Consider the following 172,540-nt stretch of genomic DNA (forward strand, 5'->3'; position numbering starts at 1 on the left):
GACCACGAACAGCGCATTTTCTGATTGGCGCAGTTGGTCCTGGCTGACGCTGCCCAGCGGCTGCACGTTCACTGGCAAGCCCGCGGCCTGCAGTTGCCCGGCGGTCTGCCAGGCCAGTTGTTCGGCAAAACCGCTCTGGCTGGCGAAGCCGATCAGCCAGGCCGGCGCATGGCTGTGATTGGCGCTGAGGCGCTCGCGGGCATCGCGTACCTGGCGCTTTTTACGGCGACGGTCGAGGTACAGCAGCCAGCCGGTGATGAAGAACAACGGCATGCACAGCGCGCTGATGGTGAGGATGATCCGCCCCACCAGGCCGAAGTAACTGCCGGTGTGCAGCGCGTAGAGGCTGGTCAGCAATTGAGCCTTGAGGCTCTTGCTGGCGTAGCGCTCGTGGGATTTCACCGCGCCGGTGGCCGGGTCCAGGTTGATCTGGTTCAGCGCGCGGTCGTGGGGCGAGTTTTTCAGCAGGTAAAACACCGTGGCCGGCTGCCCGGCGACTGCCGGCATGCGGATGTTGTAGGCACTCAAGTCGGGGCCGGCGCTGCTGTAGATGCTGCTCCAGATCGCCGCGTAGTTGGCTTCCGGCGTCGGGCCCGAGGGCGGTGGGCCGCGTTTGCGCATCCGTTCGTTCTGCGGGGCGTCGGACAGCAGCTTGTTCAGGCCCTGGTTGTACCACTCGTAGGACCACGACAGGCCGGTCAGCGCCGCCAACAGATAGAACAACAGGCACCAGGTGCCGAACACCGAGTGCAAGTCCCAATTGAAGCTGCGACCTTTTTTGCGCCAGTCCAGGGTCAGCCACACGCGCCAGTTCGCCACCTGGCGCGGCCAGCGCAGGTACAGGCCGGACAGGCAGAAGAACAGCAGGATCAGCGTGCAGGCCCCGGTGATTTGCCGGCCGGTGTCGCCCATGGCCAGGAAACGGTGCAGTTGCAGGAGAAACCCGAACACGTCCTGGCCGACGGCGTCGCCCATGTAGTCGCCGGTGTAGGGGTCGAAGTAACGCATCTGGCCGCGCCGTTCACCCGGCGGCGGGGTGAAGAACACGCGTGCGGCGGTGCCGCTGTCGGTTTCCACCCACAGCATCGACACGCGCTTGCCTTCGCTGGCTTCGAGCTTGCGCACCAGTTCGGCGGGCGGCAGTACCCCGGCGTCGAGTTTTGCCACGCTCAGCACGCTGGGGTTGAGCGCGCGCAGTATTTCATCCTGGAACGACACCGCCGCCCCGGTGATCCCCATCAAGGCCAGCACCAGCCCGGCAGTGATGCCGAAGAACCAGTGCAACTGGAACAGGGTTTTCTTCAACACGTCGGACCGCCTCGCTCATCTGGATATCTGTAGCACGGCGCGCATTATGCCGTGGGTTGTCGAGAAACTTTGTTGTTTAACACGCAAAAGCCCCACGCATCGATGCGTGGGGCTGTTGGCTGCGGGTTGACCGTTTAGAAGTGGAAGCTGGTGGTCAACAGTGCGGTGCGCCCGGCCGCCTGGTTGGCGAAGTGGGTCGAGAAGGCCTTGTCGTAGTAGGTTTTGTCGGTCAGGTTCTGCACGTTCAGTTGCAGATCGACGTTCTTGGTCAGCTTGTAGCTGGCCATGGCGTCGTAGCGCGTGTAGGACGGTACATACACGGTGTTGCCGGCATCGCCGTAGACCTCGTCGACATAGAACGCACCGCCGCCGATGGTCAGCTTCGACGTGATGTCGTAGGTGGTCCACAGGCTGAAGGTGTTCTTCGGCGTATTGGGCATTTGGTTGCCCTCGCTGGAGCCGGCGCTGAGCACCCCGTTGCGCCCGTTGCGTCCGGATTTGACCAGCTCGCTGTCGAGGTAGCTGTAGCCGGCGAACACTTGCCATTGATCCGTGAGTTTGCCGCTGGCCGAGAGTTCGAGGCCATCGACGCGGGATTCACCGGCGTTCTCGTAGGTCAGGGCATCCACCAGAATGCGCGTGTTCTTCTTCTCGGTGCGGAACACGGCAGCCGTCAGCGAAAGGCGGTCGTGGAACAGATCCCACTTGGTGCCCAGCTCGTAGTTGACGGTTTCTTCCGGTTGCAGGTCGCTGGTGGCGGCGCCGGCGGACAGTGGGTTGCCGTCGGAGCCTTCACCGACCAGACCACCGGCCGGTGTGGCCGAGGTGGCGTAGGACGCATAGATGCTGGCGTTCTCCACCGGCTTCCAGACCAGGCCGGCCTGCCAGTTGAAGAACTGGCTGTCGTCTTTGATCTTGGTGCGCCCGGCGGTGGCGTTGGTGTTGGCCTCAGTGTCGAAGGTGTCGTAGCGCAGGCCGACGTTCAGCAGCCATTTCGGGTCCAGTTCGATGGTGTCGAACACGTAGGCGCCGCGGCTGGTGGCTTTGGTGTTGGTGCCGTTGTAGTTGCGCGCGATGCTGCCGGTCCAGGCGTCGTCCGGGTTCGGGTTGCTCAGCGAGGTGCATTGGCCGCCCAGGCTGCCTTTGGCCACGGTGCAGACCGGGTTGGCGTTGGGGCTGATGGTGTAGCTGCTGACACGGGTTTCTTCGCCGGTGAACTCGAGGCCGGTGGAGTAGGTGTGCTTGAAACCCAGCGCGTGGAAGTTGCCGAACAGATCGGTCTGGTTGGTGGTGGTCTCGGTGGTCGACACGCGGCTGTTGGCGCGGCGCCACACAGTACCGAACTTGTTGACGTTGAGTTTGCTGTCGTCCGGTTGCGTGAGGATATAGTCCTGGCCGGTGTTGCCATGGCGCAGGGTGTTTTTCAGCGTCATGTTGTCGTTCAGGTCGTGTTCGACGGAGACCGTGCTGATATCGGCGCGGGTCTTGCGGAAGTCGCGACTCTTCAGTCCGTAGAAGTTATTGCTGTCGCCGCCGTCGTTGGGTTTGTCGTGTACGTGGGCGGTGGCGGTCGCGGAGCCGTAACCGTAGGGGATCCCCGAATCCGGCAGGTCGTCGCTTTCCATGTGGTAGTAGCTGACGTTGACGCGGGTCGGCATGCCCAGGCCAAAGGTCAGCGACGGCGCCACGCCCCAACGGTCGTAATTCACCGCGTCGCGGCCGGCGACGTTTTGTTCGTGGCTCATCAGGTTCAGGCGGAACGCGGCGCTGTCGTCGAGGAATTGGCGGTTGACGTCGAGCACGTAGCGGCGGGTCTGGTCGGAGCCGTAGGTGAAGCCGCCGTTGGTGAAGTCGCGCGCCTGGGGTGTCTTGCTCACCAGGTTGAGGCTGCCGCCGGCCGAGCCACGCCCGCCGAACGAAGAGTTCGGGCCTTTGCTGACTTCGATCGATTCGATGTCGAAGATCTCACGGCTCTGGCCGCCGGTATCGCGCACGCCGTCCAGGTAGGTGTCGCCCTGGGCGTCAAAACCGCGGATGAACGGGCGGTCGCCCTGGGGGTTGCCGCCTTCACCGGCGCCGAAGGTAATGCCGGGCACGGTGCGCAAGGCATCCTGCAACGAGGTGGCGGCGGTGTCCTTGAGCACTTGCTGTGGCACCACGGTGACCGAGCGCGGCGTGTCCACCAGCGGCGCGGTGTACTTTTGCGAAGAGGCTTTTTCGACCTGATAGGAGGTGGCGTCCTGTGCTTCCCCGGTGATGCTGGTGGCGCCCAGGGAGATGCTGTTGCGCTGGCCTTTCTGTTCGGTGTCGTCGGCCGCTTGCGCCAGATGGGCGACAGAGCTGGCGCCGAGTGCAACGCCGATGGCCGAAGCCAGCAGGCGTGGTGAACTGGCAGGTGTTTTTATGCAAGTGCGCGACATGACGTGTCCTTTCCCCAAGGATGTGAGGCCGCGGAATATAGGCTGAATAAGACTTTGTATCAATTGCGACTTATTGCTATTCGTAGCTAATTTACATTCTTTACACTTTTTCCTTACGGTTTTTACGATCTCGTTCGTCTTCGGGTTTTACAGAGAGGATAAGAATCAATACCATTAACGTCTTTCCGCTCTCAGGTAGTGCTCATGTTGCTGCATATTCCCGGCCTGTTCTCTCGTGAGGAAGTGCAGCGCATTCGCCAAGCCCTGGAAACCGCCGACTGGGCCGACGGTAGAATCACCGCCGGGCACCAGTCCGCCAAGGCCAAGCACAACCTGCAATTGCCCGAAGGCCACCCGCTGGCCAAGGAAATCGGTACGGCGATGCTGGAGCGGTTGTGGCAAACCCCGTTGTTTATGTCGGCGGCGTTACCGCACAAAGTCTTCCCGCCGCTGCTCAACTGCTACACGGCCGGGGGCAGTTTCGACTTTCATATCGACAATGCCGTGCGCCAGCCCAAGGGCAGCCAGGAGCGGGTGCGTACCGATCTGTCGTCCACGCTGTTCTTCAGCGACCCGGAGGACTATGACGGCGGCGAACTGGAGATCCAGGACACCTTCGGCGTGCAACGGGTCAAGCTGCCCGCCGGCGATATGGTGCTGTACCCCGGCTCCAGCCTGCATAAAGTCAACGCCGTGACCCGTGGTGCGCGCTACGCCTCGTTTTTCTGGACCCAAAGCCTGGTGCGCGAAGACAGCCAGCGCACCCTGCTGTTCGAGATGGACGGTGCGATCCAGCAACTGACCGCGGCGGTCCCGGACCACCCGGCGTTGATCCAGCTCACCGGCACTTACCACAACCTGTTGCGTCGCTGGGTCGAGGTCTGAGCATGGGCTTTTTATTGCGCCGTGAAGAAGTGCTCAACGTCGAGCAGTTGCAGCGCATGCTCGACGACTCGCCAGTGCGCGCGGCCCAGGCGATCCTGATCGCGGCCAGGGAGGGCGTGGCGGATGCCCAGGCCTTGCTCGGGCAGATCCTGCTGGAAGGGCGCGGCATCGAGCGCGATGAAGCGCTGGCACTGCGCTGGTTCCAGATCGCGGCGCAGGGCGGGCACCTGATGGCGCGCAATATGCTGGGGCGTTGCCGCGAGCATGGCTGGGGCTGCGTCGCCGACGAAGCGGCGGCGGCGCGGGACTATCGGCTGGCGGCCGAAGCCGGGTTGGACTGGGGGCAATACAACTACGCCAACCTGCTGGCCACCGGTCGCGGTGTCGCCGAGGACCAGGCGCACGCGCTGAGGTGCTATCGCCAGGCGGCGGAGCAGGGCCACGCCAAGTCGATGAACCTGTTGGGGCGCTATCTGGAAGAGGGCCGGTTTTGCCCGAGGGATCCGGACGCTGCCGTGGCGTGGTATCGACGCTCAGCCGAAGCCGGGGATTTCCGTGGGCAGTTCAGTTACGCGGCGGTACTGGCCGACAGCGGCCAGATCGAGGCGGCGCTGGCATGGTTGCGCAAGGCCTTGGCCGGCGGCAATCAGAAGTTTTTGCGGGTGGCGCACAAGGCGCTGGCGCAGGCGAATGATCCGCGGATTCGGGCGATGGCCGATGCCTATGAGCAACATGCCATGACCTGTTTCTGAGCGATAAAAAACCCATGACAGGTCATGGGTTTTTTGTTCGTCGCCGTCTTACACGTAATACGACTTCAACGGCGGAAAGCCATTGAACTCAACCGCGCTGTAGCTGGTGGTGTACGCACCGGTCGACAACCAGTACAACCGATCACCGATCGCCAGGTTCAACGGCAGGCCGTACTTGTAGTTTTCGTACATGATGTCGGCGCTGTCGCAGGTAGGACCGGCGATCACCACTTCTTCCATCTCGCCTTTCTTCTCGGTCCAGATCGGGAACTTGATGGCTTCGTCCATGGTTTCGATCAGGCCGGAGAACTTGCCCACGTCCGTGTACACCCAGCGCTCGACGGCGGTGCGCGATTTACGTGCCACCAGCACCACTTCGCTGACCAGGATGCCGGCGTTGGCGATCAACGAACGGCCCGGTTCCAGGATGATTTCCGGCAGGTCGTCGCCGAAGTCTTCCTTGAGGAAACGGATGATTTCCTCGGCATAGGTTTCCAGGCTGTTGGTGCGGGTGATGTAGTTGGCCGGGAAGCCGCCGCCCATGTTGATCAGCTTGAGGTGGATGCCGTCTTCTTCCTTCAGGCGCTCGAAGATCACTTTGACCTTGGCGATCGCCGCGTCCCACACGCTGATGTCGCGCTGTTGCGAGCCGACGTGGAACGAGAGGCCATACGGCACCAGGCCCAGGTCGCGGGCGAGGATCAGCAGGTCCATGGCCATGTCGGTCTGGCAGCCGAATTTGCGCGACAGAGGCCAGTCAGCCGTGGTCGAGCCTTCGGTGAGGATACGCACATAGATTTTCGAGCCCGGCGCGGCCTTGGCGATGTTGCGCAGGTCGGCTTCGGAGTCGGTGGAGAACAGGCGCACGCCCTTCTCGTAGAAGTAGCGGATGTCCTTGGATTTCTTGATGGTGTTGCCGTAGCTGATACGGTCGGGGCTGACGCCGCGGGCCATGACCTTGTCCAGCTCGTAGATCGAGGCGATGTCGAAGCTCGACCCCTTGTCTTTCAGCAGGTCGATGATCTCGACGGCTGGGTTGGCCTTGACTGCGTAATAGATTTTGGCGAATTCGAAACCGGCGCGCAGGTCATCGTAGGCCTGGCTGATCATCGCGGTGTCGATCACCACGAACGGGGTTTCTTGCTTGTCGGCGAACGCCTTCATTTTGTCAAAAGTGGCGCGCGCGAAATAATCTTCGACGTTGATCGACATGCTGGGAACTCCTAAGGGCAAACTAAATTGATCAATGGGTGCAAATGAACGTCCTCCGTATCCCCACTTTGGTTCGCCTACTTCCCAAGGCATGTCGCCGAAAGCAAAAAGGCCATGGGATAAGCTTCCCTTGGCCTTGCTGTCTCGTCGTCAGTACTTGAGCCGGATGGATCGTTTCCAGCATGGACGTTCGGCGCGAACTTTAGGGCGTGAGGGGCTTGAGATCAACTAAAAATGTCGCGTTTTTGCACGCGTTCGTCGCGGGACCGGGTGCAGCTACTTATGTAACCGACCGGTGTGACGGATTGATGTTCCCCGCAGGCGGATAATCAGGGGGATTTCCCTGACACACCACGGACCAAATGTGGGAGGGGGCTTGCCCCCGATGGCAGTGTGTCAGTCATGAATATATTGACTGATACACCGCCGTCGGGGGCAAGCCCCCTCTCACAGTTTTAGGCGTGTTGTGTCAGATCAGGCCAGGGCGGTCTCGGCGGGCGAAACGATACTGGTCTTGCCCCCGCGCGACTTGCCGGAGCTCAGGTACTCGGCAATCGATTCCTGGGTCACTTCACCCAAAAACACCCGCTCGGCGTCCATCACCGGCAACCATGAACGGTTGAACTCGTACATGCGCGACAACAGGATGCGCAAGTGCTCGTCATACGCGGCCGTGGCGTTGAATTCGCGCAGGTATTGACCGCAAGTGCCGGTCTGACGGTGCAGGTCGCGACGGCGCACATAGCCCAGCGCTTTGTTGTCGGCGCAGGTGACCACCACATAGCGGCGGTCGAGTTCGTCCATCAGCTCCAGGGCATCGGCCACCGGGGTTTCCGGGCTGACCGACGGGGCGTTGTCTGCCGCGTCTTCGGCTTTTACCAGCAGCAGACGCTTGAGGGTGCTGTCCTGGCCGACGAAGTTGCTGACGAACTCATCCGCCGGGTGCGCCAGCAGGGTGTCCGGGTGGTCGATCTGCAGCAGTTTGCCGGCGCGGAAGATGGCGATCTTGTCGCCCAGCTTGATGGCTTCGTCGATGTCGTGGCTGACCATGATCACGGTCTTGTTCAGCGCGCGCTGCATTTCGAAGAACTCGTTCTGGATCATCTCGCGGTTGATCGGGTCGACCGCGCCGAACGGCTCATCCATCAGCAGTAACGGTGCATCCGCCGCCAGCGCCCGGATCACGCCGATGCGCTGTTGCTGGCCACCGGACAGCTCACGCGGGTAGCGGTGCAGGTACTGTTTGGGCTCGAGCTTGATCATGCTCATCAACTCGCGGGCGCGGTCGTGGCATTTCTGCTTGTCCCAGCCCAGCAACTTGGGCACGACCACGATGTTTTCCTCGATGGTCATGTTCGGGAACAGGCCGATCTGCTGGATCACGTAGCCGATGTTGCGACGCAGGGTCACTTCGTCGAGGTCGGTGGTGTCTTCGCCGTTGATCAGGATCTTGCCCGAGGTGGGCTTGATCAGGCGGTTGATCATTTTCAGCGTGGTGCTCTTGCCGCAGCCCGAGGGGCCGAGGAATACGCAAATCTCGCCTTCGTTGACGGTCAGGCTTACGTCGTTCACGGCGGAGACAGTCTTGCCGTTGCTTTGGAAAGTCTTGGTCAGGTGTTGAAGTTCGATCATTTGAGCAGTCCTTTTGGAGTCAGCGAGCGTTGCAGCCATTGCAGAAGCAGGTCGGCGAAGATGGCCAGGAGACTGACCAGCACGGCGCCGACGATCAGCATCGACATGTCGCTGCGGCTGATGGAAGCCAGAATAAGTACACCCAGGCCGCCGGCGCCGATGGTGGCGGCGATGGTCATCACGCCGATGTTCATCACCACGGCGGTGCGTACACCGGCGAGGATCACCGGTACGGCGATGGGCAGTTCGACCATGCGCAGGCGCTGGCCGAAGGTCATGCCGATGCCTTTGGCGGCTTCGCGGATGCCCGGTTCCACGCCGGTCAGGGCCAGGTAGGTGTTACGCATGATCGGCAGCAGGGAGTAGAGGAACACGGCGGTGATCGCCGGCATTGGCCCCAGGCCCTGGCCGAATTTGGAGTAGAACGGCAGCAGCAGGCCAAACAGGGCGATGGACGGCACGGTCAGCAGCACAGTGGCGCTGGCTTGCAGCGGGCCGGCCAGGCTCGGGAAGCGGGTCATCAGCACGCCGAGGGGTACGCCGACGACAATCGCGAGGATCACGGCAATGCCGACCAGGGTGATGTGCTGCCAGGTCAGGTGCAGGACTTGGGCCCAATCAAGATGGGAAAAGGCGTTTAAAAATTCCATGTCTTCTCCTCGTTAGTGGATGGGGTGTTGGCGCAGGAAATCGGCGGCAACAGCTGACGGGCTTTCATGGCCGACGTCGACCCGCGCGTTCAGCTGGCGCATGGTTGCGTCGTCGAACAGGGCAGCCAGCGGCTTCAGATCGGCGGCCAGTTCAGGATGGGCGTCGAGATAAACCTGACGCACCACCGGCGCGGCGGTGTAGTCCGGGAAGTAGTGCTTGTCGTCTTCGAGCAGCTTCAATTTGAAGGCATTCAGGCGCCCGTCAGTGGTGTACACCAAGCCGGCAAACACCTGGCCGTTACGCAACGCGGTGTAGACCAGGCCGGCGTCCATCTGCCGGGTGTTTTTGCGGGTCAGGTTCATGTCGTAGAGCTTGACCATGCCGCCCATGCCGTCGGAACGGTTGGCGAACTCGGTGTCCAGGGCCACCAGGCGCGTGGCCTTGGTTTTTTCCGCGAGGGCTTGGGTCAGATCGCTGATCGTGTTGATCTGCGGGAATTCCTGGGCCACGTTCTCAGGCAATGCCAGCGCGTAGGTGTTGCTGAATTTCGATGGCGAAAGCCAGACCAGGCCTTTTTTCGCGTCGAGTTCTTTTACCCGAGCGTAGGACTGTTCGCTGTCGAGCTTCTCGTCCACATGGTTGTAGGCCACCAGCGACACGCCGGTGTATTCCCAGATCAGGTCCAGTTGCCCGCTTTCCTGGGCACTGCGCGCCAGGTTGCTGCCCAGGCCGCCGGTCACGCGGGTGTCGTAACCCTTGGTGCGCAGGTACTGGGAAGTGATTTCGGCGAGCAGGGTCTGTTCAGTGAACACCCGTGCGCCGATGCGGATGACCGGTTTTTCAGCGGCTTGCGCAACCCCTGCAAACAGCAGGACGCAGCTCAATATCAATGTCAGTTTTTTCATGTGAATTCCTTTGCCGAGCCTTAAGACGCACGCACTCCGCGTTCCAGCCAGAGGCGGCTGCCCATGGTCACCAGACCGTCGAGCAGCAGGGCCAACAGCGCGGTACACGCGGCGCCGAGCAGCAATTGCGGCTGATTGTTCAGGGCGATGCCGGGGAAGATCAGGCTGCCCAGGCTGTTGGCGCCGATCAGGAATGCCAGCGGCGCGGTGCCGACGTTGATCGCCAGGGCCACGCGCACGCCGCCGATGATGATCGGCACGGCGTTCGGCAATTCGACGCGAAACAGCACCTGGCGCGGGGTCATGCCGATGCCGGTGGCGGCTTCTTTCAGCGAGCCCTGGACGTTTTTCAGGCCTTCGTAGGTGTTGCGCACGATGGGCAGCAATGAAGCGAGGAACAGCGCGAAGATCGCCGGGCCGCTGCCGATGCCGAGGACGCCGAGGGCGATGGCCAGTACGGCCAGGGGAGGGACGGTGTTGCCGATGTTGAAGATCTGCATGAAGCGTTCGGCGCGCCCGACCATGTTCGGGCGGCTGAGCAGGATACCGGCGGGGAGGCCCACAATCAGGGCGGCCAGCATGGAGACTAGGACGAGAATCAGGTGAGCTTGCAGGTAAAACAACAAATCGTCGCGGTACAGTTCGATGGTGTTGATGCCGATCCAGTGGATCAGCAGGGCCAGGAGAGCGACGACAACCGCTCCTCCTATCAGCCCTTTGCCATAGCGAATAGCCACAGGCGGACTCCTTTTTTCTTCTGTCGGCGAACACATTCCTGCGTGGCATGCCACTGCTGGCTGCCGTTGAATGTGGTCGCGAAAAGCAGCTCGCCCATGCCGGCAAAAGCGGCATGAGGTCAAGCCATGAGCGCAGCCTCGTCAGGCTAACTTGCTGATTTTTCAGCCCCTGTTTCGAGTGCGGTTGCAGGGGAGTGGACGTCTCTACCTTTTAAAAGGTTCCATACTTGGCAGTATTTAGCCACCCCCAACCGGGTGAACGGTGGTCCGGCACCCTGGGTTTGCGCTATACTCGCCGCCCTTTTTTGACTCACCTGCCAGGCGATTTCCCATGACCCACCAGGCCGCCGAAGTCGCGAAACGCCGCACTTTCGCCATTATTTCCCACCCCGATGCCGGTAAAACCACCATCACCGAGAAGCTCTTGCTGATGGGCAAGGCGATCGCAGTGGCCGGCACGGTGAAATCCCGCAAATCCGACCGCCATGCCACCTCCGACTGGATGGAAATGGAAAAACAACGGGGTATTTCCATTACCACGTCGGTCATGCAGTTCCCGTATCGCGATCACATGATCAACCTGCTCGACACCCCGGGCCACGAAGACTTCTCCGAAGACACCTACCGCACCCTGACCGCGGTGGACTCGGCCTTGATGGTCCTCGACGGCGGTAAGGGCGTCGAGCCGCGCACGATTGCGTTGATGGACGTCTGCCGCCTGCGCGACACGCCGATCGTCAGCTTTATCAACAAACTCGACCGCGACATCCGCGATCCGATCGAGCTGCTCGACGAAATCGAAGCGGTGCTGAAGATCAAGGCGGCGCCGATTACCTGGCCGATCGGTTGCTACCGCGACTTCAAGGGCGTGTACCACCTGGCCGACGACTACATCATTGTCTACACCGCCGGCCACGGTCACGAACGCACCGATGTGAAAATCATCGAGAAGCTCGACTCCGACGAAGCCCGCGCCCACTTGGGCGATGAGTACGACCGCTTCGTCGACCAGCTGGAACTGGTGCAGGGCGCCTGCCACGAGTTCAACCAGCAGGAATTCCTCGACGGCCAACTGACCCCGGTGTTCTTCGGTACCGCATTGGGCAACTTCGGTGTCGACCACGTGCTCGACGCCGTGGTTGACTGGGCCCCGCGCCCGCTGGCCCGGGTCGCCAACGAGCGCACCGTGGAGCCGGTGGAAGAGAAATTCTCGGGCTTCGTGTTCAAGATCCAGGCGAACATGGACCCCAAACACCGCGACCGTATCGCCTTTATGCGAATCTGCTCCGGCAGGTACGAAAAAGGCATGAAGATGCGCCACGTTCGCACCGGCAAGGACGTGCGAATCGGCGATGCCCTGACGTTCTTCTCCTCCGAGCGTGAACAGCTCGAAGAAGCCTACGCCGGCGACATCATCGGCTTGCACAACCACGGCACCATCCAGATCGGCGACACCTTCACCGAAGGCGAAACGCTGGGCTTCACCGGCATCCCGCACTTCGCCCCGGAACTGTTCCGCCGCGTGCGCCTGCGCGACCCGCTGAAATCCAAGCAACTGCGCCAAGGCTTGCAGCAACTGGCGGAAGAGGGCGCGACCCAGGTGTTCTTCCCCGAGCGCAGCAACGACATCATCCTCGGCGCCGTCGGTGTGCTGCAGTTCGATGTGGTCGCCAGTCGCTTGAAAGAGGAATACAAGGTCGAATGCTCCTACGAGCCGATCACCGTGTACTCCGCGCGCTGGATCGAGTGCAGCGATAAGAAGAAGTTGGAAGAGTTCTCCAACAAAGCCGTGGAAAACCTCGCGGTCGACGGCGGCGGTCACCTGACCTACCTGGCGCCGACCCGGGTCAACCTGGCGCTGATGGAAGAGCGTTGGCCGGATGTGAAATTCCGCGCTACTCGCGAGCACCATTAAGCTCTGAGCGGTGAACAAGAGGGCGAAGCTGTCATGGCTTCGCCCTTTTTCATGGGCGCTGCAAAACCAGAGGTGGGAGGGGCGGTGCTACGGTTCGACTTGCTCTCCCACATTTTTTGATCTCCACCCGATGTGGGGATTGGCGAGAACCCGGCATCGGGACTAGCTTCAACGCTGGCGGCGCTAAACAGCGGTCGTGCGGGATTCACCTACTGACTGGAGGGGATCAACCATGAGTATTGTTCAACGAGTCGTGCTGTTACTGAAGGTGCTGGTGCTGTTGTCATTGGGAATGTCGACGGCCTGGGCACATAACCCGGTGCAGAGCGGGGCGGCGGTGTCTGCTCTGCAGAGTGGGCAGGCCAAGGGCCTGCAACTGGCCAAGTCTGAAGCGGAGCCCGGCGATGAGGACCAGGGCGGCAGCAAGGGCGATGACGACTCCACCACCGACGAACCGGGCGATGACAACCCGGATGATGAAGGCGATAGCCAGACGTAGACCCTGCAAAAAGCCCCTCCCGCCAGGCTGATGCGCAACCTGACGGGAAGGGCTGTAGAACGCTGTGTCACCGCGCCCCCACAGGGGAGCGCTTGTGGAAAGCGCAGCCGGACGGCGGGTTCAGCGGGTTGGGCAGTTCGCCGACGATCTTGATCTTCGGCTTGTTCGGGTCCGGGTGGATGGTCGGTTCATCCGCCACCAGCACTTTCGGTTGTAGCATCAAGGCGCGGGCCTTTTTCCGTTACTCGTGGATGGGGGATAGTAATTTCTGTAAGTTTTTTCCAGAAAGAAGTCGGACCGTTCCTGATTTAAGACATCCCCACAATTGCTCGTACTAGCTCGTTAGCCTCCCCTGAAAAGCAACGGGTTATACCCATGCAGGCAGATTGGGGAGCAAGAAAAATGGATGGTTGGCATTACGTACCGTCATGGAAACAGATTGAAAACCACCTTCTTAGCCCCTTCCCCAGCCACCTACAAACTCAGCACTCTGCCCAAGCACCATTCTGCGGGAACTATGAGCAACACACGTTCAATCCACGGCTTATCCCGCAACGCCTCAAATTCGTTGACCGAGCGTTCTTTCTCGCCCGTACAAAGACAGTGCGGAACTTGCACGATCGCTTCGCCGATATCGATTTAAATGCCGTTATTGACGACCTGATCAGCACTGTGACCGATATGGCAATGATCCTGGTTGGCGCTGCATTAACCGGAGCGGCTATCGGCGGCGGGATTGGAGCACTGGGTTTTGGCGCAGGTGCGCTCCCTGGTGCGATAGTCGGGGCTAGCCTTGGCGCACAGGCGGGCACTTGGATACTGGCGATTCTTGGACTTCAATCCATCGCCGAGTTTTTTCTAGAGGGTCTGCCTACCATCATTGAGCAGTACTTGCGAGGCATCAAAATCGCTTGGGAAGGTTCTCGAGCGCCGGCAACTGGTGTGTTGGGAGGCATGGGGCCGGGGTGCGAATACGGCAGTGTGCATCATGCTTCTACAGAAATTGCCAGTGCCCACACCGCCGTCATTCTTTTGCTCTTGAGCGCGATTGTTGCCTATCTGACCCGAGGACGGGGCGAGGCCACACTACTCGCCAGCCAAATGAGCAATAGCCGTCGAGGAGGCCGATTAGCGCAATGGATGCTCAAGCATGAAGAACGATTGAAACAGCATCCAGACTTACAGCCGCGGGAGCCACGTAAGGGGGTATTGGGGACACCGGAGCAGTCGACGCCTTCTCGGCGCGCGAATACCGATCAGCCATCACCTAAACCCAAGGTCATGCCGCTCGTCAAAGTACCCTGCTTTAGCGCCGCCAATATGCCTTCTTCAAAGATTCCGGAGTTTGATCGGCAATTGGCAGGACAAGAAAAAGGGCTTAACAATCTGACGGTGGCGGAATATCTTAAACGCGGGAGGCGTTCAAAGATCGGCTTAGTGTACGTGATCCAAGAGTCGCCAAAGAGGCCCGTATAGACCTTCAAAATAATGTTCAAAGTCAACTATTCGAGAAATTTCGCTCGGAAGGTCTTTCACCCGCTAGCGCTATGTCAAAGGCATCAGAAGTGGCGAGCGAAAAAATGAAAAAATTAGCCGCTCTTCATAATCCGGATCTTTATTCAGGTGGCAAGGATGTTATTGGTGGGTTTGGCGATCGGCAAGTAAATTCAAGTATTGGTGCTCAATGGCGAAGTAGGGTTTATGAGTTGGATAAGGTTGCGGGTAGTATTGCTCAGATGGAGCAGGAGCGTACAAAAATCAATACCCAGTTGAAACGGTGTAAATAGGTGATTTTATGGACGAAGATTTCGATTTTTTTCTAAGTACTTTCGGTCCTGGTTTTGATCGAAGGTCCGTTTCCTCCTCGACCATCGAGCAGTATAGGGGGAAATTGCCTGACCAGCTATTAACCTATTGGGAAGTCTATGGGTGGTGTGGGTATGCAGGCGGTATTTTCTGGAGCGTAAATCCACAAGAGTATGAATCTATTGTCAGTGAATGGCTTAAAGGAACAAAGCTATGGGGCACCGATGTGTACCATGTCATTGCTCGAAGCGCTTTTGGCACTTTGTATTTGTGGGGGGAACAGTCAGGATACTCTCTAAAAATATCTTCGGTAGATGCTTATTACATTTGTCGAGAGTCAATGTTTACAGGCGATCAGCTTGACTTTGGGGTGCGGTGTTTTTTTAGTGGCTTGACGGTTAAAAGTAACGACTATGAGAATTTGTTTGCTGTCGCAAAAAATAAATTGGGCAGATTGCATGAAGGCGAAATGTACGGATTCACGCCCGCTCTTGCATTAGGCGGTCAACGTACACTTGCGGGGATAGAAAAAGTTGGCGCTGTTGAATATCTGACTTTTCTATCTCAGGTGTCTGAGTTAGAAGAACTGATAGCTCCCAACATATAGCTATGCCGTTTCAGATACATCCAGTGCACAGGATGTATCCTCAATTTCAGAAGTGGCACTTTTGGTCTCACAGGCAAAAAAAGCCCCTCCCGCCAGGCTGATGCGCAACCTGACGGGAAGGGCTGTAGAACGCGGTGTCACCGCGCCCCCCACAGGGGAGCGCGACGCTCGTTTCAGGCGACGAACTGCTCCGCATAGTGGCAAGCCACCTGGCGGTTATCCAACGCCCGCAACTGCGGCTCCTCGCTGCTGCACCGCGCCGTCGCATACGGGCAGCGCTTGTGGAAAGCGCAGCCGGACGGCGGGTTCAGCGGGTTGGGCAGCTCGCCGACGATTTTGATCTTCGGCTTGTTCGGGTCCGGGTGGATGGTCGGTGTGGCCGACAGCAGCGCCTGGGTGTACGGGTGCAGGGGGCGCGCGTAGATGTCGCCCTTGGGGCCGACTTCCACCGGGCGCCCGAGGTACATCACCATCACGTCGTCGGCGACGTGTTGCACCACCGCGAGGTTGTGGGAAATGAACACGTAGGCGGTGTTGAATTCCTGCTGCAGGTCCATGAACAGGTTGAGCACCTGGGCCTGGATCGACACGTCCAGTGCCGAGGTCGGCTCATCCGCCACCAGCACTTTGGGTTGCAGCATCATCGCCCGGGCCAGGGCGATCCGTTGGCGCTGGCCGCCGGAGAACATGTGCGGGTAGCGCTGATAGTGCTCAGGGCGCAGGCCCACCTGCTTCATCATCGCCTGGACCTTTTCGCGGCGTTCGGCGGCGGACAGGTGGGTGTTGATCAGCAGCGGTTCAGCCAGTTGGTCGCCGACTTTCTGCCGCGGGTTCAACGAGGCATACGGGCTTTGGAATACCATCTGCACGTCTTTGCGCAATTGCTTGCGCTGCGCCTTGTCGGCGCCAGCGACTTCCTGGCCGGCGATTTTCAACGAGCCCGACGACGGCTCTTCAATCAGCGTCAGCGCACGGGCCAGGGTGGATTTGCCGCAGCCCGACTCGCCCACCACGGCGAGGGTCTTGCCGGCTTCCAGTTCGAAGGACACGCCATTGAGGGCGCGCACGGTGGCGTGGCCCTTGAACAGGCCTCGGGACACTTCGTAGTGACGGGTCAGGTCGCGGGCGGTAAGAACGACGGCCATTACGCCACCTCCTGGTTCAAGGGGTAGAAGCAGCGCGCGAGGCTGTTCGATTTAGGGTCCAGGCCCGGGCGGGTCTGGCGGCAGCTGTCTTGCACGTAGGGGCAACGCGGCGACAGCAGGCAGCCTTGCGGGCGGTCATAACGGCCGGGCACGATGCCGGGCAGCGTGGCCAGGCGCGCGGCACCGAGGCTGTGTTCCGGAATCGCCTTGAGCAGTGCTTCGCTGTAAGGATGCGCCGGAATGTCGAACAGTTGCGGTACCTGGCCGACTTCCACGGCTTGGCCGGCATACATCACACACACGCGCTGGGCGGTTTCCGCGACGACCGCGAGGTCGTGGGTGATCAGCACCAGGCCCATGTTCTGCTCTTTCTGCAGGGCCAGCAGCAGGTCCATGATCTGGGCCTGGATGGTCACGTCCAAGGCGGTGGTCGGTTCGTCGGCGATCAGCAACTTCGGCTCGCCGGCAATCGCCATGGCGATGGCCACGCGTTGGCTCATACCGCCGGACAGTTGGTGCGGGTAGGCATCCATCCGGCTGGCGGCGCCGGGGATCTCGACTTTTTCCAGCAGTTCGATGGCACGCTTGCGCGCTTGCTTGCCGGACATCTTCAGGTGCAGGCGCAGCACTTCTTCGATCTGGAAACCCACGGTGTAGCTGGGGTTCAGCGCGGTCATCGGGTCCTGGAACACCATCGCCAGGTCTTTGCCGACGATCTGCCGACGCTGGCGGTTGCTCAGCTTGAGCATGTCCTTGCCGTCGAAGTTCAGGGCGTCGGCGGTGACGATGCCGGGGTGTTCGATCAGGCCCATCAGCGCCATCATGGTCACGGATTTACCCGAGCCCGACTCGCCCACGATCGCCAGGACTTCGCCTTTGTCGACGCAAATGTCGAGGCCATCGACCACCGGCACGGCGGTCTTGTCGCCGAAGCGCACGTTGAGATTCTTGATTTCTAACAGTGACATGGGAATCTCCTCAGGCGGCGTTCTTGAGTTTCGGGTCCAGCGCGTCGCGCAGGCCGTCGCCCATCAGGTTGATTGCCAGCACGCTGAGCAAAATGGTCAGACCCGGCAGGCTCACGACCCACCAGGCGCGTTCGATGTAGTCACGGGCCGAAGCCAGCATGGTGCCCCACTCCGGCGTTGGCGGTTGCACGCCCAGGCCGAGGAAGCCCAGCGCGGCGGCATCGAGGATCGCCGAAGAGAAACTCAAGGTCGCCTGCACGATCAGCGGCGCCATGCAGTTGGGCAGCACGGTGATGAACATCAGGCGCGGCAGGCCGGCACCGGCGAGGCGGGCGGCGGTCACGTAGTCGCGGTTGAGTTCGCCCATCACCGCGGCGCGGGTCAGACGCACGTAGGACGGCAGCGACACGATGGCGATGGCGATCACGGTGTTGATCAGGCCAGGGCCGAGGATCGCGACAATGGCGACGGCCAGCAGCAGCGATGGCAGGGCCAGCATGATGTCCATCAGGCGCATGATGGTCGGGCCGAGCAGGCGCGGGAAGAACCCGGCGAACAGCCCGAGCAGGATGCCCGGAATCAGCGACATCACCACCGACGACAAACCGATCAGCAGCGACAGGCGCGAGCCTTGGATCAAGCGCGAGAGCAAGTCACGGCCGAGTTCGTCGGTGCCGAGCAGGAACTGGATCTGCCCGCCTTCCAGCCACGACGGCGGGGTCAGCAGGAAGTCGCGATATTGTTCGCTGGGGTTATGCGGCGCCACCCACGGGGCGAACAGCGCGCAGAACACGATCAGCAACATGAACAGCAGGCCGGCAACCGCACCTTTGTTCTTGGAGAAGGCTTGCCAAAATTCTTTGTACGGCGACGGGTACAGCAGGCTCTGATCGACTGCTGACACTGGAGTAGGTGTGGTCATGGTCATGATCTCAGCGCTGGTGACGGATACGTGGGTTGACGAAGCCGTAGAGGATATCCACCACGAAATTCACCAGGATCACCAGGCAGGCGATCAGCAGGATGCCGTTTTGCACCACCGGGTAGTCCCGCGCGCCAATGGCTTCGATCAGCCATTTGCCGATGCCGGGCCACGAGAAGATGGTTTCGGTCAATACCGCACCGGCCAGCAGGGTGCCGACTTGCAGGCCGACCACGGTGAGCACCGGGATCAGCGCGTTCCGCAGGCCATGCACGAACACCACGCGCGCCGGCGACAGGCCTTTGGCCTTGGCGGTGCGGATGTAGTCTTCGCGCAACACTTCGAGCATCGACGAACGGGTCATCCGCGCAATCACCGCCAGCGGGATGGTGCCGAGCACGATGGCCGGCAGGATCAGGTGGTGCAGGGCGTCCCAGAACGCATCTGGCTCGTTGGCCAGCAGGGTGTCGATCAGCATGAAGCCGGTGCGCGGCTCGATGTCGTAGAGCAGGTCGATACGCCCGGAAACCGGGGTCCAGCCCAGGCTCACCGAGAAGAACATGATCAGGATCAGGCCCCACCAGAAGATCGGCATCGAATAGCCCGCGAGGGAGATGCCCATCACCCCATGGTCGAACAGCGATCCTCGCTTCAAGGCCGCGATCACCCCCGCCAACAGGCCCAGGATACCGGCGAACAACAGGGCGGCCATGGACAGCTCCAGGGTCGCCGGGAAGAGTGCGGTGAACTCGGTCCACACGCTGGTGCGCGTGCGCAGGGATTCGCCAAGGTCGCCTTGGGCCAGCTTGCCGATGTAGTCCAGGTACTGCGCATACAACGGCTTGTTAAGGCCAAGGCGTTCCATTGCCTGTGCGTGCATCTCGGGGTCGACCCGGCGTTCGCCCATCATGACTTCTACGGGGTCGCCTGGAATCATGCGGATCAACGCAAACGTCAGCAACGTGATGCCGAAGAAGGTGGGGATCAATAACCCCAATCGGCGGGCAATAAAACTAAACATCTTGTGGTGTACCTCAATCAGCCGGTTAGGCAGGTTCGACACCGTCAACGTCGACGGTGTCGAGCGTTCTTCTTATTTACTTCACCTGGGTGGTGGCGAAGTTATTGGTACCTAGAGGGCTTTGGGTAAAGCCCTCTACGTTTTTGCGCATAGCGGCGAACAGTTTCGGGTAAGCCATGGGAAGCCATGGTTGGTCCTTGTCGAAAATGTCCTGTGCTTGTTCATAGAGTGCAGCGCGCTGGGTGGGTTCAGCGATGGCTCGCGCCTTGTCGATCAGGTCCTGAAATTCCTTATTGCACCAACGGGCGTAGTTTTCGCCGTTCTTGGCCGCATCGCAACTCAGGTTGGGCGTGAGGAAATTATCCGGGTCGCCGTTATCACCTACCCAGCCTGCGGAAACCATGTCGTGCTCACCCGCTTTGGCGCGCTTTAGCATCTCGCCCCATTCCATGACCTTGATGTTGACCTTCAGGCCAACCTGGGCTAGATCCGCCTGCATACGCTGGGCGCCCATCATTGGGTTGGGGTTGGTCGGGCCGCCGTTGGCGCGAGTGAACAGGGTGAACTCGGTGCCTTCCGGCACGCCGGCTTCCTTGAGCAGGGCGCGAGCCTTGTCCAGGTCACGTGGCGGGTTTTTCAGCTTGTCGCTGAAGCCCAGCAGCGTTGGCGGATACGGGCCGGTGCCCACGACTGCGTTGCCTTCGCCAAACAGTGCTTTGGTATAGCCGGCCTTGTCGAACGCGATGTTGATCGCATGGCGCACCCGCGCGTCGCTCATGTATTTGTGGGTGGTGTTCAAGGCAGTGTAGCTGGTGGTCATGGCCGCCAGTCCATCGATCTTCAGGTTCGGGTCTTTCTTGATGCTCGGGATGTCGTCGGGCTTCGGATACAGCGCGATCTGGCATTCGTTGGCCTTGAGCTTCTGCAGGCGCACGTTGTTGTCGGTGGTGATCGCCAGGATCAGCGGGTCGGCCGGCGGCTTGCCGCGGAAGTAGTCCGGGTTGGCCTTGAAACGCACCTGGGCGTCCTTGGCGTAGCGGGTGAAGATGAACGGGCCGGTGCCGACCGGCTTGGCGTTGAGGTCATCGGTCTTGCCGGACTTGAGCAACTGGTCGGCGTATTCGGCCGAGTGGATCGACGAAAACGCCATGGCCAGGTCGGCCAGGAACGGTGCTTCCGGACGGGTCAGGGTGAAGACCACGGTGTGATCGTCGGTCTTCTCGACGCTCTTGAGCAGTTCCTTGAAGCCCATGCTTTCGAAGTACGGGTAGCCCACGTTGGACTTGGTGTGCCACGGGTGTTTCGGGTCCAGCTGGCGCTGGAAGCTCCAAAGCACATCGTCGGCGTTCAGGTTGCGCGTGGGTTTGAAATAGTCGGTGGTGTGGAACTTGATGTCGTCACGCAGGTGGAAGGTGTAGGTCAGGCCATCGGCGCTGATTTCCGGCAGGGCCTTGGCCAGCGCCGGGATCACTTCGGTGGTGCCGGGCTTGAAGTCCACCAGGCGGTTGAACAGGGTTTCGGCGGCGGCGTCGGCGGTGACGGCCGTGGTGTACAGGACCGGATCGAAACCTTCCGGGCTGGCTTCGGTGCAGACCACCAGCGGTTTGGCCGAAATGCCGACCGCCACGCTCAACAGCGCAGCGGCAATGGCAGCTTGTAACGGGAGCATGTTCATTCGGAGCCCTCTGCAATCGATGGGACCAGACGAGCATAGAGGGCGGGCTCGTCCTGAGCCCGCCGTCTACCTGGCGCTGATTAAAGGATGTTGAACGGGATGGTGGTGACCAAACGGAACTCTTTGATGCTGCCGTCGGACTGGAACTCACTGCCACGGTGCTCAACGTAGGTCGCACGAATGGCCGTGGCTTTGAGTGGGCCGCTCTGGATTGCGTAAGAGGCGCCTACACCGTATTCCTGGTGTTTTTCGCCGTCTTGGCTCTGGATGCCGTCATAGGCGAACTTGGCCCGACCACCGTTGCCGGTGTAGTGGGTGCCGTCGATGCCCCAGCCGCGCGCCGAGTAAGCGTTGAACTTCAGGCCTGGCACGCCGTATTCGGCCATGTTGATGGCGTAGGCGATCTGGAAGGACTTTTCGTTCGGGCCGTTGAAGTCCGAGGTCAGGGAGTTGGCCAGGTAGATGCCGTTGGTTTCGTGCAGGTAGTCGAAGTACTCGTTACCGTTCACTGCCTGGTACGCGAAGGTCAGACTGTGCGCCTGGTGGGTCAGGCCGAGCGACAGCGAGTAGGTGTCGTTGTCGATTTCGCCCATCAACTTTTTGCCTTCGTCGACGGTCTTGTAGTAGTTCAGGCCGGTGGTCAGGCCCAATACCGAGCTGTCGCCCAGTTCATGGGTCGCGCCGAAGTAGTACTGGTTCCAGAAGTCTTTGACGTTGGCGGCGAAGATGCTGGTTTTCAGGCTTTTCAGCGGCTGGTAGTTCAGGCCCAGGGTCGACACCTTGTCGGTTTCAGCGCCGTTGCCGTATTCACTGCGGAATTTCGACAGGCTCTGTTCGGTACGTGGCGAAACGCGGTCGAACACGCCGCCCTGGAACGACAGGTTGCTGAACTCTTCGCTGTTGAAACTCACCCCTTCGAAGCTCGAAGGCAGCGCACGGTTGCCGATGGTATCGACGATGCCGCTGCTGAAGTTCTGGCGACCGGCGGTCAGGGTGGTGTTGGAGACGCGGAACTGCACGTTGGCCAGGCCCAGTTTGCTCCACTGGTCGACTGCATCGCCGTTGGAGTCGGCCAGGGTACGGTTGGAGCCGCCCTTGATGTCACGCTTGCTGCGGTCCAGGACCAGTGCGTTGTAGACCGCCAATTCGGTCTTGACGCCCACGGTACCCTGGGTGAAACCCGAGCTGGCGTTGAGGATGGTGCCCTGTACCCAGTTGGTACGATTGCGGTCGGTGCGGGTTTCGCCGTGCTTCTTGTACTCGAAGGTGCCCCCACGGTACTTGCTTTCATGGGAGTACCAGTTACGCGTGGTGCCGCCCAGGCTGAAGTCCTCGATAAAACCCTTGGCTTCGCTTTGAGCGCTGGTGCCGGCCAGTGTGGTGGGAACGAAGTCCTGGCTCTGGGTTTCCGCGTAAGCGGTCGCCGTGATGCTGCTGATGGCCAGGGCCAGAAGCGCTTTGCTGCTCAGTTTCATGGGTGAAGCTCCTTTGGTTCTCTTTTTTTATGCCGGTCTTTTAGGCGAACCGGCTATTGGTGTGTAACTCGTTCAAGCATTTGCAAACGTTTGCTGTAGGAAATTTCCCAACAGAAGGCTGCAAGTTTGCCGGAGAGTGTTATCCACTCCCCGCAATCCGGTTATTTTCTTATGGGGTGATACTGACGCCCGAGAACACGTTGCGGCCGAAGGGGCTCACTTGGAAACCTTCGACTTTGGCGCTTAACGGCTGGTTGACCGTCGAGTGGGCGACGGGTGTGATCGGCACCTGCGCTTTGAGCAGTTGCTGTGCCTGTTTGTACAGAACAGTCCGTTGTTCGCGGTCGGTGACGACCTTGGCTTGCTTGATCAGCTTGTCGTATGCCGGGTCGCACCACATGGAGTAGTTGTTCCCGCCGATGGCGTCGCAGCTGTAGAGGGTGCCCAACCAGTTGTCCGGGTCGCCGTTGTCGCCGGTCCAGCCGATCAGGCTGATATCGTGCTCACCGTTCTTGGTGCGCTTGATGTACTCGCCCCACTCGTAGCTGACGATCTTGACCTTGAGGCCGATCTTGGCCCAGTCGTTCTGCAGCATCTCGGCCATCAGCTTGGCGTTGGGGTTGTACGGCCGTTGTACCGGCATCGCCCACAGGGTGATCTCGGTGCCTTCCTTCACGCCGGCGGCCTTGAGCAGTTCCTTGGCTTTTTCCGGGTTGTAGGCGGCGTCTTTGATGCTGTCGTCGTAAGACCACTGCGTCGGTGGCATGGCGTTGACCGCCAGTTGCCCCGCGCCCTGGTACACGGCGTTGAGGATGCTCTGCTTGTTCACCGCCATGTCCAGCGCCTGGCGCACTTCGAGCTGGTCGAACGGTTTGTGGCGCACGTTGTAGGCGATGTAGCCGAGGTTGAAACCTGGCTTGGTCAGCAGTTGCAGCTTGGGGTCGGCCTTGAGAGCGTCGACATCCGCCGGACGCGGATGCAGGGTGATCTGGCATTCGCCGGCCTTGAGCTTTTGCACGCGCACCGACGCGTCGGTGTTGATGGCGAAGATCAACTGGTCGAGCTTGACCCGGCTCGGGTCCCAGTACTGTTTGTTGCCGGCGTAACGGATCTGCGAGTCTTTCTGGTAGCGCTGGAAGACGAACGGGCCAGTGCCGATCGGCTTCTGGTTGATGTCGCTGGGCTTGCCCTGCTTGAGCAACTGCTCGGCGTATTCGGCCGACAGAATGGAGGCAAAGCTCATGGCGATATTTTGCACGAACGCCGCGTCGACCGTGTTCAGTGTCATCACCACGGTGTGCGGGTCGGTTTTCTCGACCTTGGCGATGTTCTTGTTCAGGCTCATCCCGTTGAAGTACGGAAACTCGGTGGGGTAGGCCTTGCGAAATGGATGGTCGGGGTCAAGCATGCGGTTGAAAGTGAACAACACGTCGTCGGCGTTGAAGTCCCGCGTGGGCTTGAACTCTTTATTGCTGTGGAATTTCACCCCTTCGCGCAGGTGGAAGGTGTAGGTCAGGCCATCTGGCGAAATATCCCACTTGGTTGCCAGCCCCGGTACGACGCTGGTCGCGCCCTTTTCAAACTCAACCAGGCGGTTGTACAGCGGCTCGGCCGCATCGTTGTCGGTGGCGGTGGTGTACTGCGCGGTGTCAAAGCCCGCCGGGCTGCCTTCAGAGCAAAACACCAGGCTCTTTTTTTCGGCGGCGTGGCCCATCGTGGCCACAGCCAGCAGGCTGGTGCCAAAAATTGCGGATAGAACGGTGGTATGGCGCATGACGATCCCGATCCTTGTTTGTAGTTGTCATCAGCGAGCAATCCCCCCGGCATACGGCCAGGGGGACATCACTGATTCCACGCACAGCAAGTGCCCATCAGATTGGAGCCTCTGCTGTCCTACGACGTTAGGGGTCGAGGACTTCGCAGTAAATGCGCAAAATCTGACTGACCTTGTAGGCAACGGAGCCGCGAATCGAAGTTCATTGCCGTAGGACGGCAGCGAGCGCGAATGTGGTCTGTTTCCTACTGGCCTGGCGGATGCAATAACGGCGACGTTATGAAACGTCGCCGCCATCGTTCCTTACTTGCCGCTCACGCTCACGCCGTAGAACGAGTTCAGGCCAAACGGGCTGATCTTGAAGTCCTGTACGGTGTTGCGCATGGGTTGATACACCGTCGAGTGCGCGATAGGTGTCATCGGGACTGCATCTTTGAGGATGTGTTGCGCCTGCTTATACAGCTCGGTGCGTTTGGCGACATCCGAGGTGGCCTTGGCTTCTTTCACGATGCCGTCGAATTTCTTGTCGCACCATTTGGAGAAGTTGTTACCGGACAGCGAGTCGCAGCCGAACAGCACGTTCAGCCAGTTGTCCGGGTCCCCATTGTCGCCGCTCCAGCCAATGATCATGGCCTGGTTCTCGCCGCCTTTGGAACGCTTGATGTACTCGCCCCATTCGTAGCTGACGATGTTGACCTTCAGGCCGATCTGTTTCCAGTCGTTCTGCAGCATCTCGGCCATCAGCTTGGCGTTCGGGTTGTACGGACGCTGGACCGGCATGGCCCACAGGGTGATCTCGGTGCCGTCCTTGATCCCGGCTTCCTTGAGCAGTTCCTTGGCTTTGGCCACGTCGTGCGGGGCATCTTTGATGGTGGTGTCGTAGGACCACTGGGTCGGCGGCATGGCGTTGACCGCCAATTGGCCCGCGCCCTGGTACACCGAGTCGATGATCTGCTGCTTGTTCACCGCCATGTCCAGCGCCTGGCGCACGCGCAGGTCGGACAGCGGGTTAGGCGCGGTCTGGCCCTTGAGCACCGGCATGACGTTGTAAGCGATGTAGCCCAGGTTGAAACCGGCCTGGTTCGGCAGTTTCAAGTCCTTGTCGTCGCCCAGTGCCTTGAGGTCGGCCGGACGGGGGAACAGGGTGATCTGGCATTCGTTTTTCTTGAGCTTCTGGATACGCACCGACGGGTCGGTGGTGATGGCGAAGATCAGGTTGTCGATCTTCACGTCTTCAGGTTTCCAGTAGTCCTTGTTGCCGGTGTAACGAATGTTCGAGTCTTTCTGGTAGCTCTTGAACACGAACGGGCCGGTGCCGACAGGTTTCTGGTTGATGTCCTGCGGCGTGCCGTTTTTCAGCAGTTGCGCGGCGTACTCGGCCGACTGGATCGACGCGAAGCTCATCGCCAGGTTCTGGATGAAGGCGGCGTCCACGGTGCCAAGGGTGAACTTGACGGTGTGGGCATCGACTTTCTCGATGTTCTTGATGTTGGTGTCCATCCCCATGTCCGTGAAGTACGGGAACTCGGTGGGGTAGGCCTTACGGAACGGATCGTCTTTGTTGATCATCCGGTTGAAGGTGAACAGTACGTCGTCGGCCGAGAACTCGCGAGTGGGCTTGAAGTACGGGGTGGTGTGGAACTTGACGCCTTCGCGCAGGTGGAAGGTGTACGTCAGGCCATCCGGGGACACGTCCCAGCTGGTGGCCAGGCCAGGAACGACGGCGGTGCCGCCACGTTCGAACTGGCTCAGACGGTTGAACATGGTTTCGGCCGAAGCATCGAAGTCTGTTCCGGTGGTGTACTGGCCTGGATCAAAACCGGCCGGGCTCCCTTCGGAGCAGAACACCAGGTTAGTCGCCGCTTGGGCGAAAGGCGCTGCGGCCATAAGGCCAGCGCTAACAAGTAACGGAATGACTGCGTGTTTAAGCATGTTGGCCTCATGATTTGTTGTCATTTTTGGTAGTGAGGGCGACCTCGTGAGTCGGCCTGCGGATACTTATGCAGGGGCCATACCCATTGCAAGATGCTGAACGGTTGCAAGGATGAAAGAGTGGTACGAACGTACAAGAATGTCGCAAATATGAAAGTTTCGACATAAATGCGTACATTTGGAGGGCTTTTTCGGTGCCGCATGAGCACCAAAAAGGCCCAATCGAGGCGTGTTATGCACTCGATTGGGGCGTTGCTGTTACTTATCGAGACTCACGCCGTAGAACGGCGTCAGGCCAAAGGGGCTGATTTTGAAGTCCCGCACTTCCTTGCGAAGCGGCTGGAAAACCGTCGAGTTCGCAATAGGCGTTATAGGTACTTGTTCTTTAAGGATTTTTTGTGCCTGCTGATACCACTTGATACGCTGCTCGCGGTCGCTGCTGACCTTGGCCTGTTGCACCAGCTTGTCGTAGGCCGGGTTACACCATTTGGCGTAGTTGCTGCCCTTCACCGCGGCACAGCTGTAGAGCACGCCGAGCCAGTTATCCGGGTCGCCGTTGTCGCCGGTCCAGCCGTAAATCATCGCATCGTGCTCGCCATTCTTGGCGCGCTTGATGTATTCGCCCCACTCATAGCTGACGATGTTGGCCTTGATGCCGATGTTGGCCCAATCCTGTTGGATCATTTGTGCCGACATTCGCGCATTCGGATTGGACGCGCGTTGTACGGTCATCGCCCACAAGTTGATGGTCGTACCGGGTGCAACCCCTGCTTCTTTTAGTAGCGCCCGCGCTTTGGCCGGGTCGAACGGGGCATCCTTGATCGTCGGGTCATAAGACCACTGCGCCGGAGGCAATGCGTTCTGCGCCAGTTGCCCGGCGCTCTGGTACACGGCCTTGATGATCGCCGGTTTATCGATGGCCATGTCCAGGGCCTGGCGCACCTTGAGTTGATCCAGCGGCGGATGCGTCACGTTGTAGGCCAGGAAACCCAGGTTGAACCCTGCTTGCTGCAACACGCGCAGGTTGGGGTCTTGTTTCATCACCTCGATGTCGGCAGGGCGCGGGTAACCGCTGACCTGGCATTCGCCGGCCTTGAGTTTCTGCAGGCGCGACGCGGCGTCCGGGGTGATCGCGAACACCAGGTTGTCGAGCTTCACATCCTCGGGTTTCCAATACTGTTTATTGGCGACGTAGCGAATCTGCGAGTCCTTTTGGTAACGCTTGAACACAAAAGGCCCGGTGCCCACCGGTTTTTGGTTGATGTCTGCGGCGTTGCCGGTCTTCAGCAGTTGCGCGGCGTACTCGGCCGATTGCACTGAGGCGAAACTCATTGCCAGGTTCTGTACGAACGAGGCATCGACGTTGTTCAGGCTGAAGCGCACGGTGTGCTCGTCCAGTTTGTCGACGCTTTTGATCGTGGTGTTCAAACCCATGTCGGTGAAATACGGCGACTCGGACGGGTAGGCCTTGCGAAACGGGCTGTCGGCATCCAGCAGGCGGTTGAAGGTGAACAACACGTCATCGGCGTTGAAGTCGCGGGTGGGCGTGAAGAAGTCGGTGGTGTGGAACTTGACGCCATCACGCAGGTGGAAGGTGTACGTCAGGCCGTCGTTGGAGACCTCCCAACGGGTCGCCAGGCCGGGTTCGACCTCGGTGCCGCCGCGCTTGAACTGGGTCAGGCGGTTGAACACGGTTTCGGCGGAGGCATCGAAATCGGTGCCGCTGGTGTACTGGCTGGGGTCGAAGCCGGCGGGGCTGGCTTCGGAGCAGTAGACCAGGGTGCTGGCCGCCTGGGCCATGGGCATAAAGGCCAGCAGGCCGGCAGCGAGGAGCAGCGGTTTGAAGATGGTTCTTTCCATGGAGACCCCTGAAGTGGCGGCGTATGGCTGCCCAAACGAAAACGGCGGTCCCCGAGGTTACCGCCGTTCAGGTTTATCAGGTAGGGGCTCACTTATATATGTGTTGGCGTCGACACTTCAATCAGGGTTGGCGCGGACGGGTCGATGGTGTAAGTGTCACCACTCAGTTCATTACTTTCACGTATCGTGAATGCCCGCGTGCTGGTGATATCCAAGTCTCGATTAGGTACTGTGCCGTCTTCGGTTCTGAGTTTAAGAACCCATTTGGTCGTGGCCTTGACAGTGTGCGTATTCAGTGAAGGATCATACTCTATGATGAAATGTTTTTGACCTGCCGAAACACCGTAGTTGTCTTTAAGTTGCGGTGGCATTAATTCCAGATAGGCTGGATGCGTGGCGCCTTGGTGAGCCACCTCTGAAATACGCGCTCTCAGATCAGCGTCGGGAATAGTCTCTTCAAGTACGGCCAGCCTGCTTTGTATGGTTTCATGTGCTTCGCCTCCCCTGAAATCAAGTTCGGTTCGCACGATATGACCATTCTCTCTTTTTATGATGGAGTAAATTTCTCGGTTCAAGTCAGGCGCAAAACTTTCGGAGTATCCAGTGTCAGGTTTGGCTCTCTCTCCTTCGGTGACGGCGAAATTACCGTCGTCGATTGTCCAGGAAACAGACAGTTTTCTTTTTATGTTTGAGCCTTCTTCGTACACGTCGTCGTAGAATCGGTAGTTTTTGCTTTCGTCCAGGTTCAAGTAGTCGTCAAACTTCTCGGCGCCGAGAATTTTCGAGCCCTTATCATCAACAAAGCGCTCTGAGAACTTGGGGGTGGATGTTGATTCGGTGCTGGGGGTTGGCGAAGGCGAGCGCTGCCATGGCCATTTCACTCCGCCATCGCCACTCGCGGACTTCCACTGCCCAGCACCTGCAGCATGGACCGTCAGCACGGGTTTGCGAGTGCCTGGGTTAATGACTTGAACATAATTGTCGCTGAGTTTGAAATCGCTTCTGATCTCATACACGTTGCTCGAACCTGTGCCGTCGGTATAGCGGATAAACCATTGATCCTCACCGCTGGTTTTATTCTTGACCTGATAAATACCTTTCGCATTGGGTTGGATATGTTCAATAAGTTGCTCACCGTTCGGCATTGCATGCTCGCTGATATTCTCCGATTCGCTGGGGCGCAACAAGTTGACCTCAGGCTCTAGAGTATGGGAACGCGGAACTTCAGCGTCATTGCTCGATACCTTGGGGGTTCGCACCAAATCAATGTCGTTCGAACGCTCGTTATATTCCCAGCTGTAGCGTTCAACGACCGGGGTCTTACCTAAACCAGACTCCAGCCCTATTGTCGCAAGTTCGTGTCCCAGTTGCAGAGTTGATATCACCGCTGCGGCAGTGCCGCCAACCCGATCATTGGCGGTCATGCCATAGATCGAGTCATGGGCGCCGAAAAAAATATTGCCTGCGTTGCCGACGACGGGGATATAACCGAAAGTATTACCCCAAAAGTCCTTCGCAGCCTTCCAGCTTTGTTGCGTGGAACCAAACACCTCAGTTTGGTCGGACCATACTGAATTGTTTGTGTTCACCTCTTGGTATTTACCTGCAAGACCCGAATCCAGATTGCCGTATTTCAACCGGTAATCGCCACCTCGCGATTCGGTATAGTTGAATGTCTCTGCCACTGGCACGGCTTTATCGGCGAATATACTGGAATACCCTGGGTAGGTTGCATGAGGGTCGACAATCAAATTGTTGAGTACGTCCCCCGCCTTGGGCCAATGTGCATCTGTGCCGCCTTGCCGGTCGCTGGCGTTGAAACTGCGCTGCACATTTTCCCGGTTGTCTTTTGCCCAGTTGGCAAAATCCGCATCGCCGTGTATTTCACGAACTGCGCCGTTCTTCAAATCAAGCATCAAACCCTTGTTGGGCCGATGCTCATAATTGCCGTCAAAAGGGGTATGAGGAATAAATGCATAGCCTGCCAGTGGATAGCCGTAGATGTTGGGAATAATGACTTGTGCATTATTTTCTAATGTACGCTTTACGGCCGCTTGGCTGGCAGGCGTGAGTTTTTCAAAACTGTCTTTATTATTCGCCAGGCTCTGCAAGGTGCCCCGTACAACATAGGCGTCTGCTTTCCCTGAACGTATCGCCAGTGCTCCCGACTCGTGGCTCATGGGCTTGGCTATTTCATGTGTCCAATGATTTTGAAGATTCTGCCCGTGCAATTCCAAGTCGGCGACCTTGCTGCGGTCTTGTGGCGCGATCTCCATGAACTGGAAGTTGAGCGGGCCTCCTCGCTGCACTTTGTCGTGCGCAAAAGCACCCGCCGCGATTTCCCATGCAAAGTAAGTGCGTTTTTCGGTGTCGGTCAGCACCTCGGGTTTTCCGACCCCTTTGTAGGAGGTGAACGTCACTGTGATTTTTTCATGCGGGTCGTACCCGGCCGCCATTAACCCTCCGCTAAAGTAACCAGCAGGTTCGAGGAACTGGCGAGTCTTCTGAAATTTGATGTTGCGTTCGCCTTCGTTACCACGTTCTATCGTATTTGTCTGCGTGACGACGCGCCCGGCATAGGCATCAATGCGCTGCGTGCGCTCCCGCTGCGTATAGCTCGCCGTTGGTGGAGAAGGGGAGACTGATCCAAAAATGACTTGCTTGGAAAAATCAAATTCGTTTTCAGGCGTAGGACCTTTAATCGGTGTGTCGCCCGCTGAAACGCCAAGCGTTCCCTGAGGCGTATTAGTTTGTGACGAAGTTGAGGTCTCAACTTCTCGTTTTTGACGATTATGTACAGGAGTAGGCGGGATAAACGGAGCGTTGGTAGTGACGGCAAGTGGCGGTAGGGATGACGGACACATATTTATTCTCGGCTGATTTTATTCATGAGTTTCATGAGGTTAATTATCTGGCGCGAAGCAATAGCATTCGATACGCGACACTGCTTTATGGCGCCTTTCAGTGGTTTGGTTTTTCTCTAAGTGCTGTTGAGTTACATGAGTGCTGTAGGGCGGCGGATGAAGCCTTTATAACTGGGTGGCGGCATGGCTACTAAAGGTTCCCATGCCTGCTTTATGCTCTGTGACGTAACGACAGTAGCTTTGTGGGGTGCCTACAACTTTAGAAAGAAGTCTTATGCCAAGATATGAGCGACCCACTTCTGATTCAAAATGTTTAGATGAGTTGAATGAAACTGCTCGCGAAAAAAAACGGCGCCAGCCTTGTCGGGCCGCGCCGTTTTTTGTTGATAAGACTTATTGCAAGACTTCGATGACCCCGTCGGCGCTCATGCTCACTTGACTGGTCCCCGCCTCAACTTCCGGCGTCGGCGCCGAATCCATCATGGCGGCTTTCATCATCATCCCGCCGCGTGCGTAAGGTTGTGGATAACCATTGGTGTTGAAGTTCAGGTTGACGATCTTATAACCCTTGCCGCCCAACGCATCGGTGGCCAGTTGGGCGCGAGCCTTGAATGCGCTGACCGCGTCCTTGAGCAGGGCGTCTTCGCTGGACCTGCGCGTGGTGTCAGCGATGGCGAATTCCATGTTTTGCATTTTCAGGGTGTTGAGCAACTCGCCGGTGAGCTTGGACAGCGCCGGGAAGTCTGCGCTCTCCAGGCGCAGTTCGGCGCGTTCGCGCCAGCCGGTGATCTTCTGGTTCTTATTGTCGTAGATCGGGTAGCTGTTGCGGCTGCCCTGACGCAGGGTCACGGCCTTGACTTCGCGGGCCTGGCCCAGGGCCTGGTTCATGGTGGTGGTGACGTCGGCGGCGAGCTTGGCGGGGTCGGCGTTCTGGGATTCGGTATAGAGCGTCACGATCATCTTGTCGCGGGCCACTTCCTGGCTGACTTCGGCGCGCAGGGCGATCTGGTTGTAATGCAACTCATCGGCGGCGACGGCCGGGAGGCTGGCCAGGGTGCTGGCGCTGAGGGTGAGAGCGGCTGCGTTGCGAATGAAACGGGACATGGAAGCTCCTTGGAATGTTCGTATCGGTATGACTGTAGACGGTGGTGCCGGGTTCTTCGGGTTTACACATTCACTACAAGTTGTCGCAGTGCCGACGAACGGTCATTCAGCGCGCCTGCGTCAAAGAGCCACACGCGCCGTGTCTGCCGGTCGGCTTCGTTTATACTCCTGCCGATCCGCCTGCAGCGCTCACCGGGAGAGCTCATGCTCGCCGCCGTAAAACTGACTTCCGCCACCCGCCAGAACCTCTGGCGCCTGACGTTCATTCGCACCTTGGTATTGGCCGCGCAGGCCGGTTCCGTCGGGCTTGCCTATTGGTTCGACCTGCTGCCGCTGCCGTGGCTGCAACTGAGCGTGACCCTGGGTTTTTCCACCGTGTTGTGTGCGTTTACCGCCATCCGGTTGCGTACCACCTGGCCGGTGACCGAGCTGGAATACGCCCTGCAGTTGGCCTGCGACCTGTTTATCCACAGTGTGTTGCTGTATTTCTCTGGTGGTTCCACCAATCCGTTCGTTTCGTATTACCTGGTGCCCTTGACCATAGCGGCCGTGACCTTGCCGTGGCGCTACTCGGTGATACTCTCCGGCATTGCCCTGACCCTGTACACCTTGCTGCTGGCGCAGTTCTACCCGTTGCAGACGTTCCCCATCGCCCGGGAAAACCTGCAGATCTACGGGATGTGGCTGAGCTTCGCGCTGTCCGCCGCAGTCATCACCTTTTTTGCTGCGCGCATGGCCGAAGAACTGCGCCGCCAGGAAGAATTGCGCGCCATCCGCCGCGAAGAAGGCCTGCGCGACCAGCAACTGCTGGCCGTCGCGACCCAGGCCGCCGGTGCGGCCCATGAGTTGGGCACGCCCCTGGCGACCATGAGCGTGCTGCTCAACGAAATGACCCAGGACCATCACGATCCGGCGCTGCAAGAAGACCTCGGCGTGCTGCGCGAACAGGTCAAGCAGTGCAAGCAAACCTTGCAGCAACTGGTGCGCGCCGCCGAAGCCAACCGCCGCCTGGCGGTGGAGATGCAGGACGTGACCCAGTGGCTCGACGAAGCCCTGAACCGCTGGCACCTGATGCGTCCCGAAGCCAGTTACCGTTTCCACCTGCTGGGGCAGGGCAGCGTGCCGCGCATGGCGCCGCCGCCGGACCTGACCCAGGCCCTGCTCAACCTGTTGAACAATGCCGCCGATGCCTGCCCCGAAGGCCTGGAAGTGCAGCTGGACTGGGACACGGAAAACCTCACCATCAGCATTCGTGACCACGGCGCGGGCGTGCCGCTGGCTATTGCCGAGCAGATCGGTAAACCTTTCTTTACCACCAAGGGCAAAGGCTTCGGCCTCGGCCTGTTTTTGAGCAAGGCCAGCGTGACCCGCGCGGGCGGCTCAGTGAAGCTCTATAGTCATGAGGAAGGCGGCACGCTCACCGAGCTGCGCCTGCCCCGTGTCGCACGAGGAGATATCGATGAGTGATGAGATCCAAGTCGAAGGCGAAGAACTGCCGCATCTGTTGCTGGTAGATGATGACGCTACCTTTACCCGCGTCATGGCGCGTGCCATGAGCCGTCGCGGTTTCCGCGTCAGCACCGCGGGCTCCGCGGAAGAGGGCCTGAGCATCGCCCAGGCCGACCTGCCGGACTACGCCGCGCTCGACCTGAAAATGGACGGCGACTCCGGCCTGGTGCTGCTGCCCAAGCTGCTCGAACTCGATCCGGAAATGCGCGTGGTGATCCTCACCGGTTATTCCAGCATTGCCACCGCTGTCGAAGCCATCAAGCGTGGCGCCTGCAACTACCTGTGCAAACCGGCGGACGCCGACGACGTGCTGGCCGCCTTGCTCTCCGAGCATGCCGACCTCGACACCCTGGTGCCGGAAAACCCGATGTCGGTGGACCGCCTGCAGTGGGAACACATCCAGCGCGTGCTGACCGAGCATGAAGGCAATATCTCGGCCACCGCCCGCGCGCTGGGCATGCACCGGCGTACCCTGCAACGCAAGCTGCAGAAGCGCCCGGTACGGCGCTGAACGCCGGCTGAACAATCTACTTCAGGCCGCACGGCGCCTTGAACCGATGCTCTATGATCGGTTCAAACGCCTGCCATCTATTTCCTACCGAGCCTGAACGATGAATCAGAACGCTGAGTACTCCGCGGTCAACGACGCGGTGCGTGGGCACTTTTTTCGCCGAACCTGGGCGATGATCACGCCCTATTGGCGCAGTGAAGAAAAGGGCAAGGCGTGGTTGCTGTTGTTGGCGGTGATTGGTTTGTCGCTGTTCAGCGTCGCGATCTCCGTGTGGATCAACCACTGGTACAAGGATTTCTACAACGCCCTGGAACATAAGGACACGGCGGCCTTCTGGCAACTGATCGGCTATTTCGGCGGCATCGCTGCGGTGGCCATCCTCGGTGCGGTTTATCGCTTGTACCTGACCCAGATGCTGACCATCCGTTGGCGGGCCTGGTTGACCGAAAAACACTTCGCACGCTGGCTCAGCGACAAAAACTACTACCAGTTGGAGCAGGGCGGTTATACCGATAACCCGGACCAGCGGATCTCCGAAGACCTCAATAACTTCACCTCCAGCAGCTTGAGCCTCGGCCTGGGCCTGCTGCGCAATGTGGTCAGCCTGGTGTCGTTTTCGATCATCCTGTGGGGTGTGTCGGGCAGCATCGAAGTGTTCGGTATCACCATTCCCGGCTACATGTTCTGGTGTGCATTGCTCTATGCCGCTGTGGGCAGTTGGCTGACGCACCTGATCGGGCGTCGCTTGATCGGGCTGAACAATCAACAACAACGCTTCGAGGCGGATTTGCGCTTCTCGATGGTCCGGGTCCGCGAGAATGCCGAGAGCATTGCCTTGTACAACGGCGAGCCCAACGAAAATCGCCGTTTGAGCCAACGCTTCGGCCGGGTCTGGCATAACTTCTGGGACATCATGAAAGTGTCCAAGCGCCTGACTTTCTTCACCGCCGGCTACAGCCAGATCGCAATCATCTTCCCGTTCATCGTCGCCGCGCCGCGCTACTTCACCGGCAAGATCGAGCTGGGCGAGCTGATGCAAATCAACTCGGCGTTCGGCAACGTCCAGGAGAACTTCAGCTGGTTTATCGGCGCGTACACGGAGCTGGCCAGTTGGCGCGCCACCAGTGATCGTCTGCTGAGTTTCCAGCAGGCCATGAGCGATAACGAGCAGCGCCCCGCGGCCATCGACGTGCGCCCGGAAGGCGAGCGCCTGGTGGTAGAGAAGCTCGGCATGGACCTGGCCGATGGCCGCCACTTGCTCGCCGGCGCCGACATGGTCGTCGAGCCGGGCCAGCGCCTGATGCTCAGCGGGCGTTCCGGCAGCGGTAAAAGTACGTTGCTGCGTGCCATGGGCCAGCTGTGGCCGGCGGGCCATGGCAGCATCCGCCTGCCGGCGGCGCGTTACCTGTTTCTGCCGCAGAAGCCGTATCTGCCGATCGGCACGTTGAAGGCCGCGCTGAGTTATCCACAGGACGACGGCGTGTACATGGACGAACGTTATGCACAGGTCCTGGAAACCTGCCGCTTGCCGCATCTGGTCGCGCGGCTGGACGAAGCCAACCACTGGCAGCGCATGCTCTCGCCCGGCGAGCAACAGCGCCTGGCCTTTGCCCGTGCGTTGTTGTTCGCACCGCAGTGGCTGTACATGGACGAAGCGACATCGGCCATGGATGAAGAGGATGAGGCGACGTTGTACCAGGCGTTGATCGATGAGCTGCCGGGGCTGAGCATCGTCAGCGTCGGCCATCGCAGCAGCCTCAAGCGCTTCCATGGGCGGCATGTGCGGATCGAAAGCGGCCACCTGCAAGAACAACCCGTGTCCTGAGGGCCGTACTCGGTCAGTGTGGGAGGGAGCTTGCTCCCGATAGCAGTGTGTCAGTCAGCCTATATATCAACTGATCCGCCGCTATCAGGAGCAAGCTCTCTCCCACAATGGCATCCCCGCTGGTCTGGAGATTGAGGCCCAACAAAAAGCCCGGCTGATCATCGATCAGCCGGGCTTTTTTACAGCGCCTGAAAAGACTTACTTCTTCAAGCCGTAATGCTCATCCAGCATGCCAGGGGCGTTCGGCGTTTTTGGCGCGTAGTCCCGTGGCGGCTCCTGGTTTTCCCGTGGCGGGGTCAGGCGTTCCCGTGGGGTTTGCGGTGCATCGGAATGCAGCGCGGCCAGCAGGCGCTGACGGGTGATGTCGTCGAGCGCCAGGCGGTTGGCGCCGTCGGCGAGGTGATCCTGTACTTCCTGGTAGCTCTGGGTGAGCTTCTTGACCAGGGTCGCGGTGCTGTTGAAGTGGGTAACAACCTCGTTCTGATAACTGTCAAAACGTTCCTGAATGTCATCCAACTGACGCTGCGTGCGGTTAGGCGCGGCATTCGGCAGCAAGCGAGCAACCAGGAATCCAATGGCGACACCGGCAACCAGGGCAAGAGTCGGCAACAACCAAACTAAGAGCGAGTGTTCCACGAGTCCTTCCTCTATAAACGGCTTTGCTTTACGTTAACGGCTCGGACCTGCGCTGTATACCGCGATTAAGCTCGCAATGATGCCATGCACAGACTTTTAGCTAGACGAGTCGACCCTTTGAGAGGTCACGGAGTTCATTCCTTGCTCATGCGTGAAACCCCTGTTTTGATCGATGGCCCGGTAGGCCAATTGGAAGCCCTGTACCTGGATCAGCCCGCGCCACGTGGCCTGGCGCTGATCTGCCACCCTAACCCGGTGCAGGGTGGGACCATGCTCAATAAAGTTGTTTCGACCCTGCAACGCACCGCCCGCGATGCCGGTTTGATCACCTTGCGATTCAATTACCGTGGCGTCGGTGCCAGCGCCGGCACCCATGACATGGCCAGCGGTGAAGTGGACGATGCCGAAGCGGCCGCCACCTGGTTGCGCAAGAAACACCCCGACCTGCCGATCACCTTGCTCGGTTTTTCGTTTGGTGGCTATGTCGCCGCCAGCCTCGGCGGTCGTCTGGAAGCCAAGGGCGAAAAGCTCGCGCACCTGTTCATGGTCGCCGCCGCGGTGATGCGCCTGGGCGATGCCGACCTGCTGCCGCAGAACTGCCCGCTGACCCTGATCCAGCCGGAAACCGACGAAGTGGTCGACCCGCAATGCGTCTACGACTGGTCCGCCGCCCTGAAACGCCCCCATGAGCTGCTGAAAGTGGCAGAATGCGGACACTTTTTTCATGGCAAGCTCACCGATCTCAAGGATCTGGTGCTGCCGCGCCTCTCGAATTGATAGCAGTCTGATAAGCGATTACCCATGACGACTCGTACCCGTATCCTCACCGGCATCACCACCACCGGCACGCCGCACCTGGGCAACTACGCCGGTGCGATCCGCCCGGCGATCCTTGCCAGTCAGGACGCCAATGCCGACTCCTTCTACTTCCTGGCCGACTACCACGCCCTGATCAAATGCGATGACCCGCAGCGCATCCAACGCTCGCGTATGGAAATCGCCGCGACCTGGCTGGCCGGTGGCCTGGATGTGAACCGGGTGACGTTCTATCGCCAGTCCGACATTCCCGAGATCCCCGAGCTGACCTGGCTGCTGACCTGCGTCGCCGCCAAGGGCCTGCTCAACCGCGCCCATGCCTACAAGGCGTCGGTGGACAAGAACGTGGAAAACGGCGAAGACCCGGATGCGGGCATCACCATGGGCCTGTACAGCTACCCGGTGCTGATGGCGGCGGACATTTTGATGTTCAACGCGCACAAGGTGCCGGTGGGCCGCGACCAGATCCAGCACGTGGAAATGGCCCGCGACATCGGTCAGCGCTTCAACCACCTGTTCGGCAACGGTAAAGAGTTCTTCACCCTGCCCGAGGCGGTGATCGAAGAAAGCGTCGCCACCTTGCCGGGCCTGGACGGTCGCAAGATGTCGAAGAGCTACGACAACACCATCCCGTTGTTCACCAGCGCCAAGGACATGAAAGACGCGATCTCGCGGATCGTCACCGACTCCCGCGCGCCCGGCGAAGCCAAGGACCCGGACAATTCGCACCTGTTCACCCTGTACCAGGCGTTTGCCAGCAAGGCCCAGGAACAGGAATTCCGCGCCGAGTTGCTGCAAGGCCTGGGCTGGGGCGAGGCGAAGAACCGTCTGTTCCAACTGCTGGACGGGCAACTGGGTGAAGCCCGTGAGCGTTACCACCAATTGATGTCGCGCCCGGCGGACATGGAAGATCTGCTGCTGATCGGCGCCCAAAAAGCCCGCGCCGTGGCCGCGCCGTTCCTCGCCGAGCTGCGTGAGGCCGTTGGCCTGCGTTCGTTCGTCAACCAGGCCGCGGCGCCGGTCAGCACCAAGAAAAAGGCCGCGAAAGCCGCGCGCTTCGTGAGTTTCCGCGAAGACGACGGCAGCTTCCGCTTCCGCCTGTTGGCGGCCGATGGCGAGCAACTGCTGCTGTCGCGCAACTTCGCCGACGGCAAGGCGGCTGGCGCCGTGACCAAGCAATTGCAAAGCGGCGCCGCGCTGGACGTGCGCCCTGAAGCCCTGAGCTTCAGCGTATGGCTGGACGACGCTGCGGTTGCCGACAGCGCGCCATTCGCCGACACCGCGTCGCGCGATGCCGCCATCGAAGCCCTGCGCGTCGCGCTGACCCCCCTCGAGGATTAACCCGACCAAGGGTTGATTGCCATTATCCAGGGCCGTCGTTACAGTGACGGCCCGTTTTTGTTGCCTTGCTAACGAAATTATGACGCCCCTAGAACGATATCAAGCTGATCTGAAACGCCCTGAATTCTTCCATGACGCGGCCCAGGAAACGGCGGTGCGTCATTTGCAGCGTCTGTACGAAGACCTGGTCGCGGCCTCGCAGAGTAAGCCAGGGATGCTCGGCAAGCTGTTTGGCAAGAAAGACCGCACGCCGGTCAAGGGCCTGTACTTCTGGGGCGGCGTGGGTCGCGGCAAGACCTACCTGGTGGACACGTTCTTCGAAGCGCTGCCGTTCAAGGAAAAGGTCCGCACGCACTTCCACCGCTTCATGAAGCGCGTCCATGAAGAGATGAAAACCCTGCCGGGCGAGAAAAACCCGTTGACCATCATCGCCAAGCGGTTCTCCGCAGAGGCGCGGGTGATCTGCTTCGATGAGTTCTTCGTCTCCGACATCACCGACGCCATGATCCTCGGCACCCTGATGGAAGAGCTGTTCAAGAACGGCGTGACCCTGGTCGCCACCTCGAACATCGTGCCCGATGGCCTGTACAAGGACGGCCTGCAACGCGCGCGCTTCCTGCCGGCCATTGCGCTGATCAAGCAGAACACCGAGATCGTCAACGTCGACAGCGGCGTCGATTACCGCCTGCGGCACCTGGAGCAAGCGGAGTTGTTCCACTTCCCGCTCAACGACGCGGCGCAAGATAGCCTGCGCAAAAGCTTCCGCGCCCTCACGCCGGAATGCACCCAGGCGGTGGAAAACGACAAGTTGATCATCGAAAACCGCCAAATCATCGCGCTGCGTACCTGCGATGACGTGGCCTGGTTCGACTTCCGCGAACTGTGCGACGGCCCGCGCAGCCAGAACGACTACATCGAACTGGGCAAGATCTTCCACGCCGTGATCCTCAGTGGCGTGGAGCAGATGAGCGTCAGCACCGACGACATCGCGCGCCGCTTTATCAACATGGTCGACGAGTTCTACGACCGCAACGTCAAGTTGATCATCTCGGCGGAAGTCGAGCTCAAGGACCTCTACACCGGCGGTCGCTTGAACTTCGAATTCCAGCGCACCCTGAGCCGCCTGCTGGAGATGCAATCCCACGAGTTCCTGTCGCGGGCGCACAAACCCTAAGCACGACGCAGTAAAAAGTGTGGGAGGGGGCTTGCCCCCGATAGCGGTGTATCAGTGCCAGATGTACTGACTGATACACCGCTATCGGGAGCAAGCTCCCTCCCACATTTTGTCTCTGTACAGCCCTGATTACGCGGCTTGCTGGAATTGCTGGCGGTACTGGTTCGGTGACAGTTCGGTGTGCTGCCTGAACAGCCGCGCAAAGAAACTCGCATCGTCGTAGCCCACCTCATAACTGATGGTCTTGATGCTCTTGCGGCTGCCCGAGAGCAGCCCTTTTGCCGTCTCGATGCGCAAGCGTTGCAGGTAATGCAGCGGCTTGTCGCCGGTGGCGGTCTGGAAGCGGCGCATGAAGTTGCGGATGCTCATGCCGTGCTCCCGGGCCACGTCCTCGAAGCGGAACTTGTCGGCGAAATGCTCTTCGAGCCAGTGCTGGATCTGCAGGATGATCACATCCTGGTGCAGCTTCTGCCCGCCGAAACCGATCCGTCCCGGCGAATAGTTGCGCTGCACTTCGTAAAGAATATCGCGGGCCACGGCCTGGGCGATGTTGGCGCCGCAGAAGCGTTCGATCAGATAGATGTAGAGGTCGCAGGCCGAGGTGGTGCCGCCGGCGCAGTACAGGTTGTCGGCGTCGGTCAGGTGCTTGTCCTGGTTGAGCTGGACCTTGGGGAAGCGCTCGCTGAAGGCAGTGAAGAAACGCCAGTAGGTGGTCGCCTCCTTGCCATCGAGCAGCCCGGCTTCGGCCAGCCAGAACACCCCGGTCGCTTCGCCGCAGAGCACCGCGCCGCGGGCGTGCTGTTCGCGCAGCCACGGCAGCACTTGCGGGTAGCGCGTACTCAGGGCATCGAAGTCATCCCAGAAGGCCGGCAGCACGATGATGTCGGCGTCTTCCAGGCCGCCGTCCACCGGCATGATCACATCACTGAAGCTGCGCACCGATTGCCCGTCGGGGCTGACCAGGCGCGTTTCGAACGCGGGAGTCAGGCCCAGGCCTTGTTGTTTGCCGTAACGCAGGCTGGCGAGGTGGAAGAAATCCTTGGCTTGCATGAGGGTGGAAGCGAACACCCGATCAATGGCCAAAATGCTGACGCGCCGCAAGGGCGTGGAGATTTGGTTAGACATAATTTCATTTATTCTTATAGGGGAAAGTGGTCACCAGACGGCTGGATCGTCTTATTTTTTGTCGCATGTGTCCAGTGTCCTGTGACGCCTTCGCGGCATAGGCTCTGTGGTTCGTCTTTGTCCGACAATCCACGCAGGTGACCTCATGATCCCCAGAACGTTGTTCAGCCCGGAACACGAACTCTTCCGCCAGAGCGTGCGTACCTTCCTTGAAAAAGACGCTGCGCCGTTCCATGCACAATGGGAGAAGCAGGGCTATATCGACCGTGCGCTGTGGAACAAGGCCGGCGAGGCGGGGATGTTGTGTTCCCATCTGCCGGAGGAGTACGGCGGCCTGGGCGCGGACTTTCTCTACAGCGCGGTGGTGATCGAAGAGATCAGCCGCCTGGGCCTGACCGGCATCGGTTTCTCCCTGCATTCGGACATTGTCGCGCCGTATATCCTGCATTACGGCAGTGAAGCGCTGAAGCACCAATACCTGCCCCAATTGATCTCCGGCGAGAAGGTCACGGCCATCGCCATGACCGAGCCGGGCGCCGGGTCCGACCTGCAAGGGGTCAAGACCACGGCGGTGCTGGACGGCGATGAGTATGTGATCAACGGCTCCAAGACCTTCATTACCAACGGCTTTCTCGCCGATCTGGTGATCGTGGTCGCCAAGACCGACCCCAAGGCCGGCGCCAAGGGCACCAGCCTGTTCCTGGTGGAGGCCGCTACGCCGGGCTTCGACAAGGGCAAGCGCCTGGAGAAGGTTGGCATGAAGGCTCAGGACACTTCGGAGCTGTTCTTCCAGGATGTCCGTGTGCCCAAGGAAAACCTGCTGGGCCAGGCGGGCATGGGTTTCGCCTACTTGATGCAGGAGCTGCCGCAGGAGCGCTTGACCGTGGCGATTGGCGCGCTGGCATCAGCCGAAGCGGCGCTGCAATGGACCCTCGACTACACCCGTGAGCGCAAGGCCTTCGGCAAGGCGATTGCCGACTTCCAGAACACCCGCTTCAAACTGGCGGAGATGGCCACCGAGATCCAGATCGGCCGCGTGTTCGTCGATAAATGCCTGGCGTTGCACCTGGAGGGCAAGCTCGACGTGCCCACCGCCGCCATGGCCAAGTACTGGGCCACGGACCTGCAATGCAAGGTGCTCGACGAGTGTGTGCAATTGCACGGCGGCTACGGCTTCATGTGGGAATACCCGATCGCCCGCGCCTGGGCGGATGCGCGGGTGCAGCGGATTTATGCGGGGACCAATGAGATCATGAAGGAGATTATCGCGCGGGCGCTTTGATTTCGATGGTGTGGCTGAGGGCCTCATCGGGGGCAAGCCCCCTCCCACGTTTTACTGGGTTCACACGGCTAAGTGTGGGAGGGGGCTTGCCCCCGATAGCGTTCTAGAGATCAATCAAGGTGCTGGATTAGGATGATCCTTCTGAATCGCCTCAATCCCCTCCAGCACCTCTTTCGACAGTTTCAGGTCAGCGCTGGCAAGGTTGCTGTCCAGTTGCTCCAGGCTCGTCGCACCAATGATATTGCTGGTCACGAACGGCTGCTGCGTGACGAACGCCAACGCCATCTGCGCTGGGTCCAGGCCGTGTTTGCGGGCCAGGGCCACATAACGGCTGCACGCTGCTTCCGACTGCGGGTTGAAATAGCGACTGAAGCGGCTGTATTCGGTCAGGCGGGCTTTTGCCGGGCGCGCACCGCCTTCGTATTTGCCGCTGAGCATGCCGAATGCCAGGGGCGAATAAGCCAGCAGACCGCACTGTTCGCGAATGGCGATTTCCGCCAGGCCCACTTCAAAGCTGCGGTTGAGCAGGTTGTAGGGGTTCTGGATCGACACCGCGCGGGTCCAGCCGCGGGCTTCGGCCAGGGCGAGGAACTTCATGGTGCCCCACGGCGTTTCGTTGGACAGACCGATGTGGCGGATCTTGCCGGCCTTCACCTGCGCGTCCAGCGCTTCGAGGGTTTCCTCCAGCGGCGTCAGGTCGTCTTCGTCCTTGTGCTTGTAGCCCAGCTGGCCGAAGAAGTTGGTGCTGCGCTCCGGCCAGTGCAACTGGTAGAGGTCGATCCAGTCGGTCTGCAGGCGCTTGAGGCTCGCATCCAGGGCTTCGACGATGTGCTGGCGGTTGTGGCGCAGGTGGCCGCCGCGGATATAGTCGATGGTGTTGCCGGGGCCGGCGATCTTGCTGGCGAGAATCCAGTCGGCGCGGTCGCCGCGGCTTTTGAAGTAATTCCCGATGTAGCGCTCGGTGGTGGCATAGGTGTCGGCCTTGGGTGGCACCGGGTACATTTCCGCCGTGTCGAGGAAGTTGATCCCCGCGGCCTTGGCCCGTTCGATCTGCGCGAAGGCCTCTGCCTCGCTGTTCTGCTCGCCCCAGGTCATGGTGCCCAAGGCTATCGCGCTTACGTGCAGATCGGTACGGCCCAGCTGTCGATAATCCATCGGGTGCTCCTTCGGGGAAAACAATCATAAAAGCAGGTTGAATTTTTTTTCGCAATCTGCATAATTGCCCACCTCTTTCTGCAGTGGAAGTGATGCGCCGCCTGCCGAAGAATCTTGCCGTTGAACGGACGCGCCGACCCGAGCCCCCGATAGCGTCTGTATCCGGCTGCCTTTGACTTGTCAAAGTACGCACTATTCAGTAAGATCCGCCGTCTAATTTACAGGGCGGCCCCTGAGGCTATTAAAGAATGACAACTTTTACTGCAAAACCGGAAACAGTTCAGCGCGACTGGTTTGTCGTCGACGCCGCTGGTCAGACTCTGGGTCGTCTGGCCACTGAAGTCGCCAGCCGTCTGCGTGGCAAGCACAAGCCTGAATACACCCCTCACGTTGACACCGGTGACTACATCGTGATCATCAACGCTGAGCAGGTACGTGTTACCGGCAACAAAGCGCAAGACAAAATGTACTACCGTCACTCCGGTTTCCCAGGCGGCATCAAGTCTTCCAATTTCGAAGGTCTGATCGCCAAGAAGCCTGAGGCCCCGATTGAAATCGCGGTTAAAGGCATGCTGCCGAAGGGCCCACTGGGTCGCGATATGTTTCGCAAGCTGAAAGTCTATGCGGGCGCTGCTCACCCTCATGCTGCTCAGCAGCCCCAAGAACTGAAGTTTTAACGGAATAGTTCATTATGTCGGCGACTCAAAATTACGGCACTGGCCGTCGCAAAACCGCAACCGCACGCGTTTTCCTGCGTCCGGGCACTGGTAACATCTCGATCAACAACCGCACTCTGGACAACTTCTTCGGCCGCGAAACTGCCCGCATGGTAGTTCGTCAGCCGCTGGAATTGACCGAGACTGTTGAAAAGTTCGACATCTACGTCACCGTTATCGGTGGCGGTGTAAGTGGTCAAGCTGGCGCAATCCGCCACGGTATCACTCGCGCTCTGATGCAGTACGACGAAACCCTGCGTGGCGCTCTGCGCAAAGCTGGCTTCGTGACTCGTGATGCTCGTGAAGTTGAACGTAAGAAAGTCGGTCTGCGTAAAGCGCGTAAGCGTCCGCAGTACTCGAAGCGTTAATTCGCTTTACGTTCCACAAAAACGCCCAGCCTCCTTACGGAGCTGGGCGTTTTTTATTGCCTGCTATTTATGCATAAATTTCGGCGTGACAACTTGCCACAGCCGTAGACCCCCTATACTACAAGGCTTGGAGCTGGAGCTCCGGGTAATTCCCTTGTCAGGGGTGGGGCTTTTCATTACCATTCGGCAAAATTTTTATAAGTTCAGATTTAATACTTAGTAGACGCCTGATTTAACAGGCCAAAAAGCTGATGGGAGAGGACTGAATGAGCAATGACGGCGTGAATGCAGGCCGGCGTCGCTTCTTGGTAGCAGCCACATCCGTGGTGGGTGCTGCAGGAGCGGTGGGGGCTGCGGTCCCGTTCGTGGGGTCATGGTTTCCCAGTGCCAAGGCGAAAGCCGCAGGTGCACCGGTGAAGGTGAATATCAGCAAGATCGAGCCAGGCCAGCAGATGATTGCTGAGTGGCGCGGTCAGCCGGTCTTCATTGTTCGTCGAACGGAGGAAATCCTGGGAAATCTGAAAAAGATCGAAGGCCAGTTGTCTGACCCCAAATCTGAGTTTTCCGACCAACCCGCCTACGCCAAAAACGAAGCACGTTCGATCAAGCCAGAGATTCTGCTGCTGGTCGGGCTGTGTACCCACCTGGGATGCTCACCTACTTTCCGCCCTGAAGTGGCGCCGGTCGACCTGGGCAAAGATTGGGTCGGCGGCTATTTCTGCCCCTGCCACGGTTCGCACTACGACCTGGCCGGACGCGTCTACAAGTCGCAACCTGCTCCACTGAACCTACCCGTGCCTCCGCATAACTACGAATCTAACGACATCATTGTCATTGGCCTCGACAAGGAGAACGCGTGATGAGTAAGTTCATGGATTGGGTGGATGCGCGCTTCCCCGCCACCAAAATGTGGGAAGACCATCTCAGCAAGTATTACGCGCCAAAAAACTTCAACTTCTTCTACTTCTTCGGCTCCCTGGCACTGCTGGTGCTGGTCAACCAGATCGTCACCGGCGTCTGGCTGACCATGAGCTACACCCCTTCGGCGGAGGAGGCATTCGCTTCCGTCGAATACATCATGCGTGACGTCGAGTACGGCTCGATCCTGCGCCTGTTGCACTCCACCGGCGCCTCGGCGTTCTTCATCGTGGTCTACCTGCATATGTTCCGTGGTTTGCTCTACGGTTCGTACCAGAAGCCTCGTGAGCTGGTGTGGGTGTTCGGCATGCTGATCTACCTGGCGCTGATGGCTGAAGCCTTCATGGGCTACCTGCTGCCGTGGGGCCAGATGTCGTACTGGGGCGCCCAGGTGATCATCTCGCTGTTCGGTGCGATCCCCGTGATCGGCAACGACCTGACGCAGTGGATCCGTGGTGACTACCTGATCTCGGGCATCACCCTGAACCGCTTCTTCGCCTTGCACGTAGTGGCCTTGCCGATCGTGATTCTCGGCCTGGTGGTGCTGCACATCCTGGCGCTGCACGAAGTGGGTTCCAACAACCCCGACGGTGTGGACATCAAGAAGCACAAGGACGAGAACGGCATCCCGCTGGATGGCATCCCGTTCCACCCGTACTACACCGTGAAAGACATTGTCGGTGTCGTCGTGTTCCTGTTCGTGTTCTGCTCGATCGTGTTCTTTTTCCCGGAGATGGGTGGTTATTTCCTGGAAAAACCTAACTTCGAACAGGCCAACGCCTTCAAGACACCTGTGCATATTGCCCCGGTCTGGTACTTCACGCCGTTCTACGCGATCTTGCGGGCGATCCCCGACAAGCTCATGGGCGTAATCGCCATGGGTGCGGCCATCGCGGTGCTGTTCGTGCTGCCTTGGCTCGACCGAAGCCCGGTCAAGTCCATGCGCTACAAGGGCTGGCTGAGCAAGATCTGGCTGTGGGTGTTCTGCATTGCGTTCGTGATCCTGGGTGTGCTGGGCGTCCTGGCGCCAACCCCTGAGCGCACGTTGCTGTCGCAGGTCTGCACCTTCCTGTACTTCGCCTACTTCATTCTGATGCCGTTCTATACCCGGCTAGAGAAGACCAAACCGGTTCCGGAAAGGGTGACTGGCTGATGAAAAAATTATTCGTTGCATTGATGCTTGCGGCGCTGCCGCTACTGTCCTTCGCTTCCGAGCAAGGCCCTGAGTTGGAAAAAGTCGCTATCGACGTGTCTGACAAAGCGGCCATGCAGGACGGCGCACGCACGTTCGCCAACTATTGCATGGGTTGCCACAGCGCCAAGTTCCAGCGTTACGAGCGTGTTGCCGATGACCTGGGCATCCCGCACGAGGTGATGCTCGACAAGCTGGTGTTCACCGGCGCCAAGATTGGCGACCACATGAATATCGGCATGCAGCCAGCGGACGCCAAGAACTGGTTCGGCGCTGCGCCGCCCGACCTGACTTTGGTGGCGCGGGTTCGCGGCACCGATTGGCTCTACGGCTACCTGAAATCCTTCTACGAAGACCCTGCGCGTCCATGGGGCGTGAACAACGTGGTGTTCCCGAACGTCGGTATGCCTAACGTTCTGGTCGGCCTGCAGGGTCGCCAAGTGATAGGATGCAAGCAGGTTCAGGTAGTCGAGGGCGGCAAGAAGCAATTTGACCCGTTGACCGGCACGCCGCTGACACATGAAGCGTGCGATCAACTGACCATCGTGCCCAAGTCCGGCGCGCTGAACGAAGAGCAGTTCGACGAGAAGGTCAAGAATCTCGTGACCTTCCTGGCCTACTCGGCCAACCCGGTCAAACTGCAGCACCAGCGCATTGGTACGTATGTCTTGCTGTACCTGGCTTTCTTCTTCGTATTCGCTTATCTGCTCAAGCGCGAATACTGGAAGGATGTGCATTGATCCAACCGTAAGCAATTGCTGTTAATCTTGCGCGCCCAGCGGCATCTCTAACCCGTAGCGACCTGGTCATCAGGTACTACTGAGATGCTCTCTGGGCGCGCTCGTTTTTGAGCTTTCGATAATTTCAACAAGCGAGGAGGACCGCCATGGGCGTGACCAATCGGTTGGCCTGTTACTCCGACCCCGCCGACCACTATTCCCACCGAGTACGCATCGTGCTCGCAGAGAAGGGTGTCAGCGCCGAGATCATCAGTGTGGAGGTGGGTCGTCACCCGCCGAAGCTGATCGAAGTGAACCCTTACGGCAGCTTGCCCACCCTGGTCGATCGTGACCTGGCGTTGTGGGAGTCAACCGTGGTGATGGAATATCTGGATGAGCGTTACCCGCATCCGCCTTTGCTGCCGGTGTACCCGGTGGCGCGTGCCAACAGCCGCCTGCTGATCCATCGGATTCAGCGCGACTGGTGCGGGCTGGTGGATTTGATTCTGGATTCGCGCAGCAAAGAGGCGGCCCGTGTCGTGGCGCGCAAGGAATTGCGCGAGAGCCTGACGGGCGTTTCGCCATTGTTCGCCGACAAGCCTTTTTTCCTCAGTGAGGAACAAAGCCTGGTGGATTGCTGCCTATTACCCATACTCTGGCGCTTGCCGATTATGGGCATTGAACTGCCGCGGCCGGCCAAGCCGCTGCTTGATTACATGGAGCGCCAGTTTGCGCGTGAGGCTTTCCAGGCGAGTCTGTCTGGTGTCGAACGCGATATGCGCTAAGGCTTAAGGAGCCGTTGATGAACTCCAGTCGACCCTACCTGGTTCGCGCGCTCTATGAGTGGATTGTGGACAACGATTGCACCCCGCACATGCTGGTCAATTCCGAGTTTCCTGCGGTTCAGGTTCCGCAGGGTTTTGCCAGCGACGGGCAGATTGTGCTGAACGTATCGCCCAGCGCAGTGCGCCACCTGCACATGGACAACGAGGCAGTCAGCTTCGAAGGGCGTTTCGGCGGTGTGCCGCATACGCTGTACGTGCCGATTGGCGCCATCCTCGGGATCTACGCCCGGGAAAATGGCCAAGGCATGGTGTTCGATCTGGAGTCGCCTTTCGAGGATGACGAAGCGATCGACGGGGAAGACGGCGATGATGTGCCGCCACCGGATACCGAGCCACCGCGTCCAAGCGGCCGGCCGAGTCTGAAAGTGGTGAAGTAAGCGGCTTTTGCCTTCGGGCGCGGCTGAAAAATGCCTCGGCGGTTGCCGGGGCATTTTTTTGCCTGGCCGTTGTAGATGAAAGTCATGCCTGGAACGGTGATCGTACAACCGCCATGGGCTATGATGCCTGTTCAGTTCACCAAGAAAGATGACCCAACATGGAAAACACCAACACCGCCCCTCGTCTTCCCCGCAAGCGCCGCAGCCTTGCCCAGGAATTGGTCACGGTGTTGTCCGAGCAGATCCGCGACGGCCAACTCAAGCGTGGCGACAAACTGCCTACCGAATCGGCGATCATGGACGCCCATGGCGTCAGCCGCACGGTGGTGCGTGAAGCCATCTCACGCTTGCAGGCGGCGGGGCAAGTGGAAACCCGCCACGGTATCGGCACCTTTGTCTTGGATACGCCAAGCCCCAGCGGTTTCCGCATTGACCCGGCCACCATCGTGACCCTGCGCGATGTGCTGGCGATCCTGGAGCTGCGTATCAGCCTGGAAGTGGAATCCGCGGGCCTGGCCGCGTTGCGCCGCAGCGACGAACAACTGGCCGGCATGCGTGCCGCCCTCGACGCCTTGAATGAAAGCGCCGCCCATGCTGGCGATGCGGTGGCGTCGGACTTCCAGTTCCACCTGCAGATTGCCCTGTCCACCGGCAACCGCTACTTCACCGACATCATGACGCACCTGGGCACCAGCATCATTCCGCGTACCCGCCTGAACTCGGCACGCCTGGCCCAGGATGACCAGCAGCACTACATGAAGCGCTTGAGCCGCGAGCACGAAGAAATCTACGAAGCGATCGCGCGCCAGGATTCGGATGCGGCGCGGGCGGCGATGCGCTTGCATTTGACCAACAGTCGCGAGCGGCTGCGCCATGCTCACGAAGAAGCAGAGGCGCAGCGGGGTTAAGGGTAGGTCACGACCTCAAGCGCCACATCAGTGATGGGCTCGTTAAGATCGAACGGGACGGTGAGGAATCGTTTAACTACCTCGTATTGGGTAGCGGCACCTTCAAATTCGAGAATGTCTCCTTTGTAAATCACGCCATCAAAGGTGATCTGCTGTTTTTTGCCGTCCGGCATATTGAGCTCGTATTTCATGGTCTTCACACGCCAGTGTTGGAGGGTGGAGTGTTGCTTTATCTGCATGCGCAAACGGCCGTGAATACCGGTCCAGATACGTCCCCGGGGCAGGTCTGGTGCCTGCGACGAGAGCGATGCGGTGCGGATAAGCGCTGTGTCACTGCGAGACCGTTATCATCAACGGATCAGAATAGAACCTTCCCGATTCGCTGTTTATCGCGTATCGCACCTGCACCGTTTGGTTGACGAATTTCTTCAAGTCATCGGCAGCGATATCGAGCTTGAGATTCGACTCCTTCACGTAATCTTCCTTGTTGGGGTCGTACTGTCCGGCGTTCTTTTCCTGCCCTTCGGCTTCCGGGGACTCGGGGTCCGGTCCTACGATGATAGATACCTGGGCGCTTGCGGAAACCTCATTGGGCTCGGGGATGGAAAACTCTATGCGTGCGCCGCTTGCCAGGCTCACTTGAGCCGGGCAAGAAGCGTCGCCGCCGACAAGGCTCGGGGCTTTAATGGCCATGATTGAGTGCTCCTTTGCACAGAAGCCAGAGAGCCTGGCTCCTATGCGGGGTTATCGCCCTCGTTGAAAATCGGCGTAACTGTTAGAAATCACAGTCACGACAAACGGTACGGCTCAAGCCGGCGTATTGGGTGTGTAGTCCTTCAGCAGCAAGTACGTACTCCACCCCCACCAATCAGCGGTCCAGTGTTTGTCGTTCAGGTCATTCACGTCCTTGCGTCGCAGCACCTTGTCGCCTTCCATCTTGAACAGCGGCGAAAAGTTATTCGCCGGGTTCTGTGCTGCATTCAGGTCCGGCACATACAGCGGCGCCTTGAAGGTGGCCGGGGAGGGCGCGACACCGCTGATAAACGCGTCGAAGACCTCATCGGCCGACGCCTGCACGGCGCGTTTGACCTGCGCCCGGTTGGCCGCGTCGCCGGCGTCGAAATAGCGTTTATCGCCGTAGGCATGCCATTCGTCACCGACTGCATTGCGCACCTTGAGCCCGAACTTGCTGTCTTCATCGTGCATGAAGCGACTGATCAGCGAGCCCAGCTCCCCAGGCGTCACCACGGCGGCCAGCTGTTTGCGCGGCACGCGCAGGTGGCCGGCGGAAAACAGATCGGTCAAGAAGTGATCGGCAAAACTGTTCATCGCATAGGCCAGCTCCAGCGCCTGGTCGGTGCCGCTTTGATGGGCGATGACGGCTTGTTGCAGCGCCGCCGTATGCCCGGCCAGGTAAGCCGACAACGCCCATTCGCCAAAGTGGTCGGCGTTGTCCGCCGCCAGCTTCAAGTAGCGGCCCAGGGGGAACAGTGCCGAGACCGCGCTGCCGCCGCCGGTGATGCGGTTCCACTCTTCAGACAACGTATCTCCGAGCAAGGCGTAGGCGTCGTGGGCGGATTTGCCGTCCTTGATCGCCTGGTTGACCGCGTTGATCTCCTTTTGCATCACCGCCAGGATCTTGTGTGCTTCCTCCCGTGACGCCGGCAGTCCTGCCAGTGAGTTGAATGCGGCGTTAAAGCGTTGCACGCGTTCGGCAGGCGAGGCGCCATCACTGATGGGTTGGCCCGGGATGCCATAAAAGTCACCGCCCAGGGCGATCACTTGCCCGTAAGTCAGCGCCAGGCCGTTGGGCAGGTGCAGCTCGACGAGTCGGGCGGCAATCGCCGGGGCGTCTTTGGCGAAGCGCAACAGTGTGTCGTCGCCGATGGCAGTGTGTTCACCGCCTTCGAAACGCAGGGAGGGTAGGTTTTTTGCGGGTGCTGCGGGTGCTGCGAGTTCAAGACCGGACATGTTAGCTCCTTGCTATGTCGTAGGAATCTTCCTTTATTACTGTATGTATATACAGCTATTCGAGCATAGAGGAAAAAACTCCTACGTCAATGCGCTCTCTCTCAACAGGCGGTTCGATGAATTGCAGTTGACGAAATATTTTATAGTTGTACGATGACGTATGACATAAGCAAAACCAACAACAACCTTTCGCCAGAAAGTCTTTGCCCAGGGTGTTCGAATAATGAATCCACAAGAACTGAAGTCCATCCTCTCCCACGGTCTGCTGTCTTTTCCCGTGACCGATTTCAACGCCCAGGGTGATTTTCACCAGGCCGGCTATATCAAACGTCTGGAGTGGCTGGCTCCCTACGGCGCCACTGCGCTGTTCGCCGCCGGCGGCACCGGTGAGTTTTTCTCCCTCGCGGCCAGCGAATATTCCCAGGTTGTGAAGACCGCGGTGGATACCTGCGCCACCAGCGTGCCGATCCTCGCCGGTGTCGGCGGTTCGACCCGCCAGGCCATCGAATACGCTCAGGAAGCCGAGCGTCTCGGTGCCAAAGGCTTGCTGCTGCTCCCGCACTATTTGACCGAAGCCAGCCAGGACGGGGTTGCCGCCCACGTGGAAGCGGTGTGCAAGTCGGTCAAGATCGGCGTGGTGGTTTACAACCGCAACGTCTGCCGCCTGACTGCGCCTTTGCTGGAGCGCCTGGCCGAACGTTGCCCGAACCTGATCGGCTACAAGGACGGCCTGGGTGACATTGAATTGATGGTGTCGATCCGCCGTCGTCTGGGCGACCGTTTCAGCTACCTGGGCGGCCTGCCGACTGCAGAGGTTTACGCCGCTGCCTACAAGGCCCTGGGCGTGCCGGTGTATTCCTCGGCGGTGTTCAACTTCATCCCGAAAACTGCGATGGATTTCTATCACGCCATCGCCCGCGACGATCACGCCACCGTCGGCAAGATCATCGATGACTTCTTCCTGCCGTACCTGGACATCCGTAACCGCAAGGCCGGCTACGCGGTGAGCATCGTCAAGGCGGGCGCCAAAATCGTTGGCTATGACGCCGGCCCGGTTCGCACGCCACTGACCGATCTGCTGCCGGAAGAATACGAAGCCCTGGCCGCGCTGATCGACAAGCAAGGCCCGCAATAACTTATCTATAAGGCCGCTGAGCAATCAGCGGCCTTTTGCGTCAGGAGAAGATTCGTGTCCCAAGCCAAACGTTTTGAAAACTACATCAACGGCCAATGGGTGGCTGGCGCTGATTATTGCGTCAACCTCAACCCGTCGGAGTTGTCCGATGTCATTGGCGAATATGCCAAGGCGGATGTCGCCCAGGTCAACGCTGCCATCGATGCCGCCCGCGCTGCGTTCCCGGCCTGGTCGACGTCCGGTATCCAGGCTCGCCACGACGCACTCGATAAAGTCGGCAGCGAAATCCTCGCCCGGCGCGAAGAACTCGGCACGCTGCTGGCCCGGGAAGAGGGCAAGACCCTGCCTGAAGCCATTGGCGAAGTGACTCGCGCCGGTAATATCTTCAAGTTCTTCGCCGGCGAGTGCCTGCGCCTGTCCGGCGACTACGTGCCGTCGGTGCGACCGGGCGTCAATGTCGAAGTCACCCGCGAAGCCCTCGGCGTGGTCGGCCTGATTACCCCGTGGAACTTCCCGATTGCCATCCCCGCGTGGAAAATCGCTCCGGCCCTGGCCTACGGCAACTGCGTGGTGATCAAGCCGGCGGAGCTGGTGCCGGGCTGTGCCTGGGCCCTGGCAGAAATCATCTCCCGCGCCGGTTTCCCCGCCGGTGTGTTCAACCTGGTGATGGGCAGCGGGCGGGTAGTGGGCGATGTGTTGGTCAACAGCCCGAAAGTCGACGGCATCAGCTTCACCGGTTCGGTCGGCGTCGGGCGTCAGATCGCGGTCAGTTGTGTCTCGCGCCAGGCCAAGGTGCAGTTGGAAATGGGCGGCAAGAACCCGCAGATCGTTCTCGATGACGCCGACCTCAAGCAAGCTGTCGAGCTGTCGGTACAGAGCGCGTTCTATTCCACCGGCCAGCGTTGCACCGCCTCCAGCCGCTTGATCGTCACCGCCGGTATTCACGATCAGTTCGTCGCGGCCATGGCCGAGCGCATGAAGTCGATCAAGGTCGGCCACGCGTTGAAAAGCGGCACCGACATTGGCCCGGTCGTCTCCCAGGCCCAGTTGGACCAGGACTTGAAATACATCGACATCGGCCAGAGCGAAGGTGCGCGGCTGGTGAGCGGTGGCGGCCTGGTGACCTGCGACACCGAAGGCTACTACCTGGCGCCGACGCTGTTCGCCGACAGCGAGGCGGCCATGCGGATCAGCCGCGAAGAGATCTTCGGCCCGGTGGCCAACGTGGTGCGCGTGGCGGACTACGAGGCGGCGCTGGCCATGGCCAACGACACCGAGTTCGGTTTGTCGGCGGGCATCGCCACCACCTCGCTGAAATACGCCAACCACTTCAAGCGCCACTCTCAGGCCGGAATGGTGATGGTCAACCTGCCGACTGCCGGCGTGGACTATCACGTTCCGTTCGGTGGGCGTAAAGGTTCATCCTACGGTTCGCGTGAGCAAGGTCGCTATGCGCAAGAGTTCTACACCGTGGTGAAAACCAGCTACATCGGTTCGTAACACTGTAGGAGCGAGCTTGCTCGCGAAAAATTTCAACGAATACGCAGGCATTCAGGGGGCACGCGGTGCCTTTGAGTTTTTCGCGAGCAAGCTCGCTCCTACAACGTTCCGTTCGGTGGGCGTAAAGGTTCATCCTACGGTTCGCGCGAGCAAGGTCGCTATGCGCAAGAGTTCTACACCGTGGTGAAAACCAGCTACATCGGTTCGTAACACTGTAGGAGCGAGCTTGCTCGCGAAAAATCTCAACGAATACGCAGGCATTCAGGGGGCACGCGGTGCCTTTGAGTTTTTCGCGAGCAAGCTCGCTCCTACAACGTTCCGTTCGGTGGTCGTAAAGGTTCATCCTACGGTTCGCGTGAGCAAGGTCGCTATGCGCAAGAGTTCTACACCGTGGTGAAAACCAGCTACATCGGTTCGTAACACTGTAGGAGCGAGCTTGCTCGCGAAAAAATTCAACGAATACGCAGGTATTCAGGGGGCATGCGGTGCCTTTGAGTTTTTCGCGAGCAAGCTCGCTCCTACAGGGGCAGCGTCCAGCAACACATAAATATCACCCGCAAAAAAAATAATTAGTGGGAGTACTTCTACATGCAAGCGACCAAACCGACCCATGTCCGCTATTTGATCCTGCTCATGCTGTTTCTGGTGACCACGATCAACTATGCCGACCGGGCCACCATCGCAATTGCGGGTTCCAGCCTGCAAAAAGACCTCGGCATCGACGCGGTCACCCTCGGTTACATCTTCTCTGCATTCGGTTGGGCCTACGTGGCCGGGCAAATCCCCGGCGGCTGGCTGCTCGATCGGTTCGGCTCGAAAAAAGTCTATGCCCTGAGCATCTTCACCTGGTCACTGTTCACCATATTGCAAGGCTATGTCGGTGAGTTCGGTGTCTCCACGGCAGTCGTGGCGCTGTTCATGCTGCGCTTTATGGTGGGCCTGGCCGAAGCGCCATCCTTCCCGGGTAACGCGCGCATCGTGGCCGCCTGGTTCCCCACCGCCGAACGCGGCACGGCCTCGGCGATCTTCAACTCGGCGCAGTACTTCGCCACGGTGCTGTTCGCGCCGCTGATGGGCTGGATCGTCTACAGCTTCGGCTGGCAGCACGTGTTTATCGTGATGGGCGTGATCGGCGTCCTGTTCTCGCTGGTCTGGCTGAAAGTTATCCACAGCCCGCGCCAGCATCCGCTGATCAACGAAGCCGAGTTCAATCACATCGCGGCCAACGGTGCGATGGTCGATATGGACCAGGACAAGGGTAAGAAAACCGACGGTCCGAAGTGGGATTACATCCGCCAGTTGCTGACCAACCGCATGATGCTCGGCGTGTACCTGGGCCAGTACTGCATCAACGGCATCACCTACTTCTTCCTGACCTGGTTCCCGGTGTACCTGGTGCAGGACCGCGGCATGACCATTCTCAAGGCCGGGTTCATTGCCTCATTGCCGGCGATCTGCGGGTTTATCGGCGGTGTGTTGGGCGGGGTGATCTCCGACTACCTGCTGCGCAAAGGCCATTCCCTGACCTTCGCCCGCAAGGCGCCGATCATTGGCGGCCTGCTGATCTCCAGCAGCATCGTGGCCTGCAACTACGTGGATATCGAGTGGATGGTGGTGGGTTTCATGGCCTTGGCCTTCTTCGGCAAAGGCGTTGGCGCACTGGGTTGGGCGGTGGTGTCCGACACCTCGCCGAAACAGATCGCCGGGCTCAGTGGCGGCCTGTTCAACACCTTCGGTAACCTGGCGTCGATCACCACGCCGATTGTCATCGGTTACATCATCAGCACCACCGGTTCGTTCAAATGGGCCCTGGTGTTTGTCGGCGCGAACGCGCTGGTGGCCGTGTTCAGTTACCTGGTGATTGTCGGCCCGATCAAACGCGTGGTGCTCAAAGAGCCGCCAAGCCAAGGGCCTGAGTTGACCAACCTTACCCAAGCGCATTCCTGAAGGGGCCGTGTGATGCAGTTGATTGAACATGCCGACTCGCCGCGCTCGATTCGTTTGCACGAGCGCGACAACGTGGTGATCGTGGTCAATGACCAGGGTGTACCGGCCGGGACCGAGTTCCCGGACGGCCTGGTGACCGTGGATTTCATTCCACAAAGCCACAAAGTGACCCTCGAAGATATCCCCGAAGGCGGTCGGATCATTCGCTACGGCCAAACCATCGGTTACGCCCTGGCGCCGATTCCACGCGGCAGTTGGGTGCAGGAAGATCAACTGCGCATGCCCACCGCGCCGCCGCTGGACAGCTTGCCGCTGTCCACCGAGGTGCCAGCGGCCCAGGCGCCGCTGGAAGGCTTTACCTTCGAGGGCTATCGCAATGCCGACGGCACCGTGGGCACGCGCAATATCCTCGGCATCACCACCACCGTGCAGTGCGTCACCGGTGTGCTGGACCATGCGGTCAAGCGCATCAAGGACGAGTTGCTGCCCAAGTACCCGCATGTCGATGACGTGGTGGCGCTGACCCACAGCTACGGCTGCGGGGTGGCGATCACCGCGACGGATGCGTATATCCCGATCCGCACCGTGCGCAACCTGGCGCGCAACCCGAACCTGGGTGGCGAAGCCCTGGTGATCAGCCTGGGCTGCGAGAAATTGCAGGCCGGGCAGGTGATGCACGACAACGACAGCTCCGTCGACCTGAGCGAACCGTGGCTGTATCGCCTGCAGGATTCCAGCCACGGGTTTAGCGAGATGATCGAGCAGATCATGGCCCTGGCCGAGGTGCGCCTGAAGAAGCTCGACCAGCGCCGCCGGGAAACCGTGCCGGCGTCCGAGCTGATCCTGGGCATGCAGTGCGGCGGCAGTGATGCGTTTTCCGGCATCACCGCCAACCCGGCGCTGGGGTTCGCTTCGGACTTGTTGCTGCGAGCGGGGGCGACGGTGATGTTTTCCGAAGTCACTGAGGTGCGTGATGCCATCTACCTGCTGACTTCTCGTGCGCAAACCAAGGAAATCGCCGAGGAACTGGTACGGGAAATGGACTGGTACGACCGTTATCTGGCCAAGGGCGAGGCGGATCGCAGCGCCAATACCACGCCGGGGAACAAGAAGGGCGGGTTGTCGAACATTGTCGAGAAGTCCCTGGGCTCCATCGTCAAGTCCGGCAGCAGCGCGATCAACGGCGTGCTCGGCCCGGGTGAACGCTTCAAGGGCAAAGGCCTGATCTTTTGCGCCACGCCGGCCAGCGACTTCGTGTGCGGCACCTTGCAACTGGCGGCGGGGATGAACCTGCATGTGTTCACCACCGGGCGTGGCACGCCTTACGGGCTGGCGATGGCGCCGGTGGTGAAGGTCTCGACCCGCACGGAGCTGGCGCAGCGCTGGCCGGACCTGATCGATATCGACGCCGGGCGCATCGCCACCGGGCGTGCGAGCATTGAGGAGTTGGGGTGGGAGTTGTTCCACTTCTACCTGGATGTAGCCAGCGGCAGGAAGCAGACGTGGGCGGAGCAGCACAAGCTGCATAACGACATTACGTTGTTCAACCCGGCGCCGATTACCTGAGACCGAGTCGCCGTTATCGGGGGCAAGTCGAGTCGTCGCACCGCCCCTCCCACATAGGGTCTGCGGTGTTCATCCGTTGTGTGTCTGACGCAGATTCAGTGTGGGAGGGGCGGTGCGACGACTCGACTTACCCCCGATAGCGGCGACCCTATGTGGGAGGGGGCTTGCCCCCGATAGCGGTCTATCAGGCGCCATTGGGCCGTATGGCTTATCATTAGCCCCCTAACGACGCCCACCAAGGTTCTCCCCGGCATGCTGGCTATCTTCCTCACCACCCTCACCATCACCGCGCCGGTGTTTGCCATGTTGTTCCTCGGTGTGCTGCTCAAGCGCATCAACTGGATCAACGACAGCTTTATCCACACGGCATCGTCCCTGGTGTTCAACGTCACCATGCCGGCGCTGCTGTTTCTCGGCATCCTGCATGCCGACCTGCATTCGGCGCTCAAGCCGGGTTTGCTGATCTACTTCGCCGTCGCCACGCTGTTGAGCTTTGCCCTGGCCTGGGGCTGGGCGATTTTGCGCTGCAAGCGTGAAGACCGGGGCATCTACACCCAGGGCGCGTTTCGCGGCAACAACGGGGTGATCGGCCTGGCGCTGGCGGCCAGTATGTACGGTGATTACGGCATCTCCCTCGGCGCGATCCTCGCGGCGCTGGTGATCCTGTTCTACAACACGCTGTCGACCATTGTGCTGGCGGTGTACAGCCCGGTGATCAAGTCCGACCCGTGGAGCATCTGCAAAAGTGTGCTGGCCAACCCGCTGATCATCAGCGTGATTGCGGCCGCGCCGTTCGCCTATTTCCAGATCGGCTTGCCGGGCTGGCTGGAAAAATCCGCGCAGTACCTGGCCGACATGACGTTGCCGTTGGCGCTGATCTGCATCGGCGGCACCTTGTCGCTGGCGGCGTTGCGCAAGAGCGGCAACATGGCGCTGAGCGCGAGCTTGATGAAGATGGTCTGGCTGCCGGTGGTCGCCACCCTGGGGGCGTGGTTGCTCGGGTTTCGCGGGCCGGAACTGGGGATTCTGTTCCTGTACTTCGGCGCACCGACGGCGGCCGCGAGCTTTGTGATGGCCAGGGCGGCGCAGGGGAATCATGAGCTGGCGGCGGCGATTATCGTGATCACCACCTTGATGGCGGCGGTGACCACGAATATCGGGATTTTTGTGTTGCAGGCGGGCGGGTGGATCTGAGCTGTGCCGGTGATAGCTACCTGACCATCACTGCTTGTCCGCCTGATACGCCTCAATCACGTCCTGCGCCGCGCGAAACGCCTCGATCGCCGCCGGCACACCGGCATACACCGCGCAATGCAGCAGCGCTTCGCGGATTTCTTCGACGGTGCAGCCATTGTTCAGCGCGCCGCGCACATGGCCTTTGAGTTCCTGCGGGCACTTGAGCGCGGTGAGGGCGGCGAGGGTGATCAGGCTGCGCGTCTTCAGCGGCAAGCCTTCGCGGTTCCACACGCTGCCCCAGGCATGTTCGTTGACGAAGTCCTGCAGCGGCTGGGTGAATTCGGTGGCGTTGCCCAGGGCGCGATCGACGAACGCATCGCCCATCACCTGACGACGCATTTCAACTCCGGGCTTTTTCTGATCGGTCATTGCGATTCCCTCTTGTGTTGGCGGCGCCAGGCTCGCAGCGTGCTGAACAACAGGAAAGCCACCAGCACTGGCAGGACGTAATACAGCATCAGTTGTTCAAGTTTGTTGGCCAGGCCCATGCCGGTGGTGAACGCCATCACATGCAGCCCATACGCCAGGTACAAGCCCAACAGCACCAGGCCTTCGGCACGGGTCACGCGGTAGCCGGTATAAAACACCGGCAGGCACAACACCACCACGCCGAGCATCACCGGCAGGTCGAAATCCAGGGCATTGGGCGACACCGACAGCGGCGAGGGCGCGAGCAGGGCGGTCAGCCCCAGTACGCCCAGCAGGTTGAACAAGTTGCTGCCGATCACGTTACCCACGGCGATATCCCGCTGACCGCGCAGGGCCGCGATCAGCGAGGTGGCCAGGCACGGCAGTGAAGTGCCGACGCCGATCAGCGTCAAGCCGATGATGCGTTCCGACAGGCCCAGGTCGCTCGCCACATCCACCGCCGCACCCAGCAACAAATGCCCGGCCAGCACCAGCACCAGCAAGCCGCCGAACATCAGCAATACGCTGCTCAACCAGGGCGCCTTGGCCACCGTGTCCAGTGTGCGCGGGCGCCGTGAATGGCGGGTCTGGTAGTGCAGCACGCCGAGGTAGGCCAGCAGGGCCGCGAGCAGCAGCGAACCGTCGAGTGGCGTCAGTTCTTCATTGGCCGCCAGGGTAAACACCAGCAGGCCGGCGAGGATCATCACCGGGATATCCAGGCGCACCAGTTGCCGCGAGACCCGCAGCGGAATGATCAGCGCCGACAGGCCCAGGGTGACGAGGATGTTGAAAATGCTGCTGCCGATCACGCTGCCCACGGCAATGTCGGTATTGCCGGCGAGGGTGGCTTGCAGGCTGACGGTCATCTGCGGCGCACTGCTGCCGAAGGCGACGATCGTCAGGCCGATGATCAGCGGGCGGACCTTGAGGCTGGCAGCCAGGCGCACCGCGGCGCGCACCAGGATTTCGGCGCCGACGATCAGCAGCAGCAGGCCGCTGATCAATTCGATCAGGCTCCAGGGCGAGAGGGCGGTTAATCCGAAAATGGCCAGGGCTCCGTCGTCAATTGCTCAGGGCTTGCACACGAACCCGTGCGGTGCCGCTGCTCAGCATGCCCAGTTGCGCGGCGGCCTGGCGCGACAGATCGATTAGCCGCCCACGGGTGTGCGGGCCGCGATCATTGATGCGTACCACCACGGATTTGTCGGTATCGAGATTGGTCACCTTGACCTGCGTGCCGAAAGGCAGGCGCCGATGGGCGGCGGTCAGGGCGTTCTGGTTGAAGGGTTCACCGCTGGCGGTTTTTTTGCCATGGTGCTTGGCGCCGTAGTAAGACGCGGTGCCGGTTTCGTCGTAGCCGTTGGGGTCGATGAGGCTGCTGGCGCAACCGGCCAGCAAAGAGAACACGGCTAAAAGGCCAAGTAAGCGCTTCATTCAAGGTATCCCCTTATCAAATGTGGGAGGGGGCTTGCTCCCGATAGTGGAGTGTCAGTCATTGGTGTTTTGACTGAATCACCGCTATCGGGAGCAAGCCCCCTCCCACAGGAGGTCCGAGTCGAGCATGAAATCTCACTCGGCCCTTTCATCGCGATCAGCCTTCGAGCTTGCTTTTCAGCAGTTCGTTCACCTGTTGCGGGTTGGCCTTGCCCTTGGAGGCTTTCATGGCCTGGCCGACAAAGAAGCCGAACATTTTGCCGCGCTTGGCTTCGTCTGCCGCGCGGTACTGTTCGACCTGCTCCGCGTTGGCCGCGAGCATTTCATCGAGCACCGCCGAGATGGCGCCGCTGTCGGTGACTTGCTTGAGGCCGCGCTTCTCGATGATCTCGTCGCTGCTGCCCTCACCGCCGGCCATGGCTTCGAACACAGTCTTGGCGATTTTGCCGGAGATGGTATTGTCTTTGATGCGCAGCAGCATGCCGCCCAACTGCTCGGCCGAGACCGGTGCTTCGTCGATTTCCAGGCCCTGTTTGTTCAGCAGGCTGCCCAATTCCACCATCACCCAGTTGGCCGCCAGCTTGGCGTCCCCGGCGATGCTCACGACTTTTTCAAAGTAGTCGGCTTGCTCACGGCTCGACGCGAGGACGCTGGCGTCGTAGACCGACAGGCCGAACTGCGCCTGGAAGCGCTCGCGTTTCTGCGGCGGCAATTCCGGCAGGGTGGCGCGCACGTCATTGAGGAACGAGTCCTCGATGACCACTGGCAACAGGTCCGGATCGGGGAAGTAACGGTAGTCGTTGGCTTCCTCTTTGCTGCGCATGGCGCGGGTTTCGTCTTTGTTCGGGTCGTACAGGCGAGTTTGCTGGATCACCTTGCCGCCGTCTTCGATCAGTTCGATCTGGCGACGCACCTCGGTGTTGATCGCCTTCTCGATGAAACGGAACGAGTTGACGTTCTTGATCTCGCAGCGGGTGCCGTACTCGACCTGGCCCTTTGGCCGGACCGACACGTTGCAGTCGCAGCGCAGCGAGCCTTCGGCCATGTTGCCGTCGCAGATGCCCAGGTAGCGCACCAGCGCGTGGATCGTCTTGACGTAGGCCACGGCTTCCTTGGCGCTGCGCATGTCTGGCTCGGACACGATCTCCAGCAACGGCGTGCCGGCGCGGTTCAGGTCGATGCCGGTGGCACCGTTGAACTCTTCATGCAGGCTCTTGCCGGCGTCTTCTTCCAGGTGCGCGCGGGTTACGCCGACACGCTTGATGGTGCCGTCTTCCAGCGGGATATCCAGGTAGCCTTTGCCGACAATCGGCAACTCCATCTGGCTGATCTGATAGCCCTTGGGCAGGTCCGGGTAGAAGTAGTTCTTGCGCGCGAACACGCTGTGCTGGCCGATCTCGGCGTCAATCGCCAGGCCGAACATCACCGCCATGCGTACCGCTTCCTGGTTCAGCACCGGCAACACACCGGGCATGCCCAGGTCTACCAGGCTCGCCTGGGTGTTGGGTTCTGCGCCGAACGTGGTGGCGCTACCGGAGAAAATCTTCGATTGGGTGGCGAGCTGGGTATGAATCTCCAGCCCGATCACGACTTCCCATTGCATAGTGTTCTCCTCAGAAGCCGGTAGGGGTGCGGGTGTGCCAGTCGGTGTTCAACTGGTACTGGTGCGCCACATTGAGCAGGCGGCCTTCCTGGAAGTACGGGGCAAGCAATTGCACTCCGACCGGCAGGCCATCGACGAAACCGGCGGGCATGGACAAGCCCGGCAAGCCCGCGAGGTTGGCGGTGATGGTGTACAGGTCTTCCAGGTACTCGGCGATCGGGTCGCCGGTCTTGGCGCCGATCTTCCAGGCCGGGTTCGGCGTGGTTGGGCCGAGGATCACGTCGACTTCTTCGAACGCCGCCATGAAGTCGTTCTTGATCAGGCGACGGATTTTTTGCGCCTTGAGGTAGTACGCGTCGTAGTAACCGGCCGACAGGGCGTAGGCACCGACCATGATCCGGCGCTGCACTTCGGCACCGAAGCCTTCGCCACGGGAACGTTTGTACAGGTCGTTGAGGTCTTTCGGGTTTTCGCAGCGGTAACCGAAACGCACGCCGTCGAACCGCGACAGGTTGGAAGACGCTTCGGCCGGCGCGATCACGTAGTACGCCGGAATCGCGTGCTGGTTGTTCGGCAGGCTGATTGGCTTGATCACGGCGCCGAGCTTTTCCAGCTCCTTGACGCTGTTGTGGACCAGTTCGGCGATACGCGGGTCGAGGCCGGCACTGAAATATTCGTTCGGTACGCCGATGCGCAGGCCTTTGAGCGAGGTATTGAGGCTGGCGCTGTAGTCCGGCACCGGCTCGTCGACGCTGGTGGAGTCCTGTGCGTCGAAGCCTGCCATACCTTGTAACAATATTGCGCAGTCTTCGGCAGTGCGTGCCAGGGTACCGCCCTGATCAAGGCTGGAGGCATAGGCGATCATGCCCCAGCGGGACACGCGACCGTAGGTCGGCTTCAGCCCGGTGAGGTTGGTGAACGCGGCGGGCTGGCGGATCGAGCCGCCGGTGTCGGTGGCCGTGGCCGCCGGCAGGAAGCGCGCGGCAACCGCCGCCGCCGAACCACCGGACGAGCCGCCTGGCACGCAGTCCAGGTTCCACGGGTTTTTCACCGCGCCGTAGTAGCTCGACTCGTTGGCCGAGCCCATGGCGAATTCGTCCATGTTGGTCTTGCCCAGGGTCACGGCCCCGGCGGCGGCCAGCTTGGACACCACGGTGGCGTCGTAGGGCGCCTTGAAGTTGTCGAGCATCTTCGAGCCGCAGCTGGTGCGAATGCCCTGGGTGCAGAACAAGTCCTTGTGGGCGATCGGTGCGCCCAGCAGCGCGCCGTTCTCACCGTTGGCGCGACGTGCGTCGGCGGCCTTGGCCTGGCTCAAGGCCAGCTCCTCGGTGATGCTGATGAAGCTGTTGACCTTGGGGTCGAGCTCGGCGATACGCGCCAGCAAGGTCTTGGTCAGCTCTTCGGAAGAAAACTTTTTGTCGGCGAGACCGCGGGCGATCTCGGCCAGAGTCATGTGATGCATGAAAGGCTCTTTCCCTTTAGTCGATGACTTTCGGAACCAGATACAGGCCGTTTTCGACCGCTGGCGCGATGGACTGGTAGGCCTCGCGATGATTGACTTCGGTCACGACGTCTGCGCGCAGGCGCTGGGTGGCTTCCAGCGGGTGAGCCAGGGGCTCGATGCCGTCGGTATTCACGGCCTGCATTTGGTTAGCCAGCCCGAGAATGCTGTTCAGGGCTGCGGTGGTCTGTGGAAGATCGGCATCATTCAGGCCAAGCGAGGCCAGATGTGCGATTTTTTCCACGTCGGAGCGTTCAAGCGCCATGGGATTCTCCAGTGGAAAACAGAACGGAGGGCGTCCGTGTGTTAGATTGTCGGAACACTACCGCATTTCTACGGTCATATGGCCGCGATTGTGGGGGTTGGTGCGTAGAAAGTCGGCCAATTTAGCACATTGGCGCCTTGCCCAAAATCCCTGTCGTTGTTAGAGTTTGCCGCACTTTTTTACCCACGCGTTGCCTAGGGTCCTTTCCCCATGTTCAAGAAACTGCGTGGCATGTTTTCCAGCGATCTTTCCATTGACCTGGGCACTGCCAACACCCTTATTTACGTGCGCGAGCGCGGTATCGTCCTGAATGAGCCATCGGTTGTGGCTATTCGGACCCATGGTAATCAGAAAAGTGTCGTTGCCGTCGGCACCGAGGCCAAGCGCATGCTCGGCCGAACACCAGGCAATATCGCGGCCATTCGTCCGATGAAAGACGGCGTGATCGCCGACTTCAGTGTCTGCGAGAAGATGCTGCAGTACTTCATCAACAAGGTTCACGAAAACAGTTTTCTGCAGCCCAGCCCTCGTGTGCTGATCTGCGTACCGTGCAAGTCCACCCAGGTGGAGCGTCGTGCCATCCGTGAATCGGCCCTTGGTGCCGGTGCCCGTGAAGTGTTCCTGATCGAAGAGCCGATGGCTGCTGCGATCGGTGCCGGCCTGCCGGTTGAAGAAGCGCGCGGTTCGATGGTGGTGGATATCGGTGGTGGTACCACTGAAATCGCCCTGATTTCCCTGAACGGTGTGGTGTATGCCGAATCCGTCCGTGTGGGCGGTGACCGCTTCGACGAAGCGATCATCACTTATGTGCGTCGCAACTACGGCAGCCTGATCGGCGAATCCACCGCCGAGCGCATCAAGCAGGAAATCGGTACCGCATATCCGGGCGGCGAAGTGCGCGAAGTTGATGTGCGCGGTCGCAACCTGGCCGAAGGCGTGCCACGTGCCTTCACCCTGAACTCCAATGAAGTGCTCGAGGCTCTGCAAGAGTCCCTGGCCACCATCGTTCAGGCGGTGAAGAGCGCGCTGGAGCAATCGCCGCCGGAGCTGGCTTCCGATATCGCCGAGCGTGGCCTGGTACTGACCGGTGGTGGCGCCTTGCTGCGCGACCTCGATAAGTTGCTGGCCCAGGAAACCGGCCTGCCGGTGATCGTCGCCGAAGACCCGCTGACCTGCGTCGCCCGTGGCGGTGGCCGTGCACTGGAAATGATGGATAAACACACCATGGACCTGCTCTCCAGCGAATAAGTGATTGCTGGTAAGCCCATGTTTCGCCCGCAGGCAGCACTTTGCAGTGCTGCCTGTTGGCGTTTATCTTCTTCAATCTGCATCCAGGCCGGTTAGATGCCGTATGAATAGAGAGAACATTTGCCTGGGAGGAGCGGCCTATTAAACCGCTTTTCGCCAAAGGCCCCTCATTGGGCGTGCGCTTATTGGTGCTGGTCGTGCTTTCGGTCGCGCTGATGGTGGTCGATGCTCGCTTTGCACTGCTCAAGCCCGTGCGTAGCCAGATGTCGCTGGTGTTGATGCAGACTTACTGGATCACCGACCTGCCGCAACGTCTCTACCAGGGCGTGGCCAGCCAATTCGGCAGCCGCACCGAGCTGGTCGCCGAGAACGAAAAACTCAAGACTGAAAACCTGCTGCTGCAGGGGCGCATGCAAAAGCTGGCGGCCCTCACCGAGCAGAACGTTCGGCTGCGCGAGTTGCTCAACTCCTCCGCACTGGTCAACGAGAAGGTCGAAGTCGCCGAGTTGATCGGCATGGACCCCAACCCCTTTACCCATCGCATCATCATCAACAAGGGTGAGCGCGACGGTGTGGTTCTTGGCCAGCCGGTACTCGATGCCCGTGGCCTGATGGGGCAGGTGGTCGAGTTGATGCCCTACACATCGCGGGTATTGCTGCTGACGGACACTACCCACAGCATTCCGGTGCAGGTCAACCGCAACGGCCTGCGCGCGATTGCCAGCGGTACGGGTAACCCGGAGCGGCTGGAACTGCGTCATGTGGCCGACACCGCCGATATCAAGGAAGGCGACCTGTTGGTCAGTTCCGGCCTGGGTCAGCGCTTCCCGGCGGGTTATCCGGTGGCGACGGTCAAGGAAGTGATCCACGACTCCGGCCAGCCTTTCGCGATTGTCCGCGCCGTGCCGACGGCCGCGCTGAACCGCAGCCGCTACCTGTTGCTGGTCTTCAGCGACAACCGCACCCCGGAAGAGCGCGCCAACGACGCCGCTCAGGCCCAGGAAGCGGAAGACAAACGCAACGGCACCACGCCGATCATCCCGGCGACCGTACCCAAGCCCGCGCCAGCCACACCGCCTGCAACAGCGCCGGCGGTGACTGCGCCCGTGGCCACGCCAGCCAAGCCGGCCGCTCACAGCGCTCGCCCGGTGAAACCGGCGGCGACCAAACCGCCGGCCGCCGCGCCTGCGACCGCGACGCCCGCCGCCCGGGCAACCACGCGGCAGAGGGAGGAATAATGGCCGGTACTCATTCGCGCAATGGCTGGATCGTCTGGCTGACCTTTGCTCTCGGCTTGCTGCTCAGTGTTTCGCCGCTGCCGCAGTTCATGGAAATCCTGCGTCCGCTCTGGCTGGCCCTGCTGCTGGCATTCTGGTCGCTGAACCTGCCGCATAAAGTGGGCATGGTCACCGCAATGTTTCTGGGCTTGGCGGAAGATGTGCTCTATGGCACCTTGCTGGGGCAGAACGCGTTGATCCTGACCTTGATCACCTTCCTGGTGCTCTCATTGCAGCAGCGCCTGCGCATGTTCCCGATGTGGCAACAGTGCCTGGTGATCCTGGTGATCTTCGGCCTGGCGCAGTTGGTGCAGCTGTGGCTCAGTGCCTTGACCGGCAACCGACAGCCGACCTTGGCACTGGTGTTGCCGGCCCTGGTCAGCGCGTTGCTGTGGCCGTGGGTCAGTTTCGGTCTGCGCGGGTTATGTCGCCGCTATAAAATCAATTGAATGGATTGCGAGGCTCTGCCTGGTTATCGAACCCCACAGGGAGAGTCTGCAATGAATTCGCTTTATCTGGCCTCGGGCTCCCCAAGGCGGCGTGAACTGCTGACCCAGATCGGTGTGCCGTTCACTGTGGTCAGCGCCGCGATTGATGAAACGCCTCTTACCAACGAATCTCCCGTTTCCTACGTCGAGCGCCTGGCGCGCGCCAAGGCCGCGGCGGGTTTCGCTGCCCTCGGGGAAACCTCCGGGGCCTGTGTGCTGGGCGCCGACACGGCGGTGATCGTCGACGGCCAGATCCTTGGCAAACCGGTGGATCAGGCCGACGGCCTGGCCATGTTGCTGGCGCTGGCAGGGCGTGAACATGAAGTGCTGACGGCGGTTGCTCTCACGGACGGTCAGCGCTGTGACACCCGATGTGTAAGCAGTCGCGTACTTTTTCGTGGGATTTCTGTCGAGGAGGCTACAAGCTACTGGCACAGTGGCGAACCTCAGGACAAGGCCGGGGGTTATGCTATCCAGGGGCTGGGCTCGGTGTTCGTGGCCGGGCTCAATGGCAGTTATTCCGCCGTGGTCGGCTTGCCGGTGTGCGAAACCGCGCAGTTGCTTGGACAATTCGGCATACCCTGTTGGCAAAACCTTACCGCGCGCTGAACGCCGTACACCAGCGCCCAGCCTTAAGCGACCGGCCACTATTGTGAAAACGCCTGAACGAGACCCAGCCATGAGTGAAGAGATTCTGATCAATATCACGCCGATGGAATCGCGCGTGGCGGTGGTAGAGAACGGTGTTCTGCAGGAAGTTCACGTCGAGCGCACCCAGAAGCGCGGGATCGTCGGCAACATCTATAAAGGCAAGGTCGTGCGCGTATTGCCCGGCATGCAGGCCGCCTTCGTCGATATCGGCCTGGACCGCGCCGCGTTTATCCATGCCTCGGAAATTTCCCTGCGTGAAGGCCCGGCGGTGGAAAGCATCAGCGCCCTGGTGCATGAAGGGCAGAGCCTGGTGGTGCAAGTCACCAAGGACCCCATCGGCTCCAAAGGTGCGCGGCTGACCACGCAACTGTCGATTCCTTCGCGCTACCTGGTGTACATGCCGCGCACCGCCCATGTCGGCATTTCCCTGAAGATTGAAGACGAAGCCGAGCGCGAGCGCCTGAAAAAAGTGGTCAGCGACTGCGTTGCCGCCGAGGGCATCAAGGAAGCGGGTGGGTTTATCCTGCGCACCGCCGCCGAAGGCGCCGGTGCCGATGAAATCCTCATGGATATCCGCTATCTGCGGCGCCTGTGGGACCAGATCGGCACACAGATCAAGACCGTCGGCGCCCCCAGCGTGATCTATGAAGACCTGGGCCTGGCCCTGCGCACCTTGCGTGACCTGGTCAGCCCCAAGATCGAGAAAATTCGCATCGACTCGCGGGAAACTTTCCAGCGCACCACGCAATTTGTTGCCGAACTGATGCCGGAAATTGCTGACCGCCTGGAGCATTACCCTGGCGAGCGGCCGATCTTCGACTTGTATGGCGTCGAAGACGAAATCCAGAAAGCCCTCGAACGCAAAGTGCCGCTCAAGTCCGGTGGCTACCTGGTGGTGGACCCGGCCGAAGCCATGACCACCATCGACGTCAACACCGGTGCGTTCGTGGGGCACCGCAACCTTGAAGAGACCATCTTCAAGACCAACCTCGAAGCGGCCACCGCGATTGCCCGCCAATTGCGCCTGCGCAACCTGGGCGGGATCATCATCATCGACTTCATCGACATGGAAGATGAAGAACACCAGCGTCAGGTGCTGCGCACCCTCGAAAAGCAGCTGGAACGTGATCACGCCAAGACCAACATTATCGGCATCACCGAGCTGGGCCTGGTGCAGATGACCCGCAAGCGCACCCGCGAAAGTCTTGAGCAAGTGCTGTGCGAGCCGTGCAGCAGTTGCCAGGGGCGCGGTAAATTGAAGACCCCTGAAACGGTTTGCTACGAGATTTTCCGGGAAATCCTACGAGAGGCACGAGCCTACCAGGCTGAAGGTTATAGAGTGCTTGCCAACCAGAAAGTGGTCGACCGCTTGCTGGATGAAGAGTCCGGTAACGTGGCTGAACTGGAAGGGTTTATCGGGCGCACCATTCGTTTTCAGGTCGAAACCATGTACTCCCAGGAACAATACGACGTGGTGCTGCTCTGATTTTCATTCATTGGCTTTCCCTGAACCCGACAGACCTGGATCTGCGGTCCGACTACTGCCTGAGGGTCGCTTGACATGGAGCGTCTGACACGCTTTTTTGCCGCTTTGACCCGCTGGGGCCTGGGCCTGTGCGCCCTGCTACTGGTATTGGCGGCGGTGTACGTGAGCCTGGGGCGTGAATTGACCCCGCTGGTCGCCGAATACCGCGCAGAAATCGAAGCCAAGGCCCAGGCCGCGGTGGATATGCCGCTGCAGATCGGTCGCCTTGAAGGCCGCTGGAGCGGTTTCGCCCCTGTGTTGCTGGCCCATGACGTGATGGTGGGCGAGGGCAGCAATGTCTTGCGCCTGGACCAGGTGCAGGTGGTGCCGGACATCTGGGCCAGCCTGATGGCGCGCGACGTGCGTATTGCCCACCTGGAAGTCAGCGGCCTGCAACTGAGCGCCAGGGAAGACAAGGATGGCCACTGGGCGCTGCAAGGCCTGCCGGTGCAGGACGACCAGCCGCTGGACCCGGAACAGTTGCTCAAGCGCATGCAGAGTGTCCAGCGCGTGTCGTTGCTGGATAGCCAGGTCACGTTGCAGCCGTTCGACCAGGCGCCGCTGACCTTCACGTATGTGGGCCTGAGCTTGCAAACGGGCGCGACCCGCCAACGCCTGGACGCCCGCCTGACCCTGCCGGATGGCCAACCCCTGGCCCTGAGCCTGCGCACGCAGATCCGCGCCAGTGCCTGGAAAGACGCTGAGGTCCAGGCCTACCTGAGCCTGCCCCAGAGCGATTGGGCCAAATGGGTCCCGGCCAGGTTGACCCAGCAGTGGAAACTCACGCAGTTCAAGGCTGGCGGTGAATTCTGGCTGACCTGGGCCAAAGGCACCGTGCAAAGCGCGGTGGTGCGCCTCAACTCGCCGCAAGTGAAGGGCGGCTATGCTGACCGCAAGCCGGTCCACATTGAAAACCTCGCCCTGACCGCCTACCTGCAACGCAGTGAGAGCGGCCTCAAGGTGCTGTTCGATTCGTTGGCGATGAACATCGGCGATAGCCGTTGGGAATCGCGTCTGCAATTGCAGCAACGCCTGGCCACCGACAAGGCGCAGGAAGTCTGGAACCTGCAGGCCGATCGCCTCGACCTGACCCCGATCACCCCGTTGCTCAATGCCTTGGCGCCGTTGCCGGAAGGCTTCGCCAAGACGATCGAACACCTCAAGGCCACCGGTCTGCTGCGCAATGTGCTGGTGGATTTTCGTCCGCAGGACACGACCGATCAGAAAGTCAGCTTTGCCGCCAACCTCGAGCGGGTGGGCTTCGACGCCTACTTCGGCGCCCCTGCCGCACGTAACGTTTCCGGCAGCATCAGCGGCGACCTGGGGCAGGGCGAGCTGCGCATGGACAGCAAGGACTTTTCCCTGCACCTCGACCCGATCTTCGCCAAGCCCTGGCAGTACATCCAGGCCAATGCGCGCCTGACCTGGAAGCTCGATCAGCAAGGTTTCACCCTGATCGCGCCGTATATCAAGGTGCTGGGCGAGGAAGGCAAGGTCGCCGCCGACTTCCTGATTCGCCTGCATTTCGACAATAGCCAGGAAGACTACATGGACCTGCGGGTCGGCATGGTCGATGGCGATGGACGTTTCACGCCTAAATACCTGCCGGCGGTGCTGAGCCCGGCGCTGGATGAATGGCTGCGTACCGCGATTCTCAAAGGCGCGGTCGATGAAGGCTTCTTCCAGTACCAAGGCTCGCTGAATCACGGCGCGTTGCCGGCTTCGCGCAATATCAGCCTGTTTTTCAAGGTGCATGACGCTGAGTTGGCGTTCCAGCCGGGCTGGCCCCATGTGAGTAAGGTCAACGGCGAAGTGTTTGTCGAGGAGAGCGGTGTCCGCATCCTGGCCAGCAAGGGCCAACTGCTCGATACCGGCGTCAAGGACATCTACGTCAATATCCCCCACGCGCCCGCGGGCAAGGACAGCCACTTACTGCTCACCGGTGAGTTTGCCGGCGGCCTGGGTGATGGCCTGAAAATCCTCCAGGAAGCGCCGATAGGCACCGCTTCGACCTTTGCCGGTTGGAAAGGCGAGGGCGATCTACAGGGCAAGCTGGACCTGGATATCCCGCTGGCCAAGGGCACCGAACCGAAGATCGTGGTGGATTTCCAGACCGACAAGGCGCGCCTGCAATTGGCTGAGCCGCCTCTGGACCTGAGCCAGCTCAAGGGGGATTTCCGCTTCGACAGCGCCAAGGGCCTGAGTGGGCAGAACATCACGGCGCAAGCCTTCGATCGGCCGATCACCGCGCAGATCTTCGCGGATGGCAAGCCGGGCAGTATCAGCACCCGCGTTACCGCCAAAGGCCAGGTCACGGTCAAGCGCCTGACGGACTGGTTGAAAATCAGCCAGCCGCTGCCGGTGTCCGGTGATATTCCGTACCAGTTGCAGCTCAATCTGGACGGTGCCGACAGCCAGTTGAGGGTCAGCTCCAACCTCAAAGGCGTGGCCGTGGACCTGCCGGCACCGTTCGGCATGGCGGCCAGTCAGGGCCGTGACAGCGTGTTCCGCATGACCTTGCAGGGCGCCGAACGCCGCTACTGGTTCGATTACGGCGACCTGGCGAACTTCACCTTTGCTGCGCCGCCGGATAAATTCAGCGACGGCCGCGGCGAGTTGTTTCTCGGCGATGGCGATGCGCTGCTGCCCGGTAGCAAGGGCCTGCGCATTCGCGGTGTGCTGTCGGAACTGGATATCGATCCGTGGAAGAAACTCATCGATCGCTACGCGGGCAACGACCCGGGAGGCAGCGCGAAACAGCTGTTGAGCGGCGCCGACTTCAAGGTGGGCAAGTTGACTGGCTTTGGGCAGCAGTTCGACCAGGTCAGCCTCCAGCTTGACCGTAAACCCTCGGCTTGGGGCCTGCAGTTCGACAGCCAGCAGGCCAAGGGCACGGTCAACCTGTCGGACGCCAAGGGCGCACCCATCGCGGTCAACCTGCAGTACGTGAAGCTGCCGGCGGTGGACCCGACGGTACAGGCGGATGAAAATGCGCCGGACCCATTGGCCGACATCGATCCCAAGGATATTCCAGCGCTGGACATCAGCATTGATCAGCTGTTCCAGGGGCCGGACCTGATCGGCGCGTGGTCGCTGAAGATCCGGCCGACCGCCAAGGGCCTGGCCTTCAACAACCTGGACCTGGGCCTCAAGGGCATGCTGCTCAAGGGCGCTGGTGGTTGGGAAGGCGCGCCGGGCGACAGCAGCAGTTGGTATAAAGGGCGACTGGATGGCAAGAATATCGCCGATGTCCTCAAGGGCTGGGGCTTTGCGCCTACCGTGACCAGTGAAGATTTCCACCTGGACGTGGACGGTCGTTGGCCGGGCTCCCCCGCCTGGGTCGGGCCCAAGCGTTTTTCCGGCAGCCTGGATGCAACATTCCGCAAAGGCCAGTTCGTTGAAGTGGAAGGTGGCGCCCAGGCGCTGCGGGTGTTCGGCCTGCTTAACTTCAACTCCATCGGCCGTCGGTTGCGCCTGGACTTCTCCGACCTGCTCGGCAAAGGCTTGAGTTATGACCGGGTCAAAGGCTTGCTCGCGGCCAGCAACGGGGTGTTTGTGACCCGCGAGCCGATCACCCTGACGGGGCCGTCGAGCAACCTGGAGCTTAATGGCACCATGGACCTGGTGGCTGATCGCGTGGATGCCAAGTTGCTGGTGACATTGCCGGTGACCAACAACCTGCCGATCGCTGCGCTGATTGTCGGCGCGCCGGCCATTGGCGGCGCGCTGTTCCTGATCGACAAGCTGATCGGCGACCGGGTTTCGCGGTTTGCCAGCGTGCAGTACAAAGTCGAAGGGCCATGGAAAGACCCGAAAATCAGCTTCGATAAGCCATTTGAAAAACCAAACTGAGAGCCTGTGGAGTAGCATGGCTGCATGCCATTTATGGAGTGTCGGCCCATGTCCTTTGCGGTAATTCAAATGGTCAGCCAGAGCGATGTGCTGGCCAACCTGGCCCAGGCCCGGCGCCTGCTGGAGCAAGCGGCGGCAAAGGGGGCGCGGCTGGCGGTGCTGCCGGAAAACTTCGCCGCCATGGGCCGCCGCGATGTGGCTGACATCGGCCGCGCCGAGGCGTTGGGTGAAGGACCGATCCTGCCATGGTTGAAACAGACCGCCCGCGACCTCACCTTATGGATAGTGGCTGGCACTTTGCCGCTGCCGCCCAAGGATCAACCGAACGCCAAGGCTAACGCCTGCTCGTTGCTGATCGATGAGTATGGCGAGATCGTCGCCCGCTACGACAAGCTGCATTTGTTCGATGTCGACGTGGCGGACGCGCGCGGTCGCTATCGTGAATCCGATGACTATGCTTTCGGGAGCAACGTTGTGGTGGCGGATACGCCGGTCGGCCGCGTGGGCCTGACGGTGTGTTACGACCTGCGCTTCCCGGAGTTGTACAGCGAGTTGCGCGCGGCGGGGGCTGAACTGATTACCGCGCCCTCGGCCTTCACCGCGGTCACCGGCGCCGCCCATTGGGATGTGCTGATTCGCGCACGGGCCATCGAGACCCAGTGTTATCTGCTGGCGGCCGCCCAGGGCGGGGTGCATCCGGGGCCACGGGAGACTTATGGCCACGCGGCGATTGTCGACCCCTGGGGGCGCGTACTGACGCAACAGGATCAAGGCGAAGCGGTGTTGCTGGCCGAACGCGACAGCAGTGAACAGGCGTCGATACGGGCGCGCATGCCGGTGGTCAACCACCGGCGCTTTTTCTCGCAGGGCGCGCAGCGGCCTGCTTCAGAACGATGAATTTAAGGCCAAACCTATGAGCGAGTTGTTGTCCTCAGTCAGCGAACACCTCCTGGCACCCGGTGGCGTGACCATCGAAAGCCTGCAAACCGTGCTGGGCGATCTGGCCGGGCCGGGCATCGACGCGGCCGACCTGTATTTCCAGGGGCAGATTTCCGAGTCGTGGGCTTTGGAAGACGGGATCGTCAAGGAAGGCAGTTTCAACCTCGACCAGGGTGTCGGCGTGCGCGCGCAATCCGGTGAGAAAACCGGTTTCGCCTACAGCAACGCGATCACCCTGGAAGCCTTGGGCCTGGCCGCCCGGGCTGCCCGTTCGATTTCCCGCGCCGGCCAGAACGGTACGGTGCAGGCATTCAGCACCCAGGACGTGGCCCAGTTGTACGCGCCGGATAACCCCCTGGAGGTGATCAGCCGCGCAGAAAAAGTCGATCTGCTCAAGCGTATCGATGCCGCGACCCGCGCCCTCGACCCGCGTATCCAGCAAGTCACGGTGAGCATGGCCGGGGTGTGGGAACGCATCCTGGTGGCGTCCACCGACGGCGGCCTGGCGGCGGATGTGCGGCCGCTGGTGCGTTTCAACGTCAGCGTGATCGTCGAACAGAACGGCCGCCGCGAGCGCGGTGGGCACGGCGGCGGCGGGCGTACCGACTACCGTTATTTCCTCGCCGAGGACCGCGCCATGGGTTATGCCCGTGAAGCGCTGCGCCAGGCGCTGGTCAACCTGGAAGCCATCCCCGCACCGGCTGGCACCTTGCCGGTGGTATTGGGCTCGGGCTGGTCTGGCGTACTGCTCCACGAAGCCGTGGGCCATGGCCTGGAAGGCGACTTCAACCGCAAGGGCAGTTCGGCCTACAGCGGGCGCATGGGCGAGATGGTCGCCTCCAAACTGTGCACCATTGTCGATGACGGCACCCTGGCCGGTCGCCGTGGCTCGTTGAACATCGATGACGAAGGCACGCCGACCGAATGCACCACGCTGATCGAAAACGGCGTGCTCAAGGGTTACATGCAAGACAAGCTCAACGCCCGCCTGATGGGCGTGGCGCGTACCGGTAACGGCCGTCGCGAATCCTACGCGCACCTGCCGATGCCGCGCATGACCAACACTTACATGCTCGCTGGCGAAAGTGACCCGGGGGAAATCATCGCCTCGGTCAAACGCGGGATCTACTGCGCCAACCTCGGCGGCGGCCAGGTGGACATCACCAGCGGCAAGTTCGTGTTCTCCACCAGCGAGGCGTACCTGATCGAAGACGGCAAGATTACCGTGCCGGTCAAAGGCGCGACGTTGATTGGCAACGGGCCGGAAGCGATGAGCAAAGTGTCGATGGTCGGTAACGACCTGGCGCTGGACAGCGGCGTGGGTACGTGCGGCAAGGATGGGCAGTCGGTGCCGGTGGGCGTGGGTCAGCCAACCTTGAAAATTGATGCGATCACCGTGGGTGGCACGGGGTCGTAAGAGCGGGAGCTTCGGGTGGCGAAGACCGCCACCCGGGGAAGAGGATCAACGCAGGCCGCGTTGAGTCTCGTCCAGCTCACGGATGTACTTGAAGATTTTACGGCTGGTGGCCGGCGCCTTGTTTTGCGCCAGTTCGTGCTGGGCCTGACGGATCAGGGAGCGCAGTTGCTGGCGGTCCGCGTCCGGGTAGTCCAGTACGAATTTCTCCAGCACCGCGTCATCGCCCGAGATCAGGCGGTCACGCCAACGTTCCAGGTTGTGGAAGCGTTCGTTGTACTGGCGAGTGGAGGCATCGAGTTGATCGAGCAGGGTCAGAATCGCGTCAGTGTCCTGATCGCGCATCAGCTTGCCGATGAACATGATGTGCCGTTTACGCGCGATATTCGCGGTGTGCTTGGGTGCATCCGCCAGAGCCCGGCGCATTTCGTCGGTCAGAGGCAGTTTTGCAATCAAGTCCGGCTTGAGCGTTGTAAGGCGCTCGCCGAGGTCAACCAGAGCATGCAGCTCGCGTTTGACCTGGGTTTTGCTTTTCTCCCCATCGAGGGAGTCGTCGTAAGAATCAACCATGGTGGCAGTCCGCAAAGAAACGCCGCCATGATAACCAGTCGGGGGCCGCTTGTCCGGCCCGGTCGCTCGATGGCCTTAACCGAAAGCAGAATTTGAGTGGAGAAAACCATGAGTGCAGCCCAAAGCGTCGGTCCGCAAGCGTTACCGGCACTGCAGGAACAAGTCGAGCAGATCCTTGCCGAGGCCAAGCGCCAGGGGGCCAGTGCCTGCGAGGTGGCTGTGTCCCTGGAGCAGGGGCTGTCGACGTCGGTACGTCAGCGGGAAGTCGAAACCGTCGAATTCAACCGCGACCAGGGGTTTGGCATCACCTTGTACGTCGGCCAGCGCAAAGGCTCGGCCAGCACCTCGGCGAGTGGGCCGGAAGCGATTCGCGAGACGGTGGCCGCCGCATTGGCGATTGCCAAGCACACGTCCGAGGATGAAAGCTCGGGCCTGGCCGACAAGGCGTTGATGGCCAAGGATCTGCAGGATTTCGACCTGTTCCATGCCTGGGACATCACCCCGGAACAAGCCATCGAACAAGCGCTGACCTGCGAAGCGGCGGCGTTCGATGCCGACCCGCGGATCAAGAATGCCGACGGCACCACCTTGAGCACCCACCAGGGCTGCCGCGTGTACGGCAACAGCCATGGTTTTATCGGCGGTTATGCGTCGACGCGCCACAGCCTGAGTTGCGTGATGATCGCCGAAGCCAACGGCCAGATGCAGCGCGATTACTGGTACGACGTGAACCGTCAGGGCGAGTTGCTGGCCGACCCGGTCAGCATTGGCCGGCGTGCTGCGCAACGTGCCGCGAGCCGCTTGGGCGCGCGCCCGGTGCCGACCTGTGAAGTGCCGGTGCTGTTTTCGGCGGAGCTGGCCGGCGGTCTGTTCGGCAGTTTCCTGGGAGCGATTTCCGGCGGCAACCTGTACCGCAAATCGTCGTTCCTCGAAGGTGCGATTGGCCAGAAGCTGTTTCCGCAGTGGCTGACCATCGACGAGCGTCCACACCTGATGCGGGCCATGGGCAGTTCGTCGTTCGACGGCGATGGCCTGGCGACCTATGCCAAGCCGTTCGTCGAAAACGGTGAGTTGGTCTCCTACGTGCTGGGCACGTATGCCGGGCGCAAACTGGGCCTGCCGAGCACCGCGAACGCTGGCGGCGTGCATAACCTGTTCGTGACCCACGGCGAGGAAGACCAGGCGGCGCTGTTGCGACGCATGGGGCGTGGCCTGCTGGTGACTGAATTGATGGGTCAGGGCTTGAACATGGTCACCGGTGATTATTCCCGTGGCGCGGCGGGTTTCTGGGTAGAAAACGGTGAGATTCAGTTTGCTGTCCAGGAAGTGACCATCGCCGGCAATATGCGCGACATGTTCAAGCAGATCGTTGCCGTGGGTAACGACCTGGAGCTGCGCAGCAATATCCGTACAGGTTCGGTCCTGATCGAGCGGATGACAGTCGCCGGTAGTTAATCCTTCCGACGCTTCACCAAAAGGCGCGCCATCTGCAGGATGGCGCGCCTTTTTTTGTGGCTGCATTCCCGGTTGATTGGCTTGCCACTCTTGTGTTGATTATCAATATCATTTAATAATAAATATCATTATCGAATGAGTGCGGATCATGAATGCTGTCCTGCATGAGGACCCCTACCTGGAAAGCTGGCGTTGGATGAGTCGTCAGATTCGCTGCTGCCTCGAGCCCAATGAACCGCGCCTGATCGAACATTACCTCAATGAAGGTCGATACCTCGCCTGTTGCACCGCGACTCATCCATGGACGATCGCTGAAACGGCTTTCCGCCTGCTGATCGACACCGCCACGGACATTGCCTTGCCGTGGCATTGGCGGTCCCAGTGCCTGGACCAGGCCTGGCGCCCGCTGCGCGACCTGGAAACACTCTCCCACTGTGCCTGCCGCCTCAAGCGCTGGCAGGCCTTTGCCTGGCAATTGGCGACGTGCGAATTGCTGCCTTCGATTTCCGTTTCTGACTGGGTGCAAGGATCTTCCGATGAGTAATAACCGTATCGAACGCGACAGCATGGGTGAACTGCAAGTCCCCGCCGAGGCCTTGTACGGCGCGCAAACCCAGCGCGCGGTGAACAACTTTCCGATCAGCCACCAGCGCATGCCGGCGCCGTTCATTCGTGCGCTGATCCTGGCCAAAGTGGCAGCGGCCAAGGTCAACGTCGACCTCAAGCAGATCAGCGAAGGGCAGGGCAAGGCCATTGTCGATGCTGCCCTGGGCTTGCTGGACGGTGACTTCATGCCGCACTTTCCGGTGGATATCTTTCAGACCGGTTCCGGCACCAGTTCCAATATGAACGCCAACGAAGTGATCGCGACCCTGGCCAGCCGTTTGCTCGGTGAGGCGGTCAACCCCAACGATCACGTGAACTGTGGCCAAAGCAGCAACGACATCATCCCGACCACCATCCACGTCAGTGCGGCGTTGGTGCTGCATGAGCAAACGCTGCCGGCGTTGCTGCATCTGGTGCAGGTCATCGAACGGAAGGCCGAAGAGGTCCACCCCTTCATCAAGACCGGTCGCACGCACCTGATGGACGCCATGCCCGTGCGTATGAGCCAGGTGCTCAATGGCTGGGCGCAGCAGCTCAAGGCCAATATCGCGCACCTGCAGGACCTGTTGCCCAGCCTGCAAGCCCTGGCCCAGGGCGGCACGGCTGTCGGTACCGGGATCAACGCGCATCCGGAGTTTGCGCTGCGTTTCAGCCAGCAGCTGAGCAGCCTGACCGGTGTGCAATTCACGCCGGGCAAGAACCTCTTCGCGTTGATCGGCTCCCAGGACACCGCCGTCGCCGTCTCCGGCCAGTTGAAAGCGATCGCTGTGTCATTGATGAAAATCGCCAACGACTTGCGCTGGATGAATTCCGGGCCCCTGGCTGGTTTGGGTGAAATCGAACTGGAAGGGTTACAGCCCGGTTCTTCGATCATGCCGGGCAAGGTCAACCCAGTGATTCCGGAAGCGACCGCCATGGTCGCTGCACAAGTCATCGGCAATGACACGGTGATCACCATTGCCGGGCAATCCGGCAACTTCGAGCTGAACGTGATGCTGCCGATCATCGCCCAGAACCTGCTCGGCAGCCTCGAACTGCTGGCCAATTCCAGCCGCCTGCTGGCGGACAAGGCCATTGCCAGTTTCAAGGTCAACGAGGCCAAGCTCAAGGAAGCGTTGTCGCGCAATCCGATCCTGGTGACCGCACTCAACCCGATCATTGGTTACCAAAAGGCCGCTGAAATCGCCAAGCAAGCCTATCAGCAAGGTCGCCCGGTGATTGATGTCGCCCTCGAGCACACCGACTTGCCGCGTAGCCAACTGGAAGTCCTGCTGGACCCGGAAAAGCTCACAGCCGGCGGCGTGTAATCACCGACCCTGCTTTGGAGGCTGACCATGGAGCATTGGAAACGCACGATCGAACGGGCCAATCGCTGCTTTATGCAGGGCGAGTTGGTCGACGCTCGCGAAGCCTATTTACAAGCCCTGGCCCTGGCTCAAGTGTTGTTCGAGCGCTGGGCGAACGCCGACGAAGCAGTGGCGGCTTGCGTCATTTCCCATCACAACCTGGCGGACCTGCACCTGCGCCTGAACCAGCCGGAAGAAAGCGCGGAATACCTCTGTGCCATCCACCAACGGCTGTTACAGGCGCTGCAGGACCAGCGCCTCAGCCCCCAACTGCGCGACGCGGCGTTGCGCCAGAGCAGCAAGACCTACGTCGAACTGTTGAATTTCATCAGCGATCACGGCGAATACCCCCGTACCCATCGCTTGCTGGGCGGTACTGCGGCGCAACCGACCCCTCCTCAATACGGAGCACACTGATATGCCCTACACCTTGCCTGCCTTGCCTTACGCCTACGATGCCCTGGAACCGCATATCGATGCGCAAACCATGCAAATTCACTACACCAAGCACCACCAGACTTACATCAACAACCTCAATGCCGCCGTGGAGGGCACCGAGTTTGCGGGTTGGCCGGTAGAGAAACTGGTGTCGAGCGTCCAGCAACTGCCCGAGCAACTGCGCGCCGCGGTGATCAATCAGGGCGGCGGGCATGCCAACCACTCGTTGTTCTGGGCGGTGATGTCACCCAAAGGCGGCGGCAAACCCGATGGCGCGCTGGGCCAGGCGATCGATGAGCAACTGGGCGGTTTCGACAGCTTCAAGGAGGCCTTCACCAAGGCCGCATTGACCCGCTTCGGTAGCGGCTGGGCCTGGTTGAGCGTGACCCCGCAGAAGACCCTGGTGGTGGAGAGCAGCGGCAATCAGGACAGCCCGCTGATGAGCGGCAACACACCGATCCTCGGCCTGGATGTGTGGGAACACGCCTACTACCTGCTGTACCAGAACCGGCGTCCTGAATACATCAATGCCTTCTACAGTGTCATCAACTGGCCGGAAGTCGCCGCCCGCTACCAGGCCGCCCTGGCCTGATATCACGCCGTACAACACGACCTAAGGCCGACCATGGGTACTGAAACACTGGCGATCAGCAGCGTGCGAATGTTTCGTTACGCATTTGGCTCGCTGCTGCTATTGGCAGGTCTTGCATTGCTGGTGGCTCAAGGATTCGCCTGGCTGGACCTGGAGCCGCGCATCCTGCGGGCCCTGCAAGGTGGGGCGATCTGTGCGCTCGGCACCGCGTTGGGCGCCGTACCGGTGTTGGTTATCCGGCGCATGCCGGCGGCAGTGAGCGATACCTTGCTGGGCTTTGGTGCCGGTGTGATGCTCGCGGCCACGGCGTTTTCGTTGGTCGTGCCGGGCATTGCCGCCGCTGAAGGCCTGGGGCTCAGCCCGTGGGGCGCGAGTGGCTTGATCAGCATTGGCATCATGCTGGGAGCGTTCGGCTTGTATCTGGTCGATCGCAAGGTCTCCGGGGCCAGCCCGGAAATGCTGGTCGGTACGCCGGAGCACCCGGTGATCCCGCCACGCATCTGGCTGTTCGTGTTTGCCATCATCGCGCACAACATCCCGGAGGGTATGGCGGTTGGCGTGTCGGCGGGCGGCGGCATGCCGGATGCCGACAGCCTGGCCATGGGCATCGCTTTGCAGGATGTGCCCGAAGGCCTGGTGATTGCTTTGGTGCTGGCCGGGGCAGGGATGTCGCGGTTCAAGGCGTTCCTGATTGGTGCGGCTTCGGGCTTGGTCGAGCCGATATTCGCAGTGCTTTGTGCCTGGTTGGTGAGTCTGGCGCAGGTGCTGCTGCCGTTAGGCTTGGCGTTGGCTGCTGGCGCGATGCTGCTGGTGGTCACTCACGAGGTGATCCCCGAATCGCGGCGCAATGGCCATGAAAAGCTCGCCAGCCTGGGACTGTGCATCGGGTTTTGCTTGATGATGGTGATGGATACTGCATTGGGCTGAAGCTGTTGCGGCTTCAGCCTCTGTCTCGTCGGGTGGGTTTATTCACCCTCATCAAAGAAGTTATTGATCAGCTTGGTCAAGGCCGCCATCGCTTCCTGCTCTTGCTCGCCTTCGGTCTTCAAATGAATCTTGGTGCCCTTGCCGGCGGCGAGCATCATCATCGCCATGATGCTCTTGCCGTCGACCATGGTTTCCGGAGTGCGTCCAGCGCGAACCTGGCAGGGGAACTGCCCGGCAATGCCGACGAACTTGGCTGAGGCGCGGGCGTGCAGGCCCAGCTTGTTGATGATTTCAATTTCCAGAACGGGCATCGCGGGGGTGTTCCTTTCAGCTAAGGTCGCGGTGGCGAACCTGGACGTTCTTGAGGGTTTGTTGCAGCATCTGGCCCAGGCGTTCGGTCAGGTAGACGGAACGGTGGTGGCCGCCGGTGCAACCGATGGCAATGGTGACATAGGCCCGGTTGCTGGCGGCAAAGCGCGGTAGCCATTTGAGCAGGTAGCTGGAGATGTCCTGGAACATCTCCTCGACATCCGGTTGCGCGGCCAGGTAGTCCGCCACCGGCTGATCCAGCCCCGACTGGTCCCGCAACTCCGGCTTCCAGTAAGGATTGGGCAGGCAGCGCACATCGAATACCAGATCGGCGTCCACCGGCATGCCACGCTTGAAGCCAAACGACTCGACCAGAAAGGCCGTGCCGGGCTCGGGCTGGTTCAGCAGGCGGAGCTTGATGGCATCGCGCAGTTGGTACAGGTTGAGGCTGGTGGTGTTGATCTTGAGGTCGGCGAGGTCAATGATCGGCCCCAACAGCTTGGTCTCGTCCTCGATGGCTTCGGCCAGCGAACGATGCGGGCTGCTGAGGGGGTGACGTCGACGGGTCTCGGAGAAGCGTTTGAGCAGGGTTTCTTCGTCTGCGTCCAGGTACAGCACATCACAGTGAATGTGCTTGGCGCGCACTTCCTCAAGCAGTGCCGGGAACCGCGAGAGGTGGCTGGGCAGGTTGCGGGCGTCGATCGACACGGCGACCAGCGGCTGTGCCAGTTCGGTGTGGATCAGCGCGCGCTCCGCCAACTCCGGCAGCAGGCCGGCGGGCAGGTTGTCGATGCAATAGAAGCCGTTGTCCTCAAGAACGTTGAGGGCGGTGCTTTTACCTGAGCCGGAGCGGCCACTGACGATGATCAAACGCATGATTACTGCTCGATTTGTTCAGCCAGGACAACCTGATACAACGCCTCATTGCTGCTGGCACTGCGCAGTTTGTCGCGTACTTCCTTGCGGTCAAGCATGCTGGCGATCTGCCGGAGCAGTTCCAGGTGTGCATCGGTGGCGGCTTGCGGGACCAGCAACACGAACAGCAGGTCGACCGGGGCACCGTCGATGGCGTCGAAATCGATGGGAGCGTCCAGGTGCAGCAGGGCGCTGACAGGTGTCTCGCAGCCTTTGAGGCGGCAGTGAGGAATGGCGATGCCGTTACCAAAACCGGTCGAGCCGAGTTTTTCACGGGCAATCAGAGCCTCGTAGACATCTTGCATCTCCAGCTCAGGCACTTGTTTGCTGATCAGGTTGGCAATCTGTTCGAGGGCTTTCTTCTTGCTGCCCCCCGGCGCGTTCACAAGGGAACGGCCGGGAGTCAGGATGGTTTCAAGTCGGATCATGGGTGGGGAGTGTTAGCGGCCGGTGCCCTGTAGGAGGCTCTGCTGCTTTTCCTTATGCTTTTTGATTTGGCGATCCAGCTTGTCGGTCAGGTCGTCAATGGCGGCATACATATCAGAATGCTCAGCATTGGCGACGACTTCTCCGCCGGGTATACGCAAGGTGGCTTCGATTTTCTGCTTCAGCTTTTCGACAGTCATAATGACTTGCACGTTGGTGATCTTGTCGAAATGCCCCTCAATTCGTTTGAGTTTTTCGCCGATATAGGTGCGCAGCGCGTCGGTCACTTCCAGTTGGTGTCCACTGATATTGACTTGCATACAGCTTCTCCTTCGTTGCCAGTGCATAAAGCGGCAGGCAGAGATGCCTGCCACTGGAACGCTGTGGCCTGCCCGTCACATCAAACGCTTACGCTCGCTGGAAGGCGCGATCCCAAGGGACTCGCGGTACTTGGCGACGGTTCGACGGGCGACCTGAATGCCTTGTGCCTCCAGTAAACCAGCGATCTTGCTGTCACTCAACGGCTTTTTCTGATTTTCCGCGGCAACCAGTTTTTTGATGATTGCGCGGATCGCCGTGGACGAGCATTCGCCGCCTTCGGAGGTGCTGACATGGCTGGAGAAAAAGTATTTCAGCTCATATATACCCCGTGGGGTATGCATGAATTTTTGCGTCGTTACCCGGGAAATCGTTGATTCGTGCATGCCCACCGCTTCTGCGATGTCGTGCAGGACCAGCGGTTTCATCGCTTCGTCGCCGTACTCAAGGAAGCCGCGCTGGTGCTCGACGATTTGCGTGGCCACTTTCATCAGGGTTTCGTTGCGGCTTTGCAGGCTCTTGATGAACCAGCGCGCTTCCTGCAACTGGTTGCGCATGAAGGTGTTGTCGGCGCTGGTGTCGGCGCGACGGACGAAACCGGCATATTGCGGGTTGACCCGCAGGCGCGGCACCGATTCCTGGTTCAGCTCCACCAGCCAGCGTTCGTTGTCTTTGCGCACGATCACATCGGGGACGACGTATTCGGCTTCGCTGGACTCGATCTGCGAGCCCGGACGCGGGTTGAGGCTCTGCACCAGCTCGATGATGTGGCGCAGGTCGTCTTCCTTGAGCTTCATGCGGCGCATCAGCTGGCTGTAGTCGCGGCTGCCCAGCAGGTCGATGTAGTCGGTGACCAGGCGTTGGGCTTCAACGAGCCAAGGGGTCTTGGCGGGCAGCTGGCGCAATTGCAGCAGCAGGCACTCGCTGAGGTTGCGCGCGCCAATGCCGGCGGGCTCGAACTGCTGGATGCGGTGCAGGACGGCTTCGATCTCGTCCAGTTCGATGTCCAGTTCCGGGTCGAAGGCTTCAAGAATCTCTTCGAGTGTCTCGTCCAGATAACCCTGGTTGTTGATGCAGTCGATCAGGGTCACAGCGATCAGGCGATCGGTGTCGGACATCGGCGCCAGGTTCAATTGCCACAGCAAGTGGCTCTGCAGGCTCTCGCCGGCGGAGGTGCGGGTGGTGAAATCCCACTCGTCGTCATCATTGCTGGGCAGGCTGCTGGCGCTGGTCTGGTAGACGTCTTCCCAGGCGGTGTCCACGGGAAGTTCGTTGGGAATACGTTCGTTCCATTCGCCTTCCTCCAGGTTGTCCACCGTAGGGGCGGTTTCCTGGTAAGAGGGTTCCTGCACGTCGGAATTGGGTTTTTGCTCGATGTTGTCGGCCAGCGGGTCTGCATTATCGAAGTCGTCGCCTTCTTCCTGGCGTTCGAGCATCGGATTGGACTCCAGGGCTTCCTGGATTTCCTGTTGCAGGTCCAGTGTCGACAATTGGAGCAGGCGGATGGCCTGTTGCAGCTGCGGTGTCATCGTCAGCTGCTGGCCCATTCTCAGGACTAGCGATGGTTTCATGGCAGGGGCTTAACACCTTATTCGCCGGCGCAATGCGCCATCCACGACAGGGCGCGTGAGCGCCAAACATAAGCAAATTATATGCCTGATATCGGGGGCTTTGCCTAGAGCGCGGTAACAATAAAAATCCGGAGGTTTTCATTGACTCCCGCGCACCTTGGCGAACGGCCTGCCACCGCCTTTTTTTCCAGGCAGGCTTACAGGCGGAACTCGTGGCCCAGATACACTTCCTTGACCAGTTCGTTGGCCAGGATCGTGGCCGAATCGCCTTCGGCAATCAGTTGCCCATCGTTGACGATATACGCAGTTTCGCAGATATCGAGGGTCTCGCGGACGTTGTGGTCGGTGATCAGTACACCGATGCCCTTGGCCTTGAGGTGATGGATGATCTGCTTGATGTCGCCGACCGAGATCGGGTCGACACCGGCAAACGGTTCGTCCAGCAGGATGAACTTCGGTGCAGTGGCCAGGGCGCGGGCAATCTCCACGCGGCGGCGTTCACCACCGGACAAGCTCATGCCGAGGTTGTCGCGAATGTGGTTGATGTGGAATTCCTGCAGCAGGCTTTCCAGCTCCTTGCGGCGGCCGTCGCGGTCGAGTTCCTTGCGGGTCTCGAGGATCGCCATGATGTTATCGGCAACCGACAGTTTGCGGAAGATCGACGCTTCCTGGGGAAGATAGCCGATACCGGCGCGCGCACGGCCGTGCATCGGCTGGTGGCTGACGTCGAGGTCGTCGATCAGGATGCGACCTTGGTCCGCCTGGACCAGGCCGACGATCATATAGAAACAGGTGGTCTTGCCGGCACCGTTGGGGCCAAGCAGGCCGACGATCTGGCCGCTGTCGATCGACAGGCTGACGTCGCGCACGACCTGACGGCCTTTATAGGCCTTGGCCAGATGCTGGGCTTTCAGGGTTGCCATTACTCGGCCTTCTTCTTCGGCTGGATAACCATGTCGATACGTGGACGCGGTGCGGTGACCTTGGTGCCGTTGGCGCGACCGGCGTTGGCAACTTGCTTCACGGTGTCATAGGTGATTTTTTCACCTTCCGTGGAGTTGCCGTCGGGGCTGAGTACCTTGGCCTGGTCGATCAGCACGATGCGATTTTGCTGGGCGTGATACTGGATGGTTTTGCCGTAGCCCTTCATCGGGGCGGTGTCGGTGGCAGCCTGCTTCTGTTCGAAGTAGGCCAGGTTGCCCACCGAGGTCACGACGTCAATGTCGCCAGCAGGGGTGCGAGTCAGCGTCACCGTGTTGCCGGTGATCTTCATCGAGCCTTGGGTAATGATCACACCGCCGGTGTAGGTCGCGACGCCTTGCTTGTCATCGAGCTGTGCATCGTCGGCCGAAATGTGGATCGGTTGCTGGCTATCGTTCGGCAGAGCCCAGGCGCTCACGCTTCCCAGTGCTGCGCCCAGACTGAGCAAAATAGGGAGGGTTTTAACGAGCCTCATACTGTCCTCTTACGTTCGATAGCAGGTGTATCCTGCTTTCTTTCAAATACGCTTTCATTCCCTTGCCAGTCGATACACCGCCAGCGCCGTCGATTCTAACGTCTTGCTCGGTCTGCGCATATTGCTTCTGTGGGAATACGGTCATGCGACTGCTGGTGATGATGGTGTCGCGGTTCTGTGCGTCGGTCCGTGCGACGCGCACCGAGTCGATCAGTTCCACTTCGGTGCCGTCCGGGTTGACTTCGCCACGCTTGCTGGTGACGTGCCAAGGGAATTCGGTGCCGCGATACAGATTCAAATCGGGGTTGGTCAGCAGGGTCACTTCGGACGCTTTCAGGTGCTCGACCTTGTCCGAGTTCATTTCATACTGCACCTTGCCATCGGGCAGGAACTGCACGCTGTAGGCATTGGTGGCGTAATAGTCGATAGCGCCTTGGTCAACCTGCGCCACAGGCTGGTCGAGAAAGCGCTCCGGGCTGATATTCCAGTAGCCAACCGCCAGGAGCAGCGCGGCGATGACCCCGAATAGCAGGAAGTTGCGAATCTTTTTGCTCAGCATAAAACGCTCTATAGGTAGGCGGCGTGGGCCGCTTCAAGGCTGCCCTGGGCACGCAGGATCAACTCGCAGAACTCGCGGGCGGCGCCTTCGCCGCCACGGGCCGTGGTGATGCCGTGGGCATGCTCGCGAACAAATGCCGCCGCATTGGCGACAGCCATGCCCAGGCCCACCCGGCGGATCACCGGCAGGTCGGGCAGGTCGTCGCCCAGGTAGGCAACCTGCTCATAGCTTAGGTTCAGTTGGCCAAGAAGCTCGTCCAGAACGACTAGTTTATCCTCCCTGCCTTGATACAGGTGAGGAATCCCCAGGTTTTGTGCGCGGCGTTCCACAACCGGGGTTTTCCGACCGCTGATAATCGCGGTTTGCACGCCCGCCGCCATGAGCATCTTGATGCCCTGGCCGTCGAGGGTGTTGAACGACTTGAATTCGCTGCCGTCCTCGAGGAAGTACAGGCGGCCATCGGTCAGCACGCCGTCAACGTCGAAAATCGCCAATTTGATGTGCTTGCCGCGTTGCAACAGGTCGCTGGTCATTTACATCACTCCCGCACGCAGCAAGTCGTGCATGTTCAGGGCGCCGATCGGGCGGTCATTGCCATCGACCACCACCAGCGCGCCGATCTTATGGTCTTCCATGATCTTCAGGGCTTCGGCCGCCAGCATTTCTGCGCGTGCAGTCTTGCCGTGGGGAGTCATCACCGCATCAATGGTGGCGGTGTGGATATCGATAGTGCGGTCCAGGGTGCGGCGCAGGTCACCGTCGGTGAATACGCCGGCCAGGCGTCCGTCGGCTTCCAGGATCACGGTCATGCCCAGGCCCTTGCGGGTCATCTCCATGAGTGCGTCCTTCAGCAGGGTGCCGCGCTGTACGTGGGGCAGTTCATCGCCGGAATGCATGACGTTTTCCACTTTCAGCAGCAGGCGTCGGCCCAGTGCGCCGCCCGGATGGGAAAACGCGAAGTCTTCCGCCGTAAACCCACGTGCTTCCAGCAGCGCCACGGCCAGGGCATCGCCCATGACCAGCGCGGCGGTGGTGGAAGAGGTTGGCGCCAGGTTCAGCGGGCAGGCCTCAGCGGTCACATGAACATTCAGGTTCACTTCGGCGGCCTTGGCCAGCGTCGACTCCGGGTTGCCGGTGATGCTGATCATCTGGATGCCCAGGCGTTTGATCAACGGCAGCAAGGTCACGATTTCGTTGGTGGTGCCGGAGTTGGACAGTGCAAGGATGATGTCATCCTTGGTGATCATGCCCATGTCGCCGTGGCTGGCTTCGGCCGGGTGGACGAAAAACGCCGTGGTCCCGGTGCTTGCCAGGGTGGCGGCGATCTTGTTGCCGACGTGACCGGACTTGCCCATGCCGACCACGACAACGCGGCCTTTGCTGGCCAGAATCATCTCGCAGGCGCGTACGAAATCCACGTCGATATGGGCCAGCAAGCCTTCTACGGCTTCAAGCTCGAGGCGGATGGTGCGTTGTGCGGATTGGATAAGATCGCTGGATTGGCTCATGTCTGAAATCGTATAGCCTGACGAAAAGTCGGCGATTATAGCGGTAATGATCAATTCCCTCACGCAAGTTCGTCAGCCTTTAGTCGTCAGGCGCTTCAGATTCATTCCTCGGTAACATAGTCGGCAACTATTTTTCCCTGTCTCCAATCTGAACAAGCGCTGTTCCGGCCTTGGGGGCTCCGCACCAGCAGTGATATAGTTCGCCGCCAGTTCGGTCCGCCCAGCCCATGTGGCTAACTGTTGTTGCGCAACCGTTGCAAACGTTTGTCGCCAACGTGGTGTCTGAGTGAGAGGCTGCATCCCAAGGAGTTTAGATGAGTGCCGATAACGCCTACGCGGTCGAGCTGAAGGGCCTTACCTTCAAGCGCGGGACGCGCAGCATCTTCAATAACGTCGATATTCGCATTCCCCGCGGTAAGGTCACGGGCATCATGGGGCCTTCCGGTTGCGGCAAGACCACCCTGTTGCGCTTGATGGGCATGCAATTGCGCCCCAGTGCCGGTGAAGTGTGGGTCAACGGCCAGAACCTGCCGACGTTGTCGCGCAGCGATCTGTTCGATGCGCGCAAGCACATGGGGGTGCTGTTCCAGAGCGGTGCGTTGTTCACCGACCTCGATGTGTTCGAGAACGTAGCGTTTCCGCTGCGGGTACATACCCAACTGTCCGACGAGATGATTCGTGACATTGTGTTGCTGAAGCTGCAGGCCGTGGGCCTTCGCGGCGCCATCGACCTGATGCCGGATGAACTGTCCGGCGGCATGAAGCGTCGTGTCGCCCTGGCGCGTGCCATTGCCCTCGATCCGCAGATTCTCATGTATGACGAACCCTTCGTGGGCCAGGACCCGATCGCCATGGGTGTGCTGGTGCGCCTGATCCGCCTGCTCAACGATGCGTTGGGGATCACCAGTATCGTGGTCTCCCACGACCTGGCCGAAACCGCGAGCATCGCCGACTACCTCTATGTAGTCGGTGATGGCCAGGTGCTGGGGCAGGGTACGCCGGAAGAACTGATGAACGCCGACAACCCGCGCATTCGCCAATTCATGACCGGCGATCCCGATGGCCCGGTGCCTTTTCATTTTCCGGCAGCGGACTACCGCTCAGATCTTCTGGGGAAGCGCTGATGCGCAAGACATCTCTTATCGAAAAGGTGCGCCTTTTCGGGCGTTCCGGCATCGACATCATCGAAGTGCTCGGACGTTCGACGATATTCCTGTTTCACGCCTTGCTCGGCCGTGGCGGCATTGGCGGCAGCTTCGGCCTGCTGATCAAGCAACTGCACTCCGTTGGTGTGATGTCCCTGGTGATCATCGTGGTTTCCGGGGTTTTCATCGGCATGGTGCTGGCGTTGCAGGGCTTCAATATCCTGTCCAGCTACGGCTCGGAGCAGGCGGTGGGGCAGATGGTCGCCCTGACGCTGTTGCGTGAACTCGGCCCGGTCGTCACGGCCCTGTTGTTCGCCGGGCGTGCCGGTTCCGCGCTGACCGCCGAAATCGGCAACATGAAGTCCACCGAGCAGTTGTCCAGCCTCGAGATGATCGGCGTGGACCCGCTCAAGTACATTGTTGCCCCGCGCCTGTGGGCCGGCTTCATTTCCCTGCCGCTGCTGGCGATGATCTTCAGCGTGGTGGGTATCTGGGGCGGTTCGTGGGTGGCGGTGGACTGGCTGGGGGTCTATGAAGGCTCCTACTGGTCCAACATGCAAAACAGCGTGAACTTCAGCGGCGATGTGTTCAATGGCATCATTAAGAGCATTGTCTTCGCCTTTGTCGTGACCTGGATCGCCGTATTCCAAGGCTATGACTGTGAGCCCACTTCAGAAGGGATCAGTCGCGCCACCACCAAGACCGTTGTGTACGCCTCGCTGGCGGTACTGGGCCTTGACTTTATTTTGACCGCCTTGATGTTTGGAGATTTCTGATGCAAAACCGCACTGTGGAAATCGGTGTCGGCCTTTTCTTGCTGGCTGGCATCCTGGCTTTACTGTTGCTGGCCCTGCGAGTCAGCGGCCTTTCGGCCAGCCCCACCGCCGATACCTATAAACTTTACGCGTACTTCGACAATATCGCGGGTTTGACTGTCAGAGCTAAAGTGACCATGGCCGGTGTAACCATCGGCAAGGTCACGGCGATCGATCTGGACCGCGACAGCTTCACCGGGCGTGTGACGATGCAACTGGACAAGAAGGTCGATAATCTGCCGACTGACTCCACGGCATCTATCCTCACCGCGGGTCTGCTGGGCGAGAAATACATCGGTATCAGCGTAGGCGGGGAAACCGCTCTGCTCAAGGATGGTTCGACCATCCACGACACGCAGTCGTCGCTGGTGCTTGAGGACCTGATCGGTAAATTCCTGCTCAATACGGTCAATAAAGACGCTAAATGAGGAATCTGTTCATGATCTCTACCTTGCGACGTGGTCTGCTGGTACTGCTTGCAGCACTGCCGTTGATGGCCAACGCGGCAGGTTCTGCGCACGAACTGGTGCAGGACACGACCAGCAGAATGCTGGCTGACCTGAAGGCCAATAAAGAACAGTACAAGCAAGACCCTACCAAGTTCTACGACTCGCTCAACACCATTGTCGGCCCGGTCGTGGATGCCGAAGGCATTTCGCGCAGCATCATGACGGTGAAGTATTCGCGCAAGGCGACGCCTGCGCAGATGCAGACATTCCAGGAAAACTTCAAGAAGGGCCTGTTTCAGTTCTACGGCAACGCCCTGCTCGAGTACAACAACCAGGGGATCACTGTCGACCCTGCCAAGGATGAGTCGGGCGATCGCACCAGCGTCGGCATGACCGTCAAGGGCAGCAACGGCGCCATCTATCCAGTGCAATACACTCTGGAGAAGGTCAGCGGTGAGTGGAAGCTGCGTAACGTGATCATCAACGGCATCAACATCGGCAAACTGTTCCGTGATCAGTTCGCCGACGCGATGCAGCGCAATGGCAACGACCTCGACAAGACCATCAATGGTTGGGCCGGTGAAGTGGCCAAGGCCAAGGAAGAGACCGATAAAGCCGCCGGGAAGCCCGCGCAATGACCGAGGCGGCTGTTCGTATCGGCGATGCCGGCGAGTTGTTCCTCAGCGGCGTGCTGGATTACCGCACCGGGCCCGACCTGCGCAAGCAGGGGCAGGCGCTGATCCAGGCGAGCACCGCACCGTCGCTGGTGCTCGATTGCTCGGCGGTGACCAAGTCCAGCAGCGTCGGCTTGTCGTTGCTGCTGTGCTTCATGCGCGACGCCGAGGCGGCCAAAAAGCCGGTGAGCATTCGTGCGTTGCCCGACGACATGCGTGAAATTGCCGACGTTTCCGGTCTGACCGAGCTGTTGGCGCATCCTTAATACACATATTCAAGAAAGCCCCCCGTCAGAGTCCTGCTATGCGGGGTTCGCAGGCGCGGGGCTTTTTTGTATGATGTGCGACCCGCGCGCACTGGGCGCCGATAGAGGTTGAGCATGCAGGCCCTAGAAGTTAAGAGCTTCCTTGAAGGAAAGCTGCCGGAAACGAACGTAGAAGTTGAAGGCGAAGGCTGCAACTTCCAGCTGAATGTGATTAGCGATGAACTGGCGGCATTGAGCCCGGTCAAGCGTCAACAGCAGGTCTATGCCCATTTGAACCCGTGGATCACCGATGGCAGCATCCATGCGGTCACTATGAAATTTTTCAGCCGCGCGGCCTGGGCCGAGCGCACCTGAGCCCCCAAGGCGTCGAGATTCTTATGGATAAATTGATTATTACCGGTGGTGCCCGCCTTGATGGCGAGATCCGCATTTCCGGTGCGAAAAACTCCGCCTTGCCGATCCTGGCAGCGACCTTGCTGTGTGATGGCCCTGTGACCGTGGCCAACCTGCCGCACCTGCACGACATCACCACCATGATCGAACTGTTCGGTCGCATGGGCATTGAGCCGGTGATCGACGAAAAACTGTCGGTTGAAATCGACCCGCGCACCATCAAGACCCTGATCGCCCCGTATGAGCTGGTGAAAACCATGCGTGCGTCGATCCTGGTGCTCGGCCCGATGGTTGCCCGTTTCGGCGAAGCCGAAGTGGCCTTGCCTGGCGGTTGCGCGATCGGTTCGCGTCCGGTCGACCTGCACATCCGTGGCCTTGAAGCCATGGGCGCCACCATCGACGTCGAAGGCGGCTACATCAAGGCCAAGGCGCCGGAAGGCGGCCTGCGTGGCGCCAACTTCTTCTTTGATACCGTCAGCGTGACCGGTACCGAGAACATCATGATGGCCGCTGCCCTGGCCAACGGCCGCAGCGTCTTGCAAAACGCCGCGCGCGAGCCGGAAGTGGTCGACCTGGCCAACTTTCTGATCGCCATGGGCGCCAATATCAGCGGCGCCGGCACCGACACCATCACCGTCGAAGGTGTAAAACGCCTGCATTCGGCCACCTACAAGGTGATGCCGGACCGCATCGAGACCGGGACCTACCTGGTTGCCGCCGCCGTCACCGGTGGCCGCGTCAAGGTCAAGGACACTGATCCGACGATCCTTGAGTCCGTGCTGGAAAAGCTCAAGGAAGCCGGCGCTGAAATCACCACCGGTGAAGATTGGATCGAGCTGAACATGCACGGCAAGCGGCCAAAAGCCGTCAACGTGCGGACCGCTCCGTACCCGGCGTTCCCGACCGACATGCAAGCGCAGTTCATCTCCCTGAACGCGATTGCCGAAGGCACCGGCGCTGTGATCGAGACCATCTTCGAAAACCGCTTCATGCACGTGTACGAACTGCACCGCATGGGCGCGAAGATCCAGGTCGAAGGCAACACGGCCATCGTGACCGGCATCGACAAGCTCAAGGGCGCGCCCGTCATGGCCACCGACCTGCGGGCTTCGGCCAGCCTGGTGATCTCCGCGCTGTGCGCAGAGGGCGACACCCTGATCGACCGCATCTACCACATTGACCGTGGCTACGAGTGCATCGAAGAAAAACTGCAGATGCTCGGCGCGAAGATCCGCCGCGTACCGGGCTAGTCCCCGCTGCACGGGCGCAGGGATGCGCCCGCCCGGGGTGTGCAATTGCGTATTCCGGCTGAATGTGTTTCAAATCGAGGCTGTAATGGCCTCGATCTGTGTCTGGCGCCGTTTGCGACCAGACCGCAATAGCCTGATGAAGGACTGACGTTTCCCATGTTGACCATCGCACTGTCCAAGGGCCGCATCCTTGACGACACTTTGCCGCTTCTGGCTGAAGCGGGCATCGTGCCGACCGAGAATCCGGACAAGAGCCGCAAGCTGATCATCCCTACGACCCAGGACGACGTTCGCCTGCTGATCGTGCGGGCTACCGATGTGCCGACCTATGTTGAACACGGTGCCGCCGACCTGGGTGTCGCCGGTAAAGACGTATTGATGGAATACGGCGGCCAGGGCCTGTACGAGCCGTTGGACCTGCGTATTGCCCTGTGCAAGCTGATGACCGCCGGCCGTGTCGGTGATGTCGAGCCTAAAGGTCGCCTGCGGGTGGCCACCAAGTTCGTCAATATCGCCAAGCGTTACTACGCCGAGCAAGGCCGTCAGGTCGATATCATCAAGCTGTACGGCTCGATGGAGCTGGCGCCGCTGATTGGCCTGGCCGACAAGATCATCGACGTGGTCGACACCGGCAACACCCTGCGCGCCAACGGTCTGGAGCCCCAGGATTTCATTGCTGACATCAGCTCCCGGCTGATCGTCAACAAGGCATCGATGAAGATGCAGCACGCGCGTATCCAGGCGTTGATCGACACCCTGCGCAACGCAGTGGAGTCTCGACACCGCGGTTGACTCACCCGCGTAGCCAAACGGCTGCGCCCGTCTATCCGCCTCATAGCCAGAATTCTCAGGTGCCCAAGCGGATACGACTGCTGGGAAGGTGCGCTGACGTTCAATAACGAATCGCGCCTTACCCCAAAAGGCAAGTTATGTTAGTAGAAGATTTTTTTTCAATACCTAGCGACGCGTAGCCGCCTGCCTTTTGAGGCAAGGCCCTACGGGTTGGTACTGTGGCCGCGCCATGCCGCGTTGCGGGACTTGGTAAGGAAACAAACCCTTACCGGCGTCCCGCGCCTTGCCTGGCACGGCCACAGCACCAACGCGATTCGTTATTGAACGTCAGCGCACCTTCGGGCGCCTGAGTTTTTGCCAATCCTATGAGGCCCTCGCTATGACCACGTCCACTGCAATTGCCCGACTCAACGCTGCCGACCCGGATTTCGCCCATCATCTGGATCATCTGCTGAGTTGGGAAAGCGTGTCCGACGACTCGGTCAACCAGCGGGTGCTCGATATCATCAAGGCCGTGCGCGAGCGCGGTGACGCCGCGCTGGTGGATTTCACCCGCCAGTTCGACGGCCTGGACGTCAAGTCCATGTCAGACCTGATCCTGCCCCGCGAACGCTTGGAGCTGGCCCTGACGCGCATCACCGCGCCGCAGCGCGAAGCCCTGGAACTCGCGGCGGCGCGGGTGCGCAGCTACCACGAAAAACAGAAACAGGATTCCTGGAGCTACACCGAGGCCGACGGCACCGTATTGGGCCAGAAGGTCACGCCGCTGGACCGCGCCGGCCTGTACGTGCCGGGCGGTAAAGCCTCGTACCCGTCGTCGGTATTGATGAACGCGATTCCCGCCAAGGTGGCCGGTGTGACCGAAGTGGTCATGGTGGTGCCGACCCCACGCGGTGAGATCAACGAGCTGGTCCTCGCGGCCGCCTGCATCGCCGGTGTCGACCGCGTGTTCACCATCGGCGGCGCCCAGGCTGTCGCGGCGTTGGCCTACGGCACCGAAAGCGTGCCGATGGTCGACAAAGTGGTCGGTCCCGGCAACATCTATGTCGCCACCGCCAAGCGCCATGTATTTGGCCAGGTCGGTATCGACATGATCGCCGGTCCTTCGGAAATCCTCGTGGTGTGTGATGGCCAGACCGACCCGGACTGGATCGCCATGGACCTGTTTTCCCAGGCCGAGCACGACGAAGACGCCCAGGCGATTCTGGTCAGCCCAGATGCCGAGTTCCTCGACAAAGTCGCCGCCAGCATCAACAAGCTGCTGCCGACCATGGACCGCGCCGAGATCATCGAGAAGTCGATCAATGGCCGTGGTGCGCTGATCCTGGTGCGCGACATGGAGCAGGCCATCGAAGTGGCCAACCGCATCGCGCCGGAACACCTGGAATTGTCCGTGGCCGACCCACAGGCCTGGCTGCCGTCGATTCGTCACGCGGGCGCGATCTTCATGGGCCGTCACACCAGCGAAGCCCTGGGCGACTATTGCGCGGGCCCCAACCACGTGTTGCCGACCTCCGGCACCGCGCGCTTCTCGTCGCCGCTGGGGGTGTACGACTTCCAGAAGCGTTCGTCGATCATCTTCTGCTCGCCACAAGGTGCTTCCGAGTTGGGCAAGACCGCCTCGGTACTGGCCCGTGGCGAATCCTTGAGCGCCCACGCCCGGAGCGCCGAATACCGCATCCTTGAAGACAATAAGGGGAACTGAGACATGAGCAAATTCTGGAGCCCCTTCGTCAAGGAGCTGGTGCCTTACGTACCCGGTGAACAGCCCAAGTTGACCAAGCTGGTCAAGCTCAACACCAACGAAAACCCCTACGGCCCGTCGCCCAAGGCGCTGGCGGCCATGCAGGTCGAGTTGAGCGACAATCTGCGCCTGTACCCGGACCCCAACAGCGACCTGCTCAAGCAGGCCGTGGCCCGCTATTACGGGATCGACGCCGGTAAAGTGTTCCTCGGCAACGGTTCCGACGAAGTCCTGGCACACATCTTCCACGCGCTGTTCCAGCACGACTCGCCGCTGCTGTTCCCGGATATCAGCTACAGCTTCTATCCGGTGTACTGCGGCCTTTACGGCATCAAATTCGACGCGGTGCCGCTGGATGAGCAGTTCCAGATCCGCGCGGCGGACTACGCCAGGCCGAACGGCGGGATCATCTTCCCCAACCCGAACGCGCCGACCGGCTGCGTGCTGGCCCTGGACGCGGTGGAGCAGATCCTCAAGGCCAGCCCGGATTCGGTGGTGGTGGTGGATGAAGCCTACGTCGACTTCGGTGGCGAAACCGCCATCAGCCTGGTGGATCGCTATCCGAACCTGCTGGTCACCCAGACCTTGTCCAAATCGCGCTCACTGGCCGGTTTGCGCGTGGGCCTGGCCGTGGGCCACCCGGACCTGATCGAGGCGCTGGAGCGGGTCAAGAACAGCTTCAACTCCTATCCGCTCGATCGCCTGGCGATTGTCGGCGCAGCGGCGGCGTTCGACGACCGCGAGTACTTCGAGAAGACATGTCGGTGGGTGATCGACAGCCGCAACAAGGTGGTCGCGCAATTGGAAGGCAAGGGCTTTGAAGTGTTGCCATCGGCTGCGAACTTCATCTTCGCCCGCCACCCACGGCACGACGCCGCCGGCCTGGCGGCCAAGTTGCGTGAGCAGGGCGTGATCGTGCGGCACTTCAAGCAGGCGCGGATTGATCAGTTCCTGCGGATCAGCATCGGTACGCCGGAGCAGAACCAGGCGCTGATCGATGGCCTAGGCGAGCTCTAAGTCACACTGAAGATCTAACAATGTGGGAGGGGGCTTGCCCCCGATAGCGGCAGATCAGTCGATTAGATGTCGACTGGCACTCCGTCATCGGGGGCAAGCCCCCTCCCACATTCAGTTTTGCAGTGCTGGTTAGATCAACGGCTCATCCGGCTTCTTGTGCTTCCAGCCATCATTGCCCGGCAGCAGCAGGTTCAAGCCAATCGCTACCACCGCACACAGGGCGATGCCCTTCAGGCCGAAATCGTCCGGACCGGTGCCGGTGCCGATCAGCACACCGCCAATCCCGAACACCAACGTCACCGACACAATCACCAGATTGCGGGCTTCGCCCAGGTCGATCTTGTGGCGGATCAGCGTGTTCATGCCTACGGCGGCGATCGAGCCGAACAGCAGGCACAGAATCCCGCCCATCACCGGCACTGGAATGCTCTGCAGCAGTGCGCCGAACTTGCCGATAAACGCCAGGCTGATGGCAAAGATTGCCGCCCAGGTCATGATCTTCGGGTTGTAGTTCTTGGTCAGCATCACTGCGCCGGTCACTTCGGCGTAGGTGGTGTTCGGCGGGCCGCCAAACAGGCCGGCGGCCGTGGTGGCAATCCCGTCACCCAGCAGGGTGCGGTGCAGGCCGGGCTTCTTCAGGTAGTCGCGACCAGTCACGCTGCCCACTGCAATCACACCGCCGATATGCTCGATCGCCGGGGCCAGGGCCACCGGGACGATAAACAGAATCGCCTGCCAGTTGAATTCCGGCGCGGTGAAGTGAGGCAGGGCGAACCACGGTGCGGCGGCAATTTTGGCCGTATCGACCACGCCGAAGTAGAACGCCATGGCAAAGCCCACCAGCACGCCGGAGATGATCGGCACCAGGCGGAAAATGCCCTTGCCGAACACGGCCACGATCAGGGTGGTCAGCAGCGCCGGCATCGAGATCAGCATCGCCGTCTGGTAATGGATCAGCTCGGCGCCATCGCCGGATTTACCCATCGCCATGTTGGCGGCAATCGGCGCCATGGCCAGGCCGATGGAAATGATCACCGGCCCGATCACCACCGGCGGCAGCAGCCGATCGATGAAACCGGTGCCCTTGATCTTCACCGCCAACCCCATGAAGGTATAAACGAAACCGGCCGCCATCACCCCGCCCATGGTCGCCGCCAGGCCGAACTGGCCCTTGGCGAGAATGATCGGGGTGATAAAGGCAAAGCTCGACGCCAGAAACACCGGCACCTGCCGCCCGGTCACCAGCTGGAACAGCAGCGTGCCCAGGCCGGCGGTGAACAAGGCGACGTTTGGATCAAGACCTGTGATCAGCGGCATCAACACCAACGCGCCAAATGCCACAAAGAGCATTTGTGCGCCAGACAGGATCTGGCGCCAAAGCGGGTCGTTGAATTCATCCTGCATGTTCACGCGTCCTTCTGCTTGGTACCGAAGATCTTGTCACCGGCGTCGCCCAGGCCTGGGATGATGTAGCCGTTTTCATTCAGGCGCTCATCGATGGACGCGGTGTAGATCTGCACGTCCGGGTGGGCCTTCTCGACGGCGGCGATGCCTTCGGGCGCGGCGACCAGCACCATGGCGCGGATGTCCTTGCAACCGGCCCTCTTCAGCAGGTCGATGGTGGCAACCATGGAACTGCCGGTGGCGAGCATCGGGTCGATGATCATCGCCAGACGCTCGTTGATTTCCGGTACGAGTTTTTCCAGGTAGGTGTGGGCCTGCAGCGTCTCTTCATTGCGAGCCACGCCCACGGCGCTGACCTTGGCGCCGGGGATCAGGCTGAGGACGCCTTCGAGCATGCCGATGCCGGCGCGCAGGATCGGCACCACGGTGATTTTCTTGCCAGCGATCTTCTCGACCTGGACGGGGCCGGCCCAACCGGGGATCTCGTAGCTCTCCAGGGGCAGGTCTTTGGTGGCTTCGTAGGTGAGCAACGCTCCGACTTCCTGAGCGAGCTCACGGAAGTTCTTCGTGCTAATGTCGGCGCGGCGCATAAGGCCGAGCTTGTGTCGGATCAGCGGATGGCGGATCTCGCGAGTGGGCATGGGAAAGGCTCCGGCGGCGGGCAAAAAAACCGGCCTAGATTAATCTATCCGAGGGTGTTGTCCTATAGACATCTAGCACGTTAGTCCATTAAGGCTTGAACGTTGCGCCTCACATGCGTACCTTTGCCCGCTTTTCTTGCCACAGCACCCCCTGGAGAGCGCCATGTCTGCTGATCTCGAGCATATCCGTCAAATCATGCGCGAGGCTGACTGCCTGTACACCGAAGCGCAAGTCGAAGAGGCGATCGCCAAGGTCGGCGCACAGATCACCCGCGAAATGGCCGACACCAACCCGGTGGTCTTCTGCGTGATGAACGGTGGTCTGATCTTCGCCGGCAAATTGCTGACCCATCTGCACTTCCCGCTGGAAGCGTCCTACCTGCATGCCACGCGTTATCGCAACGAAACCAGCGGCGGCGACCTGTTCTGGAAAGCCAAGCCGGAAGTCTCGTTCATCGATCGCGACGTGCTGATCATCGACGACATCCTCGATGAAGGGCACACCCTGGGCGCGATCATCGACTTCTGCAAACACGCCGGCGCGCGCAAAGTCCATACCGCCGTGCTGATCGACAAAGACCACGACCGCAAGGCGCGCCCGGAAATGAAGGCCGATTTCGTCGGCCTGCCGTGCATCGACCGCTACATCTTCGGTTACGGCATGGACTACAAAGGTTACTGGCGCAACGCCAATGGGATTTACGCCGTTAAAGGCATGTGATCAAGGCTCCGACGCAGGGTTGCGCATGCTATCGTGCTTGGCTTCTGCGTCTGGAGCTGTTCATGAGCCTGTTGATTCGCACCTGCGCCGCCCTGGCGCTGACCCTCAGCTTGCCGCTGGCCGCCGCCCCGGCGCCGATGCACAGCCAATTCCTGCCGCCCGACGACCTGGCCCTGCGCGCCGAAGCGCCCGATCAGCAGCAACTGTTGCAAGTCACCGAGTATGCCGTGGTGGTAGGTAATCAGCGCCAATCCACGCAGCAGCCGATCCCGGTGACGTCGCCGTTGATGATTCGCCTCAAGGGTAAGTCCTTGAACAAAGGCGCAAGCATCGCCCAGGTGATCGTCAATTTCGACGCCGAAAGCAAAAGCCTGAAAAAGCCGGTGTTCGATGACAAGACCAAGACCCTGACCTTGTCCTACCCCGCGACCCAATACCGCGTGATCGTCGACCTGCTGCGCAATGACACGGTGTATGTGCAGTTCCTCAGTTATGCCAATGGGCATATCTGGGCGGATCTGCATACCGGCGTGGTACGCACCAAGTAGCCAGCACCCTGACGAACCCAATGTGGGAGGGTGCTTGCTCCCGATGACGGTGTGTCAGTCGACATCTAATTGACGGACCCAGCGCAATCGGGAGCAAGCCCTCTCCCACAGTGGTTCTCAGCGCTTTCGCCGCCCGCGCCTCGCAGGTAGACTTCAAACCCCATGTAAATGTCCGCAGGCTGGAGTCGGTAATGCGTAAAGATAAGAAACAGGTGATTGGTGACGAGATCGGCGACGATCAGATCAAGTTGTTCCTGGACTTCGAACCCGTCGACGCGACTTCACCCTCCCTGCACAAACTGATCAAGGCCTATCGTGGCCTGCGTATCGACGACTTCGAGCGCTTCCTGGGCTTCTTCAAGGCCGCCGGCCTGGACCTCGATGGCAAGGACGAGCATGGCCATACCTTCGTCGACCTGATCAAGGACCAGCGCAACGCCGCCGAGTACATTGAATTGATCGATAACGCCCGCGGCTGATCGCAGGCGAAAAAAAGCCCCGCGGCTCATATCGAGAAGCGGGGCTTTTTTATTTCGAGGCCTTAAGCGTAGCTTTGGGCTTCGTTGTTTTGCTCAACCAGTTCCAGGCTGATGTTGTTCTGCGCGTTGATCTTGCGGTACAGCTCGGCATCGGTCTCCAGGACCTTTTCACGGGCCGGGAAGATCTCGTGCAGTTTGGCCGCCCACTCGCCGGCAGCCTTGGTCGGGAAGCAGCGTTCGATCAGTTCGAGCATGATCGACACCGTCACCGAAGCGCCCGGGGACGCGCCCAGCAGCGCCGCCAGCGAGCCGTCTTTGGCCGCGACCAGCTCGGTGCCGAATTGCAGCACGCCGCCTTTTTTCGGGTCTTTCTTGATGATCTGCACCCGTTGGCCGGCCACTTCCAGGCGCCAGTCTTCGGCTTTGGCTTGCGGGTAGAAGCGGCGCAGGGATTCCAGGCGCTGTTCCATGGACTGCATCACTTCGCTGACCAGGTACTTGGTCAGGTCCATGTTGTCCCGGGCCACGGCCAGCATCGGGCCGATGTTGCCGGCGCGCACCGACAACGGCAGGTCAAGGAACGAGCCGTGCTTGAGGAACTTGGTGGTGAAACCGGCGTAAGGCCCGAACAGCAGGGACGTCTTGCCGTCGACCACGCGGGTGTCCAGGTGCGGCACGGACATCGGTGGCGACCCCACGGCGGCCTGGCTGTAAACCTTGGCTTGGTGGTGCTTGACCACTTCCGGGTTGTCGCAACGCAGCCACTGGCCACTGACCGGGAAACCGCCGAAGCCTTTGCTTTCTTCGATGCCCGAGGCTTGCAGCAGCGGCAGGGCCGCGCCACCGGCGCCGAGGAACACGAACTTGGCGTCCACGTCGCGGCTGTTGCCGCTGTTGACGTCCTTGATGCTCACGGTCCAGCCCGCGCCATTGCGCTTGAGGCCGGTCACGCGTTTGCTGTACTTGACCTGGGCATCGGGCGCGCTGGTCAGGTGGTTCAGCAACTGGTTGGTCAGGGCGCCGAAGTTCACGTCGGTGCCGTTCTGCACACGGGTCGCGGCGATTTTTTCGTCGAGCGGGCGGCCTGGCATCATCAGCGGCATCCACTCGACCATCTCGTTGCGGTCTTCGGTATAGCGCATATCCGAAAATGCATGATGCTGGCTGAGGGTTTCAAAGCGCTTCCTGAGGAAGGCTACGCCTTTGTCGCCCTGCACGAAGCTCAGGTGCGGCACCGGGGTGATAAAGGACCTGGACGAGCCAAAGGTGCCTTTTTTGGTCAGGTACGCCCAGAACTGCTTCGACACCTCGAACTGGGTGTTGATGTGGACAGCTTTCTTGATGTCGATGGAACCATCGGCGGCCTGGGGTGTGTAATTCAGCTCACACAGCCCGGCGTGGCCGGTACCGGCGTTGTTCCACGGGTTGGAACTCTCCGCGGCTCCCGAGTCCATCAGCTCAACGACTTCCAGCTTGAGGCCGGGGTCGAGCTCTTTGAGCAGTACGGCCAGGGTGGCACTCATGATGCCGGCCCCTACCAGTACTACGTCGACTGCTTCGTTATGCGCCATTTAACGCGTCTCCAAAATCTGCAGCACCAAATTGACGGCATGGCTGCCAGGAGTGACGGGGCGGTTCACGTGTTGCCCCAGGTTACCCATGGCCAGGATCGCCATGTCCGATTCGCAATTCTTTGCAAGTTCAGCGCACGCTTCCTGCCGGGCTAATCCGCCTATGAACGCATTCATGGGCTGCCGTGGCAATTCGACTTATGGTCAAAGCGTGCGATCCGTGCAATCAATCCGTAGCGGACAGGCTCAAGCCCCGGAGCACTCGGTCCTGTGTGATTGGGCTGTTCCAGACGCTGATGGTGCTTGTACAAACGCCAAACTATTCATTTGCTCGCCACACTCTTGTGAAGTTGTGAAAACCCGTTTTTTCACGCTCTTTTGAAGACGTGAACCTCAAAAAAGGGCTGCCCCAGCCTGGCACCTGGCCCGGAAAACCTTGCCGGCATGCGGCAAAACGGGCAAACAACTCAAGTGGCCGAGCGCAATGGCAGCTCTGGCAGATTCGGTAAAGGCGGGTGGTTTGCAAAGAAAACAGCAAGCGCGCCAGCTTCACACGATCTGTGTGGGCGGCTCTCTGTGGGCGATCTGGGGGGGCTAATACCGAAGCATTAACGATGTTGCGAGGCCCGATCAGGAGACGTCCTTATAATCGGGGGGAGATTGTAGCGAAGAACGCCAAGGAAATGGGCGTGTTTTATGACTTTTATTAGGCGTTCGGTCAGGCGGCCAACGGGTGGCGATGCGGCGACTGCGTCGCGCGTGGGCTGATGCGGGCGCTGGCGGGCAGCGGGCGGTGCATCCAGCTCAAGCGGATTTCTTCGATTTCCACCCAGCCAGCGCCGACCGGTGGCTGGCTGCACTCTTTGAAAGCCTGGCAGCGACCTTGCACATCGAGCAGGGCAAATTGGCGAAGGGCGGGCTTGCGGGTAAACAGCGACCAGAGAAAATGCATGAAATCAGCCTCCTGAGATTGAGGCCAAGCATGCCTGCCGGGGATGACGGGCGCGTGTATCGGCTGTGACATATCGGTGACATCGAACCCCTACAATGCCTGCGGGTCTTAGGTTGTAACTGACGCTAGTTCCCGGCGAGGGCCGCCCGCTATACTGCCGGCCTGTCGGTACTCGATTTCTGGAGAGAAGAGCATGTTGCAACGCCTGTTGTTCGGTTTGATCACTGTGACCAGTTTGACCCTGGTTGGCTGCGCCAATAGCCCGCAACAACTCAGCCCGCAACCGAAGCTCACCACGCAGTTGGCCCCGGTGGGTCACGGTCAGCCGGTGTCGGTGCGTGTGGTGGATGGTCGTCCTTCGCCGACCCTGGGCTCCCGTGGTGGCCTGTATCCGGAGACCGCGCTGGTGTCGGTGAGCGGTGCCGATGTGCTCCCCAAGCTGCAAGCCCAGGCTGAAGCCGCGGTGCGGCTGCTCGGCTTTACCCCGGCCAACTCGCCGGGCGCGCCGCAGTTGACCATCACCCTGGCCGAGCTGAAATACCAGTCGCCCAAAGACGGCCTGTACGTGACTGAGGCCACTATCGGCGCGACGTTCAGGTCCGACGTGAGCGCCGGCACCCGTCGCTACAGCGGCCGTTATGGTGCGTCCCTCAACCAGCGCTTCGGCATGTCGCCTAACCAGGAGACCAACACCAAGCTGGTCAGCGACGTCCTGAGCGACGCTCTGACCCGTCTGTTCAAGGACCCGAGCATCGGCCAGCTGCTCAGCTCGCAATAACGCTCAATAACAAGCCGGGCTCAGCGCTGAGCCCGGCTTTTTTGTGCCCGCCGTTTCATGCCGCGGTGTCGATACCGAAGTCGAGCAGGCTTATCCCGGTCAGCAGGTCCGTCTCCGGCAGGTCCGCATGCTGGTGCCCGCCAAGGGCGCAATACACCAGCCAGTGGCGGTCCTGGACGTTGAACGCGAGGCCGCCGATCAGCGCCTCTTGCTCATCGCTTGGGGCTATCAAATACAGTCGATCCTGGTTTTGCGCGTGCAACATGACAAGCTCCCGAGCGTTCGAAGGGCCACAGAGTGAACGGTTAAGGTGACGTTCAGGTGACGCCGTAAATTACTCGATACATTAGCTGTCAATGGGGGAAGGAGCTTTTAGGCGCAGGAGGCGACTTCCGTTCAGGTTTGTATCTGAATGGATACCAAGGCACTGTTTCAACGAGGTGTGTGATGGCGCTGGCCGGACTGCTGATCAATGTTGTTGCTCTATCAGTGGCCTGCTCTGGGGCTGCACTGCTATTCATTACCCGTTTGAAGGAACAGCGCGCCATGGCCAGGCTCGCCGCGCAAAGCGAAGAGCGCGCCATCGACCAACCCATGCTGTTTCTGGATGTACGCACCGAACGGGCGCATCGCCTGGCTTATCGTATTGGTTTCGCCTGCCTGGGGCTGGCGCTGCTGGTTTCATGGATCAGCACGCGTTTTTAGTTGCGCCCTGAAACGACTGTGGGAGCGGGCTTGCACGCGATAGCGGAGTTACAGTCGGTACCTCTGTGACTGAACCACCGCATCGCAGGCAAGCCCGCTCCCACAGGTTTGGCTAGGTGTATTACAGCGGGATTCCCGCCTTGACCCGATATTGATTGCGCACTGGCGTTGCATATTGCACCACCAGGAACGGCCGGTGTTCGACCGGGCACTCGCTCAAGCGCCGCTCCCACTCTGCCTTGGCCTTGGCCAACTCGTCGGCCGGGAAGATATCCGCTGCCTTGGGCACCTGCAGTTGCGGGTCGGCGTCACTCCACTGGGCGTAGGCCAGGTAGTGAACCGGGAACAGGCGATAACCTCCGAGAATCTGCCGGTCCATTTCCACGGCGAGCAGCTTGGTGTCTTCGAAGCGCTCGGTGATCGGCGGGGCAAAGTTCACATGCACCCGGCCCTTGTAGCCGGTAATGCCCAGGGCAATGCTCACATCGTCTTCACCCGGTGCCTTGGTGTAGGTGCCGGTGGTGGCGCGGATGTACAGCTCGCGAGCCTTGGCCAAGTCGCATGGGTCGTATTCGTAGCTGATGGACACGGGCGTCAGGTTCAGCGACTGGATCACCTCGGCGAACGGCTCGTCCTTGCGGCTGACGTGGAACATCTTGAGGATCGCCGATTCGGTGCGGTCATCCCCATCCTTGGCGCGGCCTTCGGCCTGGGCGATCCAGATCGACTGGCAGTCGTGGCGGATCGAATGGTTGATGTAGGCCGACAGCAACTGGTAAGCCGCCATTTTTTCCTTTCGCCCGGTGATCGAGCGGTGCACGATGAAGCTCTTGTTCAGGCGCATCAGGTCGCTGACAAACGGCTTTTGCAGCAGGTTGTCGCCGATGGCGATACGCGGTGTCGGCAGGCCGGCGTGGTACACGGCGTAGTTGACGAAGGCCGGGTCCATCACGATATCGCGATGGTTGGCCAAAAAGACGTAGGCGGTGCCCGATTTGAGCTGTTCCACGCCGGTATAGGTCACGCCGTCGGTCGCTCGATCAATGGTGTGGTCGACGTAATACTCGACTTTGTCCTGCAGCGTGGCCACGGTGGTGACGCCGGCGAATTCACGGCGCAGTTTGCGGGCGATCATGGGTTTGAGCAGCCAGCCCAGCGCGCCGGCAAAGCGCGGGAAGCGGAAGTGGGTCAGGATGTCCAGAAAGGCCTTGTCACTGAACAGCCGCTCCAGCACTGCCGGGACTTCGCTGTCGTTGTAAGGTCGGATGGTATCGAATTCGCCCATCATGCTCTCTTGTTAGAAACGGCTAGGGTAAGTAGAGGAAATACCAGGGTGCGGCCCGAGTAATGGGCTCGGCCGAAATATAACCCTGTAAATAGACCGGCGATTATACGCACAAGTCACTTGGGAGACTGCGATGCTGGAAACCGCGCTGTACGATTGTCCTTATTGTGGTGAAGTGGTGGAGACAACCGTGGATTTATCCGGCGGCGACCAGACCTATATAGAAGACTGTCAGGTATGTTGCCGACCGATCATTTTCAACCTGCAGGTCCATGGTGAAGAGTGGATGCTCGAAACTCGCAGCGAAAACGAATAGCAGGTACGCCCATGCAGCGAATCTACGAACCGGAAAACCTGATGGAAGGCGAGCTGCTGCAGCAGATGCTCGCCAGCGAAGGGATCGAGGCGCATTTGGTGGGGCGTCATTTGCTCGGCGGTAGCGGCGAGTTGCCGATTTTCGGGCTGCTGGGGCTAGAGGTGGACAACGACCAGGCAGCCTGCGCGCGGGAGCTGATCACCGCGTATAACGGTGCGCAACCGTTGCCTGGCGATGAACCCGACAGCTTCCCCGACGTGTTGGTCTGTTAGGCTGTCGGTCGGTTTACCCAAGAGTCGTGTTGCCCCATGTGTGGACGTTATGCCCTGTTTCGCTGGAACCCCACGTTTGCTGCCTTGCCGGGCTTTCCGGCGGATCAGCAGGCCCAGTGGAATATTTCTCCCAATGATTCGGTGCTGATCCAGCGCGCCACCGACGGCCAGCGCACCCTGGCCCGCGCCCGCTGGGGCCTGACACCGCCGTGGCTGACGGACCTTTCCCGTACTCCGGCGCATGCCCGCGCCGAAACCCTGGCTGAGCAACCGATGTTCCGCGAAGCGTTTCGCCAGCGTCGCTGCCTGTTGCCGGCCAACGGGTTCTACGAATGGCGCGGCACCCAGCGCAAGCGGCCGTACTGGTTGACGCCAGGGGAAGGTTCGACGCTGTTTTTTGCGGCCATCTGGGAAGCGTATCCGGTGCAGGAGCAAGTGTGGCTGAGCACCGCGGTGGTGACCCAGGCGGCGCAGAGTCAGCGGCGGCCGTTGATTCTGGATGCGGCGGGGCAGGAAGCCTGGCTGAACCCCGAGACGCCGCTGCCGGTGTTGCAGGGGCTGTTGGCCAGCGAGCCGGTCGCCTTGCGTGAACGGGTGCTGGCCAACATGGTCAACGATCCCAAGCTGAATGGGCCGGAGTGCCTGACTCCGGCTTGAGCCCGAAAGTCCGCCACCGTTGTGGGATGTATCCGAAATTTAGCGTCTGCACGTCTGATGTATCTGGCGTCGATACAAATCACCGCCTAGGATACGCGCCATGTTTTCAGGGCGTCTTTTCAGGGAGAGTGTGTTGATGAAGAAATCATTGGCCGTAAGTGTATTGGCGGCAGCAGTGCTGCTGGCCGGGTGTCAGTCCGTCAACACCACCAGCGGCGGTGCCGTTGGGGTGGAGCGCAAGCAGTACATGTTCAGCATGCTGTCGAGCCAGGAAGTCGACCAGATGTATGCGCAGTCCTACCAGCAGACCCTGGGTGAAGCCAGCGGCAAAGGCCTGGTGGACAAGACCAGCGCCAACGCCAAGCGCGTGCAGGCCATCGCCAACCGCCTGATCGCCCAGGCGCCGACCTTCCGTCCGGATGCGGCGCAGTGGAAGTGGGAAGTGAACCTGATCAAGAGCGATGAGATGAATGCCAACTGCGGGCCGGGCGGCAAGATCTTCGTGTACAGCGGGCTGATCGATAACCTCAAGCTCAGCGATGACGAGCTGGCGGCGGTGATGGGCCATGAAATCGCCCACGCCTTGCGCGAACATGGCCGTGAAGCCATGTCCAAGGCCTACGGCATCGAGATGGCCAAGCAGGGCGCCGGCGCGTTGCTTGGTCTCGGCCAGGACAGCATGGCGCTGGCCGATACCGTGGCCAACTACGGCATGACCTTGCCCAACAGCCGCAGCAATGAAAACGAAGCGGACCTGATCGGCCTGGAGCTGGCGGCCCGCGCCGGTTACAACCCGAACGCCGCCATCACGTTGTGGAACAAGATGGCCAAGGCTTCGGAAGGCGCGCCTCCGGAGTTCATGAGCACTCACCCGGCCTCCGACAGTCGGATCGCCTCGTTGCAGGCGGCGATTCCGAAGGTGATGCCGTTGTATCAGCAGGCCAAGAAGTCCTGATAATCCAAGCCTCATGAAGATCCAAATGTGGGAGGGGGCAAGCCCCTCCCACATTGGATTGGGTTTGCAGGCTTGGATCCTTAGATCCAACCGCTGCTTTGCATGGCCTTGTACACCGCCACGATCGCCAGGACAAAAAACGCCGTAGCCGCCAGTCGACGAATCAAGGTCAACGGCAATTTCTCCGCGGCAAAATTCCCCGCCAGAACCACCGGTACGTTGGCAATCAACATGCCCAGGGTGGTGCCGATAACCACCAGCCACAGCTCAGGGTATTGCGCCGCCAGCATCACCGTGGCGATCTGCGTCTTGTCGCCGATTTCGGCGAGGAAGAACGCAATCAGGGTGGTCAGGAACGGCCCGAACTTGCGCGTGGTGCTGGCGTCGTCATCGTCGAGTTTGTCCGGCACCAGGGTCCACAGCGCCGTGGCACAGAAACTTGCGGCGAGAATCCAGTGCAGCACCGCATCCGAGAAGAAACTGCCGAACCAGGCACCTACGGCACCCGCAGCGGCATGGTTCGCCAGGGTCGCGGCGATGATGCCGGCGATGATCGGCCAGGGTTTGCGAAAGCGTGCGGCAAGGATGAGCGCGAGCAGTTGGGTCTTGTCGCCGATTTCGGCCAAGGCAACGATTGCGGTAGGGACGAGCAGTGAATCCAGCATCAGGTAGGTTTCCAGGGGCGGGTCGACACGGCTATGACACGTACAGCCTTCCCGCCCCGGGTAAGGTGTGCGTGTCATAGGTCTTGTCAAACCCCGGTCCGTCTGAGCGGACTCCTGGGTCGCATACGCCATGGTCTGCTGACCAAGTATGTTGACGTATGCCGGACGAGCGTGGCGCTCGTGGGAGACTACTCCCCTAGGACGGAGCGGATTCTGCCTAGGCAAAATCCATTCGGCAAGTGTTCTTTTGCAAACGCCGATCAGCCGCGCTTGGCGCGATAGATGCGAAAACCATTGCCTTCGGCCTTGACCGCACACACGCCCAAGTGCTCTTCGATCAGCGGCTGGTACTTCAGGAAGCTGTTGGCAACCAGTCGGAGTTCGCCGCCTTTTGCCAGGTGTTTCGCGGCTTTTCGCAGCAAGTTCTCCGTGGCGAAGTAATCGGTGTGTACCCCGACATGGAACGGCGGGTTGCTCAGGATCGCGTTCAAGCCCATTGGCGCGGCATCGATGCCGTCTGCGGTCAGCACGTCGGCTTCCAGACCGTTGGCCGCCAGGGTCAGGCGGCTGCTGGCGGTGGCGAAGGCGTCCACATCCAGCATCGTCACCGTATTGTGCGGGTAGCGACGTTTGACCGCCGCGCCCAACACACCGGCGCCGCAACCGAAGTCCAGCAGGTGGCCGCTGGGCAGTTTGTCCAAATGCTCCAGCAACAACTCGGTGCCACGATCCAGGCGGCCATGGCTGAACACGCCCGGCAGGCTCACCACTTTCAGCGGACCTTCGGCCAGCGGCACTTCGAAAACCTGCGCCAGGCTCTCCAACTCCACCGCTTGCGGCGCGTTGGCCACGGTGACCTGCCACAACTGGCAGTGCCGTGCGTTATCGAGTTTGCGCGGCTTGCCGAAGGGGATCATCTGTTTGGCGGCGCTTTCGATCCCGCCTTTTTTCTCCCCCACCAGAAACAGCTCGGCACCGGGCAGGCGCGCGGCCACGGCGTTGAGCAGATAGTCGGTGAGGTCCTTGGACTTGGGCAGGAAGATCACTGCCGCATCAAACGTGCGCTGCGGCACATTCACGCCGAACTGGCTGCGCTCGGGGAAACGTGCGTCGAGCGCAGCCTGGTCACCGGCATGCCAGCACCAGCCATGGGCGTTGGGCAGACGGCCGAGCAAATCGTCGGCAGGCAACCCCACCAGCAGCAGGTTGCCTTGAAAAAGTTCGGCCTGACGAAGCAGTACTTCACTGCGCGGATCCATGGTCTGCTCCTTGAAAAGGGGCGCAGTTTATCAACTGACGACGCGCAGCGGGGCGCCGCTGAAAAAGCCGCGGGCGTTTTCCGCCAGTTGGCCGACAATCCGCTGCCGCGCTTCGCGACTGCCCCAGGCGTTGTGGGGCGTGACGATCAAGCGCGGGATATCGTCGGCCAGCAGCGGGTTGCCATGCACCGGAGGTTCGACGCTCAGCACATCGGTCGCCGCGCCGCCCAGGTGGCCATTGCGCAAGGCGTCGGCCAGGGCCTGTTCGTTGATCAGGCCACCGCGCGCGGTGTTGACGATAAACGCGCCGGGCTTGAGCAACGCCAGCTCGCGAGCGCCGATCAAGTCGCGGGTGTGTTCGTTGAGCGGGCAGTGCAGCGTCAACGCGTCGACCTGCGCCAGCAGTTCATCCAGCGGCATGCGGTCGGCGCGGGCAGGGCGCCCGGGAATGGCGCCGAGTATGACGCGCATGCCAAAGGCCTCGGCCAGCCGTGCGACGGCACTGCCCAGTTCGCCATGCCCGAGCAAACCGAGGGTTTTGCCCTCCAGCTCGACGATCGGGTGGTCCAGCAGGCAGAACTGCTTGGCGGCTTGCCATTTGCCCGCGCTGACATCCCGTTGATAGTCCTTCAGCCGCGTCGCCAGGTTGAGCAGCAGCATGATCGTATGCTGCGCCACCGACGGCGTGCCGTAGCCCTGACAGTTACTGACGGTGACGCCATGGGCGCGGGCGGCTTCAAGGTCGACGTTATTGGTGCCCGTGGCCGACACCAGGATCAGTTTGAGTTCGGGGCAGGCGGCCAGGGTTTCGCTGTTGAGCGCAATCTTGTTGCTGATAGCGACCTGGGCGCCTTGCAGGCGTTCGACCACATTCTGCGGGGTGGTCTGCTCAAACAACTGCAGCTCGCTGAAACAGTTGTGCAGCTCACTGAGATCGAGATCCCCCAGGTCGAGGGATGGGTGATCTAGGAAGACGGCGCGGCGATTGTTCGTCATCAACTGTACCTTTTGTGACAGGGTTCGAAGGCGTAATCTGCCGAGCCTATCAGATGAAATAATCCGTTACTTAATGGAGTGAGTATGTACGTCGCCGAGTTTTTGACCGTGGCCTTGATTCACCTGCTGGCAGTGGCCAGCCCCGGTCCGGATTTCGCGGTGGTGGTGCGCGAAAGTGTCACCCACGGCCGCCGCGCCGGGACCTGGACCGCATTGGGCGTGGGCTCGGCGATTTTCCTGCACGTGGGGTACTCGTTACTCGGCATCGGTTTGATCGTGTCCCAGTCCATCGTGCTGTTCAACGCGCTGAAATGGGCGGCGGCGGCCTACCTGCTGTACATCGGCTTCAAGGCCCTGCGCGCGCAGCCGGCCAAGCCAGCCGCCGAGGGCGAACTGCACCGCGAAGTCGGCGAACGCACCCCACGCGGGGCGTTTACCGCAGGCTTTGTGACTAACGGTTTGAACCCCAAGGCCACGTTGTTCTTCCTGTCGCTGTTTACCGTGGTGATCAACCCGCACACACCGCTGGCGGTGCAGGCGGGTTATGGCGTGTACCTGGCGGTAGCGACGGCGGCGTGGTTCTGCCTGGTGGCGATGTTGTTCAGCCAGCAGCGGGTGCGTGCAGGGTTTGCGCGGATGGGGCATTGGTTCGATCGGACGATGGGGGCGGTGTTGATTGCCATCGGCGTAAAACTGGCGTTCACCAGTATGAAATAAATGATCTTCTTTCATTGAGGACAGTCCAAATGTGGGAGGGTGCAAGACCCTCCCACATTTGATCGCTATCGGCTTTGAGTGGTGGCGCAAAGCTAGCATCCAGCAGTCCCTACAAATCATTCCTTTGGCTGATTTGGTCGACACCTAACGTCTCTACAGTGCAGGTCTTCAAGCCGAGACCGTGCAGTCATAAAAAGGGATTCGTATGTTGCAGACCCGTGTTATCCCGCCCGCCGAAGGTGCGTACCAATATCCGCTGTTGATCAAACGCCTGCTCATGTCCGGGGCCCGTTATGAGAAGACCCGGGAAATCATCTATCGCGACAAGCTGCGCTACACCTATCCGACTCTGATCGAGCGGGTCGCGCGCCTGGCCAATGTGCTCACCGAAGCCGGGGTCAAGGCCGGTGATACCGTTGCCGTGATGGACTGGGACAGCCACCGTTACCTGGAATGCATGTTCGCCATCCCGATGATCGGCGCGGTGATTCATACCATCAACGTGCGCCTGTCGCCGGAACAGATTCTCTACACCATGAACCACGCCGAGGACCGCTTTGTGCTGGTCAACAGTGAGTTCGTGGGGCTCTACCAGGCGATTGCCGGGCAGCTCACCACCGTCGACAAAACCTTGTTGCTGACCGATGCGGCCGAGAAAACCGCTGAACTGCCGAACCTGGTGGGGGAGTACGAAACCCTGCTGGCCGCCGCCAGCCCGAAATACGATTTCGAGGATTTCGACGAAAATTCCGTCGCCACCACCTTCTATACCACCGGCACCACCGGCAACCCCAAGGGTGTGTACTTCACCCATCGCCAATTGGTGCTGCACACCATCGGCGTGGCGACCATCATGGGCAGTGTCGACAGCGTGCGCTTGCTGGGCACCAACGACGTGTACATGCCGATCACGCCGATGTTCCACGTGCATGCCTGGGGCCTGCCGTATGTGGCCACCATGCTGGGCCTGAAACAGGTCTACCCCGGGCGTTACGATCCGGAATACCTGGTGGAGCTGTGGCGCAAGGAGAAGGTCACCTTTTCCCACTGTGTGCCGACCATCCTGCAAATGGTGCTCAACGCCAAGGCCGCCCAGGGCGTGGACTTTGGCGGCTGGAAAATCGTCATCGGCGGCAGCGCCCTCAATCGCACGCTGTATGAAGCGGCCAAGGCCCGTGGGATTCAACTGACCGCCGCGTATGGTATGTCCGAGACCGGGCCGTTGGTGTCCTGCGCCCATCTCAACGATGAGCTGATGGCCGGCACCGAGGACGAGCGCACCACTTACCGCATCAAGGCCGGTGTGCCCGGGCCGTTGGTGGAAGCGGCGATCATTGACAGCGACGGGCATTTCCTGCCCGCCGATGGCGAGTCCCAGGGCGAACTGGTGCTACGCGCGCCGTGGTTGACCGAGGGTTACTACAGCGAGCCGCAAAAGGGCGCCGAGCTGTGGGAAGGCGGCTGGATGCACACCGGCGACGTGGCGACCCTCGACGCGTTTGGGGTGATCGATATCCGCGACCGCATCAAGGACGTGATCAAGACCGGCGGCGAATGGATCTCGTCCCTGGCTCTGGAAGACCTGGTCAGCCGCCACCCGGCGGTACGCGAAGTAGCGGTGGTGGGCATCGCCGATCCGCAGTGGGGCGAGCGCCCGTTTGCGTTGCTGGTGGTGCGTGATGGCCATGTGATAGGCGCCCGTGAACTCAAGGAGCACCTCAAGCCGTTCGTGGAGTTGGGCCACTTGAGCAAGTGGGCGATTCCAAACCAGATCGCCATTGTTACTGAAATTCCCAAGACCAGTGTCGGCAAGCTCGACAAAAAACGTATCCGCGTCGACATCATTGAGTGGCAGGCCAACAACAGTACGTTCCTCTCTACCCTTTGATACCTTTCGCCGTGCCCGTTCGGGCACGGCAATGCTCTATCTCGCGGCTTCACTTGTGATTTGCCGATTTTCAGCCATCCTTGCCGCGTCGGCCTTCGTCGACGTGGCAAAAGGACTGTGGCAGACGGGTCGGTGATGCAAATCACACTTTAGAGGGATCAAGCGGTACCCCCTGCTGGCTATAGTCCCTCTCAGAGTTTTTCAAGGATGTTGCGCTTCGAGCCATGGGGGCTCGGTTGCCGGGCGGCATTGGAATCGTTGTATTCCGGCCGTTACATGCATCACCGAAAGAACTCACTGCCATAACAATAATGCACATGGAGTAGCGTCGATGACCTCAGTAAATCAGTTCTGGCGCCGGGCAAGATTGCCCCTGGCCGTCAGTCTCGCTTCTACGCTCGCCGGGCCGGCATTCGGCGTCAGTTTCAATATCGGTGAAATCGAAGGGAATTTTGACTCCTCTCTTTCCGTGGGGGCCAGTTGGTCGACAGCCAAGGCCAACCGCGATCTGATCGGCGTCAACAATGGCGGCAAGGGCTTGTCCCAGACCTCCGATGACGGCCATTTGAACTTCAAGCGCGGCGAGACGTTCTCGAAAATCTTCAAGGGCATCCATGACCTGGAACTGAAATACGGCGACACCGGTGTGTTTGTTCGCGGCAAATATTGGTATGACTTTGAACTCAAGGACGAAAATCGTGAGTTCAAGGACATCAGTGACAACGGCCGTCCTATGGGCGCCCGGTCTTCCGGCGGGGAAATTCTCGACGCCTTCATTTATCACAACTACTCGATTGCCGATGAGCCAGGTTCCGTGCGTTTCGGTAAACAGGTTGTAAGTTGGGGCGAAAGTACCTTCATCGGCGGCGGCATCAACTCCATCAACCCGATTGACGTAGCGGCGTTCCGTCGCCCGGGTGCCGAGATCAAGGAAGGCCTGATTCCGGTCAACATGTTCTATGTGTCGCAGACACTGACCGAAAACCTGTCGGCGGAAGGCTTCTATCAGTTGGATTGGGAGAAGACCGTCACCGATAACTGCGGGACGTTTTTCTCCCAGGCGGACGTCATTACAGGCGGCTGCAATGACAACCTGCGGTTGCTCAGCAAGCGCTCTGTCATCGCTGCGGGTGGTGGTTTGCCGCTGATGAATCGGTTTGGCGTCGACATCAATGACGAAGGTGTACTGGTCAAGCGCGGTTCTGATCGTGACGCACGCGATAGCGGGCAGTTCGGTGTGGCCATGCACTACAACTTCGAGCCGCTGGACACTGAGTTCGGCGCTTATTTCATGAACTACCACAGCCGTGCGCCGATTTTCAGCGCCAAGGGCGCATCGGCTGCGACTTACGCCGCAGCTAACGCATTGACGTCCACGCCAGCGAGTAGCCTGCGTCCACTCATCGTGGCCGGTAACTCCAGCTACTTCGTCGAATATCCAGAAGACATTCGCTTGTACGGTTTGAGTTTCTCGACGACCTTGCCTACCGGCACAGCGTGGAGCGGCGAGATCAGCTACCGGCCGAACGCGCCGGTTCAGCTCAATACCACCGACATCTTGTACGCGGGCGTTACGCCGTTGATAGGCTTGAACGGTGCTTCCCCGCTCAAGGGCGCCGCCGGTCAGGATCTGAATGGCTATCGCCGCAAGGAAATCACCCAACTCCAGACCACCTTTACGCACTTCTTTGATCAGGTCATGGGCGCCAGCCGGCTGACACTGGTGGGCGAAGTGGGGCTGACCCACGTCGGCGGCCTGGAAAGCAGCTCGAAAGCGCGCTACGGGCGTGATCCGGTATTTGGTCCTGGGGAAGGCCCACTGTGCGCGACGCTCAACGCGGGAACCATTGCCGGTGCGGGCGCAGGTACAGACCGCAGTAACCTGACGGCCAACTGCAACAATGACGGCTTTACCACCGCCAACTCCTGGGGCTATCGCGGTCGGGCAATCTGGGAATACCCGGATGTGTTCGCGGGTGTGAACCTCAAGCCCAACGTGGCCTGGTCCCATGACGTCAGCGGTTATTCGCCAGGCCCTGGCGGCAACTTCGAAGAAGGTCGCAAGGCTGTCAGTCTCGGCCTGGATGCTGAATACCAGAATACCTACACCGCGAGCTTGGCCTACACCAACTTCTTCGGCGGTAAGTATTCCACTGTGGACGACCGTGATTTCATCGCCCTCAGCGTCGGCGCCAACTTCTAAGCACACTGCATTTCAGGAAGAACCAGAACATGAAAATAACTAAAAGTCTGTTGCACGTCGGTGTGCTTGGGCTGTCGATCCTGGCGAGTAACGTCATGGCGGCGGTGTCGGCGGATGAGGCCGCCAAGCTGGGCACGACCCTGACTCCGATGGGCGCCGAAATGGCCGGTAACGCCGCAGGCACCATTCCCAAATGGTCGCCGTTGCCGACGAATGCCGGCGCCGTCGACGCCCGTGGTTTCCTGGCCAACCCTTATGCCAGCGAACAACCGCAATTCACCATCACCGCGCAAAACGTCGAGCAATACAAAGACAAGCTGGCGCCGGGGCAGTACGCGATGTTCAAGCGCTACCCGGACACCTTCAAGATGCCGGTCTACCCGACCCATCGCGGCGCCACTGTACCGGCCGAGGTGTTCGCCTCGATCAAGAAGAACGCCACCAACACCAACCTGGTGTCCGGCGGTAACGGTCTGGAAAACTTCGAAACCGCCGTGCCGTTCCCGATTCCGAAAAGTGGCGTTGAAGTCATCTGGAACCACATCACCCGCTATCGCGGCGGCAGCGTGACCCGCCTGGTGACCCAGGCCACGCCGCAGACCAACGGTTCGTTCAGCCTGGTGTATTTCAAAGACCAGTTCGTGTTCCGCGACAAAATGAAGGACTTCGACCCGAAAAACCCCGGCAACGTGCTGTTCTACTTCAAGCAGCAAGTGACCGCGCCGGCACGTCTGGCCGGTGGTGTGCTGCTGGTCCACGAAACCCTCGACCAGGTGAAGGAACCGCGCTCGGCGTGGGTCTACAACGCCGGCCAGCGCCGTGTACGCCGGGCGCCGCAAGTGTCTTATGACGGGCCGGGTACCGCTGCCGACGGCCTGCGTACCTCCGACAACCTCGACATGTACAACGGTGCGCCGGACCGCTACGACTGGAAACTGGAAGGCAAGAAAGAAATCTACATCGCCTCCAACAGCTACAAGATCGACGATCCGAAACTCAAGTATGTCGACATCATCAAGGCCGGCCACATCAACCAGGACCTCGCACGCTACGAGCTGCGCCGCGTGTGGCATGTGGTCGCGACCCTGAAGGAAGGCCAGCGCCACATCTACGCCAAGCGTGACTTCTTCATCGACGAAGACACCTGGCAAGCGGCCGTGATCGACCACTACGACGGTCGCGGCCAACTGTGGCGCGTCGCCGAAGCCCATGCCGAGAACTACTACGACAAACAAGTGCCGTGGTACGCCCTGGAAACCCTCTACGACCTGCAGTCCGGCCGCTACCTGGCCCTGGGCATGAAGAACGAAGAGAAACAGGCGTATGACTTCGGCTTCACCGCCGGCATCAGTGACTTCAGCCCGGCGGCCCTGCGCCAGGACGGTGTTCGCTAAGCTGCACGCGTAGCCAAATGTGGGAGGGGGCTTGCCCCCGATAGCGGTCTGACAGCCAAGAATTCTATTGGCTGCCCCAGCGCAATCGGGAGCAAGCCCCCTCTCACATTTCTTGTCGCAGTTCTTTTTCAGGCAAATGTTGCAAAGATCTACAAAACCGCCGCTTTTACCGCTAGTCTGCGGACATCTGCAATGCCGACAACAGCCTTCTACAAGAGCCCGGCGATGACTGATCTGTCCCGAATCCAGGGGCCTGCCAGCGCGGTGATTCCGACCCTGGAAGGTCGCTTCTACAGACCTCCGCTGCCTGACGGCTACGTGCTGCGACCGCGCCTGTGCGAACGGCTGAGCGCTGGCCTGGAAGGGCGATTGCTGCTGGTCTGCGCGCCGGCTGGGTTCGGCAAGAGTTCGCTGGCGGTCGAGTTCTGCCAGAGTCTGCCCGCCCATTGGCAAAGCCTTTGGCTGGGCCTGAGCCCACGGGATAACGACCCCGGGCGTTTTCTCGAGCGCCTGCTTGACGGCTTGCAGCAATACTTCCCGCAACTGGGTGCGCAATCCCTGGGCCTGCTGAAAATGCGTCAGCGTCATCAACCGTTTGCCTTCGAAGAATGGCTCGATGGCTTGCTCGATGAGCTGGCGCTGCAGTTGTCCACGCGTGCGCCTTTGTTGCTGGTGCTGGATGACTACCATTTGGCCCAGGGCCCGGTGCTTGATCGCTGTCTGCAATTTTTCCTCAATCATTTGCCCGATGGCCTGCTGGTGCTGGTTACCAGTCGCCAGCGCCCCGACTGGCACCTGGCGCGCTTGCGCCTGTCTCGGCACCTGCTGGAGCTGCATGAGCAAGACCTGCGCCTGACCCACGCCGAATCCCTGGCGGTGCTGGATCGCCACAGCAGTTCGCTGCGCGGCGAGGCGCTGGATAATTTGATCCGGCGCAGTGAAGGCTGGGTCGCCGGCTTGCGTTTCTGGCTGTTGGCGGCCTCCGAAGCGGGGAATGAGGGCGCCTTGCCGCAGAGCCTGCACGGCGGCGAAGGCTTGATACGCGACTATTTGCTGGAAGAAGTGATTGATTGCCTGCCGGCGGAAGTCCAGGCATTCCTCTATGAAACCGCTTCGCAGGAACGCTTTTGCAGTGAACTGTGCGACGCCATACGCGATGCCCACGACAGCGCGGAAATCCTGCGTTACTTGCAGGCTCATCAGGTATTTCTGGTGCCGCTGGACGAGCAGGGGCACTGGTTCCGTTACCACCATTTGTTTTCCGACCTGCTGCGCACCCGGCGCGCGAGCAGCGCCGTGCTGCCGCCCGCCAGCCTGCACCTGCGCGCCTGTCGCTGGTTCAACGCCCAGGGGCTGATCGATGAAGCGGTCGAGCAGGCGTTGCGCGCCGGTCATCTGGATGTGGCGGCGAACCTGGTGCAGAACCTCTCCGAGGAGCAACTGCTGGCCGAGCAGAACGTCGGCATGCTCCTACGCTGGAAAATGGACTTGCCCGATAGTCTGCTGATCAGCACGCCTCGGTTGATCGTGCTGTACAGCTGGGCCTTGGGCCTGGCGTGTCAGCTGGATGCGGCGGAAGAACTGTCGGGCTACCTCAGCCGCTTCCTGCCGGCGCCATCGGCCACCGCGCAGAAGTCGATGCTGGCGCAATGGCTGGCGCTGAGCGGGATCATCGCCCGGGGCCGAGGCGACCGCGAGCTGACCCAGCGCTATTGCAGTGAAGCCTTGGAAAGCCTGCCGCAGCGCCGTTATGGTCAGCGCCTGATGTGCCTGTCGACCCTCTCCAACCTGGCGATCGTCGATGCCGACCTGTGGCGCGCCCGTGGCTTGAACCGCGAATCCCTCGAATTGGCGCAGCGTGTCGGCAACCCCCTGTTCGAGGCCCTGGCCCATTACGACCGTGCCCGGGTCTTGCAGGCCCGGGGTGAAATCCTGCGCTCGCTGGATGAAGTGCGTCAGGGCCTGCAACGCTTGCACGACCTTTCGCCCCAACGGTTGTACGCCGTGCGCGCCCGATTAGCGCTTTACGAAGGCTACCTGCTGCTCGCGCGTTGTCAGCCTGAAGCCGGCCTGGTCCGCCTGCGCGCCGGCCTGGCCGAAGCCCGCGCCTGCCGGGATATCAGCGTGCTGATCGGGCATTGCGTGATTGCCAACTTCGAAGGGCGCCGCGGCGACTTCCCCAAAGCCTTCGCCGAACTGGCCGAGGCCGAACGCCTGATGCACATCTGGGACGTGCCGCCGATTTACTACCTGGCAATGATCACCCTGATCAAATGCGAGCTCTGGTTGGCCCAGGGGCGTACCGACCTGGCCGACGCCTGGCTGACCCGCCTGGGGCAAACCTACAACGGCGCACACGCGGCGGCGGCCCCGGAGTTTCATCCGCACCTGCCGCAGCATATCGAGCTGCAGCAAGCCGCGTTGGATGCGATCCGCCATCAACCGGCGGCGGCCCTGCAGCGCCTCGAAGACCTGGCGCAACACGCTCATGGCAGCGGCCGCCAGATGATTGCCCTGATGGCGCTGACCCAGCAGGCGCAGTTGCTGCTGGAGAGCGGCCAGGAGGCCAAGGCGCGCGAGGTGTTGGTTCGCGCCCTGGAAGCCGGAGCCGGCGGCGCGCTGCAACCCTTCCAGCGCCTGCTTGAAGGGTATCCCGACTGGATGCGCGATCAACTCGGCCAAGACCCCCATGGTTTATTGAACCAGAGCCTGTTGGCGCTGCTGCCGGCCGTTGCTGTCAGCGAGCCGGCGCCCAACCATGAAACCCTGAGCGCCCGCGAGCTGGCAGTGCTGCAACTGATCGCCCAGGGCTGTTCGAACCAGGAGATCAGTAACCGACTCTTCATCTCCCTGCACACGGTCAAGACCCACGCCAGCCATATCAACAGCAAGCTCGGCGTGGAGCGGCGCACCCAGGCGGTCGCGCGGGCGCAGGAGCTGCGGTTGATTGGTTAAAGCCTGAGTCCGCTGGCGAGCTTGCTTGCGTTGAGGTGCGACGCCGCTCCAGTCTGGTTTAATAGTGCAATCATTCTGGCGACAGTCGCCCGGAAACCCTATGCCGTTTGCACAAGAGGACCGTTCATGGACACCGCAAAGCCGACCCTTATCCGCGAAACCTTCCCCGTCGGCCCTTTGCAGTGCAACTGCACCATCATCGGCGACCCCATCAGTAAAAAAGCCATCGTGGTCGACCCCGGCGGCAATCACGAACTGATCCTGGCGCGGCTCGAGGCGCTGGACCTCAAGGTGGTGAGCATCATTCACACCCATGCTCACCTGGATCACTTCCTGGCGTCCGGCCAGTTGAAGGAGAAGACCGGCGCGACCCTGCATTTGCACAAGGCCGACCAGTTCCTCTGGGATAACCTGGAGATGCAGTGCCAGACGTTTGGCGTGCCGTATACGCCGGTGCCGTCGCCGGACCGTTGGCTGGCCGACGATGAAGAGCTGGCTTGCGGTTGCGGCGTCGCATTGCATACGCCGGGGCACACGCCGGGGTCGATGAGTTTCTGGTTTGCCGATGCCAAGCTGCTGATCGCTGGAGATACGTTGTTTCGCCGGGGCGTAGGCCGCACGGATTTGTGGGGCGGGGACCAAGCGGCGATTGTGCGCTCGATCAAGCAGCGCCTGTATACGCTGGATGAGGCGGCGACGGTGGTGACCGGTCACGGGCCGGAGACGCGACTCGGTGACGAGATGCGCGAGAACCCCTTTGTGCGCGCATGATTGCAACGTAGGCGGTCAAGCCCTGTAGCAAAAAACTCAGCGTGTGTTCAGCGTGTGTCTGCTACGGTTTGTGTCGCGACGATAGTCCTGCGTTTTTTGTTACAGGTTAAGATACGTCCACGGAATTTTTACCGTTTGTCGCGTTCAAAACCCGGCAAAGATCCATTGTCCATATCCTCTGCACCCAGGGTGCAAAAGTAGGAGCTTCTCCATGTTCACTCCGCGTCGTCTGCTCGTTGTCGCTACTGCCGTAGCCATGTTATCTGGCTGTGCTTCACCCAATCCGTATGACGGTAGCAGCCAGGGACAGGCGAGTAATGAATCCGGTGGCATGAGCAAGACCGTCAAGTACGGCGGCCTCGGCGCTCTGGCCGGTGCGTTGGCCGGTGCAGCCATCGACCATAACAACCGTGGCAAGGGCGCACTGATCGGTGCCGTCGTCGCGGGTGCAGGTGCGGCGGGTTATGGCTACTACGCCGACCAGCAGGAAAAGAAACTGCGCGAAAGCATGGCCAATACCGGGGTTGAGGTTCAGCGCCAGGGCGATCAGATCAAACTGATCATGCCGGGCAACATCACCTTCGCCACCAACTCGGACGCGATCTCCAGCAGCTTCTATACGCCGCTGAACAACCTGGCCAACTCGCTCAAGCAGTTCAGCCAGAACACCATCCAGATCGTGGGTTACACCGATAGCACCGGCAGCCGCCAGTTGAACATGGACCTGTCCCAGCGTCGTGCGCAGAGCGTGGCCAACTATCTGACCTCCCAAGGCGTCAGCGCTGCCAACCTGAGCGCTCGTGGTGCCGGTCCGGATAATCCGATCGCCAGCAACGCCGACGTCAACGGTCGCGCGCAGAACCGTCGTGTAGAAGTGAACCTGGGCCCAATCCCAGGCCAGCAGTATGGCCAGCCGGGCGCCCAGCAACAGGCGCCGCAGCAGAACAACCAGTTCCAGGGCAACCCGTACTCGCAATACCAGTAATCTGCAGCCAATAAAAAGGGCGCCGTGCAATCAATGCACGGCGCCCTTTTTTGTGGCCGTCGGTTACATCAATCGATGTACTCGAACACCTTCACGATCTTCTGTACGCCGGACACACCCTGTACTAAGTTCGCCGCACGGGTCGCTTCTGCCTGGGTCAGCAGGCCCATCAGGTAAACGATGCCGTTGTCGGTGACGACTTTGATGCGTGAACCGGGAATGGCGTTGTCGGTCAGCATCTGCGCCTTGATCTTGGTGGTCAGCAGCGCATCGTTGCTGATGGCCAGCAGGGTGATCGGGTCCATTACCTGCAATTCGTTGTGGACCTTCTTGACCCGCTGCACGGCCGAGGCGGCTTGTTCGGCCTGGGCCTTGAGTTCGGCACGTGGCGTTTGGCCGGCGAGCAGCACCACGCCGTTGAAGCTGGTCACGACGATGCGCGACGCGCCATTGCCCAGGTCCGTAGCGGCCTTGGCGACGTTGACCTCGACCTTGGTTTCGATCAACGAGTCGTCAATCTTGCTGCCGAAGGTGCGGGTGCCCTTGTCGTCCTGGATGGGGGTGTCACGTGTCGCGGTGATTGCCGTGCTGCAGCCGCTGATGCCGAGGCACAGCGCAATCGCCAATAGGCTGAGGCGTTTAACGGTCATTCTTCACTCCCGAACAGTTGGCTGTCGATCAGATCGCACAGGCAGTGGATCGTCAGCAGGTGGACTTCCTGAATACGTGCGGTGACATTGGCCGGGACGCGAATCTCCACGTCCTCGGGCAGCAACAGCGAGGCCATGCCGCCGCCGTCGCGGCCAGTCAATGCTACGACAATCATTTCGCGATCATGTGCGGCCTGGATCGCCTGAATAATATTCGCCGAGTTGCCGCTGGTGGAAATCGCCAGCAGCACGTCACCCGGTTGCCCCAGGGCGCGGATCTGTTTGGAGAAGATTTCGTTGTAGCTGTAGTCGTTGGCGATCGAGGTGATCGTCGACGAATCGGTGGTCAAGGCAATGGCCGGTAAGCTCGGACGCTCGCGCTCGAAGCGGTTGAGCAACTCGGACGAGAAATGCTGGGCATCGCCGGCCGAGCCGCCGTTGCCGCACGAAAGCATTTTGCCCTCGTTGAGCAAGGCATTGACCATGACCTGACTGGCTTGCTCGATGTGCGGTGCAAGTACGTCCATCGCCTGTTGCTTGGTGTCGATGCTGGCCTGGAAAAGCTGGCGAATTCGGGATTGCATGTCCATCTGTGTGACCTTAAGTAGCGCGGCTATTTGGCACAGGAATGTGCAGCCCGCAAAGCAAAGAGCAAAAGTATGTGGTGAAGATGTCCGGCGAATCAGCTGTCGAAGGCATCTTTGAGCCAGTTCAAATCAGCTTTGCCAGACGGTGTGCTTTCAATGGCAACCACATCGAAACGGCAGGGGGAGTCAGCCCAGCGATGCTCCTTGAGCAGGAAAAACTGCGCGGCGAGTATCAGCTTCTGACGCTTGCGCCCGTCGATACTGGCGAGCGCGCCACCCCATTGTGCGTGTTTTCTGTAGCGGACTTCGACGAATACTACTGTATCGCCGTCAAGCATGACCAGATCAAGCTCGCCGCGTTTACACAACCAGTTCTGCGCCAGAAGGCGCAGACCCTGTTGTCGAAGATACTCAAGCGCTTGAAGTTCGGCATCCTTGCCGCTTTGTGCGCTGGACCGCTCGGGCATCAGCGTGGGGTATCGGGCAGACGCTGGACCTCGCCGCCGACGAACTTCGCCCACGGCATCTGGCGGTCAACGCGCTGGTGCGTGCTGATGCCCAGGTTGCCCGAGAGGCCGTCAATGCGCGTATCCGGCAATGCCTTGAGTTGGCCTACGCGTGGCGCCAGGCGGTAGGCATCGACGCCCATCGCGTACAGGCGGCCAAGGCTGCCATTGGCTTGCGGCCATTGTGCAGCGACCTGGTTGCGCAGCGGGTCGGTGGTGTTGAGCAGCCAAGGGGTTTCGCAGAACATCACGTTGGTCATGTCCAGGTACTGGTTCTTGTCGCCGCTGGCGCTGAACACGTGAGACGTCGCATACACCGGCACGTCGCCAGCGTACTGGAAGTTCAGGGTCGGCTTGATCTGCTGGGCCAGTTGCGGGGTGACGGCCAGGAAGATGAACTCGATATCCTGGCGACGCGAAGGTTGTGCGGCGACGTCGGTGCCGACGGCGCTTTGCAGGCTCTTGGCACGGCCTTCGCTTTTACGCAGTTGGAACAGATCGGCAATCTGCTGGGCGAGGGCGACCGGCTGGTCGACGTACTCGACGCCGACAACGGTGCCGCCGTTGGCTTCCCAGTCCTGGCGGAAGGCCTTGTAGACACGCTCACCCCATTCGCCACGGGGCACCATCGCAGCGGCGCGGTGCAGGCCGTCGGCACGGGCGCGGCGCGAGACTTCGCGAGCTTCGTCTTCAGCCGCCAGGCCGAACTGGAACAACTGCGCCGGGTTTTGATCGGTCTCGCTGTAGTTCAACGCCAGGGTGGTAATCGGCAATTGCGGGCGCGCGCTGAGCTGTTTGACCAGCGGCTTTTCCAGCGGCCCGACGACCAATTGCACGCCGGCAGCCTTGGCCTTGGCGTAGAAGTCGTCGAGGGAGGTCAGGCGCGAGCTGTCATAGAACTCGATGACCGGCGGCTTCTGCCCGGCTTGTTCAGCCTGGTAATGCGCGGCAATGAAGCCTTCGCGCAGGGCCTTGGCCACGGTGGCCAGTGGACCCTCCTGCGGCAGTAGCAGGGCGATCTTGTTCAGCGGCTGGCTCGCCAGTTCCTTGAGTTTGGTCAGCGGCGTCGGCAGTTGCACGGCGGCCGGATGGCCCGGGTTCTGCGCACGCCAGGTGTCAATGGCGGCTTGCTGTTGCTCCAGCGTGCCGGCGCCCTTGACCGCCTGGGCCAGGGTGATCCAGCCGTCGAGCGTCGGGTTGCCGCTGGCTTGCAGCTGTTCGGCCGGCAGCGCGGCAATCAGCGCCCAGATGGCTTCATGGTTGCTCTTGGCGGCGTCGCCGGTCAGCAGTGGCGCCATGGTCACACGCTCGCGAGCGGCGGCCAGGGTCTGGCCGTCGGCTTCATAGGCGCGTGCATGTACGGTGCCGGTGCGGACCTGCTGTTCGGCCGGCAGCTCCTTCAGGTTCTGCAGGCTGGGGTGGTTCAACGCCGCCAGCGCGGCCTTGGGCTGGTTACGCGTCATGGCCAGTTCGGCGGCCAGGGTGTTGGCGAACACCTGCGCGGCGGGCTTGAGAACATCCAGCGGCACCTGCGCAAGAATCTGCGACGAGCGGCCAGCGTTGTTCTGGTGGTAGGCCATGTCGGCCGCGCTCAGGCGCAGCAACGCAGCTTTTTCGGGCGTGTTGGCGGTAGTCGCCTGTTCGAGCAGTTGCTCGATACTGGCATCCGGGGTCCGTGGCAGGTCGCCAAGGCGGGACGAGGGCGAGCTGGCACAGGCGCCCAGCAAGGCAGCGAGGCAGAGGGCGGAGAGCAGCCGCAGGCAAGGGATCATGTAAGTGTTCCTGATACCGATCAAATTAGCGTGGAATTGTACCCAAGCACTGGCCCAGGCGCGATGTTACTGGCGTGAAACCGTGAATTTAGGTGGTGCAAATGTTGCGTTTGGGTGGCTAGGGCCGACCGACGGCTGAAACGGCATCCATCTCGATGGCATATTTCCACGGCGTCGACGCGCTACAATGTGGCTTTTGCCAACCATCGAGGTGTGCGTTTTGACTGCTCCAGGTCCTTTGAATTCCACTGCAGGCTCGCTTTTTGTCGTGGCGACGCCCATTGGCAACCTGGACGACATCAGCGCCCGGGCGCTTAAAGTGTTGCGCGACGTTAAATTGATCGCTGCGGAAGACACTCGGCACTCCCAGCGCTTGATGCAGCATTTCGGCATCAGTACGCCATTGGCGGCCTGCCACGAACATAACGAGCGCGAAGAAGGCAGCCGTTTTATCACGCGCCTGTTGGCCGGTGACGATGTGGCGCTGATTTCCGATGCCGGTACCCCGCTGATTTCCGATCCCGGTTACCACCTGGTCCGTCAGGCGCGGGCCGCGGGTATCAATGTAGTGCCGGTTCCGGGCGCATGCGCGTTGATTGCGGCGTTATCCGCCGCGGGGTTGCCGTCGGATCGTTTCATCTTCGAAGGTTTCCTGCCGGCCAAGGCGGTGGGGCGTCGCGCACGTCTTCAGGCGCTTAAGGAAGAACCGCGCACGCTGATCTTCTATGAAGCCCCGCATCGTATCCTCGAATGCCTGCAGGACATGGAGCTGGTGTTCGGTGGCGAGCGCCTGGCGCTGCTGGCCCGCGAGCTGACCAAGACCTTCGAGACGCTCAAGGGGCTGCCGCTGGAAGAACTGCGCGCGTTTGTCGAAGGTGACAGCAATCAGCAGCGTGGCGAGTGCGTGGTGCTGGTGGCGGGTTGGACGGCGCCGGAAAATGAAGACGCCGTCGGTGGCGAAGCCATGCGCGTTCTGGATCTGCTGCTCAAGGAGATGCCCCTTAAGCGAGCGGCGGCGCTGGCGGCGGAAATCACCGGGGTGCGTAAAAATGTGTTGTATCAGGCCGCGCTGGATAAACAGAAAGCCGAATAGTTCCGGGGTTAAACCGGTATTCCGTCTGAACGTGATGGCATTGCTGCACTTTTAATACTTGTCCTAACTCCGTCGTGCCGTTAACCTGCGCGGCGGAGAGTCGATTGGACAGTCGCTGCCCTCTATGAAAATTAGGGGGGGGAGGAAAGTCCGGGCTCCATAGGGCGAAGTGCCAGGTAATGCCTGGGAGGCGTGAGCCTACGGAAAGTGCCACAGAAAATAACCGCCTAAGCACTTCGGTGCCGGTAAGGGTGAAAAGGTGCGGTAAGAGCGCACCGCACGTCTGGCAACAGTTCGTGGCTAGGTAAACCCCACTTGGAGCAAGACCAAATAGGGTCCCAAGGCGTGGCCCGCGCTGGGACCGGGTAGGTTGCTAAAGATGTCCAGTGATGGCCATCGTAGACGAATGACTGTTCAAGACAGAACCCGGCTTATAGATCGACTCTCCACCTTTTTTCCTTCTGTCCGAATCTCGTGCAGAAACCCGGTAGTAACGCAAGAATCCCTCCCTGCCAAATCATTGGCAGATGCATCTTGGTAATACCAAAAAAATCTTACTCTTAATAAATTACTTTAACTTTGAAGCATAGCTCTTTGAGCTATTTGTGCTTATTGAGCCAAAAATACCGCTGAACTCTGATTTCTCCTCCTCTTGCGCTCCTAAATCTCCGTTCTGTAAGGCTTTTCCTTGAATCCGCGCCTTGACGGTGTGGTGGGCGCATTCCTATAGTGTGCGCAAGTGGCGGAAAGTGGCACAAAGTGGGTTTTTTTAACGTAAAGCGCTAAAATTTGGAGAAACGCATCTGTGTTTCGCGGAGCTAACGCTATCAGTCTCGATGCAAAAGGCCGTCTCGCTATGCCGAGCCGGTATCGTGACGAGCTGATTTCGCGAAGTTCCGGGCAGTTAATCATCACGATCGATGCCGTTGACCCTTGTTTATGCGTTTACCCCCTCGATGAGTGGGAGTTGATTGAAACCAAACTGCGTGCCTTGCCTTCATTGCGTGAAGAAAACCGCCGTCTGCAGCGTTTGCTGATCGGTAATGCCGTCGACCTCGAACTCGATGGCAGTGGTCGTTTCCTGGTGCCTCCGCGTCTGCGCGAGTACGCCAAGCTCGACAAGCGCGCAATGCTGGTGGGCCAACTGAACAAGTTCCAATTGTGGGACGAAGATGCCTGGGATGCTGTTTCTGCAGCTGACCTGGCTGCTATTCAACAACCGGGCGCCATGCCTGATGAACTGCGTGATTTGATCTTGTGACTATTGATAGCGGCTTTAACCACATCACCGTACTGCTTGACGAAGCCGTTGAGGCTCTCGCCGTACGCGCGGATGGCTGCTATCTGGATGGCACCTTCGGCAGGGGCGGGCACAGCCGGTTGATACTCAGCCAGCTCGGGCCCGACGGTAAACTCCTCGGGTTCGACAAAGACCCCCAGGCGATTGCCACCGGGCAAGCGCTAGCGGCCGAAGACGGCCGCTTTGTCGTTGTACAACGCAGCTTTGCCGAGCTGGGTGCCGAAGTCGCCGAGCGCGGCATGGCAGGCAAGGTGGCCGGGGTTTTGCTCGACCTGGGCGTGTCCTCGCCGCAGCTCGATGACCCGGAGCGCGGTTTCAGTTTCATGAACGACGGCCCGCTGGATATGCGTATGGACCCCACCCGTGGTGTCAGTGCCGCCCAGTTCATCGCCACCGCGCCGGTGGAAGAAATCGCCCGTGTGTTCAAGGAATACGGTGAAGAACGCTTCGCCGGTCGCATGGCGCGCGCCGTGGTCGAGCGCCGCGAAATCCAGCCGTTCGAGCGCACCGCCGACCTGGCGGAAGTGCTGAAAGTCGCCAACCCTGCCTGGGAAAAGGGCAAGAACCCGGCGACCCGTGCGTTCCAGGGCCTGCGCATTCACGTCAACAATGAGTTGGGCGATCTGGAAGCCGGCCTCGAAGCCGCGCTGGAAGCCTTGGAAGTGGGCGGGCGCCTGGTGGTGATCAGCTTCCACTCCCTGGAAGACCGCATCGTCAAACTGTTCATGCGTCGCCTGGTCAAGGGTGAATCCGACAACCTGCCACGCAACCTGCCGGTGCGTTTCGAAGCCTTCGTGCCGAAAATCAAAATCCATGGCAAGGCGCAGTTCGCTTCCGAAGCTGAACTCAAGGCCAACCCACGCTCCCGTAGCGCCGTCATGCGCGTCGCGGAGAAGTTGCGGTGAGCAGGCTCTTCGCCAAGCCCCTCCCGGGCGGCAGCTTCTTTATGTTGCTGCTGTTTATCGGCGTGCTGGTGTCCGCGATTGCGGTGTCCTACAGCGCCCATTACAACCGCCAACTGCTCAATACCCTGTACGGCGAATTGAGTGTGCGTGATAAAGCGCAGGCGGAGTGGGGCCGGTTGATCCTCGAGCAAAGCACCTGGACCGCCCACAGCCGCATCGAAATACTGGCCACCGAACAGTTGAAGATGCACATCCCTGGCGCGGCCGAAGTTCGAATGGTGGCGCCATGATGAAACTCGAAGGCGCACTTTACCCGTGGCGCTTCCGCCTGATGCTCGGCTTGCTGGCCTTGATGGTCGGCGCCATCGCCTGGCGGATCATCGACCTGCAGGTGGTCGACCGCGACTTCCTGATCGGCCAGGGCGATGCCCGTAGCCTGCGACATATTCCGATTCCAGCACACCGCGGCCTGATCACCGACCGTAACGGCGAGCCCCTGGCCGTCAGTACGCCGGTGACCACGCTGTGGGCCAACGCCAAGGAATTGCAGGTAGCCAAGGACAAGTGGCCACAACTGGCTGCCGCGTTGGGTCAGGACCCGAAAGCCCTGGCCGAGCGCCTGGAAGCCCAGGCCAATAAAGAATTCATCTACCTGGTTCGCGGCCTCACCCCCGAACAGGGCCAGCAAGTGCTCGACCTCAAGGTCCCCGGTGTCTATGGCATCGAGGAATTCCGCCGTTTCTACCCGGCCGGTGAAACCACCGCGCACATGGTTGGCTTTACCGACATCGACGACCATGGTCGCGAAGGGGTTGAGCTGGCCTACGATGAATGGCTGGCCGGCGTGCCCGGCAAGCGACAGGTCATCAAGGATCGGCGCGGCAGACTGATCAAAGACGTCCAAGTCACCAAAAACGCCAAGGCCGGCAAGCCCTTGGCGTTGTCGATTGACCTGCGCCTGCAATACCTGGCCAACCGCGAGCTGCGTAACGCGATCATCGAGAACGGCGCGAAGGCCGGCAGCCTGGTGATCATGGACGTGAAGACCGGCGAGATCCTCGCCATGGTCAACCAGCCGACCTACAACCCGAACAACCGTCGCAACCTGCAACCGGCGATGATGCGCAACCGCGCGATGATCGACGTGTTCGAGCCGGGTTCGACCATGAAAGCCATCTCCATGAGTGCCGCCCTGGAAACCGGGCGCTGGAAGCCCAGCGACAAGGTCGAGGTCTACCCCGGCACCCTGCAGTTGGGCAAATACACCATTCGTGACGTGTCGCGTACCGAAGGCCCGGTGTTGGATCTGACAGGTATCCTGATCAACTCCAGTAACGTGGGCATGAGTAAGGTCGCCTTCGATATCGGCGGCGAAACCATCTACCACCTGGCGCAAAAGATCGGCCTTGGCCAACCCACCGGCCTGGACTTCCCGGGTGAGCGCGTGGGCAACCTGCCGAACTACCGCGACTGGAAAAAAGCCGAGACCGCTACGCTGTCCTACGGCTATGGCCTGTCGGTGACCGCGATCCAGCTGGCCCACGCTTTCTCTGTATTGGCCAATAACGGTCGGATGGTTCCTTTGAGCCTGATCCACGTCGACGAAGCGCCGAAAGCGACCCAGGTGATTCCGGAAAACGTCGCCAAGACCATGCAAGGCATGCTGCAACAAGTGATCGAAGCACCGCGTGGCGTATTCCGCGCCCAGGTGCCGGCGTATCACGTGGCCGGCAAGTCGGGTACTGCGCGTAAGACCTCGGTCGGCACCAAAGGCTATGCCGAGAACTCCTATCGCTCGCTGTTCGCCGGTTTCGGCCCGATGAGCGACCCGCGCTACGCCATCGTCGTCGTGATCGATGAACCGAGTAAAGCGGGCTACTTCGGTGGCCTGGTGTCGGCGCCGGTGTTCAGCAAAGTGATGTCCGGCACCCTGCGCCTGATGAACATCACGCCGGACAACCTGCCGCCGACCCAACAAGCGAACGCCGGACCACCGGCCGCCGCGGTAAAAGCCAATGGAGGGCGCGGCTGATGTCTCTTAGCCTGAACAAGATTTTTGCCCATGCCGGTCGCGATCTGCTGATCCGCGAGCTGACGCTGGACAGTCGTAATGTACGCGCCGGGGACCTGTTTCTGGCGGTGCCTGGCGGTAAATACGATGGCCGCGCGCACATCGCCGATGCCCTGCAACGCGGCGCCGCCGCCGTGGCGTATGAAGTGGACGGTGCCACCGTGCTGCCGATCACCGACGTGCCGTTGATTCCCGTCAAGGGCCTGGCCGCGCAACTGTCGGACATCGCCGGGCGTTTCTACGGCGATCCGAGCCGCCACCTGAACCTGATTGGCGTGACCGGCACCAACGGCAAGACCAGCGTGACCCAACTGGTCGCCCAGGCGCTTGACCTGTTGGGCCAGCACTGCGGCATCGTCGGCACCCTGGGCACCGGTTTCTATGGCGCGCTGCAAAGCGGCCTGCACACCACGCCGAACCCGATCGCCGTGCAAGCGACCCTGGCCGACCTGAAAAAGGCCGGTGCCAAGGCGGTTGCCATGGAAGTGTCGTCCCACGGTTTGCACCAGGGCCGCGTTGCCGCGCTGGCTTTCGATGTGGCGGTGATGACCAACCTGTCCCGCGATCACCTGGACTACCACGGCACCATGCAAGCCTACGCCGCCGAGAAGGCCAAGCTGTTTGCCTGGAACGACCTGAAGTGCCGCGTGGTGAACCTGGATGACGCGTTCGGCCGCGAGCTGGCTGCCCAAGACAGCGAAGCGCGCCTGATCAGCTACAGCCTGGAAGACTCCCGCGCCTATCTGTATTGCCGCGAAGCCCAATTCAATGACGAGGGCGTGCGCGCCACGTTGGTGACGCCGCAGGGCGAGCACCATTTGCGCAGCACCTTGCTGGGTCGTTTCAACCTGAGCAACGTCCTCGCGGCGATCGGTGCGCTACTCGGCCTGGATTACGCGCTCGATGAAATCCTGCGTGTGCTGCCGAAGCTGGAAGGCCCGGCCGGCCGCATGCAACGTCTGGGCGGCGGTTCGCAGCCGCTGGTGGTGGTCGATTACGCCCACACCCCGGACGCACTGGAAAAAGTCCTGCTGGCCCTGCGCCCACACGCCAAGGGCAAGTTGCTGTGCCTGTTCGGCTGTGGCGGTGATCGCGATCGCGGCAAGCGTCCATTGATGGCCGAGATTGTCGAGCGTCTGGCCGATGGCGTGCTGGTCACCGACGACAACCCGCGCAGCGAAGACCCGAGCCAGATTTTCGACGACATCCGCGTCGGCTTCAAAGACCCATCCAAAGCCAGCTTCATTGCCGGTCGCGGCGCGGCCATTGCCCAATTGATCGCCAGCGCCAGCGTCGACGATGTCGTGGTACTGGCTGGTAAAGGTCACGAGGACTACCAGGAAATCAACGGCGAGCGCCACGCTTTCTCCGATCTGGTCGAGGCCGATCATGCCTTGACCGCCTGGGAGGTCGCCCATGCTTAAAGCGATGAAATTCAGCGAGCTGACCCAGGCCCTCTCGGCGCGCATGCTGTCGGGTGATTGCAGTTTCAATGGCGTCAGTATCGATAGCCGTGCGATCAAGCCGGGCCAACTGTTTGTTGCCCTGGCCGGTCCGCGTTTCGACGGCCATGACTACCTGAATGAAGTCGCCGCCAAAGGCGCGGTAGGTGCCCTGGTGCAACGCGAAGTGACGGACTCCACCCTGCCGCAATTGCTGGTGGCCGACACGCGCCTGGCCTTGGGCCAACTGGGTGCGCTGAACCGTGCGGCGTTCACCAAGCCGGTGGCCGCGATCACCGGCTCCAGCGGCAAGACCACGGTCAAGGAACTGCTCGCCGGTGTCCTGCGCACGCGCGGGCCGGTGCTGGCCACCCGTGGCAACCTGAACAACGATTTCGGCGCACCGCTGACCCTGCTCGAACTGGCCCCGGAACACACGGCGGCAGTGATCGAGTTGGGCGCTTCGCGTATTGGCGAAATTGCCTACACCGTGGCGCTGACCAAGCCTCACGTGGCAATTATCAACAACGCCGGGACTGCCCACGTCGGCGAGTTCGGCGGCCCGGAAAAAATCGTCGAAGCCAAGGGCGAAATCCTCGAAGGCCTCGATGCCTCGGGCATAGCTGTGTTGAATCTTGACGACAAGGCCTTCGAGACATGGCGTGTACGCGCCGCCGGTCGCAAGGTGCTGACGTTCGCCGTGCTGAATGCTGCGGCCGATTTCCACGCGTCGAACATCGCGGTCGACGCCCGTGGTTGCCCGTCCTTTACCTTGCATTCGCCGCAAGGCGAGCAGCATGTGCAGTTGAACCTGCTGGGCAACCATAACATCGCCAATGCCTTGGCGGCCGCGGCTGCGGCTTACGCCCTGGGCGTGTCGCTGTTTGGCATCGCCACCGGCCTGGGCGCGGTGCAACCGGTCAAGGGCCGTACCGTCGCGCAATTGGCCAGCAATGGCATGCGCGTGATCGATGACACTTACAACGCCAACCAGTCCTCGGTCTGCGCCGCCATCGACCTGCTCAAGGGTTTCGATGGGCGCAAGGTGCTGGTGCTGGGCGATATCGCCGAACTGGGCGATTGGGCCGAACAGTCCCATCGGGAAGTCGGCGCTTACGCCAACGGCAAAGTCGACGCGCTCTACGCCGTCGGCCCGAACATGGCTCATGCCGTCAATGCCTTCGGCCCCGGTGCGCGGCATTTCGCCACCCAGGCCGAGTTGATCCAGGCGCTGCGTGCGGGCGAACAAGACAAACACACAACCATTTTGATCAAGGGATCGCGCAGCGCGGTGATGGAAAACGTCGTCGTGGCCTTGTGTGGCTCAAGTACGGAGAAACATTAATGCTGCTGCTGCTGGCTGAGTATCTGCAACAGTTCCACAAAGGCTTCGCGGTCTTCCAGTACCTGACCCTGCGCGGGATTCTGGGCGTGCTGACCGCGCTGTCTCTGTCGCTGTTCCTGGGGCCGTGGATGATCCGCACCCTGCAGAACCTGCAAATTGGTCAATCGGTTCGCAATGACGGCCCGCAGTCGCACCTGTCCAAATCCGGCACCCCGACCATGGGCGGCGCGCTGATTCTGTCGTCCATCGGCATCAGCACCTTGCTCTGGGCCGACCTGTACAACCGCTACGTTTGGGTGGTGCTGCTGGTGACCTTGTTGTTCGGCGCCATCGGCTGGGTCGATGACTATCGCAAAGTGATCGAGAAAAACTCCAAGGGGCTGCCAAGCCGCTGGAAGTATTTCTGGCAGTCGGTGTTCGGCCTGGCCGCCGCGATCTTCCTCTACATGACGGCTCCAAGCGCGGTCGAGACCACCTTGATCATCCCGATGCTCAAGGATGCGAGCATTCCGCTGGGCATCGGCTTCGTGGTGCTGACCTACTTCGTCATCGTCGGCTCCAGCAACGCGGTGAACCTGACCGACGGCCTCGACGGCCTGGCGATCATGCCGACGGTGATGGTAGGCGGCGCACTGGGCATCTTCTGCTACCTGTCGGGTAACGTGAAATTCGCTGAATACCTGCTGATCCCGTATGTGCCGGGCGCCGGTGAACTGATCGTGTTCTGCGGCGCGCTGATCGGTGCCGGGCTGGGCTTCCTGTGGTTCAACACCTATCCCGCGCAAGTGTTCATGGGCGATGTCGGCGCACTGGCGCTGGGCGCGGCCCTGGGCACCATCGCGGTGATCGTTCGCCAGGAAATCGTGCTGTTCATCATGGGCGGTGTGTTCGTGATGGAAACCCTGTCGGTGGTCATCCAGGTGGCTTCCTTCAAATTGACCGGGCGCCGCGTGTTCCGCATGGCGCCGATCCACCACCACTTTGAACTCAAGGGCTGGCCTGAGCCGCGTGTGATTGTCCGATTCTGGATCATCACCGTGATTCTCGTGCTGGTCGGTCTTGCCACCCTGAAACTGAGGTAGAAACGAGTGTCCCTGATCGCTTCAGACCACTTCCGCATCGTTGTCGGCCTCGGCAAGAGCGGCATGTCCCTGGTTCGCTTCCTGGCGAACCAGGGCACGTCGTTTGCCGTCGCCGATACGCGGGAAAATCCACCGGAGCTGGTCACGCTGCGCCGTGACTACCCGCACGTGGAAGTGCGTTGTGGCGAGTTGGATGTCGAGTTTCTGTGCCGTGCCGACGAGCTCTACGTGAGCCCCGGCCTGGCCCTGGCGACACCGGCCCTGCAAGCCGCGGCGGCGCGTGGCGTGAAGCTGTCCGGCGATATCGACCTGTTCGCGCGCAACGCGAAGGCGCCGATCATCGCGATCAGCGGTTCCAACGCGAAAAGCACCGTGACCACCCTGGTCGGCGAGATGGCGGCTGCGGCCGGCAAGCGCGTGGCCGTGGGCGGCAACCTCGGCACCCCGGCGCTGGACCTGCTCAGCGACGACGTCGAGCTGTACGTGATGGAACTGTCGAGCTTCCAGCTGGAAACCACCCACGACCTGGGCGCTGAAGTGGCCACCGTATTGAACGTCAGCGAAGACCACATGGACCGCTACAGCGGCCTGCCGGCCTATCACCTGGCCAAGCACCGGATCTTCCGCGGCGCCAAACAAGTGGTGGTCAACCGCCAGGATGCCCTGAGCCGTCCGCTGATGGGTGAAGGCCTGCCGTGCTGGACCTTCGGCCTGGGCAAACCCGACTTCAAGGCCTTCGGTATCCGTGAAGAGAACGGCGAGAAATACCTGGCCTTCGAATTCCAGAACCTGATGCCGGTGCGCGAGCTGAAAATCCGTGGCGCCCACAACCAATCCAACGCCCTGGCGGCCTTGGCGCTGGGGCATGCCGTAGGCTTGCCGTTCGATGCCATGCTCGCGAGCCTGCGCACCTTCGGCGGCCTCGAGCATCGCTGCCAGTGGGTCCGCGACCTGAATGGCGTCAGCTATTACAACGACTCCAAGGCCACCAACGTCGGTGCGGCCCTGGCCGCCATCGAAGGCCTGGGGGCCGATATCGACGGCAAGCTGTTGCTGATCGCCGGTGGCGACGGCAAAGGCGCCGACTTCAAGGACCTCAAGGGGCCGGTGGCCGCCCATTGCCGCGCCGTGGTGCTGATGGGCCGCGATGCCGACTTGATCGCCGCCGCCCTCGGTGATGCGGTGCCGCAAGTGCGCGCCAGCTCCCTCGACGACGCGATTGCCCAGTGCAAAGCCCTGGCCCAGCTGGGTGATGCGGTGCTGCTGTCGCCGGCGTGCGCCAGTTTCGACATGTTCAAGAACTACGAAGAGCGCGGCCAGCTGTTCGCCCGCGCCGTGGAGGCCTTGGCATGAATCTCAACCTCCGTAACATCATCAAGCCGTACCCGTCGCCGATCATTACCGGGCGCGGCATCGACCTCGACTTCCCGATGCTCGCCGGTTGCCTGGCTTTGCTCGGCCTTGGGCTGGTGATGATCACGTCGGCGTCCTCCGAAGTGGCGGCCGTGCAGTCGGGCAACACCCTGTACATGATGATCCGTCACCTGGTGTACCTAGTGATCGGCCTCGGCGCGTGCATCGTCACCATGATGATCCCCATCGCCACCTGGCAGCGTCTGGGTTGGCTGATGCTGATCGGTGCGTTTGGCTTGCTGATCATGGTGATCCTGCCCGGCATCGGCCGCGAGGTGAACGGTTCGATGCGCTGGATCGGCTTCGGTGCGTTCAACGTGCAGCCGTCGGAAATCGCCAAGGTGTTCGTGGTGATCTACCTCGCCGGCTACCTGGTGCGGCGTCAGAAAGAAGTGCGTGAAAGCTGGATGGGCTTCTTCAAGCCGTTCATCGTGCTGCTGCCCATGGCCGGCCTGTTGCTGATGGAACCCGACTTCGGGGCCACCGTCGTGATGATGGGTGCCGCTGCGGCGATGCTGTTCCTCGGGGGTGTCGGGCTGTTCCGCTTCACCTTGATGGTGGTGCTGGCGGTGGCTGCCGTGACCGTGCTGGTGCAGGCGCAACCTTATCGGATGGCCCGTCTGATCACCTTTACCGACCCGTGGTCCGACCAGTTCGGCTCCGGCTACCAGTTGACCCAGGCGCTGATCGCCTTCGGTCGCGGCGAGTGGCTGGGCGTGGGCCTGGGCAACAGCGTGCAGAAACAATTCTACCTGCCGGAAGCGCACACCGACTTCGTGTTCTCGGTGCTCGCCGAAGAGCTGGGCGTGGTCGGTTCGCTGTGTACCGTCGCATTGTTCGTGTTCGTGTGTGTGCGCGGCATGTACATCGGCTTGTGGGCCGAGAAGGCCAAACAGTATTTCGCTGCGTATGTGGCGTATGGCTTGTCGTTCCTGTGGATCGGCCAGTTCCTGATCAATATCGGCGTGAACGTCGGCCTGCTGCCGACCAAGGGCCTGACCTTGCCGTTCCTCAGTTACGGCGGCAGTTCGCTGGTGATCTGCTGTGCCTGTCTTGGCTTGTTGCTGCGCATCGAGTGGGAGAGTCGAACCCACCTGGGCAGCGAAGAGATGGAGTTCAGCGAAAGCGACTTCGCCGAGGAGCCGACCCATGGGCGCTAACGTGCTGATCATGGCAGGCGGCACCGGGGGCCATGTGTTCCCGGCCCTGGCCTGTGCGCGCGAATTCCAGAGCCGTGGCTACAGCGTGCATTGGCTGGGAACGCCGCGCGGCATCGAAAACGAACTGGTGCCGAGCGCCGGTTTGCCGCTGCATTTGATCAACGTCACGGGCCTGCGCGGCAAGGGCAAGCTGTCGCTGCTCAAGGCACCGTTCGTGTTGCTCAAGGCGGTGTGGCAGGCGCGCAAGGTCATCCGTGAATTGCAGCCGGTGTGTGTGCTCGGTTTCGGCGGTTACGTGACCGGCCCCGGCGGCGTCGCGGCCAGGCTCGCGGGCGTGCCGGTGATCGTGCATGAGCAGAACGCTGTCGCCGGCACCGCCAACCGCTTGCTGGTGCCGCTGGCGGCGCGGGTGTGCGAAGCGTTCCCGAATACCTTCGGCGCCTCGGACAAACGCCGCACCACCGGCAACCCGGTACGCACCGAGCTGTTTATGGACATTGCCCGGCAGCCCTTGGCCGGGCGCAAGGCGCACCTGCTGATCCTGGGCGGGAGCCTGGGCGCCGAGCCGCTGAATAAATTGCTACCGCAAGCGCTGGCGCAACTGCCTGTGGACGTGCGCCCGCAGGTCTTTCACCAGGCCGGCAAGAACCACGATGAAGTCACCGCCACGCGTTATCGCGAGGCCGGTGTCGAGGCTGATGTGCAGCCCTTCATCAAAGACATGGCCCAAGCCTATGGCTGGGCCGACCTGGTGGTCTGTCGCGCTGGTGCGCTGACCGTCAGTGAACTGGCCGCCGCCGGTCTGCCGTCCTTGCTGGTGCCTTTGCCCCATGCGATCGACGATCACCAGACCCGCAACGCCGAATATTTGGCCGGGGAGGGCGCTGCCTTCCTACTGCCGCAAAGAACGACTGGCGCCGCCGATTTGGCCGCACGCCTGACCGAGGTTTTGATGCAACCGGAACGACTCAACAGCATGGCGAGCACCGCACGCCGCCTGGCCAAACCTGACGCAACCCGCACCGTGGTCGATATCTGCCTGGAGGTGGCCCATGGTTGAGAATCAGAAAGCCATGCCGCAACCGGAAATGCGCCGCATCCGTCGTATCCACTTCGTCGGGATCGGCGGCGTGGGCATGTGTGGCATTGCCGAAGTATTGTTGAACCTGGGCTACCAGGTGTCCGGCTCCGACTTGAAAGAGTCGCCGGTCACCGAGCGCCTGAAGTCCTTCGGCGCGAAAATCTTCATCGGCCACCGCGCCGAGAACGCCGTCGAGGCCGACGTGCTGGTGGTGTCCAGCGCCGTGAACACCTCCAACCCGGAAGTTGCCAGCGCCCTTGAGCGCCGCATTCCCGTGGTGCCCCGCGCCGAGATGCTGGCCGAGCTGATGCGCTACCGCCATGGCATTGCTGTCGCCGGTACCCACGGCAAGACCACCACCACCAGCCTGATCGCCTCGGTGTTCGCCGCCGGTGGCCTGGACCCGACCTTTGTGATCGGTGGCCGCCTGAATGCAGCCGGCACCAATGCGCAACTGGGCACCAGCCGCTACCTGATCGCCGAAGCTGACGAAAGCGATGCCAGCTTCCTGCACCTGCAACCGCTGGTGGCCGTGGTCACCAACATCGACGCCGACCACATGGCGACCTACGACGGCGACTTCAACAAGTTGAAGAAAACCTTCGTCGAGTTCCTGCATAACCTGCCGTTCTACGGTTTGGCAGTGGTGTGCCTGGATGACCCGGTGGTGCGCGAGATCCTGCCGCTGGTCAAGCGTCCGACCGTGACCTACGGCTTCAGCGAAGACGCCGACGTGCGTGCGATCAATGTGCGCCAGCAAGGCATGCAGACGTTCTTCACCGTGCTGCGCCCGGACCGCGAACCGCTGGACGTGTCGGTGAACATGCCGGGCAACCACAACGTGCTCAATTCCCTGGCGACCATCTGCATTGCCTCCGATGAAGGCGTCAGCGATGAAGCCATTGTCGAGGGCCTGTCGGGCTTTGCCGGCGTGGGCCGGCGCTTCCAGGTCTACGGGCAACTGCCGGTGGAAGGTGGCGAGGTGATGCTGGTGGACGACTACGGTCACCACCCGACCGAAGTCGCCGCCGTGATCAAGGCCGTGCGCGGTGGTTGGCCGGAGCGTCGCCTGGTGATGGTCTACCAGCCGCACCGCTACAGCCGCACCCGCGACCTGTATGACGATTTCGTCAATGTACTGGCCGATGCCAACGTGCTGCTGCTGATGGAAGTCTACCCGGCCGGTGAAGAACCGATCCCCGGGGCGGACAGCCGCAAACTGTGCAACAGCATCCGTCAGCGCGGCCAGTTGGACCCGATCTACATCGAGCGCGGTGTGGACCTGGCGCCGATCGTCAAGCCGCTGCTGCGCGCCGGCGACATCCTGCTGTGCCAGGGTGCCGGTGATATCGGTGGCCTTGCGCCTAAATTGCTGGCGAGCCCCTTGTTCGTAAACAAAGCGCTCGCTGCTGAACAGGGGAAGTCGAAATGACCACGAACTACGCCTCCCTGTTCTCCACCATCGCCCCTGCCGACTTCGGCCGCGTGGCCGTGCTGTTCGGCGGTAAGAGCGCTGAGCGTGAAGTGTCGCTCAAGTCCGGCAACGCCGTGCTCGAAGCGCTGCAAAGCGCGGGCGTGAATGCGTTCGGGATCGACGTGGGTGACGACTTCCTCGCACGCCTGCAGGCCGAGAAGATCGACCGCGCCTTCATCATCCTGCACGGCCGTGGCGGTGAAGACGGCAGCATGCAAGGCCTGCTGGAGTGCGCCGGGATTCCTTACACCGGCAGCGGCATCCTCGCCTCGGCGCTGGCCATGGACAAGTTGCGCACCAAGCAGGTGTGGCACAGCCTGGGAATTCCTACCCCACGTCACAGCGTGCTGTGCAGCGAAGACGATTGTATTTCTGCAGCCAAGGAACTGGGCCTGCCTTTGATCGTCAAACCAGCCCATGAAGGCTCCAGTATCGGCATGGCTAAAGTGAACTCGGCCGCCGAATTGATCGACGCATGGAAAGCGGCAAGTACCTACGATTCGCAAGTGTTGGTGGAACAGTGGATCCAAGGTCCCGAGTACACCATCGCCACCCTGCGTGGCCAGGTATTGCCGCCCATCGCCTTGGGCACGCCCCACACTTTTTACGATTACGATGCCAAGTACCTGGCTTCCGATACCCAGTACCGGATCCCCTGCGGCCTTGACGCAAGCAAAGAACAGGAATTGATGGACCTCACGGCGAAAGCCTGTGAGGCGCTGGGTATCGCCGGTTGGGCGCGGGCAGACGTGATGCAGGACGACCAAGGGAATTTCTGGTTCCTGGAAGTCAACACCGCACCGGGCATGACCGACCACAGCCTGGTCCCTATGGCCGCGCGCGCAGCCGGCCTGGATTTCCAGCAGTTGGTGCTGGCGATCCTGGCGGCCAGCGTTGCCGGTGAAGAAAGGCAGCGAGGCTAAGACATGAAAGGCGCATCGCTTCGTCATCAGCCCCCACCCGCACCCGGCCGCAAGCCGGTGCCACGGGGTGCCAGCCGAATGGTGGCTAAAGAGCCGATGTCGGCGCGCCTGCCGAAAGCCAACTTTGGTTTCCTCAAGGCGCTGTTCTGGCCGGTGTTGCTGGTGGTGTTGGGCTTCGGCACTTACGAAGGCGCGCAGCGTCTATTGCCTTATGCCGACCGGCCGATCACCAAGATCAGCGTGCAGGGCGACTTGAGCTACATCAGCCAGCAAGCGGTGCAGCAGCGCATCGGCCCGTTCCTGGCGGCGAGCTTCTTCACCATCGACCTGGCCGGCATGCGCCGGGAGCTGGAGCAGATGCCGTGGATCGCCCACGCCGAAGTCCGCCGTGTATGGCCGGACCAGGTGACGATCCGCCTGGAAGAACAACTGCCCGTGGCCCGTTGGGGCGATGAGGCGCTGTTGAACAACCAGGGCCAGGCGTTCACCCCGCGTGAGCTGGCCAATTACGAGCACCTGCCGCAGCTGTTCGGGCCGCAGCGGGCGCAGCAGCAAGTGATGCAGCAGTACCAGGCCTTGAGCCAGATGCTGCGGCCGCTGGGCTTCTCCATTGCACGCCTGGAATTGCGTGAACGGGGCAGCTGGTTTTTGACGACCGGGGCAGGCAGTTCCGGCCCGGGCATCGAGTTGTTGCTGGGACGCGACCGCTTGGTGGAAAAGATGCGCCGCTTTATTGCCATCTATGAAAAGACCTTGAAAGAACAGATTACGAACATTGCGAGCGTCGACCTGCGTTACGCCAACGGCCTTGCCGTCGGCTGGCGTGAACCGGCTGCGCCCACGGCAGCGCAACCCGCTGTCGCGAAGAATTAAGAAGAGGCAGGACCCATGGCAAACGTGCAAAGCGGCAAAATGATCGTCGGTCTCGATATCGGCACCTCCAAGGTGGTGGCGCTGGTGGGCGAGGTCGGGGAAGACGGCACGATCGAAATCGTCGGTATTGGCACGCATCCGTCCCGGGGCCTGAAGAAGGGCGTGGTGGTGAACATCGAGTCCACCGTGCAATCGATCCAGCGCGCCATCGAAGAAGCGCAGCTGATGGCCGGTTGCCGGATTCACTCGGCGTTCGTCGGCGTAGCGGGCAATCACATCCGCAGCCTGAACTCCCACGGCATCGTGGCGATCCGCGACCGCGAAGTCAGCGCGGCCGACCTTGAGCGCGTACTCGACGCCGCCCAGGCCGTGGCGATCCCGGCGGACCAGCGCGTGCTGCACACCCTGCCGCAGGACTACGTGATCGACAACCAGGAAGGCGTGCGCGAGCCCCTGGGCATGTCAGGCGTGCGCCTGGAAGCCAAGGTCCACGTGGTGACCTGCGCGGTCAATGCCGCACAGAACATTGAAAAGTGCGTGCGTCGCTGCGGCCTGGAAATCGACGACATCATTCTCGAGCAACTGGCTTCGGCCTACTCGGTACTGACCGACGACGAAAAAGAACTGGGCGTGTGCCTGGTCGACATCGGCGGCGGCACCACCGACATCGCGATCTTCACCGAGGGTGCGATCCGTCACACCGCCGTGATCCCGATTGCCGGCGACCAGGTCACCAACGACATCGCCATGGCGTTGCGCACACCGACGCAGTACGCCGAAGAGATCAAGATCCGCTATGCCTGCGCCCTGGCCAAACTGGCCGGCGCCGGTGAAACCATCAAGGTGCCGAGCGTGGGCGACCGTCCACCGCGCGAGCTGTCGCGCCAGGCCCTGGCCGAAGTGGTCGAGCCGCGCTACGACGAGCTGTTCACCCTGATCCAGGCGGAACTGCGCCGCAGCGGCTACGAAGATTTGATCCCGGCCGGCATCGTGCTGACCGGTGGCACCTCGAAGATGGAAGGCGCGGTCGAACTGGCCGAAGAGATCTTCCACATGCCAGTTCGCCTGGGCGTGCCCCATGGCGTCAAAGGCCTGGGCGACGTGGTGCGCAACCCGATTTATTCCACCGGTGTGGGCTTGCTGTTGTACGGGCTGCAAAAGCAGACCGACGGCATTTCCCTGTCGGGCCCGAGCATCCGCGACAGCTACCGCGGCGACGACGAAGCGAAAGCGCCGTTGTTCGAACGGTTGCAGGCTTGGGTCAAAGGCAATTTCTAACGATTTACCGCAACACCGTAAAAAAAAGCAGTAGGCGAAAAAACTAGAGAATACGAAAGGAGAGGGAAAATGTTCGAACTCGTAGACAACATCCCCGCAAGCCCGGTCATCAAAGTGATCGGTGTCGGCGGTGGCGGCGGCAACGCTGTCAACCATATGGTCAAGAGCAACATTGAAGGCGTTGAATTCATCTGCGCCAACACTGATGCCCAGGCGCTGAAGAGCATCGGCGCGCGGACCATCCTGCAATTGGGCACCGCCGTGACCAAGGGCCTCGGCGCTGGCGCCAACCCGGAAGTCGGCCGTCAAGCCGCGCTGGAAGACCGCGAGCGTATCGCCGAAGTGCTGCAAGGCACCAACATGGTGTTCATCACCACCGGCATGGGCGGCGGTACCGGTACCGGTGCAGCGCCGATCATCGCCGAAGTGGCCAAGGAAATGGGGATTCTGACGGTCGCCGTCGTGACCCGTCCGTTCCCGTTCGAAGGCCGCAAGCGCATGCAGATCGCCGACGAAGGTATCCGTCTGCTGTCTGAAAGCGTCGACTCGTTGATCACCATCCCCAACGAGAAGCTGCTGACCATCCTGGGCAAGGACGCGAGCCTGCTGTCCGCGTTCGCCAAGGCTGACGATGTACTGGCCGGTGCCGTTCGCGGTATCTCCGACATCATCAAGCGCCCGGGCATGATCAACGTCGACTTTGCCGACGTGCGTACCGTGATGAGCGAAATGGGCATGGCGATGATGGGCACTGGCTGCGCCAGCGGTCCGAACCGTGCGCGTGAAGCCACCGAAGCGGCCATCCGCAACCCGTTGCTCGAAGACGTGAACCTGCAAGGCGCACGCGGCATCCTGGTGAACATCACCGCCGGTCCTGACCTGTCCCTGGGTGAGTACTCCGACGTGGGTAGCATCATCGAAGCCTTCGCTTCCGAGCACGCGATGGTCAAAGTCGGCACCGTGATCGATCCGGACATGCGCGACGAACTGCATGTGACCGTGGTCGCGACCGGCCTGGGCGCAAAAATCGAGAAGCCTGTAAAGGTCATCGACAATACCGTTCACACCGGCCACAACAGCCACGCCAGCCAAGCGGCTGCCGCTCCAGCGCCTGCGCGCCAGGAACTGCCGTCGGTGAACTACCGTGATCTGGACCGTCCGACCGTGATGCGCAATCAGGCTCAGGCCGGTGCTGCAGCGTCCCGTAGCCCGAATCCGCAAGATGACCTGGACTACCTGGACATCCCGGCATTCCTGCGTCGTCAGGCCGATTAATGGAATGTATCAGGGCTATGAAGGTGATTGGTGTTCAGCAAAGGTCTGGTCTGCTATTATCGCCAGCCTTTGTTGATACCAGTTCGCAATTTGCGCTGAAGCGGTCCAAGCCATGATTAAACAACGCACCCTGAAGAATATTATTCGTGCCACAGGTGTAGGTCTGCACTCCGGGGAGAAGGTATACCTGACCCTCAAACCTGCACCTGTCGACACCGGCATCGTGTTTGTTCGTGCCGACCTGGACCCTGTGGTGCAGATTCCTGCTCGCGCGGAAAACGTCGGCGAAACCACGATGTCGACCACATTGGTCAACGGTGACGTCAAGGTGGACACGGTGGAGCACTTGCTCTCGGCCATGGCTGGCCTGGGCATCGATAACGCCTACGTCGAGCTCTCCGCGTCCGAAGTCCCCATCATGGATGGCAGCGCTGGTCCCTTCGTATTCTTGATTCAATCTGCCGGCCTGGAAGAACAGGACGCAGCCAAGAAGTTCATTCGCATTCTGCGGGAAGTGACAGTAGAAGACGGCGACAAGCGCGCCACCTTCGTCCCGTTCGAAGGCTTTAAAGTGAGCTTTGAGATCGATTTCGATCACCCGGTATTTCGCGACCGCACCCAAAGCGCAAGCGTGGATTTTTCCAGTACTTCGTTCGTAAAAGAAGTCAGCCGCGCCCGCACCTTTGGTTTCATGAGTGACATCGAGTACCTGCGCAAGCACAACCTCGCACTCGGCGGCAGCGTTGAAAACGCCATTGTGGTCGACGCGGATGGTGTACTGAACGAAGACGGCCTTCGCTATGAAGACGAATTCGTGAAGCACAAGATCCTCGATGCAATCGGTGACCTCTACCTGCTGGGCAATAGCCTGATAGGCGAGTTCAAAGGCTTCAAGTCGGGCCACGCCCTTAACAACCAGTTGCTGCGCAAGTTGATTGAGCAGACAGATGCTTGGGAAGTCGTGACCTTCGAAGATGCCAGCACCGCACCGATCTCTTACATGCGTCCCGTTGCGGCGGTGTAAGTAACAACTCTCTTTCTTTAGTTTTTAAGGGCTGCCTTCGGGTGGCCCTTTTTATTTTCCGTGGCGAGCGAGCCACAATGGCCTGTTCGCCTCAGTCATCGCGCCGTTGCCTCCACGATGCAATTGCGCCCACTGTGCTTGGCTTCATACAGCGCGCGGTCCGCACTGAGCTGCAAGTCCTCCAGGGACATGCGACTGCGCTTGTCCCACGTACTCAGGCCAATGCTCACGGTAATCGGCCGTTCATCCCCCGCCACCCGTGGCAAGTGCTCGACGCCGCGGCGGATATGCTCGGCGATTAGCCATGCGCCCCTGATATCGGTAGACGGCAACACCACGGCGAACTCTTCACCGCCATAACGTGCGGCCAGGTCGGCCGGGCGACGGATGTTGCCGCCGATCACCTGGGCGACGTTGCGCAACGCCTCATCGCCGCCGTGATGGCCATGACGGTCGTTAAATGCCTTGAAGTGGTCGACGTCGATCATCAACAGCGTCAACGGTTCGGCGGAGCGCTGGGCGCGGTCCCATTCCAGGCGCAGGCGTTGGTCCAGAATGCGCCGGTTGGCCAGGCCGGTGAGCGCGTCGGTGGCTGCCAGTTCTGACAGCACCTTCTCCGCGCGAAAACGGCGGCGCAGTTCCCGGCGCAGCATCCAGGTCAGCCATAACAGGCCGATACACAGGATGCCGGTGGCGCCGCCGGTCAGCGTCGCCGCGCGCTTCCAGGGCGCGAACACGTCCTCACTGGACAATGCCACGACCACAATCAGCGGCAGCTCGCCGACATTGGTGAAGGTATACAGGCGCTCCTTGCCGGTGATGGTCGAGATGGCCCGAAAGCTGCCGCTTCTTTCGCGCAGCATGCGCTTGAAGTTGGGGCGATCACTCAGGTCCTTGTTGATCATGTCGCGCTCCAGCAGCGGTTGCTGGGCCAGGAGAATGCCGTGGCTGCTCAACAGGTTGACCGAGCTGCTATTGCCGATGGTCAGGCTGTTGAACAACTGATCGAAGTACGCCAGGCGCATGGTGGCCACCGCGACCCCGAGGAACTCGCCGTTGGCGCCGGTGACGCGGCGGCTGAACGCGATGCGCCAGACTTGCTCGCAATGGCACTGAATCATGAACGGCCGGCTGATGAACAGGTCGCTCTGGTTGGTGATTTTATGCACGAGGAAGTAGTCGCGATCAGCCAAATTACGCGAGGTCGGCTTGAGCGTCGAAGAGTCAGCAACGACGGCGCCATTGGCGTCCAGCAACAGCACTTGGTCTTTGAACAGCGCGGCCGTCGACAGCTCGAATTGCACCAGATGCCGGATATCCCCCGATACCTTGGACAAATCCGTGCGCTGCGTGGCGGCGATCAACCCTTGCAGCGCGAGGTCGTATAGCTCGACGTTACGCAGCACATCGGCGTTGATCAGTTGGGTGATGTTGGTGGTTGAGCGTTTCGCCGCCTGCAGGGTGCTGGCGTGTTCGCGGATCAACAGCACCGCGACGATAATCACAATCAATGCGACGGTGAAGCCGCTGCCTAGCATCAACAATAATTCTGTGCGTTCAGATGGGGTACGAAAAGGGCGTGGACTCATCGGGCAGACTTCAACGGTGAAGATACTGGCAGTTTAGTTCTACCCGATGAAAATTGATTGTTTGGTTGCAAAGAAAGTGCGGCGACTTAGAACACGTTGATCGGATAGTTGACGATCACCCGGTATTCATCCACATCCCGATCCACCGCCGAGTAGCCATTGCTGCCGCGGTTGGTCGCCCATTGCAGGCGCAGGGACAGATCCTTGGCGTTGCCGCCCTGCACCACGTATTTCACGTCGATGTCCCGTTCCCAGTGCTTGGCGTCCTGGCCGTCGGCGCTGTACCAGGCGCTGTAGCCCCGGCTGGTGGGATCGACTTTGCTCAGGTCGGTCTTACCGCTGCTGTAGGACACGGCAGTGGTCAGGCCCGGCATGCCGAGGCCGATGAAGTCGTAGGCGTACTTGAGCTTCCACGACCGCTCGTTGGGGCCGTTGAAGTCCGAGTATTGCTGGGAGTTGTCCAGGTACACGCTGTCGCCCTGGGTGATGTAGTCGAACGGTGTGTTGCCGTTGACCCGCTGGTACGCGGCGGTGACGCTGTGGCTGCCCACGACTACGGTGAAATGCAGGCTGTAGGTGTTGTTGTCGATGTTACCCAGCAACGACTGGCCGCTGTCTTGGGTGTGGTAGTAGTGCAGGCCGGGGTTGAGGCTGATCAGGTCGTTCAGCGCGTAGGTGTAGTCCAGGTCGTAGTAGTACTGGTGCCACACATCCTTGAGTTCGGCGGCGTACAGGTTGCTGGTCAGTCCCGGCACGCCGCTGAACGACACGCCGGCCCAGTCCAGGTGCTGGCTGTCGGTGTGTTCCGGCAGTGTGCCGTAGCTGGTGCCGATGCGCTGGTGGCCGCTCTGGTTGTAGAGCTTGGTGAAGCTGGCCTGGCCGCCTTCGATCATCCAGCCGTCGAGGCTGTGGTTGGTCAGGCTTACGCCGCGAAAGGTCTGGGGCAGCATGCGGGTCATGCCGCCGGCGATCACCGGGTTGTTGAGGAACAGGTCACCGGCTTTCAGCTCCGTGTCGAACGCGCGCATCTTCAACGTGCCGCCTGCGGTGGAGAACGACCCCGGCGCCTTGCCGCTGCCTTGACTGTTGCCGTATGGAAGGATGCTCGAACCGTCGGTGCCGCCACCGCCGTCGAGCTTGAGGCCGAGCATGGCGTGGGCATCCAGGCCGAAACCGACGGTGCCCTGGGTGTAGCCGGATTCGAAGATGCCGAGAAAGCCCTGGCCCCATTCTTTGTTGTCATCGGTGTGGATGTCGCGACGGTCGTGGTTCATGTAGTAGTTGCGGGCGTTGAGCTTGAGGCTTGCGCCTTCGACGAAACCGTCGGTGGGGGTTGCGTCTGCCGCGTGGGCGAGGGGGGCGATCGTTGCTGCAATCGCGAGGAATAACGGGGTGAACGTCAGCGAGTTCTTCACCGGTGGAGCTCCTTTGGTCAAACGGAAACGGCCAATGTCGTGGGGGTGTGCCTGGCCTTTTTTGCGGCAAAAAAAAAGCCGCTGAAGTCAGCGGCTTTAAGACAGATTCCCAGTGTAGAGCCCTGGAAAAAAGTCGAGGGAAATTCGGGTAAGCGGGTCAGCTGTCTTTGCCGTCGCGCTCATCGATGCGTCAAATTAACGCAGGCGAGCGCTGCGATACAGAGTGTAACAAGATAATGACTGTTGCCCAAATCGCAACAGTCAGAGATTTAGCGCAAGCGGCGCGATCCAGTGTGGGAGGGGGCTTGCCCCCGATAGCGGCGGATCAGTCAGTACTTCAGTGACTGATACACCGCTATCGGGGGCAAGCTCCCTCCCACATTGGTCTGAAGTGTTCTCAAGCGTTAGACGGGCAGGGTAATACCGAAGGTGTTGCCGCCGGCGTCACTGTGCACGAACACATCGCCGCCATGCATCAGCGCAATCGCCTTGACGATGGCCAGCCCCAGCCCATGGTTGGCGCCACTGTTGCTGCGCGATGCGTCCACCCGATAGAAGCGTTCGAACAGCCGAGGCAGGTGCTCGCTGGCAATCGCGTCGCCGGGGTTGGTCACGGCGATCGCCACCTGATGCTCCCGCACGTCGATGTTCACCGCGATGACCTGCCCTGGCGCGGTGTGCTGCACCGCGTTGCTCAGCAGGTTGATCAGTGCGCGGCGCAGGTGGGCTCTTTCGATCTGCACCTGGGCGTCGCCGTGGACGTGCACCCGGACCTGGGCGTCTTCGAGGATGAAGTCCAGGTAGTCGAGGGTGGTCGCCACTTCGTCGGCCAGGGAGCTTTCGATCAGCTTGGTGGCCTTGCTGCCCTGGTCGGCGCTGGCGAGGAACAGCATGTCGTTGATGATCGAACGCAGGCGCTCCAGTTCTTCCAGGTTCGATTGCAGCACCTCGAAATAATGTTCGGCCGAGCGCCCGCGTGTCAGGGCCACCTGGGTCTGGCCGATCAGGTTGGTCAGGGGCGAGCGCAGTTCATGGGCGACGTCGGCATTGAACGATTCCAGGCGCGAGTAGGCCTGTTCGACGCGGTCCAGGGTGGCGTTGAACGAGTTGACGAACTGACGCAACTCCGGCGGCAGCGGCGACAGTTGCAGGCGCCCGGAGAGTTTCGGCGGTGCGAGTTTCTGCGCTTCGTCCGAGAGTTTACTCAGCGGCTTGAGGCCGATGCGCGAGACCCAGAACCCCAGCAGCGCCGCCAGCACCACGCCGATAAACGCCAGGCTGATCAGCGCCACCAGCAAGTGGTGCTGGGTGGCGCGGAAGTTTTCGGTGTCGATGGCGATCATGAAGCGCAACGGCGGGCGCTGGTCCTGGGCGGGGAACTGGCTCACCAGCACCTTGAACGGTTCGGTGTGATTGGCCAGGCGCAAGTCGCGCTTGCCGGTCGGGCCGGTGGCGAAGGCGCGGATCTGTGCGTCCGGGCTGCCATATTCGTAGTTCGGGTCGCTGCTCACCACCCAGAAACGGATGCGCTTGTCTTCCTCGGCCAACAACTTGAGTTTGGCCTTGATCTTGGTCCAATGCTCCGGCGTGCCGAAGCGCTTCACCGAGGACTCCAACACGCTGTAGCGCGCATCCAGTTCGGCCTCGGGTAACAGGCCCAAGCCACGGTCCACCTGCTGATAGAGCGCGCCGCCGATCAACAGGAAGATCAGCAGCGCCACCAGGGTGAACATGCCGCTCAAGCGCAGCGCGATGGAGTTAGTTGACACCGCGGTTCTCCAGCACATAACCCATGCCACGGATGGTGTGCAGCAGCTTCTGTTCGAACGGCCCGTCGAGCTTGGCGCGCAGGCGTTTGATCGCGACTTCGACCACGTTGGCGTCGCTGTCGAAGTTGATGTCCCAGACCATCTCCGCGATGGCGGTCTTGGACAGGATCTCACCCTGGCGCCGCGCCAATACGCTGAGCAGCGAGAACTCCTTGGCGGTCAGGTCCAGGCGCACGCCGTTGCGGCTGGCCTTGCGGCTGATCAGGTCGATCCACAGGTCGGCGACCGTCACCTGCACCGGTTCGTGCCCGCCACTGCGGCGGGTCAGGGCTTGCAGGCGCGCCACCAGCTCCAGGAACGAAAACGGCTTGCCCAGGTAATCGTCGGCGCCTTCACGCAGGCCGCGAATGCGGTCTTCCACGCGTTCGCGGGCGGTGAGCATGATCACCGGCGTTTGCTTGCGCGCACGCAGGGCACGCAACACGCCGAAGCCGTCGAGACCGGGCAGCATCACGTCGAGCACGATCACCGCGTAATCGTTTTCCAGCGCCAGGTGCAAACCTTCGACGCCTTCACGCGCCACGTCGACGGTGTAGCCTTGCTCCGTCAGGCCGCGATGCAGGTAGTCCGCGGTTTTTTCTTCATCTTCAACGATCAGTACGCGCATGACCCCGCCTTAATGTGTGGTCGCCAACGCGGGCGTTGGTGTGGGCCGGTGGAAAAACCGCTCAAGGTACAAGTATATGATCGGCGTGGTGAACAGCGTCAGCGCCTGGCTCACCAGCAAGCCGCCGACCACCGCGATCCCCAGCGGTTGGCGCAACTCGGCACCGGGGCCTGCGCCGAGCATCAGCGGTACGGCGCCGAGCAGGGCGGCGAGGGTGGTCATGATGATCGGCCGGAACCGCGTGACGCAGGCTTCGTAGATCGCTTCCTCCGGCGGCAGGCCTCTGACCCGCTGGGCTTCGAGGGCGAAGTCGATCATCAGGATGCCATTCTTCTTCACGATGCCGATCAGCAACACCAGGCCGATCAAGGCCATGATCGAAAAGTCCTGGCCCAGCAGCCACAACATGATCAACGCGCCCAAGCCAGCCGAGGGCAGGGTGGAAATGATCGTCAGCGGGTGGACGAAACTTTCGTACAGCACGCCGAGAATGATGTACACCGCCACCAGCGCCGCGAGGATCAGCCACGGCTGGCTGGCCAATGAACTCTGGAACGCCTGGGCCGCGCCCTGGAAGTTGCCGAGGATGGTGGCCGGCATGCCGATTTCGTTCTTGGCCTGGTTGAGCATGATCACCGCATCCCCCAACGCCACGCCGGGCGCCAGGTTGAACGACAGGTTGGCCGCCGGGAACATGCCGTCATGGCTGATGGACAGCGGGCCCACGCTGGGCGGGTCGACCTTGGCCAGGGCCGACAACGGCACCATCTCGTTGGTCAGCGGCGAGCGCAGATAGAAGTAATTGAGGCTTTCGGCTTTGCCGCGTTGCTGGGTATCGAGTTCCAGCACCACTTGGTATTGGTTGATTTCGGTCTGGAACTCGTTGATCTGGCGCTGGCCGAACGCGTCGTACAACGCCTGGTCGACATCGGTGGCGGTCAGGCCGAAGCGCGCGGCGGCCTGGCGGTCGATGCTGATGTGGGTGATGCTGCCGCCCAGTTGCAGGTCGTTGGACAGGTCGCGAAACGCCGGGTTGGCGCGCAGTTTTTCGGTGAGGCGCTGGGTCCAGGTATTCAATGTCGCGCCGTCGTTGCTCTTGAGCACGTACTGGTACTGGGCGCGGCTGGGGCCGGAGCTGAGGTTGATGTCCTGGCCAGCGCGCAGGTACAGCACGATGCCCGGCACCTTCGCCAGTTTCGAGCGGATGCGGTCGATGAACTGGCTGGCGGACACGTCGCGATCGCCGCGGTCTTTCAAGGCGATCCAGAAACGGCCGTTGGCGATGGTCTGGTTGCTGCCGGTGACGCCCACCGAATGGGAAAACGTTGCCACCGCCGGGTCAGCCTTGATGATTTCGGCCAGGGCCTTGTGCTTGGCGACCATGTCCGGGAACGACACATCGGCCGCCGCTTCGCTGGTGCCGAGCACGAAGCCGGTGTCCTGCACCGGGAAAAAGCCCTTGGGGATGAACACGTAGCCGACCACCGCCAGCGCCAGCGTGACCACGAAGATCGCCAGCATGCTGCGTTGATGGACCAGGGCGCGGCGCAGGTTGCGCGCATAGCCGGCCAGCAGGCGTTCGCTGAAACCGGGCTTGGCGTGGGCCGGATGGGTCGGGGCGCGCATGAACAGCGCCGCCAGGGTCGGCGCCAGGGTCAGCGAAACCACCACCGAAATCAGGATGGTCGAGGTCGCCGTCAGTGCGAATTCCTTGAACAGGCGCCCGACCACGCCGCCCATGAATAGCAGCGGAATGAACGCCGCCACCAGCGAGAAGCTGATGGACACCACGGTAAAGCCAATCTCGCCGGCGCCCTTGATCGCCGCTTCACGCTTGCCCAGCCCGGCTTCGAGATGGCGGTGAATGTTCTCCACCACCACGATCGCATCGTCCACCACAAAGCCCACGGCGATGACGATCGCCACCAGGGTCAGGTTGTTCAGGCTGAAGCCCATCAGGTACATCAGGGCGAAGCTGGCGATCAGCGACACCCCGAGCACGCTCGACACAATCAATGTCGCCGACAGCTGGCGCAGGAACAACGCCATCACCGCCACCACCAGCAGCACGGCGATCAGCAGGGTCACTTCCACTTCATGCAGGGAGGCGCGGATGGTCTTGGTGCGGTCGCTCAACACGCTGACCTGCACCGACGCCGGCAGCATGGCCTGCAGGCGCGGCAGTTGCGCTTGAATGCGGTCGACGGTCTCGACAATGTTCGCGCCGGGCTGGCGCGAGATCACCAGGTTGACCCCCGGGGTGTCGCCGGACCAGGCTTGTACGTAGGCGTTTTCCGAGCCGTTGATGACTTTAGCGATATCGCGCAGTTGAACCGGCGCGCCATTCTTGTAGGACACGATCAGTTGGGCGTAGTCCCCGGGCTGAAACAGCTGGTCGTTGGTCGACAGCGTCGACACGCTGTTCTCCCCGTAGATCGCGCCTTTGGCCAGGTTCAGGCTCGACTGCTGGATCGCCACGCGGATGTCGGCCAGGGTCAGGCCGATGGCCGCGAGCTTGTCGGGCGAAGCCTGCACGCGAATCGCCGGACGTTGCTGGCCGGTGATGTTGATCTGGCCGACGCCGTCGATCTGGCTGATCTGCCGTGCCAGCAGGGTTTCCACGTAATCGCTCAGCTCGGTGCTGGGCATGCTGTCGGAACTGACGCTGAGGATCAGCACCGGGCTGTCTGCCGGGTTGACCTTCTTCCAGGTCGGCAGGGTCGGCATATCCCTGGGTAACTTGCCGGAAGCGGTGTTGATCGCCGCCTGGACTTCCTGGGCGGCGGTGTCGATGCTCTTGTTCAGGGTGAATTGCAGGGTCAAGAGGCTGGAGCCCAAGGCGCTGCTGGAGGTCATCTGGGTCATGCCGGGGATGGCGCTGAATTGCACCTCCAGCGGCGTGGCCACCGAAGAAGCCATGGTGTCCGGGCTGGCGCCGGGCAGTTGCGCGCTGACCTGGATTGTCGGAAATTCCGCTTCCGGCAGCGGGGCGATGGCCAGTTGCGGGAAGGCAATCAGCCCAAGCAACACCAGGGCGAAGGTCAGCAGCAGGGTCGCGACCGGGTGGTCGACGCACCACGCCGACGGCGAGCGGCTGGCGTTCATGGTTGCACCTTGGCGTCGACGGTCTGGATCACTTGCGGCGGTTCTTTGAGCACGTCGACCCGAGCGCCGGCCTTGAGCCGCGACTGGCCATCGCTGACCAGCACATCACCGGCCTGTACGCCTTTGATGAGCGTCACGTCGCTGTTCTGGTAGGTGACCTGCACCGGCACCACCTCCACCTTGTCGCCGTTGACCCGGTACACAAAGTGCGCGTCCAGGCCGCGTTGCACCACGGTCGGCGGCACCACCAGGGCGTTTTTGTCGAGGCCGGTCTGGATCTTGATGGTCACCAGTTGCCCCGGCCACAGGCGCTGCGTGGCGTTATTGAACTCGGCCTTGGCGCGCAGGGTGCCGGTGGTGGAACTGATCTGGTTGTCGATCAGGCTCAGGTGGCCTTCACCGAGCAGGTCGCCGGTCTGGCCGTCGGTGTCGGCGCCCAGGTAGGCGTCGACGCTGGCTGGGGTAGGGGCCGCGATCAGGCTTTGCAGAGTGGGCAGCATCTGTTGCGGCAGGGAAAATTCGACGGCAATCGGGTCGATCTGCGTCACCGAGAACAGCCCCTGGGCATCGCTCGTGCGCAGGAAGTTGCCTTCATCCACCGTGCGAATCCCTACGCGGCCGCTGACCGGCGAGCGAATCTGAGTGTAGGAAAGCTGCACCTTTGCCGCATCAATCGCCGCCTGATTGCCCTGGACGGTGGCATTGAGTTGGTTGACCAACGCCTGTTGCTGGTCATAGGTCTGCTTGGACACGCCGTCGTCGACACTCAATGCCTTGTAGCGCTTGAGGTTGATCAGCGCGACTTGCAACTGCGCCTGGTTTTCCGCCAACAGCGCCTTGGCCTGCTCGAGGCTGGCGCGGATCGAGCGGTCATCGATGGTCGCCAACAGGTCCCCGGCCTTGACCTGCTGGCCTTCCTTGACCAGCAATCGGGTGAGGATGCCGTCGACCTGTGGGCGGATCACCACGCTGTGCAACGACAGCACCGTCCCAATGCCGCTGACGAAACGCGGGATGTCCTGTTGCGCCACGCTCACCACCCGTACCGGGATCGCTGTCGGCGCCGCCAGTTTGGGTTTGGCCGGCCGCGTCAGGGCCCAGGCTGCAATCGCCAGCACCACGAGGACTCCGACGATCAGCGCGGTTTTTCGTTGAATTTGCATGGAAGTGAGGTGCCAGGGCAGAGGAACGGAAGAGTGAGGTGTCTTTATAGCCCGTCAACCCGGTCAGCAAGGTGACTGCTAACTGACAGCGCTGTCAGTAAACGCCGACCATTCGTACAGGCGGTGGTTAAAGATCCTGAGGGCGCAGGTATACTGCGCGCCAGTGTGGCCCGCAAGCTGGCCCCGCATCAATTTTTGCCTGCTCCGGAGCTTCCATGACTTCCCCGACACATCCCCCTGTTGAAGCGGCCGACCTCGTCGATCCGGCCAGCGCTGAAAGCGTTGAAAAAACCGAGATCCCGGCGTTCAAGTTTCCGTTCAAACCGGGTGAACTGGCCGGGGCCAAGAATGCCGCCCAGCCGTGGTACAAGAACGGCGCCAAGAACGGGCATACCAAGTCCCCAGGCATGGCGCCGCCGGGCACCCGTCGTTCGATGGGTAAACGCTGAGAATAATAAGTCGCACGCTGTGTCGACTATTGCCTACAACGTCTGCTGAAATTTCTGATTGTAGGGCCACGACCGTTTCTTGAAAGCTTGCACAGCCTCCGTGCCGCCCCGGCGTTTTCCGTCGGTGCGGGAGGGTGAGGTTGGACTTTCCGGAAAAGGACGTTTCCTGTGGCTCTGATACACATTTGTGCCGTGCTCGCGTTATTGCTGGCGGCCGATAACGTTGCCGCCGGTGAGTCGCCACGGCGCGAGATCCGTTTCGCCGTCGCTGCGCAATTCTCGCCTTTCCAGAGCCGCAACCCGCAAGGCCAGTTGGTCGGCCTGAACATCGACCTGGGTAACGCCCTGTGCGTGCAGTTGAATGTGCGCTGCACCTGGGTCGACCAGGTGTTGGTGGAAAACTTCCCGGCCCTGGAGGCCCGGCAGTTCGACGCAATCATGGGCATGGCGCCCACGTCGATGCGTCGGCGCTGGGTCAACTTCACCGATGAGCTGTATCCGTTCACCACGCGCCTGGTCGCCCGCAGAACATCCGGCCTGCTGCCGACCGTGCGGTCGCTCAAGGGCAAGCGTGTCGGGGTGTTGCTGGGCAGTAATCGCGAAGCCTTCGCCCGAGCGCGGTGGGCGCCCAAGGGCGTTATCGTCAAGAGCTTCTGGCTCAATGACGAACTGATTCGCAGCCTGGTGGCGGGGGATATCGATGCGACCCTGCAAGGCACCGTGGAAATCCGTGAGGTGCTGCTCGATACCGTCGATGGTCAGGACTTTGACTTCCTCGGCCCCGCCATTTCGGCCGAACTCCTGGGCAGCGGCGTGGCGATCGCGGTGCGCAAGCCCGATACCGCCTTGCGCAATGCCCTCAACTGCGCCCTTGAACAACTGATGCAAAGCGGCGAATACCAACGGATCATTCAGCCCTACCGCCTGGATGCCGTTTCCGTCGCGCCCAACGACTAGGCGGCGCGCAGCGGGATAAACGCATAGTTGGCCGGCACCTCGGTGGCAAGCTGTGCCCCCGCGTCCAGCAACTGTTCGGCGATGTCCATCGCGGACACATGAAACACCCACTCATTCGCCACGCCGGGCTGGCTCGCCGCCCGCTCGATCGCCTGGGTAAAGGCATCCATCTGCGGCAGGTACGCCGTAAAGCCATCGCCCTTGAGCGCCGTGGTGCGAATCCCCAACAGGGCACACACCGCCTCTTTGGTCTGCACATCGTCGCGGTCGGCCTGGCGCGAGCGGCGGATCAGTTCAGCCAGTTCCGCGTCCATCAACTCGCCGCCGGCAATCAATACCGGGCCCTGTTCCCACGACTCCGGCGGGCATTCCTTGGCGGCAGGGTTCAACGGGATGTGCGGGTTGATCTCCATCGGATAGATGCGGCAGACCAACGGTCGGCGTTCATAGATGCGGCACAGGTTGTCTTCGTCAAGATTCCGGCAGCGTCCGGGGTTGTAGGCGGCAAAGGTGATGGCCACGAATGCCTGGGTCGTGCCGCTGGGCACCATCGCCGAACGGCGTTCGGCATGTTCGCGTTGTTGCAGTGGCAGGCCCAGGCCGTTGCCGAGAAAACCTTCCACCAGAACGATCACGCTGCCGCCGTCAGCCGCCCACTGGCGGGCTTCTGCGAGGGTCAGGGGGACATGGTGGTCGGTGCAGCATTTGCCACAACCGACGCAGGAAAAATGAGTGTTCATGGCAGATCTGTCACCAGGCTAGGTCGGAGGGCTCGCGCGAACGGTGACGGGTTTTCACCTCTTTTCAACGTTCGGGAGCACTGAAAGCAAGTTGTGCGCCAGTGCCCGTCAGTCTTGGCTGACCACATCGCGCAGCACGAACACCATGCCTGCGCTTTCATAGAGTTGCCGGGCGCGTCGGTTGCTTTCCAGGACCTTGAGGTCCACGTAGGGTTCGCCGCGCTGCTTGAACGCCTGGAAGGTGTGCAGCAACAAGGCGCGGCCCAGCCCCTGGCCCTGGGCGCAGGGGTGTACAGACAGGTTCTTGATGAAGGCGCTGGTCCAGCACTGGACCACGCCGAGGATGCCCTCGGCATTGCTCGCCACCAGGCACAGCGTTGGGTCGAACTCGGCATCGGTCACGAACTGCCGCTGCCAGGTTTGCAGGTCGGCGACGTGGCCGCCGCCTTGCGCCTGGGTCATGCGCAACACCGCGTGAATCGCCGGGGCCCATGCGTCGCGGTAGTGATCCAACTGCGTACCGGCCGGCCACTGCGGCGCGGGCAGGTCGCGGGTGAGGTCGCGGCGTAGCAGTTGGAAATACTCGGCCACCGCTTACAGGCCCTTTTGCGCCACGGTCTGGGCGGCCACCACCAGGCATTTGGTCAGTTCGGGCGAGGAGAATTTGGTCAGCACCGCGTCGGCCCCGGCCACGCGCGCTTTTTCGCTGTTCATCGCGCTGTCCAGGGAGGTGTGCAACAGCACGTAAAGGTCCTGGAAGTCCGGGGTTTCGCGCAGGGTGCGGGTGAGGGCGTAACCGTCCATTTCGGACATTTCGATGTCCGACACCACCACATTGATCTGTTCGACGGTGCCCTGCAGTTCCAGCAGCACGTCGATCGCTTCCTTGGCGCTGCGTGCGGTGTGGCAGGTCAGGCCGAGGTTGCGCAGGGTGTGTACTGATTGTTGCAGGGCGACCTGGCTGTCATCCACCACCAGGATTCGCGCGTTGCCCAGCACTTCGGCCTCTTCCATGGTCAAGTCGGTCGGCGCCATTTCAATCGGTGCCGGGGCGATGCCGTGGATGACTTTTTCGATGTCCAGCACCTGCACCAGCCCGCCTTCCACCTGGGTGACCCCGGTGATAAACGAGCGATTGCCGCCGGCACCGAAGGGCGGCGGGCGGATATCGGTGGTCAGGCAATGCACGATCTTGCTCACCGCCTGTACATGCAGGCCCTGCTTGGAGCGGCTGACATCGGTGACGATCAGGCAGCCGCCGTCCGGGTCTTCCAACGGCATTTCGCCGAGGGCGCGGCTCAGGTCGATCACCGACAGCGAGGTGCCGCGCAGCATGGCGATACCTTTGACGTGCGGATGGGACTCCGGCAGCTTGGTCAGCGGCGGGCACGGGATGATTTCGCTGACTTTCAGCAGGTTAATGGCCATCAACTTGCCGCTGCGCAAGGTAAAGAGCAGAAGCGAGAGTGAGTCTGCGCGGGCTTTAGACGTGGACATAAAAACCTTCTGTGGATCAGGGTTGATCATCTATGGAGGGTTATCGACTTCATCGGCCCAGGCTTTAGGGGAATGGGCCGATGAAGTTGACTTATCTCAGCCCTTCCATACCTGCGGGTTGACCAGATCCTGCGGGCGGTGGCCGAGCAGGGCGCTGCGCAGGTTGTCGAGGGCGCGGTTGGCCATGGCTGTGCGGGTTTCATGGGTCGCCGAGCCGATGTGCGGCAGGGTCACCGCATTGCTCAATTGGAACAGTGGCGACTCGGCCAGCGGTTCCTTTTCATACACGTCCAGCCCCGCCCCGCGAATACGCTGGGTTTGCAGGGCTTCGATCAGCGCCGGTTCGTCGACCACCGGGCCGCGGGAAATATTGATCAGGATCGCGCTGGATTTCATCAGCCCCAGCTCGCGATGACTGATCAGGTGCCGGGTCTTTTCGCTCAACGGCACCACCAGGCAGACGAAGTCCGCTTCGGCGAGTAACTGATCCAGGCTGCAGAACTGTGCGCCCAGTTCCTGCTCCAGTGCGGGCTTGCGGCTGTTGCCGCTGTACACAATCGGCATATTGAAGCCCAGGCGCCCGCGCCGGGCCACGGCGGCGCCGATATTGCCCATGCCGACGATGCCCAGTGTCTTGCCATGCACGTCGCAGCCGAACAACGACGCGCCCACGCTGGCTTTCCACTCGCCGGCCTTGGTCCATGCGTCCAGCTCGGCCACCCGGCGTGCGCTGCTCATCAGCAGGGCGAAGGCGAGGTCGGCGGTGCTTTCGGTGAGGACGTCGGGGGTGTTGGTGAGCATGACCCCGCGTTCGCTGAGGTAGGCCACGTCATAGTTGTCATAGCCCACCGAGATGCTGGACACCACTTCCAGCCGGCTCGCGCCTTCGAGTTGCGCGCGGCCCAGCTTGCGCCCCACGCCGATCAGGCCGTGGGCATGGGGCAGGGCTTCATTGAACTGTGCATTGATGTCGCCCAGCTTGGGGTTGGGGGCGATCACCTCGAAATCCTGTTGCAGGCGTTCGATCATTTCCGGGGTGATACGGCTGAAGGCGAGGACAGTCTTTTTCATTGCAGGCGGGCTCATCGACTACGGAAGAATGCCAAGCAAGCTAACATTCCTGCCGGCAATTGTCAGGACGCCGTTGAACCTCTGTGGGAAGGGGCTTGCCCCCGATAGCAGTGTGTCAGCCAATACCTGCATGACTTCACTACCGCTATCGGGGGCAAGCCCCCTCCCACATTTTTGACCGAGTCCAGCTTCCAGGCTCAGGTTGGTTATAAGGCCGCTCCTAAGAGCAAGAGCCAAATGAGTTCTATCTGATCCATGGAGATCCAAATGTGGGAGGGGGCTTGCCCCCGATAGCAGTGTGTCAGCCAATACATGCATGACTTCATTACCGCTATCGGGAGCAAGCCCCCTCCCACATTGGATCGCTATCGTCTGGCAGAAATCAGTTCGCCATCCGCACGCCGCCCAGGCTGCCGCTCAACTCATACGCGACCAATTCCGCCTGGTGCGCCGCGAGAATTTCCGGCAGCGAACCGCGCAGGTATTCCACCCAGGTCTTGATCTTCGCATCCAGGTACTGGCGCGATGGGTAAATGGCGTACAGGTTCAGTTCCTGGGAGCGATAGTTGGGCATCACCCGCACCAGCGTGCCGTTGCGCAGGCCTTCGATGGCGGCGTACACCGGCAACAGGCCGACGCCCATGCCGCTGGTGATGGCGGTTTTCATCGCATCGGCCGAGTTCACCAGGAACGGCGATGTGTTGATCGCGACACTTTCCTGGCCGTCAGGGCCGTTGAAGCTCCATTTATCCAGCAGGACCACCGGGCTGACCAGGCGCAGGCAGGCGTGGTTGAGCAGATCGTGGGGCCGTTGCGCGCAGCCTTTGGCCTTGACGTAGTCCGGCGAGGCGCAGGCGATGCTGTAGGTGATGCCCAGGCGCTGGGACACGAAGCCCGAGTCCGGCAGTTCGCTGGCCAGCACGATGGACACGTCGTAGCCTTCATCGAGCAAGTCCGGCACGCGGTTGGCCAGGGTCAGGTCGAAGGTCACGTCCGGGTGAGTGCGGCGGTAGCGGGCAATGGCGTCGATGACGAAATGCTGGCCGATACCGGTCATGGTATGCACTTTCAACTGGCCGGCGGGGCGCGCGTGGGCGTCGCTGGCTTCGGCCTCGGCTTCTTCGACGTAGGCCAGGATTTGCTCGCAGCGTAATAAATAGCGTTTACCCGCCTCCGTGAGTGCAATGCGGCGGGTAGTGCGGTTGAGCAAGCGGGTTTGCAGATGGGCCTCCAGGTTGGAGACCGCGCGCGAAATGTTGGCGGTGGTGGTGTCCAGCTGTGCGGCGGCGGCGGTGAAGCTGCCGGCTTCGGCCACAGAACTGAAGGCGCGCATGTTTTGCAAAGTGTCCATGGGGTGTTCTCAAGGGAGATAGCAAATTGTGACAGAAAGTTACGTAGACCAGTGATCCCTACGAAGGGATTATCGCCTGAACGGTAATAAAGATTCACAGGAATACCAGCTTATCGTCATTCCCCTTGCGTCCTAGAATTGCACCACCTACCCCGCACCACCCACCTCAGGAATTCGCAGCAGTGCCGCGTCGCATCAGCAGAGAGCTGAAGACTCTCAGTGTTTGGGCCTTATCGTTAGCAATCAGCGGCTGCATCGGAACCGGAGGAATCGCCCCCCAAGACCAGGCCCTCAACGCCAATACCCTGGCCACCGACGAGGCGATCCAGAGCGCCGCCCGGGACGCCCGCTGGCCCACCGCGCAATGGTGGCAGGCCTACGGCGATCCCCAGCTCAACCGCTGGGTCGAACTCGCGACCCACGACAGCCCGAGCCTGGCCATGGCTGCCGCGCGTGTGCGTGAAGCGCGGGCCATGGCCGGGATTGTCGAGTCGGCCGAGTCGTTGCAGATCAACAGCGACACCACCCTCAAGCGCCACAACTGGCCGAACGACCAGTTCTACGGCCCGGGTGCATTGAGCGGTTCCAACACCTGGGACAACAATACGTCCCTGGGCTTCAGCTACGCCCTCGACCTGTGGGGCCGCGAAAGCAACGCCACCGAGCGTGCCGTCGACCTGGCGCACATGAGCGTGGCCGAAGCACGCCAGGCCCAGCTCGAACTGCAGAACAACGTAGTGCGCGCCTATATCCAGCTGTCGTTGCATTACGCCAACCGCGACATCGTCGCGGCCACGCTGGCCCAGCAACAGCAGATTCTCGACCTGGCGAATAAACGCCTGAACGCGGGCATTGGCACGCATTTCGATGTGAGCCAGGCCGAAACCCCGTTGCCCGAGACCCATCGTCAACTCGATGCCCTGGACGAGGAGATCGCCCTGAGCCGCAACCAGTTGGCGGCGTTGGCGGGTAAAGGCCCGGGCGAGGGCGCGCGACTGCAACGTCCGACCTTGTCCCTCGGCGCGCCGCTGAAATTGCCGTCCAGCCTGCCCGCGCAATTGCTCGGCCAGCGCCCGGACGTGGTCGCCAGCCGTTGGCAGGTGGCAGCGCAGGCGCGTGGCATCGATGTCGCGCACGCCGGCTTCTATCCCAACGTCGATCTGGTCGGCAGCCTCGGCTACATGGCCACCGGCGGTGGCATGCTGGGCTTTCTGACCGGCAAGAAATTCAACTACAACGTCGGCCCGGCCATCACCCTGCCGATCTTCGACGGCGGCCGCCTGCGTTCGCAGCTGGGTGAAGCCAGCGCCGGCTATGACATCGCCGTGGCGCATTACAACCAGACCCTGGTCAACGCGCTCAAGGGCATCAGCGACCAGTTGATCCGCCGCGAATCCATGGACAAGCAAAAGGGCTTCGCCGCAGAGTCGGTGGCCTCGGCGCAGAAAACCTACGACATCGCGATGATCGCCTACCAGCGCGGCCTTACCGATTACCTCAATGTGCTGAACGCCCAGACCCTGTTGTTCCGCCAGCAGCAAGTCGAGCAGCAGGTGCAGGCCGCGCGTCTGACGGCCCACGCCGACCTGGTGACCGCCCTGGGCGGCGGGCTGGGCGCCGGCAACGATGTTCCGCAAGACACCAAGACTGTCCCGAGCAAGACCCCGGCGGCGCTCGCCGTGTTCGATCACTGAGTAGGATTTGATGACTCCCTTGCCTGCACCGCTGCGCTGGCTGTATTCCCTTGAGTGGCGCCGTGGCTTTTTCGACTGGGCACGCAGTGACGGCGTGACCTGGGTGTACATCTTCAAGGTGCTGATCGCTGCGTTCGCCACGCTGTGGCTGGCCATGCGCCTGGAACTGCCGCAACCGCGCACCGCGATGATCACCGTGTTTATCGTGATGCAACCCCAGAGCGGCCAGGTGTTCGCCAAGAGCTTCTATCGCTTCCTCGGCACCTTGGCCGGGTCGGCGGTGATGGTGTTCCTGATCGCCTTGTTTGCGCAGAACACCGAGCTGTTCCTCGGCTCGCTGGCGATCTGGGTGGGGATCTGCACCGCCGGCGCCACGCGCAACCGCAACTTTCGCGCCTATGGCTTCGTGCTCGCCGGTTACACCGCTGCGATGGTCGGCCTGCCGTCCCTGGCCCACCCGGACGGAGCGTTCATGGCGGCCGTGTGGCGGGTGCTGGAAATTTCCCTGGGGATTCTGGTCTCCACGCTGGTCAGCGCGGCGATCCTGCCGCAGACCTCCAGTGCGGCCATGCGCAACGCGCTGTACCAGCGGTTTGGCGTATTCGCGCTGTTCGTCACCGACGGCCTGCGTGGGCGCAGCCAGCGCGAAACCTTCGAAAGCACCAACGTGCGCTTTATCGCCGAAGCCGTGGGCCTGGAAGGCCTGCGCAGCCTCACCGTGTTCGAAGACCCGCACATGCGTCGGCGCAATGGCCGGCTCAGTCGCCTCAACAGCGAATTCATGAGTATCACCACGCGCTTCAACGCCTTGCACCAGTTGCTCGAACGCCTGCGTGCCGATGCCGCGGACCACGTTGTCGCCGAAATCAAACCGGGCTTGCAGGACTTGGCCGAGGTGCTCGACGGGTTCTCCGACCGCGCCCTCACCAGCCCCGACGCGGCGCGGCTGGTCAACCAGTTGAGCGTCTACAAGGACGGCTTGCCCGCCAAGGTCCGCAGCCTGCGAGCGATCTTCCAGCAAGGCAACCCGAGCGAAGACGAGCAGTTGGACTTTCATACCGCCTACGAGCTGCTCTACCGCTTCGTCGACGACCTGCACAACTACGCACAGACCCACGCCTCCCTGGCCGATCACAGCCATGCGCGGGAACAGTGGGACGAAACCTTCATCCCCAAAACCAACTGGCTGGCCTGCGTGGCCTCGGGGGTGCGGGCGTCGTTCATCCTGATCGTGCTCGGCAGCTACTGGGTGGCGACCGCCTGGCCGAGCGGCGCGACCATGACCATGATCGCCGCCGCCACCGTCGGCCTGTCCGCCGCCACGCCGAACCCCAAACGCATGGCGTTCCAGATGGCGTGCGGCACCCTGATCGGGGCGCTGGTGGGCTTCGTCGAAATGTTTTTCGTGTTTCCCTGGATCGACGGCTTCCCGCTGCTGTGCGTGATGCTCGCGCCGGTGATCATCCTCGGCGCCTTCCTCGCTTCACGCCCGCAATACGCCGGGGTCGGCGTGGGCCTGCTGATCTTTTTCAGCACCGGTTCGGTGCCGGACAACCTCACGGTCTACAACCCCTACAACTTTATCAACGACTACATCGCGATGATCATCGGCATGCTGGTGTGCGCGGCGGCGGGGGCGATCATCCTGCCGCCCAACAGCCGCTGGCTGTGGCGCCGCCTGGAACAGGACCTGCGCGAGCAAGTGGTGTACGCGATCAGCGGCAAGCTCAAGGGCCTGGCGTCGAGTTTCGAAAGCCGCACCCGCGACCTGCTGCACCAGGCCTACGGCCTCGCTGTCGGCCAGCCGCAAGTGCAACGCAACTTGTTGCGCTGGATGTTCGTGGTGCTTGAAGTCGGCCATGCGATCATCGAGTTGCGCAAGGAACAGGCGATCTTGCCGATCCACCCGGCCTACGCCGAATCCCAGCCATGGCGCCAGGCGATCCGCGTGATGGGCCGCTCACTGGTGCGCCTGTTCCTGCAACCCAGCGCCAGCAACCTGGAGCGCGGGCTGATTGCCGTCGACCATGCGATCAGCCGCGTGCAGGCGACCGACGAACCCTTCGCGCCGCACTTCGATACCTCGGCCCTGCGTCGGGTGAAAAGCTACCTGCACTTCATCCGCACTTCGCTGCTGGACCCGCAATCGCCGCTGGCGGCCTACAAGCCCCAAGGCGCGCTTATGTTGAAAGGAGCTGGGCATGCCTCGTGAAATCGCGTTCCACGGCATTTACATGCCGACCGTGACCCTGATGTTTTTGATCGCGGCGGGGTTGGCCTGGGCGCTGGACCGCTTCCTGGCGGGGTTCGATCTGTACCGTTTTTTCTGGCACCCGGCGTTGCTGCGCCTGAGCCTGTTCGTTTGCCTGTTCGGCGCCCTGGCGCTGACCGTCTACCGTTGAGAATGCCCCGATGAAAAAGTTTTTCAGCCTGCTCGCGACCTTGCTGGTTCTGGCTCTGGCGATCTGGATTGGCCGCACGCTGTGGGTGCATTACATGGAAACCCCCTGGACCCGCGATGGCCGCGTGCGTGCCGACATCATCAACGTCGCCGCCGACGTCACCGGCGAAGTGGTCGACGTGCCGGTGCGTGACAACCAGTTGGTGAAAAAGGGCGACCTGCTGATGCAGATCGACCCCGAGCACTACCGCCTCGCCGTCAAACAGGCACAAGCCCTTGTCGCATCGCGCAAAGCCACCTGGGAAATGCGCAAAGACAACGCCCACCGCCGCGCCGACCTCGACGCGCTGGTGATCTCCAGGGAAAACCGCGACGACGCCAGCAACGTCGCCGACTCGGCCCTCGCCGACTACCAGCACGCCCAGGCACAACTGGAAGCCGCCGAACTGAACTTGAAACGCACGCAAGTGGTGGCGGCCGTCGACGGCTACGTCACCAACCTCAACGTGCATCGCGGTGACTACGCGCGCATCGGCGAAGCCAAGATGGCCGTGGTCGATATGAACTCGTTCTGGGTCTATGGCTTCTTCGAAGAAACCAAACTGCCCCACGTCAAGGTCGGCGATAAGGCCGATATGCAGTTGATGAGCGGCGAAACCCTCAAGGGCCATGTGGAAAGCATCTCCCGCGGCATCTACGACCGCGATAACCCCGAGAGCCGCGAACTGATCGCCGACGTGAACCCGACCTTCAACTGGGTGCGCTTGGCCCAGCGCGTGCCGGTGCGGATTCATATCGATGAAGTGCCCGAAGGCGTGTTGTTGGCGGCGGGGATTACCTGCACGGTGATTGTCGACTCTATCCAGCACTGAACCTCTGTCGGGCTGGGCGGGTCGTGAGGATTACCTACGGCCCAAACCGCACCAGCAGGCGCTGCCCCACGCGCAGAGACGGCGGCGCCGGCTGATCGAACGCCAATATGCATTCAACGGTACGCGTATTGGCCCTGACCAAGGCGTCGTCTTCCAGGGTGCTGTTGCCCAGTACCGCGCTGATCCGCACCACATGGGCGGTCAGCGCCACTGAACCATCGGCGCTGTCATCGGTGACTTCGGCCTTCATCCCGGGGCGCACCGCGCCGGTGAATGACTCGTTGAGCTCAGCCCTTACGATACGCGCCTGGTTCGGCAACAAAACGAAAGCCGGCCCGGACTGTGCAGACACTGCGGCACCGGGTTGAATCAGGCGCCGAACCACCTCGGCGTCGACCGGCGCACGCAGGCTGCGTTGCGCCAGTTCGTAGCGTGCCGCCGTCAGCTTTCTCGCGGCGACTTCGGCGTCTGTCTGAGTTTTTTCAATCTCGTCGCGCAAGCGCTCGGCGGCCTCGTGGGCCCCATCGGCACTCTGGCTGTCGCCGGCGCCTGCCTTGGCGGCGGCGGTCAGGCGGCTGGCCTGCTGCTCGGCGAACTTGAGCTGCCTTGCCAACTGTTTGGCTTGGATCTGCACTTGGCGTTGCTCGGTCAGTGCGGCGGCGACTGCCAGTTGCGCCAGTTCACTGTCCAGGGTGGCGAGCAGTTGGCCTTTCTTGACCTGCTCGCCTTCCGTCACCTTGATCTCGGCGACCACGCCGTCGCGACTCGCGCCGAGCTTGAGCAAACCGCCTTCCACATCGATACGGCCGCGTGCGACGGCCAGGTAGGTAGGCGCCGATGACGTCGGCGTGGAAGGCGCATCTTCACGGGAGCAGGCGCTCAGCAATACAAGTGCGGTACTCAGAAGCAGCCAAGAGCGAAGCGGGCGCGCGTTCATACAGAGTGTTCCTGGGTTCCGACCATAGCGGCCGGTTGGAAGGGAAGGGATTGATCGTTCAAAATGCGGCCGTCTTCTATGGTCAGCACGCGGTCGCAATTACTGATCAGGCGCGGATCGTGGCTGACGCACAGCACCGTGGTGCCACGCGTGCGGGCGATGCGGTGCAAAATATCGATCACGATCTGGCCGTTGGCCGCATCGAGGGCGCTGGTCGGTTCGTCGGCGAACAACAACTCGGGGGCCTTTGCCACGGCGCGTGCAATCGCTACGCGCTGCTTTTCGCCGCCGGACAATTCGGCCGGGCGCAGTTGCATGCGCGAGCCCAGCCCGACGTCCTCCAGCGCCTCGATGGCGCGTGCTCGGACTTCCGTGCTCGGCAGCCCCAGGTAGCTCAAGGGCAGCTCGACCTGTTGCTGCGCAGTCAACGCCGGAAACAGGTTGAACCCCTGGAATACGAAGCCGGTGTGGCGCAGGCGAAAATTCTCCAGGGCCCGCGTGTCGAGGCTTGAAAGGTTGTGCCCCAGGGCCGATGCGCTGCCGCGGTCGGGCTGCTGCAGGCCGCTGAGGATCGCCAGTAGCGTGCTTTTGCCACAGCCGGACGGGCCTGAGATCAGGGTCAGTTCGCCGGGCCGTATCGCCAGGGTAATGTCATGCAGCACTGGGGTTACGACCCGCCCCGAGGTGAACGATTTACTGATACTGCTGGCTTGCAGCGTGAAGGGTGTGGCGGATGTCAGGAGACTCATGGCAGTGCTATCTCAGAAGGCTGGCCGGGTCGGCGTGGCGTAAGGTGCGGATGGCCGCCAGGCCCGACACGAGTGCCAGGAGCATGCTCAGGCACAGGCAGGCGAGGGCCGCGACGGGCGAGAGCTGCACCGGCACGTTGTAGTGCGCCGCCAGGGCGAAGAACAGGCCGGCGAGCACCGAACTGCCCAGCAGCCCCAGTGCCCCGACCCAGAAAGCCTGCTCCATGACCACTTTGCGCAGGGCATTCAAGCCGACGCCAAGGGCGTTCAAGGTGGCGTATTCGCGGATGGAACCGACGACGGCGGCGACCAGCGTCTGGCTGGTGATGACCGCGCCCACCAGGAACACAATCGCGGCCAGAAACAGCACGCCGGCACCGGCGCCGGTGTCGAACATCCAATACATCTGCGAGCGCTGGGCGAACTGTTGTGCGGTCCATACCGAATAGTTGCCGAACGCAGGGCCGTCGCTCAGGCGCGCGGCAACCGCACCGGCCTGAGCGGGATCGCGCACTTTGGCCACCAGGTAGGTGATGCGGTCCGCTGCGGTGGTGGTGTCGAGCTGCCGGGCGGTGGCCAGCGACGCCAGCACATTGACCCCGCCCAGCGCGCGCAGGCCGCTGGTGACGCCCACCACGCGCACACGTTGCCCGTTGATGGTCGCGGCGTCCCCCAGGTTCACGCCAAGGGTGCTCAGATCGGCGCGGTCGACGATCACCGCACCGGGCTCGGCCAGGCGGGCGCGCAGTGCCGTCGGCAGGGCGCGCGCAAACATCAGGCCGTCTGGCCCGACGTCGATGCCGCTGACAAACACCGACACGCCACCGGTATCTCGCGCACCGCGCCAATCGGCGTCGACCCAGCGAAACGACTCGACACGCAGGACATCGGCGTCCATGCGCAGGCGCATTTCCACGCCGGCATCGATCGGTCTCCCGAGGTTGACGCTTTGCGTGCCGGGGTAACCGACCCAGAGGTCCGCCGTAGAGCCGGTGATATAGACGCTGGCACTGCCGAAAATACCCAGCACCAGCGCGGCCTGGAGCAACTGCAGCAGCCCCGCGAAGCCTACGGCAATCATCGCGGGCAGGAAGCGCCGCCATTCGTGGATCAGTGTCAGACGGGCAAGCGCCACCATCAGTCAGCATCCTTCACTGTCGGGTTCGGTAACGGTGCGCCGCCCAGGGCTTTATAAAGCGCGATGTAGGCGATGTCCCGTTCGGTGCTGGCGCTGTCGGCCTGTCGCATGGCTTGCAGTGCCTGCACGTGGGCGCTCGTCAGCTCCAGTGGGCTCATGAGCCCCAGGCGCTCGCGTTGTTGCAAGGCCTCCAGGCGCGTCTGCGTCGCCTTATGGGCCTGGCGCGAGGCGTGCTCGCGCAGGCGCGTTTGTTCGAGGTCGCCCAGGGCGATTTCGGCTTCGGCAACGCCTTGCAACACGGCCTGGCGATAAGTCAGAACCGCTGCCTGCAACAGGTGGTCTTTCGCGCGTGCGGTGGCGATACGTTGGCCCCAGTCGAACAACGGGATGCTGATCCCCGGCCCGGCCGAGAAAATACTGTTGCCGCTGGGCGTGCGCTTGCGGTTGCTGGCAATGTTCAGCGACCACTGCAACGAAGCGCCCAGGCTGAGATGCGGGTAGATATCGGCGCGGCTCATCCCCAACTCCCCGGCGGCCACAAGAACCTCGGCCTCGGCGCTGGCAATTTCCGGGCGTGTGCGCAGCAGGTCCGCCGGCACGTTGTTGAGTTGCCACTGGCCGAGCGTGGGCTGCGGTCCGGGCTGCAGCCAGCGCGGGTCGGGCTCCGGCCGACCCGACAACAGCGCCAACTGCTGTGCATGGCGGTGGATCCGTTGTTGCGGCCCGCTCAGCTGCATCTCGGCTCGCGCCAGTTCCGCCTCGGCGCCCGCCACGTCAGCGTGCGGCGCCAGGGCAAGTTGCTCGCGCACACGCAGCAGCGCCAGTTTTTCCTGCTGAGCGTCACGAATGGCCCTCAGCGCGCGTTCGGCGTGTTGCGCCGAACGCAGCTCAACCCAATGCCGGGTGACTTCGGCGACCAGCGACACCTGGACGCTGCGCAAGTCGGCGGCCACCAGCGCCTGGTTGCCCTCGGCGATGCGATCCGCGCTCTGCCTGGCGCCGAACAGTGGCAGTTCCCATTGCGCATCGAAGCCGATCAGGAAGTACGAACTGCTGGTGTCGGGGCTTATCGCGTCGTGGGTCTTGATCCCGAGCGAGGGCAGATAGGGCGCTTGCGAATGTTGGCTCAGCACTCGCGCAGCCCGCAGGCGCTCGACTGCGGCGGCGACGTCGAGGTTGTTGTGCAATGCCTGATCCACCAGGGTATCGAGTTCAGGATCATTGAAGGCGTGCCACCACCGATTGAGGTCGGGCTTGGCCGGCGCCAGTGGGGACGGTGCATTGCGCCATGCCTCTGGCGCGGGCGGTTTCAACGCGGGCAGAGGTGCGACCGAACAGCCTGTCACCGCAGTTAACCCCAGTGACAGTGTGAGCAGCGTCCGACAGGCGCGCGATTTGTTTAAAGGCTTGATAGGGGTCACCCAAGAGGTACCGGAACGGCTGTGTCGAATCGACGCGAACAGCGATCAACGACAAGCGAGGTATGAGGTCTGAGCGTGTTGAGTCAGAAGTCAGCGCGTCACTCTAGCGAGAGTGTCCGTTCAGTTCTGTAGCGAAATTGTATTGCCGCCAATGAGCGGGGGACTCAGGGCGATGGGCTGTGCGCGCAAGCGGGGGGAGGCTTGCGCGCATACTGGCGGGGTGTTGCCTGGCGGTTCAGGCCTGGCAGTACGTCTCGTGCAAATGGCGCCACAGCAGTGCGCCGCTGGCCTGTTTCTCGAAGACCACCGTGGCGCGGCGATCGGTCTGGGTGCCGCTGTCGTCGATCTGATGTTCGCGGTAACTGACGACGGCGCCGCGGGCATGCCGGTCAATGCCGCTCAGTTCGCTCAAGGTGATCTTCAACCCTGGCCGCTGGCCGCCCAGGCGGGTGAACAGGTAATTGACCCCAGCGGCGTTCATGCGTGTGCCGGTGGAGGGCGCAATCATGCTGAACTCCGGCGAGAAGCGCGCGAGCAGCCTTTGCAGCGTGCCTTCAGGCGCCACGCCGGCGAACCACTGTTCGATCTCGACGTGGGTCTGGATCACTTCTTCGAAAAAGTCGCTGTAGTCGATCATTTACAAACTCCTATTCAAACCAAAGCGTCGCTTCAATACGTTTTCCAACAACCCTTTGGGCAGTAACGCCGCCATCAACGGCAGTGCCCGACTGCCATTGCCCGCGCGCAATAAGCGGGGCGGTGTCGGTTGTTGCACGGCGTTCAGGACCTGGCTGGCAAATCGGCTGGCCGGTGTCGGGTTGTCCTGGGAGGCCCGGGAGCGCGCGCGGATGCCTTCGCGCAACGGCCACCACGGCGATTGTTCGTTGATCAACAGCTCCGCCTGGGCCCCGGCGTTTTTCGCAAAGCGGGTATCGATTGCGCCCGGTTGCACTTCCATCACCCGCACGCCAAACGGCGCCAGTTCCATGCGCAGGGCATCGCTCAAGGCATGCACGGCGGCTTTGGAGGCGCAGTAGGCGCCAGCGAATGGCGTCACCAGCACCCCGGAAACGCTGCCGATATTCACCACCAGGCCTTTGCCGCGACGCAGCGCGGGGAAGAACGCCTGGGTCACGCCGACGATGGAGAACACGTTGGTTTCGAACTGACACTGCAGCGCCTCGGTGCCGCCGTCGAGCAACGGGCCCATGGCGCCGTAGCCGGCGTTGTTGACCAGCACATCCAGCTCGCCCCACTGCTCGGCCAGGTGCTGCAAGGCGGCGCTGTCGTTGACGTCCAGTTGCACCGCGTTGAAGCCGGCGGCGGACAAGCCGGCGACGTCTTCCGGTTGGCGGGCGCTGGCCCACACGTCGAAGCCGGCGGATTTGAAGGCCTCGGCCAAGGCGCGCCCGATGCCGCTGGAGCAACCGGTGATGAGTACGTTGGGCATGGATCGGTCCTTTGTCAGTCCGAGAAGCTGCCTTGCAAATGCTCGGCGCGAAATTCCAGGGTTTGCGGGCGGTAGCCAGGGCGCAACGGCGGGGTGGGCAGGCAGTCGTCCCAGGTGGCGCCGGCCTGCAACTCGCCGGGGCCGCGATAGCGTGGGGCAGCATAGACGTTGTCGGCCAGGTTGACCGTATCGCCCGGCGCATAGGCAGCGACGCGCCAGCGCAGTTCGGTCAGCGGTACGTCGTTGCCGTTGTTCAGGGTCAGCTTCAGTGGGCGGTCGGCCGGGCAGTCCTGCGGGGCGTAGACAATGCGCAGCTCCAGGCGCGCCAGTTGCGACGCTTCACGATTGTCCAGCCACACCACCCACACGCCCACCAGCCCCAGGCCCACAGCGGCGGCCAGCGATACGGGCAGGGCTTTGGCCGGGTAGCGCAGCAGCAGGACCAGCCAGGTGATGATCAGGAGAACGCCGAAGAACATGGAGACCACCTCGAATAGGGAACGAGCATCCTAACTTAAGCGTAGGTGGGATTGGCTACCTTGAGTGCTGCGGTGGCCGGGCGGGCCTCATCGGGGGCAAGCCCCCTCCCACCTTTGATCTGTGAATACATTCAAATGTGGGAGGGGGCTTGCCCCCGATGAGGCCCTCACAACCAGCGCAAATCCCAAACAAAAAGCCCCCTCCCACCTTTGATCTGTGAATACATTCAAATGTGGGAGGGGGCTTGCCCCCGATGAGGCCCTCACA

The 172,540-nt window shown here is 61.1% G+C and carries 162 protein-coding genes, 1 other RNA gene, 3 pseudogenes and 1 riboswitch (1 of these 167 cut by a window edge); of the genes and pseudogenes, 93 read left to right on the plus strand and 73 right to left on the minus strand.

Annotation, left to right across the window (positions count from 1 at the left end):
* A protein-coding gene (locus C8K66_RS15775; protein ID WP_108525350.1) for a sulfite reductase flavoprotein subunit alpha crosses the window boundary here: on the minus strand, positions 1 to 1,308 show its 5' portion. The gene continues 1,218 nt to the left of window position 1, outside the view; 1,308 of the gene's 2,526 nt are visible here — the first part of the coding sequence; its start codon is at positions 1,306 to 1,308; its stop codon lies beyond the left edge, outside the window.
* A gap of 134 nt (positions 1,309 to 1,442) precedes the next feature.
* A complete protein-coding gene (locus tag C8K66_RS15780; RefSeq protein WP_108525352.1) occupies positions 1,443 to 3,728 on the minus strand; it encodes a TonB-dependent siderophore receptor in 2,286 nt (761 codons plus the stop codon).
* Between the two features lie 204 nt (positions 3,729 to 3,932).
* On the opposite strand from C8K66_RS15780, the gene C8K66_RS15785 reads away from it, so the two are divergent.
* Positions 3,933 to 4,613: a Fe2+-dependent dioxygenase gene (locus tag C8K66_RS15785; protein ID WP_108525355.1), complete on the plus strand. Its 681-nt coding sequence runs from the start codon at positions 3,933 to 3,935 to the stop codon at positions 4,611 to 4,613.
* A gap of 2 nt (positions 4,614 to 4,615) precedes the next feature.
* On the plus strand, positions 4,616 to 5,365 hold the full coding sequence (locus C8K66_RS15790) for a tetratricopeptide repeat protein (protein WP_108525357.1): 750 nt from the start codon (positions 4,616 to 4,618) through the stop codon (positions 5,363 to 5,365).
* 48 nt (positions 5,366 to 5,413) lie between these two features.
* On the opposite strand, the gene C8K66_RS15795 is transcribed toward C8K66_RS15790, so the two are convergent.
* From C8K66_RS15795 to C8K66_RS15815, 5 genes are all read right to left on the minus strand, one after another.
* Entirely contained in the window at positions 5,414 to 6,577 is a 1,164-nt protein-coding gene (locus tag C8K66_RS15795) for a type III PLP-dependent enzyme (protein WP_017845449.1), read from the minus strand.
* A 474-nt stretch (positions 6,578 to 7,051) separates the two neighbouring features.
* Positions 7,052 to 8,209: a betaine/proline/choline family ABC transporter ATP-binding protein gene (locus C8K66_RS15800; protein WP_017845448.1), complete on the minus strand. Its 1,158-nt coding sequence runs from the start codon at positions 8,207 to 8,209 to the stop codon at positions 7,052 to 7,054.
* Complete coding sequence (locus C8K66_RS15805) at positions 8,206 to 8,859, minus strand: ABC transporter permease (protein ID WP_017845447.1); 654 nt, start codon at positions 8,857 to 8,859, stop codon at positions 8,206 to 8,208. The genes C8K66_RS15800 and C8K66_RS15805 overlap by 4 nt, the downstream gene beginning before the upstream one ends.
* A 12-nt stretch (positions 8,860 to 8,871) precedes the next feature.
* Entirely contained in the window at positions 8,872 to 9,765 is an 894-nt protein-coding gene (locus C8K66_RS15810) for a glycine betaine ABC transporter substrate-binding protein (RefSeq protein WP_046384715.1), read from the minus strand.
* Positions 9,766 to 9,785: 20 nt separating this feature from the next.
* Positions 9,786 to 10,502, minus strand: coding sequence for an ABC transporter permease (locus tag C8K66_RS15815; protein ID WP_046384714.1), 717 nt, complete (start codon positions 10,500 to 10,502; stop codon positions 9,786 to 9,788).
* Between the two features lie 331 nt (positions 10,503 to 10,833).
* Between C8K66_RS15815 and C8K66_RS15820 the strand changes: the two genes are divergently transcribed.
* Together C8K66_RS15820 and C8K66_RS15825 are read left to right on the plus strand one after the other, a co-directional pair.
* On the plus strand, positions 10,834 to 12,417 hold the full coding sequence (locus C8K66_RS15820) for a peptide chain release factor 3 (RefSeq protein WP_017845444.1): 1,584 nt from the start codon (positions 10,834 to 10,836) through the stop codon (positions 12,415 to 12,417).
* Between the two features lie 232 nt (positions 12,418 to 12,649).
* Positions 12,650 to 12,916, plus strand: a complete 267-nt coding sequence (locus C8K66_RS15825; protein WP_046488130.1) for a hypothetical protein — start codon at positions 12,650 to 12,652, stop codon at positions 12,914 to 12,916.
* 82 nt (positions 12,917 to 12,998) lie between these two features.
* On the opposite strand, the pseudogene C8K66_RS15830 reads toward C8K66_RS15825, so the two are convergent.
* Positions 12,999 to 13,103, minus strand: a pseudogene (locus tag C8K66_RS15830) (dipeptide ABC transporter ATP-binding protein); the annotation flags it as partial.
* 188 nt (positions 13,104 to 13,291) lie between these two features.
* Between C8K66_RS15830 and C8K66_RS15835 the strand changes: the two are divergent.
* The 3 genes from C8K66_RS15835 to C8K66_RS15840 are packed head-to-tail and all read left to right on the plus strand — an operon-like array spanning position 13,292 to position 15,329.
* Positions 13,292 to 14,392, plus strand: coding sequence for a DUF6861 domain-containing protein (locus C8K66_RS15835; RefSeq protein ID WP_256590936.1), 1,101 nt, complete (start codon positions 13,292 to 13,294; stop codon positions 14,390 to 14,392).
* Positions 14,389 to 14,703 (plus strand): polymorphic toxin type 15 domain-containing protein, encoded by a 315-nt coding sequence (locus tag C8K66_RS31320; RefSeq protein ID WP_256590945.1) that lies wholly within the window; start codon positions 14,389 to 14,391, stop codon positions 14,701 to 14,703. Before C8K66_RS15835 ends, C8K66_RS31320 begins: the two co-directional genes overlap by 4 nt.
* An 8-nt stretch (positions 14,704 to 14,711) precedes the next feature.
* Entirely contained in the window at positions 14,712 to 15,329 is a 618-nt protein-coding gene (locus tag C8K66_RS15840; RefSeq protein ID WP_108525359.1) for a GAD-like domain-containing protein, read from the plus strand.
* A gap of 173 nt (positions 15,330 to 15,502) precedes the next feature.
* Here the strand turns inward: C8K66_RS15840 and C8K66_RS15845 are convergent, their stop codons facing one another.
* From C8K66_RS15845 to C8K66_RS15895, 11 genes are all read right to left on the minus strand, one after another.
* The gene (locus C8K66_RS15845; protein ID WP_017845442.1) at positions 15,503 to 16,474 is read right to left on the minus strand and encodes a peptide ABC transporter ATP-binding protein; all 972 of its coding nucleotides are present in this window, start codon (positions 16,472 to 16,474) and stop codon (positions 15,503 to 15,505) included.
* The gene (locus tag C8K66_RS15850; protein ID WP_046488134.1) at positions 16,474 to 17,442 is read right to left on the minus strand and encodes an ABC transporter ATP-binding protein; all 969 of its coding nucleotides are present in this window, start codon (positions 17,440 to 17,442) and stop codon (positions 16,474 to 16,476) included. Before C8K66_RS15850 ends, C8K66_RS15845 begins: the two co-directional genes overlap by 1 nt.
* A 10-nt stretch (positions 17,443 to 17,452) precedes the next feature.
* Positions 17,453 to 18,364, minus strand: a complete 912-nt coding sequence (locus C8K66_RS15855) for an ABC transporter permease subunit (RefSeq protein WP_026139829.1) — start codon at positions 18,362 to 18,364, stop codon at positions 17,453 to 17,455.
* A gap of 10 nt (positions 18,365 to 18,374) precedes the next feature.
* A complete protein-coding gene (locus C8K66_RS15860; protein WP_046384710.1) occupies positions 18,375 to 19,385 on the minus strand; it encodes an ABC transporter permease subunit in 1,011 nt (336 codons plus the stop codon).
* A 76-nt stretch (positions 19,386 to 19,461) separates the two neighbouring features.
* Positions 19,462 to 21,060, minus strand: coding sequence for an ABC transporter substrate-binding protein (locus C8K66_RS15865; protein ID WP_057004238.1), 1,599 nt, complete (start codon positions 21,058 to 21,060; stop codon positions 19,462 to 19,464).
* Between the two features lie 80 nt (positions 21,061 to 21,140).
* The gene (locus C8K66_RS15870) at positions 21,141 to 22,535 is read right to left on the minus strand and encodes an OprD family outer membrane porin (RefSeq protein ID WP_046384708.1); all 1,395 of its coding nucleotides are present in this window, start codon (positions 22,533 to 22,535) and stop codon (positions 21,141 to 21,143) included.
* A gap of 169 nt (positions 22,536 to 22,704) precedes the next feature.
* The gene (locus C8K66_RS15875) at positions 22,705 to 24,249 is read right to left on the minus strand and encodes an ABC transporter substrate-binding protein (RefSeq protein ID WP_371928142.1); all 1,545 of its coding nucleotides are present in this window, start codon (positions 24,247 to 24,249) and stop codon (positions 22,705 to 22,707) included.
* Positions 24,250 to 24,612: 363 nt separating this feature from the next.
* Positions 24,613 to 26,241 carry an ABC transporter substrate-binding protein gene (locus C8K66_RS15880; protein ID WP_057004240.1) on the minus strand — a complete coding sequence of 543 codons (1,629 nt, stop codon included), beginning with the start codon at positions 26,239 to 26,241 and terminating at the stop codon, positions 24,613 to 24,615.
* 258 nt (positions 26,242 to 26,499) lie between these two features.
* On the minus strand, positions 26,500 to 28,101 hold the full coding sequence (locus tag C8K66_RS15885; RefSeq protein ID WP_046384705.1) for an ABC transporter substrate-binding protein: 1,602 nt from the start codon (positions 28,099 to 28,101) through the stop codon (positions 26,500 to 26,502).
* A gap of 92 nt (positions 28,102 to 28,193) precedes the next feature.
* Complete coding sequence (locus C8K66_RS15890) at positions 28,194 to 30,965, minus strand: hypothetical protein (protein ID WP_186355021.1); 2,772 nt, start codon at positions 30,963 to 30,965, stop codon at positions 28,194 to 28,196.
* 393 nt (positions 30,966 to 31,358) lie between these two features.
* Positions 31,359 to 32,069: an SIMPL domain-containing protein gene (locus tag C8K66_RS15895; RefSeq protein ID WP_108525361.1), complete on the minus strand. Its 711-nt coding sequence runs from the start codon at positions 32,067 to 32,069 to the stop codon at positions 31,359 to 31,361.
* 204 nt (positions 32,070 to 32,273) lie between these two features.
* Here C8K66_RS15895 and C8K66_RS15900 point away from each other — a divergent pair, with 204 nt between their 5' ends.
* The 3 genes from C8K66_RS15900 to C8K66_RS15910 all read left to right on the plus strand — a co-directional run bounded on the left by C8K66_RS15900 (position 32,274) and on the right by C8K66_RS15910 (position 35,914).
* Entirely contained in the window at positions 32,274 to 33,536 is a 1,263-nt protein-coding gene (locus C8K66_RS15900) for an ATP-binding protein (RefSeq protein ID WP_017845431.1), read from the plus strand.
* Complete coding sequence (locus C8K66_RS15905; protein ID WP_004372278.1) at positions 33,529 to 34,089, plus strand: response regulator transcription factor; 561 nt, start codon at positions 33,529 to 33,531, stop codon at positions 34,087 to 34,089. Before C8K66_RS15900 ends, C8K66_RS15905 begins: the two co-directional genes overlap by 8 nt.
* A gap of 100 nt (positions 34,090 to 34,189) precedes the next feature.
* Complete coding sequence (locus C8K66_RS15910; protein ID WP_057004242.1) at positions 34,190 to 35,914, plus strand: ABC transporter ATP-binding protein/permease; 1,725 nt, start codon at positions 34,190 to 34,192, stop codon at positions 35,912 to 35,914.
* A 198-nt stretch (positions 35,915 to 36,112) separates the two neighbouring features.
* On the opposite strand, the gene C8K66_RS15915 is transcribed toward C8K66_RS15910, so the two are convergent.
* Positions 36,113 to 36,550, minus strand: a complete 438-nt coding sequence (locus C8K66_RS15915; RefSeq protein ID WP_003171734.1) for a YhcB family protein — start codon at positions 36,548 to 36,550, stop codon at positions 36,113 to 36,115.
* A 147-nt stretch (positions 36,551 to 36,697) separates the two neighbouring features.
* Here C8K66_RS15915 and C8K66_RS15920 point away from each other — a divergent pair, with 147 nt between their 5' ends.
* From C8K66_RS15920 to zapE, 3 genes are all read left to right on the plus strand, one after another.
* A complete protein-coding gene (locus tag C8K66_RS15920; protein ID WP_026139827.1) occupies positions 36,698 to 37,327 on the plus strand; it encodes an alpha/beta hydrolase in 630 nt (209 codons plus the stop codon).
* Positions 37,328 to 37,351: 24 nt separating this feature from the next.
* Positions 37,352 to 38,707 (plus strand): tryptophan--tRNA ligase, encoded by a 1,356-nt coding sequence (locus C8K66_RS15925; protein ID WP_057004243.1) that lies wholly within the window; start codon positions 37,352 to 37,354, stop codon positions 38,705 to 38,707.
* A gap of 79 nt (positions 38,708 to 38,786) precedes the next feature.
* Positions 38,787 to 39,881, plus strand: a complete 1,095-nt coding sequence (gene zapE / locus C8K66_RS15930; protein WP_046384701.1) for a cell division protein ZapE — start codon at positions 38,787 to 38,789, stop codon at positions 39,879 to 39,881.
* Positions 39,882 to 40,010: 129 nt separating this feature from the next.
* Here zapE and C8K66_RS15935 read toward each other — a convergent pair whose 3' ends face one another.
* Positions 40,011 to 40,931, minus strand: coding sequence for a GlxA family transcriptional regulator (locus C8K66_RS15935; RefSeq protein WP_169850558.1), 921 nt, complete (start codon positions 40,929 to 40,931; stop codon positions 40,011 to 40,013).
* A 220-nt stretch (positions 40,932 to 41,151) separates the two neighbouring features.
* Between C8K66_RS15935 and C8K66_RS15940 the strand changes: the two genes are divergently transcribed.
* Positions 41,152 to 42,288 (plus strand): acyl-CoA dehydrogenase family protein, encoded by a 1,137-nt coding sequence (locus C8K66_RS15940; RefSeq protein ID WP_017845424.1) that lies wholly within the window; start codon positions 41,152 to 41,154, stop codon positions 42,286 to 42,288.
* A 114-nt stretch (positions 42,289 to 42,402) separates the two neighbouring features.
* Here C8K66_RS15940 and C8K66_RS15945 read toward each other — a convergent pair whose 3' ends face one another.
* The gene (locus tag C8K66_RS15945; protein ID WP_057004245.1) at positions 42,403 to 43,443 is read right to left on the minus strand and encodes an NADP(H)-dependent aldo-keto reductase; all 1,041 of its coding nucleotides are present in this window, start codon (positions 43,441 to 43,443) and stop codon (positions 42,403 to 42,405) included.
* Between the two features lie 248 nt (positions 43,444 to 43,691).
* On the opposite strand from C8K66_RS15945, the gene rplM reads away from it, so the two are divergent.
* The 8 genes from rplM to C8K66_RS15985 all read left to right on the plus strand — a co-directional run bounded on the left by rplM (position 43,692) and on the right by C8K66_RS15985 (position 49,486).
* On the plus strand, positions 43,692 to 44,120 hold the full coding sequence (gene rplM / locus C8K66_RS15950; protein ID WP_010568039.1) for a 50S ribosomal protein L13: 429 nt from the start codon (positions 43,692 to 43,694) through the stop codon (positions 44,118 to 44,120).
* Positions 44,121 to 44,134: 14 nt separating this feature from the next.
* Entirely contained in the window at positions 44,135 to 44,527 is a 393-nt protein-coding gene (rpsI, locus tag C8K66_RS15955; protein ID WP_003171743.1) for a 30S ribosomal protein S9, read from the plus strand.
* 266 nt (positions 44,528 to 44,793) lie between these two features.
* Positions 44,794 to 45,387, plus strand: coding sequence for a ubiquinol-cytochrome c reductase iron-sulfur subunit (gene petA / locus C8K66_RS15960; RefSeq protein WP_026139825.1), 594 nt, complete (start codon positions 44,794 to 44,796; stop codon positions 45,385 to 45,387).
* Positions 45,387 to 46,598 (plus strand): cytochrome bc complex cytochrome b subunit, encoded by a 1,212-nt coding sequence (locus tag C8K66_RS15965; RefSeq protein ID WP_017845421.1) that lies wholly within the window; start codon positions 45,387 to 45,389, stop codon positions 46,596 to 46,598. The genes petA and C8K66_RS15965 overlap by 1 nt, the downstream gene beginning before the upstream one ends.
* A complete protein-coding gene (locus C8K66_RS15970) occupies positions 46,598 to 47,377 on the plus strand; it encodes a cytochrome c1 (RefSeq protein WP_046384697.1) in 780 nt (259 codons plus the stop codon). The genes C8K66_RS15965 and C8K66_RS15970 overlap by 1 nt, the downstream gene beginning before the upstream one ends.
* A 146-nt stretch (positions 47,378 to 47,523) precedes the next feature.
* Positions 47,524 to 48,141, plus strand: coding sequence for a glutathione S-transferase N-terminal domain-containing protein (locus C8K66_RS15975; RefSeq protein WP_010568030.1), 618 nt, complete (start codon positions 47,524 to 47,526; stop codon positions 48,139 to 48,141).
* Positions 48,142 to 48,158: 17 nt separating this feature from the next.
* A complete protein-coding gene (locus tag C8K66_RS15980) occupies positions 48,159 to 48,578 on the plus strand; it encodes a ClpXP protease specificity-enhancing factor (protein ID WP_017845419.1) in 420 nt (139 codons plus the stop codon).
* A 158-nt stretch (positions 48,579 to 48,736) separates the two neighbouring features.
* Positions 48,737 to 49,486, plus strand: coding sequence for a FadR/GntR family transcriptional regulator (locus C8K66_RS15985; RefSeq protein WP_017845418.1), 750 nt, complete (start codon positions 48,737 to 48,739; stop codon positions 49,484 to 49,486).
* Here C8K66_RS15985 and C8K66_RS15990 read toward each other — a convergent pair.
* The 3 genes from C8K66_RS15990 to C8K66_RS16000 all read right to left on the minus strand — a co-directional run bounded on the left by C8K66_RS15990 (position 49,483) and on the right by C8K66_RS16000 (position 51,457).
* Complete coding sequence (locus C8K66_RS15990) at positions 49,483 to 49,677, minus strand: hypothetical protein (RefSeq protein ID WP_227778786.1); 195 nt, start codon at positions 49,675 to 49,677, stop codon at positions 49,483 to 49,485. The two genes, C8K66_RS15985 and C8K66_RS15990, sit on opposite strands and share 4 nt — an antisense overlap.
* A gap of 139 nt (positions 49,678 to 49,816) precedes the next feature.
* Positions 49,817 to 50,179 carry a hypothetical protein gene (locus tag C8K66_RS15995; RefSeq protein ID WP_057004246.1) on the minus strand — a complete coding sequence of 121 codons (363 nt, stop codon included), beginning with the start codon at positions 50,177 to 50,179 and terminating at the stop codon, positions 49,817 to 49,819.
* 114 nt (positions 50,180 to 50,293) lie between these two features.
* Complete coding sequence (locus C8K66_RS16000) at positions 50,294 to 51,457, minus strand: hypothetical protein (RefSeq protein WP_046384695.1); 1,164 nt, start codon at positions 51,455 to 51,457, stop codon at positions 50,294 to 50,296.
* 223 nt (positions 51,458 to 51,680) lie between these two features.
* On the opposite strand from C8K66_RS16000, the gene kdgD reads away from it, so the two are divergent.
* The 7 genes and pseudogenes from kdgD (at position 51,681) to C8K66_RS16025 (ending at position 58,799) form a co-directional block, all read left to right on the plus strand.
* Complete coding sequence (gene kdgD, locus C8K66_RS16005; RefSeq protein ID WP_017845414.1) at positions 51,681 to 52,592, plus strand: 5-dehydro-4-deoxyglucarate dehydratase; 912 nt, start codon at positions 51,681 to 51,683, stop codon at positions 52,590 to 52,592.
* A gap of 54 nt (positions 52,593 to 52,646) precedes the next feature.
* Positions 52,647 to 54,092 (plus strand): aldehyde dehydrogenase family protein, encoded by a 1,446-nt coding sequence (locus tag C8K66_RS16010; protein WP_046384694.1) that lies wholly within the window; start codon positions 52,647 to 52,649, stop codon positions 54,090 to 54,092.
* A 105-nt stretch (positions 54,093 to 54,197) separates the two neighbouring features.
* Positions 54,198 to 54,302 (plus strand): annotated as a pseudogene (locus C8K66_RS31660) (hypothetical protein); the annotation flags it as partial.
* A 99-nt stretch (positions 54,303 to 54,401) separates the two neighbouring features.
* Positions 54,402 to 54,512, plus strand: a pseudogene (locus tag C8K66_RS31665) (hypothetical protein); the annotation flags it as partial.
* 168 nt (positions 54,513 to 54,680) lie between these two features.
* Positions 54,681 to 56,039, plus strand: a complete 1,359-nt coding sequence (locus C8K66_RS16015) for an MFS transporter (protein WP_108525365.1) — start codon at positions 54,681 to 54,683, stop codon at positions 56,037 to 56,039.
* A 12-nt stretch (positions 56,040 to 56,051) separates the two neighbouring features.
* On the plus strand, positions 56,052 to 57,605 hold the full coding sequence (garD, locus tag C8K66_RS16020; protein WP_046384692.1) for a galactarate dehydratase: 1,554 nt from the start codon (positions 56,052 to 56,054) through the stop codon (positions 57,603 to 57,605).
* A gap of 252 nt (positions 57,606 to 57,857) precedes the next feature.
* Positions 57,858 to 58,799: an AEC family transporter gene (locus tag C8K66_RS16025; RefSeq protein WP_046384691.1), complete on the plus strand. Its 942-nt coding sequence runs from the start codon at positions 57,858 to 57,860 to the stop codon at positions 58,797 to 58,799.
* Positions 58,800 to 58,826: 27 nt separating this feature from the next.
* Here C8K66_RS16025 and C8K66_RS16030 read toward each other — a convergent pair whose 3' ends face one another.
* The 6 genes from C8K66_RS16030 to gatC all read right to left on the minus strand — a co-directional run bounded on the left by C8K66_RS16030 (position 58,827) and on the right by gatC (position 64,052).
* Complete coding sequence (locus tag C8K66_RS16030; protein ID WP_108525367.1) at positions 58,827 to 59,210, minus strand: carboxymuconolactone decarboxylase family protein; 384 nt, start codon at positions 59,208 to 59,210, stop codon at positions 58,827 to 58,829.
* Positions 59,207 to 60,253, minus strand: coding sequence for a calcium/sodium antiporter (locus C8K66_RS16035; protein ID WP_057004248.1), 1,047 nt, complete (start codon positions 60,251 to 60,253; stop codon positions 59,207 to 59,209). Before C8K66_RS16035 ends, C8K66_RS16030 begins: the two co-directional genes overlap by 4 nt.
* A gap of 58 nt (positions 60,254 to 60,311) precedes the next feature.
* Complete coding sequence (locus C8K66_RS16040) at positions 60,312 to 60,683, minus strand: septal ring lytic transglycosylase RlpA family protein (RefSeq protein WP_046384689.1); 372 nt, start codon at positions 60,681 to 60,683, stop codon at positions 60,312 to 60,314.
* A gap of 157 nt (positions 60,684 to 60,840) precedes the next feature.
* Positions 60,841 to 62,286, minus strand: a complete 1,446-nt coding sequence (gatB, locus tag C8K66_RS16045; protein ID WP_108525369.1) for an Asp-tRNA(Asn)/Glu-tRNA(Gln) amidotransferase subunit GatB — start codon at positions 62,284 to 62,286, stop codon at positions 60,841 to 60,843.
* A gap of 10 nt (positions 62,287 to 62,296) precedes the next feature.
* The gene (gatA, locus tag C8K66_RS16050; RefSeq protein WP_017845405.1) at positions 62,297 to 63,748 is read right to left on the minus strand and encodes an Asp-tRNA(Asn)/Glu-tRNA(Gln) amidotransferase subunit GatA; all 1,452 of its coding nucleotides are present in this window, start codon (positions 63,746 to 63,748) and stop codon (positions 62,297 to 62,299) included.
* A gap of 16 nt (positions 63,749 to 63,764) precedes the next feature.
* Entirely contained in the window at positions 63,765 to 64,052 is a 288-nt protein-coding gene (gene gatC, locus C8K66_RS16055) for an Asp-tRNA(Asn)/Glu-tRNA(Gln) amidotransferase subunit GatC (protein WP_108525371.1), read from the minus strand.
* Between the two features lie 210 nt (positions 64,053 to 64,262).
* Between gatC and mreB the strand changes: the two genes are divergently transcribed.
* From mreB to tldD, 8 genes are all read left to right on the plus strand, one after another.
* Positions 64,263 to 65,300 carry a rod shape-determining protein MreB gene (gene mreB, locus C8K66_RS16060; RefSeq protein WP_002555108.1) on the plus strand — a complete coding sequence of 346 codons (1,038 nt, stop codon included), beginning with the start codon at positions 64,263 to 64,265 and terminating at the stop codon, positions 65,298 to 65,300.
* A 140-nt stretch (positions 65,301 to 65,440) separates the two neighbouring features.
* On the plus strand, positions 65,441 to 66,538 hold the full coding sequence (gene mreC / locus C8K66_RS16065) for a rod shape-determining protein MreC (protein WP_108525373.1): 1,098 nt from the start codon (positions 65,441 to 65,443) through the stop codon (positions 66,536 to 66,538).
* On the plus strand, positions 66,538 to 67,026 hold the full coding sequence (gene mreD / locus C8K66_RS16070) for a rod shape-determining protein MreD (protein ID WP_046384686.1): 489 nt from the start codon (positions 66,538 to 66,540) through the stop codon (positions 67,024 to 67,026). Before mreC ends, mreD begins: the two co-directional genes overlap by 1 nt.
* 51 nt (positions 67,027 to 67,077) lie before the next feature.
* A complete protein-coding gene (locus C8K66_RS16075) occupies positions 67,078 to 67,674 on the plus strand; it encodes a nucleoside triphosphate pyrophosphatase (RefSeq protein WP_057004251.1) in 597 nt (198 codons plus the stop codon).
* A 70-nt stretch (positions 67,675 to 67,744) separates the two neighbouring features.
* A complete protein-coding gene (gene rng, locus C8K66_RS16080) occupies positions 67,745 to 69,202 on the plus strand; it encodes a ribonuclease G (RefSeq protein WP_046384684.1) in 1,458 nt (485 codons plus the stop codon).
* Between the two features lie 75 nt (positions 69,203 to 69,277).
* On the plus strand, positions 69,278 to 73,093 hold the full coding sequence (locus tag C8K66_RS16085) for a YhdP family protein (protein WP_108525375.1): 3,816 nt from the start codon (positions 69,278 to 69,280) through the stop codon (positions 73,091 to 73,093).
* 48 nt (positions 73,094 to 73,141) lie between these two features.
* Positions 73,142 to 73,990, plus strand: a complete 849-nt coding sequence (locus C8K66_RS16090) for a carbon-nitrogen hydrolase family protein (protein ID WP_108525377.1) — start codon at positions 73,142 to 73,144, stop codon at positions 73,988 to 73,990.
* Positions 73,991 to 74,006: 16 nt separating this feature from the next.
* Positions 74,007 to 75,449, plus strand: coding sequence for a metalloprotease TldD (gene tldD / locus C8K66_RS16095; protein WP_108525379.1), 1,443 nt, complete (start codon positions 74,007 to 74,009; stop codon positions 75,447 to 75,449).
* Between the two features lie 45 nt (positions 75,450 to 75,494).
* Here the strand turns inward: tldD and yjgA are convergent, their stop codons facing one another.
* On the minus strand, positions 75,495 to 76,016 hold the full coding sequence (yjgA, locus tag C8K66_RS16100) for a ribosome biogenesis factor YjgA (RefSeq protein ID WP_010567685.1): 522 nt from the start codon (positions 76,014 to 76,016) through the stop codon (positions 75,495 to 75,497).
* Between the two features lie 108 nt (positions 76,017 to 76,124).
* Between yjgA and pmbA the strand changes: the two genes are divergently transcribed.
* From pmbA to C8K66_RS16130, 6 genes are all read left to right on the plus strand, one after another.
* On the plus strand, positions 76,125 to 77,471 hold the full coding sequence (gene pmbA / locus C8K66_RS16105; protein ID WP_017845992.1) for a metalloprotease PmbA: 1,347 nt from the start codon (positions 76,125 to 76,127) through the stop codon (positions 77,469 to 77,471).
* A gap of 148 nt (positions 77,472 to 77,619) precedes the next feature.
* Positions 77,620 to 78,015: a hypothetical protein gene (locus tag C8K66_RS16110; protein WP_057004254.1), complete on the plus strand. Its 396-nt coding sequence runs from the start codon at positions 77,620 to 77,622 to the stop codon at positions 78,013 to 78,015.
* Complete coding sequence (locus C8K66_RS16115) at positions 78,008 to 79,384, plus strand: lyase family protein (RefSeq protein ID WP_017845990.1); 1,377 nt, start codon at positions 78,008 to 78,010, stop codon at positions 79,382 to 79,384. The genes C8K66_RS16110 and C8K66_RS16115 overlap by 8 nt, the downstream gene beginning before the upstream one ends.
* A gap of 27 nt (positions 79,385 to 79,411) precedes the next feature.
* Positions 79,412 to 79,840 carry a hypothetical protein gene (locus C8K66_RS16120; protein WP_017845989.1) on the plus strand — a complete coding sequence of 143 codons (429 nt, stop codon included), beginning with the start codon at positions 79,412 to 79,414 and terminating at the stop codon, positions 79,838 to 79,840.
* Between the two features lies 1 nt (position 79,841).
* Positions 79,842 to 80,453: a superoxide dismutase gene (locus C8K66_RS16125; RefSeq protein WP_108525381.1), complete on the plus strand. Its 612-nt coding sequence runs from the start codon at positions 79,842 to 79,844 to the stop codon at positions 80,451 to 80,453.
* A 33-nt stretch (positions 80,454 to 80,486) separates the two neighbouring features.
* A complete protein-coding gene (locus C8K66_RS16130; RefSeq protein WP_108525383.1) occupies positions 80,487 to 81,380 on the plus strand; it encodes a ZIP family metal transporter in 894 nt (297 codons plus the stop codon).
* A gap of 38 nt (positions 81,381 to 81,418) precedes the next feature.
* Here C8K66_RS16130 and C8K66_RS16135 read toward each other — a convergent pair whose 3' ends face one another.
* The 10 genes from C8K66_RS16135 to C8K66_RS16180 form a co-directional block, all read right to left on the minus strand.
* Positions 81,419 to 81,691 (minus strand): HPr family phosphocarrier protein, encoded by a 273-nt coding sequence (locus tag C8K66_RS16135; protein ID WP_046384677.1) that lies wholly within the window; start codon positions 81,689 to 81,691, stop codon positions 81,419 to 81,421.
* A 16-nt stretch (positions 81,692 to 81,707) separates the two neighbouring features.
* Positions 81,708 to 82,565, minus strand: a complete 858-nt coding sequence (rapZ, locus tag C8K66_RS16140; protein WP_017845985.1) for an RNase adapter RapZ — start codon at positions 82,563 to 82,565, stop codon at positions 81,708 to 81,710.
* A 2-nt stretch (positions 82,566 to 82,567) separates the two neighbouring features.
* A complete protein-coding gene (gene ptsN, locus C8K66_RS16145; protein WP_057004257.1) occupies positions 82,568 to 83,032 on the minus strand; it encodes a PTS IIA-like nitrogen regulatory protein PtsN in 465 nt (154 codons plus the stop codon).
* A gap of 12 nt (positions 83,033 to 83,044) precedes the next feature.
* Positions 83,045 to 83,350: a ribosome hibernation-promoting factor, HPF/YfiA family gene (gene hpf / locus C8K66_RS16150; RefSeq protein WP_017845983.1), complete on the minus strand. Its 306-nt coding sequence runs from the start codon at positions 83,348 to 83,350 to the stop codon at positions 83,045 to 83,047.
* A 75-nt stretch (positions 83,351 to 83,425) separates the two neighbouring features.
* Complete coding sequence (locus C8K66_RS16155; RefSeq protein ID WP_026139902.1) at positions 83,426 to 84,919, minus strand: RNA polymerase factor sigma-54; 1,494 nt, start codon at positions 84,917 to 84,919, stop codon at positions 83,426 to 83,428.
* Between the two features lie 197 nt (positions 84,920 to 85,116).
* Positions 85,117 to 85,842 carry an LPS export ABC transporter ATP-binding protein gene (lptB, locus tag C8K66_RS16160; protein WP_017845981.1) on the minus strand — a complete coding sequence of 242 codons (726 nt, stop codon included), beginning with the start codon at positions 85,840 to 85,842 and terminating at the stop codon, positions 85,117 to 85,119.
* On the minus strand, positions 85,842 to 86,375 hold the full coding sequence (lptA, locus tag C8K66_RS16165; protein WP_046384676.1) for a lipopolysaccharide transport periplasmic protein LptA: 534 nt from the start codon (positions 86,373 to 86,375) through the stop codon (positions 85,842 to 85,844). The genes lptB and lptA overlap by 1 nt, the downstream gene beginning before the upstream one ends.
* On the minus strand, positions 86,362 to 86,934 hold the full coding sequence (gene lptC / locus C8K66_RS16170) for an LPS export ABC transporter periplasmic protein LptC (protein ID WP_046384675.1): 573 nt from the start codon (positions 86,932 to 86,934) through the stop codon (positions 86,362 to 86,364). The genes lptA and lptC overlap by 14 nt, the downstream gene beginning before the upstream one ends.
* Before the next feature lie 8 nt (positions 86,935 to 86,942).
* Positions 86,943 to 87,467 carry an HAD family hydrolase gene (locus C8K66_RS16175; protein ID WP_017845978.1) on the minus strand — a complete coding sequence of 175 codons (525 nt, stop codon included), beginning with the start codon at positions 87,465 to 87,467 and terminating at the stop codon, positions 86,943 to 86,945.
* The gene (locus C8K66_RS16180; protein WP_017845977.1) at positions 87,468 to 88,442 is read right to left on the minus strand and encodes a KpsF/GutQ family sugar-phosphate isomerase; all 975 of its coding nucleotides are present in this window, start codon (positions 88,440 to 88,442) and stop codon (positions 87,468 to 87,470) included.
* A gap of 314 nt (positions 88,443 to 88,756) precedes the next feature.
* Here C8K66_RS16180 and C8K66_RS16185 point away from each other — a divergent pair, with 314 nt between their 5' ends.
* The 10 genes from C8K66_RS16185 (at position 88,757) to hisC (ending at position 96,987) form a co-directional block, all read left to right on the plus strand.
* Positions 88,757 to 89,566, plus strand: a complete 810-nt coding sequence (locus C8K66_RS16185) for an ATP-binding cassette domain-containing protein (protein ID WP_003171811.1) — start codon at positions 88,757 to 88,759, stop codon at positions 89,564 to 89,566.
* Positions 89,566 to 90,363, plus strand: coding sequence for a lipid asymmetry maintenance ABC transporter permease subunit MlaE (gene mlaE, locus C8K66_RS16190; protein WP_017845976.1), 798 nt, complete (start codon positions 89,566 to 89,568; stop codon positions 90,361 to 90,363). The genes C8K66_RS16185 and mlaE overlap by 1 nt, the downstream gene beginning before the upstream one ends.
* Positions 90,363 to 90,830, plus strand: a complete 468-nt coding sequence (gene mlaD / locus C8K66_RS16195) for an outer membrane lipid asymmetry maintenance protein MlaD (protein WP_017845975.1) — start codon at positions 90,363 to 90,365, stop codon at positions 90,828 to 90,830. Before mlaE ends, mlaD begins: the two co-directional genes overlap by 1 nt.
* Positions 90,831 to 90,841: 11 nt before the next feature.
* Positions 90,842 to 91,489, plus strand: a complete 648-nt coding sequence (locus C8K66_RS16200) for a phospholipid-binding protein MlaC (protein ID WP_046384674.1) — start codon at positions 90,842 to 90,844, stop codon at positions 91,487 to 91,489.
* On the plus strand, positions 91,486 to 91,791 hold the full coding sequence (locus tag C8K66_RS16205) for a lipid asymmetry maintenance protein MlaB (protein ID WP_017845973.1): 306 nt from the start codon (positions 91,486 to 91,488) through the stop codon (positions 91,789 to 91,791). The genes C8K66_RS16200 and C8K66_RS16205 overlap by 4 nt, the downstream gene beginning before the upstream one ends.
* 114 nt (positions 91,792 to 91,905) lie before the next feature.
* On the plus strand, positions 91,906 to 92,145 hold the full coding sequence (locus C8K66_RS16210) for a BolA family protein (protein WP_017845972.1): 240 nt from the start codon (positions 91,906 to 91,908) through the stop codon (positions 92,143 to 92,145).
* A gap of 23 nt (positions 92,146 to 92,168) precedes the next feature.
* Positions 92,169 to 93,434, plus strand: a complete 1,266-nt coding sequence (gene murA, locus C8K66_RS16215) for a UDP-N-acetylglucosamine 1-carboxyvinyltransferase (RefSeq protein WP_017845971.1) — start codon at positions 92,169 to 92,171, stop codon at positions 93,432 to 93,434.
* A gap of 156 nt (positions 93,435 to 93,590) precedes the next feature.
* The gene (gene hisG / locus C8K66_RS16220; protein ID WP_017845970.1) at positions 93,591 to 94,226 is read left to right on the plus strand and encodes an ATP phosphoribosyltransferase; all 636 of its coding nucleotides are present in this window, start codon (positions 93,591 to 93,593) and stop codon (positions 94,224 to 94,226) included.
* 379 nt (positions 94,227 to 94,605) lie between these two features.
* Entirely contained in the window at positions 94,606 to 95,931 is a 1,326-nt protein-coding gene (gene hisD / locus C8K66_RS16225) for a histidinol dehydrogenase (protein ID WP_017845969.1), read from the plus strand.
* A gap of 3 nt (positions 95,932 to 95,934) precedes the next feature.
* Entirely contained in the window at positions 95,935 to 96,987 is a 1,053-nt protein-coding gene (gene hisC / locus C8K66_RS16230) for a histidinol-phosphate transaminase (protein WP_079442871.1), read from the plus strand.
* Positions 96,988 to 97,116: 129 nt separating this feature from the next.
* Here the strand turns inward: hisC and C8K66_RS16235 are convergent, their stop codons facing one another.
* Positions 97,117 to 98,391, minus strand: a complete 1,275-nt coding sequence (locus tag C8K66_RS16235; RefSeq protein WP_017845967.1) for a uracil-xanthine permease family protein — start codon at positions 98,389 to 98,391, stop codon at positions 97,117 to 97,119.
* 2 nt (positions 98,392 to 98,393) lie between these two features.
* The gene (upp, locus tag C8K66_RS16240) at positions 98,394 to 99,032 is read right to left on the minus strand and encodes a uracil phosphoribosyltransferase (protein ID WP_017845966.1); all 639 of its coding nucleotides are present in this window, start codon (positions 99,030 to 99,032) and stop codon (positions 98,394 to 98,396) included.
* A 163-nt stretch (positions 99,033 to 99,195) separates the two neighbouring features.
* Between upp and C8K66_RS16245 the strand changes: the two genes are divergently transcribed.
* From C8K66_RS16245 to C8K66_RS16255, 3 genes are all read left to right on the plus strand, one after another.
* Positions 99,196 to 99,753, plus strand: a complete 558-nt coding sequence (locus C8K66_RS16245; protein WP_010567709.1) for a hypoxanthine-guanine phosphoribosyltransferase — start codon at positions 99,196 to 99,198, stop codon at positions 99,751 to 99,753.
* A 62-nt stretch (positions 99,754 to 99,815) separates the two neighbouring features.
* Positions 99,816 to 100,301, plus strand: a complete 486-nt coding sequence (locus C8K66_RS16250) for a hypothetical protein (protein WP_046384672.1) — start codon at positions 99,816 to 99,818, stop codon at positions 100,299 to 100,301.
* A 191-nt stretch (positions 100,302 to 100,492) separates the two neighbouring features.
* A complete protein-coding gene (locus C8K66_RS16255; protein ID WP_046384671.1) occupies positions 100,493 to 100,780 on the plus strand; it encodes a PA4642 family protein in 288 nt (95 codons plus the stop codon).
* 62 nt (positions 100,781 to 100,842) lie between these two features.
* On the opposite strand, the gene mqo is transcribed toward C8K66_RS16255, so the two are convergent.
* Both mqo and C8K66_RS16265 read right to left on the minus strand, forming a co-directional pair.
* On the minus strand, positions 100,843 to 102,351 hold the full coding sequence (gene mqo / locus C8K66_RS16260; protein WP_057004261.1) for a malate dehydrogenase (quinone): 1,509 nt from the start codon (positions 102,349 to 102,351) through the stop codon (positions 100,843 to 100,845).
* A gap of 718 nt (positions 102,352 to 103,069) precedes the next feature.
* Positions 103,070 to 103,303 (minus strand): hypothetical protein, encoded by a 234-nt coding sequence (locus C8K66_RS16265; protein ID WP_046384669.1) that lies wholly within the window; start codon positions 103,301 to 103,303, stop codon positions 103,070 to 103,072.
* A 193-nt stretch (positions 103,304 to 103,496) separates the two neighbouring features.
* Between C8K66_RS16265 and C8K66_RS16270 the strand changes: the two genes are divergently transcribed.
* Positions 103,497 to 104,081, plus strand: a complete 585-nt coding sequence (locus C8K66_RS16270) for a YajG family lipoprotein (protein WP_017845959.1) — start codon at positions 103,497 to 103,499, stop codon at positions 104,079 to 104,081.
* Between the two features lie 55 nt (positions 104,082 to 104,136).
* Here C8K66_RS16270 and C8K66_RS16275 read toward each other — a convergent pair whose 3' ends face one another.
* A complete protein-coding gene (locus C8K66_RS16275; protein WP_017845958.1) occupies positions 104,137 to 104,346 on the minus strand; it encodes a hypothetical protein in 210 nt (69 codons plus the stop codon).
* A 182-nt stretch (positions 104,347 to 104,528) separates the two neighbouring features.
* Between C8K66_RS16275 and C8K66_RS16280 the strand changes: the two genes are divergently transcribed.
* Positions 104,529 to 104,786 (plus strand): hypothetical protein, encoded by a 258-nt coding sequence (locus C8K66_RS16280; protein ID WP_046384667.1) that lies wholly within the window; start codon positions 104,529 to 104,531, stop codon positions 104,784 to 104,786.
* Positions 104,787 to 104,907: 121 nt separating this feature from the next.
* Here the strand turns inward: C8K66_RS16280 and C8K66_RS16285 are convergent, their stop codons facing one another.
* Positions 104,908 to 106,071 (minus strand): 1-acyl-sn-glycerol-3-phosphate acyltransferase, encoded by a 1,164-nt coding sequence (locus C8K66_RS16285; protein ID WP_169850554.1) that lies wholly within the window; start codon positions 106,069 to 106,071, stop codon positions 104,908 to 104,910.
* Positions 106,072 to 106,204: 133 nt separating this feature from the next.
* Here C8K66_RS16285 and C8K66_RS16290 point away from each other — a divergent pair, with 133 nt between their 5' ends.
* The 4 genes from C8K66_RS16290 to C8K66_RS16305 all read left to right on the plus strand — a co-directional run bounded on the left by C8K66_RS16290 (position 106,205) and on the right by C8K66_RS16305 (position 108,271).
* Positions 106,205 to 106,387: a CPXCG motif-containing cysteine-rich protein gene (locus C8K66_RS16290; protein WP_017845955.1), complete on the plus strand. Its 183-nt coding sequence runs from the start codon at positions 106,205 to 106,207 to the stop codon at positions 106,385 to 106,387.
* A gap of 11 nt (positions 106,388 to 106,398) precedes the next feature.
* Positions 106,399 to 106,659 (plus strand): putative signal transducing protein, encoded by a 261-nt coding sequence (locus C8K66_RS16295; protein WP_017845954.1) that lies wholly within the window; start codon positions 106,399 to 106,401, stop codon positions 106,657 to 106,659.
* A 36-nt stretch (positions 106,660 to 106,695) separates the two neighbouring features.
* Positions 106,696 to 107,316, plus strand: coding sequence for an SOS response-associated peptidase (locus C8K66_RS16300; RefSeq protein ID WP_057004262.1), 621 nt, complete (start codon positions 106,696 to 106,698; stop codon positions 107,314 to 107,316).
* A 136-nt stretch (positions 107,317 to 107,452) separates the two neighbouring features.
* Positions 107,453 to 108,271, plus strand: a complete 819-nt coding sequence (locus C8K66_RS16305; RefSeq protein ID WP_017845952.1) for a M48 family metallopeptidase — start codon at positions 107,453 to 107,455, stop codon at positions 108,269 to 108,271.
* An 80-nt stretch (positions 108,272 to 108,351) separates the two neighbouring features.
* On the opposite strand, the gene C8K66_RS16310 is transcribed toward C8K66_RS16305, so the two are convergent.
* The 3 genes from C8K66_RS16310 to C8K66_RS16320 all read right to left on the minus strand — a co-directional run bounded on the left by C8K66_RS16310 (position 108,352) and on the right by C8K66_RS16320 (position 111,191).
* Positions 108,352 to 108,936: a TMEM165/GDT1 family protein gene (locus tag C8K66_RS16310; protein WP_108525385.1), complete on the minus strand. Its 585-nt coding sequence runs from the start codon at positions 108,934 to 108,936 to the stop codon at positions 108,352 to 108,354.
* An 89-nt stretch (positions 108,937 to 109,025) separates the two neighbouring features.
* Positions 109,026 to 109,145, minus strand: a riboswitch (yybP-ykoY riboswitch).
* 51 nt (positions 109,146 to 109,196) lie between these two features.
* Positions 109,197 to 110,195, minus strand: coding sequence for a class I SAM-dependent methyltransferase (locus C8K66_RS16315; protein ID WP_017845950.1), 999 nt, complete (start codon positions 110,193 to 110,195; stop codon positions 109,197 to 109,199).
* Positions 110,196 to 110,225: 30 nt separating this feature from the next.
* Positions 110,226 to 111,191, minus strand: a complete 966-nt coding sequence (locus C8K66_RS16320) for a 2-hydroxyacid dehydrogenase (protein WP_017845949.1) — start codon at positions 111,189 to 111,191, stop codon at positions 110,226 to 110,228.
* An 84-nt stretch (positions 111,192 to 111,275) separates the two neighbouring features.
* Between C8K66_RS16320 and C8K66_RS16325 the strand changes: the two genes are divergently transcribed.
* The 7 genes from C8K66_RS16325 to C8K66_RS16355 all read left to right on the plus strand — a co-directional run bounded on the left by C8K66_RS16325 (position 111,276) and on the right by C8K66_RS16355 (position 122,104).
* Positions 111,276 to 111,908, plus strand: coding sequence for a LysE family translocator (locus C8K66_RS16325; protein ID WP_017845948.1), 633 nt, complete (start codon positions 111,276 to 111,278; stop codon positions 111,906 to 111,908).
* A gap of 205 nt (positions 111,909 to 112,113) precedes the next feature.
* Positions 112,114 to 113,796 carry a fatty acid--CoA ligase gene (locus tag C8K66_RS16330; protein WP_108525387.1) on the plus strand — a complete coding sequence of 561 codons (1,683 nt, stop codon included), beginning with the start codon at positions 112,114 to 112,116 and terminating at the stop codon, positions 113,794 to 113,796.
* A gap of 331 nt (positions 113,797 to 114,127) precedes the next feature.
* Entirely contained in the window at positions 114,128 to 115,999 is a 1,872-nt protein-coding gene (locus C8K66_RS16335; protein WP_046384661.1) for a DUF1302 domain-containing protein, read from the plus strand.
* A 29-nt stretch (positions 116,000 to 116,028) separates the two neighbouring features.
* Complete coding sequence (locus C8K66_RS16340) at positions 116,029 to 117,393, plus strand: DUF1329 domain-containing protein (RefSeq protein ID WP_046384660.1); 1,365 nt, start codon at positions 116,029 to 116,031, stop codon at positions 117,391 to 117,393.
* 225 nt (positions 117,394 to 117,618) lie between these two features.
* Positions 117,619 to 120,348 (plus strand): LuxR C-terminal-related transcriptional regulator, encoded by a 2,730-nt coding sequence (locus C8K66_RS16345; RefSeq protein ID WP_108525389.1) that lies wholly within the window; start codon positions 117,619 to 117,621, stop codon positions 120,346 to 120,348.
* Positions 120,349 to 120,474: 126 nt separating this feature from the next.
* The gene (locus C8K66_RS16350) at positions 120,475 to 121,119 is read left to right on the plus strand and encodes an MBL fold metallo-hydrolase (RefSeq protein WP_108525391.1); all 645 of its coding nucleotides are present in this window, start codon (positions 120,475 to 120,477) and stop codon (positions 121,117 to 121,119) included.
* Between the two features lie 211 nt (positions 121,120 to 121,330).
* Complete coding sequence (locus C8K66_RS16355; RefSeq protein WP_046384657.1) at positions 121,331 to 122,104, plus strand: OmpA family protein; 774 nt, start codon at positions 121,331 to 121,333, stop codon at positions 122,102 to 122,104.
* A 68-nt stretch (positions 122,105 to 122,172) separates the two neighbouring features.
* Here C8K66_RS16355 and C8K66_RS16360 read toward each other — a convergent pair whose 3' ends face one another.
* From C8K66_RS16360 to C8K66_RS16375, 4 genes are all read right to left on the minus strand, one after another.
* On the minus strand, positions 122,173 to 122,754 hold the full coding sequence (locus C8K66_RS16360) for a BON domain-containing protein (protein WP_017845939.1): 582 nt from the start codon (positions 122,752 to 122,754) through the stop codon (positions 122,173 to 122,175).
* Positions 122,751 to 123,344, minus strand: coding sequence for a phosphoheptose isomerase (locus tag C8K66_RS16365; protein WP_003171862.1), 594 nt, complete (start codon positions 123,342 to 123,344; stop codon positions 122,751 to 122,753). Before C8K66_RS16365 ends, C8K66_RS16360 begins: the two co-directional genes overlap by 4 nt.
* A 92-nt stretch (positions 123,345 to 123,436) precedes the next feature.
* Complete coding sequence (locus C8K66_RS16370; protein ID WP_017845938.1) at positions 123,437 to 123,808, minus strand: YraN family protein; 372 nt, start codon at positions 123,806 to 123,808, stop codon at positions 123,437 to 123,439.
* Positions 123,808 to 125,619 carry a penicillin-binding protein activator gene (locus C8K66_RS16375; protein WP_108525393.1) on the minus strand — a complete coding sequence of 604 codons (1,812 nt, stop codon included), beginning with the start codon at positions 125,617 to 125,619 and terminating at the stop codon, positions 123,808 to 123,810. Before C8K66_RS16375 ends, C8K66_RS16370 begins: the two co-directional genes overlap by 1 nt.
* A 187-nt stretch (positions 125,620 to 125,806) precedes the next feature.
* Here C8K66_RS16375 and rsmI point away from each other — a divergent pair, with 187 nt between their 5' ends.
* The 18 genes from rsmI (at position 125,807) to lpxC (ending at position 145,358) form a co-directional block, all read left to right on the plus strand.
* On the plus strand, positions 125,807 to 126,712 hold the full coding sequence (rsmI, locus tag C8K66_RS16380; RefSeq protein WP_162231502.1) for a 16S rRNA (cytidine(1402)-2'-O)-methyltransferase: 906 nt from the start codon (positions 125,807 to 125,809) through the stop codon (positions 126,710 to 126,712).
* Positions 126,713 to 126,808: 96 nt separating this feature from the next.
* Positions 126,809 to 127,162: RNase P RNA component class A (gene rnpB, locus C8K66_RS16385), an RNA gene on the plus strand.
* Positions 127,163 to 127,517: 355 nt separating this feature from the next.
* The gene (mraZ, locus tag C8K66_RS16390) at positions 127,518 to 127,973 is read left to right on the plus strand and encodes a division/cell wall cluster transcriptional repressor MraZ (RefSeq protein ID WP_003171868.1); all 456 of its coding nucleotides are present in this window, start codon (positions 127,518 to 127,520) and stop codon (positions 127,971 to 127,973) included.
* Positions 127,970 to 128,917, plus strand: a complete 948-nt coding sequence (gene rsmH, locus C8K66_RS16395; RefSeq protein WP_010213048.1) for a 16S rRNA (cytosine(1402)-N(4))-methyltransferase RsmH — start codon at positions 127,970 to 127,972, stop codon at positions 128,915 to 128,917. The genes mraZ and rsmH overlap by 4 nt, the downstream gene beginning before the upstream one ends.
* Positions 128,914 to 129,207 (plus strand): cell division protein FtsL, encoded by a 294-nt coding sequence (gene ftsL, locus C8K66_RS16400; RefSeq protein WP_017845934.1) that lies wholly within the window; start codon positions 128,914 to 128,916, stop codon positions 129,205 to 129,207. The genes rsmH and ftsL overlap by 4 nt, the downstream gene beginning before the upstream one ends.
* Positions 129,207 to 130,949 (plus strand): penicillin-binding protein 2, encoded by a 1,743-nt coding sequence (locus C8K66_RS16405; RefSeq protein ID WP_164673122.1) that lies wholly within the window; start codon positions 129,207 to 129,209, stop codon positions 130,947 to 130,949. The genes ftsL and C8K66_RS16405 overlap by 1 nt, the downstream gene beginning before the upstream one ends.
* Complete coding sequence (locus C8K66_RS16410) at positions 130,949 to 132,412, plus strand: UDP-N-acetylmuramoyl-L-alanyl-D-glutamate--2,6-diaminopimelate ligase (protein ID WP_017845932.1); 1,464 nt, start codon at positions 130,949 to 130,951, stop codon at positions 132,410 to 132,412. Before C8K66_RS16405 ends, C8K66_RS16410 begins: the two co-directional genes overlap by 1 nt.
* Complete coding sequence (murF, locus tag C8K66_RS16415; RefSeq protein WP_057004266.1) at positions 132,405 to 133,775, plus strand: UDP-N-acetylmuramoyl-tripeptide--D-alanyl-D-alanine ligase; 1,371 nt, start codon at positions 132,405 to 132,407, stop codon at positions 133,773 to 133,775. Before C8K66_RS16410 ends, murF begins: the two co-directional genes overlap by 8 nt.
* Positions 133,775 to 134,857, plus strand: coding sequence for a phospho-N-acetylmuramoyl-pentapeptide-transferase (gene mraY, locus C8K66_RS16420; protein WP_046384653.1), 1,083 nt, complete (start codon positions 133,775 to 133,777; stop codon positions 134,855 to 134,857). Before murF ends, mraY begins: the two co-directional genes overlap by 1 nt.
* Before the next feature lie 6 nt (positions 134,858 to 134,863).
* Complete coding sequence (murD, locus tag C8K66_RS16425) at positions 134,864 to 136,210, plus strand: UDP-N-acetylmuramoyl-L-alanine--D-glutamate ligase (RefSeq protein WP_108525395.1); 1,347 nt, start codon at positions 134,864 to 134,866, stop codon at positions 136,208 to 136,210.
* Positions 136,207 to 137,430 carry a putative lipid II flippase FtsW gene (ftsW, locus tag C8K66_RS16430; RefSeq protein ID WP_017845928.1) on the plus strand — a complete coding sequence of 408 codons (1,224 nt, stop codon included), beginning with the start codon at positions 136,207 to 136,209 and terminating at the stop codon, positions 137,428 to 137,430. The genes murD and ftsW overlap by 4 nt, the downstream gene beginning before the upstream one ends.
* Positions 137,420 to 138,490 (plus strand): undecaprenyldiphospho-muramoylpentapeptide beta-N-acetylglucosaminyltransferase, encoded by a 1,071-nt coding sequence (gene murG, locus C8K66_RS16435; protein ID WP_046384652.1) that lies wholly within the window; start codon positions 137,420 to 137,422, stop codon positions 138,488 to 138,490. Before ftsW ends, murG begins: the two co-directional genes overlap by 11 nt.
* On the plus strand, positions 138,483 to 139,943 hold the full coding sequence (gene murC, locus C8K66_RS16440) for a UDP-N-acetylmuramate--L-alanine ligase (RefSeq protein ID WP_046384651.1): 1,461 nt from the start codon (positions 138,483 to 138,485) through the stop codon (positions 139,941 to 139,943). Before murG ends, murC begins: the two co-directional genes overlap by 8 nt.
* Positions 139,940 to 140,908, plus strand: coding sequence for a D-alanine--D-alanine ligase (locus C8K66_RS16445; protein WP_017845925.1), 969 nt, complete (start codon positions 139,940 to 139,942; stop codon positions 140,906 to 140,908). Before murC ends, C8K66_RS16445 begins: the two co-directional genes overlap by 4 nt.
* Positions 140,909 to 140,911: 3 nt before the next feature.
* Positions 140,912 to 141,781, plus strand: coding sequence for a cell division protein FtsQ/DivIB (locus C8K66_RS16450; RefSeq protein WP_026139894.1), 870 nt, complete (start codon positions 140,912 to 140,914; stop codon positions 141,779 to 141,781).
* Positions 141,782 to 141,796: 15 nt separating this feature from the next.
* A complete protein-coding gene (ftsA, locus tag C8K66_RS16455) occupies positions 141,797 to 143,059 on the plus strand; it encodes a cell division protein FtsA (RefSeq protein ID WP_017845923.1) in 1,263 nt (420 codons plus the stop codon).
* Between the two features lie 69 nt (positions 143,060 to 143,128).
* On the plus strand, positions 143,129 to 144,334 hold the full coding sequence (gene ftsZ / locus C8K66_RS16460) for a cell division protein FtsZ (RefSeq protein ID WP_017845922.1): 1,206 nt from the start codon (positions 143,129 to 143,131) through the stop codon (positions 144,332 to 144,334).
* A gap of 112 nt (positions 144,335 to 144,446) precedes the next feature.
* Complete coding sequence (gene lpxC, locus C8K66_RS16465; RefSeq protein ID WP_003171886.1) at positions 144,447 to 145,358, plus strand: UDP-3-O-acyl-N-acetylglucosamine deacetylase; 912 nt, start codon at positions 144,447 to 144,449, stop codon at positions 145,356 to 145,358.
* Between the two features lie 95 nt (positions 145,359 to 145,453).
* On the opposite strand, the gene C8K66_RS16470 is transcribed toward lpxC, so the two are convergent.
* The 6 genes from C8K66_RS16470 to C8K66_RS16495 form a co-directional block, all read right to left on the minus strand.
* Positions 145,454 to 146,947, minus strand: coding sequence for a sensor domain-containing diguanylate cyclase (locus C8K66_RS16470; RefSeq protein WP_046384650.1), 1,494 nt, complete (start codon positions 146,945 to 146,947; stop codon positions 145,454 to 145,456).
* Between the two features lie 86 nt (positions 146,948 to 147,033).
* The gene (locus C8K66_RS16475) at positions 147,034 to 148,362 is read right to left on the minus strand and encodes an OprD family porin (RefSeq protein ID WP_108525397.1); all 1,329 of its coding nucleotides are present in this window, start codon (positions 148,360 to 148,362) and stop codon (positions 147,034 to 147,036) included.
* Between the two features lie 404 nt (positions 148,363 to 148,766).
* Entirely contained in the window at positions 148,767 to 150,131 is a 1,365-nt protein-coding gene (locus C8K66_RS16480; protein ID WP_108525399.1) for a heavy metal sensor histidine kinase, read from the minus strand.
* Complete coding sequence (locus C8K66_RS16485) at positions 150,121 to 150,798, minus strand: heavy metal response regulator transcription factor (protein WP_017845918.1); 678 nt, start codon at positions 150,796 to 150,798, stop codon at positions 150,121 to 150,123. The genes C8K66_RS16480 and C8K66_RS16485 overlap by 11 nt, the downstream gene beginning before the upstream one ends.
* Before the next feature lie 9 nt (positions 150,799 to 150,807).
* Positions 150,808 to 153,903: a multidrug efflux RND transporter permease subunit gene (locus C8K66_RS16490; RefSeq protein WP_057004271.1), complete on the minus strand. Its 3,096-nt coding sequence runs from the start codon at positions 153,901 to 153,903 to the stop codon at positions 150,808 to 150,810.
* Positions 153,900 to 155,066, minus strand: coding sequence for an efflux RND transporter periplasmic adaptor subunit (locus C8K66_RS16495; protein WP_046384646.1), 1,167 nt, complete (start codon positions 155,064 to 155,066; stop codon positions 153,900 to 153,902). Before C8K66_RS16495 ends, C8K66_RS16490 begins: the two co-directional genes overlap by 4 nt.
* Before the next feature lie 215 nt (positions 155,067 to 155,281).
* Between C8K66_RS16495 and C8K66_RS16500 the strand changes: the two genes are divergently transcribed.
* Entirely contained in the window at positions 155,282 to 155,515 is a 234-nt protein-coding gene (locus C8K66_RS16500; protein ID WP_017845915.1) for a hypothetical protein, read from the plus strand.
* Between the two features lie 168 nt (positions 155,516 to 155,683).
* Complete coding sequence (locus C8K66_RS16505) at positions 155,684 to 156,472, plus strand: transporter substrate-binding domain-containing protein (protein ID WP_057004272.1); 789 nt, start codon at positions 155,684 to 155,686, stop codon at positions 156,470 to 156,472.
* Here the strand turns inward: C8K66_RS16505 and C8K66_RS16510 are convergent.
* From C8K66_RS16510 to C8K66_RS16530, 5 genes are all read right to left on the minus strand, one after another.
* Positions 156,469 to 157,212 (minus strand): YkgJ family cysteine cluster protein, encoded by a 744-nt coding sequence (locus C8K66_RS16510; RefSeq protein ID WP_046484579.1) that lies wholly within the window; start codon positions 157,210 to 157,212, stop codon positions 156,469 to 156,471. The two genes, C8K66_RS16505 and C8K66_RS16510, sit on opposite strands and share 4 nt — an antisense overlap.
* Before the next feature lie 108 nt (positions 157,213 to 157,320).
* A complete protein-coding gene (locus C8K66_RS16515) occupies positions 157,321 to 157,803 on the minus strand; it encodes an N-acetyltransferase (RefSeq protein ID WP_108525401.1) in 483 nt (160 codons plus the stop codon).
* A 3-nt stretch (positions 157,804 to 157,806) separates the two neighbouring features.
* Entirely contained in the window at positions 157,807 to 158,709 is a 903-nt protein-coding gene (locus C8K66_RS16520) for a chemotaxis protein (protein WP_017845911.1), read from the minus strand.
* Positions 158,710 to 158,805: 96 nt separating this feature from the next.
* Complete coding sequence (locus C8K66_RS16525; RefSeq protein WP_108525404.1) at positions 158,806 to 159,780, minus strand: D-glycerate dehydrogenase; 975 nt, start codon at positions 159,778 to 159,780, stop codon at positions 158,806 to 158,808.
* A 382-nt stretch (positions 159,781 to 160,162) separates the two neighbouring features.
* The gene (locus tag C8K66_RS16530; RefSeq protein ID WP_017845908.1) at positions 160,163 to 161,131 is read right to left on the minus strand and encodes a LysR family transcriptional regulator; all 969 of its coding nucleotides are present in this window, start codon (positions 161,129 to 161,131) and stop codon (positions 160,163 to 160,165) included.
* A 182-nt stretch (positions 161,132 to 161,313) separates the two neighbouring features.
* Here C8K66_RS16530 and C8K66_RS16535 point away from each other — a divergent pair, with 182 nt between their 5' ends.
* The 4 genes from C8K66_RS16535 to C8K66_RS16550 are packed head-to-tail and all read left to right on the plus strand — an operon-like array spanning position 161,314 to position 166,098.
* Positions 161,314 to 162,825 (plus strand): efflux transporter outer membrane subunit, encoded by a 1,512-nt coding sequence (locus C8K66_RS16535; RefSeq protein WP_108525406.1) that lies wholly within the window; start codon positions 161,314 to 161,316, stop codon positions 162,823 to 162,825.
* Positions 162,826 to 162,835: 10 nt separating this feature from the next.
* Positions 162,836 to 165,037 carry an FUSC family protein gene (locus C8K66_RS16540; protein ID WP_108525408.1) on the plus strand — a complete coding sequence of 734 codons (2,202 nt, stop codon included), beginning with the start codon at positions 162,836 to 162,838 and terminating at the stop codon, positions 165,035 to 165,037.
* Positions 165,027 to 165,227: a DUF1656 domain-containing protein gene (locus C8K66_RS16545; protein ID WP_046384639.1), complete on the plus strand. Its 201-nt coding sequence runs from the start codon at positions 165,027 to 165,029 to the stop codon at positions 165,225 to 165,227. Before C8K66_RS16540 ends, C8K66_RS16545 begins: the two co-directional genes overlap by 11 nt.
* 10 nt (positions 165,228 to 165,237) lie before the next feature.
* Entirely contained in the window at positions 165,238 to 166,098 is an 861-nt protein-coding gene (locus C8K66_RS16550; protein WP_046384638.1) for an HlyD family secretion protein, read from the plus strand.
* Positions 166,099 to 166,132: 34 nt separating this feature from the next.
* Here the strand turns inward: C8K66_RS16550 and C8K66_RS16555 are convergent, their stop codons facing one another.
* The 7 genes from C8K66_RS16555 to C8K66_RS16585 form a co-directional block, all read right to left on the minus strand.
* Positions 166,133 to 167,035, minus strand: a complete 903-nt coding sequence (locus tag C8K66_RS16555) for an HlyD family secretion protein (protein ID WP_046384637.1) — start codon at positions 167,033 to 167,035, stop codon at positions 166,133 to 166,135.
* A complete protein-coding gene (locus C8K66_RS16560; RefSeq protein WP_079442887.1) occupies positions 167,032 to 167,784 on the minus strand; it encodes an ABC transporter ATP-binding protein in 753 nt (250 codons plus the stop codon). Before C8K66_RS16560 ends, C8K66_RS16555 begins: the two co-directional genes overlap by 4 nt.
* A 7-nt stretch (positions 167,785 to 167,791) precedes the next feature.
* Positions 167,792 to 168,922: an ABC transporter permease gene (locus C8K66_RS16565; RefSeq protein ID WP_108525410.1), complete on the minus strand. Its 1,131-nt coding sequence runs from the start codon at positions 168,920 to 168,922 to the stop codon at positions 167,792 to 167,794.
* The gene (locus C8K66_RS16570; protein WP_256590944.1) at positions 168,922 to 170,268 is read right to left on the minus strand and encodes an efflux transporter outer membrane subunit; all 1,347 of its coding nucleotides are present in this window, start codon (positions 170,266 to 170,268) and stop codon (positions 168,922 to 168,924) included. The genes C8K66_RS16565 and C8K66_RS16570 overlap by 1 nt, the downstream gene beginning before the upstream one ends.
* 310 nt (positions 170,269 to 170,578) lie before the next feature.
* A complete protein-coding gene (locus C8K66_RS16575; protein ID WP_017845899.1) occupies positions 170,579 to 170,980 on the minus strand; it encodes a hypothetical protein in 402 nt (133 codons plus the stop codon).
* Positions 170,981 to 171,793: an SDR family oxidoreductase gene (locus C8K66_RS16580; protein WP_046384633.1), complete on the minus strand. Its 813-nt coding sequence runs from the start codon at positions 171,791 to 171,793 to the stop codon at positions 170,981 to 170,983.
* A gap of 14 nt (positions 171,794 to 171,807) precedes the next feature.
* Positions 171,808 to 172,272 carry a hypothetical protein gene (locus tag C8K66_RS16585; protein WP_017845897.1) on the minus strand — a complete coding sequence of 155 codons (465 nt, stop codon included), beginning with the start codon at positions 172,270 to 172,272 and terminating at the stop codon, positions 171,808 to 171,810.
* Positions 172,273 to 172,540 lie beyond the last annotated feature (268 nt).

The organism is Pseudomonas sp. GV105 (genome assembly GCF_003058185.1).
In the GTDB taxonomy this organism is placed as follows: Bacteria; Pseudomonadota; Gammaproteobacteria; order Pseudomonadales; family Pseudomonadaceae; genus Aquipseudomonas; species Aquipseudomonas veronii.

Bases quoted from the DNA above. Each gene is read 5' to 3' on its own strand.
- C8K66_RS15900 (WP_017845431.1), top strand. From the start codon at position 32,274: ATGCTCGCCGCCGTAAAACTGACTTCCGCCACCCGCCAGAACCTCTGG.
- C8K66_RS15890 (WP_186355021.1), bottom strand. From the start codon at position 30,965: ATGTGTCCGTCATCCCTACCGCCACTTGCCGTCACTACCAACGCTCCG.
- C8K66_RS16130 (WP_108525383.1), top strand. From the start codon at position 80,487: ATGGGTACTGAAACACTGGCGATCAGCAGCGTGCGAATGTTTCGTTAC.
- C8K66_RS15975 (WP_010568030.1), top strand. From the start codon at position 47,524: ATGGGCGTGACCAATCGGTTGGCCTGTTACTCCGACCCCGCCGACCAC.
- C8K66_RS16360 (WP_017845939.1), bottom strand. From the start codon at position 122,754: ATGACCGTTAAACGCCTCAGCCTATTGGCGATTGCGCTGTGCCTCGGC.
- C8K66_RS15875 (WP_371928142.1), bottom strand. From the start codon at position 24,249: ATGGGCCACGCCGCCGAAAAAAAGAGCCTGGTGTTTTGCTCTGAAGGC.
- C8K66_RS16075 (WP_057004251.1), top strand. From the start codon at position 67,078: ATGAATTCGCTTTATCTGGCCTCGGGCTCCCCAAGGCGGCGTGAACTG.
- C8K66_RS15810 (WP_046384715.1), bottom strand. From the start codon at position 9,765: ATGAAAAAACTGACATTGATATTGAGCTGCGTCCTGCTGTTTGCAGGG.
- C8K66_RS16290 (WP_017845955.1), top strand. From the start codon at position 106,205: ATGCTGGAAACCGCGCTGTACGATTGTCCTTATTGTGGTGAAGTGGTG.
- rplM (WP_010568039.1), top strand. From the start codon at position 43,692: ATGACAACTTTTACTGCAAAACCGGAAACAGTTCAGCGCGACTGGTTT.
- C8K66_RS16085 (WP_108525375.1), top strand. From the start codon at position 69,278: ATGGAGCGTCTGACACGCTTTTTTGCCGCTTTGACCCGCTGGGGCCTG.
- yjgA (WP_010567685.1), bottom strand. From the start codon at position 76,016: ATGGTTGATTCTTACGACGACTCCCTCGATGGGGAGAAAAGCAAAACC.
- C8K66_RS16405 (WP_164673122.1), top strand. From the start codon at position 129,207: ATGAAACTCGAAGGCGCACTTTACCCGTGGCGCTTCCGCCTGATGCTC.
- C8K66_RS16530 (WP_017845908.1), bottom strand. From the start codon at position 161,131: ATGGACACTTTGCAAAACATGCGCGCCTTCAGTTCTGTGGCCGAAGCC.
- C8K66_RS16300 (WP_057004262.1), top strand. From the start codon at position 106,696: ATGTGTGGACGTTATGCCCTGTTTCGCTGGAACCCCACGTTTGCTGCC.
- C8K66_RS15800 (WP_017845448.1), bottom strand. From the start codon at position 8,209: ATGATCGAACTTCAACACCTGACCAAGACTTTCCAAAGCAACGGCAAG.
- C8K66_RS15835 (WP_256590936.1), top strand. From the start codon at position 13,292: ATGCAGGCAGATTGGGGAGCAAGAAAAATGGATGGTTGGCATTACGTA.
- C8K66_RS16450 (WP_026139894.1), top strand. From the start codon at position 140,912: ATGAAAGGCGCATCGCTTCGTCATCAGCCCCCACCCGCACCCGGCCGC.
- C8K66_RS15985 (WP_017845418.1), top strand. From the start codon at position 48,737: ATGGAAAACACCAACACCGCCCCTCGTCTTCCCCGCAAGCGCCGCAGC.
- rpsI (WP_003171743.1), top strand. From the start codon at position 44,135: ATGTCGGCGACTCAAAATTACGGCACTGGCCGTCGCAAAACCGCAACC.
- murF (WP_057004266.1), top strand. From the start codon at position 132,405: ATGCTTAAAGCGATGAAATTCAGCGAGCTGACCCAGGCCCTCTCGGCG.
- C8K66_RS15845 (WP_017845442.1), bottom strand. From the start codon at position 16,474: ATGGCCGTCGTTCTTACCGCCCGCGACCTGACCCGTCACTACGAAGTG.
- C8K66_RS15970 (WP_046384697.1), top strand. From the start codon at position 46,598: ATGAAAAAATTATTCGTTGCATTGATGCTTGCGGCGCTGCCGCTACTG.
- C8K66_RS16550 (WP_046384638.1), top strand. From the start codon at position 165,238: ATGAAAAAGTTTTTCAGCCTGCTCGCGACCTTGCTGGTTCTGGCTCTG.
- mraY (WP_046384653.1), top strand. From the start codon at position 133,775: ATGCTGCTGCTGCTGGCTGAGTATCTGCAACAGTTCCACAAAGGCTTC.
- mreB (WP_002555108.1), top strand. From the start codon at position 64,263: ATGTTCAAGAAACTGCGTGGCATGTTTTCCAGCGATCTTTCCATTGAC.
- C8K66_RS16560 (WP_079442887.1), bottom strand. From the start codon at position 167,784: ATGAGTCTCCTGACATCCGCCACACCCTTCACGCTGCAAGCCAGCAGT.
- C8K66_RS16345 (WP_108525389.1), top strand. From the start codon at position 117,619: ATGACTGATCTGTCCCGAATCCAGGGGCCTGCCAGCGCGGTGATTCCG.
- gatA (WP_017845405.1), bottom strand. From the start codon at position 63,748: ATGCATCACATGACTCTGGCCGAGATCGCCCGCGGTCTCGCCGACAAA.
- C8K66_RS16370 (WP_017845938.1), bottom strand. From the start codon at position 123,808: ATGCCCGAGCGGTCCAGCGCACAAAGCGGCAAGGATGCCGAACTTCAA.
- C8K66_RS15790 (WP_108525357.1), top strand. From the start codon at position 4,616: ATGGGCTTTTTATTGCGCCGTGAAGAAGTGCTCAACGTCGAGCAGTTG.
- C8K66_RS16265 (WP_046384669.1), bottom strand. From the start codon at position 103,303: ATGCATTTTCTCTGGTCGCTGTTTACCCGCAAGCCCGCCCTTCGCCAA.
- C8K66_RS16110 (WP_057004254.1), top strand. From the start codon at position 77,620: ATGAATGCTGTCCTGCATGAGGACCCCTACCTGGAAAGCTGGCGTTGG.
- C8K66_RS16310 (WP_108525385.1), bottom strand. From the start codon at position 108,936: ATGCTGGATTCACTGCTCGTCCCTACCGCAATCGTTGCCTTGGCCGAA.
- C8K66_RS15885 (WP_046384705.1), bottom strand. From the start codon at position 28,101: ATGGAAAGAACCATCTTCAAACCGCTGCTCCTCGCTGCCGGCCTGCTG.
- C8K66_RS16470 (WP_046384650.1), bottom strand. From the start codon at position 146,947: ATGAGTCCACGCCCTTTTCGTACCCCATCTGAACGCACAGAATTATTG.
- C8K66_RS16325 (WP_017845948.1), top strand. From the start codon at position 111,276: ATGTACGTCGCCGAGTTTTTGACCGTGGCCTTGATTCACCTGCTGGCA.
- C8K66_RS16000 (WP_046384695.1), bottom strand. From the start codon at position 51,457: ATGTCCGGTCTTGAACTCGCAGCACCCGCAGCACCCGCAAAAAACCTA.
- C8K66_RS16210 (WP_017845972.1), top strand. From the start codon at position 91,906: ATGCAGGCCCTAGAAGTTAAGAGCTTCCTTGAAGGAAAGCTGCCGGAA.
- C8K66_RS16340 (WP_046384660.1), top strand. From the start codon at position 116,029: ATGAAAATAACTAAAAGTCTGTTGCACGTCGGTGTGCTTGGGCTGTCG.
- C8K66_RS15840 (WP_108525359.1), top strand. From the start codon at position 14,712: ATGGACGAAGATTTCGATTTTTTTCTAAGTACTTTCGGTCCTGGTTTT.
- C8K66_RS15780 (WP_108525352.1), bottom strand. From the start codon at position 3,728: ATGTCGCGCACTTGCATAAAAACACCTGCCAGTTCACCACGCCTGCTG.
- C8K66_RS16520 (WP_017845911.1), bottom strand. From the start codon at position 158,709: ATGTCCACGTCTAAAGCCCGCGCAGACTCACTCTCGCTTCTGCTCTTT.
- C8K66_RS16205 (WP_017845973.1), top strand. From the start codon at position 91,486: ATGACCGAGGCGGCTGTTCGTATCGGCGATGCCGGCGAGTTGTTCCTC.
- hpf (WP_017845983.1), bottom strand. From the start codon at position 83,350: ATGCAAGTCAATATCAGTGGACACCAACTGGAAGTGACCGACGCGCTG.
- rsmI (WP_162231502.1), top strand. From the start codon at position 125,807: ATGTGGCTTTTGCCAACCATCGAGGTGTGCGTTTTGACTGCTCCAGGT.
- ftsZ (WP_017845922.1), top strand. From the start codon at position 143,129: ATGTTCGAACTCGTAGACAACATCCCCGCAAGCCCGGTCATCAAAGTG.
- C8K66_RS16485 (WP_017845918.1), bottom strand. From the start codon at position 150,798: ATGCGCGTACTGATCGTTGAAGATGAAGAAAAAACCGCGGACTACCTG.
- mlaD (WP_017845975.1), top strand. From the start codon at position 90,363: ATGCAAAACCGCACTGTGGAAATCGGTGTCGGCCTTTTCTTGCTGGCT.
- C8K66_RS16355 (WP_046384657.1), top strand. From the start codon at position 121,331: ATGTTCACTCCGCGTCGTCTGCTCGTTGTCGCTACTGCCGTAGCCATG.
- C8K66_RS16235 (WP_017845967.1), bottom strand. From the start codon at position 98,391: ATGCAGGATGAATTCAACGACCCGCTTTGGCGCCAGATCCTGTCTGGC.
- C8K66_RS16575 (WP_017845899.1), bottom strand. From the start codon at position 170,980: ATGATCGACTACAGCGACTTTTTCGAAGAAGTGATCCAGACCCACGTC.
- C8K66_RS16320 (WP_017845949.1), bottom strand. From the start codon at position 111,191: ATGACGAACAATCGCCGCGCCGTCTTCCTAGATCACCCATCCCTCGAC.
- C8K66_RS16185 (WP_003171811.1), top strand. From the start codon at position 88,757: ATGAGTGCCGATAACGCCTACGCGGTCGAGCTGAAGGGCCTTACCTTC.
- lptA (WP_046384676.1), bottom strand. From the start codon at position 86,375: ATGAGGCTCGTTAAAACCCTCCCTATTTTGCTCAGTCTGGGCGCAGCA.
- C8K66_RS16030 (WP_108525367.1), bottom strand. From the start codon at position 59,210: ATGACCGATCAGAAAAAGCCCGGAGTTGAAATGCGTCGTCAGGTGATG.
- petA (WP_026139825.1), top strand. From the start codon at position 44,794: ATGAGCAATGACGGCGTGAATGCAGGCCGGCGTCGCTTCTTGGTAGCA.
- C8K66_RS15995 (WP_057004246.1), bottom strand. From the start codon at position 50,179: ATGGCCATTAAAGCCCCGAGCCTTGTCGGCGGCGACGCTTCTTGCCCG.
- C8K66_RS16155 (WP_026139902.1), bottom strand. From the start codon at position 84,919: ATGAAACCATCGCTAGTCCTGAGAATGGGCCAGCAGCTGACGATGACA.
- ptsN (WP_057004257.1), bottom strand. From the start codon at position 83,032: ATGATCCGACTTGAAACCATCCTGACTCCCGGCCGTTCCCTTGTGAAC.
- mreD (WP_046384686.1), top strand. From the start codon at position 66,538: ATGGCCGGTACTCATTCGCGCAATGGCTGGATCGTCTGGCTGACCTTT.
- C8K66_RS15825 (WP_046488130.1), top strand. From the start codon at position 12,650: ATGAGTATTGTTCAACGAGTCGTGCTGTTACTGAAGGTGCTGGTGCTG.
- C8K66_RS15880 (WP_057004240.1), bottom strand. From the start codon at position 26,241: ATGCTTAAACACGCAGTCATTCCGTTACTTGTTAGCGCTGGCCTTATG.
- hisC (WP_079442871.1), top strand. From the start codon at position 95,935: ATGAGCAAATTCTGGAGCCCCTTCGTCAAGGAGCTGGTGCCTTACGTA.
- C8K66_RS16500 (WP_017845915.1), top strand. From the start codon at position 155,282: ATGACTTCCCCGACACATCCCCCTGTTGAAGCGGCCGACCTCGTCGAT.
- C8K66_RS16285 (WP_169850554.1), bottom strand. From the start codon at position 106,071: ATGGGCGAATTCGATACCATCCGACCTTACAACGACAGCGAAGTCCCG.
- mlaE (WP_017845976.1), top strand. From the start codon at position 89,566: ATGCGCAAGACATCTCTTATCGAAAAGGTGCGCCTTTTCGGGCGTTCC.
- C8K66_RS16445 (WP_017845925.1), top strand. From the start codon at position 139,940: ATGACCACGAACTACGCCTCCCTGTTCTCCACCATCGCCCCTGCCGAC.
- C8K66_RS16540 (WP_108525408.1), top strand. From the start codon at position 162,836: ATGACTCCCTTGCCTGCACCGCTGCGCTGGCTGTATTCCCTTGAGTGG.
- C8K66_RS16135 (WP_046384677.1), bottom strand. From the start codon at position 81,691: ATGCCCGTTCTGGAAATTGAAATCATCAACAAGCTGGGCCTGCACGCC.
- C8K66_RS15905 (WP_004372278.1), top strand. From the start codon at position 33,529: ATGAGTGATGAGATCCAAGTCGAAGGCGAAGAACTGCCGCATCTGTTG.
- gatC (WP_108525371.1), bottom strand. From the start codon at position 64,052: ATGGCGCTTGAACGCTCCGACGTGGAAAAAATCGCACATCTGGCCTCG.
- C8K66_RS15965 (WP_017845421.1), top strand. From the start codon at position 45,387: ATGAGTAAGTTCATGGATTGGGTGGATGCGCGCTTCCCCGCCACCAAA.
- lptB (WP_017845981.1), bottom strand. From the start codon at position 85,842: ATGGCAACCCTGAAAGCCCAGCATCTGGCCAAGGCCTATAAAGGCCGT.
- gatB (WP_108525369.1), bottom strand. From the start codon at position 62,286: ATGCAATGGGAAGTCGTGATCGGGCTGGAGATTCATACCCAGCTCGCC.
- C8K66_RS16175 (WP_017845978.1), bottom strand. From the start codon at position 87,467: ATGACCAGCGACCTGTTGCAACGCGGCAAGCACATCAAATTGGCGATT.
- C8K66_RS16545 (WP_046384639.1), top strand. From the start codon at position 165,027: ATGCCTCGTGAAATCGCGTTCCACGGCATTTACATGCCGACCGTGACC.
- mqo (WP_057004261.1), bottom strand. From the start codon at position 102,351: ATGGCGCATAACGAAGCAGTCGACGTAGTACTGGTAGGGGCCGGCATC.
- C8K66_RS16330 (WP_108525387.1), top strand. From the start codon at position 112,114: ATGTTGCAGACCCGTGTTATCCCGCCCGCCGAAGGTGCGTACCAATAT.
- C8K66_RS16270 (WP_017845959.1), top strand. From the start codon at position 103,497: ATGTTGCAACGCCTGTTGTTCGGTTTGATCACTGTGACCAGTTTGACC.
- garD (WP_046384692.1), top strand. From the start codon at position 56,052: ATGCAGTTGATTGAACATGCCGACTCGCCGCGCTCGATTCGTTTGCAC.
- C8K66_RS15870 (WP_046384708.1), bottom strand. From the start codon at position 22,535: ATGAAACTGAGCAGCAAAGCGCTTCTGGCCCTGGCCATCAGCAGCATC.
- C8K66_RS16250 (WP_046384672.1), top strand. From the start codon at position 99,816: ATGAGCCTGTTGATTCGCACCTGCGCCGCCCTGGCGCTGACCCTCAGC.
- C8K66_RS16365 (WP_003171862.1), bottom strand. From the start codon at position 123,344: ATGGACATGCAATCCCGAATTCGCCAGCTTTTCCAGGCCAGCATCGAC.
- hisD (WP_017845969.1), top strand. From the start codon at position 94,606: ATGACCACGTCCACTGCAATTGCCCGACTCAACGCTGCCGACCCGGAT.
- C8K66_RS15850 (WP_046488134.1), bottom strand. From the start codon at position 17,442: ATGTCACTGTTAGAAATCAAGAATCTCAACGTGCGCTTCGGCGACAAG.
- zapE (WP_046384701.1), top strand. From the start codon at position 38,787: ATGACGCCCCTAGAACGATATCAAGCTGATCTGAAACGCCCTGAATTC.
- lpxC (WP_003171886.1), top strand. From the start codon at position 144,447: ATGATTAAACAACGCACCCTGAAGAATATTATTCGTGCCACAGGTGTA.
- rng (WP_046384684.1), top strand. From the start codon at position 67,745: ATGAGTGAAGAGATTCTGATCAATATCACGCCGATGGAATCGCGCGTG.
- C8K66_RS15990 (WP_227778786.1), bottom strand. From the start codon at position 49,677: ATGAAATACGAGCTCAATATGCCGGACGGCAAAAAACAGCAGATCACC.
- rapZ (WP_017845985.1), bottom strand. From the start codon at position 82,565: ATGCGTTTGATCATCGTCAGTGGCCGCTCCGGCTCAGGTAAAAGCACC.
- murA (WP_017845971.1), top strand. From the start codon at position 92,169: ATGGATAAATTGATTATTACCGGTGGTGCCCGCCTTGATGGCGAGATC.
- C8K66_RS16585 (WP_017845897.1), bottom strand. From the start codon at position 172,272: ATGTTCTTCGGCGTTCTCCTGATCATCACCTGGCTGGTCCTGCTGCTG.
- C8K66_RS15855 (WP_026139829.1), bottom strand. From the start codon at position 18,364: ATGACCACACCTACTCCAGTGTCAGCAGTCGATCAGAGCCTGCTGTAC.
- hisG (WP_017845970.1), top strand. From the start codon at position 93,591: ATGTTGACCATCGCACTGTCCAAGGGCCGCATCCTTGACGACACTTTG.
- C8K66_RS15820 (WP_017845444.1), top strand. From the start codon at position 10,834: ATGACCCACCAGGCCGCCGAAGTCGCGAAACGCCGCACTTTCGCCATT.
- C8K66_RS16510 (WP_046484579.1), bottom strand. From the start codon at position 157,212: ATGAACACTCATTTTTCCTGCGTCGGTTGTGGCAAATGCTGCACCGAC.
- C8K66_RS16495 (WP_046384646.1), bottom strand. From the start codon at position 155,066: ATGCAAATTCAACGAAAAACCGCGCTGATCGTCGGAGTCCTCGTGGTG.
- upp (WP_017845966.1), bottom strand. From the start codon at position 99,032: ATGCCCACTCGCGAGATCCGCCATCCGCTGATCCGACACAAGCTCGGC.
- ftsA (WP_017845923.1), top strand. From the start codon at position 141,797: ATGGCAAACGTGCAAAGCGGCAAAATGATCGTCGGTCTCGATATCGGC.
- murG (WP_046384652.1), top strand. From the start codon at position 137,420: ATGGGCGCTAACGTGCTGATCATGGCAGGCGGCACCGGGGGCCATGTG.
- C8K66_RS16120 (WP_017845989.1), top strand. From the start codon at position 79,412: ATGGAGCATTGGAAACGCACGATCGAACGGGCCAATCGCTGCTTTATG.
- C8K66_RS16350 (WP_108525391.1), top strand. From the start codon at position 120,475: ATGGACACCGCAAAGCCGACCCTTATCCGCGAAACCTTCCCCGTCGGC.
- C8K66_RS16305 (WP_017845952.1), top strand. From the start codon at position 107,453: ATGAAGAAATCATTGGCCGTAAGTGTATTGGCGGCAGCAGTGCTGCTG.
- pmbA (WP_017845992.1), top strand. From the start codon at position 76,125: ATGAGTGCAGCCCAAAGCGTCGGTCCGCAAGCGTTACCGGCACTGCAG.
- C8K66_RS15940 (WP_017845424.1), top strand. From the start codon at position 41,152: ATGATCCCCAGAACGTTGTTCAGCCCGGAACACGAACTCTTCCGCCAG.
- tldD (WP_108525379.1), top strand. From the start codon at position 74,007: ATGAGCGAGTTGTTGTCCTCAGTCAGCGAACACCTCCTGGCACCCGGT.
- C8K66_RS16025 (WP_046384691.1), top strand. From the start codon at position 57,858: ATGCTGGCTATCTTCCTCACCACCCTCACCATCACCGCGCCGGTGTTT.
- murC (WP_046384651.1), top strand. From the start codon at position 138,483: ATGGTTGAGAATCAGAAAGCCATGCCGCAACCGGAAATGCGCCGCATC.
- lptC (WP_046384675.1), bottom strand. From the start codon at position 86,934: ATGCTGAGCAAAAAGATTCGCAACTTCCTGCTATTCGGGGTCATCGCC.
- C8K66_RS15925 (WP_057004243.1), top strand. From the start codon at position 37,352: ATGACGACTCGTACCCGTATCCTCACCGGCATCACCACCACCGGCACG.
- C8K66_RS15910 (WP_057004242.1), top strand. From the start codon at position 34,190: ATGAATCAGAACGCTGAGTACTCCGCGGTCAACGACGCGGTGCGTGGG.
- C8K66_RS15895 (WP_108525361.1), bottom strand. From the start codon at position 32,069: ATGTCCCGTTTCATTCGCAACGCAGCCGCTCTCACCCTCAGCGCCAGC.
- C8K66_RS15935 (WP_169850558.1), bottom strand. From the start codon at position 40,931: ATGCAAGCCAAGGATTTCTTCCACCTCGCCAGCCTGCGTTACGGCAAA.
- C8K66_RS16245 (WP_010567709.1), top strand. From the start codon at position 99,196: ATGTCTGCTGATCTCGAGCATATCCGTCAAATCATGCGCGAGGCTGAC.
- C8K66_RS16200 (WP_046384674.1), top strand. From the start codon at position 90,842: ATGATCTCTACCTTGCGACGTGGTCTGCTGGTACTGCTTGCAGCACTG.
- C8K66_RS16580 (WP_046384633.1), bottom strand. From the start codon at position 171,793: ATGCCCAACGTACTCATCACCGGTTGCTCCAGCGGCATCGGGCGCGCC.
- C8K66_RS15945 (WP_057004245.1), bottom strand. From the start codon at position 43,443: ATGGATTATCGACAGCTGGGCCGTACCGATCTGCACGTAAGCGCGATA.
- C8K66_RS16280 (WP_046384667.1), top strand. From the start codon at position 104,529: ATGGCGCTGGCCGGACTGCTGATCAATGTTGTTGCTCTATCAGTGGCC.
- C8K66_RS15785 (WP_108525355.1), top strand. From the start codon at position 3,933: ATGTTGCTGCATATTCCCGGCCTGTTCTCTCGTGAGGAAGTGCAGCGC.
- C8K66_RS16565 (WP_108525410.1), bottom strand. From the start codon at position 168,922: ATGGTGGCGCTTGCCCGTCTGACACTGATCCACGAATGGCGGCGCTTC.
- C8K66_RS15920 (WP_026139827.1), top strand. From the start codon at position 36,698: ATGCGTGAAACCCCTGTTTTGATCGATGGCCCGGTAGGCCAATTGGAA.
- C8K66_RS16040 (WP_046384689.1), bottom strand. From the start codon at position 60,683: ATGAAGCGCTTACTTGGCCTTTTAGCCGTGTTCTCTTTGCTGGCCGGT.
- C8K66_RS16410 (WP_017845932.1), top strand. From the start codon at position 130,949: ATGTCTCTTAGCCTGAACAAGATTTTTGCCCATGCCGGTCGCGATCTG.
- C8K66_RS16295 (WP_017845954.1), top strand. From the start codon at position 106,399: ATGCAGCGAATCTACGAACCGGAAAACCTGATGGAAGGCGAGCTGCTG.
- C8K66_RS16490 (WP_057004271.1), bottom strand. From the start codon at position 153,903: ATGAACGCCAGCCGCTCGCCGTCGGCGTGGTGCGTCGACCACCCGGTC.
- C8K66_RS16275 (WP_017845958.1), bottom strand. From the start codon at position 104,346: ATGTTGCACGCGCAAAACCAGGATCGACTGTATTTGATAGCCCCAAGC.
- C8K66_RS15980 (WP_017845419.1), top strand. From the start codon at position 48,159: ATGAACTCCAGTCGACCCTACCTGGTTCGCGCGCTCTATGAGTGGATT.
- C8K66_RS16555 (WP_046384637.1), bottom strand. From the start codon at position 167,035: ATGAACGCGCGCCCGCTTCGCTCTTGGCTGCTTCTGAGTACCGCACTT.
- ftsW (WP_017845928.1), top strand. From the start codon at position 136,207: ATGAATCTCAACCTCCGTAACATCATCAAGCCGTACCCGTCGCCGATC.
- C8K66_RS16255 (WP_046384671.1), top strand. From the start codon at position 100,493: ATGCGTAAAGATAAGAAACAGGTGATTGGTGACGAGATCGGCGACGAT.
- C8K66_RS16180 (WP_017845977.1), bottom strand. From the start codon at position 88,442: ATGAGCCAATCCAGCGATCTTATCCAATCCGCACAACGCACCATCCGC.
- C8K66_RS16015 (WP_108525365.1), top strand. From the start codon at position 54,681: ATGCAAGCGACCAAACCGACCCATGTCCGCTATTTGATCCTGCTCATG.
- C8K66_RS16525 (WP_108525404.1), bottom strand. From the start codon at position 159,780: ATGAAAAAGACTGTCCTCGCCTTCAGCCGTATCACCCCGGAAATGATC.
- C8K66_RS16125 (WP_108525381.1), top strand. From the start codon at position 79,842: ATGCCCTACACCTTGCCTGCCTTGCCTTACGCCTACGATGCCCTGGAA.
- C8K66_RS16315 (WP_017845950.1), bottom strand. From the start codon at position 110,195: ATGGATCCGCGCAGTGAAGTACTGCTTCGTCAGGCCGAACTTTTTCAA.
- C8K66_RS15860 (WP_046384710.1), bottom strand. From the start codon at position 19,385: ATGTTTAGTTTTATTGCCCGCCGATTGGGGTTATTGATCCCCACCTTC.
- C8K66_RS15795 (WP_017845449.1), bottom strand. From the start codon at position 6,577: ATGTCGATCAACGTCGAAGATTATTTCGCGCGCGCCACTTTTGACAAA.
- C8K66_RS15865 (WP_057004238.1), bottom strand. From the start codon at position 21,060: ATGAACATGCTCCCGTTACAAGCTGCCATTGCCGCTGCGCTGTTGAGC.
- C8K66_RS16090 (WP_108525377.1), top strand. From the start codon at position 73,142: ATGTCCTTTGCGGTAATTCAAATGGTCAGCCAGAGCGATGTGCTGGCC.
- C8K66_RS15805 (WP_017845447.1), bottom strand. From the start codon at position 8,859: ATGGAATTTTTAAACGCCTTTTCCCATCTTGATTGGGCCCAAGTCCTG.
- C8K66_RS16335 (WP_046384661.1), top strand. From the start codon at position 114,128: ATGACCTCAGTAAATCAGTTCTGGCGCCGGGCAAGATTGCCCCTGGCC.
- kdgD (WP_017845414.1), top strand. From the start codon at position 51,681: ATGAATCCACAAGAACTGAAGTCCATCCTCTCCCACGGTCTGCTGTCT.
- C8K66_RS16375 (WP_108525393.1), bottom strand. From the start codon at position 125,619: ATGATCCCTTGCCTGCGGCTGCTCTCCGCCCTCTGCCTCGCTGCCTTG.
- C8K66_RS16115 (WP_017845990.1), top strand. From the start codon at position 78,008: ATGAGTAATAACCGTATCGAACGCGACAGCATGGGTGAACTGCAAGTC.